Genomic DNA, 230,686 nt, shown 5'->3' with positions numbered 1-230,686 from the left:
AGCCAGCGAGTCAAGTGACCAACCAAAATAGTCCGCTAAAACGAAGAGTCGACTCGGCGGAATGTCGGCGCCTTTTTCATATCTTTGAATGGCGCTTTTAGAAAATGTAATCGTATAGCGTTTATTCAGCGCGTCAGTTAGCTCAGCAATTGATAAACGCTGTGAAGTACGCGCGTTATGCAGGATATCGTTTAACATAAAAGCTCCTTTTTGCTCTTAATTTTAAAGCAAAAAGAGGGCTTTTTTTGCGCTTTCCGTCAATTTATTGTTGCACTTGTTCCGATATCGAGTTATGATTCGAATGCGGGTCAAACATCAAAAGCTAAGGAGTAAAACTGTGAGCGACAAAATGGATTTAAGAACGTACTTATATGCACACAAAATAACGAGAGAACAGTTTGCTGATGCCATTGGCGTTTCAGTCAGTTCGGCTGCGAATAAAATCCATGGTCGAACACCGCTACACGTTGATGAAGCACAGCTGGCTCATGACAAGTTGGGGATTCCGATTTATATATTTTTGCATTAACGACCCGATTTCGGGTTTTAATATTTTATAAAGTAATTCCGCGGGGTAAACGAATAAATGAATAAAAAGAAGGCAGTTGAGTATTTTAGACTTATTAATGGCAGAAACCCAACTGAGAGAGAGTTAAATAAGTTATTGAGTCAGGATTTATCTGAGAAGAAACAGGTAAACGTTAATTTATACAAGGAAAATAAAATAAACGGCATTGTGGCGGTAACTGAGTTTATTATGTTGGCGCTTATGGCAATCTCCGTTGTATTTATGTTTGAAGTCTTGTTTGGGCGAATAGGTAAACATCAAATACTAGTATCTCTAGTTAACATCAATGTTGGAATAACCAGTGTAATGTCGGTAGCTATGATAATTGGAAATGTCAGGGGACTGGTTATTTCCCACCGACTACATCAACACATTTCAGGCAACATTTTAGGAATCTTGGCAAACATAGCGATTGTGGGGCTTGACTGTATTTTTTTAATTCTTGTTTTGGAGAATGGCGGCAACCTACGAGATATAACTTTAATACAAGTACCTGAAATATGGATTTTTATCTTTCCATTTATGTATGTTGGAGCATGGCTTACATTTTTCCGGCAATCTATCGGGTTCAAAATCAATAATGTACTTACCAAAAGATGCCGAGACATATTATTGATCTGCTCGATTATTTTTCTTCTTGCGAACGCATTTTACCTTGTCAGTGCGTTCTCTTATTCCACGAAACTCTATTTTTCCGGACGTATTTTTAACAGGGTATTTTTAACTGATTTCACAATGTTATTAGTAGTTGCGGTGTTCATGAGGATTGTGAAATTCAATCGCATTCATCCATTTTGGTATGTGATGGCTAATTTACTCTTGATCTCATTGCTCATCGCAGGGACGACATGCACCGTTGACACTAAAAATGCCTATCAGGATGCAGCCGAAAAAATAAGTGAGATTAATAAAGAAATCAAAGAGGACAAAAGGTACGAAAGCCTATCTTTTGATGGAGAATACAATCAAGTAGTTAATACAGATTCGAAAGAGAATAAAGAGGCTTCTCGGTTTGAGAACAAAATTAATAAAAGACAGAATTCGTTTGGTAATGGGGGAGTAATTAACTTGTATTCTCTGGATGATGGATCAATGTATTTTTTTGAAAATAATTTTAACGGAACTCTCAGTAAATCGGGGTTAAAAGCAATTAATAATCGAGTTTCAAATTTAAGTAGCTTTGTTTTTGAAGTCAATCTTTTTTCGAAAAAGTTAGACAAATTTGGAACTACCGGTGACGAGCAACCATTAAGTAATTTCTTTGATCTAAACACTGCTCTAAAAATAATCAACAGCAAAAACTACACAGGGCAAATAACAACAAATGAACTAGAGACAGACGGTTTTTTGAATTAGTGGGAGGGCACTATGAACAAAGATAATACTCAGGAGCTAAGTGATTATTTTGAATTGATTAATGGTCGGAAGCCAGACGATGATGAACTTGAGTTTTTGAAGAAATCTGCTGCAATGAATCAAAAAGAGAATTCTGATGCGTCAATAGAGAATTCAGAAGGTAAATCTGATGTTGAAGAATTCGATAATCAGGAAAATCAAGCTGAAATTGAACGTTTACAGAAAAAACTTGATAAGTATGAAAAAGACACTGAACATGTTGACCTACTGAATCGCTTAACGCCGACGCGCGAACATTGGATACTGATTTTGAAGTTTATTAAGAATAGCGGTATTACGTTTGCAATCCTTGCACTATTTTTCATTATTTTACCAACATCGTTGTTAGAAGCACTGCCAATGTTCCGCTTTTGGGCATTATTAGTCATTTTGGGTTTTACGTATCTTTATCCATTGTTGAGTAGGCGTGAACGCTTCGAGTGGGATGCCAAACTTGAAAAACGACTCACTGAAATGCAGCTTGACAGAGCACGCGTTCGATCAATGTTTAAGAATGTAGCCAACGAAATGGCCGAGCGTATGCCTCGACAGCCAGATATACCACGTAGAGAGGAGGCACAGGCACCTGAAAGAGAAGCAGCAGCTCCCCATCAAGAAACTGAGGTGCAGGATACATTGGAAAATTCGGAAATTAAAGAAACGACACCACAACCTCGACAAAAAGTCGGCTTCGGTGCTGCAGAAATGTTTGCGATTATTGCTGGTGGCCTAGCATTGGCCAGTGTTTATGCGTTTAACTTCATTCAAGTTAATATTCCAATTTTGGGGAACTACGCGACGACACTATCTGACGTCTTAAATGCGCCTGGAGACTTCGTCAATAAGTTCGGTTTAGGCAGTTACATAGATACGAGCGATTTTACAGTGTCCATTGCAATACTCACAATTTGTCCGATTGTTTTCATTCTTTTTGCTATTTTGCCAAGTCGAGTTGCCAAGGTGATTGCTGCATTATCAGCCTTTGTGGAGGCAGCATTTTTAGGGACAGTTGCCGTGAAAATTACGAATGCAATTTCGGAAAGTGAAGTTGCACAGAAAATCACAGAGCAAGCCTCAAACTACTTTGGACCGGGTTTCTGGATATTAATTGGGGCTGTCGTTGTCATGGTATTAACCAGCATTGGGCTAATTACTAAGTCACTTAGAAAGTAGGACAAAATGTCAAAATCCGAGCAATGGAAGAAATGGTTTGAAGAGCACAACCATCGCCAACCAACATTTGATGAATATACAGAAGCACAGAGTAATGATTTTCGTTTTGAAGATTCGAGAGATGGTTCCAATCAATCTAAAAAGTCTAGAAAGCGTCCGTTTTATAAATTCTTATTAGTTCTAGTCATTTTGATTGCTGTCTTAGGTTCAGCCTTTCTTTTTGTGAAACATCAAGAGGACGTTAAACGTGCCCGAGAAAATCGTAGAACGTTGACCGTTGGAAAATTAAAGAAGAGCAATAGTCTGATGGTGGCAGCGGTCACTGAATATGCTGCGCGGGCACTCAAAGTATCGGAGTGGGGCGAAGTTGAAAATCAATTTTCTAGCGTGTCAAACTGGAAGAAAACCGATTTCGATGAAGGTATCTATGAATTTGATGACGGCGATACCAACGAGAGTGTTGGATTTGTTTTGACAGGTTCAAATCAAGGTAGAGTCATTTTCAGAGGTAAAAAAGGGTCAGAATTCTCTGGAACTCAATTAAGTGAAATTGTGCATTATATGAACAGTCATGATTTAGTACGAAAAGTTAAATCACTATCAAAGAACATTCATGTTAATGGTAAGGAGGGTTATAAATCCTCACCAAAAAATGTTGTTGGAACACCAAAGAACGCGAAAAAGAAAAGTAACGCTGATCCAAATCTTTTAACCAGCAATGATTTTGAATCAAATATCGCTACAAACTCAGATGCTTTAAAAGCCATTATTTATTATGGTAGTCAAAATCCTGACGCGACTAGAATGTGGAAAGGTTTTGGGTCTGGAGACAATGAGGTGCCCAATACTTTGAGCCAAATAGAAGGTTATGGTTCACCGCGCTTTTTCCTTACTCAAAGTCAAATGGGCGGACTCTATATTGCATGGCCGGAATTTTACGTCACACACGATTCTTCGACGAATAAGGATGGTATTGAGTACTCCGAGGCCGGTCACAATTCGCACTTTGTATCTTACGACGACATCATGAATTTTGTTAATAACGCTGGTGGTCGGAAGGCTTTAGAGAATGTTGATTATCAAATGACGACTGTGTCTAAGGACAAAGACCCTGCTAACGTACCAGTTCCTCCAGAAATGCAGTCTGATTATGATTCTGGTAGCAGTGATTCGAGTTCAGACAGTGATAGTAGTAGCGATAGTGATTCGACCTCGAATGAGAATAACGACGATGACAGTGACTCGAATGATTCCGATCAAAATAGTGTGGATACGAACGATGACACGGACAGTTAAACGTTCGTTTTGACTATAAGTTTCTGAACTCACAATTTAAAATCAAGATGAAGAAGAATAATGACAAATAAAAGAAATCATTTAAAATTAAATAAAGCATTTAACATAATTGCAGCTTTGAGAATTAATCGAACAGTTAAAATTAATAGGATTTGTATTTTAGGAGCCGTAATGGTGTTTACATTGGCCCTTACTGGTTGTGCATCTTCCAGTTCTTCGAGTAATAAAAAAAATGACGTTAAAGAATCAAAAAGAACAGAAAAGGTTACAAAAACGCCGGTTAAGAACAAGAGCAATTTCACGGTTGATGACTTGAAACAGCATCCCAAAATGTCTGCGACTGCTATCACGTTGTACGGAGATACGCATGTTCAAAATAGTCGTAAAGGTCAGTTGCCATCGACAGATAAAGACAATTTCGAAAAGGGATTTAGCCTCGCGGTAGAAAGCGTAAATTCGACAACGGCAAAGTATTATACGAATTCTGATAAGCTATCAGAATTCAGTTATTACAGCTTATTGGGCAGTAATCATGATCAGGTTGCTTATTATGATGCACAAGATAAAGTGTTGCTAAAGGCACCATTGTCAAACGTGATAAGTTATCTGAATAAGACACTCACAAGAGATGAAATGACGAGTACTGTCGGGAAAATTAGTATCGGCTCAAAGGCTAGCGTGCCAGATTCTACCAAAAAGCAAGAGAATAAACCAAATGACGCTTCAAAAAACAGCTCTAATCTTTTAACTTTAGATGATTTATACCCAGCAGCAGGTGATTCAACGGACTATTCAGTAATGCAAGAGCAATCGGAATTGCTAGATAAAGCGCTTGTTTATTATGGTATCAACAAGCCCAATGCAGATCCAGGATGGGCAGCACTTAAAGGTTCAACAGGATCATTAATTAGCTTTTTTGCAGGACCAGCCACCGGTTCAGCAACTATGTATACAACAAAAGCGCAACCTTCTGAGAATATGTTTCCAACAGTGAGAACGAATGCAGCTGATGCCTCTTTACCGATGAAAGATCAAGAAAATGAATACATGATTATGTATGATTCTGAACCATACCAAAGTGATTCCGGTAAGCCTTCACCAACGCAAAGAGTGTATTTGCCAGATGTTGTAAACTTTGTCAACGCAGCTGGGGGTAAGTCCGCATTGAACGGTATTCAGATTCAAGAAGGTGATGCTCCTGCTGGTTTGGGTTCCGAAGATTCGAATGCCGATGAGGACAGTAATTCAGATAGTAGCAATGACGATAATGATACCAATGATGGTTCCAGCGAATCGGATGATCAAGATAGCAATCAAAATGACGTCGATTCTAACAGTGATGAAAATGATGATAGTGATAACTAATTTAAGCAAGTGGACAAAAAACATCAAAGAGATTCATTAAAAAATACTAATAAAATGATTTTTGGATCAGACGTAAAATAACATCTCGAGGTTCTCAATTAATGTTAGACATAATAGTCATAATAATTATTTCTGCTGTTTTAGTTATGGGTGGGTTGACCCATAATTGGCTGGCTAGAAGAAGATGGCTGTGGCTGGATTTTAGTAATAGGTCTTATTGCAATCGTAGCCCTTATCTTAATAGCATTTAATAAAATATTTTCACCCAGTTAGAAATTTGCAAAGGCTTTTGATAAACTTTAAAAACCGATTCATATCAACACTTATGAAAAGTGTGATATGAATCGGTTTTTGTCTATATCCTTATTCAAACACAAACTGATTATGATACAACTCCGAATAGAATCCGTGTTCATTGAGCAATTGCTGATGCGTTCCTTGCTCAATCACATTGCCATCTTTCAGCACCACAATTTTATCGGCGTTAAGTATGGTCTTTAATCGGTGAGCGATAACAAAGCTGGTGCGGCCTTGAACCACGGCATCCATTGCTTTTTGGATGCGCGCTTCAGTGACGGTATCAACGTTTGAAGTCGCTTCGTCAAGAATCAATAATGATGGGTTAGTGAGGATGGTCCGAGCGATACTGAGCAATTGTTTTTGCCCAGTCGAGAAAACGGAATTTTCGTCCGTGACCTTGGTATCGTAGCCATCGTCTAGCGACATAATGAAGTCGTGAATGTTGGCTTGCTTAGCCGCCGCAATCATTTCTTCATCGGTGGCATCAGGCTTTCCATATTTGATATTGAAGGCAATGGTGCCAGAGAAGAGGACACTATCCTGTAAGACGATTCCGACGTGATCACGCAGGTTTGTCATGTCAACCTGACGCACATCCTTATTATCAATGGAAACGGTCCCTGAATCGACGTCATAGAACCGATTCAGCAGGTTCATAACCGTTGTTTTCCCTGAACCAGTGGGGCCAACTAGTGCAACCATTTTACCTGGTTCAACGTCAATGGAAACGCCGTGTAGAATTTCACGGCCTTTATCGTAACTGAAGTGGACATCATTTAGTGCAGCACTGGTGGAGCCGGCAGGAATAATGGCGCCTTTTTCTGGTCTGATTTCTTCCGGTTCATCAAACATCTGGTTCAACCGTCGGGCACCGGTAACAGCTAATTGGAACATGCTGTATAGTGTTGAAATTTGGGTGATAGGTTGATAGAACTGTTGCGAATATTGGACGAAGACAACGACCAAACCAAGGGCAGCAGCACGGCTCATGCCTGAGTTCATTGCTATCCAACTACCAGCGAAGATAACAATCGCCGTGTTGACTAATGACATGCCTTGCATCAATGGGAAGAGCATTCCTGAGTACGTTTGCGCCCGTGTTGTGGCCTTACGAACGTTTTCGTTGTGAGGCAGAAAACCGTCGATGGAATCCTGTTGCAGACCGTTGGTAATGTTGACCTTTTGACCGGCAATCTGTTCATTGATATACCCGTTCAGTTTGCCGACTTCATCTTGCTGAATATCGGTATACTTGCGGGTACGGTTGATTAAAAAGGTAGCCAGGATGATGGCAATGGGAGCTGAGGCGATGGTAACCCAGGCCATTTGCACGTTCTGTTGGAACATAATAATCAAAATACCAATCATTAACGCGATGTTGGCCATGATTTCACCTAACGCCTCATTAAGTGCATTGGAGATATTATCCAAATCACTGGTAAAACGACTGAGAATGTCACCGTCTTGATGGGAATCGAAGAATCGGATCGTCATCCGTTGTAGTTTGCCAAACAAACCACGGCGCATGCGGTTCGTTGAGTAGCCCGTAATGTAGGTGATTGCGATGTTCATGACAAAGGTTCCCAAAACACCAATGAAATAGAACAGGCCAAGCAGCCAAACAAAATGAACAAAATCACCTTTATTGCTGACGCCATGCATTAGACCGAATACATATTTAGCCAGCGAGGTGACTGCCTTTCCCAGGTAAATGGGGGCCTTGACCTGAAAGTAGGTAGAAACGATGATAGCAATAATAACAATCGTAAAACTAATCTTATAACGTTTCAGATAATGATAGAAGAAACGCATGGAGCGACCAACGTCTGACATTAGGCCTCCCCCTTTCCCTTTTGAGTCTCATAAATTTCTTGATAGAAGTGGTTATTGGCGACTAATTCTTGATGGGTACCTTCGCCAACGAGTTTTCCATTATCGAGGACCAAAATGCGATTAGCGTTGATTACGGATGAAATTTTTTCTGCAATGACAAACGTAGTTGTGCCTTTTAGTTCATGATTCAAAGCTTCCTGAACTAGCTTTTCTGACTCGGCATCTAGCGCAGAAGTGGAGTCATCCAGAATCAAAATTTTTGGCCGGCCAATCACGCCTCGCGTAATGGATAATCGTTGCTTTTGCCCACCAGAAAAGTTGCTGGAACGTTCCTCGATATTAGCATCATAGCGATTTGGCAAACGGTCAATGAACTCAGCGGCTTGCGAAATCTTGCTGGCCCGATCCATATCAGCAATTGACGCGTTTTTAAGACCTTGCTGAAGGTTATGCGCCACGGTACCGGAAAACAGGATGGCTCGTTGCAGTACAAAGGCGACTGTTTTACGTAGTGAACGTTCATTGACGTCTTTCAAGTTAACGCCACCAACACTAACCGTACCGCTTTGCGGATCAAACAAACGGGGAATGAGCTGAGCTAGAGTGGATTTGCCAGCCCCAGTAGCACCAACGATGCCAATCATTTCGCCGGGTTTAACGTCAAACGAAATATCTGACAGGGTTGGTTGATCATCACCATCATAAGTAAAGGAGACGTGGTCGAATTTAACAGATCCGGTTAAGTCTTGCTCCGGCACATCCTTCTTGTAAACGATGTCTGGCTCAGTGTTCATGATTTCGTTTAACCGGTTTAAGGACACCATTGCACGAGCAGAAAAGGTGAGCATCATACCACCATTAATAATGGCAAACATAATTTGCATCAGATAATTAATAAATGACGCAATGGCGGCAACAGCACCTGGATGCGTTTGGGCAATGTCGCCAGTGAAGTAGATGGCGGCAACCACTGCCATGTTCCCAATCAACATAAAGGCGGGAATCATTAATGAAAAGAGAATACCGACGCCAATATTTTGGTCATTCAGTTTGTCAGAGACAGTATTGAATCGCTTTTGTTCATTATTTTCTTGATTGAATGACTTAACCACGCGGACCCCGGTTAAGTTTTCCTTAGCCAGCTCGTTAACGCGGTCAATTAGGGTCTGCATTAACCCAAAGCGGCGTCCCATCCGACCAAACGTACTGAGAACGACAAGCATAACAAGCACGATTTGAATCACAATAATCCACCAAAGCTGTGGCAGCGTGTTCAGCGCGAGAATCAGCGCACCGACAAACATGATGGGAACTCGAATCAGGGCTTGAAGGACCGTCATAATCAGGTTCTGAACCTGATTGATGTCATTAGTTAACCGCACAACTAAACTACCGGCTGAAAAGCGTTCGATGTTACTAAAAGAAAATGCCTGAATTTTGCGATAGGCCATTTCCCGAATCGATGCGGCCATTCCCATGGCAACTTTAGCGGAGAAGATGGTGTTCAATACACCGGCAATCAAGCCAACGAGCGCGATGACAATTAATGTGATCCCAATCGTTAGTATTTTATGATTATTGTTGGCGATGATGGCATTAATCACGTTTTGCAGCAATTTAGGTTGCCACAAACTGGCGGCAGCCATTACGGCCGCTGAAAAGATGGCCCAGAAGATCCCCCAGGCAAAGGGTTTTATGTTGGCGCGGATAATTTTCAAGGTTAATTAACCTTCTTTCTATGAACTTATGTCTTTGTTGAAGTTAACTGTTGGAGTGTAGAGCCCGCTTACGGTTGTCAACAATGAAACATCGCCGTGGGAACGGTTCAAGCCTGAAAACCACAGTCTTTCACCTCGCCGTCGAGCCTCGTGGAGATCCGAGTCTTTCCGACCGTCCGTGCTGTAAATTCGGCCTAAATCGCCGAACCAACAGCACCTTCACGGCTTGGTTTCATTGTTGACGCCCTCCAGCTCATCTTAGACTCTATAGTTAATTTCCCAATGTTATAAGGTTCAGAGTGTTGTGACTTACTATGTTAGTGGAGGAAAACAGAGACAGAGTTTCATGTCGGCAATACTTGGTGGGCGTTTTCTGACCACTTAGTATTGCTGGACGACTTTGGAGACGTGGTTTTCGGCTCCGAAGCGAGGTGGAAGACACTCGGTCTTTGAGGGGCTGAGACCGGTCCCATGAAACGGCGTCTCTGTTTACCGTAACGATAAGCAATCACACAAGACTAAACTTTAGTGTCGCCGATGAAGATAAATGGCGACAATGATAACGATGATGAGTAGCAGAATGATGGTGCTCCGCGAATCATGCCCCAAAGCCTGTCGAAGCAAACGGAAATACCCAATCCCGTGAGGCAAAAAGACGCCTGAAATGGACCACATGTGTGTTGCCTCCTAAATTACTTTGTTTGACTTATTATACGCATTACAAAAATTATGAGAAAGCAATAAGTTGTTTGTGAGCAAATTTCCACAAAAAGGGGTCGCGTTGCTTCCTAAAGATGAGTAAGATGAAATTAGCATTTACGCGTATTGGAGGACCAATCCAGATGAACTGGGCACATTTTATTTTTGAAACAATTATCTATGTAAACGCGGTGTTGGCGTTCATTACTGTGTTCCGTGAACCGCGTGATATTTCAGCGACCTGGGCCTGGCTACTGGTGCTGGTGTTCTTGCCGATCATCGGTTTCGTTGCCTACGCCTTTGTCGGTCGGCGATTGCCGAAGAATCGGTTATTTCAAATTCAAGAGCAGGAACAACTGCAGCTTGATGAGCAGCTAGCACTCCAGCGAGCTGAGTTATCATCAGAGCGAAATGACGCGGATGATGTAACCGCCACTGCGCTGGGTACAGTTAATTTGTTTATTGAGTCTGATCAAGCCTTCCTAACTCGCAACAACCGGGTGCACATTATTTCTGATGGGAAAGTGTTGTTCCACCAGATGTTTGAAGACATTGAGCGGGCTAAACAGAGTATCCATATCGAGTTTTACACGATCTATAACGATGACATCGGTAACGAATTGTTGCGTTTGCTGATTCGTAAAGCAGAAGCCGGTGTGGCTGTGCGGGTACTATATGATTCATGGGGTTCAATGGGCGTGCGGCCCAAATTCTATGATCCATTACGGGCCGCTGGTGGGGAAGCATATCCCTTCCTGCAAACGCGCAGTGCGCTAGTAGATTTCCGTTTGAACTTCCGTGATCACCGTAAAATTGTGGTGATTGACGGAGCTATTGGCTATACCGGTGGCTTTAACGTCGGCGATCAGTATCTTGGCCGCAAAGAGAAGTTTGGTTACTGGCGTGATACGCATCTTCGTATCGTTGGAGCTGGCGTTTACGGGCTTCAGTCACGGTTTATTCGTGATTGGAACGCCACTAGTCGCACCAAACCACTAAACGTTACCAACGATTTCTTCCATATCACTAAGGTGAAGGGGGAAACCAACATGCAGATTGTTTCATCTGGTCCCGATTCTGATAAAGAGCAGATTAAGATGGGCTACTTACGATTGATCAACTCAGCTCGCAAACGGTTGTGGATTCAGTCGCCATACTTAATTCCGGATGATTCCGTCCTAGACGCGCTTCGAGTAGCGGCCGGCAGTGGCGTGGATGTCCGCATCATGATTCCAAGCAAGCCGGATCATGCGTTTGTGTACCGGGCAACCGAGTATTACGCGAAGCAGTTGTCTCGTAACGGGGTAAAAATCTTCAAATATCGCAACGGTTTTATCCATTCTAAAACGATGGTTGTTGACGATGGGGTTGCATCTGTTGGATCGGCAAATTTGGATTTTCGGAGTTTCAAACTAAACTTTGAAGTCAATGCATTCCTATACGATCCTAAAGTTACCGCGGAGTTGGCTAAGTTGTTTGAAGCTGATATGCGCGTCAGCGAACTGACGACTTACGAGACGTTCGCCCAACAATCGTATTGGCGTAAGTTCAAGCAAACATTTTCACGCCTATTGTCACCAATTTTGTAGAGAATAACTATCACAATAGAAGGGACTGGGTTCGTAGCTAGACTGCGAAACCGGTCCCTTTTTAGCAAACTTAGTGTTCGTCCACAGTTGGGCGGACATCGCCAAATGACCAATGCGGTAACTGTGATACGAATTGATGATAGGCGGTCTCTTCTTGTGTTGCCGCGACTTCTGCACTGGCGAGGTTCCCAGCGTGTAAGTCAGCTTCACTCAAACGCAAATGGTCAGTGAAGGTCGCGTTACCGATTAGGTCGATAGTGTACGCGGCGTTTTGATGATGGACACGCGTTTGAACCATCCCGCCTGGATTATAAATGGTCAGGAGTTGGCCAAACTGAGCGGCTGGGTGAGTCAGTACCCAAATTAGTGATGTGGCCGACATGCCGGTACCACATGCATTTGTAAAGCCAACACCACGCTCAAACGTCCGCACAAAGAGGGTAGTATCATTGATTTCCCAACCAAAGCTGACATTGACGCCGTCAGGAAACCATGGGTTTTGACCGTTTAATTGTTGTCCGAGTTGCCCTAGAAACGCGGTTGTTAAGGCATTAGGATGATTATGGTCTGTGAGACTAATCAAATGTGGGTTTGGCACTGCCACAGCGGAAAAGTTTGCAGTGGAATTTGTTGCAAACGGCAAAGTGTTTTGATTTAAAAGTGGCGTTGTCGGGATTTGATGTAAGCCAATCGAAGTAGCATCGAAACTGACGGGTTGGATGCTGACGCTGAACGCAGGCACATCTGGCGCAAACGGAGTGACTTGATGAACGGGTAAATCAGCCGCATCTGTTTCAACTTGGAAGTCTGTTTGGTGCGTTTGTTCTGCAAGATAGCGGCTGACGGTTCGTAGGCCGTTGCCACACATGCTTGCTTGGCTGCCATCGCGGTTGAAAACCTGCATCCGGCCGATTGCGTTGGAATGCTGACTGTCACTGACGACTAGGACACCATCTACTTCGCCCAGACCTGCTGGTGCTGTGTCGTTGACTTGTTGTGCCAAACGACTGAGTTCAACCGTGGTGAGGGCATGTTTAAGTTGCCGTTGATCGAGCAGGTAAAAACTATTTTCCGAGCCATGAACACGAATTAAATTAACCATGAGTGACCTCCTGTGCTGGTTGACGAAGTGGCAAGCTAACTGGTTGGATAAAGAAGTCATTGTAGATAAGGCGAACGGCGTCATCAGCCTGAGCTTCCCGAACACCGATCATGATGGAAATCCGTGACGCCCCCTGGTTGATCATTTGAACGCCGATATGATGAGTGGCTAGCGGGTGCAAGATCCGGTCAATGACGCCGACCTGATTGCGCATGCCTTCGCCAACCACCATCAAAATCGCGTAATCATCGATCCACTGAAGACGATCAGGCCGCAATGTTTCTTTGATATCTGCTAGCAAACGAGGGAGGACATCTGTCGGAATTTGATTGCGATCGAAGATGATCGTTAAATCGTCAATTCCTGAAGGCATGTGTTCGTAGCTAATGTGGTAGCGGAAGAGGATTTTGAGTAACTTTAATGTGAAGCCAACTTCCCGGTTCAACAAATAACGATGCAGGTAGAGCGCTGCAAACCGTTTGGAACTGGCCACCCCCGTAATTAATCGCTTAGGCTGCGACTGATTCGTTGGTACAATCAGTGTTCCTGGCGCACTAGGATGGTTGGTATTCTTAACGCAAATGGGAACCTGGCCTTCAATGGCTGGAATAATGGCTTCATCGTGAAAAACTGAGAAACCGGCATATGAAAGTTCTCGCATTTCGACGTAGCTCATCTTAGTAATGGGTGCCGGGTTAGCGACAACGTTCGGATTGGCAGCGTAAATGGAATCGACATCCGTAAAGTTCTCGTATTCAGTCGCATGCAAACCACGAGCAAGAATGGCACCTGTGATATCTGAGCCACCACGGGAAAAGGTTACAAGTTGACCACTGGTTGTATAGGCAAAGAAGCCAGGAACGACCCACAGTTTGTCTTCTGCTAGAAGCTCCTGACGGGCAACGGCCAGGTGTGTGTATGTCTGGGATAAAATGGTCGCGTTGTTTGGCTCCTGCGTGGCAATTAAGCCGAGTTCGTGTGGGTCAACGTAACGAGCACTTAATCCTTGTGTATTTAACACCAGCGCCAGTAACTGGGCGTTTAACTTTTCGCCGTGGGCCTTAAACGCAGCCATTCTAAAGGCAGGGCCGCGAAATGATGTCGTTGGTAGGGTCAAAATTTGGTCCGCCAATGGTTTAAATTGAGCTGCCGAAATATTAAACGCTGTTGCGATTTCTTGATATCTGTCGATGATTTGCTGGCCGATTGACTGTTGTGTCTTGCCATGTGCACGGGCGTATTCAATCAGTAGATCGGTAACTTTTTCATCATTCTCATTTCGTTTGCCAGGTGCTGAAACAACAACTACGCGGCGTTGCCTATCCATTCGTAAAATCTGTATGACGTCATTAAAATGCGTCGCATCTGCCAAAGAACTGCCACCAAACTTAATTACTTTCATCGATCCTAACCTCGCTTACCACGGTCGTTTGTCAAAACAGACCATTGTTTTTGATGTTAGAAGGGGAATCGACACTGAAATCATTCACACCCACGATTACATTTAAAAAGCGCACCCAATGACTTTGTTTAACGAGGTCATTGGGTGCGCTTAGTCTAATCGAACGTAATCGATATAGTACCGGTTATGTATGGTCGTAGATAGCGCCCCGCAACTTTTTTGTTAGTTGCGACAGTCCTTGGGCTGTTAACCCAAGTCCCAACCCTAACTGAGACGAGTCAGTCAAAGTTTCGGCGAATCATCCTTTCACTAAGCGTCGTTAACCTCGTCGATTTCCTCTTAGCTACTTTTAATCTTCGCAACCTCTTCTATGATTACTGGCAATTATAGCGAATTAGTTTTCAATTACAATAGCTAAATGAAAATAAATGTAAACGCGTTGGCACAGCGTTTTACTTGGAAATATAAAATGCAAATGGGGACTTGACGGGTTATGAAAAGAGCGATATGCTCATTAAAATTAAATGTGAAAAGAGGTTGCAACCAACAAGAGTAATCAGCGGAGTCGGGTCACGACATAGAAACTGATGAAAGGGGCGGTTGCCGAAGCTGGACGATTGACCATCGCTTTGGCTGGGATGTTGATGAATAATCAACAAACTGTCGTGATGAAAAATTCATCGCGGGGCGCTTACGACATTCAGAAACGAAATGAATTTATTTTCGGGACTCTTTTGCGTACGCACCTATGCAAATGAGCCCCTTTTTCGTGCTATGTGTCAATGTTGACGCCCTTCAGTTTACCTTGCAAAGATAATCGCCGTATAGGCAAAGCGCATAACCGTTTGAACAGGCACATAACTTCTAAAAACTAAAAGGAGCAAAAAAATGACAACAACAGTTGAGTCAACGACAAATCATTTAATGATCGGTGGTATGGACACCGTCAAACTAGCAGAACAGTTTGGCACACCGCTGGTTGCTTACGATACACAGGATATCGTTCGTCAGGTGAAGGCCTTTCAACAGACGTTTGCTAACCATCGAATTGATGGCATCGTGAGTTACGCGTCTAAGGCCTTCTGCGTGAAGGGAATCTATCAGCTGTTGGCGCCACTCGGTGTACATGCGGACGTTGTGTCAGCGGGTGAAATGGCAACGGCGTTTGCGGCCGGCTTTCCGGCATCTCGACTGAGTTTTCACGGGAATAATAAGTCTGTGGATGAACTGACAATGGCACTGGATCATCATCTTGGCACGATTATTGTTGATAATTTTGTTGAGCTTCATCTATTACAACGGTTGTTAAAGGAACGTGAAGAAACCATTGCGATCCAAATTCGGGTGACCCCCGGTGTTAGTGCCCATACACATCAGTACATTCAAACGGGTCAGGTCGATAGTAAGTTTGGTTTCGACATTGGCTCTGGCCAAGCGGATCAGGCACTAGAAGAGGCCTTAGCAGATGATCATCTAGAGGTTCGTGGCGTTCATGCCCATATTGGCTCGCAAATTTTTGAGAGTACCGGCTTTGTAATGGCAGCCGAGAAACTGATTGAATTGCTGACCCATTGGCATGAGGCGTTTGGCTATTCGGCCCAGGTGCTAAATCTAGGCGGCGGGTTCGGCATTAAATATGTGGAAGGTGATGATCCACAATCACCGGAGGCCCAGCTTGATACCGTATTAACGACGATTGAAGCCAGGTTAGGTAATCATCACCTAGAAATGCCGGAGATTTGGATTGAACCTGGCCGATCGTTGGTTGGCCCAGCAGGAATCAATTTATATCGGGTTGGCGCAAACAAACGTGTCCCCGGCTTATTGCCTTATGTGGCTGTTGACGGCGGCATGGGGGATAACATTCGACCAGCGTTGTACCAGGCTGAGTACGAACCAGTACTGGCTAATCATGTGCAAGATTCGTCCAAGGAAACTATCCATATTGTCGGCAAATATTGTGAGTCTGGCGACATTCTAGTAAATGAAGCAACGTTGCCGATTACAAAAACGGGCGATGTGATTGCACTCTTAGCCACCGGCGCGTACGGTTACTCGATGGCCAGCAACTACAATCGTAATCCACGTCCAGCCGTCATTTTTATCGATCACAAACAGGCCAGCATCGTTGTCCGACGCGAAACTATTAGCGACATGCTCGCGCTGGATGAGGATTTTAAGAAGAGTGCTGCCGAAACCCTGTAAGGTAACTCAATCATTAAGGAGGATTCAAATGGCAGAATTAGATGCGACACAGATTATTCATACGATAGCGACTGCTAAGAAACAAACGCCGGTCAAGGTCACTGTTAGTGGCGAGCACTTACGTCAACTGACGGTTCCAGATGGCATTGAAGCGTTTATGGAAGATCACACGGGGACGTTGTTTGGGAGTTGGCCGGTAGTAAAACCATTTCTTGAATCACACCAAGATGTGATTGTGCAAACGCATGTGGAAACCAATGCTACTAATTCAGCTGTTCCGTTATTAGATGCGCGCGAAGTTAACGCCCGCATCGAACCAGGCGCCATCATTCGTGACCAAGTAGTGATTGGTGACCACGCTGTCATTATGATGGGGGCGCTGATCAACATCGGCGCTGAGATTGGTGCTGATTCCATGATTGATATGGGTGCCGTGCTTGGTGGCCGTGCGATTGTTGGCAAGCATTGTCATATCGGTGCTGGCGCGGTGTTAGCCGGGGTAATCGAACCAGCTTCTGCAGAACCCGTCCGCATCGATGATGATGTGTTAATTGGAGCTAATGCAGTGGTTATTGAGGGCGTTCATGTCGGTGAACACGCGGTGGTCGGTGCTGGTGCTGTGGTAACTGAGGATGTGCCAGCCAATACCGTTGTTGCCGGTGTTCCAGCTAAGGTGATTAAAGTTAACGATGCAAAAACGCAGGCTAAAACGAAACTGCAAGATTCGTTACGAAAGCTCTAGCACGTTTGACTGAAAGAAAGCTGGTACTGCATGTCCGAAACGTTAGATTTAATTCATATTCGCCGTCACTTGCACCAAATTCCAGAGTTGGCACTGCATGAAACTCAAACAGCCGCATATTTACGGCAAGTCATCGAAACAATGCCTCAGCAATGGTTGACCATTCATCACATACCAAGTCTGCCAACCGCTTTGATGGTTAAAGTTCAAGGCAGCCAGCCACAACGGTGTATCGGGTACCGCACTGATATTGATGCCTTGCCAGTTACAGAAGCGACTGGATTGCCATATGCGTCGACAAATCCCGGTAAGATGCACGCTTGTGGGCATGATGTTCACATGGCAGTGGCCCTAGGGGTGCTCAATTACTTTGCGAATCATCAGCCAAAAGACGACTTATTGTTTTTCTTTCAACCGGCTGAAGAAAACGACAATGGTGGCAAGTTGGCCGTTGAAGCAGGTGCCTTTACCGGAGAATGGCGACCGGATGAGTTTTATGGCTTGCATGTCAATCCGGAGCTGCCTGCAGGCGTAATTGGATGCCGTAATGGCACGTTATTTGCCGGCACGACTGAAATCAACGTGGACTTTGTTGGCAAGGGCGGGCATGCGGCTTATCCACATTTGGCTAACGACATGGTAGTTGCCTGCGCCAGCTTTATCATGCAAGCCCAGACCGTTGTCTCTAGAAGCGTTGACCCAATTGAAGGCGGCGTGGTGACGTTTGGCAAACTGAATGCCGGTAGTATCCGTAACGTCATTGCTGGCCGTGCCAGGCTAGAAGGGACCATTCGTGGACTAACGCAAACGATGATTGAACACATTGATCAGCGGCTACAGGCAATCGCCAGCGGCATCGCTACGAGTTTCGCGTGTGAAGTCAATGTTGAACTGAATCAGGGCGGCTACTTGCCGGTAGAAAACAATTCGCAGTTGACGATGCCGTTCATTCAATTTATGAAAAATGCACCAGATGTGGACTTTGTTGAAACGGCACCGGCCATGACCGGCGAGGATTTCGGATATATGCTGCATCAATTTCCTGGCACGATGTTTTGGTTAGGGGTGGACGGTCACGCACCTCTGCACTCTGCCAAAATGACGCCAGATGAGTCCGCTATTAGTAAGGGTGTCACCGCCATTACTGAGTTTTTGGAGGATCGGATGATAAGAGAGTGATGATCGACTTCGGGTGATGCAGAATCCGGATGGCTCTCATTAACAAGGAGGAATTTAAAATGTTTGAACAACATGATTTATTAACAGCAATCATCACACCGTTTACCGAAGATGATCATATTGATTTCGAGGCATTAACGCGATTAACAAATATGCTCATTGAAACTGGTTCACGCGGGTTTGTCATCGGTGGGACGACAGGTGAGACGCCAACACTAACACACGACGAAAAGATTGAACTTTATACACGTTTTGCACAGATTGTGGCCGGTCGAGGTGTCGTTATCGCTGGGACAGGCAGTAACAATACAGCTGCGACGATTGCTTTTAATCAGGAAGTCGATGCGATTGACGGGATTGATGCGACGTTGGTCGTTGTCCCTTATTACAACAAACCTAATCAACGAGGCATGATTGCCCACTTTACAGCGGTTGCTCAAGCTGCTACTAAGCCGATCGTCATTTACAACATTCCTGGCCGAACTGGCGTCAACATGACGAACGAAACGATTCTCCAACTTGCACAAGTGCCGAACATCAGTGGTGTTAAACAGTGTGGTAGCGATGCAGATTTGGCAGCACTAATTAATGATGCGCCGACAGGTTTTGCTGTTTACAGTGGCGAAGATGCCCAAGCATTATTAGTGAAGGCACTGGGCGGCGCTGGCGTCATTTCCGTTGCCAGTCACGTATATGGTCCAGCGATGCGACAGGAATATGACGCTCTAGCACAAGGTAATGTTGCCCGTGCTGGCCAGATTCAACGTGATTTGATGCCAAAGATGGCTGCGTTATTCATGTACCCATCACCATCACCAGTCAAGGCCGTTTTAAATGCGCAGGGATTGCCAGTTGGCAACCCACGTTTGCCAATTGTTCCTCTGAATGACACTGAGCAAACCGTTTTAGCACAACGTTTAGGCGTTCATGAACTAAGCGATATTCCGTTGGCAGAGAACACGGAGGCGGTATAGAAAATGAGTGAGTCAAAGATCCGTGTTATTGTCGCTGGCTTTCGTGGCAGTATGGGGACTGCTAGCTGCCAGACAATTTTAAACGATGATCGGTTTGAATTAACTGGCGTGTTTGATCCTCATGCTGCACTGACGGACGGGAATGACACACATTTGCCAAGCCAAGTTGTCGTTGCCACTACGGAAGACGAGTTGCCTGAGGCGGACGTTTGGTTAGACTTTACAACGCCAACTGTAGTTGAAAACAACGTTGAAGTGGCTTTGCAACACGGGTTAGTCCCGTTGGTTGGCACGAGTGGCTTAACAACAGCACAAATAAAATCATTACAAGCGTTGGCTGCCTCAGCTCATCTAGGTGGGTTGATTGTTCCCAACTTTGGATTGTCAGCGGTGTTACTAACTCAGTTTGCCAAACAGGCCGCCAAGTATTTTCCAAACGCGGAGATTATTGAAATGCACCATGCCGATAAACGAGACGCACCATCCGGTACGGCCGTTGCTACAGCTCATGCAATCGCTGCTGGTCGGCAACAACAGTCAGATTCCGATCATACTGAAAGCAGCGTGGACGGCGTGCGTGGTGGGATTGTCGACAATGTTCCGATTCATGCAGTCCGTTTGCCTGGTTATCTAGCGCATGAACAAGTGTTGTTTGGCGGAACGGGCGAAGCGTTGACGATTCGGCAGGACACGTATGACCGTGAGTCATTTATGGTTGGCGTGAAGTTAGCGTTAAGCAAAGTGACAACATTAACAGAATTGAAGGTTGGCTTAGAACAGGTTTTAGATTAGCGTCGTACCGCGAATTGATACGGTCAAAGGAGAATGCATATGCCAGAATTGGAAGCTCAGTTAACGGGGATGACACGGCCCGTGTTTGACCAAATTGTGCCATCAGCGATTCGTCAGTTTGATAATCAAATAAAGGATATTCCGGGCATCCTGAAATTAACGCTTGGTGAACCAGATTTTAACGCACCAGACCACGTTAAGCAGGCGACCATCGATGCAATCAATCAGAATCGCTCTCATTACGCACCAGCTGCTGGGTTACCAGAGCTACGAGAAGCGATTAGTACATACTTAACTAAATTGAATCAGGTCACTTACGATCCCCAAACGGAAATATTGGTGACAGTGGGTGCCACAGAAGCGATTGCAGCCGCGATGGGCACCGTTTTGGGAGCAGGCGACGAGGTGATTATCCCAACACCAATTTTTCCGTTGTACATTACCACGGCCCAGATTGATGGCGCTACACCAGTGTTAGTTGATACCTCAGTAGATGACTATGTATTGACACCGGCTCGGCTAACGACTACATTGGCGGTCCATCCGCGTGCAAAGATGCTGGTTTTGAATTATCCGACCAATCCAACTGGTGTCACTTACACAGACTCGCAGTTGCAAGCATTGGCCGCAGTGATTCGTAAACATAAGTTGCTCGTGTTGGCTGATGAAATCTATTGTGAATTAGCTTACGACCAGCCTCATGTATCCATTTCTACATTATTACCAGAGCGGACAATCGTGATTAATGGCGTTTCCAAGACGTTTGCCATGACTGGTTACCGAGTTGGTTACTTAGCGGCGCCGGCTGCACTAACCCAGCAGATTGCCAAACTACATGGTGCCTTGGTAACCGCAGCACCAACACCAATGATGGCGGCGGCCACTGATGCCTTGCAACATGGGGTGGCAGACACGGCGGCCATGAAGGCTCAGTATCACGAACGTCGTGATTTTCTGGTACAGGCACTCAATCAGCTGGGCTTTACCACGGCTCAGCCAAATGGCGCTTTTTATGTGTTTGCCAAAATACCGGCAGATGAGGAACAAGATGACCGCGCTTTTGCGCTTAAGGTCGCTCAACAGGCAAAGGTAGCTGTCGTTCCAGGTAGCTGCTTCGGACCTGGTGGTGAAGGCCACGTTCGGTTGTCATACGCCGCCGACATGGACAAACTGCAGGAAGCTGTCAAACGACTGGCAGCCTATCGTGCTAACAAATTATCGGTTGATGTTTCGGCCTAACTAAATGATCGAGTAGAGTGAAACTTGAAAGGAAGCAATTTAATGCAATCATTTAATGTCGCAATTCTTGGTGTTACTGGCGCAGTTGGAACGCGGATGTTACAACAACTGGAAAAGTCTGATATCGCGGTTGATCGTTTGGTGCTGTTGGCATCAGCACGTTCAGCTGGTCAAACACGCATCTTTCGTGGCCAATCTTATACGATTGAAGAAGCCACAACGGACTCGTTTAAAGGTATCGATATCGTCTTGTCGTCAGCTGGCGGTTCAGTTTCCAAAGCATTGCTACCAGCAGCGGTGAAAGCAGGGGCAGTTTGTGTCGATAACACCAGTGCCTTTCGGATGGAGCCGGATGTCCCATTGGTTGTGCCTGAAGTGAATCCAGAAATGTTGAGTCAGCATCATGGTATTGTTGCCAATCCAAACTGCAGTACCATTCAAATGGTTGTTGCGTTGGCGCCAATTGATCGTCAGTATAAGTTACATCAAGTCCTAGTTTCGACTTATCAAGCGGCTTCTGGTGCTGGTCAACGGGCAATGAACGAGTTATTCGACGAGGCACAACAACGTCATGAAGGCGAAGAGGAGACGGCTGCCATCTTACCCGTCAAGGGTGCTGAACATCACTATCCATTGGCGTTTAACTTGTTGCCCCAGATTGATGTCTTTGAAGATGATGGTTTCACTCACGAAGAATGGAAGATGATTCACGAAACTAAAAAGATTTTACGTGGCGACATGAACGACACAGAACTCAAGGTGTCTGCAACCTGTGTCCGCGTGCCTGTGCCAATTGGCCATGGTGAAAGTGTTTATTTTGAAACGCATCAAACACCAGCTGTATCAGATATGCAGGATCTACTGGCTCATTCAAAGGGTGTTGTACTGCAGGATGACCCGGCACACCAAGTTTATCCGCAACCGATTAACGCCGCTGGTCATGGCGAAACGTTTGTCGGCCGGATGCGAGCAGACCGGGAAAATTCAGGCGCTTATCACATGTGGGTCGTTGCTGATAACCTACTTAAAGGGGCCGCATTGAATGCGGTTCAGATCGCACAGGAACTGATCAAACGTGATTTAGTGCGTGTTCCTGAAGAACTGTAAGCCCACAGTTCAATAGCTTACAATACCTGCTAAAATCGCGGCAAAGCGGCGATTTTAAATTTCTCTGGAGATATACAATAGTTTACAGATTTTTAGAGTGCTCAAATTAAGTGCTAGGTAGGCGATAAAAATAGTCGTTCCCAATTTCGGGAGCGGCTATTTTTGGTGCTACGATATTTGGAGCTGATAAGCAGATTGCTTGTCGGTGCTTTTTTGATTTTATCAGACTTTTCTAGAATTATCCGCAACCTTAAACGCCCCATGATACCAGTACAGCATTGCCCCGATAGCAATGAAAATCGCAGCAAACCAAGCGATGCCAACAAAGCCCCATTCTTTGAAAAGAATTCCACCGATTGCGCCAGCGACAGTTTCCCCAAGATACATGGCAGCATTTGCCAGCGAGCTTATAGTACTGCGCGCATTCTTAACAGTTTGCTGAAGGCTTGTCATCAACAGTGGGAAGATTAAACCATTAAAGACATAAACAATGGTGATCATGATCTCACCAACCACAAAACTATTAGCAAATGTCAGGCCAATGTATAGCAATACCAGTGCCATAAAGCTATAAGCGAAAGTTCGGGGAAAAGTCAGCTTCTTGGCATAGTACCCACTTAATAGTGAACCAAGCAAATTCCCAGCACCAATCGCAATCATTGCAGTACCGACCCCGGTCAGTGTCAGACCATAGTCATGAGTAAACCACGTTGAAATGAAAGTGATTGAGGTGAAACTCCCTGTCTGGAAAACGAAGTATGCCAGCAGATAACTTACGGCCCGATGATTGCTAACCACTTGTTTATATGTTTGCCAGAATCCAACTGACGTATGTTTGCTTTGCAACGTTGGTAATGTTTTTAAACAGACAACCATCAACAGTACCGCAGCCACTGCAATCACAAAAAACGGTGTGCGCCAAGACCCTGCCGCCAGATAACTGCCGATTGGAATACCAACCAACTGTGCAATTGAAAGCCCGGCTGTGGCATAACCCATAACTTTGACGATATTTTTCGGCTCAACAACTTCTGGAATCGAAGCCCAGACTTGAGGCGTGACGAAGGCGGCGCAAACGCCTGCTAGAAGTCGAAACAGAAGCATTAGCCAAAATGTTGTGGCAAGACCACAAAGTGCTGTAGAAAGCGCAAAGCCAGCCAATCCATATAGTAATATCTGTTTCCGATCATGCTGATCGGATATTGGGCCAGAGACTAGCGCAAAGCCAGCATAACCGATAGCATATGCTGAAACTAACCACCCTGAAACTGCTGTGGACACATCAAATAATCGGCTAAGTGTCGGTAAGAGTGGCGAGACTAGGAACGTATCTGTACCGATGAGGAACATAATTAGAAAAAATAAACTTGAATAACGTCGCATGGCGTTCTCCTTGTGAAGTAGTTTTACAACAATCGAACTATTATGAGAAAAAAATACCTTTTACAAGGTATTTAAAAATCCAGGTAGATACTGCTCAAAAGTCTCCAACCTGAGCTCAACATATTTATTTTGACCACTTTTGCGAGTCGTTGTTAGCCCGGCTTCACGTAAAGTGCGAAAATGGTAGGATACCGTAGATTTTTGAATATTCAATTGCTCGCCAATCTCACCACAATTCATTTCGCCTCGATGGTTGTAAAGCATACGTATGATTTTGAGTCGCATCGGATCCGCAACGGCCTTCAAGATGATTACTCTAGATTCGTCATCAGTTAATTGTTCGATTATCATGAAACTAATATAACTTCACCGATATTTTTTGTCAATGAATGCCGCCTTTTTTCTCGTTACGATTTAGCAATCCTTAGAAGCGGCGGTGTACCCAATAGCGAGATAACTCCTGCACCGATCATCGCAGCGGTGAACCGACGCGTGAATAGTGTCGTAGTAGCCATTCCACCAAGACAATAGAAAGCCACAACAGAAACAGGAACGCCGACAGCCCCGCCGAGTAAACGAAAAAGATTACACAACCCAGACGCTGACCCAACTGCCATTCGGGGTACTGAACCAACAACAGTTTTTTGCATCGCCGGACCACCAATCGACAAGCCAATCCCTGAAATCATGAGTGGCAAGACAAACCAGAGATATGATTGATTTGCAAATACCGCTAAGGCGAGATAACCAACGCCTTGAAGCACAACCCCGCAAATCGCAATCGGAAGAACGCCTATGTGATCAACTAATTTTCCGGCAATCGGCGCGAATAAAACCAAAGTTCCTGTCCACGGGAGAAGTTCCAGACCAGCAATCGTCAAATTTGTGTTGCCAACCAGTTGCCAGAATTGTGGTAAAAAAACATCACGCTGATACGAAAAAATATCAGCGTGATGTTTTAGGTTACTTTGATTGGATGACATCGAAAAAATTAACCAGTTAATAATACTAAGAAACGTGGATCGAACTGGACTTAGTTGCCGCAGTGACATAGAAATGTGGGTCATCGCCGACCGCACCATCTTTGAAGTTAGTCGTATTATGATCGTAGATAGCATTATCGGGACCGGTGATAGAACCACTCTTGGCGTCCAAATCAAAGTTATACTCGATGCCCTTAGCGAATTCTAGTTTGATTGAACTGGAGTGCGCCGTGGTATCAAGATTGCCAGTGAGATCACTGAAACTTAGGTTAATTGAACCTGAATTGGCATTGAACGCACCAGCACCGATCAGGTCAGTGCCGCGGACAGAACCTGAGTGCGTGTCAACATCGAACTTAGCAACCGTGGTGTCTGCCAAACGAATTGAACCGCTATGAGCACGAGCACGTAATAGTCCCGCAACAGTGGTCTGCTTGATGCGAACGGAACCAGAGGATGCGTTGACATCCAAATCCTTAAAGTGAGCACCATTAATGCGAATTGAACCGCTGTTTGCTTCTAAACGAACCTGGTTTAGAGCGCCGGTATGGCTGAAATTAACACTTCCTGAGGCACTGTTAACCAGTAAATCACCTGCAAAGGATGCTGGAATGAGTAGTTGAACACGAACCCGCAGTGGTAACAGGTGAGGCCGTGATCCGTTATGAATTGACAGGGTACCATTCTCCAACTTAGTTTGTGCAAGATAGCTGTCATTAGCGCGGTTCATGTATTCCCGGAAGATGATGTGATCATCATCGGGATTGCTTAAAATTCGGACGCTACTATCAGCATACTTAAAGTCGATTCGCTGAACTTGATCAGCAGAAAATTGTTGTTCGTTGGCAAGCGCCAAACTGTCCACGTAGATTTCAGTATCGACCGGTTCCTGTTCATTAAATTGCTGATCGAAGTTTGAAAATGTGTCGTCATTGGCATGGGGATCGAACTTGTCGTTATGTGGTTGCTGCTTTTTTTCCGCAAACGAACCGGCAACTGTTTTGCCGCCGTCCGTGTGAATGCCACGATTGTCGATCACAAGATTACCCATCCGAATACCGTCGTTTGTGACAGTAAACGTACCGTTATTGATGTTGATGCCATCGCTATCAATATTCACTGCTTTGCCACCGTTAACTTTAATACCATTGTCGTCGATGCTGAGCACCTTACCACCATCAATGATCACCTTGCCATCGGCAATATCGATGTGATGACCATGATTATAGGCATGCTCATGTGACGTTTGTTTGGCATCGTCGGAATGAGTATTTTGATCAGTGGCATTTTTTTCGGCGTTAATTTCATCCACTAAATCGTCGAGATTGCCCAATCCTTCAAAGGCTCTATTGACGGCGTCCGTGATGGTAGCGCCCTTTTTTTCATTGTCGTGGGCGGCCTCACTTAAATCAGCGGCCAACTCTTCACGTAATTCATGCATTTCTTCCGTGTCAGGATAAGCCTTAAACGTTTCATCCAAACGCCGGTTAACCATCGTATCAATTGTGTCCATTGTCATCAATCCTCCCGGTAATCAGGTCATCAATAATCTTTTTGGCAAACGCCCAGTCCGCGACGTTCTTGGCGAGTAGGCGGGTGCCTTGTTCGGTTAATTTATAATATTTTCGGCGGCCACCCTGAGTCTCGTCGCCCCAATAGCTTTCGATATCACCATTGCGTTCCATGCGGCGAAATGCGGTGTATAAAGTGGCTTCATTTAATTCATATGCATCGTGGCTCAGTTCGCGGACGGCCTTAGCAATTTCATAACCGTAACTGTCGCCCTGGCTAAGAATATTAAGAATGATGGTCGTCGTGTGTCCCCGAATGATATCTTTAGAAATTTCGGGTTTCATGAATGCACCTCCAGTAGTTGTTCGTTTGATTGAGTATAATTTATCACCAATTACTGTGCGTGTCAAAGTATTGTTTAAAGTTTTCTGTTCAAGTTTCAAATGCAGCCGCCTAGTTAATGCGCTTGCGGTTTTCAACAGTGATAGTGGACAATTTCTTTGAAATACCAGATACTCGTAGATTAAAAAATTGGTGCAATTCTATTCACATCAATGCTAATGTATAACTTAGCAATTATGATTTTATGTTGGTCTACAAACACTGTGTTAATGCGGATGCAAGCGTTCCTTGCTCGTCAATGAAGCAAGCTACTGGTACTTTTTAGGAGTGAAGATGATGCAAACAAAAGGTGAAATTCTCTCGGCCAATTTAAAGAGGGCACGTAATCAATTACGGCTCACACAGTCTGAGGCTGCTAAACAACTAAATGTTTCACGTCAGGCTATTTCTAACTGGGAGACAGGGCGCAATCTGCCGGATGTTTTATTGTTGCAACAAGCGGCAGTCGTCTATCAAACGTCTGTTGACGCATTGATGAATGTTTCCGCAGTGACAACGATATCGACTAAGTTCTCAAAAGTCTTGCTCGTAATCGCAGAAACTATCTTGGTAACTAGTCGGATGACACAGTTATCCACAATTGCTGGTCTAAGAATGATGGATGGGTTGATTGTGATTGTGGCAATGTTGCTATTTATATTCAAGATTAGAAGAACGCAACTTGTTTCTGCAACGATACTGATAGGTGTGTTAAACCTTATTGCCGCGCGGCAGTCGCAGACCGGCTTAAATTTTGGCATGCGATTTGCTTGTTTTGCAGCAGGCATTTTGCTGCTGTTACAAGCTATTATTGATTTGACTAGGAGGATCACTGAGAACCATCATTTTCAACATTGATGTTCGGGGTGGTTAGCGATGAAACGATTGTGGTGGTTGGTGACTATTATCTGGAGTTTTCTGCTTGGATGCGCAGTGGCAATCGTCATGACACGTACGGTGGATGGGGCAGGTGTGACACAAACGCCTGCGTTGCGAATTATTTCACTGGTAATCTTAGGGATAGTTGTTATTTTCGTTTGTTCCTGTCAATTGATTTGGTGGCTAATTATGCGCCGGCATTGAGACCTTAATTTAAATCATCACAAAAAGCCGCCCATCAATTAAGATGGACGGTTTCTCTGTCATCCGGTCATCGCAAACATCTCATGACGCTGTTGCCAAGTTGATCTTTGCTCACGGATTACTGCCGGTCACACACCGGCTGTTTAATTGTGCGACCCCGCGGGAGTCACTTATATTGGTGGCGGATTCTAGGCTGCCGCCTGCCTGTTATCAGCTGATGAACAACTTCATCCAACTGACCCTGTGGTTCTTAGGAAGGAATCTTTCTAAGGCCAACGCTTTTTTCGTGGTCATGATTCACTCACTGGCCATTCGTCTAAGCATCTAATTGTAATGGGATGTTCGCTCCCTGGACGATGTTTATCAGAACAATACCATTTCACGGTGAAGTGACTTCATGATGTCTAACACCAACCATTTAGACGCGTAGTCCAAACTGTGTTCTAAACTCATTAAAGGCCAACTTCCTTCCTCACTTAGAAGTATAGCAAACGTTGAATGAAAGCGCTACCATTATTTACCGTTTTCGACATTAAAATTTAAATCGAACAAATGTTTGTACATCTATTTCACCGAGAATCAGATTCGGGTAAAATGGATACAACAAGTTAGTTCCGCAGAAGAAAGGGGCAGAAAACGTGTCGTTAAACTTTATTTTGGGTCAGGCCAAATTTGATCATCGCCAGGAAATGATTGAACAAATGCGTGCCTCCATGGCTGAGCATCCAAAAGATCAATACTTCGTTTTGGTTCCTAACCACATTAAGTTCAATGCTGAGGTTGGTGTTTTAAATGCACTGAAAGAAGCCACGGATAAGACGGGCCAGTCACTCTATGCGAATGGCCAAATTCAAGTATTTTCGTTCACTCGATTAGCTTGGTACTTCATGAAAAATACGCCGACTTACCAACTACCGCGTTTATCAAACGCTGGCTTAAGTATGCTGATTTATCATATTATTGCGCTACACCAGACTGAATTGACCGTTTTTGCCGGTGAACTTAACCAAACCGGTTTTATTAATCAGTTGGTTCGCCAATTTTCCGAGTTAAAGGTCGGTCAGGTTAGTGCGGCGGATTTGCAACATATCGCAGGTTCTTTGGAAACCAGCGAACAGGCAGATCTAGGCGGCAAACTCCATGATTTGGCAATTGTATACGAGGCATATACAGAGACTTTAAGCGGAAATTATGTTGATAATGCTGATCTAGTAAACCAGTTAACTGATTATTTGGAGCAAGGCAATGAACTTAAACATGCCCATATTTATTTAGACGGATACGCTACTTTTTCTGCACAGGAACAACAATTAGTCACCGTAATGATGAAACAGGCTGCTTCGGTCACCGTTTCGTTGGTTATGCAGCGTGCTCCGAAACAAACGCCTGAATTGGGTGACCTATTTTATGAGCCGTCATTAACGTATTTGAAACTAGTTCAGTTAGCTCGTGAAAATCAAGTTCAGATTCAGTTAGATACGACTGCTAAGAAATTGCGGGTAAGCACTGAATTAGCTAAGTTAGACGATTATTGGGTCACCAGTGTTCCCGCCAAACGCCTGCCGGTTGAGCAACTCTCAGCACAAACGAATTTACGTGTGTTCACTGCTGAAACACGTCTGGACGAGCTCAATCAAGTTGCTCGTCAAATTCGAACGATGGTTGCCCAACAGCCTGAACGGTATCATTATCGTGACTTTTTAGTGTTGAGCCGACATTTAGCACCGTATGAAAACTTTGTTGGTCCAGTGTTTGATCAGATGGAAATTCCTTATTTCGATGATTCAGACAAACCGATGGACAAGCACCCACTGATTGAATTAATCAGTGCTCTATTTGACGTACGTGCCCATTATTACCGTTATCAAGATGTGATGCGGTTGTTAAAAACGGAGCTGTTAATCCCCCGTATATCGGGGCAGCCAATGTCAGTCGAAAATTTTCGACAAGCGTTGTCGCTAACGGAAAATTGGGTGTTGAAAACTGGTATTGAAGGTTCACGTTGGGTTGAAAAAGAAGATTGGACGTATTGGCGTTTACAACATGTCGATGATGAGACCCTCACGGAAGCAGACGTTGAGGTTCAACGTCAAATAAACATTATTCATCATTTCATTGGGGCCGTCTTGCCACCATTTTTCAAGCAATTAGATAAGGCCACTAATGGCACCGAGGCAGCCAAGATTTTGTATCAGTTTTTAGCTGATAATGGGGTGATTGATTGCCTGAATTCTTGGCGGGTAACGGCCACCGATAACGGAGACTTAGATCGCGCAAGCCGCAATGAGCAGGCATGGAATACATTTACCGGCATTTTGGACGAGTATGTCAGTCTCTTAGGCGAGGCTGCTGATTTTGATATCGATGAATTTGCTGCGTTGCTGTTGAATGGATTCGAAGGCACCAATTATACTCAAATTCCGGCAACCTTAGACCAGGTGACTATTTCAGAAACGGGAATTGTCCAACTAAATGATTATCAGGTTGTTTTCTTAATCGGGGCTACTGATGATGTTATGCCAGATCAGGTCGCTGAAAGCAGTATTTTAACCGATGGTGATCGAGACCGATTAGCCCCTAAACTCGCGGATAATCAATTTTTAACGTTAAGCGCGGGTACGCGAATGACATTTGATCCATATATTAACTACATGGGATTCCTGACAGGATGCCAGCAGCTGATCTTATCGTATCCGCAAGGGGGGACTGACGAGAACGGTCTTCAACCATCACGCTACGTCACGAGCATTGTGAACCACTTTCAGTTGCCTGTTGTTACTTACACCGCCACTCCAAATGTGGCAACGCAACAAGCTAGTGCACTGCAACCGTTTATTGGATCGCCACGATTTGCACTGACTAATTTGATTAAGGTTAGCTATCAGGCCAAAGAGACCCAGTTACCGTTGCCAAAGCCATGGGTGTTCGTGTACCGCTGGTTACGATTGTCCTCCGTTAAAACGTTAACGGATCAATTATTAGCGGGAATAGATTACCGAAATACGCCACAACCACTACGGCCTGATATTGTACAAGGACTTTATGGTGATCAGTTAAATACTTCCATTTCACAGCTTGAGACATTCTATAGAAATCAGTATGAGTACTTTCTTAAGTTTGGGCTACGTTTAAATGAACGAGATGAATTCGAATTATCTGCCGCTAGCACTGGGGAGTATTTCCATATGGCGCTAGATCAGCTGATGAAGTTGGTAGTCAGTCGTCAACTGGATTTAAGCCAGCTGAGTGAATCTGCCATCAACGATCTCGTAAGTGAAGTGATGCCATCGGTCAATGATCAACCGCAGTTTGCCATTCTAAACAGTTCTCACCGAATGGGATATATTCGCAATCAGTTAATTGAAACCATCAAACGGATGGCGACGATTATCAGGCAACAACAGCAAATTACGCCGATGCGGACGTTAGCTACGGAAGTATTGTTCGGCCATGTTGGGGCGGATTCAGGAATGCCAGCCTTGTCGTTCAAACTGCACGGGGATCGTCACATTAACGTGCGTGGGAAAATAGACCGAGTTGATGGGATGAATGTTGGCAGTAAAGAATACTTAAGTGTTGTGGATTATAAATCTGGCCGACGTACGTTTGATTTTGAACAAGCCTACTATGGGCTATCAATGCAGATGCTGACATATCTTGATGCCCTTCGCCAAGATGCCGATTCAGTGAGCCCCAGTCAGTTAAACTCGCTGGCAGGAGCCTTATACCTACACATTCAAAGTGCGGGCATTTCTCTAAATAAACTGGGTAAGGGTAAACGTTTGGACCTAAATGATTTGGCATCTATCAGTGATGCGTTGCTGTCAGCCCACAAATACCAAGGTGTGCTGGTTGCTGATCCTATCATTCTGACAAACTTAGATCAGGACATTGCAGATGGCGGTCACTCAAAAGTTTATCCATTGGCTCTAAAAAAAGATAAAACATTGTCCGCGACGGCTAAGACAGTCATTACTGCTGAACAATTGAATGATTTATTGTCATACGAGGAACAACTCATTATTAACGCGGGTAATCAGATTTTTGCCGGATCAGATAAGCTCAATCCATTCCAAAATGCCCGCAAACAGACAGGGTTGCAGTATTCACCATACACTGCGGTTATGCGCTTTGACGCAATGCTACCTGAAAATCGTTATCACGTGTTGGATAAATTAACGCCCGCAGATGTGCTTCATCGCATTGATCCAAAGCAACAGGAGGCTGATAAAGATGGCAACAACTAAGTTAAATTTCACACCGGCTCAGGATGCTGCCATCCATCATGCCGGCCACAATGTTTTAGTTTCGGCTTCAGCTGGTTCTGGGAAAACCCGGGTATTAGTCGAACGTGTGATTACCAAATTGTTGGATGAGAGCAATGATACAGACATCACTAATTTACTGGTGGTGACGTTTACTAATGCAGCAGCTAAAGAAATGCGCGACCGTATTCAAACCACATTAAGGCGTGAAATAAATAAAAATGACGGCGAGGATGCTGACAGTAACAAACGTCGCCGTCAGCTGTTGCATCAGTTAAATTTGCTTGGCAGCGCAGATATTAGTACTTTGGACGCATTTTGTTTGCGACTGGTTCAGAAATACTATTATGTCATTAAACTTGATCCGGTTTTTCGTCAGCTGGCCGATGAAACGGAAGCCCAGTTACTAAAAGAAGATGTTTGGGGCGATTTGCGTGAAACCTTATACGCCAACGATAATAATGGTCGATTTGCTGAGTTGACCCGCAATTTTTCTAACGATCGTGATGATGAGGGTTTACAAGACCTAGTCTTTAGACTCGCAACGTTCGCCACTGCAAAAGCTAAGCCTGATGCATGGCTGGAGAGTTTAGTCAATCAGTATAAATTATCCGATGGAAGTCTTTGGGAAAGCGATTTAGCGCAGCAATATATTCAGCCGAATGTGGCCAGCGCAATTCAACAGTGTTTGGCGGATATTCAAACGGCTAATAACATTGTTGCTGGTTTCTCAAGTGATGACTATATTGCCAAGTGGCAGAAGGTCCTAGCGCCCTTAACCGATCGGTTTACAAAGTTGCAAGATGAACTAACGATGACAAACTGGGATTCACTGCGAGATGAATTGGCTAGTGTTGATACTGGTCGGGCACCTGGGCTAAGAAAATTAGAAGCCGATGATCAACGTGTTCATGATCAGTTAAAAACGTTACGAGGTGGTTTAAAAAAGCGCCTAGAACAGCTAATTGATCGTTACTTTGTTTTAAACGAAGCTGACATTAAAGAGGTTAACCAGCATGCGAGTGAATTAGTTGCGCAACTTGCTGATGTGGTAAAACAGTTTATGTCAGCCTTTGCAGCTGCGAAACGTCAACGACACTTAGTTGACTTTGGTGACCTAGAACATTTTGCGTATCAAATTTTGCAAGACGACAGTGTCCATCAGGAAATTACGAAAAAGTATCATGAAGTGCTTGTTGATGAATACCAAGATATCAATGAGCTGCAAGAATCGATCTTGCAATCAGTAGCCAACCAGACTGCAGGCCATGGAAACATGTTCATGGTGGGCGATATGAAGCAATCAATTTATCGCTTTCGCTTGGCTGACCCAACGTTATTTTTGAAAAAATATAATACGTTTGATACTCATGATCAATTGGCCGAAAAGCCAAATAGCGATGGTGAGCGGATTATACTGGCCGATAATTTTCGTTCGATGAAGAATGTTGACGCCTTTACAAATTTAATTTTTTCACAGTTAATGGACGAATCGCTTGGCGAAATGAATTATGCCGGGGATGCTGAATTGCAATATGGGCCAAAGGATTATCCTGAGAAGGACGTTCCAAAAACACAGGTTATGATTTACGAGAGCGGCACTGACGATGAGTCTGCGGACAGTGACGATGACGAAGAGGACGTCACTGACGCTTTGACCATTAATGATCGTGCAGAAGGTCAAATTGTGATGGTGGCAGCCAAAATCCGTGACTTGGTGACCGAAAAGACACAAATTTTTGATCGCCAGCAAGGTACCAATCGAGACATGACGTATGGGGATGTCGCATTACTGGTTCCAACCCGTAACAACAATCTGTTACTTCAAGAGCAGTTTGCTAAGCTTGGGGTTCCCCTAGAAGTCCGCGATACTGCGAATTATTTCCAAACAACCGAAATTCAAATTATGATGGCTCTTTTACGAATTATTGATAACCCGTACCAAGATATTCCATTAGCAGCTGTTTTGCGTTCTCCGATTGTCGGCTTAAATGAAAATGAATTAGCCTACTTACGCATTCAAAACAAAACAAGTGATTACTACCAAGCCCTGCTGGATTTTGAACAACGTGTTCAATCAGAACCTGATAAGATAGGTGACTTTGGTCAGCGTGTCCATGAACGTTTGCAACGCTTTTTAAAGCAGTTAGATCACTTTAGGGATATCGCTCGTCAAAATCAGTTGGTAACGTTAATCTGGACCATCTATCAAGATACTGGTTTTCTTGATTATGTTGCCGGAATGCCAGGTGGACAACAACGGGCAAGTAACTTACATGCGCTATACGCACGGGCGGCTGATTACGAAAACAGCAGCTTTAAAGGCGTTTTTCAGTTTGTTCACTTCATTTCGGAAATGCAAAAACGTGATAAGGATTTGGCTGAGGTTAATACTGCAAGCAATGACAATGCAGTTTCAGTAATGACGATTCATGGTAGCAAAGGCCTGGAATTTCCTGTGGTATTTGTCATGGATGCTTCCCATGGTTTCAATCTATCGGATCAGCGGAGCGCTGTGGTGTTGGACGACCATCTTGGTATTGGAATCACGTGGTACGATCAAAGTCGTCATTTGAAGATTGATACACTGCAGAAAAAATTGGTTGCCAGCGAGTCACTCAAAAAGACTTTATCTGAAGAAATGCGGGTGCTGTACGTTGCTCTGACACGAGCACAACAACGTCTGTTTGTAGTTGGCACGTATAAGGATCAGGATGATTTATTAAAGCATTGGCAAAAAGCAGCTAACAATGCGTCCTTAACGTTAAATACGACATTAAGATCGGAAACTAAGAACTTCATGGATTGGATTGGGATGGCTCTTTTACGATTGCCGTCAGTGGCCAAGCAATTAGGAGTGGATGACTTTGTGATTCCGTTGTCGTCCGAGGCTGTGAACGAAACGCGGGCGGATAGCTTCGAACTGGTCTTAAAAACGAAAGCTGATTTAGAGACTGCCGGTATTTTACAAGCAGCGGATGACGAACAACAAACCTACTTGGATGAATTACGTGAAACGGCCAAACAAACCAAGTTTGGTGATCTTAACGTTGATGCGTTAGAGCAGGTATTGTCTTTTAGCTATGCAAACGAAGCCGCAACGAAAACGACTGCTTATCAATCTGTCTCAGAATTGAAGCGATTATTTGAAGAACCCGATCAGAATCAGTTTGGTACGCTGGAATTAGACGATCAGGCCAAGGCTCGGTCACGGGTTACTAACAACGAATTAAGAACACCACAGTTTATGCAAACGGTCACGGCACCGAAACCTACTGAGATTGGGACAGCGACTCATCTAGTTCTGCAGGAAGTAGACTTAAGCGCTGGTCAACCAAGTCCCGAAGACTTGCAGAATCTTGTTAATCAACTCGTTAAAGATCATGTGTTGACAGATGCGGTGGCCTTGAAAATCAACCTGTCTCAGATTGAAAGTTTCTTTCACAGTGATTTAGGCAAGCAAGTGATTGAACATGCAAATGACGTTCATCGTGAGGCGGCGTTTTCATTACTAATACCTGCTTATCAGTTATATCAGGGAATTCATCGGCCAGAAGATGAGACGAAGGCTGAGCAAGTGCTCATTCACGGAATTATCGACGGTTATTATATCAAGGATGACGAGGTCACGTTATTCGATTACAAGACTGATTATATTGACCCTGCACATCAAGATGAGGGACTTCAAAAGTTGGTCGAGCGTTACCGAGGTCAATTGAACCTTTACGCCGCCGCGCTGACAAACATGACTGGATTACCTGTAACGCACAAAATTCTTTACGCGTTAGATGCCAGTCGACCGATTGAAATATAAATAAAAAACTGATTTTCTTGATGACTTACACGTTAACTTGCGTAAGCACAGAAGAAAATCAGTTTTTTTATTGTTGATTAGCATCAATTACACGATGCAGAGCCTTTTTAGCAGAGAGCCAAAATAGAAAGGCCTCCAGTGCGTCATAACGAATAACCTCTGCCGCAGACATTTCTTGCTGTTGCTGTTCAGCCAAACGAAAATGTTTGAAGGAGTCGTTAGCAGCTTCTCGATTAAACAGTGTTATGAAATGATCGTAACTTTTTTGCGGTGACTCATTGTCGATGATGTATTGAAGGGCAACCCTAAGCTCTTCAAGCGAAAAAATGTTTTTTAAGAGACCAACAATGATAGCACCTGCTAAATGAATCTTATGATAGCTTTTTTTGTCGGGTGCGACTAGAACGTCGGCCTTAAAGTAATTATGCATCATTGTTTTAGTCACTATATCGCCGGTAATGGGGCGTAAATACCCATTTGTAAGTTCAATCAGCTGGTCGAGATGAAGGTCGAATCAAGGCAGGTCTGACCAATGTGGCAGAATCATCAAATTATCATTTTCGAATGACTGATTCAATGGGTTTGACATATTAATGGGGTGTCCTTTCTGACATTAACCCACCTGTACCGCGATACCAACAAGTCCGGGACCAGTATGAACGCCAAGGGCAGGGGAAATATTTCCTGTCTCAATATTAAGTGATGGAAAGCGGTTTTGTAAATCCCCCGTTACCTGTTTTAATAGCGGTTCATTGAGACCTTGAGCTACAGCTACCCGCGCGTTTTTGTTAGCAGAGATTTTTTGGGAAGCAAGTTCGACCATTTTTTGGACAGCTTTCTTTTCTGTGCGCGCTTTAGCGATAGCTGTATAAACGCCATCTGAATCACAAGTAATAATTGGTTTAATGTTAAGTGCCGCACCAAAGAATCCGGCAACACGGCCGATTCGTCCACCAGCCCTTAGGTATTTTAATGTTGGAATATAAATGTAGACAGAGCTTTTAGGAACGGAGACATTGAGCTTATCGATGATTGTGGTAAATGGCAATTGCTGGTCAATGAGCGATTCTGCGTAGCTGGCAAACAGGCCACTACCAACACCAATGTTTTTAGTATCGATAACTACCATTTTCACGTCGTCTTGTGACTCTGCGACTTGCTTGAAAAGGCTGTTGGTTACCGAAAGTGCACCAGATATAGTGATTCCGATGACATGCGTAAAGCCGCGACTTTTTAGTGTTGCGAGGCGATTAATGACATCGCCCATCACGGGGCTGGCAGTTTTAGGAAGCTCTTTAGCAGTGGATTGTAACAGATAAAAGTCATCTGGTTCAATGGTTTCACGGTCGGCGTAGGTTTTGCCATCGATTGTTAACTGCATTGGCACAGCGACGATGTTTTGATACTGTGCAAAAATATGCTCAGGCACATCTGAGGCCGAATCTACGAGCAACGCAATTTTTTCTTCTGTCATCAAGACTTTACCTTCTTAGTCGTATTTAAAACGATATCGATTTCATTAATATAGTATTGAATACTACATTAATGATCGGGCATTGTCCAATTCTGGCTTAATTTATTTAATTTTAATAATTGAATAAGAAATTCGTTTGAACTCGCCTAGTATTTGAAAATGTGATAATTTACTTATTGAGAAAGTAATTGATGGCATAACTGCGAGTCTCATGGGGAGAGAATCGACATTATATAGAGAGTGGATGAAATGATGCACGATAACTGTGAAATTTGCAGACGAATTCAAATGATTAAGGATGGGACTAATCCCTATTTCGTTGCTGAATTATCAACAGGGTATGTGGTAATTGGCGATAATCAGCACTTTAAGGGATACACTTTGTTCCTATGCAAACAACATGAGACAGAATTGCATTTTTTGCCACGCGATTTTAAAGAGCAATTTTTGCACGAAATGAGTTTGGTAGCGGAGGCTGTTTACGATGCTTTCCATGCTGAAAAAATGAACTATGAGTTATTAGGGAATGGCGATACCCACGTTCACTGGCATCTATTTCCTCGTCGAGAAGGCGATACGACAACACCGGGACCAGTTTGGTGGTTAGATCGTAACGTTATGTTCAGTGACGACAATCGGCCAACGCCTGAAGAGCTTGATGAGATGAAGCAAACACTGAAAACAACACTGACTAAAGTGTTGGCGGCGGACGCTGAAGCGGAAAATTAAATCGTTGTTAGAAAATAAATAACGACAATCTGCATGGGAAACAACCCACGTAGTTTGCCGTTATTTTTGTTTGCTGAGATTAATCTGGGCTTTTTATGGTTTTAAGTAATTCAATACATTGAGATTGCTGTTTATTGGGCAGAAAAGATTTTCTGACTGCCATTTGCATAAAACAGTCGATTGATTCACTCGACCTTAACGGAATTTGAACCACATTGGCGCTTAAGGATACTGATCCCTTAATAACAAAGCCAACCCCTAAATTCCGAGCAACTAATTTTTCGACTAATTGATTTGATTGTGCTTCGTAGATGATATCTGGATGAACGTTGCTGTGATGACAATATCTCTCCAGCGCTGTTCTTGGAAGGGAATGTTGCATTCGTGCAATTATTGGCACCTGATTCAAGTTTTCGGCTGCAATCACATTTAAACGACTTAGGGGATGTCGGACGTTCGCACGTACACACAACGGATGACTTTCTAACTGGAAAACTTGGAGATCGTCTGATTTCATGGGTTGAAGTGAAGAAAAAATGGCCGCGTCTAGTTGGTGATTTCGTAGCTTTTCCAGCAAATTTTCGGAAATAGTGACCTCAGTTGTCAAGAAACCAAGTAATCGTCTATGCTCAAAGACTTCTACTACGCGTGGTAGCCAAATTCCGCCAGTTACATGAGAAAAACCCAGTCGCACCTGCTGGTCTTCGGCATGCTTAACCTCAATTGCAACTTGCATGAGCTCCTTAAGGAGTTTTCGTGCGCGAATATAGAGGACTTGACCAGAAGGGGTTGTGACCAAACGTGCCCGGTGATTGGATTGTGTTAATAACGATGTGCCATATTTGGCCTCTAATCGTTTTAATGCCGCTGAAATAGCTGGTTGAGTCACATGAAAGTGTTTTGCAGTAGCTGTATAGTTTCCTGTCTCCACAAGTGTACAAAAATAACTCAAATCACGTTCAGTCATGAGTTGTCCCCCCTTAACTGTCAGTATAGCGTAAGTTGCTGTCGTCCAACATAAGTCCCCGCATCAATCGACAATGTTAATTACCACAAACCGATGACTTTCGTCCATAATAGGCCGCCGCCAAGCCAAATGACATTAAAGACCACACCGATGATAGCACTTAGTTGCCACCAGTCTTTATTAGATACGTATCCAGTGCCAGACAATAATGCTGCTGGACCGGCCGAATATGGTGTCGTTGACAGGTAAATCGAACCACAAAAAGCTAACATTAACGCGGCAAGAATATGAGGAACACCCGCGCCAGTTGCGATTGATAAGAAACCAGCATAGAGAGCAGAAATCTGGGTTGCCACACTTGGAAACATATAGTGTAAGTAAAAGTAGGATAGGAAAAGAATGATCAGTACTAGAATCCAGTTCATGCCGTTCAACAAACTACCCAATGTTTTTGAAAACCAAGGGAAGAAGCCTAAGGTCATTAGCTTTTGTGACATTAACATGATAACGGATAGCCATACGAGAATGTTCCAAGCGAAGCTTTCGTTTAACATGTCCTTGGTAGTTAGCACACCTGTGACAAGCAAAATTCCGACGGCGATGAAACTAACTGCCGTTGCGTCAATACCAAATTTGGTACCTGTTAACCATAAAATAATGGCTAAAACAAAGGTGCCAAGCATGATTTTTTCACTAGTCGACATCTTACCCAATTCGTGCAGTCGTTTATCGGCCCAACTATTAGCATTGGGTGTTTCCTTAATTTCGGGTGGATAAACTTTATATAGAACAAAGGGGATTACTAATAGCGACAAAATACCAGGTACACTTGCTGCCGCAAACCATTGTAACCACGAAATGGTTATCCCTTGTGTTTTGGCAAGCCCCATAGCAATTAAATTACCCGCGAGGCCCGTTAAGAAGAGACCGGAAGACGCGTTGTTGATTTCATATTCGTTAAAAACTAGGAAGGAGCCTAATTTACGCTCGGTTCCATCTTTGGGATTTGATCCCATTTCGCGTGAAAGGTTGTCGATGATTGGGTACATAATCCCGTTTACACGTGCGTTGTTACTTGGAATGCCAATAGCCAGTACAGTATCAACAGCAGATAGTGCGTAAGCGAGCCCAAGAGTTCGTTTACCAAACAATTTTACAAACAGATAGGCAATTCGCTTACCCAAGCCAGATTTAATGAAGCCTGCTGCCATAAACATGCACATGGCGACCATCCAAGATGTTGAATTGCCGAATCCAGCGGTTACTTCGTCCATCTTGAAGATGCCTGCTAACATGGCAACTATAATGCCGATTAAGGTCGTGGCCATCATTGGCAGTGGCTTTGTAATACAGGCGACAATTGTTGCGATGAAAATGGCAAATAAATGCCAAGCAACTGGACTAATTTCGGTCGGTTTCAACGGCGTTAGCAACCAAATACCAATACCTAATGCCAACGGTAAAATAAAAGCTTTCCAATTGATTTTACTAATCATGATGCGTACTCCTTTATTTATTCCGAGTAGTTTATCTAATGTGACAATTCATGAAGAAGGCAACCAACTTTCGTTCATGAATTGAAAAAATAATCACATGATTAACTGGAACACACACTGTTTTAAAATCTTCAGGCGTAGCATAACTTTTATTCGAGAGTAGTCAATTTATAATTAGTAGATTAAGCCAGACGAAATTATTTGTTCGTTTTGTAAGTGCCTATTTTAAAGGCTTTATTTTTATACAGGAACATTTAATTTTGTAATTCTCCGACTTAATATAAGGAGTGTTTTTATACAGTTCGAAAAATCAAATCATCAATGATTTTTATAAAAACATTATTTAAATTTGGCAAGACTGTGGTATTTTGCACTATCTCAGCAGACAAATTTCAGTCAGATTAATTGTATTTGGCTGCCACAATGCGTGTTTGACGTTTTTTTGAAAAAAATCATTGTTTTTTAAAGTAAAGTCGTTATATTGACGCTGTGAACAACCACACGGCTTTTGAAAATCTTCAAAAATTCAATATGAAGGACTGTTATAAATGAAATTACTCGAAATTGTTGGGACTAATGCAGACAAATCGTACAACAGGGAATTATTGCAGTACATGCAACATCATTTTCAGCGAAATGCAACGATCGATCTTTCAGAGATAGGACAGTTGCCACTTTTTAAGGAGCAACCGCAAGACTGCAGCTTGCCTGAATCAGTGCAGAAACTGGCTAATCAAATTTCAGGCGCTGACGGTGTCATCATCGGCGTTCCAGAATATGATCATTCCATTCCAGCAGCTTTAAAAAGCATGATTGAATGGCTGTCTTGCACGATTCATCCCTTCGCTGGCAAGCCAATAATGATCGTTGGTACATCATTAGGGATTCAAGGTACTTCGCGGGCGCAAGATGAAATTAGACGTATTTTAAATGCCCCGGGTGTCGGTGCGACAGTTTTACCAGGAAATGAATTTATGCTAAGTTTTGCGCCAAAAGCGTTTGATCAATCTGGTGACCTTGTTGATAGGCACACGATTAGTTTTTTAGAAAGTTGTTTCAAACATTTCCAACAATTAATTGAATCACAGAAGGGGCATTTGGCCTTAAATGTTGACTGGAATGCGAATTACGACGTTGTTGTCCTCGGTTTCGGTGGGGCCGGTGCCTCTGCTGCTAGATTTGCCGCCGATAAAGGCGCCAAAACACTAATTGTTGAGGCGGCACCATTTGGTCGAGAAGGTGGAAACACTCGGTACTCTGCTCAGCATGTTGTCATGGGAGAAAATCTGGCGGATCTAACGGATTACTATCATAATTTGAATCGTCCGTTTGTTACTCCGTAAAAAACGCTGCAAGCTTACTTAAAAGGAATGAGCCAAATCCCATCGTATTTTAGTGAGTATCTTGGAATTCCAGCGGTTAGTTGGAAACATGATATTAAACCTGGGGATGCCGTGGCCGTTAAAAAAACAATGGCTGAATATCCTGAACTAAAGGGTAGTCAAACGATTGATTTCGCCTTAGTTCATAAACGTGATAAAGATGCCGGATTATGGAAAGTTCTTCGCCAAAAGGTTCTAGATCGCCATGATCAGATTGATATTTGGTTAAATTCGCGCGCTAACAAGCTTATTCAAGAACCTAGCACTGGTGTCGTACGAGGGGTTCGTGTTTTTCGTGATGGTAAGCAACTGAACGTGCACGCTAAGAACGGGGTTGTCATGGCGATGGGAGGATTTGAAAATAATCCTGAGTTGGTTCAGACATACCTGCATAGTGAACGATTGACGCCGTTAGGAACGTTATACAACCGTGGTGATGGTGTCAAAATGTCACAAGCAATTGGTGCTAAAATGTGGCATATGACAAACTACGAGTCTCACGGGATTTTACCGGGCATTACCTTCAAGGAAGCCGATAATGAACGGGGACGTCAAATTGAACAGTGGCCGGCGCTAAAGAACGGTAGCATTTTAGTTACTGCAGACGATGGAACACGCTATTTTGCAGAGGACGCACCACACAGACACGGTCACATTCAAACGCATGGTTCTTGGCTCATCCCAATGAAGAATCAGCATCCCTACTTGGTATTTGATCAAACACAATACGACGAATTTAATGCTGAACTTAAGCAACACGGTCGCTTGCCATATCCTAAATTCATGGACAAACTGATTTTTGCTGAGTCATTGGCTGAATTAGCGGACAAGATGGGTGTTCCACAAAAGAACCTTGAACGCACGGTTGAAAGATTCAATCAGTTCAAACGTAATGGTGAGGACTATGAATTTGGGCGAAACACAGATAGCATGCGCTGCTTTGATGAAGGACCATATTATGCAATTGCAGCTGCCAATGATGTGTTGAACACGCAGGGTGGTCCGGAAAGAAATGAAAATGCCCAAATCTTGGACACAGAAAACCAGCCAATTCCTCATTTGTTTGGTGCTGGCGAATTAGGCGGCATTGTCGCAAATTGCTACCAAGGTGGTGGTAACCTAGCTGAATGTTTGATTTTTGGAAAACTTGCTGGTGAACACGCAGCGGCCAAAAAAGATGATGCAGATGAGGTGATCACTAACGGTAAGACAGGCGTTAACGATATTTTGGACGCTGAAAACGCCACTAAAGTTGATCTGAGTGACGATCAGTACTTAGGTCGTTCCAATAGTGGCCTTGGTGGTGCAATTACTGTTCGTGTAACTTATGAGGACCATCGCATTGAAAATGTGGAGGTTGTCCAACATCATGAGAGTGAAGATGTTGGGTTAGTCGCAATTGACAAGGTACCCAAGGAAATTGTGGCGGCTAATTCAACAGATGTTGATGCGGTGTCTGGCGCGTCAGCTTCTAGCCGTGCTATTAAGGAAGCGGTGAACGATGCTTTGAAGAAAGCAACGCCACAAACAACACGTTAAAGTTTAAAAGTATTAAAAAGGTCGCCACTACTGGCGACCTTTTTGGTTACTCAATTAATTTTAAACGATGATGAACGATCACTAGATCAACAGTGTCATCATCGTAAACGAAAGCGGCCCCGTAAATATCGTCACGATCTTCTCCCCAACCTGGAATTGGTTTACCCGCAAAGAAAAGCCGTTTTGTTTCTATTTCACATGTGATTGAGTCGCGGGCAAAAATAGTGACACCACTGACGTGTGTTTGCAGGGGATGACCGGTTTCAGGACTCAACAAGTGGTGGTAACGATGACCGTTCTTAACTAAGACACGTTCATAGGTGCCTGACGTGACGGCGGAACCAGCTGGCATCAACACGGTCAGAAGATCTTCACCACGAGCTTTCGTTGGCGCCTGAACACCAACTAGCCATTGACCATTATCACGTTTAGGCGAAATACCAACAAATTCAATGTTTCCGCCTAGGTTGATGATGCCTGCTTGCACGCCATTGGCACGCCATAGATCGCGAATTCGATCGGCAATGTAGCCCTTGGCAATACCGCCTAGATCCAGTTCCATCCCTGGCTCAGTGAGGTAAACACTCTGATCAGCGTCATTTAGAACGACATTTGCTGCATTAGACAGTGCTAGCCGTTTGGAAATATCGGATTCATTGGGAATGTTTGCCCCAGCAAAGCCAATTTTCCAAAGTTTAACGAGTGGTCCAATTAGAGCATTGAACCCAAAATGTTGGTGGCTCTGCTCAACGGCAGTTTTGATGAGTGCAAACGTACTTGGGGATACTTGTACAGCATGTTTGCCGGACGCGTTGTTGACTGCCATAACTTCGGAAACGGGGGCGTTAACGGTTAACTGTTGTTCGTACAGTTGAATGAGCGCAATACTGTCATCCAGTACCTTTTCATCCGTTTCACCCATGACCGTCAACACAATGCGAGTGCCGAGCGCATGGGTTGTTTTTGTTAGTTTTTGCGATGCGAGATTATTAATCATAGTTTGGGTCCTATTTGTTATCTTTCAGTATGTTCAAAACGTCAGTGTTAATTGATATTATAGGTCGAGGTCGTTTTTACCGTCAATGTCAGTATGGATGAGTACTCAACATTAATAAATTAATAAATAAACTTTGAAGTTTAGTAAAGACATTACTGATATTAACCATCTGAAAATATTGTGCGGTAATATCACAGTGTACCTAAAGAGATGAAGATGTTTCCATTTTTACTAGTCAACGGATGTCTAGCGTTTGTGAAATTACCTTGAATCTTCTTTGGAACAGGGTTATATTTTTTTATGGCGGTATTTTAAAGTCCTTATGGAGAGTTACCCAAGTCTGGTTGAAGGGACACAATTTCGGTTGTGAGGTCAGTAATGACGCAGAGGTTCAAATCCTTTACTCTCCTTTGTGAGTTCCTGTTGATGACAAGCCTGTGTTGTTGACGTGGACTCACATAGTTGCATAATTTAACAGTTTTAAAAATGGAGAGTTACCCAAGTCTGGTTGAAGGGACACAATTTCGGTTGTGAGGTCAGCAATGACGCAGAGGTTCAAATCCTTTACTCTCCTTCACAGGCATCGATGGTCGATGCCTTTTTAGTATCAAAAAAATGGAATGGTGTGAAAATGGTGCAAAAAGTTCGGGAATTATCAGCTGAAGAATTTGGTGCGTTTGAGGAAAAATGCCCTTACGGTTCGTTTTATCAATCTGTAGAGCAGGGCAACCTGATGCTAAAAGAAGGCCATAAAGCGACTTATATGGGTCTTGTCGATGGCGATAAGATTATTGTGGCCGGATTATTGGTCGGCATGAAGATTCACTTTGGTTATCGGTTTGATATCTATGGTGGACCATTGTTTATGCCAGGTTCTGAAACAAAAGCTAACCTGTCTGCGTTCGTTGAAGCGGTTGAAGAATACGTTCGTAATCAAAACGGGATGTTCTTGCGCCTAATCCCCAACTTGCCGGTAAAAACATATAACGATGCTGGTGAACTCACTGCGAGTCACTTTGAAACTTTGCCAGCTTTGTTTAAAGAGCTTGGTTACGATTATCAAGACTATCATGCTGCCGGTTACGACGAAGCAACTCATGTTACGCATTACGAATATAAAAAAGATGTCCGTGACATGACGGAACAAACGCTGGAAAAGAGTTTCGATAAGAAAACACGTTATAACATCAAAAAGGCCAAAGAATTTGGTGTTAAATTAAGGGACATTTCCTTCGACGAACTGCCAGAATTCAAGAAGGATACGGCAATGACTGCTGAACGATTGCACTTCCCGGACAAGTCACTTGATTACTACCAAAATGTGTACCGTGAGTTTGGCGATAAAATTCGCTTTGTCGTGGCTGAAATCGACTCGAATGAATACATTGATTCTTATCAACAAAAGATTAAGTCGACTGATGATAAAATCGCGGCACTTAAGGCGAAAAACAAGGGCTATGAACAGAACAAAATCGATGATCTTGAACGCCAAAAGGCTAACCATCAAAAGAAAATCGATGTCGCAAAAGATCTTCAAAAACGTTATCCTGCCAAGTTTAATGTTGCCGGAGCGATGTTTGTGATTCAACCACAAGAAATCGATTACGTATTTAGTTACACGAACGAAGAATTCAAAACTTTTAAAGGCCCATTCATGTTGCAAGATGCCATGATGAAGGCCGCTGTTGACCAAAAGATTCCGACGTACAACTTCTTGGGTGTTGCTGGACTCTTCGATGGTAGTGACGGTGTGTTTGAATTCAAACAAGGTTTTAATGGCTACACTGACGAAATGATCGGCGAATTCTCCAAAGTGTTGATTCCATGGCGTTATAAGTTGTTGAATGCCATCAAGACAGTGTTGGGGCGTAGCAAACGTTTCTAAAGTGGACTTGGAAGATTAAAAAAAGATCGTTTGGAAATTACAAGTTGCACAGTAATTTCCAAACGGTTATTTTAGTTAGCATTAAATAGAATCAAATGGAGAAACAAAATGTCTATTATTTCCCATCATGCCAGGCCAGAAGACTATGACGCACTAACCATACTATGGCGCGAAACGGTTGTCACAACGCATAAATTTTTGAAGGCAACAGATATTGACCAGATTCAACGAATGTTGCCAGTGTACTTTGATGCAGTCAATTTATTGACATGGTTTCATGGCGAAGAACTAATTGGTTTTTCTGGCACTAAGAATTATAAACTTGAAATGCTTTTCCTAGATGTTCGTTGTCTGCATCAGGGCTACGGCAGGCAAATTTTGGAACGCCTGATCAATGAGGAACACATTCAAACAGTAGATGTTAACGAACAAAATCCTGATGCACTAGCTCTTTATCAGCATAATGGGTTTCACATTGTGAGCCGTGATGCTGAGGATAATCAGGGACGTCCATTTCCAATCTTGCACTTAAAGTTAACCTAAGTATGTTATCGAGAGAAATAAAATCATTCCGCTCAAAACTCACCTGTATTTCTAATCCAATTAAGGCAAGTATTCCTGTAAAATCTCTATTGTAGTCGATTCCGGCTCATCGCATAAAAACGGTGAGAGGAGGACGAATATGTTACAAATGTTTTTGACTATTATAGTGGGCCCGCTTGTTGTCGGCGTGCTGCTTATCTTATTTAAGCAGTGGTTGGATCAAAATGATAAGTGGTAATCGACTACTAATCTAACCCGTCCGTTTAAGTACATATTATTCGAAAAAAGAACCCCGAAGAGTGACAGCTCTTCGGGGTTTTGACGAATATGTTACATTTAACTATTAGTGTAAATACAGTTTATCATGTTTTTGAGCAAATGCGAAGTAGTAGGGTAAATGTCATTTGAACATCTCTGTGTCAAACACAAGCACATAACTTACCATAGATCATTTGGATAGTTCGGCTAGTAGCCGTTTTAGTGTATGAGACAGGTGAACATTCTTATACACGGCGTCGATCGTGTAAGATTGCGTTGATTTATCAGCAAAAGGTAGAAAACGAATGTGGTCATTCTTTAGGGTTGAAGGGATAAGTCCTTCAGGATAAAAAGCGAACGCTTTGTTTAAAGCTACTAAGATGTTCATCTGTTCAACACTGGCGACACGCCGAATTTGTTCATAATCCTGGATAAACGGAAAGCTGGCCAAGAAACTTTCCAACAAGAAAGTAGAGCTCTCAGAACTATAATACAGAATCGGGACGTCCTTTATATCCGCAGAAGTGAGAGCGGCCTGTTTACTGAGGGGATTGAGAGTACTAACACCCATAACCATAGTTTCAGAAAAGATAGCTTTAGTCTGTAATTGAGCAGTAGATTTCACTGACGGTTGCCCATAATTAATGGAGAGAGCAAGGTCAAGATCACCATTTTTAACCATGCGGGTCAGGTGTTCATTACTACCTTCTTTGATAATCACTTGCATTCGTGGATTGTCTTGAAGCATCTTAAAGAGTGCATTTTGCAATAACTGTTGTTCAAAGGCGGAAAAATAACCTACTCGCAATACTTCAGGACTAGACTGCTTAACTTGTTGAATTTCGGCGACCGTATTTGTATAGCTATTAACAATATCCTGCGCAGAAGACAAGAATAAACGACCTTCAGAAGTTAGTGTTATTCGGTTACGACCACGGTCAAATAAAGTGACACCAAGTTCCTGTTCTATTGCGGTGATTCGTTTGGAAACGGCACGTTGAGATAAAAACGCCCGCTGAGCAGCCTTTTGAAAACTGCCATATTGTGCAACGCTTAAAAAAGTTTTTAACCGTTCTATTTCCATGAACAAACCTCCGAATTTAAAGTAGAACCAAAAGTTGACCTGGCGAACAATTAGCTCAGTTTAATGCTAAGGGAAAACTAGTTAATATTTGGTTGTAATGCAAGCGTGCTAAAAAGTCATTATAAATCATTTAGCACTGATTGCTCAAGAATGAACAAACAACTATGGAGGCTGATCATGCCAAATATTACCAAAAAAGATGCTTATGATGTCGTCGTTGTTGGAACAGGGGCGGCAGGGACTAGTGCGGCGTTGACCGCTGCACAAAATGGTGCCAGTGTTTTACTGCTCGAAAAGGGACGTCACACGGGCGGCAGCAGTAATTACACAGAAGGGCTGTTTGCCGTTGATTCATACTTACAAAAGCAGCAAGGAATTACTGTTTCGGGAACTGATGTTTTAAAAGAGGAAGTTGCCTATTCAAAATATCGAGCAGATTCCAGAATTTGGCGCAATTACGTAGATGATAGTGCCGATACTGTAAAATGGTTGAACGAACAAGGCGTTGAGTATGAAGGTGTCCAAGCAATGGGTGATGGCGAGGCCACATGGCATATATACAAAGGAATGGGAAATGCTGTTATTAACGACGCCTTAATTCCTCAGGCAAAGAAGCTTGGTGTTGAAGTTCTGACTTCCACTGCCGCGACCAATATTGATCAGGGAAATGGCGAAATTTTTAGAGTGATCATTAAAGATTTAGCCAATAATCGCAGTGAGACTGTTAAAACAACATCCGTTATTTTGGCAACGGGTGGTTATCTGAACAATGCCGAAATGATGTCGAAAATGACTCACTATGATACATCACGATTAGTTACGGTCAGTTCTGGCAAAGGTACTGGGGATGGGCTTCAAATGGCTTGGAACCTTGGTGCACGTAAGTACGGAACAGGAACCGCTATGTTATTTGGTGGATACCTAAAAGACCCCAGTGTCCCTGCCTTTAAGTTTATGAGCTCTGAAATGAACACAGCCGCAGGGCAGCAACCATTGCTTTGGGTGAATGAAAATGGTGAACGCTTTGTAGATGAGTCCGTAGTCTATAACTTTTCATTTGCCGGGAATGCGCTTTACACGCAAAATAAAGTGTTTAGTATCCTTGATACAGCAGTTATTGACGAAATGGCCAAATCCGGAAACTTCATGGGTTTAGGCGTTTATGTTAAACGTGGTCAAAAAATGACAAAACTGAAGGATGAAATTGATGAGTCCGTAGCTGATGGAAGGCCATTTATTTTCAAAGCAGATACGATTGAAGAATTGGCACAAAAGATGAATATTCCGGCTGATCAATTAATGAAAACAACGACGCAATACAATCATGACTGTGAGTCAGGACAAGACTCATTGTTCGGAAAAGATCCAAAATACATGCTTCCAATCAATGAAGGACCCTTCTACGGTTTTTCTTTAAACGTTGGCGCATTCTGTACAATGGGTGGTTTGCAGGTAAATCCTAATAATGAAGTTCTGGATAATAATGGTCAGGCGATTGCAGGTTTATATGCAATTGGCAATGATGCGACAGGACTAGTTGGCGATACTTACGGTCCCAACATGCCAGGTACATGCGTTGGCTATGCATTTTACTCCGGTAGAAATGCTGGTTTACACGCGGCTATGACTGTTAATGATGAGCTCGAGGGTAATTGATAATCAATTTTAAATAAATAAAAATCCCGTTCACAGTTAAGATTTTAACGTCTTAACTATGAACAGGATTTTTTGTCTAATCTAAATGCATTCAAACAAATAGATTACTCACAACATTTAATCCGAAGTCTATTGTTCTTCGTACCAAGTGTAGTGGAAGTTACCAGGACGGTCAGTACGTTCGTAAGTGTGAGCACCGAAGTAGTCACGTTGTGCTTGCAACAAGTTAGCTGGCAAAACTTCTGCACGGAAACTGTCGTAGTAAGTGATGGCAGCTGAGAAGCTAGGAACTGGAACCCCAGCCTTAACAGCCATGGCAACAACGTCACGAACTGATTCTTGGTACTTAGCAGCGATGTCCTTGAAGTAGTCGTCGAACAATAAGTTTGTCAACTTAGGATCTTTGTCAAAGGCATCAGTGATGTTTTGAAGGAAGCCGGCACGGATGATACAACCTGCGCGCCAGATTTGTGCTAATTGACCAAATTGTAAGTCCCAGTCATAAGTTTCAGAAGCAACACGCAATTGTTCGAAACCTTGTGCGTAGCTCATTAACTTACTGAAGAACAAAGCTTGACGAATCTTTTCGATGAATTCTTTCTTGTCACCGATTTCAGCCTTACCTTGGTTCTTAGCTGCTGGTAATACTTTAGAAGCCTTAACACGTTCGTCCTTCATCATTGAGATGTAACGAGCGTAAACGGATTCAGTAATAACTGATTGTGGTACTTGAATGTTCAAAGCATCTTCTGAACTCCACTTACCAGTACCTTTGTTGTTACCACGGTCCAAGATCATGTCAAGGATAGGCTTTGTCTTGTCGTCGCCTAAGTCATCTTTATGAGTCAAGATGTCGGCGGTGATTTCGATTAAGTAACTGTCCAATTCACCCTTGTTCCATTCTTTAAAGATGTCAGCCATTTCATCAACAGAAATGCCGGCAACGTTACGCATGATGTTGTAGCTTTCGTCGATCAGCTCTTCATCACCATATTCGATACCGTTGTGGACCATCTTAACGTAGTGACCAGCACCGTTAGGGCCGATGTACGCTACACATGGTTTGCCATCTTGAGGTGCCTTGGCAGCAATCTGTTCAAGGATTGGGGCAACTAAGTCATAAGCGGCCTTTTGACCACCAGGCATTAGTGAAGGACCTTGAAGGGCACCTAATTCACCACCGGATACACCCATACCGATAAAGTTGATCCCGGACTTGTCCAGTTCAGCGTTACGAGCCATGGTGTCGTGGAAGTTAGTGTTCCCACCGTCGATTAAAACATCACCCTTGTCGAGTAATGGTAATAATTCTTGGATAACGGCGTCCGTTGGGGCACCAGCTTTAACCATCATCAAAATCCGACGAGGTGTTTCAAGAGACTTAACGAAATCTTCAATCGTATAACTAGGAACTAACTTTTTGTCGCCGTGGTCCTTCATCATGTCATCGGTCTTTGAACGTGAACGGTTGTATACACCTACAGTGAAACCGCGACTTTCAATGTTTAGGGCCAAGTTCTTACCCATAACTGCTAAACCAACAACACCAATTTGTGCTTTTTGATCTGCCATGATAAACCTTCCTTGTTATGTTTTATTGTGAAAATCATTATCATTATGGGCACAATCCCGTTATGTCAACGATGTTCCACAATTGTGAAGAGCAACACTATTACAGCTATTATGGTAGTTGATACGCTTACATTTTTCAACCGCTAGGGGTTCGTTTAATGAAATTAGTTGTGAAATAAATTTACGCTGACAGTTTATAAAACTTGGTTACAATCGTTTGTCATTGTTCTTAAATAATTGCCGTAATATTCGACATCGGTTAGACTTGAGTTTACTTGTGAAAAAGAAGCAGTCAAACAGAGTAGAAAGAGGGAGACTCATGGACGACGTTGTTATCGTCAGTGCTGTGCGCACACCTGTAGGAAAAATGGGCGGCGCATTGGCCAGCTTTAGTGCAGTTGAATTAGGAACCTTAGCGGCTAAGGCTGCAATTAAGCGGGCAAACGTTGATCCAAGTATCATTGATCAAACGATTGTCGGCAACGTCTTACAGGCTGGCTCGGGGCAAAATGTTGGTCGTCAAATTGGGATCAACGCTGGCGTTCCGGAAGGCAGCCCAGCGATGACCGTTAATGAAGTTTGTGGATCAGGTTTAAAAGCGATTCGATTGGGTCAATCAGCTATTGTTATGGGTGATGCCGATGCTGTTTTAGTAGTTGGCACGGAAAGCATGACCAATGCACCTTACCTGACGAATGGTATGCGATTGGGGACTAAGTTTGGTGACACAACGATGGTTGATAGCATGGAGCATGACGGCTTGACGGATGCCTTTTCAAATCAGCCGATGGGTGTGACTGCCGAGAACGTTGCAGAGCAGTACCACGTTAGTCGCGAACAACAGGATGCTTTTGCCTTGGCCTCACATCAGCATGCAGCCAAAGCCAGTGACGATGGTGCGTTTGCCGATGAAATGCTGCCACTAACCGTTAAAAATCGGCATGGGGAAACCGTTATCGATCGTGATGAAACGATTCGTGAAGATACCAGTCTCGAGAAGTTGGCTAAACTTAGACCGAGCTTTGAACTTGGTGGCACCGTCACGGCCGGCAATGCAGCGCCACTGAACGATGGTGCTGCTGCCATGATCCTGATGCGTAAAAACAAAGTCGACGAGTTAGGTTTGAAACCATTGGCGACCATTAAGGGTTATCAAGAAGTTGGCGTCAACCCACAAACAATGGGCTATTCACCTGTTAAAGCAGTCAGTGAGTTACTTGCTAAACAGCATCAGACGGTGTCGGATATCGACTTGTTTGAGCTGAATGAAGCCTTTGCAGCACCAAGCGTGGCAGTTGCCCGCGACCTGAAGATTCCGGCGGCTAAACTGAATCTAAATGGCGGTTCCATTGCCATCGGGCATCCCCTTGGGGCGACAGGCGTTCGGATCGTAACGACACTGATTTATGCTTTGAAGCACGCCAATCAGCATACGGGTGTTGCCGGCTTATGTATTGGTGGAGGATTGGGCATTGCTCTCTCTGTGGAAGTTAATTAAAACCTTTAGTATATAAAAATCACGATGACTACACCTGCCATTCTTGGGTGTAATTATCGTGATTTTTTAGTGTTCAGGCTAAGTAATTCCGTTTTCGTCAATCTCATTGTTCTAAACAGACTGATCTGATCGAAATATTTCTATCAATTTAGTTTTGACGTAGTCGGTAAATAATGAGGCCGGTGAGCGAGATAACACCGACAATAATTAGTGAAATGCTAATTTGCTGACCAGTGTGTGGCAAAGCCTCTGCCAGAGAATCCTTCTGTTTTGCAGATTCTTTGGTTGAAACGGACTGACCGTTAGATGGCACATTTGAGGACGAATTCGATGAGCCCGCAATTACTGTTTGGTCACGATTGTCAGATGTCGAAGATAGATTGTCGGACGTAAGGTGACTAGCGCTTGAATCGTTAGAAGCAATCACAGAGTTATCCGTTGAACTTTCATAGGCGTGATTAGTGTCTACTTGATGACTGTCTGAGTTACCATTACTTTCAACAGAACTGTTGTCACTATTTTCTGATGAATTGCTGTTTGAGCTTTCGGAGGCACTATTGGATTCGCTGGTTGAACTTTCATTGGAATTGTTGTTATCCGAACTACTGTTTGATTCTTCACCAGAGTTATTATTCTCTGAACCACTGCCTGTTCCTGAACCGGCAGTTTGTTTTACGCTGGCGGTAGCTTTTTCAGTATTAGTACCACTGCCGTTTGTACCCCAGCTCATTGTGGCCGTATTTCTAAAGATAGAACTGCCATCTGAGGCAACTGCTGGATCCTTAAACGTTGTTAGGTAATCAATGACAACCATCTGCGAGTCGAGTTTAGCAAACGTTGTTTCAAAACTATCGCCAGTCACTGATACTGTGTAATCTGTTCCAGCAGTCAGCGTTTCATCACGCTTATAGCTTGCTTGTGTGATGGGGTCTGTCCAGTGCCCATTAGACACAGTAATGCTGTCAGGGACCAATTGTTGATCGGCATCAGTGATGATATCTGAAACTTTTACATTTTCCATCGGTAATTCGTTACGATTAACTAAAATAGTCCATTTGATTGCTGGATTGCCGTTGTTGTCAGTCGTGAAGCTGCCTTTTTTAGACAAGTTATTTGTGGATGGACTGACAATCACTGGACTTGTTAATGTGCCATTGTTAGTCTCAAACGGCACGTTTTGTTCACCTAATCCGACTGTCGCCGCATTGAGTTTGGTCGAGAAGGTAATGGTGCCATGAAGGTCGCTCAGGGTTGCTGCAGTTTCATTAAACGTAACCACCATTGTGCCATCAGTCTTTACATCGACAGTTCCTAACTCCGTGCCATCATCTGCAAGCAGCGGAAAAGTTGATTCTTTTGAGACACGAAGGGCGTCAGGTAATTGAATCTTCATTTGATCGTTAGCAGCGATATGAACGTCGTTTGGCACTGCCCAGTCGTAGCGCACATTGACGTTACTGGCATAGCTAAAATTAGGTCCATTTGTAATTGTTCCACTAGTGATGAATTCGTTGCCGTATGTTGCGGCTTGTGCAGTCTGAGTGTTGAAAATGAAGCCAATCATCACGGTGAACATAATAAGTAGCCAGTTTATCAATCGAGAATTTTTCATAATTTAATCTTCCTCCCAAGTTGCTCTTGAAAATAGCGTACGAGAGAAATGAGAGGATAATGTCTCAAACTTCACGGTGGGTTCGATTTTTACGAGAAATCCGATTGGTGAAAAATTGATATACCTAGAAAAATGATAAATTTACGATATTCGACGTCGATTAAAGTACGCTCCTTGGTGTTTGATGGCATGGTGGGGTCGTTGCCGATAGCTCGCGTGGATGGCCAGTTAAGCCTCGATTATTTGGGGTAGTTTGGAGTAATTCAGTTATTTTATTCAAATCATCTTCGGATCCTAGGTCCGTCAAAATGTATGTTTGGGTAGCTTGAATGACAGGCTGATCGGGACAATGGTCAGATAAATAAAGGTCGTATTGTTTATTTGGGTCAAAGACTTCAACTGTTGTTCTAAGTGTCTGATTAAAGTAGTTTTGGCAAATTTGAATAAAGGGTTCAAGCCACATCTCACCAATTTCTGGGTCGACGCCAATTCGGTAGGTCGGTGCAAATCGCTGTCTCAACGTTAAACGCAGTAGCACCATAAGCTGTTGCACATATCCTGGATCGACAGAAAGTTGAAATTTGTCTGCCAAGGATGAAACGATGACGCGAGTAAGCTCGTGGGCCTGACGAATGATCAATTCATTATGAAGGCGTTGTTAGTAACGCGTTGTTGTATCTGGACGCATAACGTTGATATGACCAGCACAGACAGTGAGGTTGACCAATGTGCGATAGAGAGTAGCGACACTGTATCGTGTAATGGTTGGTGTGTCTAGATTAAGCATTGGCTGAACATATTCTTGGTGGATAGTTTGCGCCGTACTAGCTAAGGAATCGGTGGGATTGACCATATCAACAGCGGGTTGCCAAAAGGCGTCGTCAATGGGAAAAACTTCATGAGCAACACAAAAAATCAATAAACTTTGCTCCAGTTCGATCTTCTCGATTCGCTGCATAAACGTCGGCATCGAATCTTGTAGTTTGCGCCACAACTGCTGAAAATGGGGCGCACTTGCCATGGTCTTATAGACTTGGCGAGCGAGGGGCGATAAGGTCATTGTCGTGTCGGCATGTCGGTTGCGCAGCCGAATAATTAGTAGCCAAGTGTACAGTTTGCGAGGCCCGTCAGCTGCGAGATATTTATTAGACCCATCGATTAATAAACGATGCATTGTTTCCGCTAATGGACTGTTGCGCTGCAAATAACGACGGTAAACGTACTGGTCTTTTGGACAGACATTCCACAGCAGTTCATACATTAAATGTTGGATAGCGAGATCTGGGCCAGTGAGCCGCAGTTGGTTGATTTTGACGTGAAAGGGTGCTAAAAGCTCATTGAGTTCGGCAATCTTACGATAAAGAGTGGCCACACTGAAGTTGAGTTTCGTGGCCAATTGAATGCTTGTTAGGTTGGGATTAAGTACGATATTTTCGATAATGCTGATCTTGGGTGTCTGGCGATAGTACGAAAAAATGAGCGTTTTCAGACTCATTTGACCGTTGATGCGTAAATGAACTTTTTCATTGTTCCATTTAAAGGAAATATCATATTGGATTAGTGAAGGTCTCAGCACCATTTGGATGGCTTGTAGGTCGTCCATTAATAAATTGCGACTTGAAAAAGGTAACGCGGTCGCAATTTCTGAAATTTTGGCCTCGCCATTATTACGGTATAGATATTGCAAAATCCTAATCTGTCGCCGTTCAAACGGCTCTAAAAGATCTTCTTTGTTCATTAATTCCACCTCAGTGTCGTAAATAACTGTTGCCATTAATTAATTTACCCACTAAACTAAACGTATGGTTCTCAAATTTTTCGATAATTTTTGAATTATTGCAAGGCAGTTTTAATCTTCAATTTGTATCTTTAGAATAACGGAAATGATTTTATTAAGACATTTTTGTGCTTAGGAGGCAAATAGCAGTCGTGGAGAAATTAAAGGCTTCATTAACAAACAAGAAACAGTATCATGATGACCAACTTGGCGATTATAAAATGACAGCTTTGGAATTGGGTAGTGGTTTTTTTCAGTTCGACATTGATAGTGTGATTTATCAGGGAAGAATTGTTGAATCGCGTCGCAATGATGGCACGTTTCTAACCACGCTTGGTGACCAAGAACGTGTTATTGAAATCGAGTAGTCAAGATTGTTGGTAATTGAATAAATGATTATTGATGGCATCAGTTACTTTTGTTACTGGTGCTTTTTTGCGCGATAAGAACAATGAATTGTTGATCAAATGGCCAATCTGCGAACCTGTTGACCGTTTGTAAAGTGACTTTCCAAACCAATATGTTTGCACAAGCAAATAAATGGTCGAAATGAAAACGGATTCTAGCGAAGATTGCCTCAAAATTGTTACGATACTCATGTGAGATAACTTACAAAGCATTTGATGGTCGATTTGTGTACACAGCAAAGATAAGGAGTACAAATTATGCAAATTACAGCAGCTGTTGCGCCGGCTAAGGGTGAACCCTTAGTTGTTGAACCCGTTGAATTAGATGACACGTTACATGGTGATCAATTATTAGTTAAAATCGTTGCGGTCGGCGTTTGTGGCGCAGATATTATGCGTGCCAAAACCGGTATGGGCCGCAGTGAATTTCCGATTGTTTTGGGACATGAAGGTGCCGGCATTGTCGAGCGGGTCGGTGAAGATGTCCGCGAGTTTCAAGTTGGGGATCATGTGGCAATTTCATATGCTAGCTGTGGTCATTGTCGTCAGTGTCTGGCCGGTCGTCCATATGCGTGTGAACGCTCAGATGAATTGAATTTTGGTGGCGTTGATTACTACGGTGGTAGCCGTTTTACCTTGAACGGTCAGCCAGTAACGTCGTTCTTCCAGCAATCATCATTTGGTACCTATGCGAAGGTTCAGGAACGAAACGCTGTCAAAGTAACCAAGGATGTTGATGTTAGTCTGCTTGGACCATTGGGATGTGGCTTACAAACGGGGGCTGGTACCGTTATGCACATTCTTAAACCCGAAGTTGGCAGTTCAATGGCAGTGTTCGGTACTGGAACGGTCGGCGATGCAGCTATTATGGCGGCCAAGGCGATGCACGTTGCCAAAATCATCGCTGTTGATATCTTTGATACACGGTTGGCAGAAGCCAAGGCACTTGGGGCAACGGATATTATTAACAGCAAGACAGTTGATGATGTGCCAGCGATGATTCAAGAAATGACTGACGGTGGTGTGGATTATGCTGTTGTTTCGGCTCCTGCTAATGGCTTGCCAGAGCAAGCCATCCGCAGCACGGGGATTCTTGGCCATACTGCAATCATTGGCGGCGCAGCGCATGCGGACTTGAGCATGATGAATGACATTCTGGTGCCGGCTCGCCAAGTCACGGGTGTGTTACAAGGATTCTCATTGCCTAAGCTGTTTATTCCTCAACTGATTCAGTTGTATCAACAAGGTGACTTTCCGTTTGATAAACTGGTTAAGTTTTACGATCTAAAAGATGTCAATCAGGCCTTTGAAGACTCATTAAACGGAACCACAGTGAAGGCCATTTTGCGGATGCCTTAATTTATGCAGATAACATCAATAAAGTTTAGTGTTACGGGAAACAAAATTTAATCGGGAGGTAAGCATGATGATTTTAGTAACCTCAGCTGCTGGCCACACTGGTCGCGTGATTGTGAGCAAACTAGTGGCCGCTGGATTCGACGTAAAAGCAACGGACATTAATCCAGCCGTGAAAGATTTGCCAGGTATTCGTGAAGGGGTCGTTGCAGATTTAACCCGTGCAGATGAAATTGATAAGCTGATTGCGGATGTCGACAGTGTCGTGGAAATTCCACCCTTGTTTGTCGCAGAAGAAGCGGATATTGGCAAGTATTTGACGGACCAGTTGGCTGCTGCCCACAAACAATTTATCTTTATTTCGGTTACTCATCCAATTCTATCTACGTTGCGTCAGCATTTGATGAAACGTGATGTTGAAGAACACATGATTTATACCGGGATGGTTAAGGATTATCAATATACTATTTTGCAACCGATGCACTATATGCATAATTTCAATCCAAACATGGTTCATGAAACGAGTGCCTACAATATCTTTTATGATATCAATACCAAACTTTCCTATGTGGCACCGGAAGACGTTGGTGATGTAGTCGTAGAGGTGGCCCAAAATCCTGAGAAGCATAATAAGGCCACGTATGAATTGGTAGGTACGGATTACGCTTCACCGGTAGATTTAGTAGCATTGTATAACCGATTAACAGGCGAGCATGCCGTTGCCAAGCGTGTCGATATGACAGAGTTTCTTAATCAGGCAGGCATTCAAAATGTTTATTCACGAGATGCCTTTCGCCACCTAGCAGATACGTATAGTAAATGGGGACTCGATGGTAACTCGAATGTCCTACGCTTGTTGCTTGGCCGCAAACCGACAAGTTATGAAGACTATATGAAGCAGCAGATTAAATTTTAAATGTGGAAGCTGGCACCAATCTCAATTGAATGAGGTTGGTGTTTTAAGTTATGTAGATTATCAATATGTTAGTGACTCAGTAATCGTTAAATATCATTTTGAGTAAAACTGCTGACTTTAAAGAAAATTTGAAGCTTAATTTTTTAAGCATGGTTCTTGTTAAAATTTACCACGTTTGTTAATTGAGGTGCTATACTCAATGCAAACATAAGGAGGCGCTTACAAATGCAAGATTTCACTATGGATGAACTAAAGCAATTTGATGGCAAAGATGGTCATAAGGCCTATGTGGCTGTAGATGGCACTGTTTATGATCTGACGAATGTTGATGCTTGGCAGGGTGGCCAACACCACGGTCTGACGGCTGGCAGAGACCTCACAGAAATGATCAAAAAATCTCCGCACGGTAAAAAAACATTAACTGATAAACCAGTCGTTGGGCAATTGATTTAGTAAAAATATCAAATACTACAACGAGGTTGTGACATAAGTTTATTGAGGACGAATAATATGAGCAATATCGCGCTCCAAAGTCCTGAGAATTCCGCTTAACCCAAAACTGACCCATTCCCCAAGTTCGGGAATGGGGCAGCTTTACGTTAATGCTCGTTCTCAAACCGGACTTGTGTCACAGCTCAGTTTTGCAAATCAGATGTCTTCATTGTTTAAACATCTGTTAATCAATAGCAATAACGTTGAAAGGTTGTGTAGGTAGCCTTTATACTTTGTGGGTAGTTCAAGGAATTTGTCTCGTTTGGAAAGTGAGCTTGGCTCACGCGAGGTTATGATTATGCGTAAGAATTATTTGGGCCGACTTGTAGGACTCGTTGTCGTGATTGTTGGCGGCGCCCTGTTTTTACAAAATCACCCACTGCTGGAGAAGCAACTTTCTGCCCAGGTTAGCCCGGCCAACATTCAACGGTCATTTCAAAAGGTTCACGAACAAGTAAATACTTTTTTTACGGCCGTTACATTAAACGCCAATGCTGGCGCCCAGAATTCAACGGCTTCACAGGAAACATCGTCTAGCGGCAGGCCATCATCACACGTTGCAGCATCTAAAGACAATTCAACTGCCACCGATGCGACGCCAGTTGAATCGATTGTCAGTAATGTTCATTTGCAACCCACGTACTACTACGAGTATGCAGCTTCTGATTCGCCGGCAGTGCGTTTGGCGTTTGATACTGCCGTGCAAACGTATAATGCGACCGGGATTGTTACCCTTAAACCCGGTCACGCGGGCAGTGGACAAAACCAGTTGACGTTTAGCACCTATCATGAAGTTTCAAAAGCAGCCAGTGATGGCGCAGTTGAGGTAGGTCATGGCGGTCCAGAAATTTACCAAACGAATTTTAGTGGCGCTAACGCAACGAATCATGGAAGTGCCAAGCTGAATACAGCCTATTTGAGTTCATACAACGATGCTGTGGCCATTCACGAAGTGGGCCACGCATTGGGGCTTGATCATAGTAGTGATCCGAATTCCGTCATGTATCCAGTAACGCAAGGACGTGTGCAGTTAACTAGTGGGGATATTGCTGGCTTGAAGGCTATCTATTCGCAGAACTAATTTTAGCATCCTTTTTTTGCGCGACATTTTTTGAATGCATAAGTTATTGTTTTACTATATGGAATGATTTGTAGGTAATTACCGCATAGGGTCTTCTTAACTATAAGCGGCGAAAGGGAGAATTGTATTATATGAATAGACCTGCATTTAACAGCAAAATGGATAGCGAAACCTTTCATAAATATTATTGGTATAAAGCAGAGCTGGAACAGATTTGTAGAAAATATAAATTACCAAATTATGGGACAAAGGCTGAGTTAACAGGTTATATTGTTCAATTTCTGGAAGGTATGCCAGTTCAAAATATAAAAAGTGTTAGGAAAATACGCAGAAATACGACATTGAGTCTAAAAGCGGATCAGATCACATTGAACACTAAGTTGTTAAATTCAGGTTTTTCGCTGAATAACGAAGCTAGAATTTTTTTCTGTCGTTATTTCCAAGTTGAAAAGTTTTCGTACCGTAAATCAATGGGCGTAATGATGAGGGAAGTCGAAAAAAATGCTGATACTTCCGCCACGGTGGCAGATTTAATTGCATGCTTAGATGATGACAAACAAAAATATACAGAGAACGCCGAAGAAAAAACCTATCAGTGGAATAACTTTGTAAAAAGCTTTCGAAATGACCCATATAACTCGAAGTTTAGCTCACAAATGAAAGTAGCATCTATTATCTGGAGAATCCTCAGAGATTCAGACAAAGAAAAGGTTTATAGTCGTGAATTAGTAAAAGAGAACATTAAGTCGATACAAAAGTATGTGAAATAGGACCTGTATACGTAGATATGTATTAAGAAACAAGCTGTCATATTAAAGAATATGCAGGCAAAATTGCATACGTGGATGTTAAATGAATCGGAAAATGAAATGATGTATGCCAAATTACAATCAAGAATTGTGAATTATACTAGAGAGGCTTAATTCAATCAAATTGAGCGGTCTTCGATTATTGAAGTAATTATGTCAGATATAAAACGGCTGTAAATAATATTTACACATATTATTTACAGGCGTTTAGCGTTTTTTACAAAATTTTAAATTAATGACAGGCGGTTAATGTGTTCTGTTATTAATAAATCATAATCAGGATTTATTTTTGGCAAGATTTACTCTACGTGAATCTTATTCAAACGGACAGTGTGTTTCGAGCATAATGCTATAGATAGTTACGTCCGTTAATGCTATTTTAAAACACCAGAACGATGGCTGGCCCCCATCGCGAAGCTGCCGATCTTGTTGAAAATGGTGCTAAGCATTATACGGTAATTCGACCAGGCTGGATTAATAAGAGTCCGACTTCGCAAGACTATGAGATCACTAAAGAAGGAAGGCCATTTAATGGTTGCGACATGTCTCCTGAAAATATGGCCAAACTTGTTTTAAACATTATTCAAAATCCGCAGGAATATAATGGTCGCAACCTTGGTATCAATGACAAATAATATATATATATATCGAGAATGCTCACAATAATCTGAACCAACTCGAAAATGACAAGAATGAATAATAGTAAGTAGGGGAATGGCTCAGCTTTGACCCAGGCGCTACCTTTATAATCAAATAGGCAGTAAGCAACTAATCGTTTGGAATAGTTGCTTACTGCCTTTTTTGAAATATTTAAATTGGAAAGCTGAATTCAACACAACTTTCTCGCGTCAATTTAAATTAACGGTTTAAGCGATATACCCAAGTCCGGTGATCACGTTGCAACAGTTCATCTGATGCAGCTGGTCCCATAGAACCGGAGATGTAGTTAGGGAAGTCTGGTGTTTCTGAATCCCATAACTTCTGGATAACATCGACGAACTTCCATGCGTATGAAACTTCATCCCATGAGGCGAAGTTAGTTTGGTCACCCTTCAAGGTGTCATGCAGCAAACGTTCGTATGGTTCTGGCGTTTCTTCTTTTTGAGCAACATCTTGCTGGAAGTCCAAATGGATTGGTTCCGTTTCGAAACCTTGACCAGCAGTCTTGGCGTTCAATTGGAGAGAGAAGCCTGAGTTTGGTTCAACGTAGATGGTCAAAACATTTGGTGCCAAAGAGTTATCACGGTTTTGTGGGAAGGCGAAGATGTCGATCAAAGGCTTCTTGAAGACAACGTCGATCCGTGTAAACTTGTCAGCTAAACGCTTACCAGTCCGGACGTAGAAAGGAACACCTGACCAACGATAGTTGTCGAATAATAATTTACCGGCAACAAACGTGTCGTTGTGTGAATCCTTCGGTACGTTTGGTTCATCACGGTAAGCAGGTTCAGTATCGTTAGCACCATATTGGCCGCGGATAAAGTTCTTGGCAGCTTCGGCTGGGCTGTAAACCCGGAGTGAACGCAATGCCTTGATCTTTTCAACACGAACATCGGCGTCAGTGAATGAAACAGGTTGTTCCATTGCTAATTGAGAAACGATTTGCATGATATGGTTTTGAACCATGTCACGTAAAGCACCAGCAGTATCGTAGTAACCGGCACGGTCTTCAACACCAAGTTTTTCACTTAAGGTCACTTGAACGTTGTCGATGTAACGGTTGTTCCACAGAGATTCAACAAGCGTATTGCCGAAACGCAAAGCCTGAATATTTTGAACCATTTCCTTACCAAGGTAGTGGTCAATTCGGTAGATTTGAGTTTCGTCAAATGCACCGGATAATTGGGTGTTTAAAGTTTCAGCAGTTGTGAAGTCAGTACCAAATGGTTTTTCAATGACCAAACGGTTTGAACCATTTTCAGAGAGCAAACCTTCTGACTTCAAGTTGAGGGCAACTTCACCGAAGAAGCGTGGTGCCATGGACAGATAGAAGATCCGGTTACCGTTGATGCTGTATTGTTTGTCCAGCTTTTCAACGAGGTCCTTCATCACAGCGTAGTGCGCCTTATCCGTAACATCGTGTGCAATGTAGTAAAAATGTGACACGAAAATTTCTGCCGCGTGCATATCTGCATCCGGTTGGTCATCCTTAATGGATTGTGTTACGACTTCACGGAATTTGTCGTCGGTCCAGCTATCACGAGCAGTTCCGAGAACGGCAAAATGTTCGCCTAAGTTTCCGCGAACGTAAAGTTTGAAGAGGGATGGGTACAGTTTACGTTTGGCAAGGTCACCAGTACCACCAAAGAAAGTAAACAATGAGCTGTATTCTGTTGCCACGGTTTTCACTCCTTAAATGCCTGTAAATGTAGGGTTGTATTGACAGAAAACGAAACCGCTTTCTGTCGTTGACTGGTTCATTATATAACAATATCTAGCGCGATGCACCACCGTGAGCAACCGGTTTCATTAGGTTCAGGCCGTGAATTAGTTATGAAAACTTATCATATCAACGATTAGCATTGGTCTGGTCCACCAAAATGAATTTCAAAAAAATTTACATTAATGGAAAATATTGATGAAAAAAGTTTTCTACGGGCCTAGCGATCGATCTAATATTAACTTTTTTGAGGAGGGCAGCTGACGCCTACGGTTGGCAACATTGACACGCTCGCCGTGGGACCGGTTCAAGCCGGAAGTTCACCGTCTTTCACCTCGTCGTAAAGCCGAAGTTCACGTCTTCACGACCGTCCGTAACCTAAATTCGAGCAAACCACTCGAATTAACGTGACCTTCACGGCTCGGTGTCAATGTTGCCGCCCTTCGGCTCATATAACAGCGCAATCGACTAGCTATCAGTCAACAGTCCAGTATTTTTCTGCAAAATGCCACTAAAAAACTGCTGGACCCATTATTCAGGTAGGCCAACAGTTTAGAAGATTAAAATTCATTGTTTGATTATAGTTTGAACAATTCCGTTGCTTTGACCGCTGTTTGCCAGCCTTGATACAAACGTTGCCGGTGGTCCTCGGGCATATAAGGAGAGAAGGTCTTGCCCTGTTGGTAGATAGCCTGGAGGGCGTCGACATTATCCCAAAAGCCAACGGCGAGACCTGCTAGAAAGGCCGCACCGAGTGCTGTTGTTTCCTCATCAGCGGAACGATCAATTTCCATATTAAGAATGTCCGCCTGAAATTGCATAAGATAGGTGTTTCGTGATGAGGCACCGTCAGCTTTCAAACGGGGGATGGCAAGCTGCGTATCTTTTCGCATGGTTTCGATAACGTCACGTGTTTGGTAGGCAATCGATTGTAAAGTGGCCTTAACAAAATCGTTTTGAGTTGTCCCACGGGTGATTCCATAAACAGCGCCACGAGCAGCATCGTCCCAATAAGGAGCACCTAGTCCGGAGAAAGCGGGGACCACATAGACTTCATCGTGATCAGTTGAGGCTAACGCAGCCCGTTTGGCAGCTGGTTCGTCCGGAATCATTTTCATTTCATCTTGTAGCCAGCCAATCGCGGAACCGGCCACGAAGATAGAGCCTTCAAGGGCGTATTGCACACTGCCATTTAGACCATAGGCGATGGTTGTAAGTAGCCCGTTATTTGAAATCAACGGTTCATCACCCGTATTCATCACGATGAAGGCACCAGCACCATACGTGTTTTTGATGACACCTTTATCGAAGCCCATTTGGCCAAACAAAGCGGCCTGCTGGTCACCAGCGAGGGCAGCAATAGGGACTTCGGCACCGAAAAATTGATAGTTTTGGGTGTGACCGTAGACTTCAGAAGATGACTTAACCTCGGGCAACATGGCGCGGGGAATATTCATCAGCTTGAGAATTTCATCATCCCAATCCAATGTGTGAATGTTAAACAGCATCGTTCGACTGGCATTGGAGTAATCAGTGACATGAAGCGCACTGCCTGACAATTTCCATGCCAGCCACGAATCAACCGTGCCAAAACAGAGCTCACCTTTTTCAGCGCGTTCTTGCGCACCCTCGACGTGATCAAGAAGCCAACGAATTTTGGCGGCTGAGAAGTAAGAATTAATAAAGAGTCCTGTTTTTTGATGGATCATCTCACCGTACCCATCTTTGATGAGTTGCCGGGTAACATCATCCGTTTGCTTAGACTGCCAACCAACTGCCGGTGCAATTGGCTCACCAGTTGTCCGGTCCCAGATAATGGTCGTTTCACGTTGTGTGACAATGCCAACCCCGTCAATTTGGTCCGGATGGATACCAGCGTTAATCAAGACAGACGAAATTACTGATTGAACGGAATTCCACAGTAAATTCGGATCATGTTCCACCCATCCAGGATGGCGATTGATTTGTGGTAATGGTTGGGAAGCCGCGGTAACCCGTCGGCCATTTTTATTGATGATAATTGCCCGCGATGCAGAGGTGCCTTGATCCACGGCCAAAATGTAATGTTCAGTGACGAATGCCATAGTTTGCCTCGTTTTTATTTTGCCTTTGTAACCGGTTACTAATGCTGTCAGTATAGCGAATCAATGGGCAATGAACAAACTCCAAATTAAAATTTAATCTTGTATTTATTTTTAAACGGGATATTATATATCCTGTTAATAAAAAGGATACCGAATGTCGTGTTTGTAAACGCACATTTCTGGAGGATATCGCAATGAAAGTTAAACCAAGTTTGGAACAAGCCATCTGTGTGTTGATGCTCTTGGCGATTCAAAAACGTGAAATACCATTACACAGTACTTTGATTTCACAACGGCTGGGACTATCAGATTCATATACCAAAAAAGTCATTCAACATCTGTCACGGGCTGGCTTAGTTCGATCTGTTTCTGGTAAGGATGGCGGCTTCGTGATCAATCGTGAGCCGGATCAAATTACGATGTTGGACGTTTTTAACACCATTGAGGGAACTGACCCGTTCGGTGTTTCATCAGGACTTGCCGACCACGTTTTCGGCATGTCCAAGGATCCGTCATTTGATGCTTGTTATCACATGGGACGCTTGGATGAAGGCCATAATCCTGGGGATGCCAAGGAAGAGGCGTTGGCAATCTTTGCGGAGGCTGAGAAAAGTTATCGTGACAAGTTAGCTGCATCCACGCTCAATGAGTTGTGCCCGCATCGTGACGGCAAACTGATCACGATCGATTGGACACCATGGTTGCAGGCAAAGAGTGATGCTCAGGCCCAGGGAGAAGTTGATCAATAACGTGGAAGTCGTCACATTCGGTGGGTTCCCGAGTGAAACGACTTTCGGGTTATGCCGAAGCTCGGTAAGGTTTAGGAGGTTAGAGAGAACATGAAATGGATGACTAAAAATCACGTTTGGGGATTATTAGGGTGGTTGATCGTTTTAGTGGCTGCCATCATGATGACACCTGATACGGGGAAGTTGGTGGCCGACAAGGGCCAAATTAAAATTCCTAGTACATATCAAAGTGTCCGCGCTACGCAGATGCAAAAAAAGTGGGGTAGCGACCAGAAAAATACGACGGCAGTTGTCGCGGTGTTCAGTAATGGTGATGACAAGCTGACACCCGCACAGAATGTTGCGATTGACCGAACTATTGATAAGCTAAAGTCTGATAAGTCAAAGTATCAGATTAAGGGCATTACAACTGCTCAAGACAGTGCTACCGCTAAACAACAGTTGGTATCCAAAGACAAGACAACGCAGCTGGTTCAGTTAAACGTTAAGTTGAGTAAAGCACACACGCGAAGTTTGATCCGTGATCAATTAACGAAGGCGGTTAAAACGAGCGGTGTGAAAACCTATGTCACTGGTTCAGATATTTTGAACCAAGACTTTTCAGATGCCACTCAGGCTGGGGTGCGAAAGACGGAGGTAATTGCGGCGATTTTCATTTTCGTGGTGTTGCTGTTAGTCTTCCGTTCACCGATCACACCGATTATTTCATTATTAACCGTCGCAGTATCGGGCTTGGTATCCATTAGCGTGGTTACCAACTTGGTCCAACACTTCAACTTCCCGTTTTCAAACTTTACACAAGTGTTCATTATCATTGTGCTATTTGGGATTGGAACGGACTACAACATTCTCCTATACAATCAATTTAGGCAGGAAATGGCGCACGGCAAGAATCCGCATGATGCAACTGCCAGTGCGATCAAGATTGGTGGGCGAACCATCTTGTACTCCGGTCTGTCCGTATTAATCGGGATGTCCGTGTTGGCGTTTGCCAAGTTCTCCCTGTACCGTTCGGCGGTCGGCATTGCCGTTGGGGTCGTCGTGTTGCTAGTAGTTTTGCTCACACTGAATCCGTTCTTTATGACCGTTCTCGGACCAAACATGTTCTGGCCGGTTCGTAAGTCAGCTGGTGAGGGTGACAGCAAGCTGTGGCACGCGCTCGGCAGTACGGCCATGATTCGTCCGATTTTGACGCTAGTTGTGATGGCGATCGTGATGGTTCCGTTAGCCTTAATGGGCCACGGTACGTTGGATTATGACAATACCGTTGAAATTGCTGACAATGTCCCTGCCAAACGTGGTTTTCAAGTGGTTCAAAAACACTTTTCAAAGGGGACTGCTGAACCGACAACGATTTACATTCAGAGTGATCATCGTTTGAACAATGAGCAGTCGCTCCAAATTATTGATCGTTTGACCAAACAATTGCAGAATTCAGCCGGCGTTAAAACGGTTTTGTCCGCGTCACAGCCTGGTGGTTCAGCCATTAAGGCACTGTATGTTCGCAACCAGATGGCGACGGTCACCAGTGGTTTAACTAAGTCACAACAGGGGCTGGACAAAATTAATAGTGGCCTGGGGTCAGCAAAACAGCAGTTGGACGGCGCTAATATCAGCGGTGGCGTTGATTCTGCTAATCAGTTAGCATCTGGCTCGCAACAGGTTGCCGCCGGAACATCAACCTTGAGTTCCGGAATTAATCAAGTAACCCAAGGTGTGAATGAACTGAACGCACAGCTTCAAAATAGTACAAGTGGTAGTCAACAGGCGCAATTGAAACAGTTAACTACGGCGTTACCACAATTGAATCAGGCCATCAGTAGTTTGAACAATCAGGTTAACGCTGCTTCAACTGGTTCGACCAGTGGCGTGACGAATTCCCTGACTAGTATCGGTAGTTCCGCCAGTGATATTGGCAGTCAACTGGGTGCCATTCAAAATGCGATGAAGGGCATTAGCGCGCCAAATGTTAACGCCGGTCAGTTAGTTGCAGCAATGCAGGGCCAAGGTGCTAACTTAAATGCTCAGCAACAACAAGTTGTCACGGCGACGATTGATGCAGCACTGAAACAGCAGAGTCAGGCCAGTGCTGGTTTGCAACAAACGTTGGCAGGTTCATTAAGCAAAATTGGTGCTGATGCACAAAACATTGGTAGCAGTGATCAATCCGTTGCTAGTCAATTACAGAGCCTGCAAGGGTCAACGCAACAATTGCAGCAAGCCGTTAGTCAGTTGAACACAGCCTCGAATCAAGTATTGCCGGCGTCTGCGACAGCAATCACGCAGTTGAGCGGTGGTCTCTCACAATTGAGTAGTAGCACCAATCAGTTAGCCAGTGCGATGGGGACGATCAATGGCAATACTGGTCAACTAGTCAGTGGCGCTAACCAAGTTGCGAGCGGAAACCAAGAAATGGCTTCGAAACTGTCACAACTTGGCGGTCAAACAGCTAGTTTGTCCAATGGCTTAGGGACCGCGACAGACGGGCTCAGCAAGATTTCCGCAGGTTCTGGTCAGGCGAATAAGTACTTGAGTGGTCTGCAACATGCCAGCGCAGCAGAAACCTACTATATTCCAGATGCGCAGTTAAAGAGCAAAACGTTTGCCCCAGTCCTTAAAACGTACTTCTCGCCGGATCGCAAGATCACGAAGATGACGGTCATTCTTAAGGACGATCCAAGCTCACAGACTGCGATGAAACGTTTGCCACGGTTGGAAGGCATTGTTCGTGGCGCTCTTAAAGGAACATCGATGAATAATGCCAAGGTTGCGTTTGGTGGTAGTACCTCGCAAACCAATGATATCAATGAAATGGCGGCTGGAGACTTTAGTCGTACCGCTATCATTATGTTAGCTGGAATCTTCATTGCGTTGATGTTTGTCACCCATTCATTGGTTCAACCAATCGCGATTGAGGGAACCTTGTTGATTGCTTACAGTGGCGCAACGAACATCGTACACTGGCTGGTGAAGGCATTCCTTGGTCAAAGCATGTTGACTTGGAACACACCTTTCTTTGCTTTCATTATGTTGGTTTCACTGGGTGTCGATTACAGTATCTTCCTCATGGCGAAGTACCGTGAGTTCCTGCATCAGCCAATTTCGACCGATGCTAAGATGCTCAAGGCAACGACGATTATTGGAACCGTGGTCATCTCAGCGGGGATTATCCTTAGCGGAACATTCGCAGCACTGATTCCGTCTGGTGTGATGACGTTGATTCAAGTGGCGCTAGTTGTGATTGTCGGGATCCTGTTACTAGTTATTTTGATTCCGATTATCATGTCAGCGGTGATGAAGATTACGTATCCAACACCGGAGTCACGGTTGAATGATGATCAAAAATAAAATATGTAATGTGGATTGAAAAAAGGAGACAGCTCTCAGCTTGAGAGTTGCCTCCTTTTCGTTATCGTTGTGGTGTTTTTGGTTGCGAGGGTAGATAAGCGTAACCGACTGTCAGCACAACAGAGATAACGACGAGCGTTACGTTAACATGATGGGGGCGGTATTGGCCGGCCAAAGGTTACCGAAAATAATAATTGCGTATCCAGCCATCGCCAGCAGCCATCCACCAAAATAATTTACTTTATGCCACACTTCTGGAGATCTATAAGTTGGTGGAATGCGAATACCGATTAAATGGTTTTGCGATACAAATAAACAGGAAAGACCAATCAAGAAAAAGAGAATGCCTATGCCGGTTGCCAAACTTGGCAGTAAAAATTGTGGCCTAGTAGCAAATACAGCCAGTAGTAAAACAAACCCTAACGTGTAAGTTGTTGGAATCTCAACACCCTTTGAAAAATTGGATTGTCGGTTTTCCATCCATATAGCACCAACACTCGTGGCACCAGCGCCAATCACTAAGATGACGATTAACGGTAATAGTGTTTGCCGAGTTGCTTGAATTAAGAGGTAAATGCCTAAAAGTCCATAAACAATAGATAAAGTGATAAAACTTGAGCGTCTTTGTAACAGCTTTCGCATGTAATCACGACCTTCTTAGCTGGCAAGTGAGGCGATATTTTTGTCACAAGTATAATACAAAGTGATAATTAGATGGCTCAATATGCTGCGTAAAAAGACAACATTTGTGACAGGCCATGAATTAATTTCACAAACTTGTTTTAAACGTAATTGTGTAAGCCAACGACACTTGTGAAAAACCGTTGTGAGAGCGTGTAAGCGTTGACATTCAATTTCGATATGTTTAAATTAAATTGTACACAATATAAATTCAACTTTAATTTTTTTGGAGGCCTTCACCATGAAAGTAATCATCGTTGGTGCTACACATGCAGGTACGTTTGCCGCTCAACAGATTTTGACTGAACACCCGGATTATGACGTCACAGTTTATGAACGAAACGATAATTTGTCCTTCTTGTCCTGTGGGATTGCTTTGTGGGTCGGAGGTCATGTGTCAGACCCAGACAAGATGTTTTATTCAAGTCCAGAAGCCTTGGCTAAACTTGGTGCAGACATGGAAATGAAGCATGATGTTACCGACATCGACACGGATAATCAAACCGTCACTGTTAAGGATTTGGAATCAGGCGAAGTCAGCGAGGTCGCTTATGACAAACTGGTTGTAACCACGGGTTCATGGCCCGTTATCCCACCAATCGACGGGATTGATAACAAGAATGTTTATCTATGTAAGAACTGGACGAACGCCAATGAATTGAAGAATTTGGCTGGCAAAATCAAGAGCGCCGTTGTAATTGGTGCTGGCTACATTGGTGCAGAACTGGCAGAACAATATGCATTGACGGGCAAGCAAGTGACCTTAATCGATGGTTTGCCACGAGTGTTGGCGAAGAACTTTGACAAGGACATTACGGACCGTGTGGAAAAAGAATACACGGATCATGGGGTCAAACTAGCATTGGGCGAAATGGTAACTGGGTTCAGTGGGGATGATCAAGTGACGGTTACCACCGACAAGGGTAGTTACACCGCCGACATTGCCATTTTATGTACTGGTTTCCGTCCAAACACAAGCTTGATGAAGGGCAAGGTCGACATGTTACCAAACGGTGCCATTGTGACCGACGAATACATGCAGACAAGCTTACCAAACGTCTTTGCAGCCGGTGATTCAGCTGCCGTTCACTACAACCCAACGCACAAGAATGATTACATTCCTCTGGCTACTAATGCGGTTCGCCAAGGCATTTTAGTTGGTCACAACATCGAAAAGCCAACAGTCAAATACCTTGGTACGCAGTCATCATCAGCCGTTGAGCTGTTTGGCAAGACGATTGCCGCATCAGGTTTAACAACAGAAGGAGCTAAAGCTCGCAACGTTAACGTGGACTCCGTGACGATTGAACAAGATTATCGCCCAGACTTCATGTTGAGTACCACACCGGTGCAATGTAGCTTAATGTGGGATCCTGAAACACACCGTGTCCTCGGCGGCGCCTTCTACAGTGATCACGATGTTTCACAATCAGCTAACGTCATTTCCATGGCCATCCAAACGGAAATGACAATCGAAACCTTATCCATGGTTGACATGCTGTTCCAGCCAAACTTTGACCAGCCATTAAACTGGATCAATGCGGTTGCAATGGCCGCGGTTGCCAAGGCTAACGAAAAGGTAACAAACTAATTTTATGAAATAAAAAAGCTGGTTCATTATCAGGGCTTAAGATTAAGGCCATGATAGTGAATCAGTTTTTGTGATTATTCTTATAGAGTGTGTAATATCCTAGAACTTCCAGAGTTAATCCCATGTATGTGATTTGGACAATATTGTTGTCAAACCCGATTGCAAAAGTCCCAAATAGCGCGACAACAAGTGTGAAGAGCATTAACAAACGTAAGACGAAATCTTTAGTCTCCATAATGGGGCCTCATTTCAGCGGATCTATTCAAATGAACTTATTTTACGCTCAGTATATCTGCCAAAACATTCACCTGTAAACAAAAAGCGTGTCTTATTGCAACAAAAGTTAATTTCCATCGTCAAAGATTGTGTAGTAACCAAACATTTCGGCCAGAATAGCGATATAGGAGAGTTGCACAACGAGACTATTATCGCCAATGAATAGTGTGCCAAAAATTGTCGACACTGCGGTCATTAAAATGAGTAATTTCAAAACTAGCTCTGTTTTTGTCATCATCAGCCCTCATTTCGTCAAAGATAACTTGGTTGTACAAATTAATCATTATTTGATAAAAGTTGTACTACGTTTAGCCAAATAAGGGTACTAATTTGTTTCGAACTGTTTAGTTACTTGGCCAAGTATTAGCCGTGTTAAAATTATTCAAGCCTTGCCAAGCTGATTTAGGTTGCGCGGCATCACCGATCTTTTTAAGGGCCGCGCCTTCATTGGCAGTTAGCTTAAGATGATCAGCTAGGCACATCGTGTTGATGTTCTGATAGACTGACCGTGCTTCGTTTTGTGGCGTCTGTTGTTGATGAGTCAACCTTTCACTGGATTGGTCAATGATTTCTAATAAGTGTTGACGATTATTCTCTTGTTCGTTTGCAGTGGCGACAGCCTTTCTGAATTCGCTGAAAAGGTTGAGGATGGCTTCTTGTTCGTTGACTGACATAATGATTCCTCCTATAAAGATTATGTATTATGAATGATTCAATAACAATGTACCACCAGGAGTCTTGTTCATACCAGTTGTAGTTATTTGTGACATATGTTATCTTGTTCGTATCAAACAAGAAGAGGTTGGAATGTATGAGTGTGATTAATCTTTAGTAACTAGTTTTTGAACGAACCCGAAACAAGGGTTAGTTTGTGCTGGACTAAAGGTTAGGACACTCGCACGCCAAACAAAATGGAGCCAAATCCATGATGGAGACCGTGTGAGTTGCTGAAACGCAATCAGCACGGTCTTTTTGTGCACTTTTTTCCGGCACAAATGCGGAGTTGTAGGAGAAACGAACCATCATGAATGAAGAAACTTATCAAAAAACAGACTTTAATGTTATTCGTCAGCAGGTTGCTAAAATTGCTACGAGTGAAGCAGCGCAGACACGTTTGCAACACATGACCATCCTAACGAACCTAGCTGAAGTTCAAGCATTGCAAACAGAAACGGTTGAGGCTAGGCAGTTACTTGATGCCAACGTACATTTGCCATTTCTGAGCCTGGATACGGTCCAAAATTTATTAACTAAGTTGCACCGTGGTTACTTACTTACGGCCGAACAGCTCGTGCAAGTTGCCGACTTTGTTCGTGGTAATGCTGATGTAGCCACGGTGCTCAAACGTAACGCAACGATTGCACCGACATTAGCCAGTTACGCGGACGCCTTAACGTCAGTGACCGAATTGGCGGACGATATTTATAACGTTATTCATAACAATCAAGTCATTGATGACGCAACGGGAAATCTGCGAAAGCTACGGCGACATCAACGCGACGTTCAGGCACAGGTCCAGGCGGTTGTCCAAAAGGCGAGTCAGCGATACGCGCGGATGCTTCAGGAACGGTTGCCAGTTACCAAGGCCGATCAGCTTGTGCTGGCCGTCCAAGCGACGTTTAAAAATCAGGTTCCGGGCACGGTTGTCGGTAGTTCTGCGACGGGATCGACGATTTACATTGAACCGCAAACTGCCATCAGATTGAATAGTGAACTGGCCGAAGTTACCAGTGGCGTCGAAGCTGAGGTTTATCAGATTTTGGCCGGCTTAAACGGTCGCGTTAGTGAATATGAAGCCACAATTTTACGTAATCTAGACGTCATCACGGCGTTAGATGAAATCATGGCTCGCGGCAAATACAGTGCCTCAATCAATGGTGTGCGCCCACGTCTGAATGAGCGCGATCAAGTGAGAATTGACAAAGGCCGTCATCCACTATTGGGCGAACACGCGGTACCACTATCTGTCCGGTTGGGATATGACCATCGTGGTTTGATTATTACTGGGCCGAACGCCGGTGGAAAAACGGTTGTCCTAAAGACAATTGGCCTCTTTATCATCATGGCGCAATGTGGACTACAGGTGCCAGCCGCCGATACAACTGAATTGCCAATCTTGCAGCAGATGTTTGCTGACATCGGGGATGACCAGAGCATTGAGAATGCGTTGAGCACCTTCTCGAGTCATTTGACTAATTTAACGGCCATCACGAATGCCATTAAACCACACAGTTTAGTTCTGCTCGACGAGATTGGTAGCGGGACTGAACCGAATGAAGGGGCAGCACTGGCTATTGCAGTGATTGAATATCTGTATCAGCATGGCGCACTCGTCGTTGTCACAACGCATTATGGTGAAATCAAACGGTATGCTCAGCAGCATCCTGCCTTTACCACTGCGGCGATGGCGTTTGATGAAGCGACCTTGATGCCGAAATATCAGTTATTGATGAATGAGGTTGGCGATAGTAATGCCTTTTGGCTGGCCCGTCGTTTGAAATTGAATCCAAATATTATCGAGCAAGCAGATCATTATCTAACTGACCATGATTATCGGACGGATATTTACCAGATGAAGGCCGTTCAACACGTTGAAAAACGTGAGCAAATTACTTACACACAAGGGGATCGTGTTCGTCTTAACACAGATGGCCGTCAAGGACTCGTCTATGCTCAAGACAAGCAAGCCGAAACGGTGACTGTTTACGTCAACAATCAGTTTGAAACGATTCCGGAACGGCGACTGACTCGACTAGGTAAAGCGGCCGATTTGTATCCGGCAGGATATGACATGACACGGTTATTTAAGAAGTACGATGACTATAAGTTCCAGCGTGATCTGGATCGCGGCTCAATGAAGGCGCAGAAGAAGCTGGACAAACAGATGCGTCAGCTACAAGATGATCGGCGCCAGTCATAATTCTAAACTGACGTGGTCATAAAACTGTCAATCAGTCCGAAACGGCGATAAACTATGAGCATGATTCAGTTTAAAAACATCAGTTAATGAGGTTATGCAAATGGCATACAAAGTTGATTTTAAAGAAGTTTCGCCAGTTGGTTTGGAAAGTTCACCGGTCGCCGATGCACTGGCAGGTTTGCGGGCAAACGAAGCCCGTTATTTCTGGAACAAATATAAGTTTGAATACGTGACCTACCCAGCCAGTGAAAAGCAGAAAGAAGTAGCCTGGTTTGAAAAGCTAATCAAGGTCGAACGCGATTTAACGTTCAGTGAGAAAATACTGGAAGTCGCCGTTTATGAAGACGATGCTCTGTACTGGCCAGAATTTTACTTTGAAAACGGTATGGTATTGAATGTGCTATACGAAAAAACGGGTGAAAAGCCCAAACGTGCTGTTGGTATCAAGCTAGCAGTAGGGGCACTAGTGCCACCTGAGTTGGAAGGTAAATTTAAGTTTGCTCATCAACGTTCTAAGTTAGCGGGCGAAATTCGTGGCAGCTTCTTTAAGGTAAAACAAACGTGGTTGTAGAAGTTCACATATCAATAACGGATTCTCATGCGGTGTTCATTTTGTCTTCACTTTAACTATGGTAAGATACCAACGTTATTTTTAATTTTGGGGTGAACATTGTGGACTATCGTGAATCATTAATGGCACAAGGAAGTCAGCATCAACGAACGGCTGGCTTCTATGGTTGGGCCAGAGAACACCGGCAACTCTGGCTGTGGTTAACGTTTGTACTCGTCGCCATAGCAGTGGAGCTGCCGTTTTTATTGAATAATCACCTGTTCGGCGGGTGGGACCAGCAATTCCACGTCAATCGTATCGAAGAACTGTATCTCTCTGCTAAAAATGGCGTATGGCATAACGCGATTAGCACATACACGTTTCGTGGCTCTGGTCTTGGCATTCAAATCTTTTATCCGTATGTCTTTCTGTATCCGTATGCGATATTGAGGTTGGTCGGCCTACCAGGGATTATGGCGTTATACCTAGGCAATGCTTTTTATATCATCGCAAGTTGCTGGATTTCATACTGGTGTATGCGCGTATTTCTAAAATTGCGAGCAGCACGGCGGCCAATCTCCGGGGCATGGTTATTCGCCATATTGTATAACCTGTCTGGTTACATGGTCTTTAATGAAACCGTGCGTTTCGACTTGCCCGAAGCACAATCAATGATGTGGTATCCCATCTTATTTTTGGGCCTATATCTCACGCTGACTGAACACCGACGTGGCTGGTTGCTGACAACGCTGGGCGCGACGATGCTCGTATACACGCACGTCTTGTCAGCCTTGTTAGCAGCAGGGATGGTCGTTGTTGTTCTAGCGCTTGGTTGGCGCTACCTTAATCGGTGGCAAACATGGCTGGATTTAGTACTCACGGGCGTAGTAACCGGTCTGCTAAGTTTGCCAGAGCTACTGGGGATGCTTGGTACCACGAAACAAGTAACAGTGGCCTCACCATTGATCGGTTCGCTGGCAAAACAGGCGATTTCACCCTTCATCGCAGTCGTCTTTGGTCTTGGCAATGTCACGAAAACGGGCTTGTTGACGCACGGCGTGACCTTGGGCACGATTGTCTTGTTGGCGCTTGTGGCGCTATGGATCGGTTTTCGTCATCTCGATCGGTTTGGCAAAACACTGGCGATTTTAAGCACGGTTCTGTTCTGGATGACAACAAAACTCTTTCCATGGCGTTTTCTGGAACATACGCCGATCAACCTAATTCAGCATCCGTGGCGGTTTTACACGTTTATCAGTTTCTTTGTCCTGGTCGCCTTTGTCATCCTCGTTGATCGCACGCAGTTACGTTTCAATTGGCAAGGTTGGATTGTTGGCTTATCACTGTTAATCACACTGGTAACGGGATTTGTTTACGCCAGCGTATCATCGCCAAAGGTGAGTGCCAATAGCTATGAACAGTTTGCGACGGATGCGAATTATTTCGATTACGCGCCCAAACGCAGTGTGCATCATCTGAAAGCTATTTATGCGCATCAGGCAGTGGTCTTGGAAAACGGTAAAGCCATTAGTCATCCACATGTGGAAATGACTGCACAGCCTAATGGGATGACCATTCGATTGTCAAAAACAGCAAGTGGTCACCAGGTAGACTTACCAGTCTTTAACTATGGCAGTCAGCATTATGTGGTAAAAACGGATGATGCCAAGGGCTTGCATGTGAGCGTTTCTGAACGTGGGACGGTACAGGTTCACGTGCCTGAGGGTACAAAGAGAGTTTCTATTGAATACCATAAATAAAAGTTTGCTGAGTGCTGTTCAGAAATGGACAGCACTTTTTTATTGCCCAGACGAAAATGTTGATCAAATTACGTATGTTAAGATATGAAGCAAAAATATTCCCAATACGTACTTAAATAATTGAAAAATAAACGTGTAGTACGTATAATCTGAAAGAAGATTAAATTATGACATCACTATCTAAATTTCCACAAACAGGTCGAGAATTGATCAGATTATTAAAATAATATGGTTGGCAGGATGCATTAGGTGCTGACCACGGTGATCACCACTTCATGACGCAACAGTATCAACGTACAAAAATCCCTATTAAAATGAGCCCAAGCAAGCTGCCCAAAAGCTACGTTAGGCTGGTTTTGTCTGAGGCAGGGTTAAAAGATTTATTTAAAGGAGGAAAGTAATGATGTCTAAGGATGAAGTGTTTTATCCCGCTATTTTTCACCATCAAGAGGACGGCGCTTTCACCGTTAAAGTGCCGGATTTAAAAGGCGCAGTGACGTATGGCGACGATATGATGACAGCGTTTCACAGTGCCCAAGACGTTATTGGCGGCTATTTGTTTTCTGAAAAACATTATCCAGAACCAACTGATGTCGCTGAAATTCCACTCATTCCAGGCGACCAACTAGTAATTGTGCCATTGGATCTCAATGAATATCGTAGTCGGGAGCAACAAACCAAAAAGGTGAAGGTGACTGTGACAATTCCTGAAGGTTTACGCGATGAAGCCCGAGAACGGCACATTGTGTTATCGCATGTGCTGACCGAAGGGTTGCGCAGAGAACTTGCAAATGACTAAATTTCTGATTTATTTTCAAACGGGGTCAATGGTATGCTTGATGTACTATTAGTGAAACATGTTATATAAGTGATAATAGACAACCTAGAATCTGCAATTCTAGGCTGTTTTCATATCTAGGGGGATGCAAGTGGAAATTCAATTAGACAATTTAGGGATGAAATTTGGTCAGATACAAATATTTTCTGAATTGAATGCAACGCTTAAGTCAGGTGGTCTCATTGGTTTGTTGGGACCAAATGGTGCCGGAAAGTCGACACTTATAAAAATATTGACGACGTTAGTCAAACCGACAAGCGGGGATGTTCGATTTGACGGGCAGAGCATTGTTCGCAAGCCGGGACGGATGCGACAAGTACTAGGTTATTTACCTCAGCAAGTCCCGTTTTATCCCAATTTAACGGCCGATGAATACTTGGCATATATTGCGAATATTAAAGGAATGTCACATAGGGATGTTCAGACACAAATTCACGCGTTATTGGAAAAAGTGAATCTTGAAAACACTGGCAATAAACAATTGAAAGATTTTTCAGGTGGCATGCAGCAACGAATTGGAATTGCTGCAACATTGCTGAATGATCCGCTGGTTATTATAGCTGATGAACCTTCGACTGGATTAGATCCCGAAGAACGTGTGGCCTTAAGAAATTTATTGGCTGAACTGGCAAGGGAACGATTGGTTATTATTTCGACCCATATCGTCTCAGATATTGAAGCAATTGCTGACGATCTGCTCATTTTAAATCAGGGGCATTTTATGTATCATGGCTCACCTAACGAATTGTTGAGGCGGAGTGACGGATACGTTTGGGAATACCCAATGTCTGAGCGTGGGCAGGTTTCAAATGATGAAGCTTCGCTAGTTTCTTTAGTTCAAGGAATTGACGGCATTAACGTCAGACAAATCGCTGCCCAAGTTGGCCAGTCAGACGCTCATTTAGTTGTTCCAACTCTAGAAGAGGCATACATAGGTGCATTGAACGGGGTGATACCACTATGAGTGCAATCATTATGGCAACATTCCACGAGAAAAGCCGTCATGCGTCATTTTGGGGAATTTGTGTTGCACTCGCTTTTTCTGTTGTTTTCATGTTTCCGAAGAGCTCAGGGGCGATGCGACCACTTATTATCAATCCCAATACATATGCGCAAGCAAATAATGCGACGTGGATACCTGTCAGTGTGAGTTTCATCATGGGGTTCTTCTTGCCATTGATTGGTGTTGCTTTTCTCAGAGATACGATTGCTCTCGACAGGATAAATGGTGTCATGACACTGATGATGACAACGAGAGGCAACCGAGTAAAATATATTTTTGGAAAATTCGTGAGTAATTTAGCGTTTTTACTGATTTTTTTACTGACGGTTATGAGTTTTACGCTATTGGGCTCTGGGTTGAAGTATGGCTTTGCAGCAGTTAATATTAGGCAATTTTTGATGCCATTTGTGATCATTATTCCAGGCCTGTGTTTCGTGGCAGCATTGACGTTATTAACTGAAACACTGCCAGGACTGAAAGGCTGGTTTGGCACAACGGGATTATTAGTGCTTATCGCCGTGATCTATGCTTCAGGAACTAGTTATCAGGGAACACCAAGTCATCTTCAACGAATCTTCAATTTGTCTGGGAGTCAGTATTTAGTCAGCAATATTAAGACTGCAATTGCCCAAACCTCGGGCCAATCACTAACATTGCTACGTGTGATTGGAAGTTCCACGGCTAAATATACGGGTAAGGTTAATTTAACATTTCCAACGATTCAACTAACGGGTACGGACGTTTTGAATATGGCGATACTTGTCGGTGCTAGCTTGTTGTTGGTTCTATTGGCCAGCATGTTGATTGAACGACGACCACAACAGAGAACAAAACTGCTACGTTTTAATCGCTTACAGAATCGATTTACGGCACTGATGAAGTTGCCGGGTTATACTCAATTTCGGTTGCTAACTGGTACAACACACAGTAGTTGGTTGGCAATGATCTTAATTGTCTGGTTACTGAGCTGGAGTGGCGATGCTATGCAGGCAACTCAACGAAATTTACCGCTATTATTTTTGATGGCTGTACCACTGTTTTCGCAGTTAGGCGTTCTAGGACAGCAAACCGGTGTTAACAGTCTCTTACGCACGATTCCAAACGGAAAATCGAAGGCCCTATTTCAAGAAGGTCTTGCCGGTGTGATATTAGCAGTTGTTTTAATCTTGCCTATTTTGACCAAGTTGTCGGCAAACTCAGCATTCTTACTAATTATTTGGGGGATTCAACTGGCTTTAGTTGCTCAGACGCTGGGTCTGGTGACAAGTAGTTCCCGTGCCATTCAGATGGTGATGATTGCCTTTTTCTATTTTTATTTAAACGGTGCACCTGTATTACCATTAAACGGTGGCGAATGGTTATTTGCCACGATGATTTACGCAATGTTGTGTGTCATCGCTGTGCTAGCGATGTTAAGTGAGTCGCGAGTACGTTTTATTAGGTAGGAACAAATAGGACTGCCAGAAGCTCGTTTTGAGCATTGGCAGTCCTATTTGTTTTATAGGTGAAGCATAGTATGTTTTTGACCACTTTGAGAAGCCAATGACGTTTTTTCACAGTATTAGTAATTGTTGGCGAAAAATGATCTTAGTTAATTTTTTTGAAAATAAATTAGTGCTTACGAAAATATACAGTATGCTGTACAATTCCTTCATGAGGTGATCTTATGAATGAAGATGAAATGATTTCACGGCAACTGTTACAGTTGGCCCGGCGAATTAAACAACGTCGAAATTTACATATCCAGGATTTGAATTTAACTCTGGGTCAAGGTGATGCGTTGAAGTATTTTGTAGAAAATCCTAATCAGACAATCGCAATGTTCAAAGATTATCAAGGAATTACGCATCAAACTGCACGGGTGATCGTGAAACATATGGTGACCTTGGGAATTGTCACTTTGGTACCCAATCCTAATGATGGTCGATCAAAACTAGTGCAGGTAACGCCACTTGGAGCATCTAAATATGCTCAGTTAGATAAACATGGGTGGCAAACAAGTGAGGAACTATTTACTGGGTTTACACCGGAAGAACGACAATGTTTTTTAACATTAGCGCGTCGAGCTAATGCCAATTTGGAAAGGGAATGATTTAGCGTGAAAACGCGTCTATATACAAAAGATGTGAAATTAGTTTTAGCGGCTAGCTTTTTTTATTTAATGAGTCCAATGTTGATTAACCCGATTATTGCTGGCTTTGCATCCAATGTTGGGGCTAACAGTATTTTGGCTGGCGTGATTGCCGGGGCAATGAACCTAACGGCACTAGTATTACGGCCACTAGCGGGCAATTTAACTGATCGTGTTTCTAAGTATTACTTAACCTTAGCTGGTGGCGTCTTCATTTTATTGGCGAGTTTAGGCTATACGTTTACTACTAATGTGGCGTTGATCATGGTTTTTCGAGTGATTAATGGTCTTGGCTATACATTATGTTCGGTATGCATGGCCACTTGGATGGCGGACCTACTGCCGGCGGACCGGATTGGTTCTGGAATGGGTATTTATGGATTAGCTAGCGCCTTGGGGATGGCCATTGGACCCGCGATTAGTGTTTATTTATATCAACACTATAGTTACCAAAGTGTTTTCTGGTTGGCATCAATGTTTAGCTTTTTAATGTTGTTCGTCATTCAGTTTGTAGGCAATCGAGGTCTTCCAAGCCCAACGAAGCAAACGACCACGCCAACTAAGAAGAAAATGCAGTTCGTTCAACCTAAAGCTGTACCCGTGATGGTAATTCTAATGTTGTTTTCATTGCCGTACTTCGCAACAGAAACTTACATTGTGAGCTACATTGCCCATCGCCATTTTGCGGTACCAGCCGGACTTTTCTTTCCTACATACGCCGTTATTTTGTTAGTTATGCGAATGGTGTTGCGTGATGCATTTGACCATGTGCCGTTTAAAAGGTTTATTTGGCTGTGTTTAGGACTGAATTTGCTGGGATTAATCGGACTGACCGATTTAAATAATTTATTTATGTTGTTTCTTGGGGCATTTGGATTCGCTGGTGGATATGGTCTGATGTTTTCAATTTGTCAGGCCAAAGCGTTGACGCTGGTGCCGGCCTCGGATCGCGGATTAGCGAATAGTACATTTTATATCGGGGTGGATCTAGGTATGTCAGGCGGACCGATGCTAGCGGGATTAATCACGGCTTTTTTGCCGTGGAAATGGCTCTATCCGGTTATGGTGTTGACGCTGCCATTGATTGTACTGGTTTATCTAGCCAATCGGCGAGCATTGGCGTAACAAAAAGCCGATGTCTGTCTGAGTAATTACTCCATTTAACGTAAAAGGGACCATCAACAGCTTTTCTGAGCCTGTTGATGGTCCTTTCTAGCTTCTATTCTTCATTTGGCTTCAGCATCGTTAACTGAATTCGTTGCCGATTCAAATCAACAGAGTCGACCCAGACGGTGACGATATCACCGACGGAGACGATTTCAGCAGGGTTCTTGACGAATCGCTTCGTCAGTTTGGAAATGTGGACGAGGCCGTCGTGCTTCACACCAACATCGACAAACGCGCCGAAGTCAATGACGTTGCGGACGGTACCTTGAAGTTCCATACCGGGTTTCAAGTCTTCGATGGTCAGCACGTCATGACGTAACAGTGGGGCAGGCATATCGTCACGTAGGTCACGACCTGGCTTAGCCAAACTGTCGAGAATATCGGTGACTGTTTCTAGACCAGCACCGGTTTCTGCGGCAATGGCATGTTTGTCGAGCTTAGCGGTGGCCTGTTTGAATTCATCGGAGCCCAGGCTATCAACATCTGTATTGGTCAGTGTCAGGATCTCGTTAGCGACAGGGTAACTTTCCGGATGGACGTCTGTGTTATCCAGAGGATTCTTACCACCGATGATGCGCAGGAAACCAACGGCCTGTTCGTATGCTTTAGGTCCAAGACGGGGCACCTTCTTCAACTGACGACGGTCCGTGTAGCGGCCATTTTCATTACGGTAGGCGACCACGTTGTTGGCAATCGTTTTGTTCAGCCCAGAAATGTGTTCCAGTAATTCTGAACTGGCGGTATTGAGGTTAACGCCGACTTGGTTAACGGCCGTTTCGACAACAGTGTCAAGTTGAGCAGACAGTTCTTTGTTAGGAACATCGTGTTGATACTGACCAACACCAACACTTTGAGGGTCAATTTTAACCAGTTCAGCCAACGGATCTTGCAAACGACGGCCAATGCTGATGGCACTACGCTGTTCAACGTATAAGTCGGGAAATTCGTCACGAGCAGCTTGACTGGCAGAATAAACGGAAGCACCTGCTTCGTTGACGATGACGTATTCGACATCGCGGTTGATGCCTTTTAACACATCGCTGACAAAGATTTCTGATTCACGTGAGGCCGTACCGTTACCAATGGCAATCATTTCTACTTGATACTTCTCAAGAAAATCATGGAACTCGCCAGCGGCGGCTGCACGTTTATTAGCAGGAGCAGGCTTATGTGGATAGATGACAAGTTTATCGAGATACTTGCCATTAGCGTCCATTACAGCGAGCTTACAGCCAGTTCGGTAGGCAGGGTCGAAGCCGAGCACAATCTTACCTTTCATCGGTGCTTGCATCAGCAAGTGATACAGATTAGTCCCAAATACTTTAATGGCGTGTTCGTTAGCCGCATCAGTCAATTCATTACGTAGTTCACGTTCGATAGCTGGGCCAATAAACCGTTTGTAAGTATCTGCGTAAGCATCTTCAATCACTGCAACTGCCGGACCCTGTCGATGGCCGACAGTCCGAAAGTGGAAGAAGTTCATGATGGCGTCAGTATCAACATCGAGACTCACACGCAACACGCCAGCTTTTTCACCGCGATTAATGGCTAAAGTTTGGTACGCTGCCATCTTCGTGAAGGGTTGTTCGAATTCGTAATATTGTTGGTAAACACCGTCTTCATCGGCTTCTTTTCCCTTTGACTTAACCGTCGTCGTTAGTTTGGCATGACTACGCGTATAGTCACGGATAAATTCACGGAATGAGGCTTCTTCACTAAAGGCTTCCGCCAGGATTTCGTGAACCCCAGCAAGAACGGCTTCAATATCAGGGAGATCCTTATCTGGGTTGATATATTTAGCTGCTTCCGTTTCAACAGATTCTTTATGAAAACCGAGTAGCCATTTGGCAAACGGCATTAAACCGGCTTCTTTAGCCATAGTAGCCTTTGTGCGTCGTTTTTGTTTGTAGGGTAGATACAGATCTTCAACTTCCTGAACTGTTGTTGCAGCGGTGATTTGTTGCTGCAACTTCGGTGTCAGGGCTTTTTGTTCAGTGATACTATTGATGACTTCCGTTTTCCGGTTAGCCAGTTTTTCGAAATGGTTCCAAGTATCTTGAACGGTGCGAATCTGCACTTCGTCAAGACTGCCGGTCATTTCCTTCCGGTACCGTGAGACAAACGGAATTGTGTTGCCATCATTCAATAGGTTAAGCGTGGCAGTAATCTGCTGTGACCGAATGTCTGGTAAGGCATCGGCCACCTGTTTGAGTAAAGTTGAATCAAGTTGGGTTGCCATATTTCCTCCGATTAAATCCTGCGAGTTACAGGTTTAATTATACGTGTTTTTGAACGATTACTGTAATTTAAAACAAAAACCCTTTCTCTTGTTGATGAAGAGAATAAATGCCGACTCAAAAAAACATTGAGATAAATTTCACTTTAGTTAAAATATAATTAGTGATTTATTATAAAACGCTTTGAACACGAATATTTTTTAAGGGGGACGACACCATTTTATTACGTCGTTATTTTCGGTTAGCAGGTCTGATGAGTCTAGTTTTGCTTATACTGCTGCCCGTCGCGTCACTTGTCGAAATTTCTGTTTCGTATCTTTTACAGGCCATTACGGATTCAGTGAGTGGTCGCAGTCATTTTACATATCAAGTATTGGTTGGCATTGTGATCGGCTACATGTTTCTGGATGCTTTTACATATTTTTTGTCTTCATATTTCGAACAACTTGTTTTAAACCGAATTATGGCAAAATTAAGAGCTGAGTTAGCGGATTCCTTATTACATCGGTCAATTGGACTAGGCAAAGACGCGCAGACAATTTCAACCCAGTATTTTAACGACTTTACAAATACATTGAATGTCGTCCACGATGATTACTTACAGGGCAGTGTTAATGCATATAAACAACTATGCCAGTTTGCTATCGCTATGATTTTATCAATCACGATTCAACCTGTTTTTAGCCTTATTATTGTTGTTTTGTGTTTGCCTGCTCTGCTAGTACCGATACTTCAACGACATGTACTAAAGAACAACAAAAGACAGGTTTTAGAGTCTTCAGAAATGTTCACACATAGTCTGAGAAACATCATCAATGGTCTTCGAACCATTCAACTATTTACAATTCAGTCTTTAATATATAAAGGTTTTCAGAGTCAAAATAGTCATTTGCTGCACTCAGAAAACAGCGATCAATTGCGTCGCAAACAGGTTGGTAGTATCAGCCAGTTGCTTAATAATATTCTCTATCTTGGTACGTGGATCGTCGGGATCTATTTTGTCATGCAGAGGGAAGTGACATTGGGACAATTAGTTGCTTTTTCCCAATTGATGATTTTCATTGCAGAGCCGATTCAGTCTGCATCAGGTCTACTGGGTGACATTGTCGGTGGCAAAGAAGCAGCGATTTCAATCGATACTGTGTTATCTCAAACGGAAACATTGAATCCTGAAGCCAAACAGTTAACGCAATTTGAGCGGTTCAGTTACGACAACGTTACTTACTATGATGGCGAAAAGCCTGTTTTACAGAACATTAGCGCATCCTTTGTTGCCAACAAACATTATTTAATTGTTGGGAAGAGTGGCAGTGGCAAGTCGTCAATGATTAATACCTTATTTACGCCAAATGTGAGTGTGGGTGGCAAAATCAGGTTAAACGGTTGCCCCATTCAAGACTTTCAGCCATTTTCTATCTACCAAAGAGTTGGTCTTCTAGAGCAAGAGAGTTATGTATTTGATGATACGCTGCGGAACAATTTGTCGATGTTCGATGATGGTATTGAAGATTCAACACTAATTGCTGTTTTAAATAAAGTTGGTTTAGAACAGTATGCTTCTTCAGAAGGGTTAGCGGCCATGGTAAGCAACGGCGGCAATAATCTTTCCGGTGGTGAGCGAAGACGATTAACGCTTGGCAGAATGTTGCTTAGGCAATATTCGTTTATGTTTTTGGATGAACCATTGTCTGGATTAGACCCGAAAACATCCCGTGACATAATTGACGTGTTGATAGCGATAAAACAAATGGGATGGGCACTCGTGACGCATCAGTTTGATGCAAAACTATTTGATGCCGTCGATGAAATTGTAGTCATAGAAAACGGGGCCGTTGCTGCAACAGGCTCTGTAGCTGACAAGAACGTAAAAATAGCATTGAAAAGAATTAAGTTGCTGTAGTGTTCGAGTTTAGATGCTTGTGTGATAAGCAAAAGGTAGCTTTTATATGCATTCGGTGTAATGACGGCAAGCATAATCAACTCACTATGCAATTGAAGATTTAGCTTGATCTGATTTCAAGCTGGGAGAAATCAAGATGAAAAAATGGTCGCTTATTCTATTTAATTAGAGGATCATTTCACGATGGTACGGCCAAGGGTATAGGCTGGCAACTAACCAATCTTGGCGCTAGAAAAATTGAATATAATGAAGTTAACTAAGGCCGATATTAGTAATTTAGTTGGTATTCCAGTGAAAGCAATTCCAGATGTTAACCAGGGGGTTATTAATAATGTAAATGGTGCTTATTTAACGACGGGTGAGTGGTTAGATATTGCTGAAATCATTGAGAACAGGGCAAAACAACAAAAAATAGTATTGTACGATGATAAAGATTACCAGAAAACTCATAAGAGCCATGCTTGCATTGAGCAATTTTAGCTTTTCAACAACGTGTTGCGTAAGTTAAACATTGTCAATAATCTAGCAAATTGAAATTTGAGGTGTTTGAATGGATCAGACTGTGACAAACGTTATCAAGACGATTAATGCGTTGACGAATAATACGAAGGATTCTTATTTAGTACCCACTTTAGGTGGCGCACCAATAGCCTGTCGTTTTAAGACGTGGACTGGAGCCACAAAAGAAGATATACAGAGTTTGCAACAGTTTGACCTACCAGATGATCTTATTGATTTTTTGTTAGTCACAAATGGGTTGGATCTTTTTAATATGCAAACCGAATATGGACCGTTAACATGGGCCCACGTGCTTAGCTGCCAAGAAATCATCGAAAACTATTTGCTTATGAAAAAAATAGGGTTCGCTGGCGGAGAAGCAGGTGAAAGTGTTGGTGTTATCCATCTAACAGACATCGGTATGATTAACATCAATATCGGCAGACTAAAAGCCGGGCAACATTATTTGAGCTATCCAGGAGAGCGAGGTAACGAATACTTTAATTTTACGTTTGCAGACTGGCTGCATCGCTACATTGTTTGTGGTGGATCTGAGTTTTGGAATTTGCTGTATTGAGCGTGTCGGTGATGATGCTGACAGGGGTATGATGACAGGAATTTAAATAAAGAAGCGATTAAAAGGTTACACGAATGCACTAAAAATAATCCCATTGAAAGCCATTAAAACGCATAAAGCGTTCATTTGATGACTTCTAATGGGATTATTTTTGAAACTGTGTTGTATTTATTCATAGAGACATAATTACTTTATTTTGCGCCAACGGGTCGGCCGTTTTAAAACGCCCGGGTAGAAAAGTTGCATAAAATGTTTCTTGATGACTGATGTATTTAATTGGTAAATAATAGCTAAACCGCGAGTCTTCACGTTATGAAAAGTAATTTCTGAATCGGTGAATTTACCATCGTGATAGCAGTGTTTGCAGTACATGGTTGAAGGCTGTTGATTTACTTCTGTGCCAAGCCGTTTCATGTGGGGAAGACCACAACTCTAACAAACACCTTGCATGGACGTGTACCTCATTCCTCTTAGTTATAGGCTCACTGTATCATGTGCGATAGTTGTTTCTCATTTTATGTGCTTGTTAACAAATCGTGTATTTGTCTACATACTTTAATCATGACCGTGTCCACTCGTTAATCAGTGGACGATTCGTGGATTCTAAACTCCGTTGGTCTATGCCATATCCAGCTGTCCTTAAAAGCAGTCAGTAATTCTTAACAGCAATGTGAGTTTGAAAGAGATATCTTATATTTATTTAAATACGCGTTCTAAATACATTGAAAATAGAGTGAAATCTTTTGAAAGTACATATAATCGTCAATCAAAAGTGGAGATATTAAATTCTTTCATATACTTTGTAGCTTCTTTTAAAACGTCCGAATTTCCGGCATTAAGCGCTAATGCCCAGGAGGTGGCAAGTTGACGTTTCATTTTTTGAGTATTTCCTTCCAGTTCTGAGGTCGCGCTGGAGAGTGTCAGATAGGCACTTTCAAGGTTGTAAGAAGAGTTAATTTCATTCAGGAAGTGGATTAATTGCTCAGCATATTCTTTACTCTTTTGAATGCGATTTGTTCGAAGGTAGTATCTGGCAAGGTTTTCAACAATAATTGCATACCAGTACGGATTTGAACGTTTCGTATCCGCACTCAGCCGTTCTAATAATTCGGGAACTTGAGCCACGTAGTATTCTGCTCTTTTTTTATTTTTCTGTAAGACATATACAACTCCAAGTTCCATTGTTGCCAAAACTGTATAAATGGAAAAATCGTCTTTTTGTAGCATTGTATTGAATCCAAAAATACCTTCAGAAAAATCGTGATTCATCCAAACCTGTGAGGCTGTTATCAAAAACGTGTAGTGCTGTTCTACATTGGCGCTAATAAATTCGTCAGAAGTGAATGTGTTTAATAAATCAAGAACCTCCTGATAATGGTAATTTTTGTATAAAGTATCTGCCTTTTCAAGCAAGATCATAATTTGATCTCGTTTACCAGGAACGATTAAATCGTTCATATCAACGCTTAGTCTAGCTGCGAGTGCTGTGAGAATTTCTCTTGAAGGCTCAAAGGCATTTTTTTCCATTCTACTAATGGTACCTTGTGTCGTAATGCCCTTTGCTAATTCTTTTTGTGTATAGTTCATAGCAGTTCTTGTCGTTTTGAACTTTTTAGCATTAATCATTTATGGTCACATCACTTTTCTTGTATATTTCCAAAAAGGCTATTATAGTATAGAAAATAAATGAATGAGTGAATTTAAATATGCGTAATGGAATTTTAAGGCTGACGTACAAGCCGTGCCGTCCTTTATGTTAGATAAGTTCGCTCTTTATCAATAAATTGTCACTGCAGAAAATCATCGGTTAGTTGTTTCTAATGGAAGTTACCAGTGGGGATGATTTCAATGAAGGATGAAATATTGGTAGTGAAAAATGTAAATAATTTTTTTGGTCGAAAGCAAGTTTTAAAAAACGTCTCATTTTCGCTTAGTTCTGGTCGTATTACCGGGCTTGTAGGGGCCAACGGAGCCGGCAAAACGACAATTATGAAAACTATTCTTAGTCTAACACCATATGCTGGACAAATAATGTTCGAAGGTCAACCAAGCACGTTTAACGATCATCCGCTTTTGAACGATATTGGCGCTTTGATTGAATATCCCAGTATTTATCCATTTATGACTGGAATGGAACATTTACGACTATTTGCTAGAGGCAAGGTACAATCCACAGGCATTCAATCGCTTATTCACATGTTAAATATGGAAGGTTACATTAATTCGGCAGCACGTGGGTATTCCTTAGGGATGAGACAAAAGCTTGGTGTTGCAATGGCATTTGTTAATAATCCTAAATTAGTTATTTTAGATGAGCCAATGAATGGACTAGATCCCCAGTCCAATAAAGAATTGCGGGACTTGATCATTGATCAGAGAAATAGGGGTGTTAGTTTTCTGATTTCAAGTCACATCTTGAGTGAGCTGCAAAAATTGGCTGAAGATTTGATTATAGTGGATCAAGGTAAAGTTGTTCGTCAAACGACGATGAAAAATCTTTTAGAAGCTAATAACCATTTCATTGTGTTAAACACTTCGGATGATAAAAAAGCCCAAGAGATTCTAATTGCAGCTGGCTATTATCTGGTGAGTGGCGAGAAAGTGCGTATAAAGACGGACGCCAACTTTGATATTGCTGAAATTTTGACGAATCTAATCAGCGAGAATATTGCAGTGCATGATGTAAAACACGAGGATGAGGATCTCGAAGGGTCCGTATTGGAATTGCTTAATACTGCGAACTGAGATTGGAGCTGGATACTATGTGGACGCTATACAAACAAGAAGTCTATAAACTCATCAAAAAGAAGAGTACCTTATGGATTACCGCGATTTTGATTCTAACGGAGATAGGAGCCGCAACAATCAGTCATTTGTGGCCCAAAACTTTGCCAGCTCAAATGATGTTTGTTTCAGATTTTCATTCAGCAATCTTAGTTGTCTTTTTTTCCCTTGCAATAGCTGCCTCAACAATCACTATGGAATTTCAGTATGGAACAATTAAGACGGTGCTTGCACAAAAGTACTCACGCGAATATGTGCTAATCAGTAAGTGGTTGTTGATGTTAACTTACACCTTGTACTTGTATGTGATGACAATGGTCATGGCTTTATTTTTAAAGCTGGTGTTGGTCAACGGGCAATTTTCACTCGTGGAGAAAGGATGGAAACATCAATTCTGGCAGGATTGGCTGGCCGCGATGGGAGCACACTTCATCACATTATGGGTTTTAATCAGTTTAGTACTTTTGATTGCGACTGCTTTTAAGACATCATCCGTTGCAATCTCAGTCGGAATCATTGGGTACTTTGTCCTAAATCTTACTAGTGCTGCATTGTTTTCAGTAATTGCAAAATACCCGTGGTTAAAGTGGAATCCACTGAATTTCTTAAATTACGATCATCAAATTGTTGCAGAAGAATTTTCTAAATTCACAAAATTGACGGATAATCAACTGTTACTGGGCGATATTGGATACATTGCATTATTTTTGTTGATTGGCATTCTTATATTTCGCAAACGGAGTGTGTAGATAGTTCGAACAAAATTGAGGTCATTATTATGAGTCAAAATCTAACAGGCCAGCTACAAGAAATTCATTTTAGCCGGCCGAATGAAGCGGCAATTATTACGGCGGGAATTTTCGAATTGAATAACGGCGTATATGACGGGCAGGCCATTAGCCGCATGAAAACAAAATTTGGTCAGTTAGCATTAAAACAGAATATTTCTGCAGAAGCACTGTCTTTTTACACAATATTGATGAAACCCAATGTTGGTGATGATGTAGGTCGTAGCATTGCGACTTGGATCCTTTAATTGTTCGACACTAAAAACCTTTGTGATGCCCTAATGAAATGCATTAACTAGACATATTGCTCTAAAAAAATAATGATGCCGTTTGTTGATTTAACAGGATTTAAAGAGGTGCTAAGATACTTAGACCCCTTTGAAGTTTATTTAATTTTGAGGCTTGTGTAAGCTAATTCTAGGCGATTGCACGTTGCTTGGGTTGGTGCAATAAAATCATTTAAACACCAATTCAACCGTTAAAGTAGTCACCATTAAACGAAAAGCAGGCGATGCAATATGGGGAAGATTTTACTAGCAAGTAAGGAAACATTAAAAGATCACATTTGGCTTCGTTTGATTGTGACGATATTGATTATTGAACTATTTGATGAGGTAATTGCCGGTCCGTTGTTCGACGCGATATTCACACACCATTTTTGGGTTGAAAATATTGTTTATAAGGGTATGGAATTTCTTATCGCATTCGTGCTGAATCTAAAATTACTGAAAGCAAACGTGATGATTGCACGCCCGAAGCGGAAAAGTATTCGTAAACTTATCGTTTTGGCGACCCTTATTGCCTTTTTTGTGGCGTCAGCGGTAGCGATACATCATCCCACGAGAGCATGGGAAGCACTGACGGTTGGATTGATTGCGGCGATTCCCGAGGAGTTTATCTGGCGTGGACTTGTGTTGACATACATTGGCCAACAAATGTCCGGAACAACGCGCTTTCGTGCAATCTGGGCGCTGGGCATTAGTAGCCTTCTGTTTGGACTTTACCACATGGGTAATTTACATGTGCAGTCTCTCGATAGTACCTTGGCTCAAGTTCTTCAAACAGTCGGGCTCGGTGTGATTTTAGGTGCAATATATATAAAATCTGGTAATTTGTTAAATTCGATGTTGTTTCATTTTTCGTGGGATTTTTTCGCAACATTGGCCAATGGTATTGAAAATGGACCGGATTCTGAAATCAACTGGACAGCAAATATCGTAATGTTTGTGGCGTTATGCATCGTTGGAATTAGTGTCGTGATGTTTGGTGACAGAAAATTCGCGTTAATTAAAAAGCTTGATTCAAAGACATCAGAAAATTCGTGAATATGAAGTTGCTTTGAAACCTCAAAATAACGCGCTCACTCTAATTTGTGAACGCGTTATTTTTGTACAGTCTATTTAATTAATCCCATCTCCACCTGCGGATCAATAAATGGTTCATCAATCCGAAACTCAGCCGGCCGGTGCAATGTCATGCCATTTTCGTCGACTTTTGAACAGTAGGCGGCAATTTTAACCCCGTGCGGAACAGCCGCCTTAATAGCAGCTGTAAGTTTGGGCGCCATGTGATGATTGAGGGTGAGCACGTCGATATTATCAATTTGGATGACGAAGAAAAGATAGGCCATGTAGCCCTCATCAATCGCATGTTCAAGATTATAAACGTGTTTCACTGCCCGAATCGTTGGTGCGTCCGGAAAGCCGACGATTCCGTGGCTTTCTAACGTTGCCCCCTTAGTCTCGACAAAGAACTCTTGTCCGTTGCTCGTCTTACCTTTGAAGTCGACACGGGAATCGCCAAACGTCACTTCAGGACGGAATTCTGTAATTGTGCCAGGTAAGTCAGGAAAGGTGAGTAGACCAGCGTCTACCGCTTCCTTAGTTACCTTATTTGGCATGGCACTATCAATGTTGACCCAGAAGTCACCATGGTCAGTGCGTTTGATGACAGAGACCATGTCCCAGTGTGTTTTACGTTCAGGATTCTTAGCTGGCACGATTGAAACAGTTGCGCCGGGAATTAGCAGATCTGCACCACGACCCGTATTTTTTAAGTGAGTTTCAATGGTTTCGCCGTTTCGTTCAACTCGGCACGTAAAACGACTTGGTCGGTCCACATAATGTGCCAATTGTGCGCCTTCATACTGCATAATTGTGTCTTCCTCCGCATGTTTAACAGTGCTGATAAATAGTGAACTAATCAGCACTTCATTCAACAATAGTTTACACCTTAGGCAGGCAGAGTTAGCTATGGGAGTTTGACATCACTACTATCGTCATTACGGCTGTTTTCGGACTGAGCCTTAGCTGAACTGGCCTTTGCGCGAGAACTGGCTTTTTCGGATTCAGTCGGCGTTGGCGCGACGTAATTGAAGTTCAGTCGTTTGACGTTACTCGTATAGTCGTTGAAAAGTGCGTCGCAGTCCTTAAACTGACGATTTACTGAATTGCGAATTTGCATCAAACTCGTAATTTTTTTGGATGGAATTCCAGGGTTACGTTGGAAGTTATCCTGATAATTAGGATCACCAACTGTGGTCATGAATGTTGTGAATTCATTATTAACCTTAGTTGGTGTCAGTGTGGATTTACGGAGTTGACGCCAACGCGACTGAACGCGTTCCGGATAGGCTTGGGCAACTTGTTGTAGCAGGCGATTACCTTCTGCCGTTTTGAGATCGCCGTGGTTCGGATAGTTATGGGATACAGATTCACCCGACGGATAAATGTGGCGGCCATTTTCATACAGCCCCCAAGTGGAATCGAGATCGTACATGGTGGCGTGCCAGATTTGACCGTTATAAGTGAGCAGTTCAAGGTTGCGTCCAAGGCCGTCCTGATCGTGAATAAGGTTGGCAAACAAATACATATCAATGACGGAATTAACGTCCAAATATTCAGGAGCATGTTGTCTAAACGTTTGCATATCGCTGGTATTAACGAAGTGAACCAACCGTTCAAAGTCTTGCTTTTGTTGACGAGTTAACGAATCAGGTACATCAGGGGTCCAACCGGTCGCATTGTAACGAACCTTGTCGGACCAAAACATATCGGCTTTATCCCACTCATTACTGCTGATGGCGATGTTGGTAGGGTCGTGTTTATCTAGCCCCCACAGCTTGGCATCTTTAGGCGTGTTAAGTGTATAGAGGCCCCAGCGGTCACCGTTAACTTTCATTTCAATAGGGAAGCCACTGATGGCACCGTTATTTTGTGAGCCAGCTAACTGTTTTGGAGCACCAGAACGGGTGGCAACCATGTCTGACCATAACTGTGAGTTAACGACGTTACGCGATTGAGTGGCGTCAATATAGTTGGCCTTTAATACATAGCTGCTGTGCTTTTTCCACCCCGGTGCGGCCCGCCACTTTAGTTTGTGTTTCAGTGACTTATCTTTATAAAACTTAATTTTCCAGTTTTTCTGCGGATAGCGGCGCGAACTTTGACCCTGCCACTTCATGGTGGCATAGCCGTCTTCTTGAACCCCCGTTTTACGATCTTTAAACGAAAAACGGACGGTAGGGTTCTTATCGACCGTTTGTGAAACAGCACCCTTGATTTTGACACGCGGCAATCGTTCAACCTTTTGTCGCGAACCCAGCGGTAGCTGACGCGTGGAATTAAAATGAAGCCACGTAAACGTACCCACCAGCAAGACTAGAATGAGGCCAACTAAACTGATGAGCGCCACGCGTGGGCGGCGTTTTTTAGACATGGTTCAAGACCCTCCGTGATTTATTTCGATCCATTGGGGATGACTTGAGTGACCATATCAATAAGGTCACTCAGGTCTGCTTCTGCGTTAACACTTTGTGGGAAGAAACCGTTAAATGACAGTTTGGCGTATCCAAACAGCGTACTCAAAAAGAACCGCATCATTCGCTCACGTTCCTGCTCGTCAGCAACCATTGGTGTCAAAATATCGCGCAGAATATTTACGATTGCGCCAGCTGGTGCGTCTTCGAGTTTGAGTGGTGAACGAAAGCCGTGATGTTCTGTCGTCAACATTTCCTGGAAGGATGGATGATCCTGGGCAAACGAAAATAGCGTGATGGCGAAAACCTTAAGTGCATCCTTGCCAGAAACAGGGACGAGCTTAGTGTAGAGCTCATGTTCAACGAGTTGACGACCATAATCAGCAACGCCCGCCTTTAAATCATCCAGACTTGGAAAGTAATGGTATAACGTTTGTGGTTGCACTCCCAGATGGCGGGCCATACCGCGTAGAGATAGCTTTTGGAGGCTGTCCTGTTCAGCAACGTGGTAGGCCTCCGTGACAATGTAGTCCCGTGATAGTGCTTTTTTCATATCTGTTCTCCTTGGTACTTCCTCTTGAAACGGTGGTTCCTAACCTAAATGTTAAAGCGAATTGTTACTGGTGACGTCTGTTCGCATGGAAATCTCAAGATTGCCGTTGCGTTCCCGTAAGGCGTCGATAAAAGCTTTTTGTTGATCCGGTTTTTTAAGCACGAGTCGATATTGTAGTTCAAACAGACTCCCCAAATTAGTCGTTCGAACATTATCGAGGGTGACTTCTTTTGCATACCGATCAAAGATGGCATCAAATTCATGCTCATAGTCAAGATTTTCCGGCACGGTGATTTTCATTAACCGCTCGTTTTGATTGCTGGCGCCAAAGTCGAGCATCGTGTACAGTAGCATTGCTAAACTGACGACAATGGTGAAGAAAGTCGCATAAAGCAGGTAACCACGGCCTGTTGCCAAACCAATTGTCATGGCAAAGAAGATGGTGACCATTTCCCGAGCGTTACCCGGTGCCGATCGGAAACGAACCAGGCTGAAGGCCCCAGCCACAGTAATCCCGGCGCCCAGATTTCCGTGAACAATCATGATAATGGATTGGACTAGGATTGGCAGTAACGCAATCGAGAAAATAAAGTGTTTGGAATAGTGATTCCGGTACATATAAACAAAGGCGACGATAAGACCAAGTATCAATGTAACTAATGTCGTGATGAAAATCTGTTCAAACGTCACGAGGTGGTGTTTGGGTCCTAAATAACTGATAAGCATTGTTGCCCTCCCTGAATGCCGTATTTATAGATCAGGCCGTATTTTGAAAATGGTTGTGGGTAAAGTTTAAGGGAGGCGAATAATTGACTCCATTCAAAGGGCAGCGCACGTGGTAATTTAATTTCCATGACGACCATGCCTGAGGCCAGTAAAGGGATGCCCTGATTGTGGTTAATCAGATTGACATTACGAGAGCGCCAGCGAATATTTTCATCAAACGTCAGTCGCAAACCGTCGACCGTACTGTACGCTGTGCGTTCATAAATGACTGCTGTTTGTCGTGATAATTCATGGGAGTGCGTAAAACGGTCAATTTCGCGTGCGTTCATATCGTCATTGCGACTGATGCTACCGCTGCGACTGGCAAGATAACGGTGAGCCTGGTTATAAGGCAGGGTAACGCGCCGTTTGTAAGTGATGCCGTTGACCTTTTTCTTTAATTCCACAAAGGCCGGTTGATGATGATCGACTGGGTCGCCATAAGCACGCAAACGTAATTTCTCACGATACTTACTGTTGTCGAGCTGTCGGCGAGCAAACATGTAATCTTCGGTATCGTAATACAGAGATGAAATCGTCTGTTTACCATATTGATCCATGCGAATTTGATCGCCTAATTTTTTAAGAAGTTGTTGATAGGTGGACTGATCCATGACGTATTTTTGTTCATGGCGTTCAAACACCATTGGCACCGCACTTTTTTGTGGTGCCGCCAGGTTGGCGAGCATGTTAAGGCCTCCTTGAGTTGTGCCGTTGTCTAATTTTTTAAAGATAATTCAGGCTGTGATTTTAGTATGTAATCCGCCGATAAACGGACTTTTTTTGAGTAATTACTCATACAATCGACACAGTATATCATCCTTGTCGAACGCTGTACACAAGAATGAGACACCTGTGTTAATTTGCCCTATCAATTTTAATTGCCTGATGAATTAATGTGAGAATGTATCCGCGGATTCAGGCGATTGCGGTTCAGAATGTGGGCAATATTTTGAGAACACTAATTTTCATAAATAGTAAAAAAACGTTCAGTTAGGGCGTTGTCTCCAAATTATTGAAGACAACGCTCTAACTGAACGTTTATAAAAATACCTGCAATTTTTACCGTCGGCGGTGAACCAAAAAAGTCACCGTGTGGAGAATGATGGCCAGCAAAACGAAGAAAATAACGACAAACGTCACCCAGTTGATCCAGAAGTTAGTTTGCGTCATGACACCGCTGAGAGCACGTTGAATGCCCATCGTAATTAAGGACATCACGGCAATCATGCAGAAAAGTTCAACGTAGCGCTTCATTGTATTATCATCTCGTTTCGATTTTTGTGGTAGACGGGCGCCCCATTTGTGGCAGAGTTGAAGTTTGCTTTCGGGGATGTGGTCGCCATTTTTAAACGTATTAGGGCAGACGATTTCATGAATTTTAATCACACCGGCGGCAGACATGACGCGATCAATCTGTTTGAACGTTTCATCAGTAATGCCTGTGAAGAAGTTGTTAATGGGACTAATGTAACAGTCTGTAATGGATAGATAATGTTTGTTCTTGAAGCGGGCAGGGTGAGCATCATCGACATGATCGATGCGTACCAAACGCCAACGTAAACAGTCCAAAAAGTTTTTTGTCACACCAGAAAGACCGCCCCAAAATGTTGGTGCAGCAAACACCCAGACGTCACTGGCTAGCAATTTCTCAGTGAGCTCATCCAGAACGGGATTGGATTGGCCCTTAATATCTGGATGAATATCATAGTCCTCCAAATAAATTGTTTCCGTTTCAGTAGAATCGGGTACCGCGGCCAAAGTTGTGGCGAGCAACTTGGCGGTCACACCATGCTGTTTATGTGCGCCCAAGATACCAAGTACCTTCATCAAATCGTCCCCTAGGTTTCGTGACTTAAAATCTATGTAAAAATGGTATGAATCGTTGTTATCACTTGATAAATCAACATTTATGACGTGTTTTATATATTCACTTTAGCATACTTATTTAATGTTGTTGACCTTGGTGTGTAACATAAATAATCGTTTTGTCAAATTGACAGCGGCGGAATTGTTCACTATACTGTCCTTACATTTGAAATGGGGGACCGATTATCGCATCTTCACTACATCCATATATCCACTTCCCCAACGCTAAAGAAGCGATGGCCTATTACCATGAAGTTTTTGGCGCAGACCATCTATTCCGCATTCCGGTAACAAAGAACGCAGCGCGGGATTTAGATTTAATTGATACTGATTTAAATAACTCAACGATGCATGGTGGCTTTGAAGTCATGGGCTCAGAAATCTTATGTGCCGACGACTTCATGAACCAGCCACAACATGCGACAAACATTGCGATTTTACTGGAATTTAACGCAGATGATAACGCAGACGTTGTTAAGGCTCAAAAGTTCTTCGAACACGTGGCCAACTCTGGTCGAGTACGTGTGACTGAACCGTATACGAACGCTTATTTTGGTGGCAAACGCGGCGAGTTCACTGATGAATATGGTGTGAACTGGATTGTTAATTGTCGTCCGCATGACTGGGTTCAAAACGCGCCTGTTATTGATGAAGCGCCAATGAATGAACCAGCGTAATAAATTAAATCGTCATTAAACGAGTAAACCTCGTGCAATGCTGTTCGAAACGACAGTCATTGCACGAGGTTTACTCGTTTTTTATTCAGGTTGTTTTTGAAAGAAGTGGGTTGTGGCGTATTGCAATGTTTCAGTTAAGAAATGAACCGCTTCTTGGGCCGCTGCTGAGTTTGGACAAACCATATCAAAACCGTGGAAGCAACCTTTCATGACCTTACTAAAGGTTGGGACACCGCTCTCCTTAAGTTTCTGCATGTACTGCATTGTCTCATCATAAAATGGTTCAACATCGCCGATGAACGTGCACGTAGCGGGCAAATCGTGAAAATCAGTTGCTCGACTGGGCGCGGCATAGATTGGGACTTCGTTTGGCGCAAACTGATTGGCCAAGTACATTTGCCAGGCCAGTTTGTTAGACAATGTATTCCAAACGGGCGCATCGTTGTTTTGCGACGACTCCGTCAACATGCGGTCATCAAGCATGGGGTACAGTGGCACTTGAAAAGCAATACCAACATCACCATGATCGCGGTTATACAATGTCAACGCGGCAGTCAGGCCGCCACCGGCGCTGGCCCCAGCTACCATAATTTGATCGTCACGCATGCCATACTCAGCACCATGCTGTTGAAGCCATTTTAAGGCAAGGTAGGCATCATTTAGAGCGGCCGGATAAGGTGCTTCACTTGCCAAGCGATAATCCGGTGCAACAACGACTGCGTTTGTAGCATTGATAAAACGTTGAATGGCAAACGCCTCTGTTTCGGGCCGCTCCATAACGTAACCACCGCCATGCAAATAGAGGATACCGGGTACATTGTGTGGTCGATTCAACGATGTATACACACAGAGTCGTAGTTGGCTACCATCTGGCCGATCGATAAAGTGCTGTTCATAATTGAGTGATTTGCGACCAATGCCGCGCTGTGCACCTGCAAGGGCATTGATAACGTGGATTTTAGTCGGCGTCAAATAAGGCACAGCTCGACGGGCAATGCGACCAAATCGCTGTAATTCAGGTCGAAGCATATCGTCTGAAACGTGCATGTTACTCGCCATCCTTTGTTTGCGAGTTTGACAATCCGTTTCGTCTGTCAGTCTCGGCCTGTTGTTGCCGGAATGCTTCAAGCCGTTGGTGCGCTAAGTTCATTTGAAAGGCCAATAAAACGTTAAAACTTAAACTGAGGATGAATAGCAATTTTTTCATAAGCAAGCGTCTCCTTCGTTTGATAACGATTACGATGTTAGTTTCAATTACGGTCATTATAGACCAGATTATCAAACGAAGGTTCAGCAAAAATTAAATGACGTCTGTTAAATATGGTAATTGAAAAAAGGTAGCCAGAATCCGCAAAGTAAATACGCAGAGTACACCTGCTAGAGCTAGAACAAGTGCTATTTTCATTCCACGACTAGGCTGTTTACGAATGTTGATGAGCATGTACAAGAGCGCACCAACCGGTACGATTAGGCTGAACAAAATCGGCACATACACTAGAATTGGGTGAACGGTGCCTGGGACTAGCTGGACAAGTGTGAAAGCAATCGTTAACGCAAACACAATGGTCAGGACAAGCGTTGCTAACACGATTTTTAATATTGTGAACACTTTAGAGTCATGCGAAATCTTTGTCATCATAGTGGTATCTCCCTTAATTAAATCGTCCAAAGACAAATCGAAAAGCGTACTTAACCGAATTAGATTTTCGATATCCGGCAACGTTTTGCCAGTTTCCCATTTCGAAATGGATTGGCGTGAAATATGAAGCTCATCGGCAACGGCCTGCTGTGATAAATTGGCTTGTTGGCGAGCAGCTTTTAATGCAGTGGCTAATTCCATAAGTCGCTCCTTTCTTAATGAGCAAAGTGTCGCATGATTTGGTGAAACTGGGTAGCACCTAATGGGCGCATGATGATAACAGAGGGAATTATGTGATTAAATTATTATCACATAAGTTAGTTAATAAAGAAAAAAGAATGAAATCGGTTAAAAGATTTCATTCTTTTTCTTTATGTTTTATCAGGATAATTAATGGCCAACGACGGGGTCAAAGTAAGTTAATTTTGTATAGTCGACGTTCCCACCGTCTGTAATTGCCAAGTCGGGAATTGCCGTAATCGGCAAGAAGGATAAATAGAATAGCGGATCCGGTAACTGGCAGCCAAGTAAAATTGATTTCTGTTTGAGTTCATTTTCCATGGTAGCTAATTCGACAGGTGTTAGGTCAGTTGTAATGCCAGCAATTGGCAATTTCAGCAGTGATAAAATCTTACCATCCATAACAACTACTTGACCGCCACCACATTTTAGCAATGTATTTGCGGCTAACGCCATATCTGCTGTATTAACGCCTGCCACAACCATATTATTATCGTCAGGAGCACTTGTTGTCGCAATCGCACCATGCTTGATTGACCAACCTGAAATGAAACCGTGAGCATGATTTTGGTTAATACCATAGCGTTCAATGACAGATACAGAAACGGCATCTTTTTCTATGCTTGGCAAAATGATGCCATTATGAGCCGTCAATTCGATATCTTTTTGTTTTCTGACAAATGGGCCAACACTGTGAATGGTACGGACTGTGACGGGACCATCCGAAATGTCAGCATGATAATCAAATTCACTGGCGGTCATTTCAACATGTTTGACAGTGTTTAGAATCTTTGGGGTGCGCACTGGGGGAACAAAGGGAAAGACAGTTTTCTGAGTGTCATAAACGAGCTGTCCCTTGCTAATGACAGTTTCGATATTAAATTGGTCAGGCTGATCAACTAAAAGAATATCTGCATCTTTACCAGGAGCAATTGAACCGACCTGATTATCAATGTGGTATGCTTCCGCACTATTTAAAGTGGCCATTTGAATTGCCGTCATCGGGGAAAGGCCGGCCTTGATTGCTAGTCGAATCATGTGATCTAGATGTCCGTGATTTAAAATATCGCTAGCATTAACGTCGTCCGTACAAAAGCTGGTATGACGTGCAACGCCGGCCGCACCTTCAGTGATTGCTCGAATATTCTCAGCGAGAAATTTAGTTACGGAAGATTCTCGAATAACAACATGAACGCCCTTCCGCGCTTTTTCCAAAAATTCTGCATGGCTATAGCTTTCATGATCAATGGTGACACCGCTCATAAGAAATTGGTTTAGCTCTTTACCACGGGTCATTGGAGAGCATCCAAAAATTGGCTTGTGATATTGTTGTGCCGAACTGATTGCTTGAAGTGTATCCGAATCCTTTATTTGCACGGCCTCACGAACGGTTTCCCAGACTCCGTAGCATTGATCCAAGGCCTGATATTTTTCATGATCAGCAGCTGACACATTGTAGGCAATAGTGGATTTGGGAATGGTATAAGGCGTTTTGTAAGGTAGTCCCCAAAATAGTTTGAGTGGTAAGGGTTTAATTTCATCGAAGATTTCCTGCAGGTCATTAAGTCCCAGTACTGAAATATACTCATCCAGACCTGAAATAATGCTAGTAGTGCCATGAGGAACAACCGCTTCCGCAAAACGGGTCATACTCAGTTTGCTACATTCCACATGAATATGGCCGTCAATCAAACCTGGTACCAGATACTTACCGGTTGCATCGATGTGTTTCGTATTCTCATCAATGTAATCAGAAATATCTGTATCTACGGCGACAATGCGTTCTTTATAGATAGCGACATCAGTTTGGTAGTATTCGCCAGTATTGACGTTGACCAAGGTGCCATGTTCAATAACCATGCTAGCCGGCGTCTTAGCTACGCCGGCATCAATATACTCGCTTAATTCTTTAACAGTAGTCACTTTAGATTACCTTCACTTTCTTTGTTTAGGATTGTGAGTTTCAAAAGTCTGTTCAAATTCTGTTTAGGACTTTGGCATTAAATTGAGGACATACAGTAGTATGACGAAAATAAATAATAATGCCCACATGATGCCATTCACTTCTTTTCGTTTGCCAGCAACAGTCATCATGATTGGATAAGTCAAAAAACCAAACGCGATTCCGTAAGAAATATTGTAAGTAAGTGGCATCCCAATAACGACTAAGAAAGCAGGCAGTGCAATTTCAAACCGTTGCCACTGAATGTCACGTAATGCGGAGACCATTAAAACACCGACAATAATTAATGCAGGTGCGGTTACTTGACTGGTGACAACAGTCAGCAGTGGTGAAAACAACATACTCAATACGAATAATAATCCGGTAGTTAAAGCTGTTAATCCTGTTCGACCACCGACGGCGATGCCAGCTGATGATTCAACGTAAGCAGAGGTCGGTGTCGTGCCCATTACAGACCCCGCTAGCATTGAGAGCGAGTCGGCCATAAGCGCGCGACCAATTCGCGGCATTTTATTGTTTTTCATAATGCCAGCCTGTTGTGCGAGGCCAATTAAAGTTCCAGCCGTATCAAAGAAAGCAACGAGCAAGAAAATCAGAACAACTGCCCACATTTGTGGATCAACTAGGGATGGGAAATGTTTAAGACCGGCACCAAACGTGGGGCCAAGGCTTGGTGCCAATGAGATGATTTTTGAAGGTGCCTTGATTAGTCCTGTTATCAGGCCAACGACGGTAGTTGATACTAGACCGATGAAGATTGCACCAGGAATTTTACGTGCCATCAACATACCAATAACGAGAATACCGAAAATTGTGAGCCATGTTGTCGACACATTGAGTGCCCCAATGGCTACAAGTGAGGATTTATTTGCAACTACGAGACCGCCGCCTTGCAGACCAACGAAAGCAATAAAAATACCAATCCCAGCAGCCATCGCTAACTTTAGGTCACGGGGAATGGCATCAATAACAATCTCACGAATTTTCAGAAACGACAGAATGGTAAATAAAATAGCTGCCACCACGACACCAGTCATTGCTTTTTCCCAAGAAATGCCCATTCCGAGAACAACAGAGTAGGTGAAAAATGCATTATCGCCTAGTCCGGGTGCGATAGCGATAGGATAATTCGCTAAAAAAGCCATTAGTAAGCAGCCGATAATAGCAGATAAGGCAGTTGCAGTGAAAACGGCCCCTTTATCCATTCCAGAAGCACCGAGAATAGTTGGGTTAACAAATAGAATATAGGCCATTGATACAAAAGTCGTAAGACCTGCCAATAACTCACGCCGAATTGTTGTACCTTGCTCCGAAAGATGAAATGTACGCTCTAGAAATGTCGACCCAACGAGACTGTGCTGATTGCTTAATCCTAGCATGGGGATATACTCCTTCAAATTATTCTAATGTATTTTGAATGTGACAAAAGTATTCCATACATCACAAACTAAATCAATATCATATTTCGTGTTTTACTGTATTTACACATTTAAAAAATGTGATATGATGTTTTTGATCACAATACACGAACAATATTAGGAGGATTTCAAGCAATGCCAATTACCCGTGAATTTACTAGTGGTTTACCCAAAGCGGAACTACATGTACATATTGAAGGAACACTGGAACCAGATTTGAAGTTAAAATTGGCACAAAGAAATCATATCGATATCGGTCAACAGACCGTGGAAGAAGTTCAAAAAACGTATGATTATGACGATTTGGCCTCGTTTTTGGCCGTGTATTATCCAGCGATGGATGTTTTACAAAAAGAACAGGACTTCTATGACCTAGCTTTTGCATATTTGGAACGAGCTGCCACTAATAACGTTCGGCATGTGGAAATGTTCTTCGACCCACAGGCGCATACAAGTCGTGGAATTGCGTTTGAAACAGTGCTTCACGGACTGCATCGCGCAATCGTTGATGCTCGAGCGCTGAATATTGATGCAGCATTGATCATGTGTTTCCTACGTGACTTTACTAGTGAGTCTGCTCGACAGACTTTGGTTGAAGCATTGCCATACAAGGATCAGCTGGTGGGTGTCGGATTGGATTCTGACGAACACAACAATCCACCTCTTAAGTTTGCTCGTCAGTTCGCTGATGCTGCTGCCGCTGGTCTGCATTTAACTGCTCACGCGGATATTGATCAAAAAGATTCTATCGAGCATATTCGACAGGCGTTAGAGATTATTGGTGTTGAGCGTTTAGACCACGGCACGAATATCGTCGAAGATCCCGACCTCGTAGATTTTGTTAGTAAAAATCAGATTGGGCTTACTTCTTGTCCACTGTCCAATGCCTTTATTTCCCCTGAAATGAAGGGTAAAGAAGTACTCGAGTTACTGGCAAAGGGCGTCAAAGTTTCGATTCACTCAGATGATCCTGCTTATTTTGGTGGGTATATTGCTGATAACTATTATGCAATTGCCAGCAAGTTTGATTTAACGAAGGAACAGGTCGTTCAATTGGCTAAGAATTCGTTTGAAAGCTCATGGATTAGCAAAGAACAAAAGGCACTTTACCTGAAAGAATTAGATGAGTATGTAGCAACGCATTAATATAGAGTGTGAATACAAAAATACGGATTGGGTAGCCTCGTTTTGAGAGCTAACCAATCCGTATTTTCATTTGATTTTTATTTTAATAAACAGGCCGATTTTCACCTTGAGTGGCTGGATCAGCAATTCCAATGCTGTCATTTGTCGCAAAGGTGCGATCGGCAACAATTTTCAACACGACATCAGCGATGCTTTGGCGCGACCCGGAAACACCGACGTAAGGTTCATGGCGCGTTGTGTAAGTGACGCCTGATTCTGATAACAGTTTGTCAGCGTTAATGGCTGCTGGAAATGCTGATTGCTATTTTTATCAAGAAGTCTGAGACAGAGGTGGAACACTTTTTTGCAAAGATAGGTTAATTTTAAGCAATCAGTAATGATATTTAAGCTGGAAGATGGTTATGGCCGTACCGGTCACGCTATAGACAATTTGATTTTCTTTGTCAATGCGCCGTATTCATTCCAAGCTATTGGGGAGAAAACAATATTGAACTTAATCATCTTTCAGGTTCTCCCATTCCTCAGGTGTCAGAATGTGACCTTGACCGCGATCGATCTGATTTAGAGAGGTTTGAAGCGCTTTTCGATTAGCAGCTGTTGCTAATAAATAGTTTGTTTCTTTTAGGGAATTGTATTCTTGTTCGCTGATTAAAACGACATTTTTTTGCTTAGGGCGCGTTATAATCAGCGATTCGTTAAGGTCGCTAACGTCATCGGCGTATGATTTAAAGTTTTTTCGAAAATCGCTGACACTAGCTGCAGAGATATTTACTGCCATAAAATAGACCCCCTTTAGATAGTTTAGACGTAGTATAATTCAAGCCCCAGTTTTATGTACATAAAAGATAATTTGGACTAATACACTTATTGGAAAGGGGACATTCCTATATTGTCTGTCAGGAAGGATGTGTACGATTTTTTTAAATCTTGTTTGTGTTTCCTGAATGCGATTTGTCCGCGCTGGTTTAGCATCGTCGTGTTCGCCACCGCAGAAAACTGCGCCTAATCAAAAATCGATCATTGGCAAAATGCGCCAACAACCGATTTTCTATTAATGCTCAATTTCAGAACGGGTTTGTCCGCACTGGTCATCGTCGTGCTACCAAACCCTGAAATCTCCGCCTAACAAAATAAGAACCATCAGCCAAAGTGCGGCTAATCGTTCTTATTCCGTTAGTGCTCAATTTCAATACGGGTTTGTCCGCACTGGTTTAATCTTTTACTTGTTATGAACGAAGTCAACGACGTTACGACCAACAACCTTGTTGTCCATTAATTCTTGGATCATGTCGTTAATTTCTGATAATTTACGAGTCTTAACGATTGGGTGAACTAAACCTTCAGCACCGAACTGGAATGTTTCGGCTAAGTCTTGGCGAGTACCAACCAATGAACCAGCAACGACGATACCATCAAGAACCGTCTTAGCAATGTTCAATTGCATGTCACCTTGTGGTAAGGCAACGGCAACTAATTTACCATCGGGGCGGAGTGAGTCAACGGCTTGGTCAAAGGCTGCAGTAGTAACAGCAGTAACCAAAGCAGCGTGAACACCGCCAACCTTTTCTTGGATTTGCTTGTCAACATCACCATCGTGACGGTTGATTAGCAAGTCAGCACCGGCTTCTTTAGCAGCTTGCAATTTGTCAGGGTTACCATCAACGGCAACAACATGGGCACCAAATACGTGTTTAGCGTATTGGATAGCCAAGTTACCTAAACCACCGGCACCGACAACGGATACCCATTGGCCAGGCTTTACGTCAGCAACTTTGATTGCTTTGTACATTGTAACACCGGCACAAGTTAAGGAAGTTGCTTCAACAGGGTCCAAGCCATCCGGAACCTTAACAGCGTAGTTAGCGTCAACGATAACTTGTTCAGCCATCGCACCGTCAACAGTGAAACCAGAATTTTGAACCTGACGGCAAAGTGTTTCACGGCCAGTCAGACAATATTCACAGTGGCCACAGCCCTTGAAGAACCAAGCGATGGAGACACGGTCGCCAACTTTAACGGCATCAACGCCATCAGCAACCTTAGAAACGATCCCAACACCTTCATGACCGATAATCCGGCCAGGCTTTTCACCAAAGTCACCGGCAGCGACGTGAAGGTCGGTGTGACAAAGGCCACAGTATTCAACATCTACTAAAGCTTCACCAGGTTTTAAATCACGTAATGTAACATCTTTAACGTCAACAAATCCGTCGACTGGTTCTCTAACAACAGCAGCTTTCATGAAGCAATCTCCTTTATGTGTCCTTTTTTGTTTACGTTTACATCATAGCAGGCAAACGGTTGAATTTAAAGTGAATAAATGAGCATTTGTAATTTTTTTACATGTTTTTAATTTAAACGTAAACGAAACGAACTTTACAAAAAGGCGATATACGAATTTTAAGTAAGTAACTTTCATAAATATTCTTGTGAATAAATATCAATTAACCGTCTATAGGCGACCTAATCTCGGCGTCGTGATAGAATGAGATAAGTAGGACAAACGAACTCAAAGGAGTGGATTTTTCTGTCATCCCAACGTTCAGAAGTTAAATTTAGCTGGTTGTTTGTAGCATCCATGTTGAATAACAGCGGGGCGAGTTTCTTATGGCCACTGACGACGATTTATCTACATAATTATCTTCATGAATCACTTACTTTATCAGGACTGGTGTTATTGGGGATGTCCTTGATGATGATCGTCGGTGATTCGGTCGGCGGTTATTTATTCGATCACTGGAAACCATATCAGACGGGGGTACTGTCAGCAGCTTTGGCTACCCTAGCTGTAGTCGCCTTGATATTCTGGCATGGTTGGCCGGTATATGGCATTTTGTTGCTAGTTGTCGGGTTTGGCGACGGCGTCAACATGACCATTTTGAATTCACTGGCAACATGGGTGAAATCTACCTCGACACGGCATGTGTTTAACATGCTTTACGTGTCGATGAATATCGGGGTCGTGATTGGGACCTTGATTGTCGGCTATGCCATTAAATTTGGTATTACGACGGTTTTTATTATTGCGGCCGTTTGTTACGCAGCCCTGACGCTCGTCGTAGCCTTACACTTTAATGTTAAGCCGCAAACACAAACGAACAGGTCAACGGCACAATCTAAGAATGCTAAGACCAGTGTCACACGAAAGCGATCACGGCCAACTGTTTTGATCACGTTGATTTTAGTGTTATTGCTGGCGATTAACCTGGCGTACTCACAATGGGAAAGTGTGATTTCGGTTCACATGACCAATTTAGGCATTCCTGTGCTGAATTATAGCCTGTTGTGGACTTTGAACGGTGTCATTATCGTGTTGTTACAGCCAGTAATTACGCGCTGGAGTGAGCGTTTTAAGATTGAAAACGTCATTGTTGTTGGGATCACGTTGTTTGCAGCGTCGTTCTTTATGCTGATTTTTGCGCGCACCTATGCAATGTTTGTGATCACTATGATCGTGCTTACGTTTGGTGAAATGATTGGCCATCCGGCCTTGCCGGCTTGGATCGCAGTTAAAGCGCCTGCTAGTGAAGCCGGCCGCTATCAGGGCTTTGCCAACATGGCGATTGCGTTTGGCCGTGCATTGGGTCCACTATTTGGTGGCTTTATGCTAGATTATGCCACATTCCCCGTTTTATTCATGGCGGTTGGTGGCGTGCAGATGATTGCGTTGGTTGCCGTTTATTGGCGTGCGCACTCAGAACGTGTTAAACAACAGGCTAAAACATCGAAATAATTACCTCTTAAATGAAAAATATCCTGAACAGTGCGGCACTTGCGAACGTGCACATTGTTCAGGATATTTTTATTTGGCTGCTTGAATAGCTGTTTTAACGATTAAATCATAAATACGGGTGACGTCGCGGGTCGTTCCACGCAACTCGTAGTCAGCTAAAAATGGGAAGCCATATTTGTCGGCATAGCGACGGGCTGTTAAACAATACTGTTCGTTGAAATTGCGGTTACCGGAACCAATCACGCCTAAACATTGTTTGCGGTTATCATGATAGGCAATGTATTCACCAAGGACATTTGTCATTAGCTCTTTAACGCCATTGTCGATGCCATTGCCACCGTCTAGATAGGTTGGGACAAACGCAAAGTAGGGCTCTGTTTCATCGATAAAATCTGATTGTTCGGAGATTTCTTCAACCTTAAGTGTGGGTTTGTCAGCATTTTCTTCATGTTGTTTGTCAGCATATTCAGCAAGGTGACTGACGAAACTGCGGGTGTTTCCTTCAATAGATATGTAGCGAATGTTTAATGGCGTCATGCATATGAACTCCTCGTTTTTGATTTAAGTTGAGTGTACAGCAAGGATTTTTTTGAAACCAGTCTTGACGATTCGCAATCTAGCTTCCAGACGCATCATGGACAGGCGTAAAATGGTGTTAACGGAGGAATTGTTAATGACACATTATTTAATTGTTACAGATATTGATGGCACGTTAATTCCGAAGAGCCAAATTGTGTCACCCTTGACGAAAGCAGTGTTTGCCAAACTTCGAGCGGAGGGTCACGAAACATATATTGCTAGTGGACGATTGCTTGCGTTGGCACGGTCAATTGGCAATCAATTAAGTCCTGACATGAACATCATCTGTTCCAATGGGGCGGTGATTGCTCAAGGTGAGCAGATTCATCAAACGCTGCTTGGCACGGATGCGGCCATTGCTGCGTATGAAATTTGTGAGCGCTACGGACTAACACTCCGTTTGTTCAACTTGAAGGATACTTTTCACACGTCCACTGAACACGAGGCGATTGAGCATATGCGATTCTTACGACGCGGCGTTGACACTGGTACGATTTACTTGAAAGATAGCGTCGATGTAAAAATGATCGCAGATACGATTACAAATGGCTTGGCAGTGTCACACGACGGCGACAAGTTAGCGTTAGCGCGTCAAGCGTTTGACGAGACTGGTTTATTCTCATTGTCAGCATCAAATCCGTGGAACATCGAGTTAATTCCCAAGGGTGTCAGTAAGGCAACTGCGCTTAGGTCAGTACAACAACAGCTACATATCGATGCCGCGCATACTATTGTGTTCGGTAACGGACTCAATGATGCGCCAATGTTCAGCGAGGCACAGACCAGCGTTGCGATGGCTGATTCTCCACAGGCAGTGATTGATCAAGCGGCGACAACAACTGTTCCGGTCGACGAAGATGGCGTGCCAAAGTTTTTGATGAAGATGTTTGGTATCACAGCGTCAGACTTGGCGGAGGTTCAGGAGCAATGAAATCTGCAATCCTGCACCTCGCTACTAGCCTTTGATAGCAGGTCGGCAGACGGAAACCGCTGTTGAGGGGGATGCCGGTCAGTTGGCAGGGCTGAATTATCGTCCAAGAAACAAATAGTGTGAAACATGTGCTTGAACACAGAAAAATTGAAACTGGGGGAGTTTTCAATGTTGTTAGCATCGAATTTAGATGACGGTCGGTCAGTCTATTTGAACGGTAAAAAGCTGGCCCTGCCGTCTAAGGAACCTGTATTTATCAAAACATTGTCATATGTGAATGCTTACTATCGTTTACAACAAACACATCCAGAGACACATATGTATGCGGAAGATGGGCAACAATACGACATTGTCTTTAAAACACCGCATACGGTTCAGGATCTGACGGCCAAACGACGAGTATATCAAGACATTGCAGTCCAGTCGTATGGCATGTTGGGTCGGACACCTGATTTTATTGATTCCGGAATACCAGCTTTTGCTGCGCACACAAAGTTTTTGGGAAGTAATAAATATACCAACTTTTCGTCTAATGCTGATGCTTATTGTGCCAGGGTCAAACAATCTGATGTATTCGTATCTCATGCGTTGCAAAACCCACAGATAGATCGTTCAAAAGAACTACATGAAGTTGCAAAGGGTGCTACAGGAGTGAAAGCCAGTAAAGTAACTAGCGAAGGTATTTACGTTAATGGCGCCAAGATGGTAAATACTTTAGCACCGCTATCTAACGAACTGCTAATCTTTAACACACCAACACACCAACATTAGCACCGGGGGATGAGGATTATGCACTGGCTTTTTGGCTACCAATCAATTCTGATGGATTATCTATTGTTTGTAGAAAACCTTTTAATCGCCCAGAGCATAGTGAGTTTGACTATCCATTGAGTAATGCTTTTGACGAAATTGATGCTTACATCATATTTGAAGATGTCTTTATTCCTTGGTCGGACGTATTTGTTTTTCAGGATGTAAAAAAATCAAATCAATTCTTTATAGAAAGTGGTTTATTTCAGCATACGACATTGCAGGACCAGGCACGTGGTTCAGTTAAGCTTGAATTTGTAACGAGTCTGGCTATTGAACTAGCGCAGCGGCTTGGGGTAGATAAATATTTAAACGTACAGGAAATGTTGGGCAATCTAACGGCTAACTTGGAATTAGTTCGCGGCGCGTTGGTTAATTCAGAACTAACCGGTTCAATGGATGACGCGGGTGTATTTGGTCCCAACTTGCAACCGTTGCTTGCGATTCGTGCTCAGTTGCCGAAAATGTATGAATTAGCTTTAACAACAATTCAGAAACTTGGAGCAGGATCAATGATGGGTGTGCCGGACGGCCGTGATTTTGATGGAAAATTAGGACACGTGTTGGATGAAATGATGAGTAGCACATTAATGTCGGCCGAGTATCGTGCTAAGTTACTTAACCTGAGCTGGGATGTTAGCGGGGAAAGTTTTGGTCAACGGCAGTTAATGTATGAATATTATCATGGTGGTGATCCGGTTCGAATTCGCGCACAGCATTATCATAGCGAAGATTTACATATTGGCGATGCCATGTTGAAACGGATTTTGAAATAAATTGGATACTAAAAGACCAGTCAAACGTCATTTGCAGATGTTTGGCTGGTCTTTTACTTTAAAAAATTAGTCTTCATTCGTATCTTGTGCTTCGGAATCACTATTTGTTTCATCATTTTCAACGGGCTTGCGAATTACTTCAAACCAGTTAATATAAGCATTTTCGTAATCAAGAGCGGTAAATTGGAAGTCACCAATTTGATAACTGTCACCAGCCTTGATATCTGGATCTGCTTCAATGATGTAACCCGTTAGCGTAACCACTTCGGACTCTTCAAACTTCTTGATGTCCGTTTGAAAATAACGTTCAAAATCATATAACGTCATTTTCCCAGAGACATGGTAAGAACCATCATCTTGCTTGAAGATATATTCGTCAGAGACATCATCGATTTCGTCATGAACAGTGCCGAACAGTTCTTCGTAGATATCCTTATCCGTAACGATCCCAGAAGTACCACCATATTCATCAACAACCACAACGATTGGCGTTTGCTTGTTGATCATTTGTTTCAGCACATCTTGGATTGGCATGGTTTCGGGTACCGTGATAATGTTCCGCAACACTTTCGCAACACTGATGGAATCGTCAACCTGACTTTGACGGATCAAATCGTAGTTAAAGACGTAACCCAAGATTTTATCCTTATCACCATCAGCGACAACGGGGAGGCGACTGAATTGCTCAGTTAAGTAAACCTGCAGAGCGTCCTTAACAGTGTCAGTGACGTCGACGACTTCCAACTGCGTACGGTCGATCATGATGTCACGGGCAACCTTGTCGTTCATTTCAAACGCCCGCTGCATGAACACGTAATCTTCCTGATCAAGTTCACCACCGGAGACGGCGTTTCGTGACAAGTTCAGGATTTCAGCCTGACTGAAGGCTTCGTCACTTTCAGAAGCAGGCTTCATCCCCATCATTTTCACGATGCCGTTTGCCGAAGTGTTTAATAACCAAACGAATGGGTAGAAAGCCACGTGGAAGTAACGTAAAGGTGTAACAACCAACATCAAAACTTGGAATGGCCGGTCAATCGCGATGTTCTTTGGTACGATTTCGGTGATAACCACTTCAAAGTACGTCAGCAAGATAATCCCAACAACAGAACCGATAGCATGTGCCAAGGTTGTATTGAAATTGAGGTTAACGATGCCAAACAGGTCAACCAACATCGTTGTTACGGTTTCTTCACCGATCCAACCAAGGATAATCCCACACAGTGTGGTACCAACCTGTGTTGTTGATAAATATTCATTTAAGTTGTGGACCATTCTGGTGGCCACATCGATCTTCTTTGATGTCTTTTCGCGTTTATCCTGTTCTTCTTCCAGAACACTTGGCCGCGTTTGTACCAACGCAAATTCAGCCGCCACGAAAAAGGTAGCAAATACAAAAGTAATTAGCATAATGACTAAGTTGCTAATTATTTCACCACTATCCAACGGAATATTCCCCATTTCTTGTTTCAAAAGTCTGCCACAATTATAACGCGCCAGCTATAGAGAACAAAACACTTTACGCGCTTATTCGCAAATAAGTAACGATTATGTTGTCATTATTAGCATTAAACACTGTGCTAATACTTTTTATCTTCTATATTTAGCTATGCTGTCGCTTCCGGTTGTCAACATTGAAACGCCGTCGGGGGACTGGTTCGAGCCCCCCCTGAAAAGCGGAGGGCGTTCACCTCGCCGCAAAGCCTCGTGGAGAGCCGAGTCTCTGCGACCGTCCGTAACCTAAATTCGGATAACCCGCCGAATTAACGTTACTTTCACGACTTGGTTTCAATGTTGACGCCCTCACGCTTCTATCAGTAACGGGCAAACGACAATTGTAAACTTAAACTCTTTTATCTGAATGTTGGGAAGAAACCAGCTATTACATAGTGGAAGCAAATAGAGACAGAGTTTCGTGAAGGCGCCACTTAGCGGCAAGGGGTGGAGCCGCTTAGTGAGTGCGGGACGACTTCAGAGATGTGGGCTTCGGCTCTGAATCGAGGTCGAAGACCGTGCCTTTCGGGCTGAGACCGGTCCCATGAAACGGCGTCTCTATTTGCTGGAACGACAGATATTAGGATGGTCAGCAGAAAAGAGTGGATTCGCTTACCATTTAAAATCCACAGTGCTATGCTGGATTTATAAATAAAGAGGAGATGCTGATGATGGCAGACGAGAACGGACAATATAATGATGCCAACATTGAATATGACGATGCCGACGTTAAGAAAGCCTTAGATATTATTGCAGACAAGGGCTTTATTTCAGTAAAGGACTTTCCGAAATTAGACGATCGGGATTGGGCGCATGGCTTCTCGACTAAGATTATCGCAGCTTCAGAAGACCGTAACTCAGACCCATATATTTACTTTGAACAATTTGATTACGATGATTCATCCATTCATTCCGCAATTTGGGATATGGATCAAATCAAGACGCGTGAAGACGCATTACTTGTTTTGGGTAAAGAATTGGGTGTAAATGAGTTGAAGCCAAACGGTGGTTTGGTTGAAGATGAAACGTACTAAAAATTAAAATATGTTACTGAAGGTCTTCTGACATCGCTGCTAGAAGGCCTTTTGTGATGCCTAAAAAATAATGTGCAAAAATTAGAACAAACCACTTGAAAGTTTGACCAATACTGACTATTATATTCTGTGTAGATGGGAGTAACCATTTAAGACTATTGAAAAGGAAGGCTTTTGATATGCGTTACGATTTAAGAAATGATGATTTTAACGACCCTCAGGACGACTTTTTCTCTGGTTTCCCACGCAACATGTTTGACATGACACGTCACGGTGGCTCAATGCGCGCCGATGTGGTTGAACATGACAAGGATTTCGAAGTAAGTGCCGAGTTGCCTGGCTTTAAAAAAGATGGCATTAAGTTGCAGTACAACAATGATACGTTGACCATTCAAGCTGAACATGAAAATGACCGTGAGGACAAAGATGATGATGGACGTGTTCTTCGCCATGAACGTAGTTACAGTAACGTAAATCGTTCATTCTATTTGCCAAACGTTGATCGTGATAACATTGAAGCGCATTATGATGGCGGTGTATTGACCATCAAGTTACCTAAGACGGATGCCAGTGAAGAACGTAATCACGATATTGAAATAAACTAGTTTAAACAAACTTTCTAGGTAATGATTTATCAGATGGTTTTACCAGCATATTTCCTGCTGATAAAACCATCTTTTTTCGTTTCAAACGGATTTTTTTGCGTATGTTTAACTAAGGCTAATCAAAGACCTGCGTCAAAACCTGCGCTATAATTGCTCATAAGAGTAACCGTGAGTTTGGGGTTGTTAGGAGGAACATCATGACACAGCGTAGTGCACAAGAAATGATGACATTAATTCAGTCCGTTGCCGAGAAGGACGATAATATTCGGGCGATTGGCATGGAGGGTTCACGTAACAATCCGGCGGCCCACCAGGATCAGTTTGCAGACTTTGATATTACTTATTTTGTAAAAGACCCGACACCGTTTCGGCAAAATGATGACTGGCTAAATGTGTTTGGAGAGCGATTGATGATGCAAAAGCCAACGGGTGCACTGTTTAGTGGCACAATGCAGCCATGGTATCCCTATTTAATGCAGTTTACGGATGGAAATCGGCTGGATCTTAAGATCGCCTGTGTGGGTGATATGGAGGCCTATTTAGCGGCGGAACACTTAAACACGGTGATTTTTGACAAGGATCATCCGGTTCAGGCGCAACCTGAGACTTCTGACTGGGATTTTCACATTACTCAGCCGACGGAAGAGGACTATCAAAATTGTGTAAATGAGTTTTTCTGGGTCAGCTTGTACGTCATGAAGGGACTCAAACGTGGTGAACTATTGTATGCCAACCAATATATGGAAACGCCAGTCCGTGCAGAACTCTTAAAAATGTTGGAGTGGTCAGTGGGCGTTAACACTAACTTTCAGATCAGTGTTGGTAAGAATGACAGTCGACTAAAGGATAAATTACCGACAGAGGACTACGATAAGCTGATTGAAACGTATCGTTTGGATAGTGCGGCGGCAACGTGGCAATCGTTGCAAACTGCCAGTCAACTGTTTATCGAAACGGCGCGAATTGTTGCAGATCAACTTGGCTTCGATTTTCCTGATTATCCCGCTCACGTTATAGCTTACGAAGAGAAAGTTATGGGCGAATCATCTGCTGTTCAGCCGCAAAAGTAGGTGTAGTTCATGAGAGAATTGCGTCAACATTCAGAAGTAAGTAACATCGAGCTGTTTTACGATTTGATTTTTGCCTATGCGATTAGTCGCATCACGACAGTTCTACATTTAGTTCACCATGACACCATTCCTGCATTGTATTTGGTCGAATTTGCTGTCATGGTGTTTATGTTTTGGACGGTATGGACATATCAAACGGTGTTGGTTAACCGTTTTTTTCAAGAGAACATTCAACACGGCGTCTTCATGTTGTTTGACATGTTTATCGTGATTGTGTTGTCACAGTCACTGACACCGAATTTTGCGTCCACACAGATTGCCTTTCCCGGGGCAACCTCGCTGCTACTGTTTAGCATTGCCGTTCAGTACTTATTACGCAGTCGTCATTTAACGGATCCACGACAACTGAAAGTGGCTTATGGGCTGGCGCGTATTTTGATTATAACCAGTGTCATCGGCGCCATTACGATCATTCCGTGGGCGCCCTACAGTGTTCGTGAGGTTGTTTATATTCTGTCGATGATTTATGCCAACATTGCGCCAATTTTTATGAAAGACAGATTGACCGCCTTTCCAGCGATGTTTGAACATCTGACGGAACGGTATTCGTTGTTTACGCTACTACTGTTTGGTGAAGCGATTATCGCGGTTACGGAAGTTGTGGATGTTCATCATTTTGACTGGCTGTCGATTCCGTTTTTTCTCATTATTGTGGCACTCTTTTGGGTCTACTTTACGATTTACCAACAAGGTATTGACCGGCACAAACGGACGGCGGGCATCGCACTCATTAACATCCATTACTTTGTATTTGTCGGTTTAGACTTAGTCGCTGCGATTGTGACGTTATACTTAAAGCATGAGCTAATCGGCTGGCAATTTGCACTACTAATGACGATTGGACTGTGGTTTTTCTTAGGTGGTTCTGCGATGATGTTATCCACTTATGGTTCTCGTCGTGCAAACGAACATTGGCGTTTGTTATTTGGCAACGCGACATGCTCGGCTATGGTTGCCGGTGCGGTTATTTGGTTTTGTCGTGATTGGCAAGAGATCGTCATGGTTCTCATCGCTTTGTTCTTACTGGGCATTGCGTGGTGGTGGAATCGGGAAGTGTCACGGTTAAGTACCAACAATGCGGATTGAATAATAGAAAAAAGTTTGATCAAATTTGGTAAACAAGGAGGCCACAATGAGCGATCACGAAAATAAACCAATTTTAATTGGCGATGTGGGTGTGCCAAAATCAAAACGTTCCAAACCACATACGAGTTCAACTAACGGCGCTGACATTGCGGCCGATCTCTTGGCTAAACACAAGAAAGCGCCGACTGAGCATAGTTCGCGAACCAGTCAGACTAAAAACGAAGTAACGATGATTGAAGCGCAGAAACGCACCGGTCGTTACAACGTTTATTTAGATGGTAAATATGCTTTTCCAATCAGTGAGTCAGTCATGATCAAATACCGAATTTTTAAGGGAATGGTCATCGATAAAGACTTACAAACGGAAATTATTGCGGCAGACGATGTCGCTAAAGCTTATAATCGAGCGCTAGACTACTTATCCGGTCAGCTGCGCTCTGAAAAAGAAGTTACGGACAAGCTTAAAACACTGGAGATTGATGATGACGTCATTGAATCCACATTGGAGCGATTACGAGAGTTTAATCTTCTGGATGATCAAGCTTACGCAAGTGCTTATGTCCGCACAATGCGCAATACATCAGACAAGGGGCCAATCGTTATTCGCCAACATTTGCGTCAAAAAGGGATCGGTGAGAACCTAATTGATAACGCATTGGTTGAATTTAAGGACGACGAATTGGTCGAAAACGGCGTGGCGGTGGCTGAAAAGCTAGCAAAGCATTACGCTCGAAAGCCGTTTTCGACGCAGAAGCAAAAGGTTATTCAAGGACTGATGACTAAAGGTTTTCAACGCGAAACCATTGATCAAGTCATGAATCAAATTGAACTCACACGTGACGAAGATACAGAAACGGACTTATTGACTCATGAAGCTCAGAAAGTTTGGCGGCGCAATCGTCGCTATGATGATCGGGAACGATTGAATCGGACTAAACGAACTTTATATGGTAAGGGCTATCAGTTTGACGATATTAATCGGGTGTTGGATACGCTGGTTGAAGGCAACGATTAATCGAGAAGATAACTAATTGGTATAGCTAAAAAGATATAAGCAAAACGTTGCTATTACGCAAGACGTTTTGCTTTTATTTTGGATTGGTTAAGAATATATTATAGAAAAATAATGTATTACTAAGTTGATTATCAGAACGGAGGAATCATCATGCTGACCAATTCTGAATTGAAGAAAAATGCACGTCAGACATTGCGTGGTCACTGGCAACGTGCAATTAAACTGACGATTGTGCCAGTGATCTTGACATTATTATCTGCCGCCTACAAATACAGTAATGTCAGTTGGCTCCATACTAATTTAGCGGCCAGAGAATGGTATACACTATTTAATGTTACTGAGTTGGTTATGGCTTTTGGGATTATTTATACATTATTAGACTGGGTACGAAATACCGATATTATTAATCAATCATTGCCTGGACGTATTTTTGGTCTATCAGTTAACACGGTATTAGCTTTAACGGTGCAGCTTGCTTTTATGAGCTTTATTGTCTCAATTGGTATGTTAATTATCATTCCTGGTATTATTTTCATACTTATGTTTTCTCAATCAGTGTATATTTATAAGGATCAACACGAAACTGACCCAAAGATGGGCGCTTGGGAAGGCGTTATCAATAGTGTTTCATTAAGCGAATCAATGATGGTTGGTCACAAGTGGGAATTTTTTAAACTAAATCTGAGTTTTCTCGGCTGGCTCTTATTAAGCATCGCAACATTAGGAATTGGATTCATCTGGCTGGCACCATATTACCAGTTAACAATGGCCGGATACTATGATGCCTTGGCTGCCGAAAATCGCGCGTTGATTGCACAACATGCCTAAATTCATAAAAATAATAATAGCGACAAACAATTTGTGTTTAAGCAACTTTTCAAGTACCTTTATTTCATGGACTTTGTTGGCGTCATGCCAACAGCGTCATTTGAAAGGGGTACTTTTTTAATGAAAACAAGAGCTGAGTTAAAGCAAGATGCAAAGGATTTGTTGCGTGGACACTGGGGACGCGCCATTCTGCTGGTAATTATTCCACTGCTTTTGTCATGGGTTAGTGGCTCGTATCAGACACATCAGGCCAATTTTTATGCTGATATGACAAACATGAATGTTCATATGTCATTTTGGCCATTTATTTTGAGTATGCTGGCGTGGGGCATTAATCTTGGTGTCACCTATACGTTCCTAGACTGGATTCGTAATCCCAAACGGACGGTAAATCCCGGAACTGATGCCTTTCGGGTTATCGGTTCAGCGGCTATCTTTGGATTGCTTGCGATGGGGATAATTTCAAGTTTTATAATTGGAATCGGATTTGTGTTAGTAATCATTCCAGGAGTTATTTTTGCTTTGATGTTTTCACAGTCAGTTTATGTTTACAAAGATTTGCACGATAGTGATCCGCAAGCGTCCATCTGGTCGGGGGTCTGGACGAGTTTGTCACTCAGCCGTCAGTTGATGATTGGACACAAATGGGAATACTTTGTGATGCAACTAAGCTTTATTGGTTGGTGGCTGCTGTGCATGATTTCACTCGGAATTGCAACACTGTGGGTAACACCGTATTATGACGCGACGATGGCTGCTTATTATGATGAACTTGAAGCAACTAGCAATATCAACATTGCCTTTCGAGATGTTAATGAACCATAACATAGTCAAATAACAGCTTCATCTAGTTTACAAAACTAGATGAAGCTGTTATTCTATCCTTAGAGCATAACTAGTCAAAGTGTCTAAGGAGGACAATGAGCATGGCTGATTCTTTTAATGACTATCACAAGTGGGAACAACACCTCGCGGAGGTTAAACTACCTAAGTGGGATGAGCTACCAAAGTTTGATCTTTATATGGATCAAGTTGTTGCTTATGTTAATGACACCCTGGGCCCACTGGATGTTGATTCGGTGACGCCGGCAATGATCAATAATTACGTTAAACACAACATTATTTTGGCACCAGTAAAGAAGAAGTATCAGGTGATGCAGGTGGCAGATATCTTGTTGATAGGTTTGCTGAAGCCAACGTATTCAATGGATACAATTCGCCAGGGGATGGATCAAGTTACTGCAAGCTTATTCCCAAAGCGGGCATATGATACGTTTATTGACCTTATGCTGGCCGGGCTGCAGGGCACGCTGAGCACGGACGCGGCGACCAACTTGAATGATCAAATGATGAAGATCGCAGTTAATGCAGTGTTAGATAAGATGAAATCAGAGAAGTTACTGGCACTCACGAAAGAGATCGTGAAGCCAAAGCCAGTTGAACAAAAGTAAATTCGGGTTCATGATCCAGTTCATTCATATGGGTCATGAACTTTTTTTGCGCAATGTGTCCCGTCATTTCTATTTATTAGGTAGAATAAAATACAAAGATAACTAGACGGGGAGAAAACATGCGAAATCGCCAGAATGTAATATACGCTGTAGTAGCAGCGGTAGTTGTCGCAATTGTCTTTGGAGCGTTTACGTTGAGTCGTCAGGCTAGCGGGCCGGTCAGCCAAGGTCAACAACAGACGACTCAATCCAGTCATGAACAAACATCTGAGCAGGGAAGTACTCAAGCTACGGATGCTGCAGCCTTAGCGAAGCTAACTTATGCATCGGGTAAACCAGCGGTGATCACGGTCAATCATAATCGCAGCACGCTAAACAAGAATGATTGGCAGCGTAATCATGTGATTTACAGTGCATTGGATAATGAAAACCGGACATCAACGGCTAACACTGCCTATTTAGAGTCCCGCAACGTGGCCAATGATTCGCTGAGGGTTCGACAATATGTCCAACCCACAGGCTGGCACCAAAAGATGGTCAACGGGCAAGCCATTATTAATCGCGGTCATTTGATTGCCTATTCACTATCAGGCGGAATTGACCAGGATGGCGAGTACAGTCCAAACAATGAATCGGGCGATCAGAATAATCCAAAGAACCTGTTCACCCAAACGGCTTTTAGCAATCAAACGCTACAAACGATTTACGAAAGCAAGGTGCGCAATGCACTGCGTGATAATAAGAAGGTCATTTATCAGGCACAGGCCATTTTTCAAGGGGATAACGAGATGGCTAATGGTGTCCATTTACAGGCGATTTCAACGGATGGCAGTTTGAATTTTAATGTGTATATCTTCAATGTGCAGCCTGATTTTCAGTTTGATTACGCGACCGGTCGTTCTAAGGTAGATCGAGGAATGGATGTTCCGACACCGGATGAATCACCAGAATATTAGTTTTTAAATGTGGACCTTGTTTTACTGGTCCTTTCAGAAACACGCTTATTCGTTATGACATAAATAATCGCCGTGAAGATCATCAAGATTTTTACGACGATTATTTGTAGCTTACGGTTGTTGCGTCATCATTTACGTAAGTTAGCGCAGTATTGCACATATATTTGATAACTAGTTTAAATATTCACAATACCTTTTCAAATTTAAAAAAGCGCTGTTAGAAAAAATGTTACGGCACTAAATCCCTTGATAATAAAGATGAAAACGCTTACTATAATTTTCTTTGTTAATTTGTGAGCAAAAAGGCTTGCAAAGTTTTTACATGGTGATATGATACTAATTGTGAAAGAGATAACAATAACCTGTAAATTGATGGAGGAAATCAAACAATGGTTGTTAAAACTGATAAGAAGGCTGAAAAAGACACAACTGATATCGCAGAAACGATTCAGAAGTTAGTCGACAAAGGCCATGAAGCATTAGCCAAAATGGACGACTTTGACCAAAAGCGCATTGACCACATCGTGCACGAAATGGCCATGGCTGCCTTAGACCAACACATGGAACTAGCTAAGCTAGCTGTTGAAGAAACAGGCCGTGGTGTTGTTGAAGATAAAGCAATTAAAAACATTTTTGCCTCAGAAAACATTTGGCACAAGATCAAGGATGACAAGACTGTTGGTATCATCCGTGAAGATGATGTTGAAGAAATCACTGAAGTTGCTGAACCACTTGGTGTTATTGCTGGTATCACACCAGTTACTAACCCAACTTCAACGGTTGTCTTCAAAGCAGAAATTGCCGTTAAGACACGGAACCCAATCATCTTTGCTTTCCACCCACAAGCACAAAAATCTTGTGTGGCAGCTGGTAAGGTTGTTCGCGACGCTGCGATTGCAGCCGGTGCTCCTGAAGGCATGATCCAATGGATCGAAACACCTTCTATTGAAGCAACGAACCTGTTGATCAATAACGATGGTATTGCCTCAACGTTAGCTACTGGTGGTCCTGGCATGGTTAAGGCCGCTTATTCAACTGGTAAGCCTGCCTTAGGTGTTGGACCTGGTAACGGTCCTGTCTACGTTGAAAAGTCTGCTAACATCAAGCGTGCCGTTAACGACATTACTTTATCTAAGACGTTTGATAATGGGATGGTTTGTGCTTCTGAAAACTCAGCTGTTATCGATGCCGACATTTACGATGACGTAATGGCTGAATTCAAACGTTTGGGCTCAGTTGTGATCAAGAAGGCTGACCAGAAGAAGTTGGCCGATGCAATGTTTAACCCAGTTACGCACGGTGTCAAAGGACCTATCGCTGGTAAGTCAGCATTCGAAATTGCTAAATTAGCTGGCATCAAAGTCCCAGAAGACACTAAAGTTCTGTTAGCTGAAATCGATGGCGTTGGTCCTGATTACCCATTGTCAGCTGAAAAATTATCACCAGTTCTGTCCGTTTACAAGGCAGCAACACGTGAAGCAGCTTTGAAGACTTGTGAAGAATTACTAGACTTTGGTGGCCTTGGTCATACAGCTGGTCTCCAAAGTGAAGATCAAGATTTGATGAACGAATTCGGTATTCGCATGAAGGCTAGCCGTGTCTTGATTAACACACCTTCCGCCGTTGGTGGGATTGGTAACATCTACAACAACATGATTCCTTCCTTAACATTAGGAACTGGTTCATGGGGTAAGAACGCCGTTTCGCACAACGTTTCATCATTTGATTTAATCAACGTTAAAACGATTGCCAAACGGAGAAATAACATGCAATGGATTAAGATTCCAAGTAAAGTTTACTTTGAAAAGAACTCTGTTCGTTACTTAACTGATATGGAAGGTGTCGAAAAAGTCTTCGTCGTTGCTTCACCTTCAATGGTTAAGAACGGTTACGTCGACATCGTCCGCGATCGTCTTCGCAAACGTCCAAACGCTACCAGCATTCAAATCGAAGTCTTTGACCAGGTTGAACCAGACCCATCAACAGACACGGTTGACCGCGGTGTTCGTTTGATGAACGAATTCAAGCCTGACACGATTATCGCCATCGGTGGTGGTTCGCCACTTGATGCCGCTAAGAACATGTGGATGTTCTACGAGCACCCAGATGCAGACTTCTTCGGTGCTAAGCAGAAGTACTTGGATATCCGTAAGCGGACATACACGTTTGAAAAGCCTAACAAGGCTAAGTTCGTTGCTATCCCAACAACTTCAGGTACTGGTTCAGAAGTAACACCATTCGCTGTTATCACTGACTCCAAGACTCACGTTAAGTACCCATTGGCTGACTATGCTTTGACACCAGATGTTGCCATCGTGGACCCTCAGTTCATCATGACAGTTCCAAAGCGGACAATCGCTTACTCTGGCTTGGATGTCTTCTGTCACGCCATTGAATCATACGTTTCAAGCTTGGCCTCAGACTACACGAAGCCATGGTCATTACAAGCCTTGAAGTTGGTTTACAACAACTTGACTGCTTCATACAATGGTGACGCCCACGCCAAGGAAGAAATGCACAACGCTTCAACCTTAGCTGGTATGGCTTTTGCTAACGCATTCTTGGGTGTTAACCACTCTGTTGCCCACAAACTTGGTGGGGAATTTGGCTTAGCCCATGGTCTATGTATCGCCATCACTTTGCCACACACGATTCGTTACAACGCCCAGATGCCTACTAAGTTGGCTATGTGGCCTAAGTACGAATACTACCGTGCTGACGAAGACTACGCTGAAGCTGCTCGTTACCTTGGCTTGAAGGGTGACACGACTGAAGAATTAGTTGAAGCATTGGTTCAAGCATTTATCGACTTGGCACACAGTGTCGGTGTTGAATTAAGCTTGAAGGCTAACGGCGTGGACAAGAAGCATTTCGATGCAACTGTCGACAAATTAGCAGAATTGGCTTACGAAGATCAATGTACAACTGCCAACCCTAAGGAACCTCTGATTTCTGAATTGAAGGAAATCTTGGAAGAGGATTACGACGGTAAGGGTGTTGAAACTAAGACTCGCGGTGCCTACTAAGATTAAGTATTCTTGGAAATAAATGAAGTTTGAAAAAGTCGTTACTGATGAAAAATTGGTAGCGACTTTTTGCTGTACTCATTTTGTTAATGCAGGGGTCAATTAATGGTTAAGCTGACGCTTGCGGTTGTCAAACATGAACGCCGCCGTGGGACCGGTTCAAGCCGGAAGTTCACCGTCTTTCACCTCGCCGTAAAGCCGAAGTTCACGTCTTCACGACCGTCCTGCGGTGTAAATCAGGCATAAAAGCCGCCTGATTAACACCGCGTTCACGACTTGCATTCATGTTTGACGCCCTTCAGCTCAGATAGTGCTATGCAGTTTGACTGAATCACCGAAGTTAAGCAGACAGAGTTCCGTTAGTTTGTTGGCAATGATCGATATTTCACCATCGTTAAAGCTCGATTTAGTACTTTTATCATCTAAAAAAATTCAGTGCAAACGTTGTTAAAAGCCATTTCGTGTGTAAACGCTGCATTCGTTGTAGAATAATTAAAAAGATTATAAATGATGATATAAGGCAGATGTTATTTATGAAAGCAAAAATTAGTCGTTATGTTATTGGCATTATTACCATTTGGGTGATGCTATTTTTGTATCAAACGTCACAGCTTCCTGCTCACATGCCTGAATTAATAGGTGTATCGGAATCTAGAGATTACCAATGGCTGTTTATTGTTTTGGTGACAATTACTTCAATTCTATTTATTTGGCTGGAATTGTATACGTTCGACGATGCCCGACGCTATTATGGTAATGCGTATATTGAGCATCAGCCTACTCGTAAGCATAAATGGTTGATGTTTGGAATAATGGTCCTGATCTTGATCGTATTCATTATCGTACAACATTTTATAAAGACGCCTGATTCAGAAAACCAGAAAATGGTTGTTAAGGCTATTACGGAATTTCCAATTCTCAATATATACGGTGTAGTCGTTTTAGCACCAATAATTGAGGAGTTGCTTTTTCGACGATTATTTTTTGTGTTCTTTTTCAAAGGAATGGACAACCCATGGGTAAGAGGTTTAGGCATTATTACCAACGGCTTATTTTTTGCCAGTGTTCACACGTCACTGTTTTCACCAGGAATGTGGGTCTACACCGTAATGGGGATGCTTTTTGCCACGACATATGTGACAACTAAGAATGTTAAATTTAGCATCGCACTGCACATGCTAAATAATTTAGTTGCTCTCTTTTATTAGTTATCGTCTTTTAAATGAATTTTTTAATATTGAAATTGATTGAACACAGCCTGAGGAGGGCGGTAACGTGGTGGAAGTAATTGGTTTAAAAGATATAGGTCAAGTTCGAGTCGAAGATAATATTGGTCGGCTCATTGTAAAAGCAGTTCATGAAAACCAAATTATTGTTAAACAGCATGACGTCTTCTGCGTTGCTTCAAAAATTGTATCGATTACTGAAAATCGAGAGGTCATGTTAAAAAATGTCGCGCCCTTGATTGACGCACAGAAGATTCATCAACGGATTCCACGTAAAGATGCTCGCTTAATCCAACTTATGATAAACGAAACGGGTGACACAACCGCTGAACGATTAACTGTGACAAATAATTTTATTGGTGGTCAAATGCCCAACGGATTGTTTTTAACCAGTGCAGGTGTAGATAAAATTGATGATGAAAAGGCCATCTTGCTACCGGAATTTCCTGATACTTCCGCGCGAAAAATCGCGTTGACACTCACAACGGCGTTTGGTGTGCCTGTTTCTGTTGTCATTACAGATAGCGATGGACGACCTGACAAAAAGGGGGCAACACAAGTAGCAATTGGTGTGTACGGATTAACGCCAATGCGGTCTACAGAAACATTGTGTGATATGGTCGCTGCTGCGGCTGGGTTGGAGATGGGTCAGCGTGATGCAGGCGTTCCAGTCGCAATAGTAAGTGGACTAAAATATCAGTTTGATACCAATGCGAAGATTACTGACGCACTCAATTGACCGCGTTTTCTGAGTTTGGCAGAATTGCGCGCAAACTGTGCAAATTTGACATTGTTTCCGTTTGAGGCGATAATTATGCATTAAAGTTATTGTTCTGTTCTTAAGCAGCAACCCCCTGAGGAGGTTTTTATGCGGCCCCGCAATTATATTTATATTTTAATCGTTGCTTTGGCGGCAATCGGTGTCGGCGCTCTGACCGTTAAACCGGTGGCAGAGTCGAAGCCAGCCACTAGCCAAACGCAGTCAAGCTCAACAAAGGCAACATCGAAGAAGGATTCATCAAAATCGGCTTCACAGAGTTCAACTAAAAAAACGACGCCTAAAAAGGCACCTGCCAAAAAAATCAGTACAGAAACAGTCAGCAACTACACGCTGACAAAAACGGCGACTGACTTGCCATCAGGATTAGCGAGTGGACAGGCACCGTCAGGATGGTCAGCACCGATCACCTTAAGATTGTCTAGTGCAGCATTGTCTGGTACATCAGAACAAAATATGGTTCGTTTTGATGGCCTGCGTGCAGGAAGTCATTATCGTATTTGGGTCGCTCCCGTCACATCCTCAGGAACTACTAAGGCTTATAAAATTGATTATGAGCCAACGACATCATCGTCGTACGTTCCGACACGTTTGTTGAGAACCGCACTGACGGAGGCGCAGAAATCCGGCGATAGTGTAAGTCAGTTAGCGTTATACAACATAAGAGAAAACGGCTAATTTGATAGATTAGTTCTGAACTAACATCCCTAATGTTTTCATGCGTAGCCGAAGGGCGTCAATATTGAAACCAAGTCGTGAAGGTGCTGTTGATTCGGTGTTTTTCCGAATTTACAGCACGGACGGTCATGAAGACGTGAGTTGCGGCTTCATGGCGAGATGAGAGACTGTGGTTTAACAGGCTCGAATCGGTCCCGCGACAGTGTTTTAATATTGACAACCGCAGGCGACAGTATGGCTCGTACAATTTCAAACAATATGATAAAAAACACGCTGACTTCTCAGTTTTTTGAGAGGCCAGCGTGTTTACGTCTGCTAATATAAAAATTAGTCAAGACAGTTTTCCTTGCACTCATCGCAACATACTGCCTATGATATGCCTAATAAATGGATTAAAAGTGGTGACGATAAATGACAGCAGACCGTATCAGAAGGTATCTAATGGGAGCCGGCGCAATGTTTGGCCTGTTCCTGCTTGAACAAGTGGCAGCAACGCCTTCACAACTGCCCAGCATGCTCCGATTGACGAGTGTACCTGCCCAAATCACGTTTGGCGTAATTACCACAATAGTAAGTATTTTAGTATTCTGGGCATTATGGCGAGCGTATCAAAATGGATTAGCTAACCGTGAACCACGTTATTTTGATCAACAACCCACCCGTCGTCACAAATGGCTCGTTCTTGGACTGATGGTGCTGGCACTGATTGCGTTAATCGTGGCGGAAGGCTTGATTCACAGCAAGTCGTCGGAAAATCAAAAGGCCATTGAACAGATGTTTAAGACAACGCCGTGGTTAACCTTGTACTTTGGCGTGTTTGGCGCACCAATTCTGGAAGAACTCATTTTCCGTGGCCTGTTCTTTAATTACTTCTTCATGAAGTTGAACAAACGGTGGGTGAAAGTCTTGGGAATCATCGTGAATGGTCTGCTGTTTGCCCAACTGCACACAAATTTGTGGACACCAGATGCGTGGGTGTACTTTGTCATGGGCGCTATCTTAGCGACAACTTATGTTCAAACAAAAGATATCCGCTTCGACATTGGTCTCCACTTTGCAAATAATGCGTTTGCAATGTTCGCAATGCTAATCTAAATTTGCTGCAATTTGCTTTAGATAGTCGTATGAGTTGAGCATTTCGGTGGCTTTAGTAGGATCTGCCAGATTAATTTCGAAAATGCTGGATGCTTTAGGATTCAACAGTGGCAATACGCGAGCCCAGTCAATCCGGCCAAGCCCAAGCGTTAGGCTATCGTGCGTTAGGCCCATTGAATCGACGAGGTGGTAGTGAACGACATGATCACCCAGTTTGGCTAGGGATGCTGCTAACACGTCATTGCTGCCATGATTTTTGATGAAACAATGGCTGGTATCAAACGCCAACCGGTAGTTACGATCGAAAATAACCTGATCCATGTGAGAATCGCCATAGAAAAATAGTGGCGAGATAGAATTTTCGAACATGATGTTGTCGCCGCCTTGTTTGGCGTATTCATCCAACCGTTCGAAGACAACATGTTGAGCTGTCTCAAAATTGGGATACAGGTCGATGAAATACTGCGTTTGCCGCGAGTAAGAACCGTGTAATAATAACTGAATGTCGTTTTTAACGGCTAAATTTAGCAATGTGTCGGAACTGTACCGCAGAAAATGGTACAAGTCCGGCATTTCTTTTTCCGGTGTGACCATTTCGTTGAACCACTTGCCATACCGCATCGGTTGGTGCATCACAATTCTTGGTGTGACAGTCTTTGCTTCGTCAATGGCATCTTGCAAATGAGCGAGGCCTTCTGAGGTTAAGTCGTGTTGATCTAAATAAAATTCGAAGACATCGGGATGATACTGGAGTCGGTTGCGGTATTGTGCGGGATCCGTACTGCCCTTTAGTCCAAGTAATACTTTCATATAAACCTCCCCTTGATTAGATGCTAAAAGATTGAGTTGCCTATTAAAAATTGGTTATGTTCAATTCAAACGAACATAGCCAATTTTTTTACGTATGTTAAGTGTATGAGAAGATGGTTCCATCAATTTTAGAAAGCAAACTTTTCCAAAAATTGAGCGACACCGTCGTCATCGTTGTTACTCGTAACGTCGGTTCCCGCCGCTTTGATTTCGGGTTTGCCATTATCCATAACCACGCCAACTTTGGCTGCCTTCAACATACCTAGATCGTTTTCAGCATCACCGAATGACATCAGGTTATCAAACGTCATGTTGTAGTGTTTCAACAAAGCGCTAAGGCCAACATGTTTGTCCATGTCTTTATCCAAAAATTCAAGAATCTTTGGTTGTGAGCGAACTGCATGATATTTGGCGGTCATTGCCGGTGTGAGGTTGGCAACGGCATCGTCCAGTACGTCTGCGTCGTACGACATGACAGCCTTGCTGTAGTCACCTTCAGGTAAGTCTTTGAAATCACGGTGAGTAAAGGTTAACCCCGCGTTGAGCATTTTTTCGTAATAAGAGTCAGGCAAGTCAGCCAGTGGCCAAACCTGTTCAAAGTCCAAGACATCGAGTGGGTAGTGGTGTTCACTACAATATTCGTGGAGTAAGGATAAATCTTCTTTTCTAATCCCTTGTTGAAATAGCTTTTGGTGGCCGACATTTTGAATAACTAATGCACCATTAAATGTGATGGTGTAGTCGTCTTCGTTAGTAAGACCAAGCTGTTCAATATATTTCCAAATGGCGTTAATTGGTCGACCAGTACAGAGCACCACTTTGATGCCTTGCTGATGGAGTTGTTTTAAAATCTTTTCATTACGTGGACTGATTTTTTTGTCACTCGTCAATAGAGTGCCGTCTAAGTCCAAAGCAACCATTTTAATCATGAGAATCCTCCGTATTTGTGGCCGATGCCACCGTGTTTTCAGTCTAATTCGTAAGGACAACGAACACTGACGAATCAAACAAACTTACATCATAACGCTAGCATAGTTTGTTCAATCGAGAACAAGTTTTTCGATAATTTCCAAAAAGGGGCGTGTTTTTGCTTAATTTGATTTAACTTTGTTAGGGAAGCCAGTAAAATAAAGTTAACAAGAGAATTGCCAAGGATTTTAGCAAGAAAGTTGGGAGTGGGTAGGATGAATTATGAAAGTGAATATCGTTTTGATGGTAGTGAACGGCTTCATTTAAAGAATCAGGCAACTAGTTTGCAAAGCCCGGTGCCAGACAAGGATAAAATCAAGGCTCAATTAGCTGACAACATTACGAAATTGGCAGATCTCCAGTCGCGTTTATATGCCCAATCTAGTTATGGTGTGGTTGTGTTGTTGCAAGGAATGGATGCGGCCGGTAAAGACAGCATGATTCGTCACGTAATGAGCGGTTTAGACCCAGAAGGTACATCAGTGGTTAGCTTCAAGCAACCAACAAGTAATGAGTTGGCCCACGATTATTTATGGCGAATTTCTTCTGCACTGCCACGTCGCGGTAGTATTCAAATTTTCAACCGCTCCCAGTATGAGGACGTGTTGATTAGCCGTGTTCATCCTGAAATATTATTGGGTCAACATTTGCCGGGGATTAACAAGCTCAGTGATATTACCGACGATCTCTTCAATCAACGTTTTCGCGATATTGCGCACTATGAAGAATATTTACAACACAATGGATTCATTATGGTGAAGTTCTTCCTCCACTATTCGCGGGATGAACAGAAGCGCCGGTTTGAAAAACGCATTGAAGTGCCTGATAAGAACTGGAAGTTTTCCGCGGCTGACATCAAGGAACGTGCCTTTTGGGATGATTACCAGAAAGCTTATGAAGATATGTTGAATCACACGGCTACAAAGGAAAATCCATGGTACATCATTCCATCAGATTCTAAATGGAATTCACGGATGGTTGTTTCAGACATTTTAACGACCAGATTGGCAGCCTTGAAGCCAGAATATCCAACGGTTACCGACGAACAAAAACAGCAGTTACATGAAATTTTGAATCATTTGCAAACGGACAAAAAAGCGTGAAATAAGTAAGAGGGGGATGTCATGGCCAAAGGAAGTTTATATGGCGCAATGGTGATTAGTGCGCAGGACATGCAGCTAATCATCGTTGATGTTAAGAGACAAGCAGTCATTGAGCGGGTCAGTGCACCCATTCATCTAGGCAACGATTTGTTTGCGGGGAAACGAATTGACCCGGAACGGTCTGACGAAGTTGTCACGATTCTTCAGCGTTTTTTACAATTGCTGAAGGATTATAACGTGACGGATTATCGCCTGGTGGCCTCACATACAATTACCAGAGCAGAGAATATTGATTATATTCGTGATCACATTTACATCATGACGGGTGTGACCTTGCATTTTATGACGGTCAATGAGGAATCGCTATTTTCTTATGAAGCAGCGCAATTGTTGCCCAACTTCAACGAACTCATTAGTGGTCGAACAGTGCTGATGCAAGTTGGCGCCAGCATGGTACATTTTATGATGTTTGTTGATGGGCACCTAACGTTAACCCGGGAGTTGTTCCTAGGTCCGCTTCAAGTTGCGACCCAGTTGCAAAACTTAGAGCATAAAGTGGAGTCCTATCAGGAAGTCCTTAGCGATTATTTGCATTCAAAGCTAGTGAGTCTCTATCAGTACTTACCCGATGAGCCGTTTGACAAGGTTATTTTGATGGGCTCCAAACTGAATTTGTTGGAGAACCTCATTCCCAAGGGTAAACGGTACGTTCAGTTAAGTCGCAAAGACTTCGATAAACAATTCCAGTCTGTTGTACAAATGACGCCGCAGGACATGTTGAACGAAAACAATCTGCCAGCTGACCAAGTTAATGAGGTGTTACCACTCTTCCTATTACTGGATGAGGTCTTCAACCATTTGCACACAAAGTCCATTCACTTAACTGACTTTAAAGTGATTGATGGGTGTGTCGTAGATGAAGAAATGAGTCGGAAGAAACACCCACGGAATACCGATGCGGTTAGTCAGGTTATGCTGGGGGCAGCTTACGAGTTGGCACGTAGATTTCACGTCGACGAACGGCACCAACAGTCTGTCGTGTTGTTTGCAACCCAGTTATTTGACCGCTTGAAGAAGATTCATGGACTGGGTTCTCGCGAGCGCCTGTTACTCCAATTGGCCGCTATTTTGCAAGACAGTGGTCTGTTCATTGATAGTACGCAACATGCTTTTCACTCCGAGTACATTATTAATCACTCCGAAATGTTGGGCTTACGCGCTGATGAACAAGTCGAAGTGGCGGCCATTGCCCGGTACCACAGTTCTGAAACGGTATCGGCTGATTTGAGCCGTTTTAACATCACAATGGATAATCGGTTAGTGATGGTAAAGCTGGCGGCTATTTTACGTTTGGCAGATGCGCTAGATGACAGTCGGTTGCATAAGATTTCTAAAATCAGTGTTTCTATCAAGAAGCCAGAAATCATCATCCATGCCACCGCTAATGATGACATTGAGTTGGAGACTTGGACTTTCAATGGCAAACGTAAATTCTTCGAAGAGGTTTACGGTATGACACCGATTTTGAGGAGAACTGGTCGATTTTAGTGGTGTATCGATTTTTAAAGAACTGCTAAGCGACAGTGGCAAAATGACACGTATTCGGTGTGAATCAATAATAGGAGAGTTGAACCGACAGGAGGGATAAGGATGGATTTTTCAGATCCAAGTTTATATGTCAACCGGGAGCTCAGTTGGGTTGATTTCGACGACCGAGTATTGGAAGAAGCGCGTGACAAAAATAATCCTTTGCTGGAACGAGCACGGTTTATTGGGATTACGCAAAGTAACTTAGATGAATTTTTCATGGTTCGTGTGGCCTCACTGCGTAAGATGGAAGATGTTAATTACACCAAGCCAGATGTGTCGGGGATGCAACCTAGTGAACAGCTGGAAGCAATCAGCGAAAAGGTTCATCAATTGGTTGAGAAACAATATAGTACGTTAAATCGTTCAATCGTGCCCCAGATGGAAACAATCGGCATTCATTTGCGTCAGTATGACGAATTGAATTCTGCTCAGGTCAGTTTTCTAACGCAGTATTTCCGTGAAGTGTTGTATCCAGTGCTGACGCCAATGGCAGTGGATGTTTCCCGACCATTTCCGTTTATCAGTAACAATACATTAAACATTGCTTTGCGGTTGGTTAAGAATACCAAGGATGAAGAAAGTGGCAAAAAGGAACACCGTTTTGCCACGATTCAGGTACCAGATACATTTAACAGAGTGGTTAGTTTGCCTGGCACGAACGAGTTTATCTTGTTAGAAGAAGTCATCAAACACTTTTTAGGTGAACTATTTTCTGGCTTTAAAGTGAAAGAGGCGCGCGCGTACCGTGTGATTCGCGATATGGATTTTGACGTGACTGAAGAAGATGCCAGCGACTTGCTAAAAGAAGTTGAACATGAACTAGCTGTCCGTGATCATACACAAGTTATGCGTTTGGAAATCGAAGCTGATATGTCCAAACAGTTGAAAAAACAACTGATTCACGATTTGCAGGCACGAGAAAAGGACGTTTATGACATTAAGGGTCCCATCGATTTGCGCTTCTTGAGCAAGCTGGTTAAGCAGGTGAAAGGACACAGCGAATTGATGTATCCGTCGTTTACCGGTTATATTCAACCAGCGTTGCGACAGGATAACCTGTTTGACGAAATAAAAAAGCGCGATATTTTCGTTCAGCATCCGTATGATAGTTTCGATCCAGTCGTGAAGTTTGTGCATGAGGCGGCGACAGACCCTGACACGTTAGCCATTAAAATGACGCTGTACCGGGTTTCTTCACAATCACCAATCATTAAGTACTTAGCACAGGCTGCACGCAATGGGAAACAAGTTACCGTGCTTGTGGAATTAAAAGCACGTTTCGATGAAGAAAATAACGTGAAGTGGGCACAAATGCTTGAACGTGAGGGCTGTCATGTTATTTATGGGCTCGTCGGTTTAAAGACGCACTGTAAGTTACTGTTAGTCGTTCGCCAAGAACCCGACGGCATCAAGCGATACATGCACATGGCAACGGGGAACTATAATGATGTGACGGCGCACTTGTATACTGACATGGGTCTGTTTACAGCAGATCCACTGATGGGCATTGACGCTTCAAACATTTTTAACATGTTGTCCGGGTTTAGTGAACCTGATCACTTTGAACGGGTGGCTATTGCGCCGACAACGTTACGTGGTTTTTTGTACGATCGCATTGATGATGAGATTGCCAACGCTAAGGCTGGTTTACCGGCGGCCATCAAGATGAAGATGAATTCATTGTCCGATAAGGGCATGATTGAAAAATTATATGAAGCATCAGCCGCTGGCGTTAAAATAAGCCTGATTGTCCGCGGTATCGTATGTTTGAAGGTCGGTGTGCCTGGTGTATCTGATAACATTACCGTTCATTCTATCGTTGGCCGCTTGCTGGAACACAGCCGTATCTATGACTTTTATGCGAATGGCGAGCATCAATTGTACTTATCATCAGCGGATCTGATGACACGTAATATTAGCCGTCGGGTAGAATTACTCTTTCCCATCCTTCAAGATGATATTAAAGAACGGGTAGGCCACATTTATGATCAAATGTGGCATGATAATGTCAAAACGCGGGTGTTATATGCAGATGGTACATGGCAAAAGGTGGATCGGCGTGGTTTGGCACCATTAGATGTTCAGGATAGCTTGATCAAAGAGGCAGCTCGCAAGTCTCAGGCAGATGCTAAGCTAGCAACTAGTCAACCACAGACACCATTCATACCGCTGATGCGGCCTTTGGATGAAACGGCTACTGATGACGCTAATGACGATGATTCCGATGACGAGTAACTTGAGATTAAATGTTGAGCGAGTTTGATAAGGAGGGCAATTGTGGAAAATTTTGCGGTCATTGATTTAGGCTCTAATTCGTGTCGGATGACAGTTACGGAAATCAACGACGATGGTAGCTTTAAACGTAGCCAAATGAGCAAACAGTTTGTCCGTTTGTCAGAAGACATGGGACAGTCTGGAGCATTACAACAAGCCCCCATGGATCGAACCATTGAAGCACTGAAGGGCTTTTATGAAGAATATTCACAACTCCCCAATCTAACGCTAAAGGCTGTGGCAACGGCGGCAGTCCGCAATGCGTCCAATCAAAAGGCGTTTTTGGATCGGGTACGTTCAGAGGTTCATGGCTTAAACATTGAAGTGATCTCCGGTACGGAAGAAGCGCATTACGACTACCTAGGAGTGATCAACACGTTACCCGTGACTAACTGCGTCATTATGGATACCGGTGGTGCTTCTTGTGAATTAGTTTTGGTTCAAAATGGACGGGAACAAAATTTAGTGAGTTTGCCATTTGGATCAGTCAACTTGTCGGAAACCTTTTTAAAGCACGGCTTGGATCAGCTTGCTGCAGTTGACTTATTTAGACTGTCAACCGCTGTTCAGCGATTGTTCAATGGACTGTGGTGGCTGCAACGGGGGCAGAATTTACCGCTCGTCGCCTTAGGCGGTTCAAACCGAACCTTGGCAAAGATTCGGCGAAAACAAAAAAATGTGGCTGACTTTGAGGATATTCACGGTTTTCGCATGAGTGTTTCTGAAGTTGACAATGTTTATGCGGAAATTATTGAACATAACTTGGCGGAGCGAAAGGCTATTCCTGGTCTCTCAAAGGATCGCGCAGATATTATTGCTGCAGGGATTACGCCGATTGTCACAATTATGAGATTCTTGGATGCCGGCCGTGTTATTTTCTCAGAGAATGGTGTTCGTGAAGGTATTCTGTATGAACATCTTGATCAGCTGCGGGCTAAAGGGAAAATTGGCAACAAAAAAGATAATATTTCCAACACTAAAAAGAATGCCGGTAGCCGTAAGAAAGCTGACAAAAAATGAGTGCATTTGAAATTGATCATTTTGTCCTTACGGTTGCCGATGTTAATCGAAGCGTGAAATTTTATCGGGATCGGTTAGGATTGACCATTGAACAATTTGAAGATGGTCGGACAGCGATTCGACTGTCTACACATCAGAAAATCAATCTCCAGATAAAAGCGCGCCCTCATTTACCGGTAGCTGCACAGCCAACGTTTGGTAGCAGTGACTTTTGTCTCATGACGGATAAGACACCGAACGCTTTAGTCACATGGGCAGAGCAGCAACATTTAATTATCGAAACTGGTCCTGTGGTTCGCCACGGTGCAAGGGGGACGATGACGTCGTTGTATGTTCGTGACCCGGATCAAAACTTGGTGGAACTAGCGGCTGTGGGAACGTTGTAGTCGTTTCCAGCTGGACTTATCGCAGAGACTCCAGCAAGAATAAGAAAAGAGTGGCAACTTAACGTAACTAACGGTTTATCAATTCGTTAGTTAGGCTAAGTCGCCACTCTTTTTAATGACTTTTATTTTAACTGTGCTTTAATTACGGCGATTGCGGTCTTCTGAATCAACGCAGAACGTTGTGAAGCAGACATTTTAGGATCTTGTTTAACGGCCTGAGCTACCTGTTCAGTAACCTTTTCCTTAATCGCTTGTTGTTGGGCAGGGGCTTTCATAATCTTGGCAAGTTGCTTGGCCTCGGTGGTGCTGAGGCTTAACCAAGTTTGTGGCAAACGGAATGTGTAATCACGATGGGAAACACGGTTTTGCTCGCCAGAAAAGGCAAACAGCGCATGTTGCCAATCGTTACGATATTGCCAACGAGTGGTGGTTACGGTTAGAGTTGCCTGATCGCTCGTCGTTGTTTTTAGTTTAGAGCTGACATGCTTAGTTGGTACTGCTTGCGGTTTGGTTTGCGACGTGTTGGTCCGGTACAGATAAACCTTTTCTGTCCCATTGCCTAATGGTTGATAAAGAAGGACATTAGGCACACTAGCTGGTTGATTCGGAATACTAGAGACCAACGTTGATGTCGTTCGTTGATGTGTCTTTACCATGCCGTACTGAAAATTGTCGTTTGCAATCAGTAAACCAATCATGCCCAAGAATAAAATTAGAAAACCGCCAATTAGCCAGCGGCGTAATTGATGACCATTGAGAAGAACAACGGCCCAAAATAACCCAAGCGTTGCAATAATTAATGCGATAATGACCATTATCCACGCCTCCTTAAGTTACCTGGCTTAATGCGGAAGGCTAGTACGAGGCCGATTAATGCAAAGATCGTTGCGGTAAGGAAGGCCGCATGATACCCCGCTAGTGTTGCGGATAAAGCATGTGTTCCATAAGTGAGGGGCGTGCTGTGCAGCAACGACTTAGCTGGCATGTTTGAGTTGGTCACGTTTGTTAACACGGAAATGAGGATGGCCGTTCCCATTGAAGAGAAAACCTGACGCCCAGTGTTGTTAACAGATGTTCCGTGACTCATGAGGCTTAATGGTAAAGCATTCATCCCAGTTGTCGTCACTGGCATCATGACCATTGAGATTCCAAACATCCGGATGGTGTACAGGATGGTAACGAAGATAATCGGTGTTGTTTCCGTCAATGTGACGAAGAACGCTGTTCCAATTGTCAGTAAGAACATCCCGGTGATGGCCAAACGTCGTGCGCCAATGCGGTCGAAGATGCGACCGGTAATGGGACTCATGATCCCCATCATTAACGCTCCGGGCAACAGAATCAATCCAGAGTGAAAGGCTGATTCACCACGAACTGTTTGAATATAGAGCGGCACCACCATTTCGGCGCCCATCATGGCCATGTTAACAACGGCCACTTCAATGACGGAAAGGGTATAAATTGGTGATTTGAACACCCGCAATTGCAGTAGCGGATTTTCAATTGTCAGTGACCGCCAAATGAATAAGCCGACGAAAATAATCCCGACAATCAGTGTGATGTAAACTTTTGGCGCTGTCCATGAGCTAGCCCCCACGCTACTGAATGCGTAAAGCATGCTCCCAAAACCGATTGTGGACAGTGCGACTGAAACCCAATCTGCACTGGTTTTCTTGGTTGGAAAAATCTTGCGCATGGTGAAAATAGCAAGGGTGAAGACAATGACTGGAAATGGCAAGATGACAACGAACAATGCTCGCCAAGAGTAATTCAGCAATAACCACCCAGACAAGGTAGGTCCGATGGCGGGCGCTAATCCAATAACAATTCCGGCTAGGCCCATGGCCGATCCACGACGTTCCGGTGGAAAGATTGTCAGCATCGTTGTTTGAAATGTTGGCGCTGTGATTCCGACAGCAACGGCTTCGATCAAACGACCAGCTAGGAGCACGCCAAACGTTGGCGCAATCATACAAATAAAGGTACCAACAAAGAAAATGGCCATCGCGGTTAAGTAGAGTGCCTTGGAACTATAGCGTTGCAGAAGAAATGCAGAAATAGGAATGGTAATGCCCATCGCTAACATGAATCCGGTAGTCAACCACTGAACGGAGTCGGCGTCGATATTGAACGTCCGCATAAGGGTTGGAAAGGCGGTGGTAAGGGTCGTTTGCACGATAAATGTGCTAAACGTCCCGATGAGCATTGTGATGATGAGAAGCAAACGGTTATAGGGTTTGCCATTGGCATCAACCACTTTAAATTCGGATGATGAATTTGACACGAAAAAGCCTCCTTGTGAACAACATTTATGTAAACAGTCATAAAAATCGTTTTAACAATGAAATAGATAAACGACACTAACGACAGCGGTGACTCCCTCAACAATTGCGAAGTTGGCACAGTCAGGCACGTTAGCGCTAAAATAGATTGAAACAATCATTCAAAATGATGAAAGTCCAACAAAAAATTATACGCCATTTACTGAGAAAATGTTAGTAAAAGGGCTGGAGGCGGATTGTGTCAACAGTGACTACTATGATAAAGCAATTGAAACGCAATCGTTTAGTTTGGTTACTATGCGCTTGTGCCATCGTATTGCCGCTTGGTCTCACGAGCTGGCTGGCGTCATTACGTGGTGTTGAGTTCGCAACGGTCGTGCCAATATTAGCGCAAATACGCGTTTTTGTGTTCTTTTTATCATGGGTTGTGCCTGGCATTTTACTTAGCTTGGCAAAAGAAGAAAATGGCAATGTGACGGGCAAACACCGCTGGCAAAACGTCTTTTTATTGACGCTTTGTATTGATATAGCATTGCTGGTCGTTAATCAAGTGACATTACTAATTACTGGAACGCTATTTTTGGGACATGCCGTTGCCTTTCCTTGGCTACAGTATTGGCGAATGCAGTTGAGTCTGTTTCCACTAATAGTGAGCGGCCAAGTGATCTATGTGGTTATTGGTAGTCATAAAGTTAGTCGTACGGCGACAATGTGGTGGTCACTAGCCGCGACATTTGGGTTAACTTTTTTTATTGCCGTTGGGCGGTTAATGTTTGACTGGTCGCAACAATTGCGATTAATATCAGTATTTAGTTTAGTGAGCGCGGGCTATTGGAACACCTGGAATCAGGTATTGGCGAGTTGGCTTAGCAGCGTGATCACCTGTGCACTGGCAGTATTAGTCAGTTATTATTGGCTCGGCAGACACGAGCATTCGTCAAAGTAGTGTTCAAACGGCAATGGCGCCGCACTCAGGGATTGGAGATTGACAGTGAAAAAGAGAACGATGGTCAGTTTGGCAGCACCGTTTGTGATTGCGACAGGTGTTGCTGGCATTTCAGAACAATTGTATCGGTACGCTTTCAACCGCGTAAACAAGGTTCCTGAAACTTCGAAGGAAAAGCAGAAGTATGCAGATGCCTACTACGGCTATGTTGACTGGCTACGTAATCAGCCAACGCAGGCTTGGCATTTGCACGAAGATGATGCTGCACGTAAGTTGGCAGCTACTTATTTAGCCGCCGATGTGCAAACGACGGACACGGTGATCATTTCACACGGTTATAAAGGCAACGGCGAGACGATGGCCAACTATGCGAAAATGTTTCACGAGTTAGGGTATAACGTATTGTTGCCAGATGATCGGGCTCATGGCCGGTCATCAGGTCGCTACATTACGTTTGGCTGGCTGGACCGCTTGGATTATTTGGATTGGATTCAGCGCATTATCAAAGAAACTGGTCGGGATACGCGGATCGTCTTGTTTGGTGTGTCGATGGGCGGTGCCACAGTTGAGATGATGAGCGGAGAAGCCCTCCCAGAACAGGTACGTTGTATCATTGCGGATTGTGGTTATTCTAGTATTGACGACGAGTTGGTGTACTTGCTCAAACGGAATTTCCATTTACCAAAATACCCGTTTTTGCCAGCGGTGAACGCGATTAATCGGCGTAAACAAGGGTTTAGCTTGACTCAAGTTTCGTCGGCCGAGCAACTCAAACATAATCGCCGGCCAATTTTCTTCATTCATGGCGAAAAAGATATTTTCGTTCCTGCTGAAATGCTGGCAGCTAATTACAATGCGACTCAGGGGCCAAAGGAAAAGTGGGTCGTGAAAGAGGCGACACACGCCGAAAGTTTCTGGATTGATCCAGAGACCTATCAACAGCATGTCAAACAATTTCTCGATCAGTATTTGACCTATCGATTGCCCAAAGAATAATTGTGACTAGGTGTTGATTAACGATAGATATGTGGACATTGTTCTAATTTAAAACGCTTCATCCCGTCATTTTGTTGTGAAGACGGGATGAAGCGTTTTTGTGTTCAACTTAGAGTTGAAGCTTTAGTAACAATGAACTGAAGTTTTAGTACCCATACAAATGTCACTTACGGTTGCCAATTTCTGAGAGTGTCATTTAACGTTCAATGATGCCATGTAAGTGGTTAGCGGTTTTTTTATCTGTAATAGGGAGTGGAGCTGATTGGAAACAGAGGTCCGTGTCGACAACACTTGGCGGCGTGAATTTGGCCGCTTAGTGTTGTGGGACGAGTTCTGAGACGAACTTTGGCTCAGAACCGAGGGAGAAAACCGTGGTTTGTGCGGGTTGAACCCGATCCCCACGGAACGGCGTTTCCAATTGGCGTAACGTCAGACATTCAGATGAGTTACAGATTTTATCTTTTTACATTTAAGAATTAGTTGGCACTATTCAGATCACGTAACTGATATCCAATCAGTCCGACAACAAATAAAGCCGCGGCTATCCCAGTTTGCCACCAGAATACAGACCAGTTCAGCGACGAAGCGGGCACGTGACCAATGAAGCCAAACGGAGACAATTTGGTTGCCCATTCAGGTAGATCAAATAAGCGACCGAAGTAGTTCATCACAAAGGTTGCGCCAAGATAGAGCCAAACGAGGCTGCGTAGTTTAGGAAGCCAACCAACCAGGAGCGCGCCGGCACCTAAGAAAATGAGTAGTGGCGAGATGTTGGCTAACAAGCCATGAATAAACAATTTATTGGCTAGTGGATGATCAAGAACCATGTTAGCCGCAACAGCCAAGCCACCGACGGCTGCCGTCAGTGCCAGCACACTGGTAACAATGCCCCAAATACTGAGGACCACATTAAGTCGGAAACGGGAAACAGGGCGGGCGTGTAACATTTCAAGCATGCCACGTTGTTCATCTGTTGCTAGTCGAAAAATGATTTGTAAACCAGGAATGATTGCACAAACCGCAAAGATAATCATTAATAGTGCGATAAACGATTTTAAAACCTGTGTGGTGGCTAACGCGGCTGTGTGCGGATCAGCCAGTAGCTTTAGCGTAATCGGATTTGACTTTAGAATGTCAGCCACTGTGTTAAAAACGGAACCGTACATTGCGCCAAAAATAAAGAGGCCAATTATCCAGGCTAGGATAGTATTGCGCTCTAACCGACCCACTAGTGAAACTGGCCCGCGGAGAAAGAGGCTGGCATGACGCCGACCAGGTCGGGTGGCCAAAATGCCGGCGTTAAGATCACGGCGTGCGCGAAGCATGATTGTGAGGACCATTAAAACGACAATAGTGATCAGCATTAACATGGCCGGAAGCCAATTATTGCTGCGATACGTTTGCAACTTTTCTACCCATCCTAATGGAGAAAGCCATGTGTAGCGGGGATGCGAGACATCGGTCAGCATGCGCGCCAGATAGATGACGCCGAAAAGCAGGTAGGCGAGGCTAGTTGCAGCACGACTACTGGCGGCTAGCTGAGCACAAACGACAGCAAGCAAGCCAAACATCAATCCGTTAAGCCCTAGGCTAATACCAAGGACAAGATTACCGCCTGTGTTTGTACCATTTAAACCAGCAACTTGCAGACCACCAGCGTAAAGCAGCGCTAAAAGTCCGTTTGCAATCATTAATTCGTTAATCGCAGCCATCATGGTAGCGTAAGGACCGACGTAACGCGCTGATACAAGTTCTGTTACACCACTGTCCTCATCGCCGCGTGTTAGCGAAATGGCTAATGAAAAGTTCATGATGACCCCGAAAATAGCCATAAAGACGGTCATTTCGCCAGCAAAGACATCCGCAGAACTGTACGGACCATGGGGTAATCGACCGAAAAGCGAAATCATTGCAGGCGTGTTTAATGTAGCGGTAATCTTTTCAATGGCGGTTTTACTGCCGTAAAGGTTGTTGAACTTGGCCGCGATACTTGCAAACAGACCGCTTAATGCGATTAACCAAATTAACAATTTGAGCCAATCTCTGCGAAGGTTAATGCTCAAAATTCGACCTGTTTGAAAAAACGGTTGTCTAGGCATCAGAACCATCTCCAGTCTTGGAGTTCGTTTGATCAGGCTGCTGGCTGTAATATCGCAAGAATAGGTCTTCTAGGGTTGGTGGCGTACTCTTCAATGTTAAAATTTGATGTTCCGCCAAGTATCGGGTGACTGTAGTCATGGCTTCCGAATCGACTGCAAATGTCGCTGCTGTTTTCCCGGTCTGCTTGAGCTGATGAACGCCAGGTTGATCGGTCAAATCAGTTAATGGCGATTTTGTAGTTACTGAGATTTGCGTGCGGGTCAAGTGCTGCATTTCTGTGAGGGTGCCGGTTTCAATGATTTGACCCTCGCGGATGATGCCGATTCGGTCACACATTTGTTCAACTTCGGACAGAATGTGGCTCGATAAAAGAATTGCCTTGCCAGCGGCCTTTAATGCCTTAACTTCATCCTGAAAGACTTGCTCATTTAGCGGATCGAGCCCAGAGGTTGGTTCGTCAAAAATGTATAAATCCGCTGATTGTGACAATGCCGCAATTAGAGCGACTTTCTGCCGGTTTCCTTTTGAGTAAGTCCGGGCTTTTTTACTAGTATCTAAGCCAAACGCTTTAATTAGCTCATCCGTACGTTTGGAATGTCGTTGTTGACTGAGTCGGAGAAACAAATCGATAATTTCGCCACCGGTGAGGTTGGGCCAAAGGTACACATCACCAGGAACGTAGGCAATATTCTTGTGAATGCTGACCGCATCGTGAAAAACATCTTTGCCAAAAATAGTTGCCGTACCGCCAGATGCACGTAACAAACCTAATAGCGTGCGAATCGTCGTTGATTTTCCGGCGCCGTTGGGACCGATAAAACCAAAGACTTCGCCAGGCTGAACATCAAACGTGACGTCGTGAAGTGCTTGAAATTTTCCAAATCTTTTTTGAAGATGTGATACATGAATTACTGGGGATAATTGCATAGTTCAGCGCCCCCTTCAGGCAAATAAAATAGCGATTGAAAGGACTATCATTTTGCAGGCCAAATGTCCTGTCGATGACAGTGTAGAGTGCTACTCTATGAGTGTCAATTTTAAAATTTTTGAAGCGGTTAAATGGTCGCTTTATTCACTAAACCATTAAAAGAATGACATTATTTCAAAATGTGTTAATTAAATTGACGAACTTCCGTCAAGGCTTTGATAATTTGGGACTAAAATTGATTAAAATGGGTTTGTCATGCGCATTTGAATGAGATGGTGCATTACAATCTATTGCAGGACAGCCATTTAGCATGATTGAGTGAGAAACGAATGGCTTTTAATGTTGTTTGTGAATTGACGCCATGTATTACAGTGTAAATGTGGACATATTATCTCTACATATGCGCTGGATGACAATTAAATTGAGTTTATTTGCGTTGTCACGACCGTGCGGGAATAGTCTTCTAGAACTGTTTTCGAGTGCCGGCTCGGCGGCGACGTTTTTTCTTTTGAAAGGCATTAAAATGGCCGCATGATATGAACTTGATTGAATAATCAGCAACAGCATGCTGTTAACGGCATCAATGATTGATGTGGGAAACAAAAGTTTGGCTGTGTTAGTCTTAATGCCCTCATTATTTAACGTGATAAACGTTTTAAGCTATGAAAGCGCAATAGACTGGCGATAAGACAACACATTTGGGAGACGGCGTGCCTGACAATATACAAGTCATAAAACCTAGCAAAATGCATGATGTGATTTTTTGATGCATACCGGGTAAAAAGAAGGAGAGATCGTCATGATTCTTTATGTTTGTGAAGATGATTTAAAAGAACGACTGTGGTTGACAACTTGCCTTGAAAACGAACTTAAAGAATTAAATATGGACATTCCGATTGAAAGTGAAGGGCGGCCTGAAAAAGTTTTGGCTACCTTGCCTGACCATCCCGGACCAAATATTTATTTTCTAGACATTCAGCTTAATGCTGCGGTTGACGGTATTGAACTAGCTCGACGAATTCGCGAAGTCGATCCCTTAGGCTATATTGTCTATGTCTCTATTCGTGAGGATCGTGCGTTTGAAACAATCACGTCGATGACCATGCCAACAGGATTTCTTTCCAAGGAATTTATGTTTGACGCTGAGAAGTTTACGCCTCAGCTTCGCCAAATTTTAGTGACGATTCAGGATCACCTAAATCAGGTCCATCCGAATCAGCCGGCTTATTTAGAAATCAAAAACGGCGGTTTTCTAATTCGGTTGCGTCAAGATGATCTGTTATACATTGAAAAGGTGCGTCGGTTGAAAAAAGTTACGGTAGTTACGACAAATAACCGCTACGAAGTGAATGGGAGTATTCATGAATTAGCCAGTCATCTGACGGCAGACAATTTTTTTAATGGGTTTCAAAGTTATATTCTGAATACAGAACATATTCAGACCGTCAACTTTACGTTGGGACATGTTACGATGAGTAACGGCGACGAGTTGAATTTCTCGCGTGGCACCATCAAAAAATTACGCGATTTTATTCGCGAAAAGTAGGCGACAGCATGGCAGAAGGACTGACCCCAGCAGAGCAAACGCAATTGGATAAAATTGAGTCTTACGCACGTCAGCAACTTGGTAGCGATCGTTCGGGACATGATTTTTTCCATTTGGAGCGGGTCGCAAAGTTAGCAGATCGAATTGAATTAATCGAACAGACAGGTCAACGTTTCGTTGTTTTAGCAGCAGCTTATTTGCATGATGTTATTGACGATAAGCTTGTTGAAGATCCTGAGGCCGCCCACGCGGCGTTGAAAGAACAACTTTCAAACTGGGATGTGAATGAGGACAACATCACGGCTATTTTTGCAATTATTGATCACATGTCATTCAGCAAAAATCTTGGGCAGCATCAGGCGCTGAGTCCGGCTGGTCAAATTGTTCAGGATGCTGATCGCATGGATGCCATTGGTGCGATTGGTATCGCTCGGACATTAACCTATGGTGGCCATCATGACCGGGTGCTGTATGATCCGGAGATTGAACCTCGTCACGATATGACCAAGGCAGAGTACCGCAAAGCGGATGGTACCACGATTAATCACTTCTATGAAAAGTTGTTGCTTATTAAAGACCAGATGAATACCGTTACTGCACGAAAGATGGCAGAACAACGCCAACGCGTGATGCTTGATTTTCTACATGAATTCAAACAAGAGTGGAATGGTGAAGCCTAACCTTTTGGACTATAAATGAACAGAGACTTAAAACACGCTGATCTCCAGAGGATGGAAATCAGCGTGTTTCTTGTTTTGATAGAAGAATCATTTTATTTATCTTTGGTTAACCAACGGGTGACTACATTTACGACTGCAGAAAGCACAACGACCAGACTAAGTGCAAAGAAGACCGGCACTAAGTGTGCACGAGACCACGCCGTAAATGAACTTGTCAAAACGCCAGCACTTAAGCCGATTAGGCCGAGCAGAACAATGTATGATGAGACACCGGCACCGGAATTGCGCAGATCGGCACTACTTAGGTCGAATCCACCAACACTGAGGTTAGTCACTAATATTGCCCAAATGATCCAACGAACTGTGTTGACCAATAAGTTACCGTCAGAAGTTGCCGGTTGAAACAGATTACTAAGGGATGGATGCACTGCAAACGTTACCCAGTTATGAAACATTGTTGGCCATAACCAGGCGGTGATACCGAAAATGACTGCACTGACGCCGATAATTGGCGCAAAGCCAATAAAAAAGTTACCCATTGTTTGATAACTGTTGCCACTATTCCAGCGGTGATTGACATACCCTAATGTTAGCGCCTCCGGATCACTGCCCTGGTTTTCAGGGTGCGCAAATTTAATCAAACGGAGACCAGTAATTTTGTGACCAAACAACAAGGCCATGAGTAAGTGACTGGATTCATGAACAATAATACCAAGAAAACCTAGGTAAACTTGCGCGTTCATACCGTAGTAAGTTGCGAGTCGTTGTTTGGTATTTCGATTGATGATGGTTAGCGCCCAACTGAATAGTAGCGGTAAAGCTAATCCGTAAAAGAAGACGGTCAGCAGACTGATCAAAATCTGCTGACCTAACGTACTAAATGACATGAAGTTATTCCTATTCTTCCTCTAAATCTGTAAACGTACCATGGACAAGTTCAGCAACAGCTGTGGCATCCACTTTAACGGAACGGCCGATTTTGCCAGATGATACGACAATGTCGCCCTGTTGTTGTGCCACGTTGTCAAAATAAATGGGGTACTGGTATTTTTCCCAAATGCCGATTGGCGTATTGGCACCGTGTTCGTAGCCAGTCGTTTTCAGCAGGTCTTTGAGCGGCACCATACCAACTTTTTTATTACCAGACGCGGCCGCTAACTTTTTGTAGCTGAGGTGCGTATCTAGTGGCACCACGCCGACCAGCGGACCCGTGACATTTCCGGTGAGAACCAGGGTTTTATAAATGTTGTGCTCATCGTAATCGTCATGATCAACATCGAGTTGAGCAACGTCACCAGCCTGATGGGTTGCAAACTCAATTTGCTGGTAAGGAATCTTTGCTTTATCAAGGATTTTTTCAACAAGTGTTTTCTGAATTCTTTTTTTCTTAGCCATTCAATGAACCTCCGAGAGATTTAAAAATTGGTACGAACCTAAAACACAATTGGCCGGACCAATATTTTTCTGGTATACTCTTAATAATCAGTATACAAGAGAAAGGAACTTTGCGTCGAGATGGCGGACTTAGTTTATAAAAATGTAATGCAGGACTTAAAACGTCGCATTAATGATAATCAGTTTCCAGATAAACGGCTGCCTGACGAGCGGAGCCTAAGCGAATCTTATGAGGTGAGCCGATCATCTGTCAAACGGGCACTTAACGTTTTAGCGCAACAGGGAATTATTTTCAAAAAGCGCGGATCCGGCACGTTTGTGAACCCATTGTACATTAAAAATCAGGCGGTTTTTAGTTACGAAGGGCGTAATCTTGGGGTGACGGACTCAATGCGCGTCGATGGCAAGAAGCCAGGGATTAAGTTGCTCGACTTTCAAGTTATTCCGGCGACGCCAGAGTTGCAACAGGATTTATTCCTGAATGCAGATGATTTTGTGTATCAGATTAAACGCCTGCGGTTACTTGATCAACAGCCGATAATGATTGAAACTGGGTTTATTCCAATTAAGATCATGCCCGAGTTGTCGACGACCGTTGTGTCTGGCTCGATCTTTAATTATCTGGAAGATATTAAACATGTGTCAGTGACTAAGTCGTTTATGACTGTAGGTGCTGAACCATCCGATGATAAGGATCAGGAGTTGCTGTCATTAAAACCAACTGAGCCAGTTGGTGTGATGAGTGGAATTTTTTTCCTGGATGATGGGACGCCGTTTGAAGTGTCAAACATGCGGATTCATTACAAATACATGAAGTACAATAACTTCGTGGATCTGGATGCGGACTAAACTGAATAGAACATATTAGAAAACACTAAGAATATCAACTTCTCAGTGTTTTTTAGGTTCATTTTAAGGCTTTATTTGGTAGCATTGGGTCGGATTAGCAAAGGACTAATCCCGATAAGGGCGCGCTTTTGCTATGGAAATAAAGGTGAACTAACCAATGGAAACATTCGATCTCGGTAATTGGGTCGTACCAATTTTCTAAAAGGTTGACTTTTATTTAAAAGCGTCTATTATAGTAACTGTAAATTGACCGGTAAAAAAGTCGGTGGATTTCACAGCAAATTTCGTGTTATTAAAAATTATCTCGAAGGAGTGTAAATATTCATGGCAGTTGATTACGACTCACAAGAATACTTAGACAAAGTTGACGCTTACTGGCGTGCGGCTAACTACCTTTCAGTTGGTCAGTTGTTCTTAAAGGACAACCCATTATTGAAGGGCGACTTGACGGCAGAAGACGTTAAGGTTAAGCCAATCGGTCACTGGGGCACAATCGTTCCACAAAACTTCATTTACGCACATTTAAACCGTGCCATCTTGAAGTATGACTTGAACATGTTCTATATCGAAGGTTCAGGTCACGGTGGTCAAGTTATGGTTTCAAACGCTTACCTTGACGGCTCATACACTGAACGTTACCCACGAATCACACGTGACGAACAAGGTATGCAACGCTTGTTCAAGCAATTCTCATTCCCAGGTGGGGTTGCTTCACATGCTGCTCCTGAAACACCAGGTTCTATCCACGAAGGTGGGGAACTTGGTTACTCTCTTTCACACGGTGTTGGTGCTATCTTAGATAACCCTGACGTTATTGCTGCTGTTGAAATTGGTGACGGGGAATCAGAAACTGGCCCATTGGCTGCTTCATGGTTCTCAAGCAAGTTCATCAACCCAATCCACGACGGTGCTGTATTACCAATTATTCAAGTTAACGGGTTTAAGATTTCTAACCCAACCATCCTTTCACGGATGAGCGATGCTGACTTGACTAAGTACTATCAAGGTATGGGCTGGAACCCTCGTTTCGTTGAAACTGATGGTTCAGACCACAAGAAGGCTCATCAAGACATGGCTAAAGCCATCGATGCATCTATCGAAGAAATCAAGGCCATTCAAAAGAATGCCCGTGACAACAACGATGATTCATTACCTGTATGGCCATTGATCGTGCTTCGTGCACCTAAAGGCTGGACTGGTCCTAAGAAGGACTTGAACGGCGACCCAATTGAAAACTCATTCCGTGCTCACCAGGTTCCAATTCCGGTGGACGCAAACCACATGGAACACAAAGACATGTTGGTTGACTGGATGAAGTCATACAAGCCTGAAGAATTATTCAACGAAGATGGTACTCCTAAAGAAGTATTGTCAGAAGTTGAACCTAAGGGTGACAAGCGGATGGCTATGAACCCTATCACTAACGGTGGGATTCACCCAGAACCATTGAAGATGGACGATGTTCGTAAGTTTGCCGTTCCTGAAAGTGACTTGAAGGATAACTCCAAGCAACGGATGGACATGGAAGTTATGTCACACTTTGCTGGTGACATCATGAAGGAAAACCCAACGAGCTTCCGGATCACTGGTCCTGATGAAACTCAATCAAACCGTTTGTGGGGTCTATGGGATGCTTCCAAGCGTCAATGGATGGAAGACATTCACGAACCAAACGATGAAAACGTCGCACATTCTGGTCAAGTTATTGACTCACAATTGTCAGAACACCAAGCTGAAGGTTGGCTTGAAGGTTACGTTCTGACTGGTCGTCACGGTTTCTTCGCTTCATACGAATCATTCACACGTGTTATTGACTCAATGTTGACTCAACACTACAAGTGGTTACGTAAGGCGCAAGAACAAAACTGGCGTCATGACTACCCATCATTGAACATTATCAACACTTCCACTGTGTTCCAACAAGACCACAATGGTTACACTCACCAAGATCCTGGTATGATTGGTCATATGGCTGAAAAGGGTCACGAACTGGTTAACGAATACTTGCCAGCTGACGCTAACTCATTATTAGCTGTTATGAACAAAGCTTTGCAAAGTCGCGAAGTTATCAACTTGATCGTTGCTTCCAAGCACCCACGGACTCAATGGTTCTCCATTGACGAAGCTACGGAACTTGTTAACAACGGTTTGGGAATCATTCCTTGGGCTTCTAACGATGAAGGTGCAGAACCAGATGTTGTCTTTGCAGCAGCCGGTACTGAACCAACGATGGAAAGTTTAGCTGCAATTACCTTATTGCATGACAGCTTCCCTGACTTGAAGATTCGCTTCATCAACGTTGTTGACCTATTGAAGTTACGTAAGAAGGGTGACGACCAAGATGACCGTGGTTTGACTGACGAAGAATTCGACAGTTACTTCACGACTGACAAGCCTGTTATCTTTGCTTTCCATGGCTTTGAAAACACATTGCGTGGTTTGGTTTACGACCGTCATAACCACAACATCCACTTCCACGGCTACCGTGAAAACGGGGACATCACTACACCATTTGACATGCGTGTCTTGAACGAATTGGACCGCTTCCACTTGGCTAAGGATGCCATCACCGCAACTAGCTTTGCTGAAAAGGCCGGCGAATTCAGTCAACACATGGACGACATGGTTGCTAAACACAACCAGTACATCCGTGATGAAGGTACTGATTTACCAGAAGTTAATGCATGGCAATGGAAAGACATTAAGTAGTCTCGCTGCTTAATCTCTTCTCTGAAAATTAATAGGGTTCACACAGTCCGTTTGGATTGTGTGGGCCCTATTTTTGTTTTCAATAGCAGAATAGTGGATGAATGACGTCTTCGGATGCCAAAACTGAACTCTAGCCGTGGGACCGGTTCGAACCCCTGAAGTGCGGGTTTCTCACCTCGCCGTGAAGCCGAGGGGGCACGTCTTCACGACAGTCCTGTGCAGTAAATTCGACTCAAACCGTCTCATTAACAGCACCCTCACGGCTTCCGCTCAGTTTTGGCTCCCTTCGACTCATTTGGCCGCACTTTTGTTTTTGAACTTTAAAAATCTGATTAAGTTCTAGCACTTATAATCAAAGCACTAAATAAAAAGAACGTTCATTTGCAAAATTTCATGATTGCAAAACCGCTGTATTAGCAAGATAATATAGCCACGCTGTCAAAAACGCGCAGGCAAACGAGGAGGGTAACATGGCGAAGACCGAAGAAGTTGAATTGACTAACATGGTACTGGTATCGGATAACGAAACCAACCAGATTTTGGTTGAGGATCGCAAAAATCCTGATTGGCCTGGTTACACATTTCCGGGTGGTCACGTGAAGGCCGGCGAAAGTTTTGTAGATTCTGCGATTCGAGAAGTGAAGGAAGAAACAGGCCTAGACATTCATAATCCCATCTTTTGTGGGATTAAAGAATTTATGACCGAACATGGGCGTTATGTTGTCGCACTGTTTAGAACCGATTCCTATTCGGGGGAATTGCGATCGTCTGATGAAGGCAAAGTTTGCTGGATGCGACGTGATGAAATGTTCGAACATGAAATTGCGGACGGCATGGATAAATTACTTAATGTTTTTGAAAAACGCAGTGTGTCTGAACTGACATACTTAGAAAATCCGGATGGCGAATTTAAATGACTGAAGAGGCTGATGATCTGCTGTTTAAACGTGATAAACGAACGTTTAACGTGCGCACAAGTGGACTGCTAATTCGAGACGACAAGGCACTACTCCATTGTGATATCGATGACAATGGTCAATCGTATTTTGCATTAGTTGGTGGCAAGGTTAAGTTTGGCGAGTCCTCTATTTCTGCGATTAAGCGGGAGTATCGGGAAGAACTTCATCTCGATGTGCTGCCCAAACGATTACTGTGGGTGATGGAACATCAATTTGGGACACCAGAAGATATGTGGCAACAAGTTAATTTCGTTCATTTACTCGACAGTCCACAATTAGCCAACTTACCAAACGAACGGTTTAGCATCGGCCGTCACACATTTGAATGGATTAACTTAAAAGACTTTCCGGTCATGCCAATTTATCCAGCAATCATTGGACAATCGACAACATTGCCTACTGTTGTTCAATACGTGAATGATATTGACGACTGAAGTGATTGCTCGCTCGAAAAATGGTAGCAAATCGGGTATGATGAATGTACACAATGGTTGTGAACAAATTCTCTTCAACCAATAAAGATGAAGCGAGGCAGCGGGATGAAAACAGCTGTGATCACGGACAGCGCCAGTTACTTAGATCCTGAAGTAGCGAAGGCTGCTGGTATCCGAGTGGTGCCAATTACTGTAATATTTGGCACCCAAACCTACTTAGAAAATGTTGATATTACCAGTGAACAGTTTTACAAACGGATGCGTGAAGAAAAGGCAATGCCATCGACTGCACAAGTAACGATGATGCAGATGCAGGAGCAGTTTGATGAACTGATCAAAGAAGGCTATGACGAAGTGATTTGTATTCACTTATCGAGCGGTATTACGACGTTCCTGCAAAACCTTGAAGCGTATGCACCAACCGTAAAGGGAATCAAAGTTTATCCGTTTGATTCGCGAATGGCTAGTGAAGGTGAAGCTTGGTTGGCCTTACTGGCTGCTAAGATGGCTAAGGCTGGCAAGAATGCTGCTGAAATTTTGCCAGTGCTTGAACATTTGCGTGAGACGACCCATGTGTACTTCGTGGTAGACGATTTAAGTCACTTGTTACGGACGGGTCGGATTACGAACAGCTCAGCTTTTGTGGGTAACTTATTGCGGATCAAACCGATTCTGACGTTTGAAGATGCTAAAATTGTTGCCTTAACGAAAGAACGAACAGCCAAACGTGCCTTCCAGAAAGTTAAGCGTGATTTTGAGGCGTCATTGGGCGATGAAGATTATCCGGTGCGTGTTGGCGTGATTGACGGGAACAACCCTGATGCCAGTGCCACTTGGATGAGTGATTTAACCAGTGAAAACCTGAAAACGGACGGTGGCAAAGATCCTCAGTTTGAGGTTGCTCACATTGGGCCTTCTATCGGTGTGCATACCGGCGAAAAGGTCATGGGCCTCGTCTGGGCCGAGGACTGGCAAACGCTGGGAGAAGAATAACAGAGTGATGCCGAAGCCCGGGAGAAACCGAGCAATAACGGGTAAGCCAAGTATTCGGTGGGTTTCCGAATGCGTTGGCTTACGTGTTATGCACAGGATTCTGGGCGACAGGTGCACGTTTTAGAAAGAGTGATGCCGAAGCCCGGGAGAAACCGAGCAATAACGGGTAAGCCAAGTATTCGGTGGGTTTCCCGAATGCATTGACTTACGTGTTATGCACAGGGTTCTGGGCGACAGGTGCACGTTTAAACAGAGTGATGCCCAAGCCCCCGTACCATTCGTAAATTAAACTTCAATCTCAAAAGGGTTCCAAACACCGTTAGCGCTTGCTAATAATGTTTGGAACCCTTATTTGTGTCAATTTAGTTAGGATTGTTTTCTGATCTTTTGGACCTGACTAACTGGGATTGTCCGAGCCACACTGTGTTGATTGTTAGCACCGCTGGGAAAGCCCATTGTTTCTGCCACAACGTACAAAGGGCGTTCGCGCGACTGACTGAACACGCGGCCGAGATATTGCCCCAGAATGCCGATACTGAGCAGCAGTAGGCCACCTATCAGCAGGTCGACCGCCAACAGGAGTGTCGTTCCGTTAAAACCTGTCCAGATAGCCGAGATTAAGGTAAGGACAGCGGCCATACATAGGAGCCCGCCTGTCCAATTAGCAAACTTCAGGGGTAGGTTTGAAAACGATGTGATGCCATCCATTGCCAGACGGACCATCTTGCGAAGAGGATATTTGGAGACGCCTTTGGTGCGTGGTTGGCGTTCGTATTCCACTGCGGTTTGTTTGAAACCAACCCAGCTGACCATGCCGCGAACGAAGGGTTCATCCTCATTCATTCGTTCGAGGACGTTGACCACTTTGCGATCCATCAAACGAAAGTCACCGGTGTCAACTGGAATGTCAACGTTGGTGATGCTGTGTAGAATGCGATAGAAGGCTTTAGCGGAGGTTTTTTTGAACCAGGATTCACCATCGCGTTGTTGTCGTTTGCCATACACCACATCAGCACCTTGATGCCAGGCAACTACCATATCTGCAATGACGGCTGGTGGGTCCTGCAAATCCGCGTCCATGACCACAACGGCCTGACCCGTAGCGTAGCGAATGCCTGCTGTAATCGCTAGCTGATGGCCAAAGTTACGGGAGAAACGGACAAGCCGCATCTCTGGATGGAAGGCGATTGCCTTACGAATTTTATCCGTTGTTGTGTCATTTGAACCGTCATCAACGAAGATAATTTCGTAGCGTTCAGGTTGTTGGCTGACAAACCCTTGAACGGTTCGAATCGTCTTCATAATGAGCGCTTCTTCATTGAAAACGGGCATCACAATAGAAATAAGTTGATTTGAAGTATTCGTCATGGTTGCCTTCCTCCTTAGTTCAGTTTGTACAACGTACCGCCGTTGCCACCCATGCCACCAGCACCTGGCTGACCCTGTTTGTTTGAACCGGTTTTGCTGGACGGCTTCTGCGACGGTTTGGTCATCTGCTTGGATGTGCCAGACGTTTTTGGGGTGGTTGATGGTTTTTGAACACCACTAGGTTTCTTTGTTCCCGATGGCTTCTTCATGCCAGACGGTTTCGACCCAGAAGGCATTTGACCGCCGGGTTGGCCACCTTGTCTACTGCCCGTTGGTTTAGTCGCCTTCTTGCTGGCGCTACTGATTGTTTTGCTTTCTGATGTGCTTGTAGCACCCATCATGGAGCTAGCACTTGTACCGCCGTAAGTTTTGGCGCTTATCTTGGTACCGTGTTTCTTAACCCAGTTCACAATGCTGCCACTAGTGCTCTTACCGGCAACGTAGAAGTATTTGACCTGACCGGCTTTGACCAGTTGCTTAAACTTGGCAAGCGAGATTGCATTATCGGTACCGTTGAAACCACCAATCGTCATCACAGATTTACCAGTTTTAATAATATATGGCGCGGCGGTGCCTGAATCCATTGTGGCAAACAGATATTTGGCGTTGCCATCGTGCTTTTCGAGATACTTGATCAGTTTAGTGTTTGCGGATTCGTTACCCATACCACCGCTGTTACCACCACTTGTTAATAAGTCGGGGCCAGCTGTTGGAATGGCCGCTGATTCACCTGCAATGGTTGGTGTTAATGACCAAAATCCTGGCGCTAGTGACAGCAAGGTGATCGCAAACGTACTGGTAACGGCGACTTTACGCCAGCTCGTAAATACGAAAGCAATCAACGCTGCCGTAATGGCAGACCCGCCAGCGATAAGCCAACTTAACCACGGATAGTAACTGTAAACGTACCATGCTTGCAGCGCCGCTGTGGTGAGTAATCCGATAGCAAAGATATATCGTTGCCAAGGTTGACGACCTTCTTTGACGGATTTTACAAACGTGGCAATGCCGATTCCGCCCAGAACAGCAAGCGGTGGTGCGAGCATAATCATGTAGTAGGGATGGAAGAAACTAGCGATACTGAAGAATCCGGCAACTGGCACGAGCCAACCAGCCCAGTACCAGAGCTGTTGTTGATTATGCGTTGTTTGCCACCACCGTTTCTTACGGTCAGCTTCATATAAGTAAGCGCCAACTAAGCCAGTTAATGCCAGTGGGAAGAACCAGCTGACCTGACCGCCAAGTGCTTGCTGGAACAAACGGAATGGGCCTGTGGTACCGATGTTGAAGGCACCGCCACCACCGCCGGCACCGTCTCCTTGTTTGCCACCAGTCATGCCAGTTGGTGCGCCACCTTTGGAACCACCGGGCATCTTGGTTCCGGCCATCATTTTGCCGCTGGCTTTTTTACCAGTTGGCTTGGTGCCCTTAGCACCGGTCTTTGATCCTGACGGCGGGGTGCCCGTTTTGCCCTTAGTTCCCGTTGGCGCCTGACCAGATTTGCCTTTACTGCTACTGCCCATGCCTGGGAAGCGACTACCGGTGCCGGTCGATTGACCGAGCAAACGTTGTGAACCGTTGTAACCAAAGGCTAAGTTTAAAACGGAGTTCGTTGATGAACTTCCAATGTAGGGACGGCTGTTCTTGTTGGTTGAGTCAACAGCGACTGGCCAAGCTAACGTGAAGACTGCTAAAGCAATCGTTGCCATTGCCAGATGGACTATTTTTTTCTTCCAACCAACCGTGCTGGCAATCCAGTAGAAGGAATACATCGCAGGTAACAGCATAAACGCTTGCAGCATTTTAACGTTGAAGGCAACGCCAATAAGTGCAAACGAAACGATTACGAGCCATGTTTTCCGTTTGGCAACAGCACGTTGTAAAAGAAAACCTGCGAGTAACAAGAAGAAAACTAACGTTGCATCCATGTTGTTGGTCCGTGAATCGGCCACCACAATGGGTGTAATCGTCATGAACAGGGCAGCTAAATTACCTGCCAAACGTCCAAAGTAAGGTTTGACCATGGCGTAGATCAGACCGACCGAGCCAATTCCAAACAGGACGGACGGTAACACGACACTCCAGCCGTGAACGCCGAATATTTTGGCACTGATTGCCATGAACCAGAGGGCAACCGGTGGCTTATCCACCGTAATGAAACTGGCCGGATCAAAGCTGGCATACCAAAAGGCCTTCCAACTCTTTGTCATACTGACGATTGCGGCCGTGTAAAAATCGTTGGCCTGGCCGGCCTCCCAGATATTCCACCCGTAGAGTCCGGCAGCGAGGACAAGAATGGCGACTAACCACCAGTCCCATCGTTTAACAAACTTACGCATAAGGTCACTTCCTATCGTTTAGTTTCAAACAAGAATGCGTGATTAATAATTGCTTGAACATTGTTGATTACGATAGACCTGCTTGCATAAAGGGGACTTAAGCGAAACTAAAAGGGAGCTTAAAACGGGTATACCAATTCATTATTGCTAGGAGCCGCATTGCTGCGCCAACGAGAGACGCCGTTTCGTGGGACCGGTCTCAGCTTCCTTAAAACCGGCGTCTTCAACCTCGATTTTGAGCCACAAACCGTCTCAAAAGTCGCCCAGCAATACTAAGTGGATAAAAACCATCCACTTAGTATTGCGTTCACGAAACTTTGTCCCTCATTGGCTCCACAACGCTACTGTAGCAGTTTTCTCTTTTTTCAGTCTCTTTAGTTTTAGTTGCCTTTTTCAGTAGAAATAATTTCAAAAAATAGGGTAATACAGACTTCTACCCATATTTTTGTGCAGAAGGCCTTATTGTTCAAAAATTGTCAAAAACTATGCATTACGAATAATTTATCGAAAATACAAAAAAACAGCAAGTTAGTTCTCACTCGAGAACTAACCTGCTGTTTTTATAAAATCGTGATTTAATTAGCTTACTTCTGGTTAACCTTAACAATCAGTACATCAACATCCGCATTGCGGCTGACATAGTTGGTAACAGAACCAACCATTAACCGTTCAACGGCGTTCAAGCCGGTCGTACCCATGACGATCAGTTCGTTACCGTGGTCCTGAGGAAATTCACGCGAGATAACTGGTTTTGGATTACCAAAACGAACGTGAATGTCGACATCTTTAACACCGGCTTTTTCAGCCTGTTGTTTCAAAGATTCCAAACGGTTTTGAACGTCTTCAACCAAACGGTAGATGACATCGCCACTTACAGCGCCACCATAACTGTCCGAGAATTGGTTAACCTCCAAAACGTTCAGGATGTCTAGGTGCGTATCGTTGCGTTTGGCAACCTCAATTGCCTTTTCCAGAACTGGTTCAGTGGCTTTCGAACCATCAACTGGGGCAAGAATATTTTTGTATTGCTGTAACATCGCTGTGTGCCACCTTTCTATCAATCAGGAACTCTACTGCTTTTGCCTTATCTTTATTATACCTTTTATCAGTCATAATGTAAGCGATTTACTAATTTATGGGCACTAAATGTAAACTTATTTGGTTGCCAATAATTAATGGCCTGGTCAAATGAAAGGTAATATTCAGCATTTAGAAAGTTTGTGAAATCACAAAACGAAACACTGTCAAATTAGCAATTGTGTCCGCTTTCAGAAAGTGCTAACATCATTGGTGAAAGCGTGATTCATCTATTTATAAGTTGTTACAAACCGCTGTACTGGGTGAATCATCAATAAAAAAGATGCTTAGGGGGATTTAACGCTATGTACTATGTTTCGATGAAATCGCACAACATTGGTGAGAACTTAGCCACCGAGCAATATTTGATGAACAACAAGAAGTTTGATGAACCGTTATTACTATTCTACTATGAGGAACCATGTATCATCGTTGGTCGCAATCAAAACACTCAGGAAGAAATTAACCAGAAGTACGTTCAAGAACACAACATTCGGGTAACACGTCGGTTATCTGGTGGCGGTGCCGTTTATCAGGATTTAGGTAATTTATGTTTCAGCTTCGTGGTGGACTCAAACAGTGAAGAATTTGGCGACTTCAAATCTTTCACAAAGCCAATCGTAGATGCCTTACACAAAATGGGGGCCACAACCGCCGAAGTTTCTGGTCGTAACGATATTCTCGTTGATGGCAAGAAGTTCTCTGGGAATGCTATGTACACCCGTAATGGGAAGACATTCTCACACGGCACGTTAATGCTTAACGTGGATCTTGATGTTGTGACACATGCACTTAATGTGCCAGAAGATAAGATTGCTTCCAAGGGGATCAAGTCCGTTCGTTCACGGGTTACCAACTTGCGTCCTTACTTGGATAAAGAGTATCAAGACATTGATGTTCCAACGTTCCGTGACATTTTATTGAAAGAATTGTTTAACGTTGACGACCTTGCTGACATCAAGGACCGTGAAGTCCAAGTTACTGACGATGATCAGAAAGAAATCGACAAGTTGTACGAACAATATTACAATAATTGGGACTGGGTTTACGGTAAGTCACCAGAATTTACGGTAAAGAAGCGTCAGCACTTTGATTATGGGACGATTGATGCACGTTTGAACGTTGATGATGGTAAGATCAACAACATCAAGTTCTACGGGGATTTCTTCGGACCAGAAGATGTTTCTGCACTGGCTGACAAACTGACGGGCGTGAAGTATGACCGTGACGATTTAGCATCTGCTTTGGCAGACGTGGACCTGGCAAAATATTTCGTCGGCATTTCGAAAGAACAATTGGTCGATTTGTTGGCATAGAAAGGTTTTTGTCTAGATGAGAGATGTACGTGTCGTCAGCTTGACGATTGCTTCCTGGATTTTCTACACGATCGTAAATGCGGGGGTGTACTTTGGCTTTGGCAAGAGCGCGAGCCAGCAGTGGCCACATTTTCTAGCAAACGAGGGCATTATGTTAGTCTTCGTCGCTATCCCTGTCATTATGTTTGCACTTAACTGGCGGTTTTCAGTATATCCGCAGTCTTTCGTTCTGATTATTTTGACAGCTGTGCTACTCTTAGCGGTGGTACAGACGTTTACGGGCCACGGGGTGGTTTTCATAAACGTAATGATCGATCTGTTTGCGGTAATTGGTTTAATTACCAACTTTGAAGCCTTTGTGGCGGGAGCGCGATTCCGTCGCAATTACGAGGAAAACAACCGCATTTGGGTCGAACGCAAAGCAAATAAACAAGCGAACGGGAGAAAGTAACCATGGAAGAAAAAGTTGCCGATTTTTTACAGGCATTGCAAGATGAAACGTATGTGGCAACCTCATCCACAACCACGTTTGACAAACTTAATGATGATCCAGAAGGCGTCATGGCTGACAGTATTGCTTTTGCACAGAAACAACTAGCAGCCGGTAAATTAATTCAAACACGGGTTGATATCACCGGCTTCCACGATGTTGAAATGAATGTTCGTTTAGAAAGTTCATTGATCAATTTGCCGTTTGCCTACGCGAATGAGATTGATAAGATGCTTGATCCTGACGATGAACGTGAAGTAAATCTGTATATGATTTTCGATTCGCCAGCCATCAATGTGTCCAAGATGCGAATTGATATGGCCAGTTCTGTTCAGGCGTTTTTGGACGATCCAGATTCCGTGAGTGCCAAGATTACTGACTGGCTTCGTGAACAGGTTGAAAAACTAGAAACGGCTGATGCTGAAAAAGAAGCCGAGGATTAGTTTTCACAATTAAATAAAGGTTTCAATTGCGGCGAGTATTAGTGAAAAGTGGTCTTTTACTGATACCCGCCGTTTACATAAGGTGGGTTTGAACAATGATAACAGTTTTTTTAAAGGGTGATCCCAAGACAGCTGAGGGGATGGCCGCATACATGAAGAACAAGTTTCCGCTTGCTGGTGTTAAGTCACCAGGACGTAGGCAACAGGAACATACACTGCTGGTTGACAGTAAGCAGTTAACGTTGTCGGCATTGAGACGACGGTTTGCGACACTATATGCACTGCCAGAGCGTGAGTATCAATACGTTGCCATTGATATGATGCAGCATAATGTCACTCGGCTAACACGGGATGACTTAGCGTGGCTGAGTGACTATATTACGGTTAAACCTTGGTGGGATAGTGTCGACGCTATTCGTGGAGTGATTGGCCGCGTTGTCAAACGTCATCCAGACTGGTTAGCAGAAGTCGGCACGTGGTATAAAGAAAAGCCCGACTTCTGGCAACGCCGGGTGGGCATTACCTTGCAGTTAGGCTTTAAAACGTTAACGGATGAAGCATATTTACGTGAGATGATGCTGGCCGATTTAACGACCGACGAATTTTTTATCCAAAAGGCGATTGGCTGGGCACTACGCGATTACAGTAAGACTAATCCGGATTGGGTACGTCAATTTATCGCTGACCATCAATCCAAGATGAGTTCATTGGCCGTCCGTGAAGGGAGTAAATATCTCAATTAAGGTCACGAATCGCATCAACCCATTCACGCACAAACCGAACGACTTCGTGAAGGATAATCGGTAGCAACGCAATACCAATGCAGATAAACGTAAAGTAGTTTTTGACAAACTGTGTTTTGCCAAAGAAAAAGCCCGCCAGCGTGGCGATTAAGATCCAAGCCACGACGCCAATCGTGTTAAATAGATGAAATTGGCGTTGATCCATCTTAGTTTCGCCGGCAATGAGCGGCATGAAAAGGCCGACAATAGGAACAAACCGTGCGATAATTAGAAAACTACCCCCGTACTTCTCAAAGTAGACTTCAGATTGAGACAGTCGCTTCATGGTTTTACTTTGCGACTTACCCTCATCGCGTTTTTGCTGAATATGTGCATCAGCACGAGCTTTCATGCGGATGCCAGTGCGGTATTTGATGGTCGATCCGACCAGTGTCATCACCGCAAAACCAATCAATAAGAGGTAGATGTTGAGCACCGAAGACCGGTTCGCAGAAATTGCTCCGGCGACAAACAGCAGCGACTGCGCTGGTAAGAATGAGAATAACAGGTAGGCACTTTCTAAAAAGAGGACAGTAAATAGCACCACATAGCCCCAGTAGTTAAATTGGTTGGTCCATGGCACTAAAAAGGATAGTGGATGGAAGATAAATTCAAGCACCCACGCCAGGCGGGTGGAAGTCAGGAAGTTTGTCATAGTAGTCTTACTATACTTGCAAACGACTAGAATGCCAAGCAGAGGGTACGTCGTGGGCAAACTTTGTTGGACATCTTGCTAAACGAAGGTGTTATAATAACGACGTAAAAAGGACGCCACTTGCGATGGCATGCCTACCGATCCGCAAAAGCGGTGGCGCTAGATGATCAACGAGCAATCGTCAACTGTCCAAAGTTGAGACGACTGCCCGTTTTTTACGTTAACAGCAGGCCATAATGGCCACTATTAACTGAACGACCAAGTGAATGAGTTATTGTCACATGAATCATCCAATTGTACTGACTCTTTTTAGGATGAACATGTTATAATGACAACGTAAAAAGGATACCACTTGTGATGGCATCCTACCGATCCGCAAAAGCGGTGGTGTGTTGCGTTAACGAGCACTCGTCAACTTCCCAAAGTTTACGATGACTGCTCGTTTTTTACGTTAACAGCAGGCCATAATGACTGCTGGTATCAACACACCTACTCACTTTTTTAGATGAGTGGCGTTGCCGGTCGGCGTAACGGACATGCGACTAGCTCAATGAGCCAGCCTCAATCCACACAGATATTAAATATGCACTTTCAGCCATAAAATGCTGACTTCTGCGCATCCCACATTTGCATTCATCTCAATAAGATGTTAGTGTATTTACATGCGATGAGTCGAGATCAGCCAGACGGCAGTAATGTCGTTCCTCTGCGGAGGCTAGTGGCTATCGAAGCCGGGGGCACGTTTTTCCTTCGTATAAGGAGTGCTTGATCGTTCGTGTTGTGGAACACGGCGGCCCACCCACCGACTACTAATTGGGTGCCGGTACTCAGTTCTTCGTGATTGAAGAACCCCTCAAGTCTGGGAGGTATACCAGACACGCCAAACTAACTTCTATCATTTATGATAGAAGCTTTTTTTTGCTCATTTTGTTGGTGCTTGAGTTAAGCATTCAAAACAAGCGAAGTTGGCGAGTATGCTACACTAATAGGTAAGGAGTGCGGCCTGAGCACTAAGTAATCGCCAAGCCGCACAAAGAGGAGGGCACACATGGAATTAAGCACATTGCATCACATCGCAATCGTCGTTTCAAACTACACGAAGGCCAAGGATTTTTATATAACGAAGCTTGGTTTTCAGATGGTCAGTGAATATGACCGTCCAATTAAACATGATACCGTGATCATGCTTTGTGCTGGCAACGTTCAGTTGGAACTCTTTGTGCGTCCAAACAGTCCGGCACGGTTAACGTATCCAGAGGCCCTGGGATTACGCCACATTGCCTTTATGGTAAAAGATGTGTCGCAAACGGTGATTGAGTTAGCTGAACTGGGTGTCAAGTCTGAACCGATTCGCCATGACGAATTCACTGGGAAGGCGATGACGTTTATTCACGACCCTGATGGGCAGCCAATTGAGTTGCATGAGTAGTTGCCAATGGCTCGTGAACCATCTTGATGTGTGGTGTGTGGTTGAATAAGAACACATCGCCCACAGCGTGAAAACCAAATTTTGTATATAAACCCTGAACCTGTTCTTGGGCTTCGATTTCGACGGGTAGATCGCTGAAGTGATCATTTAATACTTGCATGATCTGTTCGAGTAGCAATCGTCCGTAACCTTGTCCACGAACTTCGGGAATCGACAGCACGCGGCCAAACGTCACGTGCTTTTCTTCTGTGAAAATTCGTGCGTATGCAACAAGACGACCATTTTCGTAATCCATTAAGTGCAGGGCTGCCTTGTCCTGTTCATCGACTTCTTGATAAATCCGGTTTTGATCAACCACAAAGGTCTGGATTCGTGCATAGAAGATGTCGTATAATTCATTTGGAGTGAGTTCGGAAAACCGTTTTAATTGCCACATAGTGTTACTTCTTTCGTTATTAATGGCATTTAGTATAGTTTTATTTTATTGCAAATGCAACAAGGAGTTTAAAATGATTGATGAATTAAGACAAATCGGTACCTTTTCACGGCGCGCTACGGCGAGCGCCAATCACGAATTCGCATCTCAAGGACTGAACAATAATCGTTTTCAATATCTACTGCGGATTTGTGAACGGCCGGGACTCTTTTTTGATGCCTTGGCTGCGGACATGGCTGTTGACCGCACGACAAGTTTTCGGGCCGTTCAAAAGTTAATTGCGGAAGGTTACGTCGAGAAACGGCCGGACGCAGTTAACAAAAAAGTTCGTCGGTTATTTCCAACAGAGAAGGCCACGGCACTGTATCCAACCATTCATCAATTTGAAGCAGGGGTGGCTGACCGGACAATCGGCTCGTTAACACCCGGGGAGCAGCAACTATTAGCGGAGCTACTAACTAAAATTAATCAAAATCTGTAAACAGTCTTAAAGTGATTTGTAAGCAAAAATGACAATTCTGAAAATTTCAGAATTGTCATTTTTTAAACGCTTTGTTGAAAAGCAATAATCTTATCAGGCTGAGTGTTGGTTTAAGAATTATTTATCTTTATTCTGTCTTTCATGCCAGTAGCTGTACAGATTATACAGACCAATCAGCAATAACACGAATCCAAACGCACCACTGGCCAATTGCTTGTCCCAGATGCCAAAGGCTAACAGGAAGATACCACCAGCCAAAAAGGACAATGCGTCACGTAATGTTTTACTCATAAATACCTCGTTTAATAGCTTATTTGACGATGTATACTCGATCGTGAATGAGGTCGAATCGGCTAAAATTACGATTTAAAGGTTCACTTTCCGTCAGATCAGCGTTTTGCCAAAATGTCTTAGAGTCGGTGGCACCGTTTTGCTCGCCAATGACGATGAACTCAGGTTGATTTTTCAGCTGGCGAATTTCTTGAAGGACTTGCCAGTCAATCTCCTGACCATCTGGCGACCAGGACATGACAATGCTACCGACTTGGTCACCGTACTTTTCGATGGCACTGAGCGCATCGAGTTGTTCAATATTGGTCACGGGGTGCTTGCCGGTTTCGTTTTCTTTCGTCCAGTCCTTGGAGTCGGTAGTGAAAATCTGTTGTGAAGGTTGCTTGTCCCGCAATCCCTTTGAGATATAGCCATTACCGGCCATGAGTTCGAGCGTTGGGCGACCGTTCAGATATTGACTCAGGTCGTTAACAAACGGTGCGGAGATGTAAGCCCACATGCCATACGTATCTTCGAGGTAGTCGCGGAAGTTCCGAAGGGCAGCGTCCAAACGTGGCAGGGCGTTGGAAAATGCATTCCACACCTTGTCGCCACGTTTGTCACCAATCGGATATTGCTTCAAGACATGCTGATAAACGGTGTCCTGGAAGTTGTCTGGCAACAATAGTTCCGGTAGCGGTTGTGGCAACAGTCCGCGCGACAACAACCGGTCAGCTTCCGATACCTGATTAATCAGGAAGACAGCTTCACCCAAACCGTTAAATTGGTCCCGAAATTGGTTCATTTCGGCAATATAATCGTTGTGCGCACCAGCGTCGGGTCGCAGGCCATTCGCATCCGTTGACGGGGCTACTTTACGTTTGGGTTGCTGTTGAACCTGGCGCTTAAGTTTGCGAAGTTGTTTTGGATTCATACACGGGTGCCTTTCTATTCTTTTTCGTCGTCATAACCAAGATCAAGTTCTTCTTGATGATCAATTGGGACATCTGGACGGCGTGTTTGCCGACCGTGAAGATAGCCTTCAATCAATTGGTACACTTCATAACGGTCTTGGCTGCTCAGTGTTTCGCCGTTAAACGTCAGCCGTTTGCCTGAGAGAAATAATCGGCCTAGATCATATTCATCCAGTTCCGTTTTTCCAGTTAGGTAATCCAGCGAGACGTCAAAGAATTCGGAAAGTTTGCGCACTTCAATGTAGGAAGGGGTCCGAATGCCACGCTCCCAGTTACCAATTTGTGAAGCAGTGTTCGGCTTTTCGTTTGGTGAGAGGTTCTGACTTAGTGCGTCCGCCAACTGGTCCAATGTAATGTGACGACCACGGCGGATAGCACGCAAACGTTCAGGGAACATATTCTCACTTCCTTTCTACAGAGATTGTATGATCTTCGATCCACTTCAATAGTACCGCATAGACCTGCTCATGGTCGCGTTCGTTCAGAATTTCGTGACGCATGTGCGGCCATAATTTGAGTGTCACGTCGGTAAAGCCAGCTCGTTTTAGCGAACGGACATGACGGCGTGGTCCCAAACTGAAGCCGCCAACGGGATCTTCTTTACCACTGGTGAATAGAATTGGCAGTTGTTTGGGGATGCCCTGATGCCATTGTCGTTTGGTCGACAATGTTGTCATCCGAAACAGCACGGAGAAGCCGTTATTGGTGAAGGTGAAACCAGACAACGGATCATTGTTGTAACGATGAACGTTGACGGGATTTTCCGACAGCCACTGAAAGGGCGAATCCTCAGGGAACCGTTTGGCATAAGCACCGAAGGCCAGTCTATCCAGCGTGTGATTAGGTCGGCGGGGCGCAAAGTTGTTGAGGACGGCCACTATGGGTCTGATCACAGCTAGGATCGGATGAGCAACGGCCGAGCCAATCACAACGGCTGCGTCTACCCAACTTCCATACTGAGTTAAGAATAATTGGACCATCATGGCACCCATGGAATGACCGATGATGACGTGCGGGAGACCAGGATAGTCGTGGCGCAGTCGTTTAGTTAGGGTAAACTCATCATTAATGAGATGTTCAATCGGCTGTTGTTTGCCAAAGTATCCGAGTGGTGAATGGCCGACCGAATGACCATGACCCAGATGGTTATCGCCAGCCACGACCCAACCGTGAGCATTGAGAAATTCCGCAAACGGTTGGTAGCGGTCGATGTGCTCTGCCATACCGTGCACGATCTGAATGGTGCCGACGGGCTGCTGATCATCTGGCGTCCAGATGCGGGCTTCCAGTTCGTGCCGGCGGTCTGTGGATGGAAATGAAAACGCAGTGACTGACATGATAACCTCCTTGAGTCATGTGGATTTTGGGTTGAAATTCCGCTTACGGTTGTCAACAGTGACACGCTCGCCGTGGGACCGGTTCAAGCCGGAAGTGCACCGTCTTTCACCTCGCCGCCAAGCCTCGTGAGAATCCGAGGCTTGGCGACCGTCCGTAACCTAAATTCGGACAAACCGCCGAATTAACGTTACCTTCACGGCTCGGTATCACTGTTGACGCCCTTCAGCTAAGATTGCAACTACAACCTTGATTCAATTGAATTCGAAATGGTTGCGTCTGTCGATGATCCAGTTAACTGTTATTTGAGTGAAGATGGGCGGAGACAGAGTTCCGTGTAAACAGTACTTAATGGCAAGATTTTGGCCATTTAGTACTGTGGGACGAGTTCTGAGACGGTTTGTGGCTCAGAATCGAGGTCGAAAACCCAGCGGGGTTGAGACCGGTCCTCATGGAACGGCGTCTCAGCACAGCGTAACGGCATACAAAACTGTTTGAATTTAGTGAACCAAATCGTCGGAGAGTTTGAGGAACTCGTCAATGTCTTTCTTAACCAGATCCGCTCCCGACTGCCAGAAGTCCGGTTTGGTAAGATCAACGCCGAGGTGTTTCTTAGCGAGATCTTCCGTCGACATGTTTGCCGTGTCACGTAAAAGGGCGATGTACTGGTCCTCAAAGTTCCCACCACTTGCCTGAGCCTTCGCGTAAATACCAAGGCTGAAGAGGTAACCGAATGTGTAAGGGAAGTTGTAGAACGGTATCTCATCGATATAGAAATGTAACTTGCTGGCCCAGAAGTGTGGGTGATACGTGCCAAGGTGGTCAGAGAAGGCCCACTTTTGAGCGGCTAACATCAAAGCATCCATCCGTTCAGGGGTCACTTGTCCGTTTAATCGTTCCTTGTAGAAGTTCGTTTCAAACAGGTAGCGGGCGCGGATGTTCATGAACATGGCGACAGGATTATTCATCTTGGTGTCTAATAGGTTGATTTTTTCACCAACACTGGTGGCAGATTTAACGTTAGCGTCAGCCACAACCAATTCAGCGAACGTTGAAGCCGTTTCGGCAACGTTCATTGCGTAACTGCGGCGCATTTCTGGCAGGTCTTTGACGACACTGTAATGGAAGGCGTGGCCAATTTCGTGAGCGACCGATGAGGCATCGTCTGGTGTGCCAGTGTAGGTTAAGAAAATGCGTGATTCTTGGCGTTCAGGGATTTCTTCCATGTAGCCACCTGGTTGTTTGCCAGGGCGGTCTTCAACTTCAATCCATTGGTTGTCAAACGCGGTTTGGGCAAGGTCTGCCATCTTAGGGCTGAACTTACGGAAGTTAGCGACGATGAAGTCAGCCGCATGATCGTAGTCAATCGCTTTGCTTTCATAACCGTCAACCATAATTGGTGCAGTTTGATCCTGCCAGTCATATGTTTGTTTGCCCAGCAAGGCTGCCTTACGATCCATGTAGGGGATGAACATGCCCTTGTTAGCTTCAACAACATTCCACATGGCGTTTAATGTTTGGCGGCTCATGCGGTTCAATTCCAATGGGTGTTTCAAGAAATCGTCGGTGCCGTGCAGCTTGTAGTTCTGCAAACGGAAGCCAGCTAAGTGATTCAACGTGTCGCCGACAACGGCTTCTTGGCTGCCCCACGCCTTCTCATAAGCAGACATGATGTTCTTACGCGTGTTATTGTCAGGCGCACCAGTCAGCTGGTTTAGCGCTTGACCCGCTGAAAGTGTCTGCGTTTTACCATTTTCATCGGTGTACGGTACGCTGATTTGTGAGGCGATGGTGTCGTAATGTGTGCTCCAACCAGTAAAGCCATCGATTGCCAGTTTATTAATGATACTTTCGGATTTTTCGTCCAGTTGTTCAGCTGCTAACTTGCGGTCCTCGGTGAGGTTAAAGGCAATTTCCTTGAAGTCTGGCAGAACAATCAGTGCCTTAAAGTCATCGTCATTAATCCCGGCCAATTTTTTACCAAACGAAATTTCCAGATCTTTAAACGTACTGAATGCTTCGCTGACTTGTGCCAATTTGGGACCAATTGCGGTATTGTTGAAATCCGCGGACTGGTGGGCGGTCCAGAATACGTTGAGTTCCATTAAACCGTTGATATCTGTCTCCCGGTGCTTCAAGTAATCGGACAGACCGTGGTATGTTGGTGCATCCTTCGCAAGGTCAAGGGCGGCCAATTCAGTTGCCAGCGTGCCAAGATCTTGGTTTAATTCCTTTAAACGTGCGTTTGCCTGCGGTGAATCGTAACCACCAGGGAAAATGTTTTCCAAATTCCAGTTCTGTTTGTACTTCATGAAATCCCTCCGTTTACCAACAATGTTACCGCTATTATACCAGTCCTGGTGCACAAACGCCCGTTGTGTCAGGTGAGGAATCGTGTTAAAGTTAGACAATTAGAACAGGGGGTTAACTAATGGCTAAACATCAGATGCGTCATAGCGGTCAGCCAGTAAAAAAACATCACCGCGTGTTGTGGATCACACTAATCGTGGTCGTTTTATTGCTGGTTGGTGGGTTACTCGGCGCTGGCTCATACTTCTTTCAAGTCGCCGAAGTGCGCAGTCACAAGGCCTTTATCAATAATGCGCCCATGAAAAAGACGGACCCACTGTATCAAAAAGATCAGTGGTTCCGTCAACAGAAGAAACAGCGGTGGACCATTACTGGTCAACCAGGCAATCTTAAATTAGTTGCCAACTACTTACCGGCGGCTCAGGAGACCAACAAAACGGTGGTTATTGCCCACGGATTCGGTGGTAACAAAGAAAAGATGTCCGCCTACGGGACGATGTTTCACGACCTCGGCTTCAACGTCTTAATTCCTGATGATCGGGCGGCTGGTCAGTCACAGGGTAAATACATTGGCTACGGTTGGCTGGATCGAAAAGATTATTTGAAGTGGATTAATCTCGTTATTGAAAAGAACGGACAAGACAGCCAGATACTGATGGACGGTGTTTCTATGGGCGGTGCGACAACAATGATGGTCAGTGGCGAACGCGACGTGCCTAAGCAGGTAAAAGCCTACATTGAAGACTGTGGTTACACTTCCGTGAAGGATGAAATTAACTATCAGGCGAAGTCGATGTACGGCATCCCGTCATGGCCGCTGGTACCTATCGTGAGTGCAATCAGTCAGGTTCGTGCTGGCTATAACTACACGGAAGCCAGTTCAGTGAACGCTGTCAAACGCAATCAGCGACCCATGCTATTCATTCATGGTAGTAAGGATACGTTTGTCCCAACGAAAATGGTTTACCAAAACTACAAGGCTGCCGCCGGCCCAAAGGAATTGTGGGTCGTTAAGGGCGCTAAACACGCAGCATCGTTTAAACATGATCCGGCGGTCTATCAACAGCATGTAGAAGCGTTTTTGAATCAATATTTTAAATAGTGAACAAGAGAAAAAGACCTTGGTCAACAGCTATTTGTACTTTACTTAACTGTTGACCAAGGTCTTTTATGGTGTGAAAGATTTTATTTAAGTGGGCTAAACAAAATCAGTTGTAGCCCGATTACACTTACAGCAGTAATAGCATAGTTCCACCACGGAATATGGATAACCGTCCGGTGAGTCCGTGGCGCATTCTCGGTGAAACCGTGTGAAGTCATCGCTTCAGCGAGATTTTCCGACCAGTTGAGGGCGGCGACAATCGCTTTAAATAGCAATTGCGGTGACCAAAAATGCAGGTTGATACCGCGCATTTGAGCGCTAGCCCGAATGATCTTAACCTCGCTACGAATTTTAGGCACGAAGTTAAAGGCACCTAGCATTCCGTACACAAACGTGCTGGGAATATGGGCATTTTGTTCGAGAGAAGCTAGGGTTTTCTCAGTTGTTGTTGAGAATGTAAACAAACCGCCAAGAAAAGCGTAGGCATAAATCCGCGTGGCCATAACCCACGCAAAGTGCACGCTTTGAGCAGTCGAAAAATAGCGGATGGAAAACCAGATACCGACGGCGGGGATAAGCGGCACGAGCAGTAATCGCACGTACGATAAGATCGGTGCACGATGACGTAACATGACTAAAACGGAGATGGCGATAATAATGACGTTTGCCCAGATCACAGACGTAAACGAGATTTCAACACCTACGAATAGGACTAAAATCAATAAAATTGTTGGATTCATAGGCTGGCCTCATAACTCAATTGATGATGATTTAGATGCAAGTGGTAATCCGCGTATTGGCTGACGTCGGTTAGTTGGTGCGTAATCATTAATACGGTGTGATGCTCTTCTAAAACGGCATGACGCAGCAACTTAAGCACCGTGTGAGCTGAAACGAGGTCGAGTCCGGTCAACGGCTCATCTAACAGCAATGTCGGCACATCCATAATCAGCATCAATAGTACTTGCAGTTTCTTTTTTTGACCTTCACTCAGCGAGTACACGACCTGATCATCGCGACCGGCTAAATCTAGTGAAGCCAAAGTCGCGTCAATGCGACTTTGCGTCCAAGCTGCGGTTTGCTGATATTTAAGGCTGAGCGCAATTTCTTCCGCTACGGTAATGGTCAGAAACTGACTTGCGGCTTGTTGAAAGACGAGAGCAACGTGTTGCGCGTACTTTCGAGCGCGCAATTTGCTGATTTCCTGTCCTTGCCATTGGAGAGAACCGGTGTAAGTTTGCAATTTTACCAGTGCATCAAACAGTGTTGACTTGCCCGTGCCGTTTGCGCCAGTGAGCACAACGAATTTGTCTTGGGGGATGTTCAGGCTGGCATCGTTAATGAGTGGTGTTTGGTGGCCCACTGTGAAGCCATCTAGTGTGAACTCAGGCGATAGTTCAGCGACTGGTAGGGCAATGGGCGCAGGCTGATGTTGGCGTTGTTCAAAAGCGGCGAATCTTGTCTGTGCCTCACCAGCATCAGCTTGATGGACTTGGTGACGTTCACCGTCAAAAATATACAGTTGATCAATGAGTGGTTCATAATCGGACAAATCGTGATCTGCGACAATGATTGTTTTGTGGTATTTTTTCACTAATGTGGTCAGTTGCGTTAACAGAAATAAACGGGCATCTGGGTCAATGTTAGCAAACGGCTCATCTAGTAGGATGACCTCAGCGTTCAGCGCAACAATTACGGCTAGGGAAACCTTTTGTTGCTCGCCACCGGATAATGTGGTGAATCTTCTGTCAGCAAAATCCGTGACGCCGGCAAAATCCAGTGCGTCACTAACCCGAGCGTCCATTTTATCAGCGGGAACTTGCAAATTTTCGAGTGTAAAAATTAACTCATTGCGTGGCGTTTCCATCGCAAATTGTTGACTGGGATTTTGAAACATCATTGCTACAAGTTGAGCGCGTTTGGAAGCTGGCAAATCTACTACCGGCTGATCATTAACTGTGATGGTTCCGATCGCTTCGCCCATAAAAGCAGGATATAATCCGGCAATCAGTTTGAGCAGCGTGGATTTTCCAGTGCCAGACGGGCCCGTCAGCAGGTTAAAGGTGCCGTCATCAAACGATAAGGTTTGGTGTTCGATGACCGGCGGTAATGTGGTTTCATAGTGAAATGTAACATCGTTCAAATTAATCTTCGACATGCAGACAAGCTCTTTTTCTTAAGAATTGGCGGTGCTTATTAGGCGTGACGACGGTCTAATAAATGTGACCGGTCAAGCAGCTTTGTGACTGCAGAAACCAGCAGGGCGCCGAAGACCCACATGGAAATGAAGCGGGTGATAAACAAGGCGACAATCATCCACGGATGATAAGCGGCGTAACCGGAACGAACCAAGTCCCAAGCAAACGTCACGATCGCGGTCGTCAGGGCAGATAGCGATAAACTTGCCATGTCATAACGGCGGTACAGGGTGAACGTAAACCCAAGTTCCGACCCGAAACCTTGAACAAAACCAGAAATCAGTGTGCTTGGACCCCATTGACCCCCGATAATGGCTTCAACGGCTGAGGCTAGAAGCTCGCCAATCGTTGCTGCACCAACCTTTTGCAACATGAATGCTGCTAGCGGACCAGCCATCGTCCACAGGCCCAACAGAATGTCGTTTGCAAACGGCGCCATACCAAGTGGCGTTAGGGCTAGCGTCAGTCCGTTGTACAGAAAACCAGTGACAAAGAAAATAATACCCATGAAGATAGACGTGATGGTGATGAGGATGACATCGCGTAAATGCCACCGGTTAGAATGTGCTGCTTTTTGTTGCATTGTCTTTCCCTCCGTGTTGAGGATGCTGGTTGCCCGCAAAATAACCCGATGATTGCGAAAAAAGACCTCTCACAATCGTCGAGCCTGATGTGAGAGGTCGTATTTCCGTATTGTAAATAACCCGTTTGCACGGATTCCGGTTACGTATCTCCCTTCGCCGGTATTAACCGGATCAGGTTCAATGGGTTTTATCTCAGCCAAATGGCACCCCAGATATAATGTTATTACGGAATTATCTTAGCTGAAACCGGTTCATATTTCAAATGAAACCTTAGTGAGAAGTTGGCTGCTGGTGTTTGAAAACAAGTTTATGTTTAGTCAGCAAACAAACGTAGTGATTAATTAGTGTGAGCGGCGAACGGCTAAAATGGCCCCACCAATAATCGGCACAATAATGACGCCGGCAATCATTTCCGCAATTCCATTGACGCCAACCAGTGATAATAAAATCCACGTGAAGGTGCCACTGTGTGGAATGCCGGGAAAGTAGATGTGGAACATCACGATGGTAATCCATGAGAAAATAACAACTAATGCCGTGTTGGTAAATGAAGCCATGAAGCCTGACAAAGTTAATGCCCAACCACGATGTTGTCGTTTGACCGCCAATTCTTGAAAAATGTACCCAACGACGATTCCAATCATTACTCGTGGCAAAATCGCGGTGACAGGATTACGAAATAGGAAGGCACCGAGGTTGTAGACTGTCGTCCAAGCCTGAATGAGTGACGCTAGACCCCAGACGCCACCGATAAGGCCGCCCCACCATGGTCCCATGACAATTGCGGCAATCGCGACGGTAAACTGAATGATTGAAATTTGAATGCCAAGTGCAGTGAGTCCCAAGGGAATGTAACCTAAAAAGGGTACCAAAACCTGAACAATGATAATCGCAATAAACAACGCAGCCAACACGAGGTTGCGGGTATTTGTGCTTGAACTTGATTTCATATGGTTAGCCTCTCGGATAAAAGTTTAGTCCTCAGTCGTTGATGAACAGTCTAGTCGAGCAGGACACGAATGCCCATGACGATGTTATAAAACCACAATACTAATGATGCAAGACCAAATGCTCCGATAGAAAGGAGTGTTAACCAACCCATCCCAGCGTTTGGTCCGATGGTTAGGCCGTAAACAGCCACGAAGAAGAAAATTCCGAAAGCCATCAATGTTGGCAATAACTGTGTCCAGAAGGCACGTGCGGCATGTGTTGTTACATCGCGTTGACCAGCGGCTGCAATCCAAACAACTAGTGGAAATAAAACGGGTAGAAATAGAATGCTTAGGTAACTGAGGGCACTTAAAATTTTATGTGTCATGATACCTCTCCTGTATTGATAAAATTAATACTTTTATTTTACGCTATCCCGTTTGATCACGCCAAAAGTTTTGTTCAGAATTGACCGTCTACGAGATAGTGCAGCGCTGGCGACTACGGTTGTCAATATTGATACGCTCCGCCGTGGGACCGTCCGCAACCTAAATTCGGTCACACCACCGAATTAACGTTACCTTTACGGTTCGGTATCAATATTGACGCCTACGTCTAACGTAGTCGAAATTTCCGCATGGACGGCATTTAATTCCCGGCGCCGTTTTTCTTGAAATTTCTTGTTGGTATTTTAGCGCTTCACTAGCGAAGTGAAGCTGATTGAAAACAGAGTTCCGTGTCAACAACACTTAGCGGCATGAACTTGGGCCGCTTAGTGTTTGTGGAACGATTTCTGAGACGAACTGTGGCTCAGAATCGAAGGTGAAAACTGCTGGTTTTGCAGGTTGAACCTGGTCCCGTGGAACGGCGTTTTCAATCGGCGTAACGGCAGTGAACTGTTTAAAGCCAGGGTTCAAAAAAATTCGCAAGAAAAACGACTCCGCCAATTGAGGGGGAGTCGTTTCGGATATTTAATATCGCACAAGGCGATGTTAGTTAATTTTAGTGTTTGGCAAACAAGTTTGTTAACAAGTCCATGAAGTGGGCCAGGTAGCGTTCCTTGTCGACATCCACAGCAACCTTCATGTTGGTTGTTGGGTCGTTCAAACGTGCAGTGTCACCGATTGTACGGCCAACATCGGCAGGGTTAGCTGGGTCATCATGAGTAACTTTCATGTTCAAATCGATCAACTTAGCATAACTAGGATCAATGGCAACACCAACGGCCAATGGGTCATGAATGGCACAACCGTTCTTGTCGATGTCCAAGTTGTAGTAAGCGTCGATGTAGTAGTCGGTAATGTCGGCATACTTTTCACCGGCAACCGTACCTAAGTCACGCCATTGTTGTGTTTCTTTCTTCGTTAACAATGTCCGCAGGGTAACATCCAAGCCTACCATTGTGGACTTCAATGGTGAACGGAAGACACGGTCGGCAGCGGCTGGATCTTGGTTAATGTTAGCTTCTGTGAAGGCTGTAACGTTACCAGGAACCGTCAAAGCACCACCCATAAAGGTCATGTTACCAATTAACTTGGCGATTTCAGGGTCTTTAGTGATGGCTGCATCCAAGTTGGTTTGTGGACCAGTTGGAACCAGAATCAAGTTATCATCGTATTTGTGAGCAGCGTCGATGATAAAATCAACTGCTCCTTCTGATTCAACGGCACGCTTTGCCTTTGGTACCTTAACCTCACCAATTCCGTTGACACCATGAATCTTTTGACTGATTTCCATCACGTCAAAATGATCCGTGGTGCTTGAGTGTGATTCACCCAAGAAGACAGGCACATCAGTGGCACCCAGTAATTCCAATAGATCCAGTGAGTTTTCAGCTGATTTATCAACCAGTACGTTTCCGTATGATGAAACGATCCCAATCAGATCAACTTCTGGTGAAGCAACCGCATAAGCAATAGCCAGGGCATCGTCAACACCAGTGTCCAAATCAAGAATCATTTTCTTTGTAGCCATCTTGTAACCCCCGAAAAATAAGATTTAACACTGTGAAAGTGTCTATTTACACTCTCAATAATAGACGAATGAAAGCCCTTACTCAAGTCCTACCGTTCATTTCTCATTTTCTTATTAAGTTATTCCAGGCCAAATGCGGATAGACCAGTGACAAGATTAATCAATATCAGTAGCAGGGATAGCGGTTGGTAGCTGGCTTTTGATGGTCTGAACCATTTGCTCAACAGCGGCCGGGTGCCAATTTTTGCGGAACAATAGCTGAATGTGCAGTTTTGTGGGAATGTTCGGAGTTAAACGTTTTAGCAACCCATTTGCTAATTCGTCCTGGATTACGAAATCTGGTAGGAAACTGAAGCCCAGACCAGCGCTTACAGTTTGCTTGATGGCTGCCAAACTCCAGACTTCCATCGTTTGCATATGCGTCTCGGGATATTGTTGATGGCGATACTGTTCAAACGCCTGTCGGTAGCCACACTGTTTTTCATTGATAACGAAGTGGGCTTGCGGTTGTGCCAAGATAGCTTCCAGTGTGGTCGGCGCATCTCTGGCCGCAACGAGCGAACAGCGTTGTGTGCCTAAGTCAATGACTGATAATTGTGGATCTGGCTTAAATAATGGCCACAGCATTAGGGCAACGTCGGCCTGGTCGGATAGTAATAATTTGCGGTTTTGAACACAGGTTGCATTGTTAATGGTGAGATTAACGAGGGGGTTGTGTGCGGCAAAACTTTGCAGAACAGGATTCAAACCGTACAGCATTAATGATTCTGGGACAGACAAACGCAGTGAGCCACTTAGTTGATGAGGTGTTGCCAGGTCAGTGACTTGTTGATAGTTCGCTAAAATGGCGTCGGCAAGGGGGACCAGTCGTTTGCCGGCCGGGGACAAACGTAGTGTCTTACCGCGAAAAAGAAAGGGTGGTTCGCCAATGACACTCGCTAGTCGTTTCATTTGCGCAGTAATTGTTGATTGCGTGTAATTAAGTTCGGTAGCGGCAGCCGAATAGCTACCGGTCGCCAAAATGATTTTAAATGTTCGAAAGTACTGAATATCCATAAGCATTACCTCCAGCGGTGACGTGAAAGAGAACTATCACCTTTTTGTCTTTTTAGTGTGATTCAATATTTTCAATAGTTTAGTTTAAAAAGTTCAATTTTTGTGAATACTAATTTGTCCTTATACTAGATAAAAAGAGAATGTTGCGCAAGCTGGAGGCAATTTAAAATGGAAAGAATAATTGATACACAGAATCTGCACATGGCTGTTAACATCAGTGGTCCTAGTGATGGTCAGCCATTGATATTACTCCACGGCTGGCCGGATAGTTGGCACACTTGGGATGCAATGCTGCCGGTATTACACCAAGCAGGTTACCAGACGTTTGTTCCGTCACTGCGGGGATTTGGACACACTTGCTTCCGACATGAACAAACGCGCCGGACCGGTAGCTTTTTTGCATTGGCTCAAGATATTAAGGATTTGATCGATGTATTGCAATTGGGGCAAGTACGCGTGATTGGTCAAGACTGGGGCGCGTTTACAACGTTAGTGATGAGCAACCTATGGGGGACGGCCGTTGTTCGCAGTAGTGTAGTCCTCGCAGAGGGGTGGCAAACGTTTGGCAACCTATCCCTAGAGCAAATTCAAAATTTCTGGTACCAGTGGTTCATGACAACGGAACAGGGTGAACGCTATGTCCGCAATCATCCATTAACATTTGCCGAACATATGTGGCAAGTGTGGAGTCCGCGCTATGTGCTAACCGATACTGATCGCGCCGACTTTAAAGAAACGTTTGCCAATCCAGATTGGGCTGCCGTGACGCTCGATATGTATCGGTCCCGCTGGGGATATGCACCGACGGATGGGCATTACGCACCGTTAGCTGAACGGTTACAACGAAATGATCGAATTTCAGTGCCAACGTTAAACATAATCGGTCAGGCCGATGGTTGCACTGATTATCGCCAAGCTAGTTCAATGGCATCGTTTATGGATGGACCATTCAAACAGGAATTGTGGCCGCAAGCAGGACACTTTCTCCAACGTGAACAGCCAACGCGAGTCGTCAATGAAGCCATTCAGTGGTTTGAACACACTAAATAACGTAACTAGAAAATCGTGCTGTGACAAAATAACAAAATAATCATAGCCAATAAAAAAGATGGACGCGCTTGTCGAAAACCATAATAATGGAGAGGCAATTGACAAGGTGGGACATTCATCATGATGACAGTGATTTTGAGTTTACTATTATTAATCTATTTTATCCGTGGTCAGTTTGGGTTTGAACGCCCTAAACGCTGGCGATACTGGTTAATTCCGATTTTTTCATTAATTATGTTTGGCGTGACGTTTAAATATAGTGGGATCAACGTTATCATCGCGTTGGGGATGTTGATACTTGGCACCGTAATAGGTATGTATCAAGGCCAATTTGCCACGATTCGTCCGATAAAAAAGGCAAATTTAGAAGATCGTGTGGAAGTACGCGGTGGGCTTCACTACCTCATCGGGTGGGCGTTGATTTTAGCGATTCAAGTGGTCGCTGAAGCGATTCTAAAACACGAGGAACTTGCCATTGCGGCGGTGTCCAAGGAAGCTTTTCAGGGTGTTATCGAGGAGCTATTTCCGCTTCGACGAATTCACGGCGGTGGTTGGTGGGTTCTGTGGGCCTTGTCTGCTAGTTCCAGCCTGAGTTACACCTTAACTTTGGGACGTCGTTCACCGGCCTTCTGGGCAACGATTAAACGACATGCGCGACGTGACGAACGCCGTGCTGACCGGAAACGGATGTGATGAGCATGGCGTTGATATGGTCAGCAGTCGTGGCTTTTTTGGTCACGAATACAGATGATTTAATTTTGTTAATGTTGTTTTGGGGCATTGTGCGCACAGCCCGTGATCGGACAATCGTTATTGTTGGTCAGTATGCCGGGATTCTTTCGCTGGTTGCGGCCAGTTGGCTACTTAGTTTAGGTTTCATGACAGTTCCAACGAAGTGGGTCGGCTTACTGGGACTGTTACCGTTGACTGTTGGGGTTGTCAATCTTTGGAAATGGTTCAAACGACCACACGCCGTAACCGAAGTCACGGCGGAGGAAGCCAATACTGTTTCCGCAATATCTGGCAAACTCTCCGTGGCATTGGTTTGGAGTGTGACCGTCGGTGATGGTGGGGACAATCTAAGTGTCTACATCCCGTTTTTTGTACATCAACCGTTGTGGCGAATGGTCACAATTGTTTTCGTCTTTATCGTGATGACGGCCTTTTGGTTATGGTTAAGTAATCGTTTGGTTCAAACAAAGGCTATCGCTCATGGTATTGAACGGTTTGGTACGTGGTTGATTCCATGTCTGTTCATCATCATTGGTCTATTTATTATTTTAAGTAGCGGTTTATTTTAAACAAAACTCAAAAGGCGATTTCACCACGTTTTGCGTGCTGAAATCGCCTTTTTGGAAAACTATTCAATTATAATTTATCAACGAAAATATTGTTGGCGGCCTTAAAACTGACATCAACAGTAGAACCATCGGCTTTTGCTAACGTCAACGGACCTTCAAACGGTGCATGACTTTTGATCGTGTACGTTTGTTCGATAGAGAAGTTGAGGCTTTCCAAGTAGTCCAGCAAATCGTGGTTATCCACGAACCGTGCCAAACGAATCTTTGTGCCATCTGCAACTTCGTCCAGTGTTGTCCGGCTGCCGACTTCGTAGTTACCGGCCTGATCAGGAATGGCACCGCCATGTGGGCAGTGACCAGGATGATCTAGAAAGGCATCAAGTGCATCAATCATATGATCACTTGAGCTGTGTTCCAGCTTTTCCGCCTCTTGATGCACTGTTGCCAAAGTGTATCCTAATTTTTGAAATAGGAAACACTCCCATAAACGGTGTTTACGAACCAGTTCCTCAGCTGCCTTACGACCAGACTTAGTTAGTGAGATTCCAGCGTAGGGTGTGTGTGACACCAACCGTTCTTCCACTAATTTATTGATCATTTCAGTAACTGACGCTGCCGCAATGTCGAGACTCAACGATAATTGTTTATTTGAAACTTTTCCAGAAACGCCACCTAATTCAAAAATCATTTTTAGGTAGTCTTCCTTCATAGGAGTCATTTTATTCCACCCGTTAATTTAATTTTGTGCGTTACAACATTTATAGCCCATTTACGCATAAATAACAAGTAAATGACGGCGAAGATAGAGAAAAAGTAAGTGGCGTCACAATTGGTTTTAAGCGATTTTTATATTGTTAAGTGATTGTCACGGTATAAGCATTTAAATTGTCTCTTATTAATGATTGCTTGATAATTATTGTGTTGCAGATAATTATCGCCGTATAAGACAGGCGATCTGTTCCCCTGTCTTGCGGCATAGCTGTTAATAAGCTGCATTTGGTTCACTCTTGCGCTTCTTTTTGAAAACAACAGTGTCGAAATAAACGTATTCTTAATAATTATTGAGACCAATTTGAGGTTGAAATATTTTATGAATAAATAGAGTGCAAAAACTAGCTGTTTATTGATTATTTAGAATGATTCTAATATAATGAAATTAACAAACACCACACAACTAAGGAGAGGGTACCCATGAAAAACCGGCAAAAACTGAGTTTAATCATTACGGTCGCCGTCATTGCATTAGTGTTGCAATTTATCGCACATCAAGCACTTGCTGCTCAGTGGTTGATTACAATAGTAGGGGCTGTAATGGCGTTTGGAATGTTGATGGGGATGATTCGAACGTTACGCAGTGGTAAATATGGCGTCGACCTCCTTGCAATTACTGCGGTGGTTGCCACACTTGCCGTTGGTGAGTACTGGGCCGCGTTGGTTGTTTTAGTGATGCTAACTGGCGGCGATGCGTTGGAAGATTTTGCATCACGGCGTGCGAACAGTGAGCTGCAGGCATTACTGGATAAAACGCCTGAAGTTGCACACCGCGTGACGAATGACACCATCACTGATGTTGACGTTGATTCATTAAAGGTTGGCGATCGCTTGCTAATCAAGCCCGGCGAAATGGTTGGGGCTGACGCGCATGTCGTTATTGGGACGTCCACGTTTGATGAATCTTCCCTGACCGGTGAAGCACGGCCAGTTGAAAAGGGCGTTGGGGATGAAGTGATGTCTGGTGCAGTGAATGGTGATCAAACCGTCACGGTTCAGGTTGACAAACTAGCGGCTGATAGCCAGTACCAAAAGATTATTCAATTAGTTCGTGAGGCAGAAGCACGACCGGCACATTTCGTGCGCATGGCGGATCGCTATGCTGTGCCATTTACATTGATCGCTTATATGATTGCAGGAGTTGCTTGGTTCATTTCTAAAGACCCAGTTCGTTTTGCACAAGTGTTAGTGGTTGCGTCGCCATGTCCATTAATTTTGGCGGCACCGACTGCGCTAATTTCTGGGATGTCACGGGCATCACGCAACGGGATCATCGTTAAAACTGGGACAACTCTTGAAAAATTAGCTGATGCGCGTAGTATTTCGTTTGATAAAACTGGGACGATCACGAATGGTGTTCTAAGCGTTGATCAAGTGATACCGGAAGGCTCAACTACAAATGATCAGTTGTTGCAGTTAGCGGCTAGTGTAGAACAGGGCTCGAGTCACATTCTGGCACGATCATTGGTTGAACATGTTGGCGCACAACATTTGGTACCCGTTAGCGATGTGACGGAATCCACAGCAAACGGCGTGAGCGCAAAGGTTGATGATCATCTTATCAAGGTCGGCAAACTTAGCTTTGTGACCGAAGAAAAGTTATCGCCACAGCAGCAGACTGCCGTGTATGTCTCACGTGATGGTAAATATTTGGGCGCCATTACATTTATGGACACCATGCGAGACGAAGCGCCGGCAACCATGAATTGTCTGCGACGTTTAGGTGTGGACCACATTATGATGTTAACGGGTGATCAACGACAAGGCGCCATGGCCATTGCAGAGCAGGCTGGCGTTGATGACGTTCATGCTGAGCTATTGCCAGCGGATAAAATTGCCGCGCTCAAGCAAGTGCCGAAAAACTTACGACCAGTCATTATGGTCGGGGATGGCGTGAACGACGCACCATCGCTGGCAACCGCCGATGTCGGCATTGCGATGGGCGCTCACGGGTCGACCGCGGCTAGCGATTCCGCTGATGCTGTTATTGTGAAGGATGATTTGAGCCGTGTAGTGAGTGCCCGCATCATTGCCGCTGACACCATGAAAATTGCTAAAGAGTCCGTGCTGATCGGGATCTTCGTTTGTGTCGGCCTGATGTTGATTGCAGCTACCGGAGTTGTGCCCGCATTAATCGGTGCCTTGTTACAGGAAGTCGTGGACACTGTGTCGATCCTTTCTGCATTACGGGCTCGTCGTGGTAAGAAACGACCAGCAAGCCAGTTGGCCGGTTTGAAGGCGGACATCGTAAATGCCTAGGCGTGGAATCGAGGAAAAGATGACAGTAATCGAACAATATATCGCGGATCAGCCAGCAGAACGGCAGGCGCGATTGGACGAATTATATGCAATGTTGAAAGCAGAATTGCCTAATGCACATGAGAAAATTTCTTACGGCATGCCAACTTTTTATGGTCAACATAACATTATTCACTTTGCGAATATGAAGCATCATACCGGTTTGTATCCTGGCGCGGAACCGATTGCGTTGATGCAAACGGAGTTAAGTGATTTTCATACTAGCAAAGGTGCTATTCAACTGCCACTAGACAAACCGCTGCCGGTTGACCTGATCAAAAAGATTGTTCAGTTGGCTTTGGCGCGTGAGCAACGGTAGATTGTTGGGTGTAGTTGCAACTGTCGCTGGCGGTTGGCAACATTGACACACCGCCATGGGACCGGTTCAAGCTTTCTGAAAACCGAAGTCTTTCACCTCGCCGTCGAGCCTCGTGAAGCCCGCGAGTCTTGACGTCCGTCCGTGATGTAAATCTGAGCAAATTCACTCAGATTTACATCACCTGCACGGCTTGGTGTCACTGTTGCCGCCCTTTCGCTCACATAGCAGTGATCATCACGTCACCACTAAAACAGACAACACCACGTTCAGACATTAGTATTTGGCAATGCTGTCTAGATGTGGAAATTTCTGCGATTTTCCACAACGATAGAGTTGTTCCCATATGTGAGATGGTTAAAAATCTTTAGAGCGGGCTTTGGTTATGTAGTGGAGCAGACCGGCGACAGAGTTTCGGTGTCGACAATACTTAATGGCAGGGGTCTAGCCATTTAGTATTGTGGGACGACTTCTGAGACGAACTATGGCTCAGAATCGAGGCTGAAAACCGCGGCTTTTGCGGGTTGAGACCGGTCCTCACGGAAACGGCGTCGCCGGTCAGCGCAACGAAAGCACATCATGTAAAACAAACAGCGTCCAGACTATCAAAATAATCTGGACGCTGTTTTTGAATGAATCGAAGAGAGGGCGGGAAAACTTACTGCACTTTGACAGTATTTTTAGTCAGTGCAGTTGCCAGTCGTTGAATACCAGCAGTGATTTGTTGTTCATCAACACCGGAAAAGTTCAACCGCAGGCCATTGTGTACGTTTTGGTGAGCGAAGAAGACTTGACCGGGAACGTAACTGATATGTGCTTGTGGCATCACGACGTCCTGTAACAATGCTTGTGTGTCGACATTTTCTGGCAGTGTCAACCAAACGAAGAAACCACCGTCAGGGCGTGTGAATTTAACTGTGTCTGGCATGAATTCGGTCAGTGCGTTTAGCATAGCGTCTAGTCGATTGCGATAAGTAGTCAGCATGTTAGCCACATGTTGGTTTAAGTCGTTGTTATCCAAAAAGGCTGACACGGCATGCAACATAATGGCAGGTGATTCAAGATCACTGGTTTCTTTCAGTTGACGAAGTTTATTGATGACCATTTCATCCGCGACCACCCAACCGGTGCGCAAACCTGGCATTAAAATCTTTGAGAAGCTGCTGATGAAAATAACGCGACCATGGCGGTCAAAAGATTTAATAGCTGGCAATGAGTGACCGTGGTACCGCAAATCACGGTATGGCGTATCCTCAAGAATGTAGAAGTGATACTCTTCAGCTAGTTCAACCAACCGCTTCCGTTTGGCAACGGACATCGTAACACCGGTGGGATTATGAAAATCGGGCACTGTGTAGACCAGTTTGATATTGGGATGGGTTTTTAACAATGCGGCGAGTGCGTCAACATCCATGCCGTCGTCTTCCATCGGCACGTCTAAGTAGGTAGGACCATATTGATCAAACGAAGCAAGGGCACCAACATAAGTAGGTGTTTCGACAGCGACCTCATCACCGGTATCGAGTAGCAACTTGGCTACTAAATCAATGGCTTGTTGGCCGCCTTGGGTGACCAATACATTATCGGCTGTGGCATTGATGCCAGCCGTTTGGTGAACGCGATTGGCCAGTTGTTGACGAAGGTGAACGGGGCCAGCGACCTCCTGATACTCAAATAAGTGGTTACCCGCAGTATCGATGGCGGTGTTAAAGGCGTTTTGCATTTGTGCGGTTGGAAACAGGTCAGGGTTGGGATTGCCAGCGGAAAATTTAATCCCGTCTGGACCTAACTGCCCACCAAATAACTGTGCCAAACGACTTTCTATGCCAATGGCGGCACGATCTGCAAATAATTCACTCATAACTGTCGCTTCCTCTCTTTTACTTGTTGCCAAGTATAAATGATGTTATTGAATAAATAAAACTCAACTTTTTCAATTTAAAGTGAAGTATTTTCATCTTTAACATTGATTTACATGGCTGAACGTAATTCGTTTCTAGATAAAGTGCTTAGTTGTGTACTGGCGATGTATACTTAGTGATTATCAGTTAATTTACTAGTCTAATCTAATAACGTGCTTGTGGCGTGGCCGTTGCGTCGACTAGAAACGCCGTTCCATGGGATCGGTCTCAGCCTGTTTTGCACAGTCTTCAACCTCGACTTTGAGCCTTACAACCCAAAGTCTCAAAGCTCGTCCTGCATGACTAAGTGGCCATAAATCGTCCACTAAGTCATGCTTTCACGGAACTATGTTTCTAGTCGGCTTCACTTGCAACGTAGTAGCTAGTTAAATATTATATTTAAGATTGATTTAAATGCATAGTAGAAGAGAGGTTTAAACATGAATGCAAGAAAAATTAGTGATTTAGTTCGCAGCATCGGTATTAAGCAGCGGATGATGGCTGACACGGCTTTGCGTGAGTTGGGTATTAACGCGGTCCAGGGTAGAGTCATTGGCTATATTGCAGATCATCAAGAGCACGGTGTCATTCAACGTGAACTAGCAACGGCTGTGCAACGCCGCAGTGCCAGTATCACCAGTGTGCTACAAGGTTTAGAAAAACGTGGCTTGATTGAACGCCGAGTACCAGCCGATAATGCCAGAAATAAACAGTTGTACTTAACTGCAGCTGGTAAAGCGATGGTGGTACAGTATGATTCACTGGCTCAAAAGATTAATGAACAAACTGTTGAAGGACTGACGGAAGCTGAGATGGCCGATGTAGTCGCATTATTAACTCGATTAGATCAAAATTTGCCAAAAATCTAATTTTTTGATTGACAGTTAGAAATCTAACGATTACACTCTATTTCATTAGTTAGGCATCTAACATTTACGCGAACAGTTAGACTTCTAACTATATAATTAGAAATTAGAGGTTATTTTGAGATGAAAAATAGAATTGAAGTTAATGGGCAGACGTTTTCACGAACTCTGTTTGTTCTGACCTTATTGATTGGAACATTCTGTGACATGCTAAATCAGACGGTTATGGCGGTCGCACAACCGAAACTGATGAGTACTTTCTCTGTATCAACAGCTACCATTCAATGGTTAACAACAGGATTCTTGCTAGTTATGGGGATTATGGTGCCAATCACTGGCTGGTTGACGGATCGTTTTAATGTGAAATGGCTCTATATCTTTTCACAATTGTTATTTTTGACGGGAACCTTTTTAAGTTTCGTAGCGCCATCTTTTGGTGCCTTATTGGCAGGTCGATTAATTCAAGCGGCTGGTTCGGGAATTGCGAGTCCGTTAACCATGACAATGCTGTTTGCCATTTTCCCGCCTGAAAAACAAGGTGCCGCAATGGGATTGATGGGCATTGTTTTTGGCTTAGCACCGGCCATTGGACCGACATTCTCTGGTTGGATGGTTGATAGCTTTAGTTGGCGCTACATTTTCGGACTTATCTTGCCAATTACGATGATTGTACTAGTGATCTCATTGTGGACGATTAAAAATGTTATTCCACAACGCAAGACACCACTAGATATATTGTCTGTTTTTGAATCAACGGTTGGCTTTGGAAGTTTGCTGTACGGATTTTCAGCGGCCGGAAACGACGGTTGGCTGAGCGGTAACGTTGTTATTGCAATTCTTGTTGGGGTCGCTGTCATTGGCTTTTTTGGTTATCGACAACTGCACATCACGGATCCTTTGCTTAACTTAACGCCGTTTAAGGCACGCAATTTCACCTTGGGGACGTTGGTTGGCTGTGGTGTTATGGCGGCGATGATTGGTTTTGAAATTGTTTTACCGATGTACTTACAGATTATCCGCGGTTTGTCAGCAATCGATTCAGGCTTGTCGTTACTGGCAGGCGCGTTGGTGACTGCGTTAATGAGTCCGATTGCGGGGATGGCTGTTGATAAGTACGGTGCCAAACGTCTTTTAGTCATTGGAATGAGTATCTTAACGATTGGTACAGTTCCATTTGCGTTTGTCACGACGCACACATCAATCGTTGCAATCATCGTTTTATACGCGGTGCGGACTTTTGGAATTTCATTGTCATTAATGCCAGCGTCGACGTTGGCTTTTGCGGCAGCTCCAATGAACCTGATGGGACATGCCAGTGCTAACAATAACGTCGCTCGTCAAATTGCCAGTGCCGTTGCAACAGCAGTGTTGGTCAGTGTATTTGCAAATGTAACGAAAGCAAACATGCCAGCTAAGCATTTATTGAATGTGGACCCATTGGCTTACAAACATGGTGCCTTTGACGCATTGCTCAGTGGATATCACGTTGCTTTTTGGCTCACTGCACTGATGAGCTTGATTGGTATTGGTCTGGCGTTGTTAGCACAGGAACGATCGGCGACTGAGTCAGTCTCTGATAACACGATTGCGACTGAACAGGCGTAGCTAAAACGAAATGGAGAGGTTGAAGAAATGATATTGTTTGGCATTATTTTAGGTGTGATTGGCTTGTTCGCCAGTTTCGTCTATGGCAAAAAAAATTCATGGCGGGTTGTTGGCACCATTGTGTTTGGGTTGTTGTTGATCGGGTCAGTGACCGCAATCGTTGGCAATGATACGCATCACTGGGCAATGCATCGCTCGACAACTCAGCAACAAACAGTGATCAAAGCCAGCAAGCAGACACGTCATGGGCCATTACTATTGGCCGTTAAACTTGACCGTGCCGGTCACGACAAGGCGTACGTCTATAAGACAAGTGGAAACCAAACGAAGCATACGAATCCAGAAACCACGCGTGTGAGCGTTTACCAAACCGACAAGGCTAATTCAGCAGCAATCATGACGACAAAACGGCATGAGTGGCAGTATTCTAGACTCGGAAAAATTATGTTTGCTGGGCTCCATAACAATCATGAATTGATTTATAACAGCGTTAATTACAACGTGCCGTCAACCTGGTCCGTGCTAACAGTACAACATCGTTGAAAAATCACGATTACAAGTGTAAACTTTAGCCATTGAAACTAGTTAACGATGACGAAAGGTGGTTCTCAACATGGAAGCCACAGTAAAACTTGAAATTAGTGATGCTGAATGGGAAGTAATGCGGATTGTATGGACGTTAGGTGAATCAAACAGCCGCCAGATTACCGAAATTTTAGCCGACAAGATGGGTTGGAAATCAGCTACAGTTAAGACGCTTCTGGGTCGTTTGGTTAAGAAGCAGGCGCTCACAACGAGAAAAGACGGCAACGCGTTCATTTATACGCCGTTGGTTGCTGAACAAGATGCCATGGACAGTGCAACGCGAGCTTTGTTTGGTCACCTGTGTCAGATGAAAGTCGGTCAAACGTTAGCTGATCTGATTGATAATTTGACGCTCAGCAAGGCAAACATTGCTGATTTGCAGGCTCAATTGGCTGAAAAAGCGAAGGCCGCGCCGGAGACGGTGGCATGTGATTGTTTGCCAGACGGCTGCGATGCCATGAAGTAGGAAGCCTAATTAAATATTTGTTTTGATGAAAGGGAACTGTTTGGCGCAATAGCCAGACAGTTTTTTTATGAAATCACGGAACTTATGACTTGACGATTTCCGTTTACGATTGTAAACTGTACCTATCGATTACAAATGTAAACGTAAAATTAAAAGCATCAAGGGAGGCACATGATGAACAACATGTCGATGGATCATGAAATGAAGCACGACGAAATGAATCATGATGATATGCAGATGGCCGGGCATGGCATGATGCACATGGGGAATCTCAAACGGAAGTTTTGGGTGTCCTTAGTCTTAACGATTCCGATTATTTTATTAACGCCAATGATGGGCGCACGGTTGCCGTTTCAGTTGTCGTTTCCTGGTTCAGACTGGGTAGTGGCGTTAATTGGCACCATTTTGTTCTTCTACGGTGGGGCACCATTCTTTTCCGGAGCCGTTGACGAATTGAAGACGCGCAAACCAGCGATGATGGCGTTAATTGCCATGGGTATTTCTGTTGCGTACATTTACAGTATTTATGCCACAATCGCGAACAATGTGTTCGACGTGAAGCCAATGGTGATGAATTTCTTCTGGGAATTGGCAACGTTGATTGACATCATGCTGCTAGGCCACTGGATTGAAATGAACGCGGTGATGAATGCCGGTTCAGCGGTTGACTCACTGGCCAAACTCTTGCCGAACACGGCACACAAGATCGTCAATGGACAGACACAGGATGTTCAAGTCAACGAATTGGCTGTGGGAGATCACGTGTCGGTAAGAGCTGGTGAACAGATTCCAGCCGACGGAGTGTTAGTAAGTGGAACCACTAGTGTCAACGAAGCCATGGTGACGGGTGAGGCCAAACGGATTGAGAAGAAGGCCGATGATAAAGTTATTGGCGGCTCAGTCAACGGTGATGGCACGTTTGAAATGACGATTACCGGAACTGGAGATTCAGGTTATTTAGCGCAAGTTATGGATTTGGTGGCCAATGCACAACAGTCGAAGTCAGAACAAGAAAACATGGCTGATAAAGTTGCCGGGACGCTGTTTTACGCGGCGTTGTTGGTCGCCATCGTAGCCTTTGTAACATGGCTATTCATCGGTAATTTGGCGCTAGCACTATCCGTGGCAGTGACGGTGCTGGTGATTGCCTGCCCGCATGCGCTTGGTTTAGCGATTCCGCTGGTCGTTGCACGAAGCACATCTATTGCTGCCCGTAACGGTTTGTTGATCCGTAACCGAGATGCAATGGAACGTGTCAAGACGCTAAAGTACGCCCTGATGGATAAGACGGGTACTTTAACCGAAGGAAACTTTGAGGTGCATGCTGTTGGCAGTTTAATTAATGGTGTGAGCGATGACGCGGTATTGGCCCAGTTGGCTGGTTTGGAAAATGGGTCTAGTCATCCATTAGCAGTTGGTATTCTGAACGCGGCCAAACACCGCCAAATTACAGCGGCAAAAGTGACTGACATTGCTCAGATTACTGGTGTTGGCGTGCAGGGCCACGCAGATGGTCATAAGGTAGCCATTGTCTCGGCCACATATTTGAACCAGCAGGGGATAGCCTACGACCACCAGCAGTTTGATCAACTTGCCAGTTCAGGCAATTCAGTTAGTTATTTACTTGTCGATGATCGATTAACTGGTTTCGTGGCGCAGGGGGATGAAATAAAGCCGGCTGCCAAACGTATGATCAGTATGTTGAAGAAACAACACATTGTGCCGGTTATGTTAACAGGTGACAATGAACAAACGGCCCAGGTTGTTGCCAAACAATTAGGCATCGACGAAGTGCGGGCGCAACTCATGCCAGAGGATAAGGAGAAAATTGTCCGTCAGTATCAGCAAGATGGTTCCGTCATGATGATTGGTGATGGGGTTAACGACGCGCCAAGTTTAGCGCGTGCAGATATTGGTGTGGCGATTGGCTCAGGCACAGATGTGGCGATTGATTCGGCCGACGTTGTGTTGGTTCGTAGCGACCCTAACGATGTTGTTGAATTCTTGAATTTAGCCCGTAAGACAACAGGCAAGATGACAGAGAACCTCTGGTGGGGAGCTGGTTATAACATTTTAGCCATCCCATTAGCAGCAGGGGTCTTGGCACCGTTGGGATTTATCCTTAGCCCAATGCTCGGGGCAGTGTTGATGTCTCTAAGTACAGTGATCGTAGCGATTAACGCGATGACACTGCGGGTAAATAAACAAGCTGAATAGTTTTAAGACCACAATTCCGATTTACTTCAGAATTGTGGTCTTTTTTATGCGACTAAAGCCTTCTTTTTCTGTCATCCTCATGGAATTATGACTTTCTCCTTGTGTAACCAATTTCTCTAAATCTTGGACTCGTATAATTTGTTCAAATAGGTGAATATTGAGTACACTTCTTTGCCAAAAAATGTTAGTGGATTTAATATTAATCGGGTTCACTAATATACTTATATCACTTGGGAGGGATGCTATGGGTCTTAATAAGCCCCTAGGTCGTGAACGTTTCATCAATTTGGTGATTGCGTTTGTAAGACTTAGCCGCTGCGAATACTCATATGTACTCAAGGGGGGATTAAATAATTGGCAATAAAATATTTCTAATTTTCGAAAAAAGATAATCTGGTTGGAAGGTAGAGAATACTATTGTATTTCTATCAGTAGCTTTGAAAGTATTTAAATATAATTAGTAGGCAAGGAGATATTTTTATCATGAAAAACAAGATTGCAACGGGACTAATGTTAGCAGTGCTACCAATGACTTTAGCAACTGTCGGTGCGACAAATGTCAAAGCTGATGCGACACATGCCACGACGTTTGAAATGAAAAAAAACGATATGAGCAAAATGTCTGGTGCCATCGTCGGAAGTTATAATAGTAAGGACAAGAAGGTTGTTGGAGCAACCTTGCCTGGTAAATCTGTGTCATTCAAGGTCTCTATGTTGAAAGGGGACTCAACATACTTGCATTTTGCCTTTATGCACGCCGCATCTGGATCAAAGGGTTGGTATTTTGCCCCAATGTCAGCAGATGGAATCAAATTAAGTAAGGCGGACTTTAAAGATGGTAAGAGTGTAAATATTACGAATAAAATCGGATTGTTTGCGGCTCCGGATGCAAGTACTGTGAAGTCAGTCAAAGCAAATGACGGTAAGCTGAAATACGAAAAGACTTCAAAATTCCTAAAGGCGACCGTTAAAGAAATCGATGGCAAATATACGGTTACTATCAAAAATATGTCTAAGGGTAATTACAAGACGCCATTCTCATCTGGTGTTTGGGGTGCCGAAATGAATGGCTCAAAGGCTTTTGACCACACGCCGTCAGCAGCATTAAGTAAGCTCGCTACGATGGGACACCGTGACGATTTACTAAAAAAGGCCGAAATGAAATAAGGCAGATATGTCGGTAGGCAAGGTATCTCACTGAGTTTGAATTTAGGGATATTTATGTACTGTGAAGACATTTGATTGATTATTGCGCTCTGTTTGTTGTTACAGAGCATGAAATACATTTTGTTTTTAATCATTGAAAGACGTCAATTCCGATATTCTTTAAAGCGGACCGCGAACCATTAACTGATTTGTCGACGTTATAGAATGCGTGTAAATCATCTAAGCGTTTTTTCTGTATTGTTGTTTCAATCAGTTGACGGGTAAAGATTAAATTAGCTTCGTGAATTTTCTGCTGTTGTTTCATTTTGCATCGCCACCATCCGGCTCATAACTACTGTTAAAGCTGCGTTCATGATAAGGATCTCGCTTAATGACTGTTTCCGGCTGAATCATATGTGTGGTGTAACGCAATTCGATACCGAGTTTCGAGATTTCTTTGAGTTTCTTAAGTGCAGTGATCGTCGCGATTAACGCAATGACATTGCGGGTAAATAAACAAGCTGAATAGTTTTAAGACCACAATTCCGATTTACTTCAGAATTGTGGTCTTTTTACGTCGTTAATTAAGTTTGATGTGCCAAACAGCGGACTGGAAGGCCTATTTGGCTGTTGTTTCGTTTGATGTAGTTGTACCCTCAAGTTCAGCGCTATCTGTGTTTAAGTCGCCACTATCATCTGGATTTGTCGTAGGCGTTGAGTTTGCTAAAAAGCGGTTTGGTCGTTTGGACTTCTTAGCCAGCAGGCCCCACTCAATGAGCTCAAGGACGAAGAAAATTAATAGTGCCAGAGCTCCCCACTCAAAATTAGCCATGGAGGCAGTTACGTGACCGTCATCGTAATTTACGACTAACAGAATCAGCTCGTAAATGGTGACTAGGAATAGCAGAAAACGTGTCACCCAAAAGGCAATCAACCAGTGTGCTGACCAGTTAAAGTCGTGGGAGCGACGAACAGCAATCGTGAACTTAGGAATCAGTGTTGCTAACATGAAAATAATGGCGAGAATGGCAAACGTATTGGCAAACACGCTATTATCACCGCCAGCAAATAACCAGTGGGTCATGTGCGGATTCCCGGTTCCCACACGAGCCGACGGATGATCATTGAAATCAAAGGCTCGTAAATATTGCATGGCCTGAAATAGAATTTCAAAAAAGAAGTTAACTAAAAAGGCCCACCAAAATTCCGCGCGGGTCGCAACGCCCTTGATGTGAAATGAGTGTTGCCAAAATTTCTTGTACGCGACTAACATGCTGCTTCCCCTCACATTTCTTAGCAGAATTATACCATGCGATTCCGCAATAAAAAGTAAAGCAACCCTTAATTCTGACTTTGGCAACGTAAATTTGTATAATAGCGTCATGAGAAAGAAGGCGGACCATGATTTTTGAAAAGTACCATCCGATTATGACTAAACACTATGAATTAGACTGGCTAACCACATTTAAAGTGAAAGAGGTCTTTGCATTACGTCATGATGCCAGTGTAGCAAAGTTAACTAATCGGGACGTTGATGCAACCATCATGGACACGGCGGCTCATGTAAATCGTGTCATGAGCAAGATTATGCATAACGATGCTTTAATATGGGGCATTGGTGACAAACGGACGGGTGAATTCTTAGGGACGTTTGGGTTCGATTCTTTTGTGGCAGATCGAGCAACTGCAGCAATTACGTTTGAACTATTGCCGTCTGCTCAGCGCCAAGGTGTCATGAGTGAAGTGCTGAGTCATATGTTGTCGTTTGCGTTTGATGAACTTGGTCTCATTCAAGTTATTGCAAACGTGCAGTCAGACAACACACAGACCGTTGCGCTCTTGAAGGGGCAGGGCTTCACGTTGGATCGCGAGACGGCGGGGGAGCTACAGTTTAAACTGAGACAAGACGAACGGTAATTTTGAATAAAACAAAGTTTACCAAAATCTGATAAAAGCGCTACAATGAAACCAACGAGCCGTCCCCACAAAGCGTGGGACTTAATGGCGCCCGTTTCTTTTCCATTTAAAAGAGGCGAATATCATGGCTAAATTGAGTAAGGAAGAACGTAAGGCTTTGATTGAAAAGGCCGAAGAAGATCGTGCTAAGAACCCAAAGCCAGAATCAAAAGAATCTGGCTTTGCCACGATTGATGCAGATGCAAAGAAGTTGGAAGACGAAAACTAGTTTTCCAACGTGGTTGCTTACATAGGTAAGCGTGCCGAGTGATAACAATTGTTGTCGCTATTAATAAAAATAAGGTTAAATGATGCATATTCAATGTGTCATTTAGCCTTATTTTTATTTATGCACATGACTGTGCAGACTAGTATTAGTTGTTGTTAACTGGTGTGCGTCTGTATTTTGTTAGGATATGAGCTGGAGGGCGGTAACAATGATACCGAGCCATGATGCCGAATTTACATCACGGACGGTCGCAGAGACCCGGTTTTTCACGGAGCTATGCAGCGAGGTCGAGGTGAGGGACCGTGAATTTCGGGCTCGATCTGGTCCCACGGCGAGCGTGTCATTGTTGCCAACCGTAAGCGCAAGTCACGCACGATAAAGCACCTCATCACATATTAAGACATCCTCAATGTGTCACTCAAAAATCGCATGCAAAACACGGAATGCGGTATAATTTAGCTAACAATCAACAAACGTTTGGAGGCGAATTGTCATGGCAGATGCATTGGAATTAGCACGTCGAGTCCGCGATGGTGAAGTGACCAGTGAGGCCTTGGTCGAAGCAGCTTTCGCCCGGATCGAAGCGACCAACGATGACTTGAACGCGGTCGTTCACACGCGTCGTGAAAAAGCGCTGTCGGAGGCCCAACAGTTGCAGAATCTTGGTCAGCCTTTTTTAGGTGTGCCACTGCTATTGAAGGATCTCGGCCAAAATTTGAAGGGTGAACCGGCCACACTGAGTGCCCGCTTATTCAAAGATGAAATTGCGGGTCAAACAGATAATTTTGTGGCTGCGTTGCAAGATGCTGGTTTTATCATAATTGGTCAAACGAATGCGCCAGAGTTTGGCTTCAAAAACATTACTGATCCAGTGCTCTATGGTAAAACGCGGAATGCGTGGGACCGCGACTATTATCCGGGTGGATCATCTGGCGGCGCAGCGACAAGTGTTGCGGCCGGTTATGTACCATTGGCTGCCGGTAATGATGGCGGCGGATCGATCCGTATACCGGCCTCATTCTCCGGCTTGATTGGGTTGAAGCCCACACGTGGGCGAGTGCCTGTCGGTCCTGATGGCTGGCGTGGTTGGGCCGGCGCGTCCATTAATTTTGCGTTAACGCATTCAATTCGCGATACAGCAGCCTTATTAGACTGGTTGCAAACGTACCAACCAGAGGCACCATTTAGTACGCCCGTTAACTTACAAGGGTTTGCGGCGCAACTCTGGGATCAGCCAGCTCATCTGAGAATTGCTTACAGTACAAAATCACCCGTTGGTACGCCTGTTTCTAAAGCGGCCGTGCAGGCAGTCGAGGATGCCGTGACATTCTTACAGGAACAGGGCTATGAAGTAGTCGAAAAGAGTAATCCATTGGACGGTGTGGCACTCATGCGGTCTTACTACATGATGAATGGTGCTGAAACCGCCGCAATGTTTGATTCCGTTAATCAAGCCTTAGGACGTTCGGTTGAGCCAGACGATATGGAACGGTTGACGTGGCTGATCTATCAGGCAGGACTGGGTGTCACTGGTGCACAGTATAGTCAGGCAATGAGTCTATGGGATCAGGCAAGTGCACAGATGGATGACTTTTTGGACACGTATGATCTGTACCTGACCCCAACGACTGCTTATCCAGCGCCACGTTTGGACAATCCTTTGGTGGATCCAGATATTGATGCTCAAATCGATCATGTGACGCGGATGAAATCTTCTGAGCGATTGCAGTTGTTGTGGGATTATTTTGAACAGGCACTGACATTGTCGCCATTTACGCAACAGGCTAATTTGACAGGACAACCGGCCATCAGTTTGCCAACATTTGTGACTGACTCAGGCTTACCAATTGGCATTCAGTTTACCGCCCGCAAAGGTGATGAACTGGCGTTGTTGCGTATTGGTCGTTTGTTTGAACAACAACATCAACTAAAGCTACCCACATTTGAAGAGGAATGACAGGATTTAATAATGAGTGAAACGATGTATGATTTAACAATTATTGGTGGCGGTCCCGTGGGCTTATTTGCCGCTTTTTACGCAGGTTTGCAGGAGTTAAAAACGCAAGTTGTTGAGAGCTTGCCCCAGGTCGGTGGTCAATTAACCACGCTGTATCCGGAAAAACGCATTTTGGATGTGGCCGGTTTTAGCCACGTAACTGCCCAAGAATTAGTCGACAAGTTAGTGGCACAAACGAGTGAATTTCCAGTTACGATAAAGACGGAAACAACAGTGACTAACGTGAGTGGTCAACTGGGTGATTTCACGATCACGACCAACAAGGATGTAACCCATTCTAAGGCTGTTTTGGTGACTACAGGTAATGGCGCTTTCACGCCGCGCAAACTGGCTGTGGATAACGCAGAGGCGTTTGAAGGGCGTAATCTTTGGTACTTTGTGCCGAAGGTCGCTCAATTTAAGAATCATGACGTGATGATTGCTGGTGGTGGAGACGCTGCCATTGATATTGCGTTGATGTTAGAACCGGTGGCCCATCATGTATATTTGATGCACCGCCGGGATTCATTCCGGGCGTTGCCACACAGCGTAACTAGGCTGAATGAATCCAGTGTTGAAACGGTTACGCCTTATCTTGTGAGCGGACTGACCGCAAACGGCAATCAGGTGACAGTCGACTTAAAAGAAATGAAAACTGACAATCACCGAGCGGTTACCGTGGATGATCTGGTTGTGAATTATGGTTTTATTTCTGATCACAGCGTGTTTGAAAACTGGGACCTGCAGTTTGACCAAAACCGGCAACAAGTGGCTGTTGATGGTAGCATGAAAACTAGCATTGACGGCATTTATGCCGCTGGCGATACGGCCAGCTATGATGGCAAGGTGGCCTTAATTGCGACAGGATTTGGCGAAGCGGCTACGGCTGTTCACGCTGCTGCGTTTGCTATTGATCCGCATCACCGTGGTCCAGTGCACAGTACGTCGGTTCACTTACCCAACGAATAATCAGTGAAAACGATAACTTCTGACAATTATTGTTTTTATCGCTTTATGTCGGTTGAAAAACGGCTATAATGATATCTACTAATGTCTTTTTAATTTATGTAAAAGCCCTGTGAAAGGATGTGCTTCACATTAAAAAAGTTATGAGCTGGGTGTGGCCAGTTTTAATTGGTTTTGCCATTGCAATGTTAGTTAAATGGCTTCTGATTGCACACGTACGTGTTGACGGCCCCTCAATGTTGCCTAACCTTCAGAATGACGAGCGGGTGTGGGCCTTTAAGCAGGCGCCATTAAAGCATGATCGCGTCATCGTGTTTAAGGCTTACGGTGTGGACCCACAGGCGACTGATACTAAAGTTATGTATGTTAAGCGGATTATTGGAATGCCTGGAGACACGATTGATTATCACGCTGATGGAAAGTTATACGTAAACGGTAAGTTTGTTTCTCAGAGCTATATCACCAAAAAACAGCAACAGGCTGGTACGCTAACAGCTTTGCCACATAATGGCAATAACTACAAAGGGTTTAATCTAAAAACACTTAGCTATGATGAAAACTGGACGCGTAACGCTGGTGTTACTAAGGTTCCAAAAGATAGCTATTTCGTTCTCGGGGATAATCGTGCTGTATCAAACGACAGTCGGTACTATGGCTTCGTACCGAAAAGCAAAGTTGTCGGCGTCGTTAAAGCTTATCCGTGGTCAGAGAATCATGAGCAAATTAACGTAAAATGAATTTATTTTAGTTGGAGAAGGGACGATAACGCCAAGTTTAGGCATTATTGTTTCTTTTTTTATGCAATAAATTTGGTTAAATGGGTATAATATTAATAAGTTTATGGTATTTTTTAGGTTTCTCAACTACAATTAAGTACAATTCATTTCATAAGTTTAACTTTAATCACTTGGGCAAAGCTATAAGTGGATCAAAGACAACTGGGTTTATTACAGTAATTTTTGAGAAAAGGGGTTCTCGTAATGTCCGAACCAATGAATGATCAGGAAAATGTTGATGCAATGGTTGCAGTACTATGTGATCACTACGTTAACGAAGTTTATGTCGCTAACCGTGCAGCGATTAATTTTGTTAATCACTTCGGTCTGAATTTACAAACGGCCGTTTTGTTGAGACGAATCGCTGCAAACAAAGGCATCACCGTGTCTCAACTTACCAAGGAAACGCCATTTTCAATGAGCGTTGTCTCGACACAAATTGGTAAGCTGTTAAAAGACGATCAGGTTGAAATGAAAACAACCGCTGATGACCGCCGAACCAAATTGGTTTTCTTAACCAATAAGGGTGTTCGTTTGCATCACAAGATTGAAAAGTCGATTCGTGAATCAGTTGAAAGTTTAGGCGACACCATTTCAATTGAAAAAATCGATGATGCAATCAAGTTAATTGAACAACTTGGCGCATCCTTACCGACCTTCGAATAAAAAAGACATCAATGCGGATATTTATAGCGTGTTGGTGTTTTTTTGTGCGCTGAAAAATGGGGATTGTCTGACCGCTTACGGTTGCCAACATTGACACGCTCGCCGTGGGACCGGTTCAAGCCAGAAGCTCACGGTCTTTCACCTCGCCGTAAAGCCTCGTGAAGACCGCGAGTCTTTACGACCGTCCGTAACCTAAATTCGGGCAAATCACCAAATTAACGTTACCTTCACGGCTCGGTATCAATATTGGCGCCCTCCAGCTCACATAGTTACAAGCTTGCACATCGTTTAACCATCAATTTTCGACATACCAGGATTGCCAGATGACCTGTTGCTTTCAACTGTTGGCGGTAAATAATGTATTCTACAAAGAAGCAGATTGCTTCTTTCTCATCATCACGGTTTTAATCTCTTATTATGATTGCCTCGTATCAACACGTTGATACGTTTTTAGTGATATGATTATAAAATCATAAGAGAATTTCAGAGAAATTAAAGTGATCGATAAAACTTTAATAAATGATTGGAAAGTTCCGTTATCGAAAAACACGAAATTACTGAACGCGGAGGTGAGCGGATATGGCAAGGCAGGGGTTAACGACGAACATAGGATTGCGACGCTGGTTTTTCGTGCAAGTAATCATTCAAGAGCTTATTTTAATTGCAGGACGTGTTGTGCTCCATCAAAATCGAACTACGGTGGTGGTGCTACTGGATGTGATGCTGGTATTGAATTTATTAGGGTTGATTTTGTTGGCCCCAAATGAGGAAACATTAGCAAATCGTCATTGGTTCAAACGTTTTCTGTATCGTTTTAATCACTATGGCCAAGTATTTGTTCAGACGGTGACGGTTTCATTGGTACTTATGGTATTGGTGGTCATCTGTGTGAAGCGGTTGCACGTTAATGCTAATGGTGCTGCAATCGTAGTCTTTATCATGTCATTGCTGGTTTATATTCCTGTTGGCGTGTTTGCTTACGGACGCATTGAATCGTTAGTTGGCCGAGTTGTGGTTCTCTTCTCAGTTGGGTTTGAGGTCATCGTGGCTGCGCCTGAAATTGCGGTCATGGCGTTTGAAAAGTCATTGGCGCCAGTAGTAAAAGACTTGGCAACCAGTGGTTTTGTTGGTGCCTTTAGTTTCGTGATTATTACGGGCTTCGCAATGAAAGTTTGGGGGTTCCGTTTGCCTCGATTTGGGTTTTCCAGAACGGCGCAGTGGTGGATCATCGTTTTACTGGCGTTGTTTTGTGTCGGCTACGTCATTTTTAATAGTTTTGACGCAGGAACATCGTTTGGCACCCTGTGGAAATTCGACTTTCACATGAAGTCACCGACCTTCAAGATGATGTTAAACGGTGTGGAACCTGGGATTGTGGAAGAATGGCTACTTCGCTTTGCCACGCTTAGTCTCATGATGCGTGCATTTGAGTTTTCACGTCATCAATTTGGTTGGTCCGTGGCTGTTACGAGTATTTTGTTTGGCTTGTTTCATCTGCCAAACGCACTTCAGGGGCAAAGCTGGTCAGCTACGTTTGAACAGGCGCTGTCGGCAGCCAGTATCGGTTGTTTACTAGCCGCTTTGTATTTGTACACACGTGCTTTGTGGTGGCCGATGTTGTTCCATTTCAGCGTTGATAGCTTTGCGTTTATGAGCAGTGGCACCCAGACAATGGGTAAACCGGGGATGTTTGACTGGTGGATGACTGTTATCCTAGCCGTTATCTTTATCGCCATCACCATTTTCTTACTGACGGGTGAGCGGGGCCGCAATGCCAAACGAAATTTCCCAGAGTTTACAGGAAATGGGTTGTTTTTCGGCGGTTCAGTTTCCCGTCAAACGTTTCCGACCCGTTAGTTACAGATTCAGGTCGATGTAAGTTATTGCTGGATGTCGCTTGCGGTTGCCACCATTGACACGCTCGCCGTGGGACCGGTTCAAGCCCGAAGTGCACGGTCTTTCACCTCGCCGTAAAGCCTCGTGAAGACCGCGAGTCTTCACGACCGTCCGTAACCTAAATTCGGGCAAATCACCGAATTAACGTTACCTTCACGGCTCGGTATCAATGTTGCCGTCCTCCAGCTGATATAACGGTGAATTTCATTTACAACATTAAAATGGGCAGGCGACCAACAATCTACTTCACGAGTGGAGATGACCGAAGACAGAGTTCCGTGTCGGCAACACTTGGCGGCGGGACTTTGGCCGCTTAGTGTTGCGGGATGACTTATGAGACGTGGGTTTCGGCTCATAATCAAGGTTAAAGACTCCGGGTTTAAGGAGGCTGAGACCGGTCCCAACGGAACGGCGTTTTCGGTCAGCGTAGCGGTTGTCATCAAGAATGTTATGTCGTAGACAATTTAGAAGTAAACAAATACCCATCGCAATGGTTAATTTCCGTTTGCGATGGGTATTTGTGTGGTATTGAAATGGATCAACGACCCTTGTCATCAACCTCAGGAGCATCCGTGTGGTACAGTCCTTCGATTGATTTATTGCCGTTTTGACTGTACAGCGAGGTGCTACCGACACCGCGATCACGTTCGATCTGCTCGGCTTTCTGTAAACCCTTCGTGTACTTATATTTACTAGGATCAACTGTGGTAAAACCATCTGGTTTGTAGAATCGCAATAGGTTCTTTTGATTCAATGAATCAGAGAGACTCAGTTCCTTAGTCACCTTGGCCTGCTCGGCGTCTGTGTGTTTCTTCTGTGCAGCCGTTAGGTTAGCTGGTTGACCAGTTTTATTACTGTAGATGGTGCCGGAAAGAGACGTGTAGGTCGGTGTCACAAAGTCTTGATTGCGGAAAGCCACAACCTGATCATGGTGTTTGGAGAAGAGGTCGGTACCGAACTGCACATACTTTTTGGAGTTGATGCCCAGTAAGTGGAGCAGTGTTGGCTCAACGTCAATTTCACCACCATATTGATGCTCAATCTTGCCATGACCATTGCCCGGAATATGAACCATAAATGGCACACGCTGTAGTTGGGCATTGTCGAAATTGGTCCAGTTGTCTGGATCTTTCCCAAGGACACTGGCAAGGTTCTTATTTTCTGAATTGGAAATCCCGTAATGATCCCCATAGATGACGATCATTGATTTGTTATAAAGCCCTGATGACTTCAGGAAGTTGAACAGTTCCTCAACGGATTGGTCCAGATAGTGGTTCGTGACAAAGTAGTTATTCACTGCGGAGTCATCGGTGTCCGTTGTTTTAAAGTTGGGATCCTGGTCTTCCTTGTTCAGTTCAAACGGGAAGTGGTTCGTAACGGTCAGATATTTAACATAAAACGGCTGTTGCAGGTGTTGAAGGTACTTTACAGAGTCGTCAAACAACAGCTTGTCCTTCAACCCATAACCCATGGAACGATCACCGCTGTGATTGTAATACGGTTGTGAGAAGAAGTATTGATAACCCAAATTTGGATACACGTTATTTCGGTTCCAGAATGTTGGCACGTTACCATGGAAAACGGCAGTGGTGTACTTTTCAGGTGACTGTTCGAGAATCGCCGGTGCGGCTTGGAAGGTTTCATCGCTGCCCAGTTGGGCAAACAACGATCCTTGTGGCAGACCATACGTACCAGCTTCTAGCATGTTCTCTGCGTCAGACGTTTTCCCTTGGCCCACCTGATGGAAGAAATTATCAAACGCATAGGTATCCTTAGAGTGATAAATGCTGTTTAAAAATGGCGTGACTTCTTTACCATTAACTTTTTGGTCAATCGAAAATTGTTGGAAACTTTCAAGGTGAATCACAATCACGTTGCGACCCTTAGCGGCACCAAACATCGCTTTATTTGGAGCAGCGTAATGTTTCTGCGTAAAGTCAGTGACATCCTTTAGTTCAGACTTGGTGGCCGCGGCTCGCATTGAAGATGTGTGCCATTCACTAGCGCCATCGTAAGCGGTGAAAAAATCTAGTCCGAGATACTTAACCACATATGTCCGGTCAAACGTCCGCGTCATTAGTTGAGACCGGTCCATTTCAGCGACGGCTAAGTTGAACGTAATAAACATAATGGCAAACGAAGTCACGGCGAAGCCGGTCTTTTTCGGCAGTGCTAGTTTGTCAAACTTCAACCAGCGAAAGGCAAACAGCAGAATTAAAATGACTAAGTCTAGCCAATAAAGGACATCATGAGGCATGGTCAGGGCGAGCGAACTGCCTGATAAGCCTTGATTGACTTTGTCGTAGCCGGTCATTGTCGAAACTGTCATGTAATCGGTGAATTCACGGAAGTAAATCACGTTCAGATAAAGTAAGACAGTATTTAAGATGTAGGTTAACGTCAAGATTGGATAGAAGAACCGCGCCCGCCGTGCATAAAAAGCGAGGCCGAATAATAGAAGGCTGGTTCCAATCGGATTGATGGCGACAATGAAGGCTTGGACGGGGTCACTAATGGAAATGTGAAAGTCGACCGCGTATGCCAACATCGTTTTGGCCCAAAAGACAAAGACCAGAAGCCAGAACAAACCGATTCGGGTGTTAAGTTTTGCTTGCAGCTTACGCATGAATCAAGGTCCTCTTTTTAAATTTACTCGTCAAAAAGCATATGACATAGTTTACCACGTCGGCCAATAGCTGTTCACTATTGGCAAAATGACCTTACGCAAACTTTAACCGGCTAAAGAATGTTTACGTTCCGCAAAGAAGCCCGTCAATTTTACTTAACAACGGTACCGTCGTGTATAATAGAGTCTAGAAAACATTAAAATTTGGGGGTTATTAACATGGCATCAGTGACACTGTATTTAGTCCGTCATGGACAAACTTATTTTAATATTTATAACAAACTGCAAGGGTGGAGTAATTCACCGTTGACCGACAAGGGTCTAGCAGACGCCAAGTCAGCGGGTGAACGGCTAGCTAATGTGTCGTTTGCTGCAGTCTATTGTTCTGACACAACGCGAGCACAACAAACAGCGGCGACGATTTTGACGGAAAATACGGTTTCAAATGTTAAACAGCCGATTAGCAGTCCGTTTTTCCGCGAACAGTTCTATGGTTCCTTTGAAGGCGAAAACATGAATTATGTGTGGGATCAAGTCGGCCGTCCACATGGATTAAATGGTTTTAAAGAAATCGAAGAAAAATATTCGATTGCCAAGGCGAAGGACCTCATGAAAGAGGCAGATCCGTTTCATGATGCCGAAAGTAACGACGAATACTGGCAGCGAATCGATCGTGGTTTCGATTTGATTCGTGAAAATGACGGTCTTTCTGATGGCGATAATGTACTAGTTATCAGTCATGGCAATACGTTGCTCAGTCTAATGGAGCGTTACGGGGGCGGCAAGTACGATCTCAGCGTCCGTCCAGAAAACGGCAGTGTGACCCGCCTCGCCCTCGATGATCAGAAGATTACAGTGTTGGGGTATAACGAGAAGTGAGCGTGACAAGCCCGGGTTTGAAGCCGAGCAACAACAGGAATTGACGATTGTGCAGGTGCTTTTTGCCTGTGCAATGGTCAGTTTCAGTTGTGCACAGGCTTTAGGGCTGGGAGCGCGTTATGGCTATGTAGCAGTCGAGAATCAAGCGGTCTTTGCTTGGTTTTCATCAGCTTCGGGTTATGCACAGCCTTCTGGGCGACAGTGACACGTTTTGGCTATGTAGTAGTTTTGCCTGTGCAATGGTCAGTTTCAATTGTGCACAGGCTTTAGGGCTGGGAGCGCGTTATGGCTATGTAGCATCAGCGACATCAATTTAAATAAAAAACTAAGGAGCAATTAATGAGTTTATTTCACTGGGGTAAGAAGAAAGAAGAAAAACCAGAACTTGATATTGAACAACTTAAGGGAACGGACGGCAAGGTTTACGAAGATGCTGTATCCGTCCGCCTAGCTGTTTTTGTCGACGAACAAGGTATTGATAAGGAATTAGAGTTGGATGGTCATGACGAAGACGCAACGCACTATGTTGGTTACGATCATGGCACACCGGTCGTGACGGCGCGGGTCAAAGCCTTAGATGATGATCTACTTCAGATTCAAAGGGTTGCAACCATTGACTGGGCACGGCATCGTGGTTACGCCGTCGCGCTGATCAATCAAATTACGGCTGATGCCAAGGAAAATGGTTTCAAGACGCTATATCTAGAAGCGCAAGAAACGGCCATCAGTTTTTATGCCAAACAAAGTTTTGAAGCTTATGGTCAACCATTTTTGGAAGTTAACATTTGGCACCGTAAGATGACTAAAGAATTATATCCGGAAGAATAAGACAGTAATGTCGTTGCGGACGTCATAATGAATTTTGGCAACATGCATTAACCAGGAGGTGGGTGGATGGCGCGAACAAGTTTGCGCGACACCAGTAATGGTAAAATTTTTAGCACGGCGAATTTAATTTTCGGTATTGGCCAGATCAGTAAAATGACGGATGTTTCAACTCGTCAACTTCGTTATTGGGAATCAAAGGGATACATTAAGCCTAAAGAGCGCGAAGACGGTAATACGTCGCGTTTGTACGGGTATGACACGTTTTTAAAAGTGTCTGGTATCAAACTGATGTTGGACGAGGGTTACACACTAGCTGCCTCTGTTGAACGCACAGATGCCTTGATGGCGGAAGCGTTCAATATTCGTGGCTTTTTGCTGGATGCGTATCATGGCGAGGCCACGATTGATGGGCAAACAATGCTAGACCTTGGTTATTTTGATGAAGATCATACGCAACGTTTGTACGCTCACAGGACGGCAGATAACCGCGTCCATTATGTTGTTAAACCAGAAAATGGAGCAAATTGATCGATGATGTCTAAATCACGTTTGGAAGCATTTAGTGATGGCGTTTTTGCCATTTTGATTACGATTCTTGTATTGGAATTTCATGTTCCAGAATATCACCAAGGCCATTTAGCAGCGGCAATTGCGCAACAATGGCCGGAATTTTTAGCTTATGCAGTCTCTTACTTTTATGTTGGGACGTTATGGCTCTTTCACCACGATTACTTCGCGAGCCTGAAAGTGATTGATCGAAACTTGAACCTGATTAATTTGTTATCGATGTTTAGTGTCACGTTGTTAGATTATCCAATGAGCCTGGTGGCGACAGCCATTGCGGAACGAAATACTGCGGACATTCGTGTGTCGTTTATGATTTATTCAGCAGTGGCGTTATTCATCTCCTCCGTTTACTACGTGATGTATCGCTATCTGTACACCCATCAACAGATGATGGACAAGAACCACTTTGTGTTTGATCGTGGTATTAAAATGGACCCCTTACGGTCAATCGCATTGTATGGACTAGCGATTATCACCTCAATTTGGTCCAACTGGATTGGCGGACTTTTGCTGTTGGCAGGCATTGCGTTTCACTTTATTGCGTACTTGCACCTGAGCCGTAATCGACGTCAAACCAGCAAGTTGGAGGTTTAACTTTTATGTGTACCAGTATTTTTCAAATTGCTTGTGACGGTACGCACGTCCTATCACGGACGATGGATTGGCCGACGCTTGATGTAAGACCGACGTTTGTGCCACGGAATTATGAATGGCAAAGCGATTTTGATCATCGCGTGCATAAAAATCAGTACGCGATTGTTGGCAGCGCCTTTCAATTGCCACATCGCATCGATATGTCTGATGGCGTTAATGAATGGGGACTGACGGCGCAGAAATTGACGTTTGCCAATGGTTCCAAACGTGCTGTTGAGCGGCGTGATGACAAAGTACAATTGGCGCCCTATGAGTTTGCGTTCTGGCTGCTGGGGAACTTTCGGTCTGTGGCAGAAATTGAAGCGCATATCGATGAAGTCGAGCTCATGGCTGACACATACAGTGACCGCAAGTATGGGCAGTCGGAACTGCATTTTGCAGTGGCTGACCGCACTGGGCGAATGGTAGCCATTGAACCGACGATTATGCCAATGCGGATTGTCGATGACCCACTGGGAATTTTGACAAACGTGCCCAATTTTGAAAAGCAGATTGACCGATTAACTGACTATATGGAATTTACCCCTGAATTTCTGGCGGGGCAGGTTCCGTTAAATACCGCCAAGGTCACTACCGGTAACTTATCGGGCAAGTCGATTCCACCTGGTTCCTATAGTCCGTCGTCACGCTTTATTCGTGCGGCTTACTTCAAGGAACGAGCCAATCAACCATTTAATGAAGACGATGCCATTATCAGTAGTTGGCACTTATTGGATGGTGTAGCGGTACCGAGAAACACAGACCATCAGCAAACGTATTCTGTTTATCGTGCAGCAGCGGTTTGCGAGAGTCGCACGTACTACTTTGAACCATATAATCGAGAAAGCATTGTAAAGCTGCAGCTAACTGATGACATGTTGGCGTGGCAGAAACCAGTCTTTTACGATGTGGCTGATGAACTGCAAGTGACATCGGTACGATAATGTGACGGCAAGTAGATTGTCGTTCAGAAATAATTAATTTAACAATATAAAGAAGACTTCATGCTGATAAGATTACCAACATGAAGTCTTCTTTATTATGATGACGAAAAGTATCATTTATCGATCAAAAAAACGGTAGTGTCGCAAAATGAGATAAACAACGGCGCCAAGCGCAATCATGATCAGAATGGTGATTTGCCAGCCATAGGGATTGTGCTCAAATGGTAGCGCAACATTTTCACCAAAGAAGCCAGAAACGATAGTCGGCACAGTCATGATAATTGAGTACGCTGTCAAGAATTTCATTGTGTTGTTCAGACTGTTATCAATAAGGTTTGAATAGGCATTTGACACACGCTCAACCACGTCCGAAGCCATCTGGGCCATTTCTAGACCTTGTTGAGATTCAACTAGTATATCCGTAATATGTTCATTTTGATCTGCATTGACCGGTACGACTGGGGTCCGTTGCAGATCCTTAAGCATGTCTGTGTTGGTTTTTAACGCAGTCAGATAGTAAACCAAACTTGTCTCAAGGTCCATGAGTTCGTTAATGGCACTGTGTTCAGGATTGGTTTTCAAACTCCGCTGAATTTCTGCCCGCCGCCGATCAATCCGATTGATCTTGTCCAAATAAGTCGTTGTCAGTTTGTACATCAATCCTAAAATGGCATCGATTGGTTGTTGTTGCTCAATGGGCGGCAATTTTAACGCTGAGTTGGAATTGATAACCAGATTATGCACATAGTTCGTGGTACCGCTGGTGAACGTATAGACTCGTTTGCCCTTGAACAGAAAACCAATTGGCGCCGTAGCTGCTTCAGGGGAATCATCAGGCAAATCAGTGATGACATTAAAAATCATCAGTGAAATGCCTGCTTCCTTGTCAAATTCGATACGGGCACGTTCACTAGGGTCGGTTGCGTACCCGTACATTTCTTCGGTTAGTTTGTAACTCTGAATGAGGCGGCGATGCTCAGCAGCTGTCTCATCCTGCACATCGACCCACTCAAAGTTATTATTGATTTCAATTGGTGTCAGCATAATTTGCCTCAAAAATTCAGAATAAAATCATTTAAGTCCTATTATCCATAGAACCATGGAATCGCAATTGTTAGAACAATAATCAGAATCAGCGCTAATAGATGACGTGTTTTGTGGAACCAAGTCAGAGCTGCATATTCACGAATGAGACCGCGATGATAGTAATGTGACCGTGTCGGCGCAGCAATGCCACGACTGTTTAACTTGAGCATCGCCGCGAACACTGAGGCACGAAAGACGTGAAAGTTATTGGTCACAAATTCGATTGTTGGGTGTGGCTCATGAATGACATCGAGTGAATATTGAAAGTTTTCAAACGTACTGGTTGATTTTTCTTCCAAACGGATAGCCGCGGCGGGATAACCGTTTTCCTTCGCGTAGGCAGCCATGGCCGAGGATTCACTGACAGTTTCATCAGCGCCCTGACCGCCGGACATGATCAAAATTGGCCAGTCACCGGTCTCGTCTTTGGCAATACTGCCAACGCGCATCGCAGTGTCCACACGCGATTTCAATAGCTTAGACAGTTGATCGCCATGATGTAACCCACTGCCAAGCACGATCACGTAATGTTCACCGTGCAGTTTTGTTTGACGTGGGTAAGTCCAAGTGGCCACAAGGAAGTCAGCAATCGTGATACACATGTAAGCACCAAACAGGGTGAGTGCTGTGTTGACGTACTTCATTGGTGTGAGTAAGTCGGTAGGCCAGACGTGAGCTGGAATAAAAGGGAGGACAGCCAGCGTAAGTCCAAGGATGATCGCAAAAATGGTTAACGCGCGAAAATGACGTCGTAATGGTCGAAAATGCCAGTTGATCAACATGATCCAATCAAATAAACCAAGCGTGAGGGCCAAGAAAGCGAGTCCACTGAGAATCCGCCAGCCAATATGGTGAGTGTCCGACAGGGATGCCAATAAAATAATTGGCATGCCCAGTAAAATAACGGCTCCGACGACGAGATACCAAGAATTCAAGAGGCGTCGAGGATCATGACGATAACCAAAGATAGCCAAGGTTACGGCCACAATAAAAATAATAGCGGGAAAGAAAATTAGAAAATTAGTCACTTGCGATAATGAAAACATGGAAACTCCTTAACGTGATTGATGGCGTTCAGAACGAGTTGTGTATTTCTTCTTAGGTGAACTAGGTGTCGATTGTTTGCGAACGGGAGCAGTTGCTTGGTCATCAGTAACAAACGACGAAATGGTTGTCGTGTGACTCAGCCGCTCGAATAATAGTGGATACGTTGGCATTATTGTTGCCAGAACGATATCCACCATGAAGATGAGGATCATCAATACTGTAAACGTACCAATTAGTCCAAATGACGTTAATTGACCGTGAATATTAAAAATATGCTGTAGACCAAGGCCAATTAAGATAAGTGGAATATAAATAACCAAATTTCGAATGATCACCTGTAACCATGAAGCGGTACGCCAGTTGGTTGCCTTAACTTGCAGGTAGACAGCACGCAGGCCAATTGTAGTACCCTTGAAAAGCCCCTGTGGGATGAACACAAAGAGCAACAACCCCAATACTAGCAACAGCCACATGTTGGGATCGTGATCAAAGGCGAAACTGCCAATCATGAAAATGCCAGTGAATGTGCCAACAAACAGCATGTCGATGACGAAAGCTGTGAACCGTCGTAACAAACCAACCTGATGTGCGCGTTTGGCATTTGCTGTTTCGATTCGTTCCTTACTAGGTAATAACCAGGAAAACAACGGGGCACCCAGCCAGCCAATGAAACCACCGGTCGTATTAAGGAGTAAATCATCAACGTCAAACAGACGGTAGGGACGAACGTACAAGCCGTATAAGCCAGTTAGTTGAGTAACTTCAAAGAACAGACTTAAACAAAATGACAAGATAATGGTCGTAAAAAACCCACGTTTGAAATAGTAATGGAGATAAAAGCCAAACGGAATGGTCAGCATGACATTGAAAAAAGGCTGTTGAAATCCTGAGGTGTGTAACGTTGGAATCCAAGTCGCGGCATTATGAAGACTGAACCCGGTGGCCTTAAAAGTATAGTACACCAGCAAGGGATGAAAGTTGTGTGTTGGTGTCGTTAATGCGGCCACAGAAGCCCGCGATGGTAACGGCAAAATAATGAGAAAGTATGCACACAGTAAATAAAAATAGAAGCTATAATTTACAAAGACCTGCCAACGTGAAATCGCGCCATAGCGATGATAGTGGTAAGCAAATAGCGGTACGGCCATGGCAATCGCTAAAAGTGGGAACAAAATGACTGCCACGTGAATTGGTTCAAGATATTGGCGCCACATTATCGCCACCTCCAGAAAATTCAAGATAAACTCTGCTCTAAATTGTACCACGGGTGAGCGGGTCGTATGACAGTCCAAACACGAACGTGACGAACCTTAATAAAATTAATGAATGAATCACATTATGCTTTTTTGGCACCAGTTCAAGTCATAGCGATAGTGTCGTTGTAGATGGTGCGGTATTGGCCGGAAAAAAGCGGTTGTGGTCAATAACACTAGGCAATAGAAGTAAATAGACGAAACCAATACTGAACAAAACAAAAATCGTCGCTGTGGTGCTCGCAAAGATAAGTGCTGCATCAGTGTTTAGTTGACGGGTCAATACATAAATTATTAATAGTAATAAGTCGACAGTTACGTTTAAGCCTAACCAACCCGCAGAGCGATTAGCATCATGTAGGCGACGTACAAACAACGTCAACGACGGTAATAATGCAATGATGGTGTAACCAATTAATAGAATCAGTAAAGGAAGGGCAGAAGTAGCCGCAGTGACTAGTAATCCAAACGAAAGACCACTTTTTCCAGCATCGATTGTGGATAAGAAATCACGGATAGAGTAGGTTGTGGGGATTAAAAAAATCAGGATAAAAATAATTTGCCAGAACTGCCAGCCCCAGAATTCTAGTCGGTTAGCTCGCCCACGAAAGTTTGTGTAATTGCGCCAAAATGATAAAAACGTCTGTATTAACCCCATTGGTAGGCCCCTCAAATCCAGTTAAACATTATCTAATCAAATTCTTATTTTATCATCTTTTTTTAATAAAGTCTGGTTCAACTCCTCAATTCACAAAATTTAAGTGGCGCATGATGGCTGTTTATATATTGGGATGACGCTTGCGGTTGTCAACATTGATACACGCGCCGTGGGACCGGTTCAAGCCTCTTAAGACCAGAGTCTTTCACCTCGCCGCAAAGCCTCGTGAAACCCACAAGTCTTTGCGACCGTCCGGTCTATAAATTCGAAAGAACCATTCGAATTAATAGCCCACTCACGGCTTGATATCAATGTCGACGCCCTTCATCTCACATAGTAGCAGGGGATTCTATGTAATCTATTCCTTAATGTCTAAATAGCAGCTACCAAAAGTGTATTTTCTACCATAATCAGATGGTTAAAAAACGAGAACTTTAATAATGGGTTCGCAAAAAAAGATTACCTAAACAAATTGTTTAAGTAACCTTTTGTGAACACTTCATTTTTGAACAGCAACGTTTGTGACGAATTCAAATCAGAATGAATAATGATCTAGAAAGGTTGTCCCTGGTTTAAACTACCTTCAACAGTTTCGAGAAATTTGAGAATTGTTTTGCGATCGCCCTTGCTGAACTTTTGCGCAATGCCAAGGTATGTTTCGTTAATTTCACGGTCAATTTCCTGGTATTCACGAGCTAGGGTAACGCCATCACCTGTGAGCGCCAATGTCGTTACCCGACGATCTGTTTCACTAACTTTAGTATCAACTAACAATTCTTTGTTGAGCTTACGGAGTGCTTTTGTAACAGCGGGTTTTGAGATAGCAAAGTGGTCGGCCAAGATGCTGTTAGTGACTGCTTCATCACTTTGAAGCAAAAATTGCAGAATTTGTAACTGAGTTAGGCTTAGCTGGTAAGCACCAATATGGGCAGCCGCTCGTGTTCGCAACAACGTGTTCTCATTGGTGGCGACATGGCCCATGGTCTGTCTTAAATGGTCTGCTACTTCTTCAACTGTCACTTTTGCCATGTTCAAAACTCCCTACTTTATTAATCATTTTATTCAACAGTATCGATGCTTTTGTCATCAATAGTTTTATGGTTGAGAGCCGGAGAGTACATTAGTAGACCGGCTGTATGCCGCAGTGCTCCAGGTCGTAACTCACGAAGGCTCAGTTTACTTGCCGCTGTTTGAGCGTCACGAATGTCAAAATGGTCGGCTAAATCGTAGCCAAAAAGGGCAAAGTAGTCTGGGCAGTCTGTGGTCAGAATTGCTTGATAACCTCGGACAAATGCGCGATGTTCAAGTTCATCAACTAGTTGCCGACCAACGCCTTGTTTCTGAAAGTCAGGTAGTACGCCCAGTGGGTTCAGAATGGCTAATTTTGCGGTTGGTTGGCCCTGAATATAGGCATCTGAAATCGTGCCGTACCCGACAATGTTGTCATGTGCATCTTTGCTGACAAGCTCAAAGGTAGGCAGATAGGTTCGTTCCAAACGGAGCGTGGCTAACTGGCCATCAAAGTCGATCGTCTTTTTTGACGATGCAAAAGCCGCCTTTAAAAGTTCAGCGGCGGCCTGATAATCGGCAGATTCGATTGTGTGAATCGTGTAACTCATGCACTCACCTCAAAAAGATATCCAGTTAACTATAACATTTTGTGTTTGTTGGTGGGGCCAAAACCGCGAATTTATGGGCTGAATTTCTGATTTTCATTGATAAAAGAGGGCTTATAGGACAAATGTGCGAAAATTAGGAATGATACTAAAAAACGTCACGATGTTCGCTAGTTTCACTGAACATCGTGACGATTATTGTCATTGAAATTTTAAACTAGGTTTATTCACCGCGCAGTAACTCACCGAGAGAAGGTTGTGCCTTCGTGTCGATGCCGTAGTGTTTAGCGAATTCATCAACTGTGTCTTGACCGAATTGCTTTGGATCAAGTGGCATAAATGCAGCAGCTACTGGATCTTCTGGATCGATTACAGCATTGAGGACGATTGGTTTCTTGTTGCCAGCGGCCTTCAATTGTTTAATTTGGTCAAATGCGGCATCTAGTTCCTTAAGATTAGTGGCTGTCATGCCCACAGCACCCAGTCCTTCAGCAACTTTAGCCCAGTCCGCGTCGGTTAAGTCGACACCGTAGAAGTGTTGCTTAGTTTCTTGTTGTTCATACCAGATGAATCCGAAACGCTGGTTCGAGAAGACGATGTTGATGACTGGCAATTCGTAACGGGCTTCAGTGATCAGGTCTTGAACGACCATTGAAAAACCACCATCACCGGAAAAACTCCATGCTTGTCCATCCGGAACACTTAAGGCACCGGCCAAACCGGCAGGAATGCCATAGCCCATTGTGGCAAACAGTCCAGAAATAGCAAACTTTTGATTTTCTGTCATCTTGACACCACGAACGGCGAATTCAGAAACATTCCCAGTGTCAACACCATACGTGTCGTTTGGCCCAGCAAGTTCGTGTGTCTTACGCATAACGGCTTCGGGTTCAAGCCCCTTGCTGTCATCATTGGCGCGATCGTCCAACCACTTCAACCAGTTTTGACGGTTGATGCGGTTTTCCTTGATCCAGTCTGTTTCAGGCAGTGACTCACCAGTGTCGAGTAGCGCTTGCAAATAGGTCTTGCCATCCGCAATCACAGCGTAGTCGATTGGAACAACTTTCCCAATATCAAACGAATTATCGTTGACTTGGACAATCTTGACGCCTTTCGGCCAGAAGCGTGCAAACGGATATTCAGAACCAATGAAGAGAACCAAATCAGCGTGTTGCATGGCTTCAAATCCAGGTTTGCCACCCAAACGACCGTTAGTACCCAGATAGTTCTTGTGATCCGTTTCCATTACACCAGTGGCCGGTACAGTGGAAATGACAGGGATATTAAAGCGTTCAGAAACGGCATCCAATTCTTTACGAGCGCCTTTTAAACCTGTCCCAATGTAGAGCAGAGGGTGTTTAGCATCTTTGATCATCGCCAAAGTGTCACTCACGACCTTTGGATCAATCACTTGTTTATACGTGTTGGATACCGTTACTGGTGTCTTAACGGCTTCGTAGTCGATTTCCTTGGCAGATAGGTCCTCAGGAATCGTTACAACCGCAACACCCTTGTTCCGATAAGCTTCACGAATCGCTTGATTTACAACATAAGGCAGTTGTTCTGCTGTAGTAACTGTGCGGTTGAAGACAGCAACATCCGCAAACATTGGGTCTTCATCCATTTCTTGGAAGTAGTTGGTGTTCATGACTGGTTGACCAACTTGCCCAACGAGGGCCAAAACAGGTACGTGATCCATCTTGGCGTCGTATAGGCCGTTGAAGAGGTGGGTTGCACCAGGGCCCGCAGAACCAAAGGCGACCCCAATTTTGCCAGTAAATTTGGCATCAGCGGCCGCAGCCATGGCGCCGACTTCTTCATGGCGAACCTGAATGTACTGTACTTTATCTTTTTCAAGGTACAGGCCTTCGACTGTATGGTTGATAGAACCACCAGGAATGCCGTAAACGTGGTCAACGCCCCAGTCTTCCAATACCTTTACTAATGCTTGCCCAGCAATCATTTTTGCCATAACGTGCATCTCCAATTCATTAAATATCTTGTGCTCAATTAGAATGTTAAGACTACTATTTTGAAAATGCACAGATTTATACTCGAAAGCTTACAAAAAGTAAGCAAAATTAAAAGCTCGGTTTGTTTCCAACTGGGTTAGACTAAAAGAACAGTTTATTATCATCAGATATTACTAAAGTTAGTCGGATGTCGCCTATGGTTGTCGACATTGACACGCTCGCCGTGGGACCGGTTCAAGCCTCCCAGGTTCGGAGTCTTTCACCTCGCCGCCAAGCCTCCTGAAAATCGGAGTCTTTGCGACCGTCCGTGGTGTAAATTCGGTAGAACCATTCCGAATTAACACCACCTTCACGGCTCGGTATCAATGTCGACGCCCTTCAGCTAATGTAGTAGCTGGTTTCGTAGACTATCAGCAGTCTTTAGTAATAGGTAATAGGTAATCTTAGGAACCGAATCGCTACTGTTTCTTATTTGTGACAGTAGTGGAGCTGACCAGAAATAGAGTTCCGTGTCGACAACATTTAGCGGCGTGAACTTGGCCGCTTAGTGTTGCGGGATGACTTATGAGACGTGGCTTTCGGCTCATAATCAAGGTTAAAGACTCCGGGCTTCAGGAGGCTGAGACCGGTCCCAATGGAACGGCGTTTCTGGTCGGGGTAACGGCAGACAATCGATTTGACTGACAATTAATGGTGCAGCAGGAAAGTTAATGTTGAAGAAGGAGGGTGATTAGGTTTGGCAACGGTGAACCAAAATGAATGGACAACGCGACTAGTTGTGACCGATCAAGAAGCAGGATTGAATATTCGTGAGTTGCTGCGTTTGTGGTTAATTCCCAAACGGCTGCAACATTATCTGCGAGTCCGCGAAGATGTGCGCGTTAATAATAGCTATCGTCCTTACAATACACATGTTGTCATTGGCGATGTGGTCACACCCACAGTCCGTGCCGATGAGCTGCAAACACCGGTCCAAACATACCTTCCCGATGATCACCTGACGTTGCCGATTTTGTTTGAAAATGATCAATTATTAGTCATCAATAAGCCCAGCGGCGTGAAAAGCCACCCCAATCGTACGGATGAGGCAGGAACTGTGATGAATTTTTTGACGACACAGTTGGCGCCTCAACAGGTACAACCCTGGATGGTTCACCGTTTGGACATGGCGACGAGTGGCGCGATGATTGTGGCTAAGACGCCATTAGTTGTCCCGATTTTAGACCGGCAGATCAGTGATAAACACATTCAGCGGACTTATCAGGCGTGGGTGAGTGGTCATTTTGACCAAGCAACCGGAAAGTTTACTGATGCGATTGGTCGTGATCCTGAAGACCGGCGCAAACGGATGATTAATGGGGAAAACGCCCAGAGTGCGCTAACGCAATATGAAGTGCTCGATACCACATCAACGGCAAGTCTAGTGTCGTTAACACTTAAAACGGGACGGACGCATCAGTTGCGGGTCCACTTAGCTGGTAACGGGCATCCAATTATTGGTGATCCGTTGTATCAACCGAATGCCGAAAGTTTTTCACACCAACGGATGCTTTTACACGCGGTTAAATTAAGTTTGATATTGCCTTTTAGTGACAAACGCGTCACAATTAATGCACCGTTGCCAGAGGCTTTTTCCAGATTTGGATAACGGCAATGCCCCTATGAGCAAGAAAGAAGGACTTTATCGTTGTTACACCTATTAAGCCAACTGTACGGACCGTTTTTCGACGGCCATAACTGGGCGGCGGTATTGACCAGCAGTAATGACTGGTTGATCATTGGTTCATTAGTTTTAATTGAGTGTTTACTGTCGGTCGATAATGCTGTTGTTCTGGCAGCTCAAACGACCTCGTTGAGTAATCTAAAAGAACGTGAAAAATCGTTATTTTATGGTCTCTGGGGCGCTTATCTGTTTCGATTTTTGATTATTGGTGTTGGGACGTATCTGATCAAGTTTTGGATTATCAAGGTGGCAGGGGCGTTATACCTTTGTTATCTGGTGTACCGCTATTTCCATCACCTGATTACCAAACGGAAACGACATTCAGTTGGCCAATCCGCAAATGCTGACGCAACGTCCGCTAAACCGCGACGTATCGGGCATATTTCCGTGTTTTGGTCAGTTGTCATTCAAATCGAAATTATGGACATTGTGTTCTCAATTGATTCAGTGCTTGCGTCGCTCGCAGTTTCAAACAATCCCGTCATCGTTTTAATTGGTGGCTTGATTGGGATCCTGTGTATGCGGGGCATTGCTGAAGTGATTATGAACTTGATGCGCAAGATTCCGGAGCTGGAAACGATGGCTTATGTGCTGATTGCATTGATTGCGATTAAGCTATTCATATCCATTCCAGTCATCAACATCGAAATTTCTTCAACGCTGTTTGGTCTCGTTATCTTGGTTGCCGTGGTGATCACTTTAATTATTCATTACGTGCGACGATCACGTCGGTTGTCTCGTCAAACGCGGCGCGACAACTAACGTTTTGGATAGGATATTAACCGAACAAACAATGAACGGAAAACTGAATAATAAATTTGATTTTGAAATGGCTGTTCACCTATGTGAATGGCCTTTTGTTTTACCATTATTATGTTGAAAATTGTGATGAGTCGCATGGTCAGGAGGATAAAACGATGGCTGAATATCAGGCAAGTACGGACGAAAAGGAACTTAAAATCAATGATTTAGCGAGTTTGGAACCACTGGTAAAGTCACGCATGGAACCTGGTGCGTTTGGCTACATTCAGGGTGGGGCAGAAACAGAGTGGACGATGCGTGAAAATACCGCGGCGTTTGATCACGCCCAGATTGTCCCTAGAGTACTGCGCAATCTTGAAAACCCAGACTTGCATACCAAGCTGTGGGACATGGAACTTAATACGCCAATGATTGATGCGCCGGCCGCTGCACATGGATTACTGCACGTTAACGGTGAGTCAGAAACCGCTGAGGCGATGGCTGATGAAGGCAGTATCATGTCGATTTCGACGTACGCAAATGAACGGGTGGCAGACATTGCTAAGGCTGGTCACGGTGGTCCGCAATTTTTCCAGTTATATATGAGCAATGATAATGGCTTCAACCACTGGATTTTGGATCAGGCAGTAGCATCAGGTGCGAAGGCCATTATATTAACCGCTGATGCGTCGCTTGGCGGTTATCGTGAAGCCGACGTGAAGACAGGTTTCTCATTTCCATTGCCGATGGTGAATTTGGCGGACTATTCTGCTAGTGACAACAGTGGTGAAGGGTTAAACATCATGGAAATTTATGCCAAGGCCAAACGAACACTGAGTTTAGCCGACATTGATGCTATCGCCAGCTATACAAAATTACCAGTCATTGTTAAAGGCATTCAGTCGCCGGATGATGCCATGCTGGCCATCGGTGCTGGCGCTAAAGGGATTTGGGTTTCCAATCACGGTGGCCGTCAATTGGATGGTGGCCCAGCTTCGTTCGACGTGTTGCCGGCAATTGCTAACGCTGTTAACCATGAGGTGCCGATTATTTTTGACTCTGGTATTCGTCGCGGCGAGCACGCTTTTAAAGCGCTGGCAAGTGGGGCCGACCTCGTTGCGTTTGCTCTCCCATTATTCTATGGCTTAAATCTTGGTGGTGTCGCCGGGGTTCGTTCCGTTATGCAGCACTTCAACCGCGAATTGCAGATCACGATGCAGTTGGCCGGAACCAAAACGATTGATGAAGTCAAACACAATCAGTTGATGTGGCGACAGGTTTATTAAAAAGTAACGTTGGTGCAAACAACCAGTGACAGTTGCAAACGAATGGTCCGATTGCGTATACTAGCCTCATGAATTTTTACGGAGGCAAGTCATGGCACAAAATGTAACAACGCAAACGGAAATTGATACGGCAACGACTAGTGGGCTGTCCGTGCTAGACGTTTGGGCACCCTGGTGTGGTCCCTGCAAAATGTTAGAGCCAGTATTGAGCCAGTTAGAAGACGATTACGATGGCAAGGTTAACTTTTTGCGGTTAGACGTTGATGACCACCAAACGATTGCGGAAAAGTACAAAGTCATGAGCGTGCCAAGCTTAGTGATTTTCAAGAACGGCAAGGCTGTCGAAAAGGTGTCCGGCTATTATCCTAAAGAAAAATTGAGCCGGTACCTCGATTCAAAAATTGCCGAAATGTAGTGCTTTCGCAGTTGATTTTATTTCAGATTGAAAAATTGACCTATTCCTTAATCTAAGGAGTAGGTCAATTTTTTGTTCAGTCGTCAGGTTCAATGACATTTTAATTCGATAAACCGACTGTATGCCGTTGCGCTGGCGCAAAACGCCGTTCCATGGGACCGGTCTCAGCCTCCTGAAGCCCGGAGTCTTCTACCTCGATTCAGAGCCGAAAAAACCACTCGTCTCTGAACTCGTCCTGTAATACTAGGCAGCCTAAACCCTGGCCGCCAAGTATTACCGACACGGAACTCTGTTTTGCGCCAGCTTCACTACTATAGATTGTTGTGTTCAATTTGATGTCGGACAGGTCATTAAACTCGTCAATTTGTTAGAAATGAAGTGGTTACACTACTTGGCTACTATATGAGCTGGAGGGCGTCGACCGTGATACAAAGCCGTGAAGGTAACGTTAATTCGGTGGGTTATCCGAATTTAGGTTACGGACGGTCGGACAGACTCGGTTTTTACGAGGCTGTCCGACGAGGTGAAAGACTGTGAACTGCGGGCTTGATCCGGTCCTACGGCGGCGTGTCACGGTCGACAACCGCAAGTGGCATCCAGTACAAACTTAAACGGATGCCTTTCAGCAAATGTCGCGAAAATAATCTGACTAACAATCAAAATATTAATTTTCACCAATGATTCACAGCACACCTCCGCCAGTTCACAGTTTCGTTTAGTTGGTGCGGTATAATAACGCCATTAAATGGGGGAATGTTTCCGATGGGTGAACAAAAACATGCAGTGCCGCAGCGGCCAGCCAAACAGGATCGGTTTATTCGCTGGCTGATCGGCGTTTTGTGCGCAGTGCTAGTACTAGCTGGCATCGTCATGGGCTGGGAAGCGAGTGAGCAAAAGCAACTGGGTCATGTGCAAGTTTCATACAGTAAGACACCGACACTTTTTGTCTCTGGTGACTACAGTAACTGGCTGACGTTTGGACCAATGAATGCGCGCCTTGAACGTTATGATATTGGTCAGGCAGTGTGGACGATTCACGTCGCTAAGAGCGGTAAAGCGACCATTGATAAACGCGGACCGCTTGGTAAACGGAATCCACTGATTCTTGTGCTCTTTGCGGATAACCACCACGCGTCACGTGAGGCACGGCAGCTAACTGGTGTGATGAAAATGCTGAAGCAACGTGAACATATAAATACAGTTAACATGGTCGGCCATTCATCTGGGGCAAACATTGTTTATCAATATTTGACTGGCAAAGCGGCAGACAAACGTGAAGATTATCCTGATACCGCTAAGTTCGTCAATATTGCGACGACGTTTAGTAAAGCAGAACAAAAAGCCGCGGATCGTTTTCCGCGGCACATCCAAGTGTTAAATATTGCCGGTGATTTGTTCGGCACCGGTGGCGATTTGGGCGTTTCCGTTAAGGGTGATCATAAACTAGGTGAAATGTTGGCCGGCCGGGTGGATGGTTATCAGAGTGAAACTTTGGTTGGCGGGATTAGTGTCATCCATTACCTGCTCCATCAAAATCCTCATGTTGATCGCGCAGTCACGGACTTCTTGTGGCAAGCACGATTTACGCCGCAAACGAATTATCCACGTTAGCGATTATTCGTCACACAGTGAGCGTTCAATCTGCGCGTGATCGATATGAGTGTCGCCCCAGTCGCAAATGGCATCCAGTAATGGAATGATTGATTGGCCCTTGGCGGTTAATGTATATTCCACATGTGGTTGGGCTGTTTGGAAATCGTGGCGTTCAATAAGATCGTCATCGGCGAGTTCTTTTAACTGATTCGTGAGGGTCTTGTGGGACACTTCGCGAATGTGATGCTGTAAGTCGGCGAACCGGCTGGTGCCCGTTTCCGCAATTTCATACATGATCATAATTTTCCATTTTCCCTGAATCAATTGCATCGTGGCGTCGAATTCGTTTCTGTAACGGGGATGAGTCGTGGTAGGGCGTGATTGCATAATTAAGTTAATCCTTCCAATTCGTAGTTACGTTAAGGTGCGTACTTCCTTTTTATCAATGTGCCCATTATACTTGCAAACGTTGATAAAAGGAATTTTGGAGGATTATTAAAAATGAAATCATTAGTTGTTATTACCGGTGCTAGTTCTGGCTTTGGTGAAGAGATTGCCAAACAGTTTGCTGCCGATGGCTATCCAATGTTGTTATTGGGTCGTCGCGAAGAAAAATTGGCCGAAGTTGCTAAGGACATGGATAATGTCATGATCGACACGGTTGACGTGACTGACTACGATCAGTTTGAAAAAGCTATTCGTAAGGCCGAAGACAAGTACGGTAAGACCGACTTGTTGGTCAACAATGCCGGATTGATGTTGCTTGGCAACGTTCAAAATCAAGACCGTAAAGAATGGCAAACGATGTTGGATACCAATGTGATGGGTGTGCTGAATGGTACGCAGATTGTCTTAAACGATATGCGTGAACGTCACCATGGAACCATTTTGAACATGTCGTCACTGGCCGGCAAGAAGACGTTTGTGAACCATGCGGCTTATGTTGCCAGCAAGTTTGGCGTTCACGGTTTGTCAGAAACCATTCGTGAAGAGAGTGCGGCCGAAAACGTGCGTGTCATGATGGTTGCGCCTGGTGCTGCAGAAACGGAATTACTGACGCATGTGACCAGCAAGTCTGCATTGTCAGATTACGAAAGCTGGAAGGAAACGATGGGTGGTATCACCCTTGATCCCGTTCATGTCGCTGAAACTGTGAAGTTTATGTACGACATGCCACAGGAAGTTAATATTCGTGAAGTTGACATTGCGGCTACACGCCAAGATGCATAAGGCATAACTTAATTCAAACTAAAACAAACACCCCGAAACTGAGTCTTGATAACTCACTTCTGGGGTGTTTGTTTTGCAATCAATGTGGATATTAATCGTGTTTACGTTTGCTAGAAAAAGGAATTGTTCCCAGTAAAACTAGCAGTATGGCACCTAACATTGCTGCCAAACGATTCTCGTGCATGCCTGTATTGGGTAATTCTTGACTGCGGTTATCGATTGGCTGACTTGTGTTGTTAGCTGCTTCCGATTGTGGTAACTGCTGACTTTGAGAGCTAGGTCCTGCCACGTTAGATGCAGCGGAGGAAGAACTAACAGCGGTCGGGAGTAAGCTAGTGGACTGGCTTGGTGTCATTTGATTTGCAGTTTCGCTGCCAAGCACATCGCTTGAATAATCTGGTACTTCAGAGATCGTTGGGTTATCGCCATTGTTGTCATTTGAGGAATCTGGTACTTTAACGTCTGGCTGCCCGTCGCCGTCATTATTATTGTCAGATGGATTTTGCCCATCTTCTTTCACATAAATATATGTGATTATTTGGTCTGTATTCGTAAATGTGCCGTTTGCGTTACCGTCAATTGTTGATAACGTGTAGCCATCGATATGCATAATGGCCGTTGCATAAGTGTCACCAACATTGCCAGATAGTATTTCTGTTGGGGCGATTTCAGTGCCGTCTGTATCAACGTACTTAACGGTAATATCGCCACCGCGAACAGCGTCTTTGGTATAAACATACGTGATGGTTTGATCTTCATCCGTAAATACGCCGGTTTCATTACCTTCAACGTGGTCAAATGTGTAACCATCAACGGGCTTAACCGACGATGTAAAGGAGTCCCCAATATTTCCCGTTAACTTTTCAGATGGGGCAATTTCATTGCCGTACTGGTCCGCATAAGTGACTAGAACATCAGCACCCTTAACAATATTTTTGGTGTAAACATACGTAACCGTTTGTAATTCAGTGGTAAAGGTTCCGTTAGCATTGCCGTCAATGCGGCTAACGCTATAGCCGGCTATTGGTTTAGGCGTAGTGGCATAAGCCCGGCCGACATCACCGTTAATGTGTTGTGCGTCTGCGAGAACATTGCCGTCTTCATCAACATAATTAACGCTGACGTTGCCCCATGTCGTTCGATAATATTCCATACCCGTTTGAAGCAGGGTGTTGCCATTCGCGTACTCGACGGCCGTGTACATTGGGTAGCCACTGACACCGTACTGATTGGAAATAATGATGTAACCAATGTTGGCATACTGTTTTGAGCCACTGATAACGTAATGATCGCCATCAATAGTTACAATGGGCGTGTCACTATTATAAGTTTTGTAGCCAGTTAAAATGGGTTTGCCATCGATACCAATGGTCTGGCTCGCGATGTTGATGTCGTCACCAGTTTGAGCGATATGAATTGGATTGGTATAGACACGATAATTATTCACTGAAAAAATACGAACGTTTGAAAATTTGGCAAAGTAAGAAAAATCTGAAAGACGCTGATTAGATAGGGACAGAAATAGGCCGTCTGGATTTGCCTGTGAAGCCTTGGTAAACATTGGATCTAATTTTAAGATTTGGTCATCACGCAAGCCGGTGGTATTCGTCATGGATGTTTTACCAACGAATTCGATACCCCAGTAATAGTCAAGTCCCCCAAACGTCAGGGAGTTCAACGCCGCAATATCAGCGTCAGTCCAATTACCGGCCCCATCTTGTTGAATGTCAAAAGCCGTGGTCATGTGGAGTCCTGTGAGCGGTACCAAAGAAACCCCGGGCTTAAGGTACACCAACAGTTGAACACCCCAGCCTTCTGGCAATTCGCGTAATACTTCAAGTCCTTTTAAACTCGTGATTGGGTTCACAGTAGTTGTCGGGATCAGGAGAATTGTAATTTCATTTTTATTGTGGGCAAACGTAATGTGGCGCACGTCACCATAAGTTAATTCACCTGAGGTTACTTGAAAAGCGTTCAACATGGCCTGCTTTAGCTGAGCGTCTTCAATGTCAACGATATCTGAATCCGCATGAGTAGAATCAGCGGTTATCGTTGCTGTGGTCGCCATGATTTGGGTGTTTGTTGTTGCGGGAATGCTAGCCGCCATCAGCGTTGCATTTCGATTTGAGACTGACGTGGATTCATTGGTGTCACTTGATTCGGCAGCACTGGTGACACTTGTTGCTTGTGTTGAAGGTGACTGATTGCTTTCAGAAGTGGCCGTAACAGACGATGCCCTTGTTTCTTCACTATTAATGGGCGTAACGGCAGGTGTTTTGGTCTCATCAGAGATGGTAGCGGATGCTGATGTTTTCTCAGAGGCGGCCGATGGGGCAGTCAAACTTGATGAAGTGGCTGAAGATTCAGTTGCCCCAGACTTTGCTTGGCTAGTAGTTGTGCTGGTCGGAGTCATGCTTGTTTGGCTATCCACTTGCGAGTTTTGAGGTGATTGGCTACTCTGCTGTTGATTTGGTGTTGTCAAAGTAACCGATGAAGATTGATCAGTACTGTTTTGAGATGCCGACTGTGTGATTGTGATTGTCGGATTGGCACTGGTGGTCGCTGCATCGACCTGTGTTAAGCCGCCAGCTTCGATAGCAAATATTGCAACACTTGCAGTGATCCAAAACTTGCCGGATTTGTACAATTTGTAGTGACATGCTGACATGTGTTTTGCTTTTTGTTGTAAGGACATTTATTAGACTCCTTGCTTATATACCTAGGGTTGACCGGTAATGAAACGTTTTTACAGCGCAAAGATAACACATGTCTTATTGTGCTTATTCGCAAATAAAAAAGGAAAGTCACAATTAATGCGACTTTCCTTTTCTCTTACCCGTTCAAACGGGAGAGGATATTATTAAGTTCCATTTTTCTAAGTTTACGTGGGATAAATGTGCCAAACTCATCATCGTTGAAGCCGACTTGTAAGATTTGCCGGTGGTCGTCAAATGCAATTGGCCAGCGGAGCATCTTTGGATGTTTGGCGATAACGTTGATCATTTCCGTTAGACCTAAGCTAGTCAGATCCATCACTTTGGATAATTCCTGCATGGTTAATGAGCGAGGGGCTAATAATTCATCGCAACCATTTTCACTAGCGGCCAAGAATTGTTTAACCGTGCTCGTCGAAAGCTTTTCACGGGTCTTGACGGATAAGTTATCTGTTGTGTCGATAGGATGTTCTTGGAAAGGAACCTTTTTATCCTTGAGCCACTTAACGGCCCGGCGGCATGAAGTTGATGAACCAATCGTGTAAATGTGTAGCATGTGCAGTCCTCCTCGTGTGGAAATTGTGAGTGTGTTTTGCAAACGACATGAGGGTCGTATATGTCTCACAATTTTGCTTAATCAGTAATGGAATTGTGTAATGTTATTCGTTTCTCTAATGATTACTATAAACAAAACTATTATAACTGTCAAATGGTTTTTATCACTTTTTTGTTATGTGAATATTGAAAATAAGGATGAAAGCAAGTGCGACAGGGGCTGAACTATAACAGAAAAATTATCAGGAATAATAAAAAAGATTAAGTACAGCACGTAAAAGTGCGGCACTTAATCTTTTAAATTAGCTCACAGAAACCTGATCATTATCAGGTTGTGCTTGATTAGGAACGTAATCATCGGGAGCATCGGTATTCATTAGTTTGGCGTAATGGGAAACCTTGGTGTTAATTTTTGCAAGCTGACGTTCTTTGGCGGCTAGCTGTTCTTGAGCACGGGACTGCTGCGTTAACATCATTTGGTAACGCTCAGGAATTGTCTCATCACCAGCTAACATCAGGTCGATGTAATGGTGTACTTCGGCAATCGGCATGCCTGTCGAACGGAAGCAACGAACTAAGTTGACCCATTCAACGGCATCCTCGTCAAATAGCCGATTGTTGTTTTCGTCACGTTTAACAAAAGGCAACAAGCCGTGATCATCATAGTAACGAATTGAATAGGTCGTCATGCCGAGCTTCTTGGCGACTTCTTGAACTGTGTACATGCAGCCACTCCTTTTCTAATGTTATTCATTAAGTTAATTATTTTATTGAATTAGCATTCACTATAGAAGCGCTGCAGTTAAAGGTCAAGTGTTTCGGGCTTGAAAGTTGTGATGGTTGCTGTACTTGCGGCCGTCAGTAACCTAAATTCGGGCAAACCACCGAATTAACGTTACTTTCACGGTCGGTATCAATGTTGACTTTCTTGTCTGGCATATGCGCAAGCTTCACGCGAAGCTATTTGAGTGTAGCCGCGAAGTTCACGAAAGTCGCTTGAAATCAGATTCAAAATTTCTGTTGTACCGTAGTTGCTAAGCATGAGAAATTAAACATGAGCCTCATTGTATCGAGCAGTCGTGGGATCGTTTTTAGTCAAACGACCAGCACCACGGACTAAGATCAGAATGGTAACAACCAGTGAACTAATGCCATAAATAATGAGGGATACAGGAATGCTGATAACGTTTGCTAATGTCAGGAAGACAAACTGACCTACAGGGGCACCAATCATCATGACTGTGCTTATGACGCCACCGGTAGCGGCCAGGTGATCATCTGGCACAGTGTTAATAATGACTGCGTTGAAGCGTGGATTGATTTTGCCTAGCAAGTAAGCGGTGCCGAAGAAAAGGACCAGCAGAATCCATAGGTTGTGGAGGGTCAACATGTCGATCGCAACTAGTACCAATAGTCCCATTGAAGCGGCAAGGAGGGTGACCATTGACGTGTTTTTAAGCATGTCATTAACGAACACTGCCCCCGCAATAGAACCAACGGAAAAGACGATATCGAGCAGTGCAATGGTGTAGCCGTAGTTGATAAACCAAAAGCTGCTCATGTGGAGAAAAATCAAGTTTGATAATGGATCGATGGCGGTACCTAGTAGGTTGACGGCCAACCCTGCAACAATCATAAATAATAAGAAGGAGTTTTGCGTAAATTCTTGCATTGCCAATTTGAAACTAGTGCCAAAACCTTCTTTTGCTTCACTGTTTTCCGCCAAGCGAGATGCTTTAGCGGTCAGAACAGATTTATGAACTTCAGATTCGGCTTGATCATATTGATGACGAGCAATAAAGAAGATTACGCCGGCAACTAAGAATGTGAGTGCGTCCAGTAAAGCGAACAGATCGTACTGATGGTGAAGTGCGACAATTAGTGTGGCACCTAGCGCTGAAGCCACAATCTGGACCAAACTACCAATGGCGGTGCCGATTGAAGTGGCTTCATTCATGTGTTCTGGCGCGACAATGTGTTTCATAAGTGGCGTGGATAGACTATTGCCGTAATCACCAAGTAGGCGGGCTATGATATCCAATGCCATGATGAAGAAGAAAATACCTTCTTTGGTTGAACGGCCAATCAGTGATGCGATGATCAGAAATAAGATGGTTTGAACAAAATACGAGAACCACATTGCGTGTCGTTTATTAAACGTTCGGTCGGCCAAATATCCGGTAAAGATGTTTGCTAAGGCGGGTATGACCCATGCAATGGAGGCTATGGAAACGGCCAGTGTTTTGAATGGCAGTGTGGCGGCGTAGATTAAAAAGACGATACTGTATAAACCACTACCAATTTGATCGATGATGCCAACGTTGACGAGCGTTCGAAACGCCCGGTTTGTTTTATATTCATGCATATGAATTCCCTCTTTCGTAGTGCTCTCTCTAATTGCTTTAAAGTATAGCGGGGGTTTCAAACGCGCTGTTGAAAATTTTCTTATATGATAATTTTAAATTTATAATGCCGTCCTTATGCGATTCTTAACGTTTGCGAAAAGGGCATTTTCAGCAGAATGTGCTAAACTATCAATATGAAAAATAACAATCAAGAACAACCAATGAGTCGCACACAACGGTATGATGCCAAGCAACGTGGTTCGATACCGCAATCACCACAACAACCAGCATCACAGGGATTCACTAAGCAAAAAAAGCCCCATGGATTTCTGAGCTTTTTGGTTGGCCTCATCTTTGTGTTAGCCCTGATCGTCCGTTTGACTGTGTTAAGCGGCACTTTTATGGAAGGGGCAATTCAAACACCAACCGTCATCAGTCGGGTGCACGCGGAAGTAGCCAGTCAATTGCAAGCTAAAAACTTGCCAACGAGTTTAGCAACAGACGATTTAATCAAAGCTACATTAAAGACTGGTACACGAGAAACGTATGCTGGTGAAAGTTTAGATTTCAACACGGCAGCTATGCGCAGTGCTGTTCGCGATGATGTGAATCAGCAGGCGTCGTCAATTGGATTAGCCGGAACTGCTGCTAGTGATGCCGTCGTCAACTTGATTAGTAGTCAGGTGTTGACCCAAGCTAGTGCTAACTACCACGACGATACGTTAGAATACTTTGCCGAACACGTGAAAGGTTATCAAATGTGGACGACGATTATCATTATTGTCAGTGGAATTTTGTGGGTCCTGTTGTTGGTCAGCAATCACCGTCGCCGCCGTGCTCGCCGTTTGAGTCGTAAGCAAGTTGCCTAAACACACGTTGTAACAGACATTACGGGAGGGGAGCACTTTGGAAACCAAGTTTGAAACGTTACCTGGTTGTCCGTTTTGCGAAAAAGCGGATAAGGATATTATTTTGCAAAACGACTTCGCTAAGGCGTTTTGGGATATCAAACCGGTTAACCCGGGCCACACTTTGATCGTGCCACGTCGCCACGTAGAAAATTGGTGGGGATTAACTAAGGACGAGAAAAACGCCATTGATGATCTTGTCGTCCAAATGAAGCAGATTTTGGACGAACGTTACCAGCCAGATGCTTATAACATTGGAATGAACCTAGGGGCAGATGCTGGACAAACGGTGTTTCACGCGCACGTTCACTTAATTCCACGTTACTATGGTGACATGAAGGTGCCAGAGGGTGGTGTTCGGAATCTGATTCCACGTAAGTTGAAATAAGTATTCGTTTGGATTTGAGAATTTTATGATAAGCAATCTACTAAATGGGGTAGGTTGTTTTTCTTTTGCAAAAAGACGTTATCTGATGATTGACCTATCCCTGACTTGAGGCAGTATACTGTGTCTGTAAACGAACGATGTGAGGAGGACAAATATGAAAATTGGGTTTATTGGAACAGGTGTTATGGGTGGCGCGATTGCGGCGCATCTGTTGGAGGCTGGCAATACGCTAACGGTTTATAACCGAACAAAGTCTAAGACTGACAAATTGGTCGCAAATGGTGCAACATGGGCGTCCAATCCAAAAGCAGTTGCCGAACAAAGTGATGTCGTCTTTAGTATGGTGGGGTACCCACAAGATGTTGAGGCCATTTATTTTGACGATGACGGTATTTTCGCGGGTGTTAAACCTGGCAGTATTGTTGTGGATATGACAACGAGTACGCCGACCCTTGCCAAACGGATTGCGGAGGCAGCGCCAGCACACCATGTAACAGCACTGGATGCGCCTGTTTCTGGTGGTGATATTGGCGCACAGAATGCCACTCTGACAATTATGGTGGGTGGTGATCAAGCCACGTTTGATAAAGTACTACCGTTGTTTAACCAAGTTGGCAAGTCTGTTCACCGGTTTGGCGAGGCAGGCGCTGGTCAACACGCTAAAATGGCCAACCAAATTATGATTGCGGGCACAATGACGGGATTGACCGAAATGTTGGTCTACGCCAAGGCAGCAGGGTTAAACTTGTCGGACGTGTTGGCGACCTTGAGTGCAGGCGGTGCGGATAATTGGTCGATGGACACGTATGTCCCGCGGATCTTCAAGCATGATTACACGCCTGGTTTCTTTGCGAAACACTTTTTGAAAGATTTGCGAATTGCGCTGGATGAGGCAGATAAAATGCACTTGAACCTGCCAGCAACTGCTGCGGCCAAACAGCTTTACGAACAATTGGTTGATGACAAACATCTGGGTAACGACGGCACGCAAGCGTTGGTCAAACTGTGGTGGGGTGAAGAAGCGTAGTTTTGTACGGAAATTTAAACGTGTTATCTTAACTTACCAACACGTTAACAAGAGCGTAAAAAGCGTGAAACGGAACGCAATTCAGCTTATTTTTTTGTTTTCGGGTTAAACTGACAGCATTAAAAATAAGAGGGTGACCGTTATGGATAAAGATCCGTTGGAACACTTCGATTACACGCCAGAAACATCCACATCGGAAGAAAAAATGCCTGAGGATCTGCGTTTGTCAGCCCAAATGACGGGCCAACCCAAGCGTCAACGTAAAGGACTGACCACTGGCGCCTTCGTCGTGATTATGACAATTGATGTGATTTTATTGCTAGTGTCATTAATCCTGGGCCTGCCAACTATGTTAGCTATCGCTGTTGTCATTGCGATTGTTGATGTGGCTTGGGGAATCTGGTTGATCCGTTAAAGTGTGAAATATGTAGATTTTTGTTGAAATATAACTGAACAATGTTAAAAGACCGCCAAGAAAAAATTACTTTTCTTGGCGGTCTTTTGTGTCAATTCCTAATATTGATAGTTTTTTTCGCTAATGTCACGACTCTAGTAAAAATCATGACATATAAAAATAATGGTTTACTAAATTGTGTACATTGTATCACTTTGCGAAATATAAAGACATAAAACAGCGTTCGTACAAAAGGTATAGGTCTAATAAGCGTTGTCACATCATGTGATGACGTTTTTTAATTTCTAAATTTAAAAACGAGCGATGCTTTTAAAAATTACATATTTAAACGTGAAAAGACTAAAACTATTTCGAATTAATTGGAAAGTCAGTCGTGTCAGGCATTTAAGACCCTATAAAGTCACTAATATTACTATTTTAATGATTTTATAAAACCCTCGATTTAAAATTGAAGTGCAACACCTGCTCTACTAGACCAGTTCTTTATTCAGACTAGTCAAAAAGGCCATGAAGACCTATTCTTAATTCACCACAAACAAGAAAGAGGTATCTTCATGACCCG

At 44.0% G+C, this 230,686-nt stretch carries 209 protein-coding genes, 2 tRNA genes, 4 pseudogenes and 3 riboswitches (1 of these 218 cut by a window edge); of the genes and pseudogenes, 125 read left to right on the top strand and 90 right to left on the bottom strand.

Annotated elements, in window-relative coordinates:
• Positions 1–198 carry the 5' portion of a helix-turn-helix domain-containing protein gene (locus LDK34_RS06965; RefSeq protein WP_017260839.1) on the bottom strand. Its footprint begins 33 nt before the window's first position, so 198 of the gene's 231 nt are visible here — the first part of the coding sequence; its start codon is at positions 196–198; the stop codon falls past the left edge of the window.
• Between the two features lie 139 nt (positions 199–337).
• Here LDK34_RS06965 and LDK34_RS06960 point away from each other — a divergent pair, with 139 nt between their 5' ends.
• The 5 genes from LDK34_RS06960 to LDK34_RS06940 all read left to right on the top strand — a co-directional run bounded on the left by LDK34_RS06960 (position 338) and on the right by LDK34_RS06940 (position 5,797).
• Positions 338–529, top strand: coding sequence for a helix-turn-helix domain-containing protein (locus LDK34_RS06960; RefSeq protein ID WP_178943293.1), 192 nt, complete (start codon positions 338–340; stop codon positions 527–529).
• A 57-nt stretch (positions 530–586) separates the two neighbouring features.
• Entirely contained in the window at positions 587–1,924 is a 1,338-nt protein-coding gene (locus LDK34_RS06955; protein WP_178943292.1) for a hypothetical protein, read from the top strand.
• Positions 1,925–1,936: 12 nt separating this feature from the next.
• A complete protein-coding gene (locus LDK34_RS06950) occupies positions 1,937–3,136 on the top strand; it encodes a hypothetical protein (RefSeq protein ID WP_178943291.1) in 1,200 nt (399 codons plus the stop codon).
• Positions 3,137–3,142: 6 nt separating this feature from the next.
• Positions 3,143–4,432: a hypothetical protein gene (locus LDK34_RS06945; protein WP_178943290.1), complete on the top strand. Its 1,290-nt coding sequence runs from the start codon at positions 3,143–3,145 to the stop codon at positions 4,430–4,432.
• 171 nt (positions 4,433–4,603) lie between these two features.
• On the top strand, positions 4,604–5,797 hold the full coding sequence (locus LDK34_RS06940) for a hypothetical protein (protein WP_178943289.1): 1,194 nt from the start codon (positions 4,604–4,606) through the stop codon (positions 5,795–5,797).
• 363 nt (positions 5,798–6,160) lie between these two features.
• On the opposite strand, the gene LDK34_RS06935 is transcribed toward LDK34_RS06940, so the two are convergent.
• The 3 genes from LDK34_RS06935 to LDK34_RS06925 form a co-directional block, all read right to left on the bottom strand.
• Entirely contained in the window at positions 6,161–7,930 is a 1,770-nt protein-coding gene (locus tag LDK34_RS06935; protein ID WP_178943288.1) for an ABC transporter ATP-binding protein, read from the bottom strand.
• Entirely contained in the window at positions 7,930–9,648 is a 1,719-nt protein-coding gene (locus LDK34_RS06930; protein ID WP_236941602.1) for an ABC transporter ATP-binding protein, read from the bottom strand. The genes LDK34_RS06935 and LDK34_RS06930 overlap by 1 nt, the downstream gene beginning before the upstream one ends.
• Before the next feature lie 525 nt (positions 9,649–10,173).
• On the bottom strand, positions 10,174–10,323 hold the full coding sequence (locus tag LDK34_RS06925; RefSeq protein WP_017260849.1) for a hypothetical protein: 150 nt from the start codon (positions 10,321–10,323) through the stop codon (positions 10,174–10,176).
• Between the two features lie 167 nt (positions 10,324–10,490).
• On the opposite strand from LDK34_RS06925, the gene cls reads away from it, so the two are divergent.
• Positions 10,491–11,936: a cardiolipin synthase gene (cls, locus tag LDK34_RS06920; RefSeq protein WP_178943286.1), complete on the top strand. Its 1,446-nt coding sequence runs from the start codon at positions 10,491–10,493 to the stop codon at positions 11,934–11,936.
• 70 nt (positions 11,937–12,006) lie between these two features.
• On the opposite strand, the gene dapF is transcribed toward cls, so the two are convergent.
• Together dapF and LDK34_RS06910 are read right to left on the bottom strand one after the other, a co-directional pair.
• Positions 12,007–13,038 carry a diaminopimelate epimerase gene (gene dapF, locus LDK34_RS06915; RefSeq protein WP_178943285.1) on the bottom strand — a complete coding sequence of 344 codons (1,032 nt, stop codon included), beginning with the start codon at positions 13,036–13,038 and terminating at the stop codon, positions 12,007–12,009.
• The gene (locus LDK34_RS06910) at positions 13,031–14,440 is read right to left on the bottom strand and encodes an aspartate kinase (RefSeq protein WP_178943284.1); all 1,410 of its coding nucleotides are present in this window, start codon (positions 14,438–14,440) and stop codon (positions 13,031–13,033) included. Before LDK34_RS06910 ends, dapF begins: the two co-directional genes overlap by 8 nt.
• Before the next feature lie 192 nt (positions 14,441–14,632).
• A riboswitch (Lysine riboswitch) is annotated at positions 14,633–14,816 on the bottom strand.
• Between the two features lie 147 nt (positions 14,817–14,963).
• Positions 14,964–15,141, top strand: a riboswitch (Lysine riboswitch).
• Between the two features lie 187 nt (positions 15,142–15,328).
• Here LDK34_RS06910 and lysA point away from each other — a divergent pair.
• Genes lysA through LDK34_RS06875 form a run of 7 tightly spaced genes read left to right on the top strand, consistent with a single transcriptional unit; the run spans position 15,329 to position 22,678 of the window.
• On the top strand, positions 15,329–16,645 hold the full coding sequence (gene lysA, locus LDK34_RS06905) for a diaminopimelate decarboxylase (RefSeq protein WP_178943283.1): 1,317 nt from the start codon (positions 15,329–15,331) through the stop codon (positions 16,643–16,645).
• Positions 16,646–16,673: 28 nt separating this feature from the next.
• Positions 16,674–17,387: a 2,3,4,5-tetrahydropyridine-2,6-dicarboxylate N-acetyltransferase gene (gene dapD, locus LDK34_RS06900; protein ID WP_178943282.1), complete on the top strand. Its 714-nt coding sequence runs from the start codon at positions 16,674–16,676 to the stop codon at positions 17,385–17,387.
• A gap of 30 nt (positions 17,388–17,417) precedes the next feature.
• The gene (locus LDK34_RS06895) at positions 17,418–18,566 is read left to right on the top strand and encodes an N-acetyldiaminopimelate deacetylase (RefSeq protein WP_178943281.1); all 1,149 of its coding nucleotides are present in this window, start codon (positions 17,418–17,420) and stop codon (positions 18,564–18,566) included.
• A gap of 59 nt (positions 18,567–18,625) precedes the next feature.
• Positions 18,626–19,540, top strand: a complete 915-nt coding sequence (gene dapA / locus LDK34_RS06890) for a 4-hydroxy-tetrahydrodipicolinate synthase (protein WP_178943280.1) — start codon at positions 18,626–18,628, stop codon at positions 19,538–19,540.
• 3 nt (positions 19,541–19,543) lie between these two features.
• Entirely contained in the window at positions 19,544–20,332 is a 789-nt protein-coding gene (gene dapB / locus LDK34_RS06885) for a 4-hydroxy-tetrahydrodipicolinate reductase (protein WP_236941601.1), read from the top strand.
• A 39-nt stretch (positions 20,333–20,371) separates the two neighbouring features.
• Positions 20,372–21,571 carry an aminotransferase class I/II-fold pyridoxal phosphate-dependent enzyme gene (locus tag LDK34_RS06880; RefSeq protein ID WP_178943278.1) on the top strand — a complete coding sequence of 400 codons (1,200 nt, stop codon included), beginning with the start codon at positions 20,372–20,374 and terminating at the stop codon, positions 21,569–21,571.
• A gap of 42 nt (positions 21,572–21,613) precedes the next feature.
• Positions 21,614–22,678: an aspartate-semialdehyde dehydrogenase gene (locus tag LDK34_RS06875; protein ID WP_178943277.1), complete on the top strand. Its 1,065-nt coding sequence runs from the start codon at positions 21,614–21,616 to the stop codon at positions 22,676–22,678.
• A gap of 222 nt (positions 22,679–22,900) precedes the next feature.
• Here the strand turns inward: LDK34_RS06875 and LDK34_RS06870 are convergent, their stop codons facing one another.
• The 5 genes from LDK34_RS06870 to LDK34_RS06850 are packed head-to-tail and all read right to left on the bottom strand — an operon-like array spanning position 22,901 to position 26,900.
• Positions 22,901–24,061 carry an MFS transporter gene (locus tag LDK34_RS06870; protein ID WP_178943276.1) on the bottom strand — a complete coding sequence of 387 codons (1,161 nt, stop codon included), beginning with the start codon at positions 24,059–24,061 and terminating at the stop codon, positions 22,901–22,903.
• A 60-nt stretch (positions 24,062–24,121) separates the two neighbouring features.
• Positions 24,122–24,412 carry an ArsR/SmtB family transcription factor gene (locus tag LDK34_RS06865; RefSeq protein ID WP_178943275.1) on the bottom strand — a complete coding sequence of 97 codons (291 nt, stop codon included), beginning with the start codon at positions 24,410–24,412 and terminating at the stop codon, positions 24,122–24,124.
• A gap of 56 nt (positions 24,413–24,468) precedes the next feature.
• A complete protein-coding gene (locus LDK34_RS06860) occupies positions 24,469–25,044 on the bottom strand; it encodes an MFS transporter (protein WP_178943274.1) in 576 nt (191 codons plus the stop codon).
• Positions 25,045–25,069: 25 nt separating this feature from the next.
• Complete coding sequence (locus LDK34_RS06855; RefSeq protein WP_178943273.1) at positions 25,070–26,557, bottom strand: DUF4097 family beta strand repeat-containing protein; 1,488 nt, start codon at positions 26,555–26,557, stop codon at positions 25,070–25,072.
• Positions 26,544–26,900, bottom strand: coding sequence for a PadR family transcriptional regulator (locus tag LDK34_RS06850; protein ID WP_161001906.1), 357 nt, complete (start codon positions 26,898–26,900; stop codon positions 26,544–26,546). Before LDK34_RS06850 ends, LDK34_RS06855 begins: the two co-directional genes overlap by 14 nt.
• A 331-nt stretch (positions 26,901–27,231) precedes the next feature.
• On the opposite strand from LDK34_RS06850, the gene LDK34_RS06845 reads away from it, so the two are divergent.
• From LDK34_RS06845 to addA, 4 genes are all read left to right on the top strand, one after another.
• Positions 27,232–27,795, top strand: a complete 564-nt coding sequence (locus LDK34_RS06845) for a helix-turn-helix domain-containing protein (RefSeq protein ID WP_225439123.1) — start codon at positions 27,232–27,234, stop codon at positions 27,793–27,795.
• 18 nt (positions 27,796–27,813) lie between these two features.
• Positions 27,814–28,020, top strand: a complete 207-nt coding sequence (locus LDK34_RS06840; protein ID WP_178943272.1) for a DUF3923 family protein — start codon at positions 27,814–27,816, stop codon at positions 28,018–28,020.
• Between the two features lie 638 nt (positions 28,021–28,658).
• Positions 28,659–32,267, top strand: a complete 3,609-nt coding sequence (locus LDK34_RS12640; RefSeq protein WP_236941600.1) for a PD-(D/E)XK nuclease family protein — start codon at positions 28,659–28,661, stop codon at positions 32,265–32,267.
• Complete coding sequence (gene addA / locus LDK34_RS06830) at positions 32,254–36,099, top strand: helicase-exonuclease AddAB subunit AddA (protein ID WP_178943270.1); 3,846 nt, start codon at positions 32,254–32,256, stop codon at positions 36,097–36,099. Before LDK34_RS12640 ends, addA begins: the two co-directional genes overlap by 14 nt.
• Positions 36,100–36,166: 67 nt before the next feature.
• On the opposite strand, the pseudogene LDK34_RS06825 reads toward addA, so the two are convergent.
• Both LDK34_RS06825 and LDK34_RS06820 read right to left on the bottom strand, forming a co-directional pair.
• Positions 36,167–36,601, bottom strand: a pseudogene (locus LDK34_RS06825) (DUF1836 domain-containing protein); the annotation flags it as partial.
• Positions 36,602–36,712: 111 nt separating this feature from the next.
• Complete coding sequence (locus LDK34_RS06820; RefSeq protein WP_178943269.1) at positions 36,713–37,573, bottom strand: DegV family protein; 861 nt, start codon at positions 37,571–37,573, stop codon at positions 36,713–36,715.
• Between the two features lie 249 nt (positions 37,574–37,822).
• Between LDK34_RS06820 and LDK34_RS06815 the strand changes: the two genes are divergently transcribed.
• Complete coding sequence (locus tag LDK34_RS06815) at positions 37,823–38,302, top strand: HIT family protein (RefSeq protein WP_178943268.1); 480 nt, start codon at positions 37,823–37,825, stop codon at positions 38,300–38,302.
• Between the two features lie 79 nt (positions 38,303–38,381).
• On the opposite strand, the gene LDK34_RS06810 is transcribed toward LDK34_RS06815, so the two are convergent.
• Both LDK34_RS06810 and LDK34_RS06805 read right to left on the bottom strand, forming a co-directional pair.
• Positions 38,382–39,269, bottom strand: coding sequence for a LysR family transcriptional regulator (locus tag LDK34_RS06810; RefSeq protein WP_178943267.1), 888 nt, complete (start codon positions 39,267–39,269; stop codon positions 38,382–38,384).
• A gap of 80 nt (positions 39,270–39,349) precedes the next feature.
• Entirely contained in the window at positions 39,350–40,765 is a 1,416-nt protein-coding gene (locus tag LDK34_RS06805) for a DASS family sodium-coupled anion symporter (RefSeq protein ID WP_178943266.1), read from the bottom strand.
• A 548-nt stretch (positions 40,766–41,313) separates the two neighbouring features.
• Here LDK34_RS06805 and LDK34_RS06795 point away from each other — a divergent pair.
• Positions 41,314–43,686, top strand: a pseudogene (locus LDK34_RS06795) (FAD-binding protein).
• 46 nt (positions 43,687–43,732) lie between these two features.
• Here the strand turns inward: LDK34_RS06795 and LDK34_RS06790 are convergent.
• On the bottom strand, positions 43,733–44,683 hold the full coding sequence (locus tag LDK34_RS06790; protein ID WP_178943265.1) for an FAD:protein FMN transferase: 951 nt from the start codon (positions 44,681–44,683) through the stop codon (positions 43,733–43,735).
• A gap of 324 nt (positions 44,684–45,007) precedes the next feature.
• Between LDK34_RS06790 and LDK34_RS06785 the strand changes: the two genes are divergently transcribed.
• The 5 genes from LDK34_RS06785 to LDK34_RS06765 all read left to right on the top strand — a co-directional run bounded on the left by LDK34_RS06785 (position 45,008) and on the right by LDK34_RS06765 (position 47,349).
• Positions 45,008–45,093 (top strand) — tRNA-OTHER (locus tag LDK34_RS06785).
• Positions 45,094–45,171: 78 nt separating this feature from the next.
• Positions 45,172–45,257 (top strand) — tRNA-OTHER (locus LDK34_RS06780).
• 57 nt (positions 45,258–45,314) lie between these two features.
• Positions 45,315–46,568 (top strand): peptidoglycan bridge formation glycyltransferase FemA/FemB family protein, encoded by a 1,254-nt coding sequence (locus LDK34_RS06775; protein ID WP_225439122.1) that lies wholly within the window; start codon positions 45,315–45,317, stop codon positions 46,566–46,568.
• Positions 46,569–46,676: 108 nt separating this feature from the next.
• The gene (locus LDK34_RS06770; RefSeq protein ID WP_236941599.1) at positions 46,677–47,111 is read left to right on the top strand and encodes a GNAT family N-acetyltransferase; all 435 of its coding nucleotides are present in this window, start codon (positions 46,677–46,679) and stop codon (positions 47,109–47,111) included.
• 139 nt (positions 47,112–47,250) lie between these two features.
• A complete protein-coding gene (locus tag LDK34_RS06765) occupies positions 47,251–47,349 on the top strand; it encodes a type I toxin-antitoxin system Fst family toxin (RefSeq protein ID WP_178943261.1) in 99 nt (32 codons plus the stop codon).
• A 210-nt stretch (positions 47,350–47,559) separates the two neighbouring features.
• Here LDK34_RS06765 and LDK34_RS06760 read toward each other — a convergent pair whose 3' ends face one another.
• The gene (locus LDK34_RS06760; protein WP_178943260.1) at positions 47,560–48,453 is read right to left on the bottom strand and encodes a LysR family transcriptional regulator; all 894 of its coding nucleotides are present in this window, start codon (positions 48,451–48,453) and stop codon (positions 47,560–47,562) included.
• 177 nt (positions 48,454–48,630) lie between these two features.
• On the opposite strand from LDK34_RS06760, the gene vprA reads away from it, so the two are divergent.
• Entirely contained in the window at positions 48,631–50,109 is a 1,479-nt protein-coding gene (gene vprA, locus LDK34_RS06755; RefSeq protein WP_178943259.1) for a vinyl phenol reductase, read from the top strand.
• Positions 50,110–50,238: 129 nt separating this feature from the next.
• Here vprA and gndA read toward each other — a convergent pair whose 3' ends face one another.
• Positions 50,239–51,681 (bottom strand): NADP-dependent phosphogluconate dehydrogenase, encoded by a 1,443-nt coding sequence (gene gndA, locus LDK34_RS06750; RefSeq protein ID WP_017260881.1) that lies wholly within the window; start codon positions 51,679–51,681, stop codon positions 50,239–50,241.
• A gap of 319 nt (positions 51,682–52,000) precedes the next feature.
• Between gndA and LDK34_RS06745 the strand changes: the two genes are divergently transcribed.
• Complete coding sequence (locus tag LDK34_RS06745; RefSeq protein WP_178943258.1) at positions 52,001–53,179, top strand: thiolase family protein; 1,179 nt, start codon at positions 52,001–52,003, stop codon at positions 53,177–53,179.
• 148 nt (positions 53,180–53,327) lie between these two features.
• On the opposite strand, the gene LDK34_RS06740 is transcribed toward LDK34_RS06745, so the two are convergent.
• From LDK34_RS06740 to LDK34_RS06730, 3 genes are all read right to left on the bottom strand, one after another.
• Entirely contained in the window at positions 53,328–54,791 is a 1,464-nt protein-coding gene (locus LDK34_RS06740; protein WP_178943257.1) for an Ig-like domain-containing protein, read from the bottom strand.
• A 160-nt stretch (positions 54,792–54,951) separates the two neighbouring features.
• Positions 54,952–55,383: a hypothetical protein gene (locus LDK34_RS06735; RefSeq protein ID WP_178943256.1), complete on the bottom strand. Its 432-nt coding sequence runs from the start codon at positions 55,381–55,383 to the stop codon at positions 54,952–54,954.
• A gap of 66 nt (positions 55,384–55,449) precedes the next feature.
• Positions 55,450–56,529 (bottom strand): helix-turn-helix domain-containing protein, encoded by a 1,080-nt coding sequence (locus LDK34_RS06730; protein WP_178943255.1) that lies wholly within the window; start codon positions 56,527–56,529, stop codon positions 55,450–55,452.
• Between the two features lie 191 nt (positions 56,530–56,720).
• Here LDK34_RS06730 and LDK34_RS06725 point away from each other — a divergent pair, with 191 nt between their 5' ends.
• The 7 genes from LDK34_RS06725 to LDK34_RS06695 all read left to right on the top strand — a co-directional run bounded on the left by LDK34_RS06725 (position 56,721) and on the right by LDK34_RS06695 (position 62,264).
• Positions 56,721–56,936, top strand: coding sequence for a hypothetical protein (locus LDK34_RS06725; protein ID WP_178943254.1), 216 nt, complete (start codon positions 56,721–56,723; stop codon positions 56,934–56,936).
• Positions 56,937–57,233: 297 nt separating this feature from the next.
• The gene (locus tag LDK34_RS06720; protein WP_178943252.1) at positions 57,234–58,334 is read left to right on the top strand and encodes an NAD(P)-dependent alcohol dehydrogenase; all 1,101 of its coding nucleotides are present in this window, start codon (positions 57,234–57,236) and stop codon (positions 58,332–58,334) included.
• A gap of 64 nt (positions 58,335–58,398) precedes the next feature.
• The gene (locus LDK34_RS06715) at positions 58,399–59,247 is read left to right on the top strand and encodes an SDR family oxidoreductase (protein WP_225439121.1); all 849 of its coding nucleotides are present in this window, start codon (positions 58,399–58,401) and stop codon (positions 59,245–59,247) included.
• 225 nt (positions 59,248–59,472) lie between these two features.
• Complete coding sequence (locus LDK34_RS06710) at positions 59,473–59,700, top strand: cytochrome b5 domain-containing protein (RefSeq protein ID WP_178943251.1); 228 nt, start codon at positions 59,473–59,475, stop codon at positions 59,698–59,700.
• A 337-nt stretch (positions 59,701–60,037) separates the two neighbouring features.
• Positions 60,038–60,820, top strand: coding sequence for a matrixin family metalloprotease (locus LDK34_RS06705; RefSeq protein WP_178943250.1), 783 nt, complete (start codon positions 60,038–60,040; stop codon positions 60,818–60,820).
• Positions 60,821–60,951: 131 nt separating this feature from the next.
• Entirely contained in the window at positions 60,952–61,590 is a 639-nt protein-coding gene (locus tag LDK34_RS06700; RefSeq protein WP_178943249.1) for an SAP domain-containing protein, read from the top strand.
• Positions 61,591–62,024: 434 nt separating this feature from the next.
• The gene (locus LDK34_RS06695) at positions 62,025–62,264 is read left to right on the top strand and encodes an NAD(P)H-binding protein (RefSeq protein WP_178943248.1); all 240 of its coding nucleotides are present in this window, start codon (positions 62,025–62,027) and stop codon (positions 62,262–62,264) included.
• A 223-nt stretch (positions 62,265–62,487) separates the two neighbouring features.
• Here LDK34_RS06695 and zwf read toward each other — a convergent pair whose 3' ends face one another.
• The gene (zwf, locus tag LDK34_RS06690; RefSeq protein WP_236941598.1) at positions 62,488–63,969 is read right to left on the bottom strand and encodes a glucose-6-phosphate dehydrogenase; all 1,482 of its coding nucleotides are present in this window, start codon (positions 63,967–63,969) and stop codon (positions 62,488–62,490) included.
• Between the two features lie 618 nt (positions 63,970–64,587).
• Entirely contained in the window at positions 64,588–66,093 is a 1,506-nt protein-coding gene (gene glpK, locus LDK34_RS06685) for a glycerol kinase GlpK (protein WP_178943246.1), read from the bottom strand.
• Positions 66,094–66,287: 194 nt separating this feature from the next.
• On the opposite strand from glpK, the gene LDK34_RS06680 reads away from it, so the two are divergent.
• Both LDK34_RS06680 and LDK34_RS06675 read left to right on the top strand, forming a co-directional pair.
• Positions 66,288–66,842: an RrF2 family transcriptional regulator gene (locus LDK34_RS06680; protein ID WP_178943245.1), complete on the top strand. Its 555-nt coding sequence runs from the start codon at positions 66,288–66,290 to the stop codon at positions 66,840–66,842.
• A 90-nt stretch (positions 66,843–66,932) separates the two neighbouring features.
• The gene (locus tag LDK34_RS06675; RefSeq protein ID WP_236941597.1) at positions 66,933–70,190 is read left to right on the top strand and encodes an MMPL/RND family transporter; all 3,258 of its coding nucleotides are present in this window, start codon (positions 66,933–66,935) and stop codon (positions 70,188–70,190) included.
• A gap of 138 nt (positions 70,191–70,328) precedes the next feature.
• Here LDK34_RS06675 and LDK34_RS06670 read toward each other — a convergent pair whose 3' ends face one another.
• Entirely contained in the window at positions 70,329–70,832 is a 504-nt protein-coding gene (locus LDK34_RS06670) for an SdpI family protein (RefSeq protein WP_178943243.1), read from the bottom strand.
• Between the two features lie 280 nt (positions 70,833–71,112).
• Between LDK34_RS06670 and LDK34_RS06665 the strand changes: the two genes are divergently transcribed.
• Entirely contained in the window at positions 71,113–72,462 is a 1,350-nt protein-coding gene (locus LDK34_RS06665; RefSeq protein WP_178943242.1) for an FAD-dependent oxidoreductase, read from the top strand.
• Positions 72,463–72,523: 61 nt separating this feature from the next.
• Here LDK34_RS06665 and LDK34_RS06660 read toward each other — a convergent pair whose 3' ends face one another.
• The 3 genes from LDK34_RS06660 to LDK34_RS06650 all read right to left on the bottom strand — a co-directional run bounded on the left by LDK34_RS06660 (position 72,524) and on the right by LDK34_RS06650 (position 73,412).
• On the bottom strand, positions 72,524–72,697 hold the full coding sequence (locus LDK34_RS06660; RefSeq protein ID WP_178943241.1) for a hypothetical protein: 174 nt from the start codon (positions 72,695–72,697) through the stop codon (positions 72,524–72,526).
• A gap of 108 nt (positions 72,698–72,805) precedes the next feature.
• A complete protein-coding gene (locus LDK34_RS06655; protein WP_236941596.1) occupies positions 72,806–72,973 on the bottom strand; it encodes a hypothetical protein in 168 nt (55 codons plus the stop codon).
• Positions 72,974–73,082: 109 nt separating this feature from the next.
• Positions 73,083–73,412, bottom strand: coding sequence for a bacteriocin immunity protein (locus tag LDK34_RS06650; protein ID WP_178943239.1), 330 nt, complete (start codon positions 73,410–73,412; stop codon positions 73,083–73,085).
• Between the two features lie 350 nt (positions 73,413–73,762).
• Here LDK34_RS06650 and LDK34_RS06645 point away from each other — a divergent pair, with 350 nt between their 5' ends.
• The 8 genes from LDK34_RS06645 to LDK34_RS06610 all read left to right on the top strand — a co-directional run bounded on the left by LDK34_RS06645 (position 73,763) and on the right by LDK34_RS06610 (position 83,065).
• A complete protein-coding gene (locus tag LDK34_RS06645; protein ID WP_236941595.1) occupies positions 73,763–75,658 on the top strand; it encodes an endonuclease MutS2 in 1,896 nt (631 codons plus the stop codon).
• 100 nt (positions 75,659–75,758) lie between these two features.
• Positions 75,759–76,229: a DUF8821 family protein gene (locus LDK34_RS06640; protein WP_178943237.1), complete on the top strand. Its 471-nt coding sequence runs from the start codon at positions 75,759–75,761 to the stop codon at positions 76,227–76,229.
• Positions 76,230–76,330: 101 nt separating this feature from the next.
• Positions 76,331–77,968 carry a glycosyltransferase family protein gene (locus LDK34_RS06635; protein WP_178943236.1) on the top strand — a complete coding sequence of 546 codons (1,638 nt, stop codon included), beginning with the start codon at positions 76,331–76,333 and terminating at the stop codon, positions 77,966–77,968.
• A 400-nt stretch (positions 77,969–78,368) separates the two neighbouring features.
• Complete coding sequence (locus LDK34_RS06630; RefSeq protein WP_236941594.1) at positions 78,369–78,767, top strand: type II toxin-antitoxin system HicB family antitoxin; 399 nt, start codon at positions 78,369–78,371, stop codon at positions 78,765–78,767.
• A gap of 124 nt (positions 78,768–78,891) precedes the next feature.
• Complete coding sequence (locus tag LDK34_RS06625; RefSeq protein WP_178943234.1) at positions 78,892–79,770, top strand: ATP-binding cassette domain-containing protein; 879 nt, start codon at positions 78,892–78,894, stop codon at positions 79,768–79,770.
• Positions 79,767–81,254: an ABC transporter permease gene (locus LDK34_RS06620; RefSeq protein WP_236941593.1), complete on the top strand. Its 1,488-nt coding sequence runs from the start codon at positions 79,767–79,769 to the stop codon at positions 81,252–81,254. Before LDK34_RS06625 ends, LDK34_RS06620 begins: the two co-directional genes overlap by 4 nt.
• A 221-nt stretch (positions 81,255–81,475) precedes the next feature.
• On the top strand, positions 81,476–81,901 hold the full coding sequence (locus LDK34_RS06615) for a MarR family winged helix-turn-helix transcriptional regulator (protein WP_178943232.1): 426 nt from the start codon (positions 81,476–81,478) through the stop codon (positions 81,899–81,901).
• Between the two features lie 6 nt (positions 81,902–81,907).
• Positions 81,908–83,065 (top strand): MFS transporter, encoded by a 1,158-nt coding sequence (locus LDK34_RS06610; protein WP_178943231.1) that lies wholly within the window; start codon positions 81,908–81,910, stop codon positions 83,063–83,065.
• A 94-nt stretch (positions 83,066–83,159) separates the two neighbouring features.
• Here LDK34_RS06610 and LDK34_RS06605 read toward each other — a convergent pair whose 3' ends face one another.
• Complete coding sequence (locus LDK34_RS06605; protein WP_236941592.1) at positions 83,160–85,346, bottom strand: Tex family protein; 2,187 nt, start codon at positions 85,344–85,346, stop codon at positions 83,160–83,162.
• 251 nt (positions 85,347–85,597) lie between these two features.
• On the opposite strand from LDK34_RS06605, the gene LDK34_RS06600 reads away from it, so the two are divergent.
• The 3 genes from LDK34_RS06600 (at position 85,598) to LDK34_RS06590 (ending at position 88,319) form a co-directional block, all read left to right on the top strand.
• Positions 85,598–87,244, top strand: a complete 1,647-nt coding sequence (locus LDK34_RS06600; protein ID WP_236941591.1) for an ABC transporter transmembrane domain-containing protein — start codon at positions 85,598–85,600, stop codon at positions 87,242–87,244.
• A 246-nt stretch (positions 87,245–87,490) separates the two neighbouring features.
• Positions 87,491–87,724, top strand: coding sequence for a hypothetical protein (locus LDK34_RS06595; protein ID WP_178943228.1), 234 nt, complete (start codon positions 87,491–87,493; stop codon positions 87,722–87,724).
• A 70-nt stretch (positions 87,725–87,794) separates the two neighbouring features.
• On the top strand, positions 87,795–88,319 hold the full coding sequence (locus LDK34_RS06590; protein ID WP_178943227.1) for an SMI1/KNR4 family protein: 525 nt from the start codon (positions 87,795–87,797) through the stop codon (positions 88,317–88,319).
• 186 nt (positions 88,320–88,505) lie between these two features.
• Here LDK34_RS06590 and LDK34_RS12685 read toward each other — a convergent pair.
• Both LDK34_RS12685 and LDK34_RS06585 read right to left on the bottom strand, forming a co-directional pair.
• Positions 88,506–88,739, bottom strand: a pseudogene (locus LDK34_RS12685) (zinc ribbon domain-containing protein); the annotation flags it as partial.
• Between the two features lie 342 nt (positions 88,740–89,081).
• Complete coding sequence (locus LDK34_RS06585; protein ID WP_178943225.1) at positions 89,082–89,945, bottom strand: helix-turn-helix domain-containing protein; 864 nt, start codon at positions 89,943–89,945, stop codon at positions 89,082–89,084.
• Between the two features lie 222 nt (positions 89,946–90,167).
• Here LDK34_RS06585 and LDK34_RS06580 point away from each other — a divergent pair, with 222 nt between their 5' ends.
• From LDK34_RS06580 to LDK34_RS06565, 4 genes are all read left to right on the top strand, one after another.
• Positions 90,168–91,064 carry an ABC transporter ATP-binding protein gene (locus tag LDK34_RS06580; protein WP_178943224.1) on the top strand — a complete coding sequence of 299 codons (897 nt, stop codon included), beginning with the start codon at positions 90,168–90,170 and terminating at the stop codon, positions 91,062–91,064.
• A gap of 17 nt (positions 91,065–91,081) precedes the next feature.
• Entirely contained in the window at positions 91,082–91,852 is a 771-nt protein-coding gene (locus LDK34_RS06575) for an ABC transporter permease (RefSeq protein WP_178943223.1), read from the top strand.
• A 29-nt stretch (positions 91,853–91,881) separates the two neighbouring features.
• Positions 91,882–92,139 (top strand): hypothetical protein, encoded by a 258-nt coding sequence (locus tag LDK34_RS06570; RefSeq protein WP_178943222.1) that lies wholly within the window; start codon positions 91,882–91,884, stop codon positions 92,137–92,139.
• A gap of 270 nt (positions 92,140–92,409) precedes the next feature.
• Positions 92,410–93,216 carry a CPBP family intramembrane glutamic endopeptidase gene (locus LDK34_RS06565; RefSeq protein ID WP_236941590.1) on the top strand — a complete coding sequence of 269 codons (807 nt, stop codon included), beginning with the start codon at positions 92,410–92,412 and terminating at the stop codon, positions 93,214–93,216.
• A gap of 71 nt (positions 93,217–93,287) precedes the next feature.
• On the opposite strand, the gene sfsA is transcribed toward LDK34_RS06565, so the two are convergent.
• The 6 genes from sfsA to LDK34_RS06535 all read right to left on the bottom strand — a co-directional run bounded on the left by sfsA (position 93,288) and on the right by LDK34_RS06535 (position 98,796).
• Positions 93,288–94,112, bottom strand: a complete 825-nt coding sequence (gene sfsA, locus LDK34_RS06560; protein WP_236941589.1) for a DNA/RNA nuclease SfsA — start codon at positions 94,110–94,112, stop codon at positions 93,288–93,290.
• A 29-nt stretch (positions 94,113–94,141) separates the two neighbouring features.
• Positions 94,142–95,608 (bottom strand): CotH kinase family protein, encoded by a 1,467-nt coding sequence (locus LDK34_RS06555; protein WP_178943219.1) that lies wholly within the window; start codon positions 95,606–95,608, stop codon positions 94,142–94,144.
• A 20-nt stretch (positions 95,609–95,628) separates the two neighbouring features.
• A complete protein-coding gene (locus LDK34_RS06550; RefSeq protein ID WP_178914707.1) occupies positions 95,629–96,201 on the bottom strand; it encodes a TetR/AcrR family transcriptional regulator in 573 nt (190 codons plus the stop codon).
• Positions 96,202–96,252: 51 nt separating this feature from the next.
• Positions 96,253–96,927, bottom strand: a complete 675-nt coding sequence (locus LDK34_RS06545) for a DUF4956 domain-containing protein (protein ID WP_178914706.1) — start codon at positions 96,925–96,927, stop codon at positions 96,253–96,255.
• The gene (locus tag LDK34_RS06540; protein WP_236941588.1) at positions 96,909–97,655 is read right to left on the bottom strand and encodes a polyphosphate polymerase domain-containing protein; all 747 of its coding nucleotides are present in this window, start codon (positions 97,653–97,655) and stop codon (positions 96,909–96,911) included. Before LDK34_RS06540 ends, LDK34_RS06545 begins: the two co-directional genes overlap by 19 nt.
• A 373-nt stretch (positions 97,656–98,028) precedes the next feature.
• Complete coding sequence (locus LDK34_RS06535; RefSeq protein ID WP_178943217.1) at positions 98,029–98,796, bottom strand: flavodoxin family protein; 768 nt, start codon at positions 98,794–98,796, stop codon at positions 98,029–98,031.
• A gap of 275 nt (positions 98,797–99,071) precedes the next feature.
• Here LDK34_RS06535 and LDK34_RS06530 point away from each other — a divergent pair, with 275 nt between their 5' ends.
• Positions 99,072–99,512 carry a VOC family protein gene (locus tag LDK34_RS06530; RefSeq protein WP_017260928.1) on the top strand — a complete coding sequence of 147 codons (441 nt, stop codon included), beginning with the start codon at positions 99,072–99,074 and terminating at the stop codon, positions 99,510–99,512.
• 81 nt (positions 99,513–99,593) lie between these two features.
• Here LDK34_RS06530 and LDK34_RS06525 read toward each other — a convergent pair whose 3' ends face one another.
• From LDK34_RS06525 to LDK34_RS06505, 5 genes are all read right to left on the bottom strand, one after another.
• On the bottom strand, positions 99,594–100,559 hold the full coding sequence (locus tag LDK34_RS06525; protein ID WP_236941587.1) for an alpha/beta hydrolase: 966 nt from the start codon (positions 100,557–100,559) through the stop codon (positions 99,594–99,596).
• Position 100,560: 1 nt separating this feature from the next.
• Positions 100,561–100,719 carry a hypothetical protein gene (locus LDK34_RS06520; RefSeq protein ID WP_178943215.1) on the bottom strand — a complete coding sequence of 53 codons (159 nt, stop codon included), beginning with the start codon at positions 100,717–100,719 and terminating at the stop codon, positions 100,561–100,563.
• A gap of 93 nt (positions 100,720–100,812) precedes the next feature.
• Positions 100,813–101,352 (bottom strand): helix-turn-helix domain-containing protein, encoded by a 540-nt coding sequence (locus tag LDK34_RS06515; RefSeq protein ID WP_161003593.1) that lies wholly within the window; start codon positions 101,350–101,352, stop codon positions 100,813–100,815.
• Between the two features lie 189 nt (positions 101,353–101,541).
• Positions 101,542–103,314, bottom strand: coding sequence for an adenine deaminase C-terminal domain-containing protein (locus tag LDK34_RS06510; protein ID WP_236941586.1), 1,773 nt, complete (start codon positions 103,312–103,314; stop codon positions 101,542–101,544).
• 63 nt (positions 103,315–103,377) lie between these two features.
• Entirely contained in the window at positions 103,378–104,733 is a 1,356-nt protein-coding gene (locus tag LDK34_RS06505) for an NCS2 family permease (protein ID WP_225439119.1), read from the bottom strand.
• A gap of 174 nt (positions 104,734–104,907) precedes the next feature.
• On the opposite strand from LDK34_RS06505, the gene add reads away from it, so the two are divergent.
• Positions 104,908–105,918, top strand: a complete 1,011-nt coding sequence (gene add, locus LDK34_RS06500) for an adenosine deaminase (RefSeq protein ID WP_178943213.1) — start codon at positions 104,908–104,910, stop codon at positions 105,916–105,918.
• Positions 105,919–106,000: 82 nt separating this feature from the next.
• Here add and LDK34_RS06495 read toward each other — a convergent pair.
• The 4 genes and pseudogenes from LDK34_RS06495 to adhP all read right to left on the bottom strand — a co-directional run.
• Positions 106,001–106,204 (bottom strand): annotated as a pseudogene (locus tag LDK34_RS06495) (oxidoreductase); the annotation flags it as partial.
• Positions 106,205–106,288: 84 nt separating this feature from the next.
• Positions 106,289–106,336 (bottom strand): hypothetical protein, encoded by a 48-nt coding sequence (locus LDK34_RS12680; protein ID WP_353735883.1) that lies wholly within the window; start codon positions 106,334–106,336, stop codon positions 106,289–106,291.
• A 75-nt stretch (positions 106,337–106,411) separates the two neighbouring features.
• Complete coding sequence (locus LDK34_RS06490; RefSeq protein WP_178943212.1) at positions 106,412–106,696, bottom strand: type II toxin-antitoxin system Phd/YefM family antitoxin; 285 nt, start codon at positions 106,694–106,696, stop codon at positions 106,412–106,414.
• Positions 106,697–107,137: 441 nt separating this feature from the next.
• Positions 107,138–108,160, bottom strand: coding sequence for an alcohol dehydrogenase AdhP (gene adhP, locus LDK34_RS06485; RefSeq protein WP_178943211.1), 1,023 nt, complete (start codon positions 108,158–108,160; stop codon positions 107,138–107,140).
• Positions 108,161–108,481: 321 nt separating this feature from the next.
• On the opposite strand from adhP, the gene LDK34_RS06480 reads away from it, so the two are divergent.
• On the top strand, positions 108,482–109,651 hold the full coding sequence (locus LDK34_RS06480) for an MDR family MFS transporter (protein WP_263863206.1): 1,170 nt from the start codon (positions 108,482–108,484) through the stop codon (positions 109,649–109,651).
• Positions 109,652–109,720: 69 nt separating this feature from the next.
• On the opposite strand, the gene nrdI is transcribed toward LDK34_RS06480, so the two are convergent.
• Positions 109,721–110,188: a class Ib ribonucleoside-diphosphate reductase assembly flavoprotein NrdI gene (gene nrdI, locus LDK34_RS06475; protein WP_178943209.1), complete on the bottom strand. Its 468-nt coding sequence runs from the start codon at positions 110,186–110,188 to the stop codon at positions 109,721–109,723.
• 136 nt (positions 110,189–110,324) lie between these two features.
• Between nrdI and LDK34_RS06470 the strand changes: the two genes are divergently transcribed.
• From LDK34_RS06470 to LDK34_RS06460, 3 genes are all read left to right on the top strand, one after another.
• Positions 110,325–111,161 (top strand): HAD family hydrolase, encoded by an 837-nt coding sequence (locus LDK34_RS06470; RefSeq protein WP_236941585.1) that lies wholly within the window; start codon positions 110,325–110,327, stop codon positions 111,159–111,161.
• Between the two features lie 168 nt (positions 111,162–111,329).
• Entirely contained in the window at positions 111,330–111,932 is a 603-nt protein-coding gene (locus LDK34_RS06465; protein ID WP_263863205.1) for a 4-hydroxyphenylacetate 3-hydroxylase N-terminal domain-containing protein, read from the top strand.
• A 23-nt stretch (positions 111,933–111,955) separates the two neighbouring features.
• Positions 111,956–112,747 carry a 4-hydroxyphenylacetate 3-hydroxylase C-terminal domain-containing protein gene (locus LDK34_RS06460; RefSeq protein WP_284144509.1) on the top strand — a complete coding sequence of 264 codons (792 nt, stop codon included), beginning with the start codon at positions 111,956–111,958 and terminating at the stop codon, positions 112,745–112,747.
• Positions 112,748–112,813: 66 nt separating this feature from the next.
• Here the strand turns inward: LDK34_RS06460 and LDK34_RS06455 are convergent, their stop codons facing one another.
• Positions 112,814–114,193, bottom strand: coding sequence for a hemolysin family protein (locus tag LDK34_RS06455; RefSeq protein ID WP_178914968.1), 1,380 nt, complete (start codon positions 114,191–114,193; stop codon positions 112,814–112,816).
• Between the two features lie 716 nt (positions 114,194–114,909).
• Between LDK34_RS06455 and LDK34_RS06450 the strand changes: the two genes are divergently transcribed.
• The 14 genes from LDK34_RS06450 (at position 114,910) to LDK34_RS06385 (ending at position 129,149) form a co-directional block, all read left to right on the top strand.
• Positions 114,910–115,275, top strand: coding sequence for a hypothetical protein (locus LDK34_RS06450; RefSeq protein WP_017261587.1), 366 nt, complete (start codon positions 114,910–114,912; stop codon positions 115,273–115,275).
• A 179-nt stretch (positions 115,276–115,454) separates the two neighbouring features.
• Entirely contained in the window at positions 115,455–115,880 is a 426-nt protein-coding gene (locus LDK34_RS06445; RefSeq protein ID WP_236941584.1) for an Hsp20/alpha crystallin family protein, read from the top strand.
• 197 nt (positions 115,881–116,077) lie between these two features.
• Positions 116,078–116,950: an aminoglycoside 6-adenylyltransferase gene (locus tag LDK34_RS06440; protein WP_178943206.1), complete on the top strand. Its 873-nt coding sequence runs from the start codon at positions 116,078–116,080 to the stop codon at positions 116,948–116,950.
• A gap of 9 nt (positions 116,951–116,959) precedes the next feature.
• The gene (locus LDK34_RS06435; protein ID WP_178943205.1) at positions 116,960–118,096 is read left to right on the top strand and encodes a low temperature requirement protein A; all 1,137 of its coding nucleotides are present in this window, start codon (positions 116,960–116,962) and stop codon (positions 118,094–118,096) included.
• Between the two features lie 229 nt (positions 118,097–118,325).
• Complete coding sequence (gene recX, locus LDK34_RS06430) at positions 118,326–119,111, top strand: recombination regulator RecX (RefSeq protein WP_178943501.1); 786 nt, start codon at positions 118,326–118,328, stop codon at positions 119,109–119,111.
• A gap of 150 nt (positions 119,112–119,261) precedes the next feature.
• Positions 119,262–119,939: a DUF975 family protein gene (locus tag LDK34_RS06425; protein WP_236941583.1), complete on the top strand. Its 678-nt coding sequence runs from the start codon at positions 119,262–119,264 to the stop codon at positions 119,937–119,939.
• 120 nt (positions 119,940–120,059) lie between these two features.
• The gene (locus tag LDK34_RS06420) at positions 120,060–120,764 is read left to right on the top strand and encodes a DUF975 family protein (RefSeq protein ID WP_178943203.1); all 705 of its coding nucleotides are present in this window, start codon (positions 120,060–120,062) and stop codon (positions 120,762–120,764) included.
• 101 nt (positions 120,765–120,865) lie between these two features.
• Positions 120,866–121,390 carry a DUF1836 domain-containing protein gene (locus LDK34_RS06415; protein WP_017261580.1) on the top strand — a complete coding sequence of 175 codons (525 nt, stop codon included), beginning with the start codon at positions 120,866–120,868 and terminating at the stop codon, positions 121,388–121,390.
• 119 nt (positions 121,391–121,509) lie between these two features.
• Entirely contained in the window at positions 121,510–122,346 is an 837-nt protein-coding gene (locus tag LDK34_RS06410) for a DNA/RNA non-specific endonuclease (RefSeq protein WP_178943201.1), read from the top strand.
• Positions 122,347–122,735: 389 nt separating this feature from the next.
• Positions 122,736–125,372, top strand: coding sequence for a bifunctional acetaldehyde-CoA/alcohol dehydrogenase (gene adhE / locus LDK34_RS06405; protein WP_161002145.1), 2,637 nt, complete (start codon positions 122,736–122,738; stop codon positions 125,370–125,372).
• Positions 125,373–125,905: 533 nt separating this feature from the next.
• The gene (locus tag LDK34_RS06400; RefSeq protein WP_178943200.1) at positions 125,906–126,580 is read left to right on the top strand and encodes a CPBP family intramembrane glutamic endopeptidase; all 675 of its coding nucleotides are present in this window, start codon (positions 125,906–125,908) and stop codon (positions 126,578–126,580) included.
• Positions 126,581–126,647: 67 nt separating this feature from the next.
• Positions 126,648–127,337 (top strand): coenzyme F420-0:L-glutamate ligase, encoded by a 690-nt coding sequence (locus tag LDK34_RS06395; protein ID WP_178943199.1) that lies wholly within the window; start codon positions 126,648–126,650, stop codon positions 127,335–127,337.
• 129 nt (positions 127,338–127,466) lie between these two features.
• Positions 127,467–128,054: a hypothetical protein gene (locus LDK34_RS06390; RefSeq protein ID WP_178943198.1), complete on the top strand. Its 588-nt coding sequence runs from the start codon at positions 127,467–127,469 to the stop codon at positions 128,052–128,054.
• Between the two features lie 411 nt (positions 128,055–128,465).
• Positions 128,466–129,149, top strand: a complete 684-nt coding sequence (locus LDK34_RS06385) for a CPBP family intramembrane glutamic endopeptidase (RefSeq protein WP_178943197.1) — start codon at positions 128,466–128,468, stop codon at positions 129,147–129,149.
• Here LDK34_RS06385 and LDK34_RS06380 read toward each other — a convergent pair.
• Both LDK34_RS06380 and LDK34_RS06375 read right to left on the bottom strand, forming a co-directional pair.
• Positions 129,141–129,959 (bottom strand): sugar phosphate isomerase/epimerase family protein, encoded by an 819-nt coding sequence (locus LDK34_RS06380; protein WP_236941582.1) that lies wholly within the window; start codon positions 129,957–129,959, stop codon positions 129,141–129,143. The genes LDK34_RS06385 and LDK34_RS06380 overlap by 9 nt on opposite strands.
• A gap of 128 nt (positions 129,960–130,087) precedes the next feature.
• Positions 130,088–130,888: a Cof-type HAD-IIB family hydrolase gene (locus tag LDK34_RS06375; RefSeq protein WP_236941581.1), complete on the bottom strand. Its 801-nt coding sequence runs from the start codon at positions 130,886–130,888 to the stop codon at positions 130,088–130,090.
• A 255-nt stretch (positions 130,889–131,143) separates the two neighbouring features.
• Here LDK34_RS06375 and LDK34_RS06370 point away from each other — a divergent pair, with 255 nt between their 5' ends.
• From LDK34_RS06370 to LDK34_RS06350, 5 genes are all read left to right on the top strand, one after another.
• The gene (locus LDK34_RS06370; protein ID WP_236941580.1) at positions 131,144–132,031 is read left to right on the top strand and encodes a polyphosphate kinase 2 family protein; all 888 of its coding nucleotides are present in this window, start codon (positions 131,144–131,146) and stop codon (positions 132,029–132,031) included.
• A 21-nt stretch (positions 132,032–132,052) separates the two neighbouring features.
• A complete protein-coding gene (locus LDK34_RS06365) occupies positions 132,053–133,579 on the top strand; it encodes a Ppx/GppA phosphatase family protein (protein WP_178943193.1) in 1,527 nt (508 codons plus the stop codon).
• A 102-nt stretch (positions 133,580–133,681) separates the two neighbouring features.
• On the top strand, positions 133,682–135,856 hold the full coding sequence (locus LDK34_RS06360; RefSeq protein ID WP_178943192.1) for an RNA degradosome polyphosphate kinase: 2,175 nt from the start codon (positions 133,682–133,684) through the stop codon (positions 135,854–135,856).
• Positions 135,857–135,895: 39 nt separating this feature from the next.
• Positions 135,896–136,915, top strand: a complete 1,020-nt coding sequence (locus LDK34_RS06355; RefSeq protein WP_225439185.1) for a Ppx/GppA family phosphatase — start codon at positions 135,896–135,898, stop codon at positions 136,913–136,915.
• Entirely contained in the window at positions 136,912–137,301 is a 390-nt protein-coding gene (locus LDK34_RS06350; protein ID WP_178943191.1) for a VOC family protein, read from the top strand. Before LDK34_RS06355 ends, LDK34_RS06350 begins: the two co-directional genes overlap by 4 nt.
• A 122-nt stretch (positions 137,302–137,423) precedes the next feature.
• Here LDK34_RS06350 and LDK34_RS06345 read toward each other — a convergent pair whose 3' ends face one another.
• Together LDK34_RS06345 and LDK34_RS06340 are read right to left on the bottom strand one after the other, a co-directional pair.
• Positions 137,424–138,116, bottom strand: a complete 693-nt coding sequence (locus tag LDK34_RS06345) for a DUF4811 domain-containing protein (RefSeq protein WP_178943190.1) — start codon at positions 138,114–138,116, stop codon at positions 137,424–137,426.
• Positions 138,116–139,585 carry an MDR family MFS transporter gene (locus LDK34_RS06340; protein WP_178943189.1) on the bottom strand — a complete coding sequence of 490 codons (1,470 nt, stop codon included), beginning with the start codon at positions 139,583–139,585 and terminating at the stop codon, positions 138,116–138,118. The genes LDK34_RS06345 and LDK34_RS06340 overlap by 1 nt, the downstream gene beginning before the upstream one ends.
• A gap of 236 nt (positions 139,586–139,821) precedes the next feature.
• Here LDK34_RS06340 and LDK34_RS06335 point away from each other — a divergent pair, with 236 nt between their 5' ends.
• Together LDK34_RS06335 and LDK34_RS06330 are read left to right on the top strand one after the other, a co-directional pair.
• On the top strand, positions 139,822–140,529 hold the full coding sequence (locus LDK34_RS06335; protein ID WP_178943188.1) for a hypothetical protein: 708 nt from the start codon (positions 139,822–139,824) through the stop codon (positions 140,527–140,529).
• Between the two features lie 60 nt (positions 140,530–140,589).
• Entirely contained in the window at positions 140,590–141,525 is a 936-nt protein-coding gene (locus LDK34_RS06330; RefSeq protein ID WP_225439184.1) for an alpha/beta hydrolase, read from the top strand.
• A gap of 476 nt (positions 141,526–142,001) precedes the next feature.
• Here the strand turns inward: LDK34_RS06330 and LDK34_RS06325 are convergent, their stop codons facing one another.
• The gene (locus tag LDK34_RS06325) at positions 142,002–143,624 is read right to left on the bottom strand and encodes an ABC transporter permease (RefSeq protein WP_178943186.1); all 1,623 of its coding nucleotides are present in this window, start codon (positions 143,622–143,624) and stop codon (positions 142,002–142,004) included.
• Positions 143,617–144,552 (bottom strand): ABC transporter ATP-binding protein, encoded by a 936-nt coding sequence (locus tag LDK34_RS06320; RefSeq protein ID WP_178943185.1) that lies wholly within the window; start codon positions 144,550–144,552, stop codon positions 143,617–143,619. The genes LDK34_RS06325 and LDK34_RS06320 overlap by 8 nt, the downstream gene beginning before the upstream one ends.
• Positions 144,553–145,352: 800 nt before the next feature.
• On the opposite strand from LDK34_RS06320, the gene LDK34_RS06315 reads away from it, so the two are divergent.
• On the top strand, positions 145,353–146,099 hold the full coding sequence (locus tag LDK34_RS06315; RefSeq protein WP_178943184.1) for a LytR/AlgR family response regulator transcription factor: 747 nt from the start codon (positions 145,353–145,355) through the stop codon (positions 146,097–146,099).
• A gap of 8 nt (positions 146,100–146,107) precedes the next feature.
• Positions 146,108–146,779, top strand: a complete 672-nt coding sequence (locus LDK34_RS06310; protein WP_178943183.1) for an HD domain-containing protein — start codon at positions 146,108–146,110, stop codon at positions 146,777–146,779.
• 92 nt (positions 146,780–146,871) lie between these two features.
• Here LDK34_RS06310 and LDK34_RS06305 read toward each other — a convergent pair whose 3' ends face one another.
• A complete protein-coding gene (locus LDK34_RS06305) occupies positions 146,872–147,666 on the bottom strand; it encodes a hypothetical protein (protein WP_178943182.1) in 795 nt (264 codons plus the stop codon).
• A gap of 10 nt (positions 147,667–147,676) precedes the next feature.
• Positions 147,677–148,174: an aminoacyl-tRNA deacylase gene (locus LDK34_RS06300; RefSeq protein ID WP_161002166.1), complete on the bottom strand. Its 498-nt coding sequence runs from the start codon at positions 148,172–148,174 to the stop codon at positions 147,677–147,679.
• 120 nt (positions 148,175–148,294) lie between these two features.
• Here LDK34_RS06300 and LDK34_RS06295 point away from each other — a divergent pair, with 120 nt between their 5' ends.
• The 5 genes from LDK34_RS06295 (at position 148,295) to LDK34_RS06275 (ending at position 154,118) form a co-directional block, all read left to right on the top strand.
• Positions 148,295–149,023: a GntR family transcriptional regulator gene (locus tag LDK34_RS06295; RefSeq protein ID WP_178943181.1), complete on the top strand. Its 729-nt coding sequence runs from the start codon at positions 148,295–148,297 to the stop codon at positions 149,021–149,023.
• 324 nt (positions 149,024–149,347) lie between these two features.
• The gene (locus LDK34_RS06290) at positions 149,348–151,732 is read left to right on the top strand and encodes a phosphoketolase family protein (RefSeq protein WP_236941579.1); all 2,385 of its coding nucleotides are present in this window, start codon (positions 149,348–149,350) and stop codon (positions 151,730–151,732) included.
• A gap of 470 nt (positions 151,733–152,202) precedes the next feature.
• Entirely contained in the window at positions 152,203–152,649 is a 447-nt protein-coding gene (locus tag LDK34_RS06285) for an 8-oxo-dGTP diphosphatase (protein WP_161004451.1), read from the top strand.
• The gene (locus LDK34_RS06280; RefSeq protein ID WP_178943123.1) at positions 152,646–153,125 is read left to right on the top strand and encodes an NUDIX hydrolase; all 480 of its coding nucleotides are present in this window, start codon (positions 152,646–152,648) and stop codon (positions 153,123–153,125) included. The genes LDK34_RS06285 and LDK34_RS06280 overlap by 4 nt, the downstream gene beginning before the upstream one ends.
• A 105-nt stretch (positions 153,126–153,230) precedes the next feature.
• Positions 153,231–154,118, top strand: coding sequence for a DegV family protein (locus tag LDK34_RS06275; RefSeq protein ID WP_017261550.1), 888 nt, complete (start codon positions 153,231–153,233; stop codon positions 154,116–154,118).
• 366 nt (positions 154,119–154,484) lie between these two features.
• Here LDK34_RS06275 and LDK34_RS06270 read toward each other — a convergent pair whose 3' ends face one another.
• The 3 genes from LDK34_RS06270 to LDK34_RS06260 all read right to left on the bottom strand — a co-directional run bounded on the left by LDK34_RS06270 (position 154,485) and on the right by LDK34_RS06260 (position 158,862).
• On the bottom strand, positions 154,485–155,486 hold the full coding sequence (locus LDK34_RS06270; RefSeq protein WP_236941578.1) for a glycosyltransferase family 2 protein: 1,002 nt from the start codon (positions 155,484–155,486) through the stop codon (positions 154,485–154,487).
• 14 nt (positions 155,487–155,500) lie between these two features.
• Positions 155,501–157,825 (bottom strand): glycosyltransferase family 39 protein, encoded by a 2,325-nt coding sequence (locus LDK34_RS06265; protein ID WP_236941577.1) that lies wholly within the window; start codon positions 157,823–157,825, stop codon positions 155,501–155,503.
• 584 nt (positions 157,826–158,409) lie between these two features.
• Entirely contained in the window at positions 158,410–158,862 is a 453-nt protein-coding gene (locus LDK34_RS06260; RefSeq protein WP_178943120.1) for a universal stress protein, read from the bottom strand.
• A 345-nt stretch (positions 158,863–159,207) separates the two neighbouring features.
• Here LDK34_RS06260 and lplA point away from each other — a divergent pair, with 345 nt between their 5' ends.
• From lplA to LDK34_RS06240, 4 genes are all read left to right on the top strand, one after another.
• Entirely contained in the window at positions 159,208–160,218 is a 1,011-nt protein-coding gene (lplA, locus tag LDK34_RS06255; protein WP_161002173.1) for a lipoate--protein ligase, read from the top strand.
• A gap of 16 nt (positions 160,219–160,234) precedes the next feature.
• Positions 160,235–160,669: a hypothetical protein gene (locus LDK34_RS06250; protein WP_017261544.1), complete on the top strand. Its 435-nt coding sequence runs from the start codon at positions 160,235–160,237 to the stop codon at positions 160,667–160,669.
• A gap of 2 nt (positions 160,670–160,671) precedes the next feature.
• Positions 160,672–161,151, top strand: a complete 480-nt coding sequence (locus LDK34_RS06245) for a hypothetical protein (protein ID WP_161004457.1) — start codon at positions 160,672–160,674, stop codon at positions 161,149–161,151.
• A 95-nt stretch (positions 161,152–161,246) separates the two neighbouring features.
• A complete protein-coding gene (locus LDK34_RS06240) occupies positions 161,247–161,894 on the top strand; it encodes a DNA alkylation repair protein (RefSeq protein WP_236941576.1) in 648 nt (215 codons plus the stop codon).
• On the opposite strand, the gene LDK34_RS06235 is transcribed toward LDK34_RS06240, so the two are convergent.
• Complete coding sequence (locus LDK34_RS06235; protein WP_178943118.1) at positions 161,887–162,588, bottom strand: VTT domain-containing protein; 702 nt, start codon at positions 162,586–162,588, stop codon at positions 161,887–161,889. The two genes, LDK34_RS06240 and LDK34_RS06235, sit on opposite strands and share 8 nt — an antisense overlap.
• A 1,048-nt stretch (positions 162,589–163,636) precedes the next feature.
• Here LDK34_RS06235 and gloA2 point away from each other — a divergent pair.
• Complete coding sequence (gene gloA2 / locus LDK34_RS06230; protein ID WP_017261540.1) at positions 163,637–164,017, top strand: SMU1112c/YaeR family gloxylase I-like metalloprotein; 381 nt, start codon at positions 163,637–163,639, stop codon at positions 164,015–164,017.
• Here gloA2 and LDK34_RS06225 read toward each other — a convergent pair.
• Positions 163,974–164,453 (bottom strand): GNAT family N-acetyltransferase, encoded by a 480-nt coding sequence (locus LDK34_RS06225; protein ID WP_178943117.1) that lies wholly within the window; start codon positions 164,451–164,453, stop codon positions 163,974–163,976. The two genes, gloA2 and LDK34_RS06225, sit on opposite strands and share 44 nt — an antisense overlap.
• Before the next feature lie 73 nt (positions 164,454–164,526).
• Between LDK34_RS06225 and LDK34_RS06220 the strand changes: the two genes are divergently transcribed.
• Positions 164,527–164,934 (top strand): MarR family winged helix-turn-helix transcriptional regulator, encoded by a 408-nt coding sequence (locus LDK34_RS06220; protein WP_178943116.1) that lies wholly within the window; start codon positions 164,527–164,529, stop codon positions 164,932–164,934.
• Positions 164,935–165,051: 117 nt separating this feature from the next.
• Here LDK34_RS06220 and LDK34_RS06215 read toward each other — a convergent pair whose 3' ends face one another.
• From LDK34_RS06215 to LDK34_RS06195, 5 genes are all read right to left on the bottom strand, one after another.
• Complete coding sequence (locus tag LDK34_RS06215; protein ID WP_161004464.1) at positions 165,052–165,225, bottom strand: hypothetical protein; 174 nt, start codon at positions 165,223–165,225, stop codon at positions 165,052–165,054.
• A gap of 19 nt (positions 165,226–165,244) precedes the next feature.
• Positions 165,245–166,138 carry an SAM-dependent methyltransferase gene (locus tag LDK34_RS06210; RefSeq protein WP_178943115.1) on the bottom strand — a complete coding sequence of 298 codons (894 nt, stop codon included), beginning with the start codon at positions 166,136–166,138 and terminating at the stop codon, positions 165,245–165,247.
• Positions 166,139–166,152: 14 nt separating this feature from the next.
• The gene (locus tag LDK34_RS06205; protein ID WP_017261531.1) at positions 166,153–166,575 is read right to left on the bottom strand and encodes a helix-turn-helix domain-containing protein; all 423 of its coding nucleotides are present in this window, start codon (positions 166,573–166,575) and stop codon (positions 166,153–166,155) included.
• Between the two features lie 4 nt (positions 166,576–166,579).
• Positions 166,580–167,515, bottom strand: a complete 936-nt coding sequence (locus LDK34_RS06200) for an alpha/beta fold hydrolase (RefSeq protein ID WP_161004466.1) — start codon at positions 167,513–167,515, stop codon at positions 166,580–166,582.
• Positions 167,516–168,013: 498 nt separating this feature from the next.
• Entirely contained in the window at positions 168,014–169,825 is a 1,812-nt protein-coding gene (locus tag LDK34_RS06195; protein WP_178943113.1) for a M3 family oligoendopeptidase, read from the bottom strand.
• Positions 169,826–169,944: 119 nt separating this feature from the next.
• Here LDK34_RS06195 and LDK34_RS06190 point away from each other — a divergent pair, with 119 nt between their 5' ends.
• A complete protein-coding gene (locus tag LDK34_RS06190; protein WP_225439118.1) occupies positions 169,945–170,925 on the top strand; it encodes an alpha/beta hydrolase in 981 nt (326 codons plus the stop codon).
• Positions 170,926–171,008: 83 nt separating this feature from the next.
• Here the strand turns inward: LDK34_RS06190 and LDK34_RS06185 are convergent, their stop codons facing one another.
• From LDK34_RS06185 to LDK34_RS06150, 8 genes are all read right to left on the bottom strand, one after another.
• Positions 171,009–171,665, bottom strand: a complete 657-nt coding sequence (locus LDK34_RS06185) for an energy-coupling factor transporter transmembrane component T (RefSeq protein WP_178943112.1) — start codon at positions 171,663–171,665, stop codon at positions 171,009–171,011.
• Positions 171,662–173,083, bottom strand: a complete 1,422-nt coding sequence (locus LDK34_RS06180) for an ATP-binding cassette domain-containing protein (RefSeq protein ID WP_236941575.1) — start codon at positions 173,081–173,083, stop codon at positions 171,662–171,664. Before LDK34_RS06180 ends, LDK34_RS06185 begins: the two co-directional genes overlap by 4 nt.
• Positions 173,084–173,121: 38 nt before the next feature.
• Complete coding sequence (locus LDK34_RS06175) at positions 173,122–173,706, bottom strand: ECF transporter S component (RefSeq protein WP_161001819.1); 585 nt, start codon at positions 173,704–173,706, stop codon at positions 173,122–173,124.
• Between the two features lie 132 nt (positions 173,707–173,838).
• A riboswitch (TPP riboswitch) is annotated at positions 173,839–173,928 on the bottom strand.
• Positions 173,929–174,048: 120 nt separating this feature from the next.
• Positions 174,049–174,657, bottom strand: coding sequence for an ECF transporter S component (locus LDK34_RS06170; protein ID WP_178943110.1), 609 nt, complete (start codon positions 174,655–174,657; stop codon positions 174,049–174,051).
• A gap of 50 nt (positions 174,658–174,707) precedes the next feature.
• Positions 174,708–175,025 carry a magnetosome magnetite crystal formation protein family gene (locus LDK34_RS06165; protein ID WP_178943109.1) on the bottom strand — a complete coding sequence of 106 codons (318 nt, stop codon included), beginning with the start codon at positions 175,023–175,025 and terminating at the stop codon, positions 174,708–174,710.
• Positions 175,026–175,386: 361 nt separating this feature from the next.
• Positions 175,387–175,566 carry a hypothetical protein gene (locus tag LDK34_RS06160; RefSeq protein ID WP_236941574.1) on the bottom strand — a complete coding sequence of 60 codons (180 nt, stop codon included), beginning with the start codon at positions 175,564–175,566 and terminating at the stop codon, positions 175,387–175,389.
• Positions 175,567–175,639: 73 nt separating this feature from the next.
• Complete coding sequence (locus LDK34_RS06155; protein ID WP_236941573.1) at positions 175,640–176,611, bottom strand: nucleoside hydrolase; 972 nt, start codon at positions 176,609–176,611, stop codon at positions 175,640–175,642.
• A gap of 156 nt (positions 176,612–176,767) precedes the next feature.
• Positions 176,768–177,667 (bottom strand): LysR family transcriptional regulator, encoded by a 900-nt coding sequence (locus LDK34_RS06150; RefSeq protein ID WP_178943108.1) that lies wholly within the window; start codon positions 177,665–177,667, stop codon positions 176,768–176,770.
• 168 nt (positions 177,668–177,835) lie between these two features.
• Here LDK34_RS06150 and LDK34_RS06145 point away from each other — a divergent pair, with 168 nt between their 5' ends.
• From LDK34_RS06145 to LDK34_RS06135, 3 genes are all read left to right on the top strand, one after another.
• Complete coding sequence (locus tag LDK34_RS06145) at positions 177,836–178,717, top strand: alpha/beta fold hydrolase (protein WP_178943107.1); 882 nt, start codon at positions 177,836–177,838, stop codon at positions 178,715–178,717.
• A gap of 120 nt (positions 178,718–178,837) precedes the next feature.
• Positions 178,838–179,410 carry a hypothetical protein gene (locus tag LDK34_RS06140; RefSeq protein WP_178943106.1) on the top strand — a complete coding sequence of 191 codons (573 nt, stop codon included), beginning with the start codon at positions 178,838–178,840 and terminating at the stop codon, positions 179,408–179,410.
• A 5-nt stretch (positions 179,411–179,415) separates the two neighbouring features.
• Complete coding sequence (locus LDK34_RS06135; RefSeq protein WP_178943105.1) at positions 179,416–180,018, top strand: cadmium resistance transporter; 603 nt, start codon at positions 179,416–179,418, stop codon at positions 180,016–180,018.
• Positions 180,019–180,085: 67 nt separating this feature from the next.
• Here the strand turns inward: LDK34_RS06135 and LDK34_RS06130 are convergent, their stop codons facing one another.
• Entirely contained in the window at positions 180,086–180,736 is a 651-nt protein-coding gene (locus LDK34_RS06130) for a metal-dependent transcriptional regulator (protein WP_026017100.1), read from the bottom strand.
• Between the two features lie 473 nt (positions 180,737–181,209).
• Here LDK34_RS06130 and LDK34_RS06125 point away from each other — a divergent pair, with 473 nt between their 5' ends.
• Both LDK34_RS06125 and LDK34_RS06120 read left to right on the top strand, forming a co-directional pair.
• The gene (locus tag LDK34_RS06125) at positions 181,210–183,048 is read left to right on the top strand and encodes a heavy metal translocating P-type ATPase (protein WP_178943104.1); all 1,839 of its coding nucleotides are present in this window, start codon (positions 181,210–181,212) and stop codon (positions 183,046–183,048) included.
• Between the two features lie 19 nt (positions 183,049–183,067).
• Positions 183,068–183,406 carry an iron chaperone gene (locus LDK34_RS06120; protein WP_178943103.1) on the top strand — a complete coding sequence of 113 codons (339 nt, stop codon included), beginning with the start codon at positions 183,068–183,070 and terminating at the stop codon, positions 183,404–183,406.
• Between the two features lie 655 nt (positions 183,407–184,061).
• On the opposite strand, the gene LDK34_RS06115 is transcribed toward LDK34_RS06120, so the two are convergent.
• Entirely contained in the window at positions 184,062–185,264 is a 1,203-nt protein-coding gene (locus LDK34_RS06115; protein ID WP_236941572.1) for an aminotransferase-like domain-containing protein, read from the bottom strand.
• Between the two features lie 480 nt (positions 185,265–185,744).
• Here LDK34_RS06115 and LDK34_RS06110 point away from each other — a divergent pair, with 480 nt between their 5' ends.
• From LDK34_RS06110 to LDK34_RS06085, 6 genes are all read left to right on the top strand, one after another.
• Complete coding sequence (locus LDK34_RS06110; protein WP_178943101.1) at positions 185,745–186,173, top strand: MarR family winged helix-turn-helix transcriptional regulator; 429 nt, start codon at positions 185,745–185,747, stop codon at positions 186,171–186,173.
• Between the two features lie 120 nt (positions 186,174–186,293).
• Entirely contained in the window at positions 186,294–187,775 is a 1,482-nt protein-coding gene (locus LDK34_RS06105; protein WP_178943100.1) for an MDR family MFS transporter, read from the top strand.
• 27 nt (positions 187,776–187,802) lie between these two features.
• Positions 187,803–188,318 carry a DUF4811 domain-containing protein gene (locus tag LDK34_RS06100; RefSeq protein WP_236941571.1) on the top strand — a complete coding sequence of 172 codons (516 nt, stop codon included), beginning with the start codon at positions 187,803–187,805 and terminating at the stop codon, positions 188,316–188,318.
• Positions 188,319–188,388: 70 nt separating this feature from the next.
• On the top strand, positions 188,389–188,826 hold the full coding sequence (locus tag LDK34_RS06095; protein WP_178943098.1) for a CopY/TcrY family copper transport repressor: 438 nt from the start codon (positions 188,389–188,391) through the stop codon (positions 188,824–188,826).
• A 174-nt stretch (positions 188,827–189,000) separates the two neighbouring features.
• Entirely contained in the window at positions 189,001–191,043 is a 2,043-nt protein-coding gene (locus LDK34_RS06090) for a heavy metal translocating P-type ATPase (RefSeq protein WP_178943499.1), read from the top strand.
• A 483-nt stretch (positions 191,044–191,526) separates the two neighbouring features.
• Positions 191,527–192,210, top strand: coding sequence for a hypothetical protein (locus LDK34_RS06085; protein WP_178943097.1), 684 nt, complete (start codon positions 191,527–191,529; stop codon positions 192,208–192,210).
• A 130-nt stretch (positions 192,211–192,340) separates the two neighbouring features.
• On the opposite strand, the gene LDK34_RS06080 is transcribed toward LDK34_RS06085, so the two are convergent.
• Positions 192,341–192,514, bottom strand: coding sequence for a hypothetical protein (locus LDK34_RS06080; protein WP_178943096.1), 174 nt, complete (start codon positions 192,512–192,514; stop codon positions 192,341–192,343).
• A 294-nt stretch (positions 192,515–192,808) separates the two neighbouring features.
• Complete coding sequence (locus LDK34_RS06075) at positions 192,809–193,462, bottom strand: DUF805 domain-containing protein (RefSeq protein ID WP_236941570.1); 654 nt, start codon at positions 193,460–193,462, stop codon at positions 192,809–192,811.
• Between the two features lie 128 nt (positions 193,463–193,590).
• Between LDK34_RS06075 and LDK34_RS06070 the strand changes: the two genes are divergently transcribed.
• The 7 genes from LDK34_RS06070 (at position 193,591) to LDK34_RS06040 (ending at position 200,635) form a co-directional block, all read left to right on the top strand.
• Positions 193,591–194,106, top strand: coding sequence for a GNAT family N-acetyltransferase (locus tag LDK34_RS06070; protein WP_178943094.1), 516 nt, complete (start codon positions 193,591–193,593; stop codon positions 194,104–194,106).
• A gap of 124 nt (positions 194,107–194,230) precedes the next feature.
• Complete coding sequence (locus LDK34_RS06065; protein ID WP_162854132.1) at positions 194,231–194,374, top strand: hypothetical protein; 144 nt, start codon at positions 194,231–194,233, stop codon at positions 194,372–194,374.
• Between the two features lie 493 nt (positions 194,375–194,867).
• A complete protein-coding gene (locus LDK34_RS06060; RefSeq protein WP_236941569.1) occupies positions 194,868–196,331 on the top strand; it encodes an amidase in 1,464 nt (487 codons plus the stop codon).
• 12 nt (positions 196,332–196,343) lie between these two features.
• Complete coding sequence (locus LDK34_RS06055; protein ID WP_236941568.1) at positions 196,344–197,339, top strand: NAD(P)/FAD-dependent oxidoreductase; 996 nt, start codon at positions 196,344–196,346, stop codon at positions 197,337–197,339.
• 119 nt (positions 197,340–197,458) lie between these two features.
• On the top strand, positions 197,459–198,073 hold the full coding sequence (gene lepB, locus LDK34_RS06050; RefSeq protein ID WP_178943091.1) for a signal peptidase I: 615 nt from the start codon (positions 197,459–197,461) through the stop codon (positions 198,071–198,073).
• Positions 198,074–198,316: 243 nt separating this feature from the next.
• The gene (locus LDK34_RS06045) at positions 198,317–198,778 is read left to right on the top strand and encodes a MarR family winged helix-turn-helix transcriptional regulator (RefSeq protein ID WP_178943090.1); all 462 of its coding nucleotides are present in this window, start codon (positions 198,317–198,319) and stop codon (positions 198,776–198,778) included.
• Between the two features lie 579 nt (positions 198,779–199,357).
• A complete protein-coding gene (locus tag LDK34_RS06040) occupies positions 199,358–200,635 on the top strand; it encodes a CPBP family intramembrane glutamic endopeptidase (RefSeq protein WP_178943089.1) in 1,278 nt (425 codons plus the stop codon).
• 577 nt (positions 200,636–201,212) lie between these two features.
• On the opposite strand, the gene LDK34_RS06035 is transcribed toward LDK34_RS06040, so the two are convergent.
• Positions 201,213–203,300, bottom strand: a complete 2,088-nt coding sequence (locus tag LDK34_RS06035; RefSeq protein ID WP_236941567.1) for an LTA synthase family protein — start codon at positions 203,298–203,300, stop codon at positions 201,213–201,215.
• Positions 203,301–203,519: 219 nt separating this feature from the next.
• On the opposite strand from LDK34_RS06035, the gene LDK34_RS06030 reads away from it, so the two are divergent.
• The 5 genes from LDK34_RS06030 (at position 203,520) to LDK34_RS06010 (ending at position 207,151) form a co-directional block, all read left to right on the top strand.
• Positions 203,520–204,179 (top strand): histidine phosphatase family protein, encoded by a 660-nt coding sequence (locus tag LDK34_RS06030; protein ID WP_178943087.1) that lies wholly within the window; start codon positions 203,520–203,522, stop codon positions 204,177–204,179.
• Between the two features lie 339 nt (positions 204,180–204,518).
• Positions 204,519–205,007: a GNAT family N-acetyltransferase gene (locus tag LDK34_RS06025; protein WP_236941566.1), complete on the top strand. Its 489-nt coding sequence runs from the start codon at positions 204,519–204,521 to the stop codon at positions 205,005–205,007.
• Positions 205,008–205,073: 66 nt separating this feature from the next.
• Entirely contained in the window at positions 205,074–205,535 is a 462-nt protein-coding gene (locus LDK34_RS06020; RefSeq protein ID WP_178943086.1) for a MerR family transcriptional regulator, read from the top strand.
• Between the two features lie 3 nt (positions 205,536–205,538).
• The gene (locus LDK34_RS06015; protein ID WP_225439117.1) at positions 205,539–206,168 is read left to right on the top strand and encodes a TMEM175 family protein; all 630 of its coding nucleotides are present in this window, start codon (positions 205,539–205,541) and stop codon (positions 206,166–206,168) included.
• A gap of 5 nt (positions 206,169–206,173) precedes the next feature.
• Positions 206,174–207,151: a linear amide C-N hydrolase gene (locus LDK34_RS06010; protein ID WP_236941565.1), complete on the top strand. Its 978-nt coding sequence runs from the start codon at positions 206,174–206,176 to the stop codon at positions 207,149–207,151.
• A gap of 117 nt (positions 207,152–207,268) precedes the next feature.
• Here the strand turns inward: LDK34_RS06010 and LDK34_RS06005 are convergent, their stop codons facing one another.
• From LDK34_RS06005 to spxB, 7 genes are all read right to left on the bottom strand, one after another.
• Entirely contained in the window at positions 207,269–208,195 is a 927-nt protein-coding gene (locus LDK34_RS06005) for a magnesium transporter CorA family protein (protein WP_161001560.1), read from the bottom strand.
• A 41-nt stretch (positions 208,196–208,236) separates the two neighbouring features.
• Positions 208,237–209,283: a YdcF family protein gene (locus LDK34_RS06000; protein ID WP_236941564.1), complete on the bottom strand. Its 1,047-nt coding sequence runs from the start codon at positions 209,281–209,283 to the stop codon at positions 208,237–208,239.
• 9 nt (positions 209,284–209,292) lie between these two features.
• Positions 209,293–210,498, bottom strand: a complete 1,206-nt coding sequence (locus LDK34_RS05995) for a VanZ family protein (protein WP_178943083.1) — start codon at positions 210,496–210,498, stop codon at positions 209,293–209,295.
• 148 nt (positions 210,499–210,646) lie between these two features.
• On the bottom strand, positions 210,647–211,195 hold the full coding sequence (locus LDK34_RS05990; RefSeq protein WP_178943082.1) for a DUF805 domain-containing protein: 549 nt from the start codon (positions 211,193–211,195) through the stop codon (positions 210,647–210,649).
• Between the two features lie 552 nt (positions 211,196–211,747).
• Entirely contained in the window at positions 211,748–212,224 is a 477-nt protein-coding gene (locus tag LDK34_RS05985; RefSeq protein ID WP_017261458.1) for a MarR family winged helix-turn-helix transcriptional regulator, read from the bottom strand.
• Between the two features lie 29 nt (positions 212,225–212,253).
• Positions 212,254–212,814, bottom strand: coding sequence for a GNAT family N-acetyltransferase (locus LDK34_RS05980; protein WP_178943081.1), 561 nt, complete (start codon positions 212,812–212,814; stop codon positions 212,254–212,256).
• 220 nt (positions 212,815–213,034) lie between these two features.
• A complete protein-coding gene (spxB, locus tag LDK34_RS05975) occupies positions 213,035–214,783 on the bottom strand; it encodes a pyruvate oxidase (protein ID WP_178943080.1) in 1,749 nt (582 codons plus the stop codon).
• A 737-nt stretch (positions 214,784–215,520) separates the two neighbouring features.
• Between spxB and LDK34_RS05970 the strand changes: the two genes are divergently transcribed.
• From LDK34_RS05970 to LDK34_RS05950, 5 genes are all read left to right on the top strand, one after another.
• Positions 215,521–216,432 carry an RluA family pseudouridine synthase gene (locus tag LDK34_RS05970; protein WP_431190214.1) on the top strand — a complete coding sequence of 304 codons (912 nt, stop codon included), beginning with the start codon at positions 215,521–215,523 and terminating at the stop codon, positions 216,430–216,432.
• A gap of 39 nt (positions 216,433–216,471) precedes the next feature.
• Positions 216,472–217,269, top strand: a complete 798-nt coding sequence (locus LDK34_RS05965) for a TerC family protein (RefSeq protein ID WP_178943079.1) — start codon at positions 216,472–216,474, stop codon at positions 217,267–217,269.
• Between the two features lie 155 nt (positions 217,270–217,424).
• Complete coding sequence (locus LDK34_RS05960; protein WP_236941563.1) at positions 217,425–218,534, top strand: lactate oxidase; 1,110 nt, start codon at positions 217,425–217,427, stop codon at positions 218,532–218,534.
• A gap of 91 nt (positions 218,535–218,625) precedes the next feature.
• Positions 218,626–218,949, top strand: a complete 324-nt coding sequence (gene trxA, locus LDK34_RS05955; protein WP_178943077.1) for a thioredoxin — start codon at positions 218,626–218,628, stop codon at positions 218,947–218,949.
• Positions 218,950–219,711: 762 nt separating this feature from the next.
• Positions 219,712–220,560: an alpha/beta hydrolase gene (locus LDK34_RS05950; RefSeq protein ID WP_178943076.1), complete on the top strand. Its 849-nt coding sequence runs from the start codon at positions 219,712–219,714 to the stop codon at positions 220,558–220,560.
• A 3-nt stretch (positions 220,561–220,563) separates the two neighbouring features.
• On the opposite strand, the gene LDK34_RS05945 is transcribed toward LDK34_RS05950, so the two are convergent.
• A complete protein-coding gene (locus tag LDK34_RS05945) occupies positions 220,564–220,929 on the bottom strand; it encodes a winged helix-turn-helix transcriptional regulator (protein ID WP_178943075.1) in 366 nt (121 codons plus the stop codon).
• A gap of 114 nt (positions 220,930–221,043) precedes the next feature.
• Between LDK34_RS05945 and LDK34_RS05940 the strand changes: the two genes are divergently transcribed.
• Complete coding sequence (locus tag LDK34_RS05940; RefSeq protein ID WP_017261449.1) at positions 221,044–221,772, top strand: SDR family oxidoreductase; 729 nt, start codon at positions 221,044–221,046, stop codon at positions 221,770–221,772.
• A 91-nt stretch (positions 221,773–221,863) separates the two neighbouring features.
• Here the strand turns inward: LDK34_RS05940 and LDK34_RS05935 are convergent, their stop codons facing one another.
• The 4 genes from LDK34_RS05935 to LDK34_RS05920 form a co-directional block, all read right to left on the bottom strand.
• Positions 221,864–224,467, bottom strand: a complete 2,604-nt coding sequence (locus LDK34_RS05935; protein WP_178943074.1) for a MucBP domain-containing protein — start codon at positions 224,465–224,467, stop codon at positions 221,864–221,866.
• A 137-nt stretch (positions 224,468–224,604) separates the two neighbouring features.
• The gene (locus LDK34_RS05930; protein WP_017261447.1) at positions 224,605–225,042 is read right to left on the bottom strand and encodes a Spx/MgsR family RNA polymerase-binding regulatory protein; all 438 of its coding nucleotides are present in this window, start codon (positions 225,040–225,042) and stop codon (positions 224,605–224,607) included.
• Between the two features lie 301 nt (positions 225,043–225,343).
• Complete coding sequence (locus LDK34_RS05925; RefSeq protein ID WP_178943073.1) at positions 225,344–225,766, bottom strand: MerR family transcriptional regulator; 423 nt, start codon at positions 225,764–225,766, stop codon at positions 225,344–225,346.
• Between the two features lie 323 nt (positions 225,767–226,089).
• Positions 226,090–227,406: an MFS transporter gene (locus LDK34_RS05920; protein WP_236941562.1), complete on the bottom strand. Its 1,317-nt coding sequence runs from the start codon at positions 227,404–227,406 to the stop codon at positions 226,090–226,092.
• Positions 227,407–227,607: 201 nt separating this feature from the next.
• On the opposite strand from LDK34_RS05920, the gene LDK34_RS05915 reads away from it, so the two are divergent.
• The 4 genes from LDK34_RS05915 to LDK34_RS05900 all read left to right on the top strand — a co-directional run bounded on the left by LDK34_RS05915 (position 227,608) and on the right by LDK34_RS05900 (position 230,124).
• Positions 227,608–228,255: a hypothetical protein gene (locus tag LDK34_RS05915; RefSeq protein WP_178943071.1), complete on the top strand. Its 648-nt coding sequence runs from the start codon at positions 227,608–227,610 to the stop codon at positions 228,253–228,255.
• A 37-nt stretch (positions 228,256–228,292) separates the two neighbouring features.
• On the top strand, positions 228,293–228,682 hold the full coding sequence (locus LDK34_RS05910; RefSeq protein WP_161001577.1) for an HIT family protein: 390 nt from the start codon (positions 228,293–228,295) through the stop codon (positions 228,680–228,682).
• 154 nt (positions 228,683–228,836) lie between these two features.
• On the top strand, positions 228,837–229,709 hold the full coding sequence (locus tag LDK34_RS05905) for an NAD(P)-dependent oxidoreductase (protein WP_178943070.1): 873 nt from the start codon (positions 228,837–228,839) through the stop codon (positions 229,707–229,709).
• Between the two features lie 142 nt (positions 229,710–229,851).
• Complete coding sequence (locus LDK34_RS05900) at positions 229,852–230,124, top strand: hypothetical protein (RefSeq protein ID WP_178943069.1); 273 nt, start codon at positions 229,852–229,854, stop codon at positions 230,122–230,124.
• Positions 230,125–230,686 lie beyond the last annotated feature (562 nt).

The sequence above is a fragment of the Furfurilactobacillus milii genome, from assembly GCF_021654115.1.
Classification (GTDB): Bacteria; Bacillota; Bacilli; order Lactobacillales; family Lactobacillaceae; genus Furfurilactobacillus; species Furfurilactobacillus milii.
The sequence above is the reverse complement of the archived record's forward strand: the minus strand, read 5'-3'. Positions and strand labels throughout refer to the sequence as shown.

Excerpts from the sequence above, each read along its gene's own strand:
- LDK34_RS06270 (WP_236941578.1), bottom strand. The coding sequence starts at position 155,486 with ATGACGAATACTTCAAATCAACTTATTTCTATTGTGATGCCCGTTTTC.
- LDK34_RS06195 (WP_178943113.1), bottom strand. The coding sequence starts at position 169,825 with ATGAAGTACAAACAGAACTGGAATTTGGAAAACATTTTCCCTGGTGGT.
- LDK34_RS06005 (WP_161001560.1), bottom strand. The coding sequence starts at position 208,195 with ATGCTGACACCAATTGAAATCAATAATAACTTTGAGTGGGTCGATGTG.
- LDK34_RS05995 (WP_178943083.1), bottom strand. The coding sequence starts at position 210,498 with ATGTGGCGCCAATATCTTGAACCAATTCACGTGGCAGTCATTTTGTTC.
- LDK34_RS06145 (WP_178943107.1), top strand. The coding sequence starts at position 177,836 with ATGGAAAGAATAATTGATACACAGAATCTGCACATGGCTGTTAACATC.
- LDK34_RS06365 (WP_178943193.1), top strand. The coding sequence starts at position 132,053 with ATGGCCAAAGGAAGTTTATATGGCGCAATGGTGATTAGTGCGCAGGAC.
- LDK34_RS06865 (WP_178943275.1), bottom strand. The coding sequence starts at position 24,412 with ATGATAATCGAACAATTAACTGATGACGAATCTAGAGTAATCATCTTG.
- LDK34_RS06325 (WP_178943186.1), bottom strand. The coding sequence starts at position 143,624 with ATGCCTAGACAACCGTTTTTTCAAACAGGTCGAATTTTGAGCATTAAC.
- LDK34_RS05985 (WP_017261458.1), bottom strand. The coding sequence starts at position 212,224 with ATGGCAAAAGTGACAGTTGAAGAAGTAGCAGACCATTTAAGACAGACC.
- LDK34_RS06030 (WP_178943087.1), top strand. The coding sequence starts at position 203,520 with ATGGCATCAGTGACACTGTATTTAGTCCGTCATGGACAAACTTATTTT.
- LDK34_RS06440 (WP_178943206.1), top strand. The coding sequence starts at position 116,078 with ATGACACAGCGTAGTGCACAAGAAATGATGACATTAATTCAGTCCGTT.
- LDK34_RS06265 (WP_236941577.1), bottom strand. The coding sequence starts at position 157,825 with ATGCGTAAGTTTGTTAAACGATGGGACTGGTGGTTAGTCGCCATTCTT.
- LDK34_RS06200 (WP_161004466.1), bottom strand. The coding sequence starts at position 167,515 with ATGTCAGTCACTGCGTTTTCATTTCCATCCACAGACCGCCGGCACGAA.
- LDK34_RS06855 (WP_178943273.1), bottom strand. The coding sequence starts at position 26,557 with ATGGACACAATTGATACGATGGTTAACCGGCGTTTGGATGAAACGTTT.
- LDK34_RS06240 (WP_236941576.1), top strand. The coding sequence starts at position 161,247 with ATGATAACAGTTTTTTTAAAGGGTGATCCCAAGACAGCTGAGGGGATG.
- LDK34_RS05905 (WP_178943070.1), top strand. The coding sequence starts at position 228,837 with ATGAAAATTGGGTTTATTGGAACAGGTGTTATGGGTGGCGCGATTGCG.
- LDK34_RS05930 (WP_017261447.1), bottom strand. The coding sequence starts at position 225,042 with ATGCTACACATTTACACGATTGGTTCATCAACTTCATGCCGCCGGGCC.
- LDK34_RS06545 (WP_178914706.1), bottom strand. The coding sequence starts at position 96,927 with ATGCTTATCAGTTATTTAGGACCCAAACACCACCTCGTGACGTTTGAA.
- LDK34_RS06205 (WP_017261531.1), bottom strand. The coding sequence starts at position 166,575 with ATGTTCCCTGAACGTTTGCGTGCTATCCGCCGTGGTCGTCACATTACA.
- LDK34_RS06000 (WP_236941564.1), bottom strand. The coding sequence starts at position 209,283 with ATGTTTTCATTATCGCAAGTGACTAATTTTCTAATTTTCTTTCCCGCT.
- LDK34_RS06125 (WP_178943104.1), top strand. The coding sequence starts at position 181,210 with ATGAAAAACCGGCAAAAACTGAGTTTAATCATTACGGTCGCCGTCATT.
- LDK34_RS06530 (WP_017260928.1), top strand. The coding sequence starts at position 99,072 with ATGGCCTATTACCATGAAGTTTTTGGCGCAGACCATCTATTCCGCATT.
- glpK (WP_178943246.1), bottom strand. The coding sequence starts at position 66,093 with ATGGCATTCGTCACTGAACATTACATTTTGGCCGTGGATCAAGGCACC.
- LDK34_RS06955 (WP_178943292.1), top strand. The coding sequence starts at position 587 with ATGAATAAAAAGAAGGCAGTTGAGTATTTTAGACTTATTAATGGCAGA.
- LDK34_RS06370 (WP_236941580.1), top strand. The coding sequence starts at position 131,144 with ATGAATTATGAAAGTGAATATCGTTTTGATGGTAGTGAACGGCTTCAT.
- LDK34_RS06320 (WP_178943185.1), bottom strand. The coding sequence starts at position 144,552 with ATGCAATTATCCCCAGTAATTCATGTATCACATCTTCAAAAAAGATTT.
- LDK34_RS06575 (WP_178943223.1), top strand. The coding sequence starts at position 91,082 with ATGTGGACGCTATACAAACAAGAAGTCTATAAACTCATCAAAAAGAAG.
- LDK34_RS06710 (WP_178943251.1), top strand. The coding sequence starts at position 59,473 with ATGCAAGATTTCACTATGGATGAACTAAAGCAATTTGATGGCAAAGAT.
- LDK34_RS06520 (WP_178943215.1), bottom strand. The coding sequence starts at position 100,719 with ATGAAAAAATTGCTATTCATCCTCAGTTTAAGTTTTAACGTTTTATTG.
- LDK34_RS06085 (WP_178943097.1), top strand. The coding sequence starts at position 191,527 with ATGAAAAACAAGATTGCAACGGGACTAATGTTAGCAGTGCTACCAATG.
- LDK34_RS06605 (WP_236941592.1), bottom strand. The coding sequence starts at position 85,346 with ATGGCAACCCAACTTGATTCAACTTTACTCAAACAGGTGGCCGATGCC.
- LDK34_RS06065 (WP_162854132.1), top strand. The coding sequence starts at position 194,231 with ATGGCTAAATTGAGTAAGGAAGAACGTAAGGCTTTGATTGAAAAGGCC.
- LDK34_RS06290 (WP_236941579.1), top strand. The coding sequence starts at position 149,348 with ATGGCAGTTGATTACGACTCACAAGAATACTTAGACAAAGTTGACGCT.
- LDK34_RS06910 (WP_178943284.1), bottom strand. The coding sequence starts at position 14,440 with ATGAAAGTAATTAAGTTTGGTGGCAGTTCTTTGGCAGATGCGACGCAT.
- LDK34_RS06625 (WP_178943234.1), top strand. The coding sequence starts at position 78,892 with ATGCAAGTGGAAATTCAATTAGACAATTTAGGGATGAAATTTGGTCAG.
- LDK34_RS06450 (WP_017261587.1), top strand. The coding sequence starts at position 114,910 with ATGATGGCAGACGAGAACGGACAATATAATGATGCCAACATTGAATAT.
- LDK34_RS05990 (WP_178943082.1), bottom strand. The coding sequence starts at position 211,195 with ATGGGGTTAATACAGACGTTTTTATCATTTTGGCGCAATTACACAAAC.
- gloA2 (WP_017261540.1), top strand. The coding sequence starts at position 163,637 with ATGGAATTAAGCACATTGCATCACATCGCAATCGTCGTTTCAAACTAC.
- spxB (WP_178943080.1), bottom strand. The coding sequence starts at position 214,783 with ATGGCAAAAATGATTGCTGGGCAAGCATTAGTAAAGGTATTGGAAGAC.
- LDK34_RS06025 (WP_236941566.1), top strand. The coding sequence starts at position 204,519 with ATGAGTTTATTTCACTGGGGTAAGAAGAAAGAAGAAAAACCAGAACTT.
- LDK34_RS06210 (WP_178943115.1), bottom strand. The coding sequence starts at position 166,138 with ATGAATCCAAAACAACTTCGCAAACTTAAGCGCCAGGTTCAACAGCAA.
- LDK34_RS06940 (WP_178943289.1), top strand. The coding sequence starts at position 4,604 with ATGGTGTTTACATTGGCCCTTACTGGTTGTGCATCTTCCAGTTCTTCG.
- LDK34_RS06060 (WP_236941569.1), top strand. The coding sequence starts at position 194,868 with ATGGCAGATGCATTGGAATTAGCACGTCGAGTCCGCGATGGTGAAGTG.
- LDK34_RS06555 (WP_178943219.1), bottom strand. The coding sequence starts at position 95,608 with ATGTCTAAAAAACGCCGCCCACGCGTGGCGCTCATCAGTTTAGTTGGC.
- LDK34_RS06375 (WP_236941581.1), bottom strand. The coding sequence starts at position 130,888 with ATGATTAAAATGGTTGCTTTGGACTTAGACGGCACTCTATTGACGAGT.
- LDK34_RS06525 (WP_236941587.1), bottom strand. The coding sequence starts at position 100,559 with ATGCACGTTTCAGACGATATGCTTCGACCTGAATTACAGCGATTTGGT.
- LDK34_RS06870 (WP_178943276.1), bottom strand. The coding sequence starts at position 24,061 with ATGCGACGTTATTCAAGTTTATTTTTTCTAATTATGTTCCTCATCGGT.
- LDK34_RS06225 (WP_178943117.1), bottom strand. The coding sequence starts at position 164,453 with ATGTGGCAATTAAAACGGTTTTCCGAACTCACTCCAAATGAATTATAC.
- LDK34_RS06675 (WP_236941597.1), top strand. The coding sequence starts at position 66,933 with ATGAAATGGATGACTAAAAATCACGTTTGGGGATTATTAGGGTGGTTG.
- LDK34_RS06505 (WP_225439119.1), bottom strand. The coding sequence starts at position 104,733 with ATGCTAGGATTAAGCAATCAGCACAGTCTCGTTGGGTCGACATTTCTA.
- LDK34_RS06045 (WP_178943090.1), top strand. The coding sequence starts at position 198,317 with ATGTCCGAACCAATGAATGATCAGGAAAATGTTGATGCAATGGTTGCA.
- LDK34_RS06775 (WP_225439122.1), top strand. The coding sequence starts at position 45,315 with ATGGTGCAAAAAGTTCGGGAATTATCAGCTGAAGAATTTGGTGCGTTT.
- LDK34_RS06875 (WP_178943277.1), top strand. The coding sequence starts at position 21,614 with ATGCAATCATTTAATGTCGCAATTCTTGGTGTTACTGGCGCAGTTGGA.
- LDK34_RS06760 (WP_178943260.1), bottom strand. The coding sequence starts at position 48,453 with ATGGAAATAGAACGGTTAAAAACTTTTTTAAGCGTTGCACAATATGGC.
- LDK34_RS06285 (WP_161004451.1), top strand. The coding sequence starts at position 152,203 with ATGGCGAAGACCGAAGAAGTTGAATTGACTAACATGGTACTGGTATCG.
- LDK34_RS06055 (WP_236941568.1), top strand. The coding sequence starts at position 196,344 with ATGAGTGAAACGATGTATGATTTAACAATTATTGGTGGCGGTCCCGTG.
- nrdI (WP_178943209.1), bottom strand. The coding sequence starts at position 110,188 with ATGACGCCATTAAACATTCGCTACATATCTATTGAAGGAAACACCCGC.
- LDK34_RS06860 (WP_178943274.1), bottom strand. The coding sequence starts at position 25,044 with ATGTCATCCAATCAAAGTAACCTAAAACATCACGCTGATATTTTTTCG.
- LDK34_RS06390 (WP_178943198.1), top strand. The coding sequence starts at position 127,467 with ATGCGGCCCCGCAATTATATTTATATTTTAATCGTTGCTTTGGCGGCA.
- LDK34_RS06645 (WP_236941595.1), top strand. The coding sequence starts at position 73,763 with ATGAATGAAGAAACTTATCAAAAAACAGACTTTAATGTTATTCGTCAG.
- LDK34_RS06790 (WP_178943265.1), bottom strand. The coding sequence starts at position 44,683 with ATGATTAATAATCTCGCATCGCAAAAACTAACAAAAACAACCCATGCG.
- LDK34_RS05950 (WP_178943076.1), top strand. The coding sequence starts at position 219,712 with ATGGGTGAACAAAAACATGCAGTGCCGCAGCGGCCAGCCAAACAGGAT.
- lplA (WP_161002173.1), top strand. The coding sequence starts at position 159,208 with ATGTACTATGTTTCGATGAAATCGCACAACATTGGTGAGAACTTAGCC.
- LDK34_RS06120 (WP_178943103.1), top strand. The coding sequence starts at position 183,068 with ATGACAGTAATCGAACAATATATCGCGGATCAGCCAGCAGAACGGCAG.
- LDK34_RS06695 (WP_178943248.1), top strand. The coding sequence starts at position 62,025 with ATGGCTGGCCCCCATCGCGAAGCTGCCGATCTTGTTGAAAATGGTGCT.
- LDK34_RS06550 (WP_178914707.1), bottom strand. The coding sequence starts at position 96,201 with ATGAAAAAAGCACTATCACGGGACTACATTGTCACGGAGGCCTACCAC.
- LDK34_RS06880 (WP_178943278.1), top strand. The coding sequence starts at position 20,372 with ATGCCAGAATTGGAAGCTCAGTTAACGGGGATGACACGGCCCGTGTTT.
- LDK34_RS06280 (WP_178943123.1), top strand. The coding sequence starts at position 152,646 with ATGACTGAAGAGGCTGATGATCTGCTGTTTAAACGTGATAAACGAACG.
- vprA (WP_178943259.1), top strand. The coding sequence starts at position 48,631 with ATGCCAAATATTACCAAAAAAGATGCTTATGATGTCGTCGTTGTTGGA.
- LDK34_RS06105 (WP_178943100.1), top strand. The coding sequence starts at position 186,294 with ATGAAAAATAGAATTGAAGTTAATGGGCAGACGTTTTCACGAACTCTG.
- gndA (WP_017260881.1), bottom strand. The coding sequence starts at position 51,681 with ATGGCAGATCAAAAAGCACAAATTGGTGTTGTTGGTTTAGCAGTTATG.
- LDK34_RS06745 (WP_178943258.1), top strand. The coding sequence starts at position 52,001 with ATGGACGACGTTGTTATCGTCAGTGCTGTGCGCACACCTGTAGGAAAA.
- LDK34_RS06175 (WP_161001819.1), bottom strand. The coding sequence starts at position 173,706 with ATGCAACAAAAAGCAGCACATTCTAACCGGTGGCATTTACGCGATGTC.
- LDK34_RS06845 (WP_225439123.1), top strand. The coding sequence starts at position 27,232 with ATGATGCAAACAAAAGGTGAAATTCTCTCGGCCAATTTAAAGAGGGCA.
- LDK34_RS06945 (WP_178943290.1), top strand. The coding sequence starts at position 3,143 with ATGTCAAAATCCGAGCAATGGAAGAAATGGTTTGAAGAGCACAACCAT.
- trxA (WP_178943077.1), top strand. The coding sequence starts at position 218,626 with ATGGCACAAAATGTAACAACGCAAACGGAAATTGATACGGCAACGACT.
- LDK34_RS06590 (WP_178943227.1), top strand. The coding sequence starts at position 87,795 with ATGGATCAGACTGTGACAAACGTTATCAAGACGATTAATGCGTTGACG.
- LDK34_RS06445 (WP_236941584.1), top strand. The coding sequence starts at position 115,455 with ATGCGTTACGATTTAAGAAATGATGATTTTAACGACCCTCAGGACGAC.
- LDK34_RS06275 (WP_017261550.1), top strand. The coding sequence starts at position 153,231 with ATGAAAACAGCTGTGATCACGGACAGCGCCAGTTACTTAGATCCTGAA.
- LDK34_RS06350 (WP_178943191.1), top strand. The coding sequence starts at position 136,912 with ATGAGTGCATTTGAAATTGATCATTTTGTCCTTACGGTTGCCGATGTT.
- LDK34_RS06150 (WP_178943108.1), bottom strand. The coding sequence starts at position 177,667 with ATGGATATTCAGTACTTTCGAACATTTAAAATCATTTTGGCGACCGGT.
- LDK34_RS06020 (WP_178943086.1), top strand. The coding sequence starts at position 205,074 with ATGGCGCGAACAAGTTTGCGCGACACCAGTAATGGTAAAATTTTTAGC.
- LDK34_RS06705 (WP_178943250.1), top strand. The coding sequence starts at position 60,038 with ATGCGTAAGAATTATTTGGGCCGACTTGTAGGACTCGTTGTCGTGATT.
- LDK34_RS06135 (WP_178943105.1), top strand. The coding sequence starts at position 179,416 with ATGGCGTTGATATGGTCAGCAGTCGTGGCTTTTTTGGTCACGAATACA.
- LDK34_RS06655 (WP_236941596.1), bottom strand. The coding sequence starts at position 72,973 with ATGACAAAAACAGAGCTAGTTTTGAAATTACTCATTTTAATGACCGCA.
- LDK34_RS06810 (WP_178943267.1), bottom strand. The coding sequence starts at position 39,269 with ATGACTGAACGTGATTTGAGTTATTTTTGTACACTTGTGGAGACAGGA.
- LDK34_RS05915 (WP_178943071.1), top strand. The coding sequence starts at position 227,608 with ATGAGTCGCACACAACGGTATGATGCCAAGCAACGTGGTTCGATACCG.
- dapD (WP_178943282.1), top strand. The coding sequence starts at position 16,674 with ATGGCAGAATTAGATGCGACACAGATTATTCATACGATAGCGACTGCT.
- LDK34_RS06565 (WP_236941590.1), top strand. The coding sequence starts at position 92,410 with ATGGGGAAGATTTTACTAGCAAGTAAGGAAACATTAAAAGATCACATT.
- LDK34_RS05940 (WP_017261449.1), top strand. The coding sequence starts at position 221,044 with ATGAAATCATTAGTTGTTATTACCGGTGCTAGTTCTGGCTTTGGTGAA.
- LDK34_RS05960 (WP_236941563.1), top strand. The coding sequence starts at position 217,425 with ATGGCTGAATATCAGGCAAGTACGGACGAAAAGGAACTTAAAATCAAT.
- LDK34_RS05935 (WP_178943074.1), bottom strand. The coding sequence starts at position 224,467 with ATGTCCTTACAACAAAAAGCAAAACACATGTCAGCATGTCACTACAAA.
- LDK34_RS06540 (WP_236941588.1), bottom strand. The coding sequence starts at position 97,655 with ATGCTCGCCAACCTGGCGGCACCACAAAAAAGTGCGGTGCCAATGGTG.
- LDK34_RS06215 (WP_161004464.1), bottom strand. The coding sequence starts at position 165,225 with ATGAGTAAAACATTACGTGACGCATTGTCCTTTTTGGCTGGTGGTATC.
- LDK34_RS06420 (WP_178943203.1), top strand. The coding sequence starts at position 120,060 with ATGAAAACAAGAGCTGAGTTAAAGCAAGATGCAAAGGATTTGTTGCGT.
- LDK34_RS06585 (WP_178943225.1), bottom strand. The coding sequence starts at position 89,945 with ATGATTAATGCTAAAAAGTTCAAAACGACAAGAACTGCTATGAACTAT.
- LDK34_RS06130 (WP_026017100.1), bottom strand. The coding sequence starts at position 180,736 with ATGACTCCTATGAAGGAAGACTACCTAAAAATGATTTTTGAATTAGGT.
- LDK34_RS06385 (WP_178943197.1), top strand. The coding sequence starts at position 128,466 with ATGACAGCAGACCGTATCAGAAGGTATCTAATGGGAGCCGGCGCAATG.
- LDK34_RS06310 (WP_178943183.1), top strand. The coding sequence starts at position 146,108 with ATGGCAGAAGGACTGACCCCAGCAGAGCAAACGCAATTGGATAAAATT.
- LDK34_RS06470 (WP_236941585.1), top strand. The coding sequence starts at position 110,325 with ATGACACATTATTTAATTGTTACAGATATTGATGGCACGTTAATTCCG.
- LDK34_RS06305 (WP_178943182.1), bottom strand. The coding sequence starts at position 147,666 with ATGTCATTTAGTACGTTAGGTCAGCAGATTTTGATCAGTCTGCTGACC.
- LDK34_RS06630 (WP_236941594.1), top strand. The coding sequence starts at position 78,369 with ATGATGTCTAAGGATGAAGTGTTTTATCCCGCTATTTTTCACCATCAA.
- LDK34_RS06040 (WP_178943089.1), top strand. The coding sequence starts at position 199,358 with ATGGCAAGGCAGGGGTTAACGACGAACATAGGATTGCGACGCTGGTTT.
- dapA (WP_178943280.1), top strand. The coding sequence starts at position 18,626 with ATGTTTGAACAACATGATTTATTAACAGCAATCATCACACCGTTTACC.
- LDK34_RS06010 (WP_236941565.1), top strand. The coding sequence starts at position 206,174 with ATGTGTACCAGTATTTTTCAAATTGCTTGTGACGGTACGCACGTCCTA.
- LDK34_RS06415 (WP_017261580.1), top strand. The coding sequence starts at position 120,866 with ATGGCTGATTCTTTTAATGACTATCACAAGTGGGAACAACACCTCGCG.
- lysA (WP_178943283.1), top strand. The coding sequence starts at position 15,329 with ATGACAACAACAGTTGAGTCAACGACAAATCATTTAATGATCGGTGGT.
- add (WP_178943213.1), top strand. The coding sequence starts at position 104,908 with ATGCCAATTACCCGTGAATTTACTAGTGGTTTACCCAAAGCGGAACTA.
- LDK34_RS06840 (WP_178943272.1), top strand. The coding sequence starts at position 27,814 with ATGAAACGATTGTGGTGGTTGGTGACTATTATCTGGAGTTTTCTGCTT.
- LDK34_RS06730 (WP_178943255.1), bottom strand. The coding sequence starts at position 56,529 with ATGAACAAAGAAGATCTTTTAGAGCCGTTTGAACGGCGACAGATTAGG.
- LDK34_RS06330 (WP_225439184.1), top strand. The coding sequence starts at position 140,590 with ATGGTCAGTTTGGCAGCACCGTTTGTGATTGCGACAGGTGTTGCTGGC.
- LDK34_RS06220 (WP_178943116.1), top strand. The coding sequence starts at position 164,527 with ATGATTGATGAATTAAGACAAATCGGTACCTTTTCACGGCGCGCTACG.
- dapF (WP_178943285.1), bottom strand. The coding sequence starts at position 13,038 with ATGGTTAATTTAATTCGTGTTCATGGCTCGGAAAATAGTTTTTACCTG.
- dapB (WP_236941601.1), top strand. The coding sequence starts at position 19,544 with ATGAGTGAGTCAAAGATCCGTGTTATTGTCGCTGGCTTTCGTGGCAGT.
- LDK34_RS06095 (WP_178943098.1), top strand. The coding sequence starts at position 188,389 with ATGGAAGCCACAGTAAAACTTGAAATTAGTGATGCTGAATGGGAAGTA.
- LDK34_RS06580 (WP_178943224.1), top strand. The coding sequence starts at position 90,168 with ATGAAGGATGAAATATTGGTAGTGAAAAATGTAAATAATTTTTTTGGT.
- LDK34_RS06815 (WP_178943268.1), top strand. The coding sequence starts at position 37,823 with ATGATGCACGATAACTGTGAAATTTGCAGACGAATTCAAATGATTAAG.
- LDK34_RS06700 (WP_178943249.1), top strand. The coding sequence starts at position 60,952 with ATGAATAGACCTGCATTTAACAGCAAAATGGATAGCGAAACCTTTCAT.
- LDK34_RS06250 (WP_017261544.1), top strand. The coding sequence starts at position 160,235 with ATGAGAGATGTACGTGTCGTCAGCTTGACGATTGCTTCCTGGATTTTC.
- LDK34_RS06075 (WP_236941570.1), bottom strand. The coding sequence starts at position 193,462 with ATGTTAGTCGCGTACAAGAAATTTTGGCAACACTCATTTCACATCAAG.
- LDK34_RS06070 (WP_178943094.1), top strand. The coding sequence starts at position 193,591 with ATGATTTTTGAAAAGTACCATCCGATTATGACTAAACACTATGAATTA.
- LDK34_RS06595 (WP_178943228.1), top strand. The coding sequence starts at position 87,491 with ATGAAGTTAACTAAGGCCGATATTAGTAATTTAGTTGGTATTCCAGTG.
- LDK34_RS06360 (WP_178943192.1), top strand. The coding sequence starts at position 133,682 with ATGGATTTTTCAGATCCAAGTTTATATGTCAACCGGGAGCTCAGTTGG.
- LDK34_RS06435 (WP_178943205.1), top strand. The coding sequence starts at position 116,960 with ATGAGAGAATTGCGTCAACATTCAGAAGTAAGTAACATCGAGCTGTTT.
- LDK34_RS06380 (WP_236941582.1), bottom strand. The coding sequence starts at position 129,959 with ATGAAAGTATTACTTGGACTAAAGGGCAGTACGGATCCCGCACAATAC.
- cls (WP_178943286.1), top strand. The coding sequence starts at position 10,491 with ATGAACTGGGCACATTTTATTTTTGAAACAATTATCTATGTAAACGCG.
- LDK34_RS06660 (WP_178943241.1), bottom strand. The coding sequence starts at position 72,697 with ATGGAGACTAAAGATTTCGTCTTACGTTTGTTAATGCTCTTCACACTT.
- LDK34_RS06680 (WP_178943245.1), top strand. The coding sequence starts at position 66,288 with ATGAAAGTTAAACCAAGTTTGGAACAAGCCATCTGTGTGTTGATGCTC.
- LDK34_RS06245 (WP_161004457.1), top strand. The coding sequence starts at position 160,672 with ATGGAAGAAAAAGTTGCCGATTTTTTACAGGCATTGCAAGATGAAACG.
- LDK34_RS06100 (WP_236941571.1), top strand. The coding sequence starts at position 187,803 with ATGATATTGTTTGGCATTATTTTAGGTGTGATTGGCTTGTTCGCCAGT.
- LDK34_RS06670 (WP_178943243.1), bottom strand. The coding sequence starts at position 70,832 with ATGCGAAAGCTGTTACAAAGACGCTCAAGTTTTATCACTTTATCTATT.
- LDK34_RS06950 (WP_178943291.1), top strand. The coding sequence starts at position 1,937 with ATGAACAAAGATAATACTCAGGAGCTAAGTGATTATTTTGAATTGATT.
- LDK34_RS06770 (WP_236941599.1), top strand. The coding sequence starts at position 46,677 with ATGTCTATTATTTCCCATCATGCCAGGCCAGAAGACTATGACGCACTA.
- LDK34_RS06765 (WP_178943261.1), top strand. The coding sequence starts at position 47,251 with ATGTTACAAATGTTTTTGACTATTATAGTGGGCCCGCTTGTTGTCGGC.
- LDK34_RS06620 (WP_236941593.1), top strand. The coding sequence starts at position 79,767 with ATGAGTGCAATCATTATGGCAACATTCCACGAGAAAAGCCGTCATGCG.
- LDK34_RS06295 (WP_178943181.1), top strand. The coding sequence starts at position 148,295 with ATGGCGGACTTAGTTTATAAAAATGTAATGCAGGACTTAAAACGTCGC.
- LDK34_RS06490 (WP_178943212.1), bottom strand. The coding sequence starts at position 106,696 with ATGGCAGTAAATATCTCTGCAGCTAGTGTCAGCGATTTTCGAAAAAAC.
- LDK34_RS06400 (WP_178943200.1), top strand. The coding sequence starts at position 125,906 with ATGAAAGCAAAAATTAGTCGTTATGTTATTGGCATTATTACCATTTGG.
- addA (WP_178943270.1), top strand. The coding sequence starts at position 32,254 with ATGGCAACAACTAAGTTAAATTTCACACCGGCTCAGGATGCTGCCATC.
- LDK34_RS06140 (WP_178943106.1), top strand. The coding sequence starts at position 178,838 with ATGATGACAGTGATTTTGAGTTTACTATTATTAATCTATTTTATCCGT.
- LDK34_RS06740 (WP_178943257.1), bottom strand. The coding sequence starts at position 54,791 with ATGAAAAATTCTCGATTGATAAACTGGCTACTTATTATGTTCACCGTG.
- LDK34_RS06235 (WP_178943118.1), bottom strand. The coding sequence starts at position 162,588 with ATGACAAACTTCCTGACTTCCACCCGCCTGGCGTGGGTGCTTGAATTT.
- LDK34_RS06615 (WP_178943232.1), top strand. The coding sequence starts at position 81,476 with ATGAATGAAGATGAAATGATTTCACGGCAACTGTTACAGTTGGCCCGG.
- LDK34_RS06925 (WP_017260849.1), bottom strand. The coding sequence starts at position 10,323 with ATGTGGTCCATTTCAGGCGTCTTTTTGCCTCACGGGATTGGGTATTTC.
- LDK34_RS05945 (WP_178943075.1), bottom strand. The coding sequence starts at position 220,929 with ATGCAATCACGCCCTACCACGACTCATCCCCGTTACAGAAACGAATTC.
- LDK34_RS06300 (WP_161002166.1), bottom strand. The coding sequence starts at position 148,174 with ATGGCTAAGAAAAAAAGAATTCAGAAAACACTTGTTGAAAAAATCCTT.
- LDK34_RS06190 (WP_225439118.1), top strand. The coding sequence starts at position 169,945 with ATGGCTAAACATCAGATGCGTCATAGCGGTCAGCCAGTAAAAAAACAT.
- LDK34_RS06035 (WP_236941567.1), bottom strand. The coding sequence starts at position 203,300 with ATGCGTAAGCTGCAAGCAAAACTTAACACCCGAATCGGTTTGTTCTGG.
- LDK34_RS06110 (WP_178943101.1), top strand. The coding sequence starts at position 185,745 with ATGAATGCAAGAAAAATTAGTGATTTAGTTCGCAGCATCGGTATTAAG.
- LDK34_RS06515 (WP_161003593.1), bottom strand. The coding sequence starts at position 101,352 with ATGGAATTAGCCACTGCATTAAAAGCTGCTCGCCAACAAGCCAATTTA.
- LDK34_RS06410 (WP_178943201.1), top strand. The coding sequence starts at position 121,510 with ATGCGAAATCGCCAGAATGTAATATACGCTGTAGTAGCAGCGGTAGTT.
- LDK34_RS06185 (WP_178943112.1), bottom strand. The coding sequence starts at position 171,665 with ATGAATCCAACAATTTTATTGATTTTAGTCCTATTCGTAGGTGTTGAA.
- LDK34_RS06090 (WP_178943499.1), top strand. The coding sequence starts at position 189,001 with ATGAACAACATGTCGATGGATCATGAAATGAAGCACGACGAAATGAAT.
- LDK34_RS05925 (WP_178943073.1), bottom strand. The coding sequence starts at position 225,766 with ATGTACACAGTTCAAGAAGTCGCCAAGAAGCTCGGCATGACGACCTAT.
- LDK34_RS06850 (WP_161001906.1), bottom strand. The coding sequence starts at position 26,900 with ATGAAACCCGAAATTTCTAAAGATATCATTCGGGGACACACGACGACC.
- LDK34_RS06895 (WP_178943281.1), top strand. The coding sequence starts at position 17,418 with ATGTCCGAAACGTTAGATTTAATTCATATTCGCCGTCACTTGCACCAA.
- LDK34_RS06080 (WP_178943096.1), bottom strand. The coding sequence starts at position 192,514 with ATGAAACAACAGCAGAAAATTCACGAAGCTAATTTAATCTTTACCCGT.
- LDK34_RS06640 (WP_178943237.1), top strand. The coding sequence starts at position 75,759 with ATGGCATACAAAGTTGATTTTAAAGAAGTTTCGCCAGTTGGTTTGGAA.
- recX (WP_178943501.1), top strand. The coding sequence starts at position 118,326 with ATGATTGAAGCGCAGAAACGCACCGGTCGTTACAACGTTTATTTAGAT.
- LDK34_RS06315 (WP_178943184.1), top strand. The coding sequence starts at position 145,353 with ATGATTCTTTATGTTTGTGAAGATGATTTAAAAGAACGACTGTGGTTG.
- LDK34_RS06720 (WP_178943252.1), top strand. The coding sequence starts at position 57,234 with ATGCAAATTACAGCAGCTGTTGCGCCGGCTAAGGGTGAACCCTTAGTT.
- LDK34_RS06820 (WP_178943269.1), bottom strand. The coding sequence starts at position 37,573 with ATGACAGAAGAAAAAATTGCGTTGCTCGTAGATTCGGCCTCAGATGTG.
- LDK34_RS06015 (WP_225439117.1), top strand. The coding sequence starts at position 205,539 with ATGATGTCTAAATCACGTTTGGAAGCATTTAGTGATGGCGTTTTTGCC.
- LDK34_RS05980 (WP_178943081.1), bottom strand. The coding sequence starts at position 212,814 with ATGAGTTACACGATTCACACAATCGAATCTGCCGATTATCAGGCCGCC.
- LDK34_RS05920 (WP_236941562.1), bottom strand. The coding sequence starts at position 227,406 with ATGCATGAATATAAAACAAACCGGGCGTTTCGAACGCTCGTCAACGTT.
- LDK34_RS06465 (WP_263863205.1), top strand. The coding sequence starts at position 111,330 with ATGTTGTTAGCATCGAATTTAGATGACGGTCGGTCAGTCTATTTGAAC.
- LDK34_RS06170 (WP_178943110.1), bottom strand. The coding sequence starts at position 174,657 with ATGAAATCAAGTTCAAGCACAAATACCCGCAACCTCGTGTTGGCTGCG.
- LDK34_RS06165 (WP_178943109.1), bottom strand. The coding sequence starts at position 175,025 with ATGACACATAAAATTTTAAGTGCCCTCAGTTACCTAAGCATTCTATTT.
- LDK34_RS06650 (WP_178943239.1), bottom strand. The coding sequence starts at position 73,412 with ATGTCAGTCAACGAACAAGAAGCCATCCTCAACCTTTTCAGCGAATTC.
- LDK34_RS06345 (WP_178943190.1), bottom strand. The coding sequence starts at position 138,116 with ATGGTCATTATCGCATTAATTATTGCAACGCTTGGGTTATTTTGGGCC.
- LDK34_RS06715 (WP_225439121.1), top strand. The coding sequence starts at position 58,399 with ATGATGATTTTAGTAACCTCAGCTGCTGGCCACACTGGTCGCGTGATT.
- LDK34_RS06155 (WP_236941573.1), bottom strand. The coding sequence starts at position 176,611 with ATGGCTACAAAGAAAATGATTCTTGATTTGGACACTGGTGTTGACGAT.
- adhP (WP_178943211.1), bottom strand. The coding sequence starts at position 108,160 with ATGAAAGCTGCTGTTGTTAGAGAACCAGTCGACGGATTTGTTGACGTT.
- LDK34_RS06115 (WP_236941572.1), bottom strand. The coding sequence starts at position 185,264 with ATGAGTGAATTATTTGCAGATCGTGCCGCCATTGGCATAGAAAGTCGT.
- LDK34_RS06425 (WP_236941583.1), top strand. The coding sequence starts at position 119,262 with ATGCTGACCAATTCTGAATTGAAGAAAAATGCACGTCAGACATTGCGT.
- LDK34_RS06180 (WP_236941575.1), bottom strand. The coding sequence starts at position 173,083 with ATGTCGAAGATTAATTTGAACGATGTTACATTTCACTATGAAACCACA.
- LDK34_RS06570 (WP_178943222.1), top strand. The coding sequence starts at position 91,882 with ATGAGTCAAAATCTAACAGGCCAGCTACAAGAAATTCATTTTAGCCGG.
- LDK34_RS05900 (WP_178943069.1), top strand. The coding sequence starts at position 229,852 with ATGGATAAAGATCCGTTGGAACACTTCGATTACACGCCAGAAACATCC.
- LDK34_RS06805 (WP_178943266.1), bottom strand. The coding sequence starts at position 40,765 with ATGATTAGTAAAATCAATTGGAAAGCTTTTATTTTACCGTTGGCATTA.
- LDK34_RS06535 (WP_178943217.1), bottom strand. The coding sequence starts at position 98,796 with ATGAAGGTACTTGGTATCTTGGGCGCACATAAACAGCATGGTGTGACC.
- LDK34_RS06935 (WP_178943288.1), bottom strand. The coding sequence starts at position 7,930 with ATGTCAGACGTTGGTCGCTCCATGCGTTTCTTCTATCATTATCTGAAA.
- LDK34_RS06600 (WP_236941591.1), top strand. The coding sequence starts at position 85,598 with ATGAGTCTAGTTTTGCTTATACTGCTGCCCGTCGCGTCACTTGTCGAA.
- LDK34_RS06665 (WP_178943242.1), top strand. The coding sequence starts at position 71,113 with ATGAAAGTAATCATCGTTGGTGCTACACATGCAGGTACGTTTGCCGCT.
- adhE (WP_161002145.1), top strand. The coding sequence starts at position 122,736 with ATGGTTGTTAAAACTGATAAGAAGGCTGAAAAAGACACAACTGATATC.
- LDK34_RS06260 (WP_178943120.1), bottom strand. The coding sequence starts at position 158,862 with ATGTTACAGCAATACAAAAATATTCTTGCCCCAGTTGATGGTTCGAAA.